Below are 230,686 nucleotides of genomic sequence, written 5' to 3' on the forward strand. Positions count from 1 at the left end.
ACTGGTTGGAGTACAAAAGTGCGCGAGTGGAGGGACTCTATTATGGTGCAACGTTCCAAGCGAATTTAGGACTAACTGACTGGCTCAATACCCAGCCTTTATGCACTCCGCTCGTCTGTTTAGGGGATGGGCATGATGGAGTCTGGAATGTCTTTGAGGCGGTGAAGACACCGTCTGAGCGTTTGGAAATTCTAGATTGGTATCACCTCAAAGAGAATCTCTTCAAAGTCGGTGGTTCTATCAAGCGACTGCATCAAGCGGAGGCTTGGCTCTGGCAAGGCGGTATCGATGAAGCCAAGGCACTCTTCCAAGACTGTAAGCTTGACCAAGCTCGTAAGTTTTGTAATTAGTCGAACCATCATCGTCAACGGATTGTCAACTATGCTTATTTCCAGGCAGAGGGCATCCCAATTGGTTCTGGAGCCGTTGAATCGTCCATTAAGCAGATTGATGCCCGACTAAAACTAACTGGAGCACAGTGGAAAGCAGAAAACGTCCCGAAAGTTTTGTCTGTGCGCTGTGCTTATCTCAATGGTCAACTCGAATTTTGATTGTTTTTACCACTTTGAGATGCTCCCAAATGCGATCGCCTTATCTACAATCCTGCAATCCATAAACTACTGCATCAATTGAGCAGCGATCGCGCGGCTCTAGCAATGAAAAAAATCAGCAAAAACCAGACCGTCAAATTTGTTAGCGATCTCAATCATCACTCCCGGCAGGGTTTTGTCATAACTGCCGATCGCCAACATGTCATCCATTTAGCAGCACTTTGAGCCGTTGCATAAGCGATCGCATCGAAAATTTGTGGCTCGGTGCTTCATGGATAGGGGGTTGCAAGCCAGACTGAATAGGGGGATTGGATAACTCTGGCAGAGGAGGAATCGATTGATCGGCCATGAGCGGAGCAGAGTGCAGCGGTTGCGGTTGCCCTTTGATGGCTAATAGTGTAATGCGATCGCTTGGCTTCCCAACTTCAGATGGATAGTGACATTCATAAATGGAGGTGAACCCTAAGTGCGACAAAATATTGTAGAGCGATGGACGAGTAAACCAGAAACTAGTGACATTATCCAGCGATGCCCATAGATCTTGAGCGCGTTCATCCAGATTTGATTCAGGCGCATGTTCTTGATAGCTTGCCCCCCAATAGGTGTTGCCATTGTGAGTGTGCGATCGCTCTGCCACCACAGATACATGCGTATCAATTACGGCAAACCCCTGACACACCTGGCTGAGATGCTCTAGGAATAGAAAAATATCGGGAACTTCCAGATGATAAAGAATTCCCAGACAAAGCACTACATCAAAGTAGCCGTGCTGTTCAACGTTGAGGTTTCGCACATCATCTTGAATCAACGTTAAATGATCGAGATCTAACACCTTCTTTGTGAATTGCGCTTTTGCTAAATTGGCTTCCCGCCCCTCTATACCAACGACTTCTGCTCCATGTCGTGCTAGCTCCATGCCATACAACCCTTCCAGGCAAGCCAGATCCAATACTCGCAATTCTTGCAGCGGCTTTTTCGCGATATCTACAACGAGTTGGGTAATGCGCCTCAATTTGACTTCATCACCGACAATCTGATTGCCAATGGTGTAAACGCCACTAGCCAAATAAATATTGTGAGCCGTCCATTCGCCAAATCGCTCGACGATCGCTTGTTTCTCATGCTGAATTTGCTCAGGGTTCATCGACTCTCACTCACTGTTTCCAGAACTTCGTCAACTAGCTTATACCTTTCAGGATTGGAACTCATTTTTTCTGGTAGTCTAGCTCCAGAGTGAAGCTATGCTAAAAAACCTGTTCACCCAAGGTTACAAGCTGTGGAATCGGAGCTTGCTGAAAATTGAGTCAGTTAATATAAAGAAAGGAATATCACCCCGTTGCCGAGGTACTGCAATCTCATGCAGTTTGAGGAGCAAGAGACACAAGGGGATCGCTTTATTGCACTGCCCAGTCAATCTGCAAACTGTTGATTACGACATCAGTTGTTCAGCGATCGCATTGGTTTTCTTCACCATTTATCGGTGAGTGAGCAATGACTATCTGAATCTTTGTAAGGTTCGATATAGCTTTTTCAATCAGCTTTGCTGCTTAATCTCCCAAATAAATTCCCAGTCCCCGTGCAGTTTTGGCTAGAGTACCTGTTGGATTGACAGCCGCATATCGGGCGATCGCCTCACTAATGGGCACACTTTTGATCTGACGATTTTGCCAAGTGACAATGTGGTCAAACTTGCCTTCTGCCACTAGATCCACGGCTGCTACACCAAAGGTTGAACCCAGCAGGCGATCGAGGAAAGAAGGGGTGCCGCCTCGCTGAGTATGCCCCAACACCGTAACGCGAGTTTCGGCTCCGCTAGCGTCACAGATCCGTTCTGCCAGATATTGTCCAATTCCCCCCAAACGGCAATGCTCAGAATCATTAGACACGGTGATAGGTTCGCCTGCTTCCGTGCGAACGGCTTCAGCCACAACCACCAGGCAGTAGTTTTTGCCCTGCTCTTGACGACGCTCAATCGTGCGGCAAATGCCGGCAATCGTATAGGGAATTTCTGGAATCAGAATCACATCTGCTCCGCCTGCAATACCCGCACTAATGGCGATATGTCCGGCATCCCGTCCCATCACTTCCAAAATCATCACCCGCGAGTGACTGGCGGCGGTAAAGTGCAGGCGATCGACCGCTTCGGTAGCAATACTAACGGCAGTATCGAAGCCGATCGACATTTCAGTTACACCCACATCGTTATCAATGGTTTTGGGGATGCCCACCAGATTCAAATTGCCTTGCTGAGCGATCCGCTGCAAAATTGCCAGACTGCCATCACCACCGATACCGATCAGTGCATCTAAACCCAACTCGTGATAGCCCGCGATGATTTCCGCAGAGCGATCGCGCAAACTGCCATCGGGCATGGGAAACGCAAACGGATTCCCTTTATTGGTAGTGCCTAAAATAGTGCCCCCCGCCGGCAACAAGGGATCTAGTTTTTCTGGGGTCAGATGGACAGCACGGGGAGGGCGCTCCATCAACCCGTGGGTAGACTGATAAATTCCTAAAACGTCCCAACCGTAGGAGTTGACTGCCCGGTGAACCACGGCTCGAATAGCTGCATTCAAGCCTGCACAGTCCCCACCGCTGGTCAAAATTCCTAGCCGCTTGTGTTCTCCCATAGTTATTTGGGTTGATCTGCTAACTCACAGATTATTAGTTCATCTCTGACTTTATCTGGTTATGCGATCACGAAAACTTAAACAGGTTTAAAGGATTGTAAAGTTGCCACAGCAGCCACCCCCTGTATGAGAAACACAAAACTGGATTACGTCACTGGCTGTAACTGTGTCTCGAAAGGCGATCGCTCAATGTGAAAATAGTCTCCACTGCGGCAAACTCCTTTTACCTTTAATCGTTGCGGCATTGTTTTTGTCTTATCGCTGCCATCCTTCAAGGGTGCAGGTTCATCATTCCATTCAAAAATGGTGAAATCTGCCAACTGACCGGGTTTAAAGCCGCCTAGCTGACTGGATTGGCCGATCGCGGCGGCGGGTTGATGGGTGACTCGTTCCACCACTTCGCTGAGCGATAGCCCTAAATTCACAAATCGAGTCATCACGGCGGCTAAACTGTCGGCGGTTGCCACAGTGGAACGGTTGAGATTCGTGGAAAGAATGTTCGGCAAGATGCCTTGAGCGATCGCGGCTTTTGCCAGTTCACTCGAACAGTCTGCATTGCTGTATCCCACATCCAACAACACACCGCGATCGATGGCATCTTTGGCGGCAGGCAGTAGGTTTTGATTCTGATCAAATAGAGCATGGTTGGGCTGAAAGCAATGGGTCACAATGTCTCCCGCTTTTAGCTGAGGCAATAGCTCGGTAGCTGGCACCACTTCATCTTGGGAAAAATGCCCTAAATGCACTAGCAGCGGCAGTGAAAACAGTTCTGCTAGTTTTTTAGCAGTTTCCAATAGCGGCGAGGTGATTTCTCCAGTCCGCCGAACCGGACGTACATGAAAGCCCACAATCACATCTCGGTGGGCTTCTACGACAGCCGCAGCGCGATCAATATTTTGATTGCGCGGATTGGCAACAATGTCTAGCTGATGGGCAATTAGGTCTGAGGTGGCAATATAAAGCAACGAGGGGTTCATGAAGGAGAACACCCGCGTTTTTGCAGTTGCGATCGCCGTTTGCCGAAATGCATCAAAGGTGAGAATGCTAGAGGTGCCAGCATCGGCGATCGTCGTTACGCCAGAGCGAATGCCTACATCATCGGCAGACAGGCAAAAATCGCCCAGAGTATTACACACATGAGTGTGAATATCCATCCATCCAGGAGACAAAAAGGCTCCTTCTAGATCGATAATTTGGGTATCCCACTGGGGCACCAAGATGGGCACAATTTTGCCGATCGCTGAGTCCTCTTGCAGCACGCCCACAATTTTGCCGTTATCCACCAGCACATCGCCGCGTCCCTCAATACCCTGCATCGGATCAAGCAGGTGAGCATTTCTAAAAATTGTTGCCATACCCAATTTACTGTCCTTAACACGCCTTCCAGAATACCGTTTTTATGCCAACGGATACTAGAGAAGTTGCGCTCTGTGCCCTAGGCTTGCGACAATAGAATTTATGAATTCCGAAAAGACCTCTGAGCCAAAACCATCCCTGCCGATTCCTGCAAGCAAATCTCCCGGTCAGATTTGGTGGGATAACTTTCAAATTCTGTTTATTGCCCTGATTCTGGCGTTGCTGATTCGCGTATTTGTGGCGGAGCCACGCTTTATTCCTTCTGATTCGATGGTGCCAACGCTGGGAGTCGGCGATCGCCTAGTGGTTGAAAAAGTCTCCTATCGGTTCCATCCGCCCAGGTTTGGCGACATTATTGTGTTCGAGCCGCCCCCGCAACTCCAGAACTTAGGGTTTGCCAAAGATCAGGCATTCATCAAGCGGATTATTGCCACATCGGGTCAAACGGTTCACGTCCTCAACGGCAAGGTGTATGTCAACAATCAAGCTTTGGTAGAGCCATATATTGCCGCCCCGCCCAATTATTTATTGGAACCAGTGAAAGTTCCGCCTGGTCAATTTTTCGTCATGGGTGACAACCGCCCCAACAGCAATGATTCTCATGTTTGGGGCTTTTTGCCGAGTCAAAACATCATTGGTCGTGCCATTTTGCGATTTTATCCGTTCGATCGCCTAGGCAAGGTCAATTAGTCAATTCAATGACGGTTATTTCTAGGGCAACCACATCTTAATCCCAGCGAAACCTTGAGCAAGTAGTCCTCACCCCAACCAGCCCTCACCCCAACCAGCCCGTAACAGCCCTGGCAGTTTCGTAGCACCTCACTAAGCCATTTGGATTGAAGCGCATCCTGAGTTATCGCATCCTGAGTTACATCAACAGACCAGTTTGATTTTCTCATTGTGCTTTTGTTTGAATAACATCCCTAAATTAAGCTCAATCAGCCTAGCAATCGGCTTATCCTTCAAAAGATGGCTGATTTTCAGAAAATAGACTCCCTGAAGTTCATATGTAGAAATGTAAAACTATTGATATTTGACTAAGAAATGTTGCAGCCTTTTGATCCCCTTGTTAGGGTATGCAGGCAAGGTCATTCTGGTAAACAGTTGCCTCATATTTGCTCTTGGAGGTGTCGCACCATGCTCGTCTCAACTCAATATTCTTTACCGATTCGTTAAGTCTCAGAACGGCTAAAGAACGTTACGCAAACAGCCATACAAATCCTATGAATGCGCTTTATAGCTTTGATTTGTACTATTTGCTCAACAATATTTTCCTTGTTGTGTCACCTGTTTTAAGCTCACTGTTAGGTTAACTCGCAATCACAGGTTCCCTGAAATCAATCTGTAGAGTTCTCTAAAACTTCATTTCGCAATCATTTACGTTCCTATTTTGTTTTGCTGTGGGTTGATGTTGATGCTTGTTAGCAACGGCTTTAACACAAGCGATCAACCCATTGTGAAACCTCAATTCTGGAGGTTTAATTATGCATTTACAAGGCAAGACGGCTCTGATCACGGGAGCTTCTCGCGGTATTGGACGGGCGATCGCCCTAGAGTTTGCAAAACATGGAATGCAGCGCCTTTTACTCGTGGCACGCGATTATCAACGGTTGGTAGAAGTGGCGGCTGAAGTGGCTATCTATGGTGTGGAAGCGGTGCCGATCGCCGTGGATTTGACAGACCCGATTGATGTCAACATTGCGATCGCTCAAGTCTGGCGCAATTATGGACCCATTGATCTATTGATTAACTGCGCGGGAGTGGCTCACCAAAGCTCTTTCTTGCAGTCTCGCTTATCCGATGTCCAGGAAGAGATATCGACCAATCTAATCGGGCTATATACCATTACTCGATTTGTGGCACGGCGGATGGTGAAGCAACAAACAGGCGCGATCGTCAATGTGTCTAGCTTGATGGGCAAGGTTGCGGCTCCAACGATGGCGACTTATTCTGCTACCAAGTTTGCCATTTTGGGCTTTACTCAAGCCTTGCGAGGGGAACTGGCAGCCCACAATGTTAAAGTCACCGCATTGTTGCCGTCCTTGACTGATACCGATATGGTGCGGGATTTGCAGTGGTTTCGCTGGGTGATTCCCATGACTCCACAACAGGTTGCCAAAGCCTTAGTAGACGGCTTAGCTAGAGATTCTCCAGAGATTTTAGTCGGTTGGCAAAGTCATTTAGCCGTATGGGGAAATCGCCTTGCGCCTTGGCTGCTAGAAAAAGTGCTGCGTGTGGCTGCACCGAAACCCTACTCTGAACTGCGAGAAGCTACAGCTACTTCTCGTTAAACCACGACTATGATATGGCGATCGCAAAACCTGACCGAAGCGCGATCGCCCCTGATTTGAAACCCGTGATCCGATTGGTTTTTCAAAAAAATGTAGCAATACGCGGGGAGTGTGTTACAACGTCTTCGTTGTTATGTGACTGGGATATGTTGATGTGAAGCCACAGTCATCGGCTCGATCGGCTCGTCAACAGGCTGCTCGGATGAAGCCTTTAGCATCGTCTGGTGTTGCTGTGAACCGAAATCGTTCAAAACGTCGGATTGATTTGTCTGGGCGATCGCCGCAGTTAAATCGACCCAGATCGGCGCGCAGAGGGAAGCCAGGGGTTTTCAAGAAAATTGTACGTGGATTGGCGATCGCGTTAGTTCAACTCACTGCTCTGACGGTACGGAGCGCAGTGAGGCTAGGGCGCAGAAAAATTGCCGGTCAACCCGTCTGGCTGATTTCCGCTGCTGCGTTGGGCTTAAGCTTTTTTATTGGCACAGGTTTAGGTATGATTCGGGCTGGACTTGAGCGATCGCCGGATGCGTCGGCTCAATCGGTTGCCTACAGCGAGGGCGGTTTTGCCAGCAACGGCAGACCGCACCTATCCCCCTTGCCCACTGCCAAAGAAGTGTGGACATGTGATGTGGTCGTGATTGGCGGATCACTCGGTGGAGTTGCTGCTGCGTCTCATTCTATGCAGTCTGGCGCTACGACTTGTTTGATTGAGCTAACGCCCTGGTTGGGTGGGCAGATTAGCTCTCAAGGAGTTTCAGCACTGGATGAATCGCAGGCAATGCGAGCGGCTGAAACCCTGTCTGAAAGCTGGATGCACTTTAAGCGCTTGCTGGCGAAGCAGATTGTGCAACTGCCAAGCTGGACGAATTTGGCAGGCGATCGCCGCGTGGATGAAATCAATAGCTGTTGGGTGGGGATCTTGTGCTTTCCGCCCAGAGCCGGAGCTTCTGCCTCAGAGCAGCTTTTGAAAAACGCCGCCACGCGATCGCCCAACAGCCGTTGGAGTGTTGCCACCGCATTTAAAGGGGCAGACTTTGATGCTAGCGGTCGGCTTGTGACTGCCATTCATGCGGTGCGCCGTACTCCCCGCGATCCCAATTACTTACCCAAAGGGCGATTTTCAGCCGAACTATCAAAATGGTATGCCTGGAGTTCTACGGATGAATTTGAAAAAACGCCGATTCGGTTAGAAGCTCCCTCCGGCAAAACAATGATGGTGATTGATGCCACCGACACCACGGAGCTAGTGGGTTGGGCAGGGGTTCCCCATCGCCTCGGCTCCGATTCGATCGCCACCACTGGTGAACGCAACGCCTCCCGCCAAGACAATCAAGACTGCACCCAAGCATTTACCTTTCCGTTTGTGTTGGCAATTCGAGATGATCAAGGGGCTAGCCTGCAAACCTTGATTCAGTTAGAATCCGGCTACTCCAAAGAAGAACATCGTAAAGACTACGATTTGCAAGGGTTCCCAGTTTTTACAGGACGCAGCTTTTTTAACTATCGCCGCATTGTTAGCGTTAATCCCGGTGATCCCTATGCCTCAACCCCTTCACCCGGCGACATGACCCTAGTGAATTGGAATCGCGGCAACGACTGGAAATTTATGGACCCGCCGCTGATTTTGAGCGACACGGACATTGACAAATCAGGGCAGCGGCAAAACTGGCTGGGCGGCTTGTCGATCGCGGCACTGCGACATGGAGAAAATCACGCCCTGCTGTTTGCCCACTGGCTGCTAGAAAACCACGCCAAACAACTCCCCTTAACTTATTTGTCGGGCACGGAGTCCCCTTTGCATACTGAATCCGGTTTGAGTATGGTGCCCTATATCCGCGAAGGGCGGCGGATTGTGGGACGCAAGGCATACAACCAGCGTGAATTTGCCGTGCGTGAGGCAGACTTGCGAATTGATCTGCCGGGATCTCGTGATCTTAGCCCGACCGCGATCGCCAGGGTTCACTACAGTATCGATATTCACGGCTGTCGATATCGCAACTCAGAAGACGATGGTGAAGCAGCCAGTGCCCCGGCTTTAGAGACAAAGGTACGTCCGACTCTGATTCCGATTGAAGGACTGATTCCGCGTGGAGTCGATAATCTGCTGATTGGCGGTAAAGGCATTGCAGTGACGCATATTGCCAATGGCATGACCCGGATACATCAAGGCGAGTGGAGTATTGGCGCATCGGCTGGGGCGATCGCGGGTTGGCTGGCGACCCGTCCCCAACCAGGTTTGTTGCCTCAAGATATTGCCTCGAAAAACCTAATATCTCAAGTGCGCGACCATATGAGCCGCCAAGGTTTGGGCTTGGATTGGCATCAAACCAACAACTTGCACCCCGATTTTAGGAAACCGTCAAACTCTGTGAATGAACCCGAATAGACTATGATGGAGTCTAAAAAAAGTCATCAACAATGTGATTCAGTAAATCATGGGGATCTGAGTTGGTGTTACTAGCAAGTTGTCTCAACTTAGAAATATTATCTGAGGATAAACGGAGTGGAGCAAATTGCTCAGGAAAAGCCCAACTGCATTTCTCACATTCTAGCTGACATCCACGACACGACGTACTTTTGAAGTTATTGCACTCATCACATAGAGGTTGCCAATTGCTTAACTCATTACTTCCGCTCCTAGTACGCGGAATTTTATGGTCTTGCTGAAATCGGACTTCCGGTTCTGATCGGGTACATACTGGGCATCTATGCTGGTACTTTTCAAGAATTTGTCGCCAGTCTGCATCAGAAAGCTTAACTCGTGGAACTCTTTTTTCACTCAAAGACAAACTTACGAGTTGATATGTTTTACCTTCTCGCGCAATCCCAGTAACCCCTTCCTCTCCTTGCAGCTCTCGCAAGCGTCTAAAAACATCTACATAAGATTTGTAGGGCTTACTTCCTGAGTGCTGACTTTTTCTAAAAAGCTCGATCGCTTCTCTTAGTTCATCTTCTCGTACACGGGGACCAGGAATACCATGTTCTAAGGGCCACAGCTTTTCTAAAAGCACTCGGTAATATGATTTATTTGCTTCACTGGGAGCTACAAATCCCTGAAAAACTTCTTTCAACCAATCCTCACGCCTAATATTTCCTATCACCTCTCGTTCATTAATGGCAGCCAAGGGCAGAAACTTTTGCCTTCCCCGACTTTTTCGCTCTTTAGTCATTAGCTATCTCCCCGAAGCAGCCATATCGGGTCGATGTCCAAAACTCTTGAGATTGCATCAAGTTCGTAGTCTTTTACTGATCGTACTTGACGTTCAATCTCTGAAACATCAGATTGTTCAAGCTTGACTCCATAGTCAACATTGAGAGCAGCAGCTAGCTCTACTTGATCTAGACCATGCTGCAATCTAACCTGGCGAATCCTTAATCCACTAATATTCTGCTTTTCGTCCACCACCAACACCTCAAATACTTAACGAGATGTTAGTTAGAACGACAAAGTTCCGTAGACGATTTTCGTCTACACTATTTTAGTGAGTAAATCATTTATGATTAGCCACAACTTAGACTCTATATTTAGTTCATATGCACGTTTCTTCCTTCTTTGCAGGCATTGGCGGTTTTGATCTTGGCTTGGAAAGAGCAGGAATGAACGTTGTATTTCAATGTGAAATAGATCCTTTTTGTCAACAGATTCTTAAGCGCCATTGGCCGCATATACCTTTACATGACGATATTACGACCCTCAACCCAGCAACTATCCCTGCCTCTGAATTATGGTGTGCAGGATGGCCTTGCCAAGACCTTAGTACCGCAAACACAGATAGAAAAGGACTTGCCGGAGACCGAAGTGGGCTATTCTTCACGTTTATGGACTTGGTTAGAAAAGTTCATCCAACGTGGTTGGTCATGGAAAACGTGCCGGGTCTACTCTCCGCAGAAGAAGGAACCGCTCTTGAGACAGTTATCGACACGCTCGAAGAGAATGGGTATTTGGGGGGATGGTTATCGTGTAACGCTTTCCATACGGGCTTACCCCACGACAGAGATAGAGTATTCTTTATCGCAAGTTTTAGATCCGAACGTGCCTATCACTTCTTTGCTGACAGCAGCGAACTGTCTAGGGATACTCCGTCGAGAAAATCGAGCAAAACGAAAGCTAGATCCAGTTTTCGTCAAATCGCTTTCGGAGACAATCCGCTTGTGGTACAACGTCGGGGTGGCTTTGGGTACACCATGGTCAAAAGCATCTGCCCCACGCTACGTGCCCAAACTGGAGGACATCAAGGAGGTCATTCAGACCGACCAATACTGTGTGGCGAGAAACTTGACGTGGACAGAGTGGGAGAGGCTTATGGGGTTTCCTCCCGGATGGACGGTCGTAGAGGGAGACTCCTTGGTAACGCCGTCGTCCCTACAATCAGCGAATGGATTGGAAAGCGAATCTTAGAAATCGAAAAAGTATAGATTTAGACGAGGTTGATTGAATTAGCCATGATCTATGTTCCTGTAATGCACTGTTTATTCAACGAGATCGCTTTACTTTTCTGTAGATACATTGAGATCGCCCGATTCAGGCGCATGGTAGCGTTATCCAATACCTATTTAGGCGCAGTGCCTTTCAGCGATCAGCGGAGATGAATCAGTATTTTGCAACAGTGGCACGCGGATTGGAAGCGATCGCCGCTCAAGAATTAGCGCAGCTAGGGGCTGATTCAGTGCAGCCCGGATTTTGTGGAGTCAGTTTCACGGGCGATCGCGCCTTGCTCTATCGCGTTAATCTATGGGCAAGGTTGCCGTTTCGTATTTTGGTCAAGCTCCATCAGTTTCCCTGTGACGATTCAACCGATCTCTATCGCGGCATTCAGGAGATCGATTGGCTAGAGCATTTAACCCCCGATCGGACGCTGGCGGTGACTGCCACGGGTAAAACGGAGCAGCTTAATCACACACATTTCACCGCGCTGCAAGTCAAGAATGCGATTGTGGATCAGCAACAGAAAACGCTGGGCGATCGCTCGAATGTCGAGTTACAAGAGCCGGATGTGCGGATTAATGTACATCTCGATCGCGAAGGGTGTACGGTTAGCCTCGATAGTTCTGGAAATAGTTTGCATCGTCGAGGTTATCGTCCGGCGATGGGAGCGGCTCCCCTGAAGGAATCTCTGGCGGCGGCATTGATCCAACTTTCCGGTTGGCAGCCAGAGCAGGCATTTTACGATCCACTCTGTGGATCGGGCACCTTGCCACTAGAAGCCAGCTTAAAGGCACTTAACATCGCACCAGGATTATTTCGCGATCGCTTTGGGTTTGAAACCTGGTCTAATTTTGACTCTGCTTTATTGGAGCAACTGATCCAAGAGGCTGAGGATAGCCAGCAAGAGAGTCTTTCTGCGCCGATTTGGGGCAGCGATCGCAACTCAGAGGTAATCGAGCAGGCGATCGCCAATGCCACAAACTGCGGTGTGCTGGATCATGTCTGGTTCTCTCAAAGCGAACTGTCTGATGTGGTTGCCCCGGCAGACAGCGGCGTTTTATTGTGCAATCCACCCTATGGCGAACGGCTGAGCGCCCCTGACTTGGGCGCATTTTACAAACAGTTGGGCGACGTGCTGAAGCAGCGTTTCAAAGGCTGGACGGCGTTTGTGCTGAGCGGTAATAAGGAGCTTGGGCAAGCGATCGGGCTAAAGTCGTCTCAACGAATTTCTGTCTACAATGGTTCACTGCCCTGTCAATTGATGAAATATGAGTTGTACTAGACAGCGAACTAAATTTGGCATTGCTGAATGCAGACATGATTTTTATTGGTAGGGGTAGCGCCTTGTGCCTACCCTTGCTGGGATAAGGGCAACCACAAGGGATTGCCCCTACAAATTTCATATCTAGATTCAGCAACGCCCTAAATTTGCCCTCACCCTAGCCCTTTTGCTAAACCAGTTCTGCAACTAGCCCACGATCGCTTATGTTACGGCTCACTGAAGTAAAACTCCCGCTCGATCATGCTGAAGAGGCGATCGCTGCTGCCATTCTTAAAAAGCTGCAAATTCCCTCAGATGCACTGATTCGCTATGCGATTTTTAAGCGTAGCTTTGATGCGCGTAAAAAAGAAGAGATGACGCTGGTTTACATTCTAGATGTGGAAACAACCCAGGAAAAGCGGTTGCTTCAGCAGTTCAAGAAAGATCCGACTGTCAAGGTTGCGCCCGATATGAGCTATCGCTTTGAGGCAAAAGCGCCGAGTCATTTAGTGACGCGACCGATTGTGATTGGCACGGGTCCTTGCGGCATGTTTGCGGGGTTAATGCTGGCGCAAATGGGGTTTCGTCCGATTCTTTTGGAGCGGGGAAAAGCAGTGCGCGATCGCACGATTGACACATTCAATTTTTGGAAGAAAAAAGACGAGCTCAATCCAGAATCTAATGCCCAGTTTGGCGAGGGCGGAGCGGGCACGTTCTCGGATGGCAAACTCTACAGTCAGGTCAAAGACCCTCAGCACTACGGGCGTAAGGTATTAACAGAACTGGTGAAGGCTGGAGCCTCACCGGAAATTCTCTATATCAACAAGCCCCATATTGGCACCTTTAAATTAGTCGGAATTGTCCAGAATCTCCGTGCCCAAATTGAAGCGCTCGGTGGCGAAATTCGATTTCAAAGTCGAGTTGATGATATTGACATCGAGAACGGACAGGTGCGCGGAGTTATGCTGGCGAGTGGTGAATATCTTCGCAGCGATCATGTGTTGCTTGCCGTGGGTCACAGTGCCCGTGATACGTTTCAAATGCTGTTCGATCGCGGCGTTTATATTGAGGCAAAACCCTTTTCCATTGGCTTTCGAGTCGAGCATCCGCAACCCTTGATTGATCGCGCCCGGTTTGGTAATCATGCGGGTCACAAACTTTTAGGCGCTGCCGATTATAAACTGGTACATCACTGCCAAAATCGGCGATCGGTCTATAGCTTTTGTATGTGTCCGGGGGGGCTAGTAGTCGCGGCAGCGTCGGAACCAGGACGGCTCGTCACCAACGGCATGAGCCAATATTCTCGCAATGAGCGCAACGCCAACAGCGCGATCGTGGTCGGCATTACGCCCGCCGATTATCCCGGTGATGCCCTGGCTGGAATTGCCTTTCAGCGCAGTCTAGAAGAGCAGGCTTTCAAGCTAGGCGGCAGCACCTATGATGCGCCGGGGCAGCTTGTGGGTGATTTTCTCGCCGATCGCCCGTCTCAGTCTCTCGGCACCGTCAAGCCTTCTTATACTCCTGGCGTACAGTTAGGCGATTTGAGCCAGAGCTTGCCTGACTATGCGATCGCCGCCATTCGGGAAGCGCTGCCTGCCTTTGACAAACAGATTCAAGGATTTGCCATGCCTGATGCGGTTTTGACTGGAGTTGAAACCCGCACGTCTTCGCCGATTCGGATTAAGCGTAACGCCGATGGACAAAGTGTGAATACGCTAGGTCTGTATCCAGCCGGGGAAGGAGCGGGATATGCAGGCGGAATCCTTTCAGCGGGGATTGATGGGATCAAGGTAGCAGAAGCGATCGCCCTCAACATGGCAACGGATGAATAGGTTAGAACACGGGCGTTGCTGAATGCAAGTATGATTTCTGATTGTAGGGGTAGGTCTTGTGCCTACCCTGCCGAAGATAGAGGGCAACCACAAGGGATTGCCCCTACAAATTTCATCCCCCAATGAAGATCATTGAAAAATAAGGAATAGTTGTTACATCAAGCTCTAAAGAATTACGCCGTAGGTGATGCCGAGTTGTTTGAGCCACTTACGATAGGCGAGGGAACCGCGATCGCAGGGCACATGAAACTCAGCATGGGGATTCAATGGCAAGCGTTTGGGATTATGCGATTCTAGATTGTCGAGATCTTGGGCAAAGACGGTATCTTGAAAGGCGATCGCGGCGGCTTTTTGGCTGGCATCGATAAAATTTGCACTTGCCCACATCCAGCCAATGCACTCCTCTTCACTCACCGGCGTGACGCAATACAAAATCGTTAAGCATTCGCCCGTGGGGGTATCTTTCCGCAAATAGGCAGTTAAGGGGCGCAGAGCAGAATATTGATAGACCACATAATCGCCATGCCCGATGCCGAGAGGATCAGGTTGCCAAACTTTGATGTTATGAAGATGCACCCCGCGATCGTCGGTTGAAACTTCGTAATCCTCCACAGCAGTCATGGCTGGGTCACCCAAAATGTTGGCATGGATGAAAGGGAAGTGCGCCACATCCAAAAAGTTTTCGATCGCCCGATAGCCGCCCGTTTTGCAAAAATGCGGTCCTGACAAAAAGTTGAGATAGCCGGGAGCTTTCCATTCGGGAAACGGCGGTATTTCGTTGATGGGTTCTCCTAGACAGACAAACACAAGTCCATAGCGCTCTTGAACTTGGAATGCACGAACACAAGCCTGTTTAGGCGGCACATAATCGGGATGGGCAGGCACTTTTACACAGTGTCCCGTTTTGTCATATACCATGCCGTGATAGGGACATACGAGCGTATTGCCGATGACTGAACCGTTGGAGAGTTTGACGCTGCGATGAGGACAGCGATCGCTCCAAGCAAAAATTTGGTGGTCCTGTCCGCGCCACAGCACTAAATCTATGGCTAACAATCGGGCACTACGACAAGTTTCAGGGGCTAACTCGTCTACTTTTGCCACCACATGCCAGTCGTTCCACAAGACCGGATCTACAAGATTTCCAAGGGCGCTTCCTGTAAGAAATCCGTTTTGCGAAATCGCGGCTGTCTCAGAAGATAAGTTTGACTGAACCATTGAGCAATCCTTTCCACAAGCTTTTTGGCGTTTTAAAGATTTTGGGGGAAAAGGATACCACTGTTGTTGGGGCAGGTTTAGCCAAATTTATGACTAATTCTCAATAAATCAACGACAAAACCTGTCTTTATGACATTAGTGCTTTTCGGCTGCGCTCAACTAGATCTATCCTTTTTTGGGTGGTGGAATAGTCACGTCGATCGCAGTGACTTTGGTATCTGCATTTAAGCTTGATAATGGCGGCTGAATTTGGGCAGAACTGCCGACCACTAAAGTCACCAGTTTTTCAGGTTTGAGGTAAGTCTGAGCGACTCGCTGCACGTCTGCAACAGTGGTCGATTCAACCCCTTGACGATATTGAAAAATGAAATCTTTGGGGTAGCCAAAATATTCATAGCGCAGCAGACGAGAGAGGGTTTGTCCTGGATCTTGGAAGTTAAAGATAAATGAGTTGAGGACGGTATCTTTAGCGTAGGCAAGCTCAGTGGTTGTAATCGGTTGGGTGCGAATTTTGTCGATCTCTGCAAGGATGCTCTGGATAAACGACACTGTGGCATCGGAGCGGGTTTGCCCCCCGGCTACAAACGTTCCCGGATAATCGTAGTTGGGTCGCCAAGATGCATAGACGGTGTATGCCAAGCCCTGACGCGATCGCACCTGGTTAAACAAGCGTCCGCCAAAACCATTCAACACGCCATTCATTACCGAAAGCGCTGCATAATCAGGACTGTTTAACTGTCCGCCTAAATGCCCAATTTGCACACTGCTTTGAGTGAGTTGGGGTTGATCCACCAAAAACACGCCGCCCTGATTTGCCTGAGATGCTGAGGGGATAACGGGTTGCTCTACTCCGCTCGATTTCCAGTCGCCAAATTTTGCTTCAATCAGCGATCGCATTTTGGCTGGGTTAAAATCGCCCACAATTCCTAGCATTGTCTTTTTAGGCATGAAATAGTTTTGGTGAAAACGGACTAAATCCTCACGAGCGATACTATCCAACGTGGCGTATTCCACCGTGCGCGCATACGGGCTGGTGCTGCCGTAAATCAGCTTATTAAACTCGCGTCCGGCAATGCTGCCAGGAGTATCGTTCCGCCGAGCGATCGCACCCCGCTGCTGAGTTTTCGCCAGATTCAGCTTGCTTTCAGGAAAAGCCGGATTGCGTACCACTTCCGCAAACAGCCCAAACACCGTCTCTAAATCTTCAGTCAAAGCGCTGAAGCCTGCACTTCCCGACGAATCGCCCATACCCGTCTCTACAGATGCCGCCCGGCGTTCTAAAAATCGGTTGAGGTCATCGCCCGATTGCGTCGCTGTCCCCCCCGTTCGCATCACGGTTGCCATCAAATCTGCTAAACCCACTTGTTCAGCAGGTTCCAAGCGATCGCCTGTGCGAATGATTGCCGTGCCGCCAACCAAAGGCAACTCGTGATCTTCCATCAAGTAGACTACCATTCCGTTCGCAAGTTGAAACCGCTCATAGGGCGGTACTTTTAAAGCTGGCAAAGGCGGAAAGGTTAGCTCAGTGTAGTGTTTTGGCGTGACGGCTTGGGCGGGCAGTATCGTGGTCAACAGCAGTAAAATCAGCGGCACCAAAACCAGCGAAAAACCTACTGTTAAGACCTTTACACGTTTTCGTCGCTGTTGAAGTGGCTGTTCTGGCGATCGCATAATTGATGATTCCTTCGTCTACTTGTTTAGAGCTTAGCGTGACAGCTAGAAAAAAGAGTCTTTTTATCAATCCCGATAATTTTAGTCGGGTATGTTTGACCTGTTTAACTCTGAGTGTTACTATCCAAATCAATTCAGAAATAATTTCTTTAAAAAACCTATTTAAAGACCAGAAATACGCACCCAGCAGGCTTTTCACTTATGACTCAGGCAATCACCCGTCCTATCCCCGTTCCATCCCAATCTGCTGCAACCTTTCGCGCTTTGAAATGTAAGGAATGTGGCGCTGAGTATGAACTGAAGGCAATGCATGTGTGCGAATACTGCTTTGGTCCTTTGGAAGTTGCCTATGATTATGACCAACTTCGCCGCACCGTAACTCGCGAAACGATCGCCGCAGGTCCCAACTCCATCTGGCGCTATCGTCCCTTTTTGCCCGTAGAAACCAACACGCCGATTGATGTCGGCACGGGCATGACTCCTTTAGTGCAGGCAAAACGGCTGGCGCGGCGTTTAGGCTTGAAAAACCTATACATCAAAAATGATGCGGTCAACATGCCCACCTTAAGCTTTAAGGATAGGGTGGTATCCGTGGCGCTGACTCGCGCTCAAGAACTGGGATTCACGACGGTTTCTTGCGCCAGTACTGGCAACTTGGCAAACTCCACTGCCGCGATCGCGGCTCACGCTGGGTTAGATTGCTGTGTGTTCATTCCGGCTGATTTGGAAGCCGCGAAGATTATGGGCACCTTAATCTACAACCCAACCGTGATGGCTGTGAAAGGCAATTATGATCAGGTGAATCGCCTCTGTTCTGAAGTCGCCAACACGCACGGCTGGGGCTTCGTCAACATCAATCTGCGTCCTTACTATTCTGAAGGCTCCAAAACCTTGGGCTATGAAGTGGCAGAACAACTGGGCTGGCAATTGCCCGATCACATCGTCGCGCCGCTGGCATCTGGTTCGCTGTTCACCAAGATTTATAAGGGCTTCCGCGAATTTGTCGAGGTAGGCTTGGTGGACGATAAGCCCGTTCGTTTTAGTGGTGCCCAAGCGGAAGGCTGTTCGCCGATCGCCCAAGCATTCCGGGAAGAGCGCGACTTTATCACCCCGGTGAAGCCCAGCACGATCGCAAAATCTCTAGCGATCGGTAACCCGGCTGATGGCATATATGCGATCGACCTTGCTCGTAAAACCAATGGCAATATCGAATCGGTCACCGATGCTGAAATTATTGATGGTATCAAGCTATTGGCAGAAACCGAAGGGATTTTCACCGAAACCGCAGGCGGCACGACGATCGCCGTTTTGCAAAAGCTAGTCGCAGCAGGTAAAATCAACCCCGACGAAACCACGGTTGTCTATATCACCGGAAACGGACTGAAGACTCAGGAAGCCATTCAGGGGTACATTGGCGAACCGTTAACGATCGAACCCAAGCTTGATAGCTTTGAACGGGCGCTAGAACGTGCCCAAACCCTCGATCGCCTAGAGTGGCAGCAGGTTTCAGTTTAGAAGATTTCTACAAGAAAAGTACCGCTGTCGTTGGGGCAGGTTTAGCCAAAATTGAACGGTCTGACCCGCAAATCAACTAGAAAACCTGCCCTTACAAAAGGTTTGCTTGCTGAAAACCATTTCAGTTCGTCATTTTCCATATCCACTACTTGATTATTGCTATGTCTATCAAAGTTCTAATTCCCACTCCCCTGCAAAAATTGACCCACGACCAGCCCACTGTTGACTGTAGCGGGGCGACCATTGCCGAACTACTGGAATCTTTGGAAACAAACTGTCCTGGAATCAAAGGGCGGATCTGTGACGAGCAAGGTGAACTGCGCCGCTTCGTCAATTTTTATGTGAATAGTGAAGATATCCGCTTTTTGGATGGCATCAACACGGTGCTAAGCGATGGCGATGAAGTCAGCATTATTCCCGCGATCGCGGGTGGTTAACCCCGGCTAGGATTCACAACTCAATCTATGAGCAGCCCGTTACAGTGATTTCTTGTAGCGTGGCTGCTTTTACAATTTTGTGGCAATAATAACGCCACAGCACTCGTGGATTTTGACCAAGATGGTGTTGAGCGATCGCCATTAACGCACCATCATTTCCAACTGAAACAAGGGTAGCGTCTGAATTCATACCGCTTAACAACCAAGCTGTTGAAACTCCAGTACCAGTGCCTAATTCTAGAAAACTCCCAGCAGGTTTACTCGCGGCTAAGGTTTTTAGCAACGAACCAACCAGAGGTTCAGAAACCATCTGAAAATCTATTTCTTTGGTTTTTATCAGAATATTCTGAACTGCTTTTGGAACCTGGATGTTTTGAAGATCTTGCAATTTTTATGACCCTTCAACGACGACTTGATTGATGATTTTAGACAGAGGCGATTTCAGGCTTTTTATCGGCTGTGGCTGCACCCTCTGTTTTCAGTTGAATTAATTCCACCTTGTATCCGTCAGGGTCTTCCACAAATGCAATTACGGTTGAGCCGTGTTTCATCGGTCCAGGTTCGCGGGTGATTTTGCCGCCTTGATTACGAATTTGGTCGCAGGTTGCGTAAATATCATCCACTCCGATCGCAATGTGTCCATAGGCATCGCCCAAGGTATAGTTTTCTGTGCCCCAGTTGTAGGTCAGTTCGAGAACCGTGTGATCTGCTTCATCGCCGTAGCCGACAAACGCTAGGGTAAACTCGCCGCCGGGATAATCCTTTTGGCGCAATAGTTTCATACCCAAAAAGTTGCAATAAAAGTTAAGAGACTGTTCTAAATTGCCAACCCGCAGCATGGTGTGAAGTAGTCGCATGATGATTCCTCAATCGATTTCTTTTATTTTGACAGGTTCTCAGAAAAGCTTTAGGAGCCTGTTCTTAATAATCCTTACAAGGGTCCAATCTCGACGGATTTTACGAGTTTGGCTCCAGGTGGAGGCGTAAATTTAAAGGCAGATGCCGCGATCTCTGGGTTGGCAGTGCGGGTGAGAATGTGTTCGGCGATGTCTATTTTAAAGCCTTCCGACTTTCCACTGAGGCGGATTTGTTTCAGTTCTGCGGTGGTGGGTTCGATGAGAGCGGCGATGGTAAACCCTTCTTTATCTGTGACTTCGTATCCATAGAGCGATCGCCCGTCTAGGGTTTGGCGGCTTCCTTTCAGGGGTAATGTATCGTTAATGCCCAATTCTTTTAGCACTAGCGGATCGGTTAAAGCGCCTTCCGCGATCGGCTTGCGAACGTCGGCTGGCACTGAGAGAAACCAATAGGATGATATGCCAATCCAATAATAGTCGTCCAAGTCATCAAATTTTTCGTAAGGGATGACGGCATATTGCTTCAAATCAGAGCGATACATCCACACTTGCTTGCCATCCGAGATGACCGTGCTTTTCACCTCGGTGCCGGTGTCTGATGGGAAAGTGATTTCAGCGTGAAACTGGTTGGGCGCTTGCACCAGTGTGATCACTTTGGCAGAGCTAGTTACATTGGTGCCGCCGGATGTTGCTTTGACTCGAATTTCTGATTCTGTCCGGTAGCGATCGCTTTGAACAAAGACTGCGCTTGACTTCGCTAATAGCGATAAATCGAGCTTGCTGTTTAGCTGGCTGAATAGGGTGGGCGCTGGGGGAGTTTCTCTAGCGGGCTGAATAAAAGGTCGGCTGCTGACGCTTGTTGCCCCCAAAAAAACAACTCCCATGAAGCCAACACTCATCACAACGGCACTCATGATCTGTTTCATGAAATCATTCATCCAAAATAAGTGGAACGCGATCGCCGACAATCTACGGAACTGTTTGGGCGATCGCATTCTTTCAGATTACCCAGTCTTTTTGCAGAGTCTCACACGTCTAAGCAAATGCCTTAAGCAAAAGCTGACTTGCCTGCAAAACGCGCTGCTTTTCCAAGCTGCCGCTCGATTCGTAGCAGTTGATTAAACTTGGAGACGCGCTCACCGCGACAGCCCGACCCGGTTTTAATTTGTCCCGCTCCCGTGGCAACGGCAATATCCGCGATCGTGGTGTCTTCCGATTCACCCGATCGATGGGAAACCATGTAGCTGTAATTGTTTTTTTGGGCTAGCTCAATGGTGTCCAGCGTTTCGGTTAAGGTGCCAATTTGGTTCACCTTGATCAACACCGAGTTGGCAATTCCCGCCTGAATGCCCTCTGCCAAAATCTTGGCATTGGTGCAAAACAGATCATCGCCCACCAGTTGCACCGTGCCCCCAATCTCTTGAGTCAGCAGGCTCCAGCCATCCCAGTCGTTTTCGCCCATACCGTCTTCCAAGGACACGATCGGGTATTGTTTTGCCCAGGATGCCCACAGCGCCACCATTTCTTCTGAGGTTTTTGCTTCTTGTGTGGATTTGAAAAAGCGATATTTGCCGTCTTTCCACATTTCGCTAGTGGCTGGATCGAGGCAAATCGAAATATCTTCGCCTGGTATATAGCCTGCTTTGGCGATCGCCTCCACAATCACTTCCATTGCCTCTTCATTGGTTTTTAGATCCGGCGCAAACCCGCCTTCATCCCCTACAGCGGTGCTATAACCCTTTGCCTTCAAAATTGCTCTCAGCGCATGGAATGTTTCAATTCCCATCCGAATCGACTCGGCAAAACTCGGCGCATTGTGCGGCGCAATCATAAACTCTTGAAAATCAACGGTATTGTCTGCATGGGCACCGCCGTTAATCACATTCATGCAGGGCACCGGCAGCAACGATGCATTTACTCCACCTAAATAGCGATAGAGCGGCATTCCCATATAGGTTGCCGCCGCCTTTGCCACCGCCATCGAAACCGCCAAAATTGCGTTTGCACCCAGATCCGCTTTGTTGGGGGTGCCGTCAATTTCAATCATCAACATGTCAATCTCGCGTTGAGCAGTGGCTTCCATGCCGACTAATTCTGGCGTAATTTTCTCATTTACATTGTCCACTGCCTGCAATACGCCCTTGCCGCCATAGCGCTGCTGATCGCCATCTCGCAGTTCTACTGCTTCTTTTTCTCCCGTAGACGCACCCGAAGGAACGATCGCCGATCCTTCTGTGCCATCTTCTAATATCACCCGCGCTTCAACCGTAGGATTACCTCGCGAGTCCAAAACTTCACTGGCAATAATGTCCTCAATGTACATAGGAAATCCTCCTTACAATCCGAGTGGTTATGCGATCGCCTGCCTTGAAACGAGGCGCTGACAATAGCGGTTTTAGCTTAGAGAATACTACCCTATAGCGCGATATCTGAAGAGTGCCATAGGCAACACCTCAGAATGGAAGGGGCCTAAAAGATCACAAGGGCGATCACCCTTTTCCCATTAACGCTTCAAAGCATCTTTGCCAAGCTGAATCGTCACATCCGAGTTGAGATCGCCATTGCCATCGACGCGAACTTCGCCGAAACCCAACAGGCGGCGAATAGTTTCAGCACTGGCAACGTCGCCCTGCTGTGCCAAGATGCGCGTCGTATCCAGCGGTTCGCTGTAGGGTTCAGCGATCGCAACATTGCTATAACCCGCTTCTGACAGGGAATTAATCCAGGAGTTGGGCGCGCCTTGATCGGTGGTGTCTTGAATCGCAACCCGAACTTGGCTAGGCGAAATATTCGGCGCTGTTGGGTTGAGACCTAGATTAAAATGCTGAGCCATAATCACTTGAATTTTCGCTAAATCTGGCAGCCAATAACTGGTGCCGTAAGTTTCAATGTCGCCATATTCACCCGGAGTGATCACCATTTCCATCTTGGAGCGATCAACCCGACTAGAATACGCGACCAGTGCAAAGATCTCCTCTACTGTCAAATTGGTGTCGATATAAGCCCGAATCACCGAAATAATTTGGGGCAGCCGAGCCAAAGTCATCGGATTGAGCGCTTGCTCAGATAGGGCGCGAATCACCATTTGTTGACGCTGCACTCGCCCAATATCGCCGTTTTCATCATAGCGAAAACGGAGTAGCTGGAGCGCTTGATTACCGTTCAGGTGCTGCTTCCCCGCTTTTAAGTTGACATAAAAATGTTGGCTGTCGTCGCTATATTTCATGTCTTTTGGCACGTAGACGGTTACGCCGCCTAATGCGTCTACCAATGCTTGAACACCCTGCACATTGATGGTGATATAGCGATCAACCCCCACCCCACCCAATAACTGGCTTACGGTTCGCGCCGCTAATGCGGGTCCACCTACTGAATTTGCTTCATTGATTTTGCTAACGCTATAACCCGGAATCTCAGTGCGGGTATCTCTAGGAATCGACAGCAGCGCGACTTTCTGAGTTTCAGGGTTAAATCGAACCAACATCATCGTATCGGTTAAGCCTTCAAAGGAATTTACCAAGGCTTGATACCCTAGATTTTTTTGCCCCGGTGGTAACTCACCCGATACTTCGCTGGTCAGCACTTTGGCTCCTAAGACCAAAACATTGACTGGACGGGTTAACTCAGGCAATTGCAAGTTGCTAATACTAGAAAGGTCGCCTTTCGCAAAGACTGCCGCATCTTTGGGACTGAGTTTGCGCTGTAAGAGTGGCGCGCTTGCCATGGTCATCGCCAAAATTGCGCCTGCGGTTGCTGACAAAACCGCTACTCCTGACAAACCCGTGACAATCCATAGCCAGCGGTAGCTTTTTTGTTTAGAAACTTTTCTTAAGCTGAGATTGCCTTTCTTAGGCTGACCAGAAAGCGAGTTATTATCTTTCACGGACTTTAAACACGCAGCATCACTGAGCGCGAAAACAACTGTAGCAGCAGAATGTTAACAACAATTTCTCAGAATGGCTGAAAATTGTGAATAATCTTTTGCAGCGTTTGGGAGTTTTGAGTTTTGGGTTTTGGGTTCGTACTCCGCGCTTTTTAAAGAAATCCAGCACATTTTGTCGATTCGGTTCAAAAATGCCGTATCGTAAAGAGTCGGTTTGATGACGATATGCAAGCTTTTCCTTCTACAAACCTGTGCAAGGCGATCGCTGCTGGAACGTTAAAGAAGCCCTGTTGTTTAACCCCATCTGCCTGTTATGCCGAAGGTTCTTGTTTCTGACCCAATTGATCAAGCCGGAATTGATATTTTGTCTCAGGTTGCTCAGGTTGATGTGAAAACTAACCTGTCTCCTCAAGATCTAATCGGCATTATTTCAAATTACGATGCCTTAATGATTCGCTCTGGCACTCGTGTGACCCAAGAGATAATCGAAGCAGCTAGCCAACTTAAAATTATTGGTCGAGCGGGCGTAGGTGTAGATAATGTAGATGTCCCTGCTGCCACTCGTAAGGGGATCGTTGTCGTCAATTCTCCCGAAGGAAATACGATCGCTGCTGCGGAACATACGCTGGCGATGATGCTATCGATGTCGCGCTATATTGCCGAAGCGAACCAATCGTTGAAAAGCGGCAAGTGGGATCGCAAAAGCTACATGGGCGTTGAAGTTTATAAAAAAACGCTGGGTGTTGTTGGACTCGGTAAGATTGGTGCCCATGTTGCCACGGTTGCCCATGCCATGGGGATGAAACTGCTGGCTTATGATCCCTTTGTTTCCCATGAGCGGGCTGAACAACTCGGCTGTCGTTTAGTCGAGCTTGATAACTTATTCCAAGAGGCGGACTACATTACGCTGCATTTGCCCAAAACCCCAGAAACCGCGAATTTGATCAACGCAGCAGCGATCGCCAAAATGAAACCCACTACCCGCATTATTAACTGTGCCCGGGGTGGGATTGTGGATGAGGCAGCGATCGTCCAGGCATTGCAGGAAGGCAAATTGGCAGGAGCCGCTTTGGATGTCTATGTGCAAGAGCCGCTAGAAGAGAACTCGTCTCTGCGCGGAGTGGGCAAAGAGTTGTTGTTGACTCCCCATTTAGGCGCTTCGACCGAAGAAGCTCAAGTGAATGTGGCGATCGATGTCGCCGAGCAAATCCGCGATGTCCTGCTAGGCTTGCCTGCCCGGTCTGCGGTTAATATCCCTGGTTTGCGTCCCGACCTGCTGGAACAACTGCGACCCTACCTGGAATTGGCAGAAACCCTAGGGAACCTAGTGGCTCAATTGGTCGGCGGACGAGTCGAGGCTCTGAATGTTCGTTTGCAAGGAGAACTTGCTACCAACCAAAGCCAGCCTATCGTCGTTGCTGCTTTAAAAGGACTTCTTTCTCATGCCCTGCAAGAGCGGGTTAACTACGTGAACGCCAGCATTGAAGCGAAAGAGCGTGGCATTCGGGTTGTGGAAACTCGCGATGCCTCCATTAAAGACTATACGGGTTCGCTCCATCTGACTGCCAAAGGGTCTTTAGGGGAACATTCTGTGGCAGGAGCGCTACTCGGCGACTCCGAAATTCGGATTACTAGCGTGGATGATTTCCCGGTGAATGTGCCGCCTAATAAGTACATGGTTTTTACCATGCACCGAGATATGCCAGGAATTATTGGCAAAATTGGCTCTTTGCTGGGTAGCTTTAATGTCAATATTGCCAGTATGCAAGTGGGGCGCAAGATTGTTCGAGGCGATGCCGTTATGGTTCTCAGTATTGATGATCCACTTCCCGATGATGTTCTGGCTGAATTTCTCAAAGTTCCTGGTATCCGAGATGCTTACACCGTTACGCTATAGGAGTGCTTGAAACAGCTAAATAACCCTCACCCTAGCCCTCTCCCCCGGGGGAGAGGGAACCGGAAAATTCTGAAAACCCTTCTCCTTGGGGAGTAGACCGCAGGTCGTGCGTTGGCGAAGCCGCTTGCTCAGAGCTAGCAGGGTTGGGATGAGGGGAATTTCCTGATTGAGTTTTTTCCTATCTTCTAGTTCCCTTAAATCATGGCAAATAGCTGGTGGGAAATTCAGATTCTTGCTGATCCATTGCTGGAAGACACGCTCTCTTGGCGATTAGATACGTTTGGCTGTTTGGGATCGTCCAGTCAACTGAAGGGATTATCTTGTCTAATGCGTGCCTATGTTCCTGAAGCACAAGTCCAAATATTGGATTTAGCGGCACTTTCCCTGCTATTTCGGCAAGATGCGCTCTGTCTCGGTTTACCGGCTCCCGTTGCCCAATGGAATTTGATCGAAGAGGAAGATTGGGCAAGTAATTGGAAACAGCATTGGAAACCGCAAAAAGTGGGCGATCGCTTGCTGATTAATCCGGCATGGTTACCCACCCCAGAAATGGACGATCGCGTTTTGCTGAAACTAGAGCCTGGAGTTGCTTTTGGCACGGGTGAACATGCCACCACGCAACTCTGTCTAGAAGCTCTGGAAATGAGACTGGGAGCGCCAGCCCTCGCCAGTGAGCCGTTACCCATCAATTTGGTCATTGCCGATGTTGGCTGTGGCTCTGGGATTTTGTCGGTTGGGGCACTTTTGTTAGGCGCGAAACAACTGTATGCCGTCGATACCGATTCCTTAGCGGTGAAAGCGACCCGTGAAAATGGGGATCTCAATCAAATTGAGCCAGATCGGTTAATCATTGCTCAAGGCAGCGTAGACCAAATGACGAAGATGTTGGATGCGCCAGTGGATGGCATTGTTTGCAACATTTTGGCAGAAGTGATTATTGATTTAATTCCTCAAATGACTGCCATGATTAAACCAACTACTTGGGGAATCCTCAGCGGCATTTTAGTTGAGCAGGCAAAACCTGTGGCAGACACCTTAGAAGCAAACGGGTGGATGGTGACCGCTTTGTGGAAGCGCGGAGACTGGTGCTGTCTCAATATTCGGCGATCGTAAGCGCATTGATTATAAGCGCATTGCCCCCTTACCGTTTCACCACTAAAACCACTCCAGCAATAATCAGTCCTAACCCAAACACTTGATATCGAGAAATCGATTCATTAAAAATGAAGTAGCCCAGCAGTACTGAAAAAATGTAGCTAATGGAAACCGCCGGAGCAGCCACACTCAGCTTGACGCGGGTTAAGACCAGAATAAAAAAGATCGAGCTAAAAGCATACAGTGCTAACCCAGCGATTAACTCCGGTGTTAACGCAATATTCAAAATAAGAGAGATGAAGTTATTGGCGTTTACTTTGCCTAGCTTCCCTGCACCTAATTTGAGCAGAAACTGTCCCCCGGATGCCATCAATATTGCCGACAGAAACAGCACGAATTCTTGGAGGGTCACGGGTATCTTTTTCCACGATGGATTCAGTCTCTTAGTTTACCGTTAAGTCGTGGATAATTTATGGGAAGAACGGGCTAGAATCGACTCGGAACTTAATCGGACTGTAGCAAAACAAAATGGCTGGCACCACTAAGTCTTCTTACACCGACGAGCAAACTGCTGTTTGGATTCGTGGCTTGGTTTCCTTGGCATGGGCAGATGGTCACTTTGATACAAAAGAACAGGCAATGATTTCTGCGTTGCTCCACAAAGATTTTACCGCCTCAGAAAAAGCGATCGCCATGGAGCCGATTTCCGCTGATGAGTTGGCAAAGGTTTTAGGCAGCGATCGCAACTTAGCAGAAAATTTCCTGAGAACTGCCGTCATGGTGGCACTGGCAGATCAAGATTATTCTGCTAGTGAAGACAAAATACTTCACCAGTACTGCCAAGCCTTGGGACTCAAGCTAGATGCACTAGACATCCTCCGAAACACTTTACAAAGTATTGCAGATGCCCAGCCCAGCGATGGCGTAGAGCCAATTGAGGCTTCTAGCTTAACGCCGCCTATTAGCACTGTCGATCAGGTCGATGTGTTGCATCCTGTGCGCGATTGGCTCGATCGTATGGATGTTCAAGATCCAAAAATTGCCCGACTGATGTGCAAAATGATTCCTGCTCAATGCCCCTTCGAGCGCGACATCACCTTATTTGGACGCAAGGTCGTTCACGTTCCGCCTCTCTGTAAGCTCAATCCACTGTATGACCAACTCGTGGGCTTACGATTCCGCGCCCTTTCTTATCTCGCCGATGACTGTAAGGAAGATATTTCAGAGTATGTGTGAGGAAGGTGAGGGGCGAGAGGCGAGGGGTTGCCTCTCACCTCTTGCCTATTCATGGATAAATCAGGATTTTATAAGTGTCAGGGGTGGGGGCGATCGCCCGATCGACAGCCGCAGAGAGATCTTTTAATGAAAAGCGATCGCTAACCAAGGCATCCACATCAATCCACTGGTTGAAGACAATATCTGCTGCCAACTGCTGCACCCGATACGACGAACTATAGCTCCCCATCAGATCAATTTCCCGACGGTAGAGAATATTGGGATTGATCGGAATTTCTAGCTCATCGGGAAACTCGGCAAAGAACAAAATCTTGCCGCCTTTGCGAGTGCAGTCTAGGGCTTGAAAAAAAGCTTTATCACTGGGAACTGCAAGCAGGCTCGTATCAACTCCCATGTCTTGGGTCATTGCCTGAATTTTGGTTGATAACTCTGGATCGCGTGCATCAAAGGCAGCATCCGCACCCACCGCTAGCGCTTTTTCGATGCGGCTCGGTAGCAGATCGGTGGCGATCGCCCGTGCCCCAAAATACTTCACCAACATGATAAACATTAGCCCTATTGGACCCGCGCCAGTCACTAAAACCGTTTGTCCGGGTTGAATCTGAGCTTTTTTAACCGCTTTCAAACAGCAGTTCGTTGGTTCCACAAAGCTAGCTTGCTCAAAGGTGATCTGATCTGGAATGGTCATCAACCCGCCATTTCGCACAATATGCCCCGGCACTTTCACATAGTCTGCAAATCCGCCCCCGCTGGGCGCAAATCCGGCAGTGGTGGTAATGTTTTTGTACACCTCACACATCGAGAAATTGTCATTCATACAATAACCACAGTGCATACAGGGAATGTGGTGTAATACAACGACGCGATCGCCCACTTGCCAACCTTTTACCTCAGCACCCACGGCTGAAATCGTCCCGGCTGTTTCATGCCCAAAAATGCGCGGCGGCTCATACAGCGGATAGCGAATCTTTTTAATATCCGACTGACATAATCCCACTACCTGCACCTGCACCATCACCTCATCTGGCAACAGTTCTGGCATTGGCACCTCTTCGTAACTCAGGTTATTCACCCCACGAAACACCTGCGCTTTCATCCGCTATTCTCCTGAAGACCCTCCGATGTAGACTGTATCATTAGCCGTTAGCATGGGCGTATATTCCAGTTCGCGGAACTGCTCAATATAGCAAAACATTTTGATAGCAAAACATTTTGGCTCCTAGCGGGAGTTTTTGGCAAACAGACGGATTTTATGCTTCAGTGAACCCATTGCCTTTTCAGTATTTGATAAATATTTGCATTAGCTTTATACTGATTTGCAAAATAACGTTAACTTTCCTAAAGCTGTAAAGTCGTAATGCGTTTTCACCCATGACACTGGTTATTTCTGCCGATGATATTCCTAGAATCAGTCCAACGACCTGCGAATTGAAGCTTGATGATCCTAAAAGTGGGAAGATTCATCGACGCGATATCGATCTATGCAATGGACTTAATATCTTATTGGATGACTATCAGCCAAGTGAGGACTTACTAGTAGAATATTCAGCGTGTCATAGCATTGGCGAAGCTACGTTGGAGTTGAGTTTTTGCCTACTTGGGACGAATCATAATGAAGGGGTTCGCTCTGGGCAAAATTTTCTCAGTGCTTCTTGGAATACATGCAAGGGCGGTATATACCTCTGGCAGAGCGGCGATCGCATGCTTAAATTTGACATTCATTTTAGTTTGGCATTCTTTCAACGCCTCGTTGAGGATGATTTTAGATTGCTCCCGATTGACTTAGTTCAAGCCCTTCAGCAATCTGGTCATCCAGAATTTTGGCAGGTTGGAGAGACGACTCCTGTAATGCGATCGACGCTAGGGCAAATCCTGGATTGTCCCTTTCAAGGTGCGACGCGCAGAGTTTATTTGGAAGCTAAAGCGGTTGAATTAATTGCCCTACGGCTGGCAATGCTGGGTGAAGCATTGGAGCCAAAACCAACGCAGCGACTGAAATCAAACGAGATCGATCGCATTCATTGGGCTAGGGACATTCTGATTGAACACTTGAACGATCCCCCTTCTTTGCTAAAGTTAGCCCGTCAAGTCGGTTTGAATGACTACAAATTGAAAGCTGGATTTCGAGAAGTGTTTGGAACAACCGTTTTAGGGTATTTGCAGGTTGAGCGGATGGAGTTGGCGCGATCGCTGTTAGTCGAGTCTGCAATGCGCGTCAAAGATGTGGCGGAAGCAGTGGGATATTGCAAGGCAAGTCAGTTTTCAGAACTGTTCAAACGGCAATTTGGGGTCAATCCCAAAGCTTATCAGCAGCAACATGGAATCATTAGCCTATCGCGCTAATCCGGATTTGGGTGAAAAAATAATCCGGATCGGGGTGATTTAGGCTTTTGGTCAGAACTCACACTCCAGTATTTTATTGAGAGTAATTCCTGCTAAATCGAGCTTGGATGCAGCAGTATTCGGATGGTGTGAGTCATGAAGTTACAGTTATTTGCGATCATGGGGTGGAGTGTTGTTTCAATTTTGGCGACCACTCAGCTTGTTAGTGCAGCAGAAGAGGTTGATCGTAAGCCTGCAAAAAGTGTGACGGAGTGGATCGCTCAAATTGAAGCAGCGATGGTTCAGGTGACTGCGGTGCAGCTAGAACGCAGTGAGAACGAACTGGGTATTGTCCTCGAAACCGCAGATGGAAAGCCGCTACAGGTGGATACCAAGAAGTTTCAGGCAGAGGGGAATCGCCTGACTGCCGATATTCCCAATGCGGTGCTAGCATTACCAGAAGGGCAAGCATTTAATGCTACAAACCCGGTGGCGGATATTGCCAGTGTGCAGGTGGTGCAGCAAACGGCTGGTGGCATTCGGGTGATTGTGACAGGCACCAATGCCCTGCCCAAAACTGAAGTAACTCTGAAAGCGGGAGGACTTGCCTATAGCCTTAACCCGGAGACAGACGAATCGGATGAAGAAATTGTGGTGACGGGAGAGCAGCGAGGATATCGCGTGCCGAATGCCACAACTGGAAGTAGAACCGATACTCCGCTTCGGGATTTGCCTTTTTCGGTTCAAGTTGTTCCTCAAGAATTGCTGAGAGATCGTCAGGTACAAAGCGTCAACGAAGCCCTTCAAACGGTTGCAGGAGTCACACCGGACAATCCATCTTACTCTGCGTTTGAAGGAGTCACGATTCGGGGTTTCACCGGACGGAATATCATTCGGAATGGATTGCGAGATGACACCAACATTACCAACCGCGTTGCAGTTCCCAACATTGAACAAATTGAAGTGCTGAAAGGTCCGGCAGGAGCGCTGTTTAGCCAGGGTGGTCCAGGAGGTACGGTGAACATCGTGACGAAAAAGCCGCTCTCCATTCCTCGCTACACGATCGAGGCGACGATCGGAAACTTTGACACTTACAGCGGAGTGCTAGATTTTACAGGACCGTTGAATGATTCTAAAACTTTGCTCTATCGTTTCATTGCAGGTGCTTCTACGACTGGAACGTTTATTGACTTTTTCGATCGCCGTAATTTTGTGATCGCCCCTAGTCTCACCTGGCAAATTAGCCCAGCAACGAAACTCACCTTTGAGGGCGAATACACGATTTCTGAACAACCGAATGCGCGGGGCTTGCCTGCCAAAGGAACTGTTCTTCCGAATATCAATGGACGACTCCCTCGAAATCGATTTATTGGTGAGCCAGAGGATGAACTCGATCAAAACGATCGCTACGCACTGCGCTTCGGTTACACCCTAGAACATCAATTGAGTTCCGACTGGCAATTACGCAATGCGTTCCGAGCTACATTTCAACAAGCGCCCCAAAATTCATTATTCCCTTCTGCTCTACTCGATGATGAACGCACGCTAGAGCGAGGCTTATTCAGCACAAAAGACCAGTTTCAGAACAACTACATCCTCGACACAAATGTCGTGGGAACCTTCAGAACAGGTAGCGTTGCCCATAAGCTGCTGTTTGGTTTTGATCTGAACCGGGATGTATTTGGAGCAAGTTTGCGACAGTTTGCCTTGGCGCCGATCGATATATTCAACCCAGTCTACAGACAGCCTCGCGGAGAACTACTTGCAGAATTTCCGCGAGACCTTTTTACTACAGACTCCCTTGGCATTTATTTGCAAGATCAGATTAATTTGTTGCCCAATTTGAAATTGTTACTCGGCGGGCGGTTTGATATTGTGAGCCAAAAAATTGAGTTTGCTGATGAGTCTGAGTCCTTTCAGCAAGACGAAGCTTTCAGTCCGCGAGTTGGTTTGGTTTATCAACCAACTGATTCACTCTCGTTATACGCCAGCTATAGCCGCTCTTTTCTACAAAGTATTGGCACAGCACTGGATAATCAACTTTTTCAACCAGAGCGCGGAACTCAATACGAAGTGGGAATCAAAGCGGACTGGCTCGATCGCCGATTGTCTACAACTCTAGCGTTTTACCAAATTACTCGTTCCAATGTCCTGACAACTGACCCCGCCAACCCAAACTTCTCGATTCAAACCGGAGAACAGAGAAGTCGTGGAATTGAACTCGATATCGCAGGTGAAATTCTGCCAGGATGGAAGATTGCGGCTGGATATTCCTACACCGATGCTCGGATTACGGAAGATAATACTTTGGCGATCGGGAATCGCATCAATAACGTTCCAGAACACGCTGTAAGTTTATGGACAACCTACGAAGTTCAAACGGGTTCTCTCAAGGGCTTAGGCTTCGGACTTGGTCTCTTCTATGTGGGTCAGCGCCAAGGCGATTTAGATAATTCTTTTGAAGTTCCTAGCTATACCCGTACTGATGCTTCCTTGTTCTATCGTCGAGATAATTATCGGATTGGATTGAACATCGAGAATTTGTTTGGTGTCAGCTACTTTGAGACAGCAGAAAGCCCATTGCGTGTGTATTATGGTGCGCCTTTTACGGTAAGAGGAACAGTTTCTTGGACGTTTTAAGAGGTCGTTTGAAAACTATAAAGATGTTTTATAAATCCTGGTGGCAACACATTCAACTATTTTTAGTTGGGACTTTGATCGTGGTTTTGATTCAGGGTTGTGATGCGTTGCTGAGCCAACCATTACAGCCTCAAAAGCCAGAAGTGTTATCGAACTGTCGAGTAGTTCAGCATAAAATAGGCAAAAGTTGCATTCCAGTTGATCCACAACGAATCATTGTAATGGATCAAGAAAGTCTAGAGATTTTAGTGGCGTTGGGGATAAAGCCGATCGCCACGACAACAGCAAATCGAGTTGGTGATAAAGCACCTATCTTGAATGGCAAAATCGATACGATTATCGATTTAGGAAAGGAGGGGCAACCGAATCTTGAAAAGATAGTGCAACTAAACCCCGATTTGATCATTGGAATGTTTATAGAACCTGAGAACTATAAATTATTCTCAGGCATTGCACCGACTATTTCAATGGATTTTAGCCACGCTGAATGGAAGAGAATTCTACGGCAATTCGGTGAAATATTGGATAAAAAACAGGCGGTTGAAAAATTATTAGATGATTATCAACAAAAAATAAAAGACCTAAAATTCGTTGTTGAGCAGAAGCTTGGTGATACGAAAGTTTCCATCATGCGGTTTTACACAACTCTTGAATTTACACAGTTTTTGAACCATGTATCCTTCCCTGGAAGCGTCATCGAAGAACTAAAGCTGATCTCGCTTCCTACTGTTCAACGTCAATTAGAAGGGACGGATGAAACCTATGTGAATGTTAGTTTAGAGCGAGTAGACTTGCTTGATGCAGATGCAATTTTTGTCGCACTTGATCCAGGAGCGGAGAAGAACTTTCAACTTTATGCAGGCAGCCCTTTATGGCAAACATTAAAGGCAGTAAAAAATCAGCGGGTCTACATCGTTGATTCAGGCTACTGGGTTTTTGGAAGTATTCTTTCAGCAAACGCAATTCTTGATGATGTGCTGAAGCATTTAGTCCAGAAACAGACCAGTTGATTAAGCCTGCGAGAATGCGATGCGTACTTTTATCATTCTTTGGGTTGGTCAGCTTGTTTCGACGATCGGCACTTATATGACCGGATTTGCCCTCGAACTCTGGACATGGGAATTAACCGGGTCTGCAACCCCTCTCGCTTTGATTGGCTTCTTTTTCCAGGCTCCTCGCATTGCGATCAACTTAGTCTCTGGTCTGCTCGTCGATCGCTTAAGTCGAAAATATCTCATGCTCCTCGGAGATACGATCGCCGCCCTTTCTAGCTTGCTCTTACTGTCTCTATCTCTCACCCACGCGCTACAACTTTGGCATCTGTATCTCATAACTGCGATCGTCAGTATCTTCAGTCAACTCCAAGAACTCTCCTATTCTGCTTCAATCAGCTTACTTATCCCGGAGCAGCAGTATACTCGCGCCAGTAGCATGGGTTCCGCGTTGCATTATGGTTCCTTGATTATTGCACCCGCGATCGCAGCGAGTCTTTATCCCATCATTGGCGTAAATGGCATTTTGAGCCTAGATTGCCTAACGTTTCTCGTTGCGATCGCAACTCTATTACCCCGGAGAATTCCGCAGCCTGACCGTTCCAACTCAGCACCCCGTCTGACGCTCCGACGCAATCTAGTCTATGGCTTTCGCCTTCTATTCACTCATCCTCCCTTGCGGAATTTATTGCTACTCACTCTGCCATTCGGGTTTGTGCATGATTTGGGCGAGGAACTTTACGCCCCAATGGTTTTGGCAAGAACCAATGGAAGCGCCGCAGTTTTGGGACAGATTGGCATCGCCGCAGGCATCGGTGGCGTGACAGGTGCGATCGCGGTCAGCATTTGGGGCGGGTTTAAGCAACCCATCCGTGGGGTATGTGTCAGTATGATTGGAGCCGGATTGAGCAAAATGACTGTTGGACTGGGACGAAGTGCCCAAGTATGGCTCCCGGCTCAGTTTTGTTCGTCTGCCAATTTTCCGTTGATGGATAGCTCTGAAACGACCATCTGGATGACTCATGTTCACTCAGAAGCACAGGGCAGAGTCTTTGCCGCGAATTCATTATTAGGGCAATGTGTGTCTGCGATCGCAGCACTGCTGGCGGGTCCATTAGGCGATCGCATGGCTGAGCCTGCAATGGCTGCATCCACAGGGTTATTTCGCTGGATATTTGGCTCAAATCCGGGAGCAGGCTTTGCGTTGATTTATACACTTTGCGCCTTGAATATGATTGCGATCGGGCTTTACGGCTATTTTTCTAATATTCGTAAACTCTCATTGAGTTGAGAGTATGATTCCACCTGCGAAAGCTATCTGCACAGAAATAGGACGCTCATATTGACAACCCACTTTGATTGCCTGCAAATTTGATTGCCTGCAAAGTTGAGCAGTACGTTCGTCTGGTGATATCGTTCCATAGAAATACTTATGATCGCCCCGCAAAAGCTCAGCACACGGTATATAAAATAGTTTGTGTCAAAGATCAAAATAAGATCTAACGAACTAAGAGAATGTTTGTAAATAACTATACTGAAATCGTTCCGGCTGTTTCATGCCCAAAAATGCGCGGCGGCTCATACAGGCGCTTTCATCCGCTATTCTCCTGAAGACCCTCGATGTAGACTGTATCATTAGCTGCTAGCGCGGGTATACCGCTAGGTCTGTTCAAAAATAGCTAGCAAGGGCAGGAAATGGATAGTTGCTGTCTTGATCTTTCCTCGTAATGCTGTAAAGCCCAGTTATAAGATTTGTATGACTGATTGCATAACCTTCTCTAACCGTTTTGAGATTTAATGAATCGGCAAAGAGTATTGAGTTGAGACGAGCAGGGTGGCTCAGGATACGCTTCAACCCAAAAGACTCAGTGACGCGCTACGAAATTGCCAGGGCATAATTGGTAGGGGATTGTTGGGGTTCCACACGCCACTGCCTTGCTGTTTGGCGATCGCCTCCGCTTGGCGATATTGGGCTGAAGTAGCGGCACAGTTTTGGAAGTATTGCGGATAGATGACTGCCATTCCTTCCTGTACCATTTGCAGGTTGATCGACTGCTCCTTCACATACACTTCTGCCACGGTGCGCCCATAGCGATCGCGATCAACCTTTCGCAGTTGCACGACTTGCCCAATCGGTAAAAGCTGCTTCAATCGCTCGGAGGCAATTGATCCCCACGGAGCTTGGGCACGTTCCGGCGCATCTACACAGGCAAGCCGCACGGTTATTTGGGTTTGCCTGTCTTGTACCTTCAAGGTATCGCCATCACCTACACTCATCACGATAAACTGGCTCTGGCGATTAGAGGGCACAGTTTGGGTATGGGGCGATCGCACTGCGGGAGGTATCGAAGGCTTGGGCTTAGACCCTCGACGAGGTAGTCTTTCGCAAGCAATCCCATCGTTATCGCGATCTAGATAATTGGCTTTCCGCGTCTGCATAAAAGCTTGAGCCTCTTCTTGAAAGGCAAAATCGGCGCATTTTGCCCGCTGTGCTTCTGCATGGGGAGTAACTGCAACGCCAATGGATAGCGTTATCAAAATCGTTGTAACAATGAGTAAATTAGTCCGCATTCTTCACCTGACTCACTAAACAAGTCCATTCTGTTAACCTTCATGCCTAGTTTGACATAGTTATTGATCAATCCTCACTCTCTGCTTGGGGTGGAATTTCTAAGGCGATCGCGCCTAGCTGACCCACTCGAAAATCATTCAGCAACTGCCGTGCGGCTCGTTCCACGTTGTCTTGATAGCGAAATTTTGCCAAGGCGTGCAGATAATCTTCGCCCGTCAAGTCTTCTAGAGACAGGTTATAGCGCGTCTGGAGAGCTATTTCTGCTTGAATAGGTCGGAGTAAGTCGATTAAGATTGCAGCGACCCGCTGATTGTCGTAAGACGCTTCGCCGATATCATCACAAATCGCTAGTTTAATGGCAGCGAGTTGATTGGTGAGTTTAGAAGGCAATACTCCGGGTGCATCCAATAGCTCAATCTGGTCAGAAATGCGAACCCAGCGCAGTTGGCGCGTTACCCCAGCCCGCCGAGAGCTAACCACCACCCGCCGATTGAGCAGCCGATTGATTAAGGCAGACTTACCCACATTGGGGAAGCCCATCACCACGGCTCTCACCGGACGAGGTAACATGCCGCGATCGCGCCGACGCTGGTTCATCTTTTCCCCGGCGGTTTGCGCTGCTCTTGTAATCGCCTCAATCCCCTTCCCATGCTGAGCATCAGTAAATAGCGGTTCCTCTCCTCGTTCCCGAAACCAGCCTGTCCACTGCTGCCGCGCCGTTGATGAAATCATATCCATCCGGTTTAAGACCAAGACCCGCTCTTTTGTGCCAATCCACTGCTTCACTTGCGGATGCTCAGTAGATAGCGGAATTCGAGCATCTCGCACCTCTAGCACCACATCCACCCGCTTAAGCTGCTCTTGCAGGGATTTTTCGGCTTTGGCAATGTGACCGGGATACCATTGAATGGGCGGAGAAGTCATGAGTTATACCGTTTTGAGTTTTGAATTTTGAGTTTTGAATTGTAGAAGCTTTACTCAGTCACGGTCTCATCTTCAGATCTGCCGTAGGCTCCATTTATTAAATTGGTATTAGTTAGCCGAAATTGAGAAAGAACACGATGCTCTATGGTACTACTCTAGCCCCTAAAATCTGGCACCCGAAATCTGGCACCTGAAACCTCAGTCACAAAATGTAGCGTTATTTAGGTAGGAAACCGGGGAAAGTACGCTATATTTTGCCTATCCTAAATAGTCTCGTTTCTATAAAGCTCCATTATTTCCGTTCATGACGCAGGCAAAATTCATGGTTTCACAGGTTGAAACACCGATTCTAGACGCGAGCCGTCATCCTGCCCACTCAATTGAAGGGCTGGTGCAGGTGTTTACTTGCACCCATCGCAGCTTTTTTACAAATGTCATGGCGCAAGCCCTCCGCATTGCTGGACAGGGAACCTCTGTTCTCGTTGTACAGTTTCTTAAAGGGGGTATTGCTCAAGGCTACGAACATCCTGTGCAACTGGGACAAAGCCTCGACTGGATTCGCTGCAACTTATCTCGCTGTATTAATACACCCGTCCTAAATGAGGAAGAGCAAAAATCCCTGGAGGAATTATGGGTTTACACTCAAAACATCGTGTGTCAAGGAAAATATGAACTGGTTGTACTCGATGAACTGAGCCTTGCCATTACCTTTGGGTTAATTTCAGAAACCGACGTGTTAGCCTTCCTCAAAAAACGCCCCCGCAACGTAGATGTTATTCTAACGGGACCCGAAATGCCGCGATCGCTGCTTGATGTCGCCGACCAAATCACCGAACTCCGCCGCAGCCATCAACCTTAAAGAAGTTTTGAGTTCTTAGTTTTGAGTTCTTAGTTAGAAATTCAAAATATTTCCTAGGTCAACGCTACGCGAACAAAATTCAAAACTCAAAATATCTCCTACCCTGCGGGAAGCAAAAGCAACGGAGACGCTGAGTGCAAGGTACACGCTGCGCGAACGCGAACAAAATTCAAAACTTTCTACTTTCTACCTAAGTTCTAAAAACTATGATTCAAAACGACACTTGGATTACCGAAATGGCAGCGAAGGGCATGATCGCCCCCTTTGAGCCTCAGCTTGTGCGCCATTTCAATGATTTGCCCGTGATTTCCTATGGGTTAAGCAGCTATGGCTATGATTTGCGCTTATCGGCGGCAGAATTTCGCATCTTTCGCCATATTCCCGGCAAGGTCGTTGATCCGAAGCATTTTAATCCTGCTAACTTAGAAGCAACCGAGCTACACACGGATGAAAATGGCAGCTTTTTCATCTTGCCTGCCCACTCCTATGGCTTAGGCGTGGCGTTGGAGCGATTGGCAGTGCCGGAGAATGTGACGGTGATTTGTATTGGCAAAAGCACCTATGCGCGAACGGGGCTGATTGCTAATTTGACTCCGGCTGAGGCGGGTTGGCGGGGCTATTTGACTCTAGAGTTTTCTAATTCATCCAGCGCCGACTGCCGGATTTATGCAAACGAAGGAGTGGTGCAGTTGATCTTTCTAGAAGGTGCGCCCTGTGCGGTCAGCTATGAAACTCGCCAAGGGAAGTATCAAGACCAATTGGAGCAAGTGACGCTAGCGCGGGTGTAGTGTAGAGTTCTTAGTTTTGAGTTCTTAGTTTTGAGTTCTAAGTTTTGAGTTCTAAGTTTTGAGTTCAGAATTTCTTCTATTTTCTGCCTCCTGCTCTCTAAGCCCTTATCCCTAATCTTTAATCCGTGTTACCTAATGCCTAGTTTTCCTCGAATTGTTTTACAAAATAGTAAGGCGGATGCGGTGAGGCGGTTTCATCCGTGGATTTTTTCGGGGGCGATTAAGCAAAAAGATCCAGAGTTGCAGGAAGGGGCGATCGCGGAGGTGTTCAGCGCCAGTGGCGATTTTTTGGCGATCGGTCACTATTGTGGCGGCAATATTGCAGTTAGAATTCTGGCGTTTGAGTCTGTTTCCAGCATTGAGAAGCTGTTTTTAGATCGGTTTCACCGTGCCTATGAGGTGCGGCAACAGGTGGGCTTGGCGGAAGGTGAGGCGACCAACTGCTATCGCTTGGTGAATGCGGAGGGCGACGGGTTACCGGGCTTGATTGTGGATTGGTACAACGGCACGGCGGTGATGCAAGCCTATTCCTTGGGCATGTATGAGCAGCGATCGCAGATTGTGGAATGTTTACAGGCAGTCTATGGCGATCGCTTAAAAGCGGTGTATGACAAAAGCGCCGGAGTGTTGCCCAAGGCTCATTCTACTAATCAATATTTGTTTGGCGAAAAATCCGATGGAGTGGTGCAGGAATATGGGCACCGTTTTATCGTGGATTGGGAAGACGGGCAAAAAACGGGTTTCTTTTTGGATCAGCGAGAACATCGACAACTGCTTGCCCACTATGCCAAAGGAAAGCGGGTTTTGAATACCTTTTGCTACTCTGGCGGCTTTTCGGTGTATGCCGTGGATGCAGGTGCAGAAGTGGTGCATTCGGTGGATAGTTCAGCCAAGGCGATCGCCCTCACTGAAGAAAACATGGCGCTCAACAATCCATATCAAGTTGAGAATGAATCGGTGGATGCCGATGTATTTGACTATCTCAAAGGCTGTGATCCCGTTTACGACATCATCATTCTCGATCCGCCTGCTTTTGCCAAAAATCTATCTGCCCGACATCAAGCGGTGATGGCATATAAGCGATTGAACCAAATGGCGTTTGATAAACTGCGACCGGGCGGTATGGTGTTCACCTTTTCCTGCTCTCAAGTCGTGACTCCTGATTTATTTAAAGGGGCAGTGATGGCAGGGGCGATCGAATCTCGAAAAGCCATTCAGGTGCTGCATTCCCTGGCTCAGCCTGCTGATCATCCCATCAGCATTTATCATCCCGAAGGGCTGTATCTCAAAGGCTTGGTGCTAAGCGTAGAGTAATAGATAGGGCAGCGGATGAATAGGTTAGGACACAAAGATCCTTGAGAAATAAGGAATAACGGATGGTTGTTGTCTTGTCCTTTCCTCGTACTGCTAAGTAGTTGTACCCAATTAAATACACTCCCTGTAGTCCTCTTTGCCAAGGGAGATGGCGACAGTCGGAGGTTGTACGGTGTAGTTTTTCCATGTCCAAGTACTTATAGTGTGGCATTGCTGAATGCAAGATGGTTTGCCCATCCTGAAAACAGTCATTAATCAGACCTTACGCGCCAGATGAATAATTGGCGTTGCTGAATGCAAGTATGATTTTTATGTAGGGGTAGGTCTTGTGCCTACCCTGCCGGAGATGTAGGGCAATCCCTTGTGGTTGCCCTACAAATTTCATCCCCAGATTCAGCAATGCCGAATAATTTAATTAATTGTAGGGGAGTAAGTTGGATATCAAGCTTTCACTCTTTCACTACAACCCATTGGGTGATAGGAGCCATGGCTTTCCAGCCTAAGAATTTGCCAATCGGTTCTGCCCTCTGAATGGCAATCCGGCTGAGTTCGCCGCCTAGTTCACGCTGCCACTGAAATAGCAAGTGTTCGCTTTCGACCGTGACTGCATTGGCAACTAGGCGACCTCTTGAACGGAGCGATCGCCAGCAGGTTTCCAATAATTCTGGCGCAGTCAAGCCACCGCCAATAAAAATTGCATCGGGTTCGGGTAAACCTTTAAGAGCAATCGGGGCGGCTCCGGCAATGACAGTGAGAGTGGGAGTCCCTAGGGCGATCGCATTATCAGCAATATATTGTAAGCGCGTGGAATGCTGTTCAATGGCGATCGCTCGACAGCGGTGATCGCTCCGCAGCCACTCAATCGCGATCGAGCCACAGCCTGCGCCCACATCCCAGAGCAATTGTCCGGGGAGGGGAGCAAGGGCGGAGAGGGTGATGGTGCGAACTTCTCGTTTGGTTAATTGTCCGTCGTGTTGATAGGCGGTGTCGGGGAGTCCGGGGGAGAAGTGGGATAAGTTTTGAGTTTTGAGTTTTGAGTTTTGAATGGTGGAAGGAATGCAGGTAATGGCGATCGTGTTGAGGTCGGCGAGGTTGGTGGTAGTCCAAGTGGAGGCGGTGCCGGAGGTGATGCGTTCTTGGGTGCTGCCCATGCGTTCTAGAACGGTGATTTGACTATTGCCAAAGCCTTGTTGGGTCAACAGTTGGGCAACAGTTGCGGGAGTTGATTGGTTTGCGCTTAATATCAACAATCGCGCCTCTGGGTAGAGCAGGGCATTCAACAGAGCGGGATTGCGACCGCAGAGGCTGAGGGTTTCGATCTCGGTGAGCGCCCAACCTAAACGGGCACAGGCAAGGCTGAAGGCTGAAGGAGCGGGGACGATTGTGATTTCGGCGATCGCAATGTGGCGGGTGAGAGTCACGCCAATGCCATAGCACATCGGATCACCACTGGCTAAGACACATACAGCCTGTCCGCGACACTGAATAATTTGATTCACCGAGTCTTCAATTGGGGAAGTCCAGAGAAGGCGTTCTCGTGGATCTTCGGGGGGCAACATGGCAAGATGGCGATCGCCGCCTACCAAAACGGTTGCCTGATCAAGCAGCGATCGCCCTACTAAACTCAACCCGTCCAGTCCATCTTCACCAATGCCAACGATGGATAGCCATTTTTGCCCAAAATCTTTGCTGCTCATGTTTTAAGAAAGATTAGAGAAATAAAGGTATCACATCGTCTATGCTATGCTGCTGTGGCTTGAGGGTGGGAAAATCCGGTGTGATTCCGGTACTGTGCCGCAACTGTAATACGATTTCAGAGGGTGTTCTAAACTTTAAATTGGAAGTTGCTCATTCAATTTCACTTTAAAGTCCAAACTCTCCAATCCGAAATTGCCTGAGTCAGAATGCCATTATCAAGCGTGTCCTCAGCAACACTGGACTGTCGATTCTCTGCGTCGCACAGAGAAGGGAAAAATGGTGAATTGGCTGGCTGAACCTAATATTTGCCCCGGTTTGTTCTACAACACGCCTGCCCAAGATGGCTATCTCGTTCGCATCCGCACCCCTGGCGGCTTGTTGAATCAGAAGCAGGGAATGGCTATCGCGGCACTGATTGAACACTATGGCAGCGCAACAATTCAAGTTACCAATCGAGCCAACCTGCAAATTCGCTCAATTCATCCACCAACTCCAGAAACTTTTCAGACCTTACAAGACTTGGGCTTAGCGGCTCAAGATCCGAGTGTGGATCATCTGCGTAACGTGATGACCAGCCCTACCGCCGGAATTGATCCGCTGGAACTGATTGATATCCGTCCACTGGTGCAGGCATTGGATGCTTACATTCAAAGTCATCCAGAACTGGCTCAATTGCCTGCTAAATTTAGTGTGGGGATTGATGGCGGTGGTTCGGTAGGGATTGGCACCCGTTCGGCAATTCCCTGGGAACACCGCTACAACGAGATCCAGCTATCAGCCGTTTGGGTTGAGCCTTCAATAAACCATTTCGGCGATCGCCCAGCGGGAGTATATTTTCGATTGGCATTGGGATCGGGTAAACAATTGTGTGATACCTCAGTGTTAATTGAGCCGGATGACTGTATACCCGTTGTGGCGGCGATCGCAGCCGTTTATCTAGACTATGTAAATCAGGCCCCTGAGTTCCCAAAAAAGCCCCGGATGAAACATCTATTGCGAGATTGGGGCGTAAAAAAAATTTTGCAGCAGGTAGATCGTCAACTTTCGCACCCTCTCTGGCATGTGCCAAATTGTCCAGTCCTGCTTCCTACTCAGCGATATGGACATTTAGGAATTCACTCTCAGCACCAAACGGGATTATCTTACCTTGGTGTTAGTCTCCAATTAGGGCAACTGACGGTGGCTCAATTATCGGGCTTGGCGCAATTGTCTGAAATAGTAGGGAGCGGGGATCTGCGGTTAACTCCCTGGCAAACGATTCTGCTTCCCGATATTCCCAATGATCGAGTGACTGAAGTTGTGCAAACTCTCTCATCAATGGGATTATCCGCATCACGAGATCGCCCTGATGCTGCGATCTCGGCGTGTGCTGGAAAACCTGGCTGTGCGGCATCAGCAACTCACACTCAGACTCACGCGATCGCTCTAATCAATCATCTAAGTCAGCAGTTAAAATTAGAGTGCCCGGTCAATATTCATCTAACAGGCTGTGAAAAATCCTGCGCTCAACCGAGTCCGGCAGAAATTACGCTTTTGGGTACAACATTTGAGCAAGCGGGATCGATTGTTGAGGGTTATCACGTTTATATCGGTGATGATCAGCAATCATTAAAATATGATCTTGCGGAGGTAACTGTTAGTAATCTGTTGCCCTTTATAGAACAATTATTACATTTATATAAACAGCATCAAAGAACACCTAAAGAATCATTTGGAGAATTTATCAGCCGATATGTAATTTCAAATTCAAACTCACTAATAACTTCCTTGAAACTTAAAAAAACAACTGTTAAAACTGCATGATCGACTATATTCGCAATGGCGATGACATCTACCGAAAATCTTTTGCTATTATTCGTTCAGAAGCCAATTTGGCTAGTCTCTCGGCTGATTTAGCTCATGTGGCAGTGCGACTGATTCATGCCTGTGGTATGACCGATATTGTGCAAGATTTAGCCGCTTCACCGGACGCTGTTAAGTCAGGACGAGAGGCTTTGGAATTGGGCGCACCAATCTTTTGTGACTCGCAAATGGTGGCAAATGGAATTACTCGTAAGCGATTACCTGCGAACAATAAAATTATTTGTACCCTGAATCATCCCAATGTGCCAACGATCGCCCAGCGGATTGACAATACGAGATCGGCGGCAGCACTCGACTTGTGGCAAACCCAGATGGCAGGGGCAGTAGTCGCGATCGGGAATGCCCCCACTGCCTTGTTTCGTCTACTAGAACTGCTGGATCAAGGCGCACCCAAACCTGCCCTAATTCTGGGTTTTCCGGTGGGGTTTGTGGGAGCCGCAGAATCAAAAGCAGAACTGGCTGCTGACTGTCGTGGTGTGCCCTTCATTACCCTGCACGGACGACGGGGTGGCAGTGCGATCGCGGTGGCAGCGGTGAATGCGTTAGCGAAGGAGAATGAACTATGACTGAACTAGGACGACTATACGGCTTGGGAATTGGTCCAGGTGATCCAGAATTGCTGACCTTGAAGGCACACCGGATTTTGACCTCGGTTCCAGTGATTGCCTACCCCACAATGGAAAACGGCAAAGTGCTAGCACGGGCGATCGTGGCGGGGTTCATTCGTCCCGACCAGATTGAACTGCCGATGCCGCTCCCGTTTAGCGTCGAGCGATCGTCACAGCCTTATTACGATAGTGCCGCCGAAAAAATTGCGGCATATTTAACCGCTGGGCGAGATGTGGCGGTGCTGTGTGAAGGTGAGCCGATGCTGTATGGCTCATTTATGTATTTGTTTCAGCGATTAGCGGGGCGGTTTCCGACTGAAGTAGTGCCCGGAATCTCCTCCACAATGGCAAGTGCGGCAATGTTGGGTGCGCCGATCACGTTCCGCAATGATGTATTGAGTATTATGCCTGCTACTTTGGATGCAACGACTTTGCGCGATCGCCTTGAGGTAGTGGATGCGGCAGTGATCATCAAGTTGGGCAGACACTTTGGCAAAGTTCGCACCATTCTCGATGAGTTAGGGCTGTTGGATCGCGCCCTCTACATCGAACGGGCAACCCAACCGACTCAGCGAATTGTGGCGATCTCTGAAGTTGACCCAGCCGAAGTTCCCTATTGGTCGTTGATTCTGATTCCTAGCCAAACTCAACCTCAATAAAAGTGGCAGTGCTGCAAATAGGGATTAGTTGAACCGAACATCAAGCATCTGCTCGACAACTCATTGAACATCAACTTGAACATCAACAACGCCAGAATATCCAGTAATATTAATGCTCAGTAACATCCAACCGCCTGCGATCGTCATTTTAGGAGAAGCCAGCATTTTCATGGCGCGTCAAATTCAGGCTGCAATCCCTGAAGCAGTGATATACGGGTTAGCCAATCGTACCCAGTCTGCAAGCAGCACCTATGACAACTTTGGCGAAACCGTGCGGAAATTATTTCAGACTGGAACACCCATTATCGGAGTGTGTGCGGCAGGAATTCTGATCCGCACGATCGCTCCATTGCTCAGCAATAAATGGCAGGAACCACCTGTGTTGGCGATCTCAGAAGATGGTAGTGCCGTCGTGCCTTTACTGGGTGGGTTGCAGGGTGTAAACGATTTGGCGCGTCAAATTGCGGCAGTGTTGCACGTTTCTCCAGCGATCACGACGACGGGCGATATTCGATTCCGCATACCACTATTATCGCCACCGCCCGGATATCGACTGGTGAATCCCGATGATGCGAAGACATTTATTGCAGATTTGCTAGCAGGAGCAACCGTGAAACTTGTCGGTAAAGCGCCTTGGCTAGAAAATAGCCAGTTGCCGATTATAGAAGCCGGAACACTGACGATTCAGATTGTGCCAAAGAATCAGTTTGAAGCAATATCAACACCGAGTATAAAGTGTTTGGTATATGAAGTTGATATCGATTGGATGAAACCCACTCAGGGAAAACTAGCGATCGTGGGAACAGGTCCCGGATCGGCAATGTGGATGTCTCCAGAGGTGAAAGATATTCTGCAAGTAGCGACGGATTGGGTCGGCTACAGAACCTATCTCGATCTGGCGGAACCTATACGACAAGCCCATACCACTCGCCACGAATCAGATAATCGGGTTGAACTCGATCGCGCTCGTTTCGCCTTGGATTTAGCGGCACAAAACCGAACTGTGGCGATCGTCTCCTCTGGCGATCCGGGGATTTATGCAATGGCAGCCGCCGTATTTGAAGTGCTAGAGCGAGAGGCAAAATCAGAATGGCAAAAAGTTGAGATTCAAGTTTGTCCTGGAATTTCGGCAATGCAAGCCGCCGCTGCCCAAGTGGGCGCACCCTTGGGACATGATTTTTGTGTGATATCCCTCTCTGATATCCTCAAACCCTGGGATGTGATCGCCCAGCGGATCACCGCCGCAGCCCAAGCAGATTTTGCGATCGCCTTCTACAATCCCGTTTCCAAACAGCGCACTTGGCAACTGGAAAAAGCAAAAGAGCTTCTGTTGCAGTGGCGATCGCCCGAAACCCCAATCGTGTTGGCGTGCAACGTCGGTAGACCCGGACAAACCGTGATCGTTAAACCGCTCGATCAATTGGCGATCGAGGATGCCGACATGCGAACCGTAATTTTGATTGGTTCTAGCAAAACTCAGATAGTTCACCAGCACCCAGAAAAGCAATGGGTCTATACTCCTCGAACCTATTAACCAAAGCGCTGAGGATAAGAGCGACAAAAATCCACTAAGTCACTGGCAGTTTCAGCACATTGAGGCTGAAGGTAATGAGAGACAAGAACAGGATAAAGCCGATTGTGTCGAGGGTGGTGGTGACTAAGGGACCGCTGACCAATGCTGGATCGAGTTTAATCCGTTTCATCCCCATCGGTAAAAGGGCACCCAAAGCCACTGCAACCATCGTATTGACTGCCATGACCACTCCCGCAACTACAGAAACCCATCGCTCATGATCGCGGGTCCAAATAAGCGATATCACCATCATCATGATTCCAAGGGAAAGGGCAGTTCCTAACCCTGCTAATAGCTCTTTACGGAGAATTGGCAGCGTATCACTGGGTGTAATTTCACCCACTCCCAGCCCTCGGACGGTCACAGAGAGAGTTTGAAATCCAACATTACCGCTACTGTTTGCCAAAATGGGCATGACGACTGAAAGCACTGGCACTACTGCAATCACTGGTTGAAAGGGCGCGATCGCGCTGGCAGCAATCATATACAAAACAATGTTGATCAGCAGCCAAGGTAAGCGCTTCCGAATCGTGATGTAGGGAGAGGTGAGCGAGGACTCGTCGCCGCCGCCACCCGCCAGTTTTTGAATATCTTCAGTGGCTTCGTCTTCCAACACATCTATCATGTCGTCAATGGTGATAATGCCTACCAAGCGCTCTTCTCGATCCACCACCGGAGCCGCTAATAGGTCATAGCGCTTCATCAGTTGCGCCGCTTCTTCTTGGGGCGTTTCGGTGTGAATCTTAATCACGCGATCGCTAGCAATATCGCCAATGAGCGCATCCGGCAAGGAAAATAACAGTTGTCGCAGCGACACCACCTGCACCAACTTACGGTTGTTGTCCGTGACATAGGCATAGTAAATCGTTTCTTTATCACGATCATTTAACCGAATTTTGCTCAAGGCTTCCGCCACGCTTAACCCTTGCTGTAAGCGCACATACTCAGTTGTCATCAGCCGACCTGTGGTTCCTTCGGCATAGCCCAAAATCGTTGCGGTTGCCTGCCGTTCAGTGGGGCTGAGATTTTGGATTAGCCGCCGGACTACGCCAGCAGGCAATTCATCAAACAATTCGGCGCGATCGTCGGGGCGCATGGCTTCAATAATCTGACAGACTTGCACATCGTGTAGTGCGCCGATCAGTTCTTCGCGGACTTCGGGCGGCAAATATTCAAAAACATCGGTTGCCTGATCTTTTTGGAGCAACCGAAAGGCGATCGCGCGCCGCTCTGGGGATAAATCAACAATAAAATCGCCTACATCAATAGCAGGCAATTGATTTAACTCGAATTTTAGCCGATTCCAATCGGAAGTTTCCGACAGGGAAGCCCGCCCTTCCTGAGTAAGCATAGTGTTCTCCTCAATCTCCCTCGCGCTGGGAGATTAAGCCTCACCAGGCTAAAGGAGGATAGTACTGTGTGGAAATGGACTACTGTCCATGGATTGTTCAGAATTCAACATCAATGTTTATTGCAAACATTGCTAACCTTATGCTACCTCTTAAATCACTAATTTCACCATGTCCAAGGGTGCAGATGCCGCTTGAATCAATCGTGCCTAAACAACAAAGCGCTAGTAATTAGCCGTGAAAAGTTGAACTAGCGATCGCGCTGTTGCAATACTCTGCGGGTGACCAATCGAACCTAGATTTTCTAGCCAAGAAGGGATTGGGCTAATTTGCAAACCAACTTCCTTGATAGGAGAAGAAATATAGACAAGACCCATAGGTTAGCGCGATCGCTGTTCAAAACGATTTACACAGCACGCAAAGCCACAGGAGGGCAGATTTTATGGCAAAAAAACTAACCGTTCGCTATGACAAAATTGGCGACATTCTTTATATCGACACCTGTACCCCTTACACAGAGCAAGACTCCGAAGAGCTTGGCGACGAAATTATTGCTCGATTGAACCCAATCTCCAATACGGTTGAAAATCTAGAAATTCTCTTCTTTTCAAAACGCTGGGACACTTTAAACTTGTTAGAACTTCCTATCAATGCCGTTCTACAACTGGCAAGCTAGGCTTTTGGAAGCAAAGAAACCAAATTTTAACTCATTGGTAAATCTATTGAGCGATCGCGGCAAAGCTTGCAATTTTTAGACAGATTTCAATGGAACAAGACTCATAGATTAGCGCGATAGTTATTCAATAGTTTACTTGTTCTAGATTCGTTTGTAAGATAAACTATCCTAACTTGATATAGAGGAGTTATGCTCGTGTCTAGCTTTACGATTATTTAGATGTTGGCTTTCCCCGTGAATGCGTCAGTCTTAGAGTTAACGATTTGAATCGTAGCCAGTTGTCGGTCCCTTATTATAGGCAGAACGCCCTCCGCAGCGCCTTCCACGAGAATCTAAATCATCTGGATTTACACATTTTCCTGTCTGAGTCCGGAGATTTTGCTCAGGTTGAACTGGAGTTTCTACAGGAAGTGTTGCAGGGGGATTAACGGGTTGCACTTGAGCAGGTTCTTGAGTTACTGCAACTGGAGGGTTTTCAGGAAGAGGGATAGGTTGCACCTGAGTAGGTTCTTGAGTGATCGGAGTTGGACTTGCTGGCTGTATTACTTGAGTCGGGTTTGGACTCGAACGCCCATTCTGACTAATGACATTATTTTTGATGGCTCCCCCAATAGCTACCCCAGTAATAGTACTAATAAGTGTCATAACCACGATTCCACAAAATATGAAGAGTGGCTGAGGTCTAAACTTTTCTGACATATTCTAATTATTTGTGATGACATTTATATCTTCACATCCATCTGTAGAAATCCTGATAACTATCTACATTTAGTAAATTTATTTATATTCGGCTGAGTACAAACGCGCAGGGCTGTTATTAAGTGAAATCAATTATTTTTTGGAGCATTGAATTAACTGATTGCACCAGTTTCAATCAGGAGTTGCCAAACTAGCAGATCGCCCCTACCCAACCACCCTGATTCTTGAAGATCTGCTGACCCGCCAAAATGCGATCGCCAAGCTTGGCATAGAAGAAATTTGGTCTAAGCTCCCGTTAGGATAAGAGAAGTAAACAAATGTAAAGCGGCGCATGGCTAGTAAGCGGGTTGTAGTAATTGGAGCAGGCATTGGTGGGCTGACGGCAGGCGCGTTGCTTGCCCATCGCGGCTACTCTGTGTTGATGGTAGAGCAAGCACAGGTGCCCGGTGGTTGCGCGTCTACCTTTAAGCGCCAAGGGTTTACCTTTGATGTCGGTGCAACTCAGGTCGCAGGGCTAGAACCGGGCGGCATCCATCACCGTATTTTTGCCGAATTAGAGATTGATTTACCCGCCGCGACCCACTGCGATCCCGCCTGTGCAGTTTATTTGCCGGGAGAAATTGAACCCATTCGCGTGTGGCGCGACCCGAAAAAGTGGCAGGCAGAACGATCGCGGCAGTTTCCTGGCAGTGAACCCTTTTGGCAGCTTCTCGCAGATCTGTTTCACTATAGCTGGGCGTTTCAAAGCCGTGATCCAGTATTGCCGCCGCGCAACGCTTGGGATTTGCTGCAATTGGTGAAAGCCGTTCGCCCCGATACGCTGCTGACCTTGCCGCATACTTTTTCTACGGTGGGGGATGCATTGCGAGGCTATGGACTGGAGGGCGATCGCCGTCTCAAAACCTTTCTCGACATGCAGCTTAAACTATATTCTCAAGTTGACACAGACGAAACTGCTTTGCTCTATGCAGCAACCGCATTAGCAGTGTCGCAAGCACCGCACGGACTGTTTCACTTGCAGGGCAGTATGCAGGCATTGAGCGATCGCCTGGTGGAAGCGTTTGAGCGAGATGGCGGCAAGTTACTGTTACGTCATACGGTGAAGCAAATTCACACCCACAAGGGTCAGGTTTCCAGTGTGACGATTTGCAACCAAAAAACGGGCGAAATTTGGATAGAACCTGCGGATCAAGTGGTGGCAAATGTGACCGTACAAAACCTGATGCAGCTACTGGGTGATCAAGCTCCCAAAGGATATCAGCAGCGAGTGGAAAAATTACCGCCTTCATCCGGTGCCTTTGTGATCTATCTCGGTGTAGAACAACGCGCTATTCCTGCCGACTGTCCGCCCCACTTACAATTTTTGTATGACTATGACGGGGCGATCGCGGAAAACAATTCGCTGTTTGTCTCCGTTAGCAAACCAGGAGACGGTCGGGCACCAGACGGCAAAGCCACTATCATCGCTTCGTCATTTACGGACACTCGACCCTGGTGGGACGGTGATTATGATTCCTTGAAACAGCACTACATGGATCAAGCGATCGCCCGTCTGAGCCAATTTTTTACGCTGAATGACCAAACCATTCAAGTGATGGAAGCCGGAACTCCGCGCACCTTTGCCAGATATACTGGACGCGATCGCGGGATTGTGGGCGGTATCGGGCAGCGCATCCCCACTTTTGGACCCTTCGGTTTTGCCAACCGTACCCCAATCCAATCGCTCTGGCTCGTGGGCGACTCCACCCATCCTGGCGAAGGCACTGCTGGAGTTAGCTATTCTGCTTTGACTGTGGTTCGGCAGATTGAAAATGACTTTCGGACGTTTCCGGTTCCCTCTCCCACCGGGAGAGGGCTAGGGTGAGGGCAGTCTTAAGACGACAGATAAGTATAGCGGCTGAGGCTGCGTTCATAGTTTTGCAGCAGCAGTTGAGAATCTTGCAGCGTAATTCGCTTTTCTTGTAAGGCGTGTTCGGTTTGCTGGCGAATGCTTTCAACCATATCCTCTGAATCGTACTGGACATAGCCCAACACTTCTGTCATCGTGTCGCCCTTTACCACATGGTCGATGTGATACCCCTTGTTGGGCGTGAGGGTGATGTGAACGGCATTCGTGTCGCCAAACAGATTATGCAAATTGCCCATAATTTCCTGATAGGCACCGCCCAAAAACATTGCCAAGTAGTAAGGCTGTTCTCCATGGAGCGGGTGCAGTTCTAACACATGTTTGACATCGCGCAGGTCGATGAACTGATCGATTTTGCCGTCACTATCGCAGGTCAGGTCTGCTAGGGTGGCGCGTTTGGTCGGTTCTTCGTCGAGCCGATGGATCGGCATAATCGGAAACAACTGATCGATCGCCCAACTATCCGGCGCAGACTGGAACACCGATAGGTTGATGTAATAGATCGATGCCATGATCTTTTCCAGATCTTCTAGATCATCGGGCACATAGTCTTGCTGGCGGGCAATTTCCAGAATCTTTTGGCAGCACGCCCAAAACAACCGCTCGGCACGGGCACGCTCTGGCAAACTCACATAGCCAAAATTAAACAGGCTAACGGCTTCTTCTTTAAACTGAGCCGCATCGTGATACGCCTCTTGGTAGTTTTCTACGGTGAGGGAGTTGTAGGTTTCCCAGAGATTGCGGATAATCAGGTGTTCTGCTGCGCCCACGGGTTCGGGGGCACCCGTAGGCACATCGCTCGTTCCCAGCACATTAAAGATTAGCACCGACTGGTGAGAGGCGATCGCCCGTCCACTTTCGCTAATCAACGTTGGCATGGCTAAACCCCGTTCAACGCAGGCTTCTTTCACTTCCGCCACAATATCGTTGGCGTAATTCTGCACGTTGTAGTTTTTAGAAGCATAAAAGTTGGTTTTTGAGCCGTCATAATCCACACCCAAACCGCCGCCCACATCCAGGTAGCGCATACCCGCGCCCAATTTTGCCAGTTCCACATAAACCTGACTCGCTTCTCGAATGGCATCTTTAACAACGGAGATTGCCGAAATTTGGGAGCCGATGTGATAGTGCAAAAGCTGGAGCGAATCGAGCAAATCGGCTTCCCGCAGCAATTCTACAGTCTGAAGAATTTCGGGAATCGTCAAGCCAAACTTAGCGCGATCGCCGGCTGAAGTGCCCCACCGTCCAATCCCCTTACTGCTCAGCTTCACTCGCACCCCGACGATGGGAGAAATGCCTAACTTGCGGCTAGCAGCAATCACCATCGGCACTTCTTCCACCTGTTCCAGCACAATAATGGCAATCTTGCCCAACTGCTGCGCCAGAATCGCCATTTCAATATATTCCCGATCTTTATAGCCATTGCAGATCAGCAAAGCTCCCGGCGTGTTCAGGGTTGCTAAGGCGATCATCAGTTCAGGTTTAGAACCTGCTTCCAGCCCAAACTGGTAAGGCTTGCCAAACTTAACTAGCGATTCAACTAAGTGGCGCTGCTGGTTGCACTTCACCGGAAACACGCCGCGATAGGCTCCGTCGTAGTTATACCGAGCGATCGCCTTGGCAAATGCCGCATTCAGCCGCTCAATTCGATCAGACAAAATATCTGAGAAGCGAATCAACAAGGGGAGATTCAAGTTTCGCAACTTGAGTGCATTCACCAGTTCATACAAATCCAGGGAACCGCCGCGATCTCCTTGAGGAGAAACGGTGACATGTCCGGCGGCGTTGATTGAAAAATAGGGTTCACCCCAGCCATTAATCCGATAGAGTTCTTCACTATCTTCAATCGTCCACCCTGGAGAAGTCGGAGTCGCGGCAATTGCTGACTGCTTGCCATTCACCTTTTCGCGATCGCCCTGCCTCGGTGTCATCTCCTGCCCCGCTTCAACCACGCCGGACTGATTTTTTGCCGCCGTTGGCTGATCCAATGACTCTTCAGCATCAGCCTTTATCGCAGTTGAGCGTCTTCCCATGCTTTTTTCCTCAAATTGTTACAGCTTGACAGACTTGATAGTCTAGCGTAACCCTGCAAAAACTGCGCGTTGAGCAGAATACAGTCGAGATTATTGCTTTAACGAATAGACACAAAGCCTGCTTTTTCAAGTAATGTTTGCCCTTGATTAGACAAGACAAAGTTGCTATAGGCTTCTCCTGCCTGCTGCTCTTTTTGATTATTTTGCTTGATCACCACAAATAAATTGCGCGTTAGGGGATATTGTCCGCCTTTGATCGCCGCTGCATTAAGTTGATTGCGCTTAGCAGGACATTGAGCCGGAAGAACCAGAGAGCCTTGGTAAGGAGGCACTAATTCGTTAGAAGCTCGCCCGATCGCGATCGGCTTTACCGTACATTGATCCACGATTTCAGGTGCAGAAGCAAAATATACACCGCCAGGAGTTTGAGCCAGTTTCCGCACTGCTTCGGTTGTCGTAGCCACCGTTTGCACCGTTGCTCCAAAGCCTCGCCCTCTCATAACTTGTTCTACAAACAACTCAATGGTTCCCCCAGCGCTCACTGGGCGGGTGATCGGTTGAATCGGCACATTCGCTCCACCCACCTGATTCCAATTGGTGAGTTTGCCCGTGTAGATATCGCCTAATTGATCCACGGTTAGCCCTGAAATAGTTAAGCTGGGATGGACTGCCACCGCTAAAGCATCGATCGCCACCGGAACTTGTTTCAACTTCACGCCCCGCTGATCGGCTTGCTGGTATTCTTGATCGGTAACAGGGCGAGACGATTGAGCAAAAGCTAATTCATCGCGCATCAGCATCCGAATGCCTGTCGTTGATCCAGGTGCCTTACTCGTTGGACTAACATACCGTAAGCGAAACTCTGGACGAGCCGCTTGAATAGCAGCATCTACATCTCGGCGAATGGGTGCCCAAGAAGTACTGCCGCCATAGGTAAACAATCCGCCAGGCACGTTTTGCACCTGAGAAAAACCTTCAATGCTAGGTGAGTTGGAGTTGTTTGAGGAATTGGTTGATGATGTTGAATTGGAGCCTTGAGAAAAGAGAGTTCCTCCATTCAGTCCAGATTTTTGGGTCAACCACCAAAAACCGCCGCCGACCAGTCCAGCGGTAATCAAAAACGAGAATAGAAGTGCAGGAACATCATTTTTCTGAGTCATATTTTTTAAGTAGCCACAAAAATAAAGGGCATTGCTGAATCTGGGGATGAAACTTGTAGGGGCAATCCCTTGTGGTTGCCCTCTATCTCCGTCAGGGTAGGCACAAGACCTACCCCTACAGTCAAAAATTATCCTTGTATTCAGCAACGCCGAATAAAGAAACTAGCGATGGTCTTATTCCGCTTTTCTATTTTCTCTCTTCCTCCTTCGATTTTTATTTTCTTTTTTCGCTTTAAAAGACCTATTTCAAGCTCGGGTTATTCTAGACGTTGACTGTTCCCTAGAGCATTGTCTAAACCTACATCGGGTCTTTTCATCCTCTTAAAAGTGATCAAAAAGTGTTCAGCCAAGCGATCGCGCTTTCTACGTCTGCAACCTTTTCTCCGGCTGGAACGGGTGGACGCTGCACCATCACCACTGGAATCTGCCGTTCTCGTGCCGCGACAATTTTGGCGTAAGTGGCAGTCCCGCCGCTGTTTTTGCTGACAATCGCCCCAATCTCATACTTCTCTAACAACGATCGCTCATTTTCCAATGAAAAAGGTCCGCGATCGAGCAACACCTTTCCCGCTGGCACAGGTTTATCTGGCAACGGTGGATCAATCATCCGCATCAGAAACCAACCATTTAGGTGAGCAAAAGCATCAAGTTCTTGCCGACCAATCGTCAGGAAAATCCGCTGAGCTAAGCTTGATAATACTTTTGCGGCGGCAGTATTACTGTCTACCTCAATCCAATCATCACCTGCCACAGGTTTCCACGCCGGACGAATCAACATCAAGTGGGGAATATTCATCGCAGCAGCAGCGGCAGCAGCATTCAACGAAATTTGAGCCGCAAACGGATGAGTCGCATCAATCAGCCAATCAATCTGCTGTTCTCGCAAATAATCTACTAATCCTGCAACGCCTCCAAACCCCCCAATTCTCGTATTTTCGGATGACACAATCGGCTGACGAGTTCGCCCTGCTAGAGAAGTAATGACTTCCACTCCCGGTCTTTCAGCGGCTCTCGCAGCCAACTCGATCGCATCGCCCGTTCCCCCCAATATCAACACCCGTTTCCGCTGACTCATTTCCTAGACTTCACCCCCTCTTTCACAGTCCAAAACTCAAAACTCAAAGCTCATCCCTTCACTCCTCCACCAAAATTGCCACCAAAAATTGCCCAGCCGTCACCATTTGCCCTGGCTGACAAAACACTTGGGCAATCGTGCCAGCACTATCCGCAAGCACCGCGATTTCCATTTTCATCGCTTCAAGAATGACTACACGATCGCCCTCAGCGACGCGATCGCCCGGTTGCACCAAGACCTGCCACACATTCGCAGACACATGAGCCGCGATCGCTTCAACATTCTCAGCAATCGTGATTTCAGGAATTTCCGGCTCCTCTAATACTTCTCCGTCTTGATGAGTAAACTCTCCAGCAGTTGTCCAGCGATCTCGTTCAGCCGCAAACGCCGCCCGTTGCTTTACCCTAAAGGCAGCGATATCTGCTGCCTTTACATTCAAAAAATCCTGGTACTGCTTCAGGCTAAAGGTTTCCTCCTCAATCTTAAGCTTCACTTTCCCCTGAATCACTGCTTCCCGATACCGTAACAATTCGCCCGGTGAAACTGGAAAAAACCGAATCTGATCAAAAAAGCGCAACAACCAGGGTTGCTTAAAATCCTCAGTTTGCTTGTAGCGATTCCAGACGGGCACCGTGCGCCCCACAAATTGATAGCCCCCTGGACCTTCCATGCCATAAATGCACAGGTAGGCACCCCCAATCCCCACCGCATTTTCAGGTGTCCAAGTCCGAGCCGGATTGTATTTGGTTGTAACCAGCCGATGACGCGGATCGAGCGGTGTTGCAACCGGTGCGCCGAGGTAAACATCGCCTAGTCCCATCACCAGATAACTAGCACTGAAAACGATTTCTCGCACTTGCTCAATTGTGTTGAGTCCGTTAATCCGACGAATGAACTCGATATTACTTGGACACCAAGGTGCATCCGATCGCACCGACTGCATATACTTTTGAATCGCTAATTGAGTGGATTCATCATCCCAAGACAGCGGTAGATGGACAATTCGCGTGGGCACCTCTAGCGCATCAATCTCTGGAAGTTCTGACTCTGCTGCAATTAAGGCATCAAGCAATGATTGTACGGGCAACACTCGACTATCGTAATGGATTTGTAGCGATCGAATTCCTGGCGTGAGATCAATGATTCCCACTAAGCGATTTTCTTTCAACCACTCCATCAATATATGCACTCGAAAGCGCAAATTGAGATCCAGCACCAGTGAACCATATTCAATCAGCAAGAATTTGTCGCCCGCTTGTCGATAAGTCACTGCAATTTGAGTAGATGATTCGGGGATTTGGTGGAGTATGGGGGAGTGGGGGAGTGGGGAGGAGTAGAGGGGTGGAGGGGCGGGGGGGTGGACGGGTGACAACGTTTCGATTTGATAATCTTGCGCTAACTCAAGTTGGAGAGCTTCCTCAAGGGTGAGGCAATGGAACTGCACTGTATCGCCCGGTTTGAGTTGTCCAATCTTCCAAAGTTCGGCTTGGGCGATCGTGGCAGGACAAACGAATCCGCCCAGACTAGGACCATCGTAAGCCAGGATGATTGGCATATCCCCCGTGAAGTCAATGGTGCCGATCGCGTAGGCATTATCGTGAATATTAGAGGGATGTAACCCGGCTTCACCGCCATCCGATCTCGCCCATTCAGGTTTAGGTCCAATCAGACGAATCCCAGTTCGGGCTGAGTTGTGGTGAATTGTCCAGCGAGTTGAGAAAAACATCTCAATGTCGTTATCTGTAAAAAAATCGGGCGCGCCGTGAGGACCATAGAGAACGCCGATGTCCCATGCGTTGGTGTAGTGGGGAATGAGAGAGGGGGGGAAGAGTGGAGGAGTGAAGGGGTAAAGGAATGAAGGGGTAGAGGAGTAGAGGGGTAGAGGAATTTCTACATCTTCACCTCTTAACCTTTCAACCTCTTCCCCTCCTACCCGCAAAACATCTCCTACCCTAAGTGTGCGTCCTGCATGTCCGCCAAATTTGCCAAGTGTAAATGTAGCCTTACTGCCTAAATATTCAGGAACATCAAATCCATTTTGGATGGCGAGATAGGTGCGATATCCATGTCCTTGAATGGCTTTAAGCTTGAGGGTGCTACCTGCACTAACGGAAATTGATGTCCAATAGGGTACAAGTTGACCGTTGAGTGTGGCTTTCATTGCGGCACCCGTGAGGCAAATGACGGTATCGCAGTTGAAGCGTAGAGTCGGTCCTATAACGGTACATTCCAGTCCTGCTGCCGATTCAGGATTATCCAAGATCCGGTTGGCAAGGCGAAATGCTAGATGATCCATGGGTCCTGATGGCGGCACTCCAATATCCCAATAGCCAATCCGTCCGGGATAATCCTGAATGGTAGTATAGGTGCCAGAGTCGAGAACATCAATTGTGCGGGGTTGATATTCAAAGGTGTTGAGATAGCGAGTATTAATGGTTCCTTGAATAAATGCTGGACTGGCGATAACTTGCTGTAGATACTTTAGATTGGTTTCAATCCCAGCAATTTCTGATTCCTGTAAAGCGGTTTGGAGTTGGGCGATCGCCTGCTCTCTACTCTCTCCATGCACGATCATTTTTGCCAACAGCGGATCATAGAATGGTGTAACCTCGGTTCCCGTTTCAATCCAGCGATCGCAGCGAACATTTTCTGGAAACTGAACAGCACTCAATAAACCAGAACTGGGCTGGAAATTCTTGTTTGCATCTTCAGCATAAATCCGTACTTGAATCGAATGTCCTTGGGGTTGATGTTGATAATCTTTCAGAAATGCAGAATCCCCTGCTGCTAGGCGCACCATCCATTCCACTAAGTCAATCCCGCTGACCATTTCGGTCACTCCATGTTCAACCTGGAGTCGCGTGTTCACCTCCAAAAAGTAGAACTGTTGCGTGGTGACATCCAACACAAATTCAACTGTGCCCGCTGAGCGATAGTTCATTGCCTGCCCCAACCGCACAGCACAGTCATAAAGTTGCTGCCTAACTGCCTTACTGATGCCGGGGGCAGGCGTTTCTTCAATCACTTTTTGATTGCGCCGTTGAGTGGAGCAATCGCGTTCTCCTAGAGCAACGACATTACCCTTACCATCCCCAAAAATTTGAACTTCAATATGTCGGGCTGTTTGAATATATTTTTCTAGAAAAACACCGCTTTGCTTAAAGTTGGTCTGGCTCAAACGTTTCACTTTCTCGAACCCATCCGCCAATTCCGTTTCATTCAAGCAAACCTGCATCCCAATACCGCCGCCACCCGCAGTACTTTTTAGCATCACTGGATAGGCGATCGCGGCTGCTAATTGTTGTGCCTGCTCTAAGTTCTCTAACAGACCTGTTCCGGGCACTAAGGGCACCTGATTGTGTTCTGCCAATTTACGGGCAGTGTGCTTCAAACCAAACTGGCGAATTTGCGGCGGCGTAGGACCAATGAATCCAATTCCTGCGGCTTCACAGGCTTCTGCAAAGTCGATGTTCTCGCTCAAAAAACCATAGCCGGGATGAATTGCCTGCGCTCCAGTTTGCTGTGCCACTTCTAGAATGCGATCGCCCTTGAGATAGCTCTCTGCCACCGGAGCCGCGCCGATACACACCGCCTCTGTTGCCATTGAAACAGGTTGAGTATGGGCATCCGCTTCTGAGTAGACGGCAACACTGGCAATTCCCAGGCGATCGAGCGTCCGAATAATACGGCAGGCAATTTCACCCCGATTGGCAATTAGAACTTTATTGAACATAGGTTCCCTTACACTGCATCCCAAATAATTAATCGAATCGGCGTGGGATTGTAAGCATTACAAGGATTGTTGATTTGCGGACAATTGGAAATAGCCACGATCGCATTCATTTCTGCCTGTAAATCGACAATACTACCAGGAGCAGAAATGCCATCAACAATTTCTAAGGTGCCATCTTGTGAAACAGGAACATTCATAAAAAAGTTGATATTACTAACCATATCCCGTTTGCCCAAGCCATAGGGTGCTAGATCCGTGAGAAAGTTCTCAACACAAGCATGTTGATATTTTTTGTCTAGCCCGAAGCGTACCGAGTTGCTTTCACAACTACAAGCCCCGCCCGATGTATCATGCCGTCCACAGGTATCATTGACGATCTCCATCATCACTCGACCCTCATTCGATATCAACTTGCTACCCGTATTTAAATAGAGATTGCCTTGAGCAACCGTTGTATCCTGGGCGCTGTAGCGCTCGGATGGATCATCGGCATTGTAAACTAGAAAATCGACAGCTTGATTTCCTCCTAAATCTTCAATGCGAAGAATCTGCCCTTTCCGAATCACGCGCGACCACGGATGACGCGCAGGAACCACTTCATCATAAATAGCCGTTTGGGGATCGAGTTGAGTTTGCGCCACAATCATTGGTTTATCCTCTCTTTTTTGTCCAGCAAAATCTGCGAATTGATAAAAGGGTGAAACTCCTTTACTCCTCTACTTTTTAACTAACTTTGAGCAAACAAAGCATCGGTGTTGATAAAGCCACGAATTGCTTCAGGGTTGGCAGTTCGGCAACTATCATCTCCGGCGATCGCCGGAGAGTTCCAAACAGTAAGTTGAACAGGTTTTGGCTCATAGATCTTGCTAGGATGCAGCACATGGGGGCAGTTCGACAAAATCACCAACACGTTCATTTCGGCACGAAGATCGATAAAACTTCCCGGTTGCTCAGTTCCTTCAACGAATATCATTTTGCCGTCTGGAGCGATCGCCACCCGCGTAAACAAATTAAGGTTGGGCATAATATCTTTCTTGCTCAAACCATAGCGCGTCACGGCTCTGCGGAAGTTATCGCGAGAATTCACCCAAAACTCGCCCTCTCCATACTTGGCAGCGTTGCTTGCAGCATGACTACATCCCCCAAATAAATCGTGATAGCCGGAGGTGTCTTCAGTAATCGAGAACAAAATCCGTCCCATATCGGAATAAATCACCATCCCCTTTTTTAGAAAGGCGTTGAACTGAATTTTGGCAGTATCAGCCACGTTCAGCCGTTCGATCGCATTATCTGCGTTGTAGCAAATCAATGAAACACCCTGTGAACCTGCCAGATCAGTGATCCGTAAAGTATTTCCGCGTTTGATCACACCATGCCAGTAGGCGCTCCCTGGCAGTGCCTCATCGAACAAAATCAGGTCTGGAGCGATCGCGGCTGGATTAGATAGCCCAGACTCTGGCGAAACCGATGCTTGCCCCATAAAAATCTCCTGTGATGGTAAACAATCAGTTGAGAAATCTCTAGAAATTCTAAGCGAATCTGCATGATTAACTCAAATATCAAAGCCCAGGAAACTCCAACAGTGACTTAACTCTGTATGGTTCTCCCGGGCTTTTTTCCCGCCGTGTGACCTACTTAATATTCTCAATATCAGAATCTCAAGTGGGCTGCTTCTCTTGGACCAGTCACCTAGCTATAATCAGCTACATCGGAACCCTAGAAGCACATTCCTATAAATTGCTATTCAAATGTCCGTCAGATGCCTATCAGATAAAACTTTGTTGATTATATAATCAAACTCAAAGCTAACGCAATCTTCCCCTAAGCATAGTTCCACGCCGCAGCGAGTCAGTTCTTTCGTGTACAGCCTGCCTTTAACTCCTTTTCCTACTTCTGGCGATCTCGATCCACAGGATCTACCCGATTGGTTGCATTGGCTGGATAGTTGCCCCAGCACAAACACATGGGCAACAACGCACACCGATCGCTTGCTCCATGGAGCCGTAGTTTTTACGCGCCATCAAACCGCTGGACGAGGACAGCATGGGCGTACCTGGCATTCTCCAACGGGAGTGTTAACCGCGAGTTTCATTCTCGATTTTTCCACTGCCCAACTATCTGGCTTAAGTTTGGTGATTGGGTTAGCTGTGATTCACGCTATTGAAGATTTGTTGCCCCACCAACGCGGCAGATTGCGCTTGAAGTGGTCAAACGATGTGTTGATTGCAGGGCGCAAAGTAGCCGGAATTTTGTGTGAAGCTTCTGGACGTTCTGGACACACACGGGTTGTTGTAGGCATTGGCATCAACTGTTGTGTTGACTTTATTCAAGCAGGATTATCTGCTGATCAGATCGGTAACGCGATTAGCCTCCATGAAATCTCTCATGTGGTGCCAGATGCGTTAGCGTTGCTGGAGCGATCGCGCCATTATCTGATGCAAGTACGAGACATTGTGGTGCAGAAATATGATTCACCTAATTTTTCTGGGATTGTGCCTCTATTTCCTGAACTGCATCAACGCGATGGATTGCGCGATCGCCCGATTACCTTAGAACTTAATGGAGAAGCAATTTCAGGGCAAGCAGCGGGGTTTGATGATCAAGGCAGATTGTTAGTGCGATCGTCTGAGGGCATCCTTCACGCCTTCACATCAGGACGAATCATGCAGTATTAAAGTCTCTCGCCCATTCTGGGAGAGGGATTTAGGGTGAGGGTCTCACTGTTTTGTCAGCATACTTTCCAACGCAATCTGTAAATCTTGGGTGAGATCTGCAACGGCTTGCTTTGCATTTTTTCGCCCGCCCCGATAAGAATCCCAGCGATCGGAAACAGAAATGGGGTTTCCAATTTTGAGAAAAGCTTTCTGGTTGCCTAACTTCGGTCGCTCAAACGGGTTTCCACCCTTAATCCGGCAAACCATATCCCAAACCAGCAGCGTAGTTTCGGCAAAACGGTCTACTGTTGGTTTTTCGTTCACATAGTTGCCCGTGACTGCCACAAAACTTTCCACCAACCGCATATGCCAGACGCGCAAATCAGCTTCTTCTGCCACGCGATCGGCTAGCCCTTTCTCAAGCGGGGAAGCCGTTTCAAGCTTGATATCCTCTCGGTAGATGCAATCCCACCCGGCTTGTTCCAACCGACGACAGCGATCGATCAAGCTGCCTCTGGGTTGCAGATTGAAATAATCTTCTGCAACTTCTAGGGCGGCATTTAACAAAGCATTGAGCCGATCCGAAAAAGCTTCGTCAGACGGCAAAGAGGCAGGGTCAGACTTGCCAGCTTTGTGAGACGTTGATAAAGCCTTGTGATAAAAGCGTGTATAGAAGTCTTCCATTACCGATAGAAGGTGTTCGCCTAAGTGATATAGCCGTTTGTACAGCAAAATCTCATCCAATCGTTGGCTCTGGCTCATGTCTGGGCTGTGTATGCCAGTGTCTATCTCCAGTTGCGTAATAATTTTTTCTACGGCTGCCCACGGGGGCGTGACATAGCGATACTCAATCCCAACTGGCAAGATGAACACTTCCTGCGATCGCCCCTGTTTCACCATATCTTCCACGCACCAAAAACCAAGCTGGCTGACTCCCGGTTCCAATGGACTAATAATTTCGTTGTGCCCGTTGGTCGCTCCTTCAGGCGCAGCCGCCAGCGGAAAATCACCGTTGGCAAAAATATCACGGGCAGCTTTCAGCCCCATTAGGTCAATCTTGCCACGACGGATGGGAATACCGCCCAGCCGTGGATACAGCCAGGTGACCCATGCACCCGCCCAAATCGGAATGCCGCGATCGTACATAAAGTGAGAATGTACCGGGTGTTTTAGTGAAACCTGCTGCTGTTTGGCAGCTTGGGGTACCAATCTCCAAACCAACTGCCCGACGCAATAGGGATCGGTGGCACTGGGATGACGAAAAGCCAGTAAAAACCGAATTTTGCCATCCTGAAACTGGCGATATAGATCAACCAGCGTTTCCACATTTTCTGCCTCGATTTGGCGAACCGTAGTTTGGAAGCGAATCACAAATGGAAACGCCCAACTCACCACTCTCCGCACAAGCGAATTAAACGCGGGGGGAAGAAACTCTAAAGGGGGCTGAACGCGGGTGATAGTGTCGGGCAAGGGATGGCTCCAGAAGAAATGGCGAGTGAAGAAGTACGAGTGACGAACGACAAAGAAAAATTACGAGGGACGAAGTGCGAATAACGAAGGATAAGAGAAGTTAAAAGGGACAAAAAGTAAGTGGTCGTCATTAGTTTTGGTTCGCCATTCGCCATTCGCCATTCGTAATTCCCTCATCCGCCGCTTGCTTTTGCTTTATAGCCAAGCTGCTGAAGATGTTGAACAATTTTCTGCTTATGATCCCCTTGAATTTCGAGTTCATTATCTTTGAGGGTACCGCCTGCGCCACACAAATTTTTGAGTTTTTTTAATAGGTCGATAAGGGTTTCTGGGCTGGCTTGAAAACCGCGAATGATAGTCACAGTTTTTCCTTTGCGACCTTTGCTAGAGGTTTCAACCCGTGGGCTTTGTTGATTAGGCGGCAAGTCGGGAACTCCTCGCTGCAATGCCTCTGGATTTTCGGAGGCACCAAATTCGCGATAGATAATGCGTTCGGTAGGATGGGGAGTTTTCTTTTTAACCACAAGACTTCTGACTAGCGGGATGATGGGGTTTCAGGAGACTGAGAATCTGGACTGAGAATCGTAAACTCTAGAGGGTTGTTTTGAGAACTGCCGAATTTGATTTGGCTTCCTGGCATGAGCAGGACTTCTTGCTGATGCACTCGTTGCCAGCCTTTATCATTTAAGGAAACCCAGGTGCCAAAGCGAGAGACATCTCGGAGAAAGTAGGTGGTATCTTCTAGGGTTTCTTTGCTTTCGCGCCGCAGGATCATAGCGTGTTCACGGGAGGCTCCTGCTTCATCTTCTCGCAGGATCAGATCATTGTCTGTGCTTCTGCCAATGGTCATGTAGCCACCCCGAATTTGCCAAACGCGGTTATCTTGCAGCGATCGCAAACAAGCAATGGACGTTGATGCTTCTGCACCAATTTGGGTGTGTCCGGGTGTGATGGCGGAGATCGGGGTCAGCAGTTCTCCATCAAATTCGGGATGCATGTATAGCACGGGCAATGTCCATGCCTGCTGATTAAATTTATAAATAGTTAGCAGATGTTGGCGGGCGATCGCCACTGCCTGATCAATTGGTTTCCGTTCTGCTAAAGCTTTTGCCAATTCTTGAATAAAACTCAGTGCCTCTTGATCCGTAATCGAGTTACGCATTCCCAACACAGCAGGTACGCCATGGTGAATCAACACCTCGGCAAGGCTGCTGCGGGGCATGGGTTGAGATATTTTCCCTCCTGGCACAGTGTCATCGTTGCGATAGTAATGATCGGATTGGGCACCCCAACAAGCGTTGAAGACTGCTAATTTTACCTGGCACCGGGTCAAGACCTGAGCGAGTTCTGTGCCATTCAAGGGCATATCTGGACGGACAAACAGCACACCGCCATCAGGACCCGGCATTCCATGTCCGGCGTAGAACAAAACATTGTAACTGCGGGTTTCAAGGGCTTGAATCAATTCCAGCGGCGTAGGTTGAACCAAAGTGCGGACTTCACAAGGAATCTCCTTAGAACCGCCAATGCCTGAGTTGCCAGAGCTTTTTAGCACTTGTGCTAATATATCTGCTTCTTGCTCTAGTTTCAGCTTGGGTAAAGCATCGTTAGCCAACCCCGTACCACTCACTGAGTCGGAGGCTTGCCCTTGAACTAACAGGATCTTGAGCGCAGTTTCAGGGCGAGAGGGGGGTAAGGCAGAAACATCGCGGGTGGTGCGACTAAATAGAATGTGCTGGCTCAAGGAAATGGCTGGAGTGCCGGGGGCTTCTTGCATAATTTCCCACGGCAGAGAAATTAGTAGGGGATCACGAATTTCGATCTGCAACCGCAGGGGCTGTCCCTGACCGATCGCAATCCCGCGACTTTGATTAATGCTCACCATAATTGAGCCATCAAACACCCATTGCCATAGGCTGATACCTAGAGTTTGCATCAAGCGCGCCGACATCCCGCCCGGTTGATTGGACTCTAAGGGAATATCCGGTAGAGTCGTTGGCTCCAGCGGATAGGGGGGCAAGGGGTGAGTGAAAAACATGTCTTGCCACAGTTGCCACAATTGACTAAGGGAATTAGTCCAAACGCAATTATGTAGGGCAAGTCCACCCGGATAGGGCGCTTTAGTCACATGAATTGCAAAGTGCGCCGCGCCAGAAATCTGTAACGGGGTCACTGCCAAACTCAAATAGGGGCTTTCAGGTAACGGCATTCGTGAGGGATGTAGCCCAATTCAAAATAGAATTTTTTAGGATCTTCTGTAATTAATTTATCGTTCTATCAGTCTAGTCGGTGTTTGGGAAGAAATCGCAGTCTTCAGCTAGTTTTTGGCAGGGGAACTGTTTGGGCGTTTAGCCTTACAGTCACCCAGTTGTGTAGGGGTGAGGCTAATATCAGAGGTAACCAGGGGGGCGATCGCAGCTTCTTGAATCCATCCCGTATCACCCGGTTGCCCAAAGACAGTGGCTCGATCCGGTGCCCTCACTGCCGTAGGCAGGGAACAGACTTTAAACTGAAGCCACCGCTGCTGCGATCGCACTTGTACTGCAATTACCTCTAATACAGTCCCAACCGGAATGGTAAACCGCGATAGAGGTTGATTCAATTCGGGACTAGTGGGTTGAGACTGTAAGATCACTGAAGTCTGCCCTGCACCATTAACCTCAGCCCGATTCACTAATACCCGCGATTGGGTCGTTAAGAATGGGGATGCCGCAATGCTGGGATTTGGAGACGCCAGCCCAGAAACGCTAGGAGCAGGATTTGTAGGACTGGTAGGACTATCAGAAGGAACTGCCGTGTTTTCTATGGTTGGAAATAGGCGACTACCGATGTTAGGAAATAAGCCAAAGAATAGAACTCCAACACCTCCCAATAAAATGAGCAATCCCAACAGCCAGGGAAAAAGATTAGGGCGCGATCGCGCTGACTTATCAAGTTGCGTAGGCTGTTTTTTAAGCTGAGTTTTGAGGGTAGAAGGATTGGCAGCAAGGGACGGTAAATCAAGCGGGGAGGCGAGGAGGGTTGCGGATAGCTGTGCCAGGGATTCGGCTAGCTGAAACTCAGCCGCTTTGGATGGAATCGCCGAATGAACGCGACAGTGAAGTAGCCCAATGGTAACGTTATCATGCCCGTTTTGTTGATTGGCGATCGCCACCCATTGCTGCACCGCCGTCGATAGAGCGATCGTGCCCTCCAACACGGGGACTAACATCGGTTGCCAATATTCCTCGATCAGATCATTATCGCTTAACCCATCAGAACAGAGCAACCACAAACAGTCTTCATCTAAAATAAAGCGCTGTACTGTGGGATGCAGCGTGGAGGCATTCATTCCTAGCGCCTGCACCAAAGAGCCTGAACTAGGCTGCTGTAGTGCATCTCGATAGAGTCCATAGCCCATCCGGACTTCCCGTGAAGCGAGATCATCATCTAAGGTGACCTGATGGCAGCCAGTGCGGGTGATGCGATAAGCGCGGCTGTCTCCCACATGGGCGAGACATAACTCATGGGTTTGCCCCACTGCCATAACCAGCGTTGTGCCCATGCGCTGGCGCTCTTGGCGATGTTCGGTGTCGTTCCGCTGCACAATGATGTCGTTGGCAGAGATCGCCGATCGTTCTAATTCCAACTTCAAAATAGCGGGATTACTCAAGGCGGGCGATCGCAGCGCTGTTTGTAATCGCTGTTGCACCGTGGCGATCGCCAAATTTGAGGCAATATTTCCGCCTTCATGCCCCCCAATTCCATCGCAAACTACTACCAAAGCGGTGGAATTAGTATTATTTGCGGCTGGAGTCAGAGTGACAGATTGCGTTGTGCCACTAGCAGGGTAACAAGCATCCTCATTTCGCTGACGGGTGGGTCCTTGATCCGTTAAAGTGGCAAACTCCACCACACGAGATTGCTCCCGACTGCACACCGCGATCGCCTGATCCAACCAGCCAATTAAGGGTTCGCTACTGCTAATCTGCCCTCGCTGCATCTGTTCACACACCGCATCCAAAAAAGGCGCGATCGCAGAGTGCGCTCCTTGCCGTCTCTGCTGCCAAAAGTTTCCTAGATCGACCCAACTACGGGGCGATTGGTAATCACCTACCAAGCTTAATAAGCGCAGGAACGATCCTTCTACACGCAAATTGTCTGCCAACCATAGGCTAGCTGCTACACCTTCCTGATTCAGCGGCTCCCATAGCTGCGCCATTTGCCAGAGCCAATGAAGCTGTTGCAATGGACTAGCGCTGCTCCAAACGGCTTCTAACCCTGGCATTAAAGTCCCGGGTATCCCCTCCCTAGCCTGAATGTCAGCCGGGTAAATCGGTACGTTTTCTAGTAGCACCATCCAAGCACTAGGCAATTGAGGATTAAACAGCACTGCGTAAACCTGCGGCACATGCAGCCAATGGGTCACTAACCGCTGATAGCACACCACTTCAGGCGGCAAATCTTCTACGGATTCTGGCAATAATCCCGGTTTGGCATCTAAAAAAATCTGACCCTGTTTACAGACATAACGCCCTGCCAGCAGTTCGCCGGGTGCCTGTGGCAGCGATCGCTCTGAGATCGCCCATAAATAATGCTTTGGCAGAAAAGTTCCACAGTGCAAGCAATAGCGATCGCTCTCAGAATTGGGAGCTTGACAAAGAGAGTTTGGACAGTAAATCGTTGCCTCAGGGCTATCCATGAAAATAGAGTGCTATTAAATTTGTAAATAAACTTTAGCTAAAAGCGTAACTTCAATTTTTAGTTTAAAACGCAGCCTATTGTCTATGGTAACTGCACAAACTAGACCCCTAAGAGAATGCCCTGTTTGTATAATGGTCAGCTTTGATGGCTTTTTGGGACAAAAAGAACTTCCTAAAGAGTGATTTTACTTAAATTTAACCTGGTGCTAATCAAAACATAGCGTTAAATCACTTGCTCTTAACCCTAGCAAAGTATTGTAAATCCTGAAGAACTAACTGAACACTTAAATTTCTGGAGTATCAATATGGTGTCTGACAAGGTGAAGCTTGTGTCTAACCGCTTCACGGCGATCGTGAGCGCGGCGGCTGTAACAGCAGCAGTGGTTGGTTTATCTGTAAATGCTGTAAACTCTCAGGGTCCTGTTGTCAAAGTTGATGGCTCTAGCACTGTCTTTCCCGTTACTGAGAAAATTGCAGAATCTTCCAAGAAAGCAGGAGGCGCTAACGTCACAGTGGGTATCTCTGGGACGGGGGGTGGTTTCAAAAAATTCTGTGCCGGGGATACCGATATTGCCAACGCCTCGCGCCCTATTTTGAAGAAGGAAATGGCTGCCTGCGCTGCAAAAGGGATCAAATACGTTGAACTACCAGTCGCTTTTGATGCACTGACTGTTGTGGTCAATCCAGGCAACACTTGGGCAAAGAACTTAACCACGGCTGAACTCAAAAAAATCTGGGCACCAAATAGCACCATTAAGAACTGGAAAGATGTCCGGGCTGGCTTTCCCAATCAACCTTTGAAGTTGTTTGGACCCGGTGCTGATTCCGGCACCTTTGATTACTTTACTGAAGCGATTAATGGTAAGTCTAAGTCAAGCCGTAAGGACTTCACCGCTAGTGAAGATGACAACGTGCTAGTTCAAGGTGTTTCCAAAGATAAGGGCGCACTGGGCTACTTTGGCTATGCTTACTACAAGTCAAATAAGAATCGCCTTAGAGCGGTGAGTGTCAATGGTGTGACACCTTCTGAGCAAACCGTAGAAAACGGTAGATACACGCCTTTGTCTCGTCCACTCTTCATTTATGTCAGCAATAAGTCTATGAAGAAGCCGGAAGTCAAAAAGTTTGTAGAATATTACATCAAGAATGCCGGCAAAACGGCTGATTCTGTGGGTTATGTCGGTTTGCCTGCTAAGGCTTACCCAGTGATTGCGAATCGGTTTAAAGCAGGTAAAACTGGCACTATTTTTGGTGGAGAGGAGGCAGTCGGTCTTAAGGTTGATGAGCTACTCAGCCGCGAATTAAAAGAATAGTTATCGTTTCGCTAAGGGGCGCACATCAATCGGCGTGTGCGCCCTTTTAGTTTGAGTCCCGCGATCGCTCTACTAAAGTCAGCAGCCATAATGCTGACTTTCCACTTTTTTGGCAAATTATCATCATGACCGCTCAGCCCCTAAAATCTTCTGAGAAAGATCTTCAATTTACTCGAAAGAAGAAAGCCCGCGAGTTCAAGGAACGTTTGATTGAATTTGTTTTATTTTTGGCAGCTTTTTCCTGCGTGGCGACGACGATCGCCATCATGTATATTCTCATCAGCGAATCAGTTCTATTCTTTCAAGAGGTTTCGCTAGTCGAGTTTTTAACCAGTAAGGATTGGTCGCCTTTATTCGATCCACCGGGCTACGGAATTTTGCCGCTCGTCTCAGGGACGCTAACCACGACTGCCGTTGCCTTAGCCGTTGCCCTACCGATGGGTTTAATTTCGGCTATCTATTTAAGTGAGTTTGCGGCTCCCAGTGTGCGGGAAGTGGTCAAGCCGATTTTGGAGTTGTTGGCGGGAATTCCAACGGTGGTCTATGGATATTTTGCGTTGCTGACGGTGATTCCGATTTTGCAGTGGCTATACCAACCGATTGGCGCATCTTTATCAACGATTTTTCCGGATGTTTTTCCGGCTGAACTTGCTGGGTTTAATATGCTGGGAGCAGGGCTGGTCATGGGGTTGATGATTACACCGTTGATTAGCTCGATTAGCGAAGATGCGATGCGATCGGTGCCGATAAACCTCAAAGAAGGCTCCTATGCCACTGGTGCAACCCGTCTCCAAACGGCGCTGAAGGTTGTATTGCCAGCCGCAGCTTCTGGGGTGATTGCGGCATTTATCTTGGGGGTTTCTCGTGCGGTGGGTGAAACGATGATTGTGGCTATCGCCGCTGGTTTGCAGCCGATCTTCACGTTCAATCCATTAGAATCGGCAGCCACAATTACAGCGTTCATCGTTCAAGTCAGTTTAGGCGATTTGCCCCATGGCACTTTAGAATATCAAACTATTTTTGCGGCTGGGCTTGTCCTCGTGATTGTCACTTTGATTTTCAACATTATTGGCTATTTTCTGACCAAACGCTTCCGCGAAACCTATTGATATGGCACAGGCTGAATTTTCTCAGAGCAATTACCTACAGCAGATTCGATCCTCAGTGGCTCGTCGTCAACTGATCAGCAAGCTATTTGGAGTGCTGGGATTGTTGGTTATTTCGATCGCCACGCTGATTTTGCTGGCGCTAGTTGCTCAACTCGTTATTCAGGGGCTACCCCGGCTCAACTGGAAATTTTTTACCTCGTTTCCCAGCAGCGATTTTAACGAAGCAGGCATCCTATCCGCCTGGGTTGGCTCACTGCTGGTTATGCTAACCACGATGTTTCTGGCGGTGCCTGTGGGGGTTGCGGCTGGCGTGTATTTAGAAGAATATGCTCCCAAGAACTGGCTAGCAGCCTTGATCGAAATTAACGTCACGAATCTTGCAGGCGTTCCTTCCATCGTCTACGGACTGCTAGCGTTGGGGCTTTTTAGTACGGTACTCAATTTAGGCGAGAGTATTTTGACGGCAGGTTTAACCCTAGCGTTGCTGATCTTGCCGATTGTGATTGTCACAACGCGAGAAGCATTACGGGCGATTCCGGGCAGTTTGCGAGAAGCTGCCTATGCGTTGGGTGCCAGCCGATGGCAGATGATCTGGGATCACATTTTGCCCTATTCTTCAGGCAGTATTCTCACTGGGATCATTATTGGTTTGTCACGGGCGATCGGTGAAACGGCTCCCCTGATTACGATCGGGGCACTGACCTTCATCGCATTCCTCCCTCCCTCGCCGATCAATGCTCAATTCCCATTTATTTCATTGGAATGGCTAAAGGCTCCCTTTACAGTGTTGCCCATTCAAATGTTTAATTGGGTTTCTCGACCAGAGCCAGAGTTTCAAGTGAATGCCGCTGCTGCTGGGGTTGTGCTAATTCTTTTGACTCTATCGCTGAATGCGGTTGCAATTTATTTACGGTATCGTCTTCGGAAGGGAGCCAAATGGTAGAAAATACGCGCGTACTTACTTCATCTGCGATGGAGCGGAAGGCGGAAGTAAAAAATCTCGACTTTTACTACGGGTCATCGAAGGCGCTCAAAAATGTCAGCATGGTTGTCTGGGATCGCAAAGTCACGGCATTGATCGGTCCTTCGGGTTGCGGTAAGACTACGCTTTTGCGGTGCTTCAATCGGATGCACGATTTGTATCCCGGCAATCGCTATGATGGGGAAATTTTGCTGGATGGGGTAAACATTTTAGAGAAGCAGATCGACCCGATCGAAGTACGGATGCGTATTAGCATGGTGTTTCAGCGCCCTAATCCCTTTCCGAAATCGATCTATGAAAATGTTGCCTACGGTTTGCGGGTGCAGGGCATCACTCAAAAAAGCTTGATTGATGAAAAGGTGGAAAAAGCGTTGCAAGGGGCGGCGTTGTGGAATGAGGCAAAGGATCGGTTGAAGGAGCCTGCCTATAATCTGTCGGGTGGTCAACAGCAGCGGTTGTGTATTGCACGGGCGATCGCCACCGAACCCAACATGGTGTTATTCGATGAGCCAACCTCTGCGCTTGACCCGATCGCCACTGCCAGCATTGAAGAACTGATCAACGACCTGAAGCAGCAAGTCACGATTTTGATCGTCACCCACAGTATGCAGCAAGCAGCACGGGTTTCAGACTACACCGCTTTTATGTATCTCGGTGAAATGGTGGAGTTTAATGAAACCAATTTGCTGTTTAACAAACCGGCTGACCAAAAAACTCAAGATTATGTCAGCGGACGCTTTGGTTAATCAAAGCAGGTGAAGGAGTGGAGGAGATATCCCTTTACCCCTTACTATCAATTACCTGATGTGCAACTAATTTGCCCTCATCCCAACCCTTCTCCCCAAGGAGAAGAGCTTTTGGACGTTTCTTGTTCCCTCTCCTACTGGGAGAGGGCTAGGGTGAGGGCAGCCTTTGCGTTGTTTCAGAGAAGTTGCACATCGCGTATCAATTATTGTTCGACATACCCCTAGGCACTGGCAACCTGGACTGAAACCCTCTATCCTCAAAGGTGACTATTGACGCACGAGTAACCAACATGACTTCCCCGCACATTGCCCCTTATGGTTCCTGGAAATCGCCCATCACCTCAGACCTAATTGTGGCAGGAACGATTGGACTGGGTGAAGTTCGTCTCGATCGCGGCGAGGTATATTGGACGGAACAGCGCCCCACGGAAGCCGGACGCAATGTGATCGTGCGACGGACAGCAGCAGGGCAAATCTCGGATATTACGCCAGCGCCTTTCAATGTGCGATCGCGGGTGCATGAATACGGCGGCGGGGCTTTTTTAGTGCATCAAGGCGCAGTTTATTTTTCTAACTTTGCTGACCAGCGCTTGTATCGTAAGCTGCCGGGGGGCGAACCCGTTGCCATTACTCCAGCGCAACCGTGGCGCTATGCCGATGGCGTGATTGATGCCCAGCGCAACCGGATGATTTGTATTCGTGAAGATCATACGGGTGAAGCAAATAGCGACGAAAACGATGCAGGTGAAGCGGTGAATGCGATCGCCAGTTTTCGCTTAGATGGCAAGGGCGATCAGCAGATTCTCGCCTCTGATAAAGATTTTTATGCGTCGCCTTGCCTCAGTCCGGATGGCTCGCAACTGGCATGGATTAGCTGGAATCACCCGAATATGCCCTGGGATGGCACCGAACTTTGGCTAGGAACTCTTGATGCGGATGGCACTATGACCGCTTGCCAAAAAATTGCAGGTGGCTTAACCGAGTCGATTTTTCAGCCCCAATGGTCGCCGGATGGAGTGCTGTATTTTGTCAGCGATCGCACGGGCTGGTGGAACCTCTATCGCTGGCAGGGGGCGATCGAGCCGCTGTGTCCCATGAAAGCTGAATTTGGCTTGCCCCAATGGGTGTTTGGCATGTCTACCTACGGGTTCGAGTCGGCAGATCAACTCATCTGTACCTATACCCAAAACGGCGCATCCTATCTTGCTAGCTTGAACCCGCACACCAAAGCCCTGGAACTGATTGACACGCCCTATTCTGAAATTGGCAGCATTCACGCCGCACCGGGAAAAGTGGTGTTCAAGGCAGGATCAGCGACTCAATCAGGCGAACTGGTGCAGCTAGATTTAGTAACTCGCCAGCTTGAAGTGTTGCAAAAATCGAGCGATTTACAGATTGATCCCGGTTATTTATCAGCGCCCACCGCGATCGCCTTTCCGACTGAGAACGGACTGGAGGCTTACGGCTTTTATTACCCACCCCACAATCAAGACTTTGCCGCGCCTGAAAATGAGCGTCCGCCGCTGCTGGTGAAAAGCCACGGCGGTCCCACGTCTGCCACATCCACCATGCTTAGTCTGCGGATTCAATACTGGACGAGTCGCGGTTTTGCGGTGCTGGATGTAAACTATGGTGGCAGTACGGGCTATGGACGCGCCTATCGAGAGCGACTGAACGGGCAATGGGGCATTGTGGATGTGGATGATTGCGCCAATGGAGCCAAGTATTTAGCAGTACGGGACGAGGTTGATGGCGATCGCCTGGTGATTGATGGCGGCAGCGCAGGCGGCTATACAACTCTCTGCGCTCTCACCTTTCGAGATGTATTCAAAGCGGGTGCCAGTTACTACGGTGTGAGCGACTTGGAAGCGCTGGCAACCGATACCCATAAGTTTGAGTCGCGCTACCTAGATAGCCTGATTGGAGCCTATCCAGAACAGAAAAATCTGTATATTGAGCGATCGCCGATCCACTCGGCTCAGTTGCTCAACTGTCCAGTGATTTTCTTCCAAGGTGATGAGGACAAGATTGTGCCGCCCAACCAAGCAGAAATGATGGTCGAAATTCTGAAAGCGAAAGGGTTACCCGTTGCCTATGTTCTCTACGCAGGAGAGCAGCACGGCTTCCGTAAAGCTGAAAACATCAAACGCACGATGGACGGGGAATTCTATTTTTATGCCAAAGTGTTTGGATTTGAACCTGCGGATAAGATTGCACCCGTGGAGATCGCCAACCTGAATCATTCCTAACCTACATTCGAGATAGGAGCCTTTTTTGGGGGTTCCTAAAATGCTTTATTGTTGATGCAAAATACTTCTTGCCTTCAACGAGCAGATCGCGGCTTGGCAATGCGATCGCTCCTGTATGTCTTCAGTATCGGTGATCGTGGGTTGGAGATGCGATCGCTCCAGATGATTGATGAAGGTGACTTCCTAAAAACTGCCTAAACTAAAGCTGCAAAGTCAGTTCAGAAATACTGTTTCTACTTGCGTTGTGCTAACTTTCTGAGTTTTCAGCCGCGATCGCGTCGTCGATTTCTTCCGTATTTTGAGCATAATAGGTGCGAACTGCTTTTAAGTCATCTCTCGTCAACTGTGGATAGTCGCCGAGCAAATTTGCGTCTGAGCATCCTTGCAGGTGCAACGCAATCAATTGCCATACGGGAATCTGTGTTCGACCCACACAAGCGGCTCCATTGCAGATTCCAGGAGTTTTTCTGATTTTTACTGTAGCCATCGCTCTACTCCACCTCTGCTCCGACTCATCGCGCTTTCAGTCTCTTATCAGTCTTTAGATCTATTTTAGTAATTAATCAAACAACTGTTGAGCGGATTGGGCAGCAATTCTTCTGATAGGATGCGATAGGGTCAAATTTCTGCCTGCCTGTGCCAAAAAAGGATCGGCGATCGTATCCCGAACTTTGACGGTATCGGTTGCCAGCAGCGATAAATCTTGTCCAGCCTGAAGCGTTCCTTGCAAATCCAGGCGATCGCTCACCAAGGTCAAATCTTGTCCAGCCTACAAGTTTCCACGATTGATGATGGTTGCTTGAGATTGAATACCTCCTCGTTGCAAGCCAATGGGAACCGCGATCGTCAGTAACGGTAACACTTGCGGATTAATCGCGCTAAATTCACTTGCTGGGTTATCTGCTTCAGCCAAACTTAGCAGTACAATTTTACGACTGCACCCCAAAAACTAAACCTAGTCATGTCTCTACACCGATGAGTATAGATAAAGTGAAGGATATGAGGCAAATTTGGCAGGTACTTGAAGAAGTTGCCACTGCATTGATATCGGTTCTCTGTATACCTGTTCGCAAATGCCAAGATTGGTAAAAACTGCTCCTCAAAATCTATTTGGCATCGGAGCGCTCTTGGGGATTGCGCTGCCTGTGTCTGTTTACTTGTCTATTGCACTCACCGTCTTAGGATTAGATAAGTTTCATTACGTATTAGCAGGGGGGAAAAGATTTGCCACCTTCCCCAATGCTCCAGCCCATTTAAGCATCAGCCTGAGCTATCTAGTTTTGGTTTTGCTTCACTTAATTTGGCTGCTGGGCGCTCCTTATTCCTATCTTCCCGATCGCTTTAGGAATGTCCTCAAACGGGTCGCAATCTTTCTGCTGTTCGCTTGGATTGCTTATCCTTTGGGCAATGATATTTATCTTTATCTTCACTTTGGGCTGATGAATCTCAGTCATGTCGATCCTTTCACAACCTCCGCAGGTGGGTTTGTTTCTGGACTGACCCCTTTTGTGGATTGGAAGCAAACGTCTACCTATGGACCCATTTCGCAACTGCTGTTTAGTGTGTCTGCTGCCGCGATCGCCCTTCACCCAATCTTGGCGGTTTATATCTTTAAAAGTATCTGCGCGATCGCGCACCTATTTAATGGCTACCTAATTTGGACAATCTTGCCGCCTCTGCAACGAGGAAAAATCACGACAGCTTATCTACTTTGCCCGTTGCTCTTAGTTGAGCAAGTTGGGTCTGCTCATGTGGATGTATTTGTGAATACCTGTGTCTTACTATTGGCGGCTTGTTTGGCAAAAAAACGCTATGCTACGGCATTTTTAGCAATATGGGGCGGCTTTTTAGCAAAAACCATTCCCATTATTTGGATGCCGCTATTAGGGCTATTCTTAATTCGGCAACGACGCTGGAAACAACTGGCGATCGCGCTCCTATTATCCTTGCTAATTGCTGTGGCTCTGTCGCTCACCGTACTGCCCACTATTCAATCTTGGCGCAGCTTGCTTAATCCTGGCGTAGTTGGGCAATATCAGTCATCCCTACCAGCACTCCTCCGGGCAAGTTTTGAAACGCTGCAAATTTTTGTGCCTAATTTTCTGCCGCTGGGTGATCAAAAACAGGTGCTTTTAAGCACCGCACGCTATGGGCTGCTGGTTTTCGCTACATTTTATGCTTGGACAGTGCTGCAAACGTTTCGGAAGCCCACCTACTCAACTTTAGATCTGATGGAAGCGATCGGCTGGGTAACGTTGGTGCTGATGCTCTACAGCACTGCCTGGTTAATGCCTTGGTATGTTTCGGTGCTGTTAGCGATCGCCGCAGTGATTCCCGCTGCCCAAGTTTTCGGTTTAACCACCCTCATGTTTATGGTGTCTAGCAGCGCCATGTATTGGCTGCAAGGAGATGCCGGACTGCGAAGCCTTGCCACCCTAGGCTTACCAACTTTGGCATTGATAGTTGGTTTTAGGATAAAGGCAAAGAGCGACGGGCAAGAAGTGAACAGATAAGTTGCCTGGAACTTCCATTGCACCTTGCCCTGTAGTTTGAGGCGTTGCTGAATTGATCTATGAACGCCTAAATTTGCCCTCACCCTAGCCCTCTCCCAACGGGCGAGGGAATAAGATTTCTAGCTCCCTTCTCCTTGGGGAGAAGGGTTGGGGATGAGGGAAATCATAGCTGCAATCAGCAACGCCTAGTTTGACACCTTTGGCAGTAATTCTGCGGTTGCCCAGGGTTTTGATCAACATCTCTCACTACTCAAATTTGATGCGATCGCCCTGCGGTTATTTCCTGACATGCCCCCGTTTATGGTGAAAAAGGAATCTTAGCATTATCCATTTTTACGGCTAGAATAGCTCAGGCTTGCTGTCTGTACTAAGCTTGTTGCTAAGTAGCTTGGCTACGGGATGAACGTGAAATAATGCTTGAGGGATTGACGGTGGGGAGGAGAAGGCATGGTCGGCAAACAATCCAATCCGTTTGAACTAAACCACCCTGATAGCTCTAGCAACCCAGCAGAGCCAGAGAAAGACCATGCTGAATTAATAGTGCCAATTTTAGAGCCTCATAGAGGTTCTCCGCTCCGCTCTCTGTGGTCTAGGACAAAATCTTGGCGATGGCTATTGGTTAGCGCTGGGATTTTTTGTGTCGTTGGCAGTATTGGTACAGCCGCGCTGTGGTTATTAACAACGCCGCCCCCTTCCGCCGACTGCCAAAAAACTTCATCATTATCCACAGAGATGGAGCAACTCTACTGTGCCCAAGAAGCGGCTCGGTCGGGCGAGTTGCCCAAGGTGCTAGCGGGCATGGATGCTTTAGATCAGTGGACACCCGACCATCCGCTTTACCGAGAAGCCCAGCGGTTGATTGCAGAATGGTCGCAGCCCATTTTGACTGCTGCCCACGATCGCATTACCCAAAGTGACTTAAAAGGAGCCGTGGAACTGGCAAGCCGCATTCCTAAAACGAGTCCACTGTATGCAGAAGCACAGACAGATATCGCGCAGTGGCGGCAATTTTGGCAGAAAGGGGAAGCGATCGCCACGACTGTCCAAGCGGCTCTGAAAGCGCAACAGTGGAACATTGCTGCCGAAAGAATTGGCTTACTGCGAGAGTTTTCGCAAGATTATTGGCGCTATGAGCGAGCAACCGCGCTGACTCAGCAGCTTGAATCTGAACAGCGCAGTCGCCGCTATTTTGCCCAAGCTCAGGACGTTGCAAAGCTCAGCCAGCCGCAGCAGTTGGGAGCCGCGATCGCAGGAGTCAGCCGCATGGATACCAAAACCCATGCTTGGAGCGATGCTCAGAAATTGCTGAGCCAGTGGAGTGAAACTCTGCTTTCGTTGAGCTATCAAAATTGGGTTAAGGGCAATCTGGCTCAGTCAATGGCGCTGGCAAAACTAGTGATTCCAAACCCAAAATTGACTCAAACCGCTCAAGATTTACTGTGGTTGAGTCAGGCGCGCAGCCATTCCCTGGACAGCCGCGCCACGCTGAAGCCAACGGTGCCGCAGCTTTGGAACCTAACCGCCGCGATCGCCACTGCCGACTTACTTCAGCCCGACAGCCGTTACTATCCCCAAGCCCAAGCCAACTTAAAAAGCTGGAAAGCGCAACTTCAAGATCTCACCCTGCTTCAATTAGGTTGGGCTGTGAGCAGTTTGCAACATCCGCAAGCGCTCAAACTTGCCCTCTGGCAGGGGCAACAGATCACCCGCGATCGCCCTCGCCGTGCCCAAGCCCAAACCCTGGTTGCCTATTGGCAGCAAGCATTGCTCAAGTCTGAAGATTTACCCTATCTTGCCTATGCCCGAAAACTGGCAGATAAACGCTCGATTCCATCTCTGCAAGCGGCGATCGCCCAAGCCAATGGTGTGGCAGTCGGTCGTCCTCTCCGTCAAGAAGCTCGAACCCTGATTGCTGCCTGGACGGGAAATCTTCAAACCATTCAAGACCAGCCCATCTTAGACCGAGCTTGGACACTGGCATCCCAAGGGAATTTGAATGGAGCCATCCAAACGGCGGCGGAAATTGCCCCCAATAGATCGCTCTATGGACAAGCTCAAGGGGCGATCGCGACTTGGCAATCCGAAATTAGAGCCGCAGAGATTGCCCGGATTCGAGCGCAAGAAGCAGCCCTCGAACGTTCCCGTCGTTCTTTAAAGGAAACTCCGACTCTCGATGAAAATCCATCCGATGAAGAACGCTCTTCTGAGCTTGAAGAACGCTCACCCAACGATGAAAATGCATCTACCCAGGAGCCTTTACCGCCTGAACCATCAGGCAATGCTGTATCTGAGCCACCCTATACCCAACCCTATACACCGCCGCGTCGCCGTCTGCCTGCCTATCCTGCTCTAGAAAATGCGCCACCGCCGCCCGTGGAACTTGCGCCGCCACCCGTGGAACCTGCGCCGCCAGTTTATGAACCGTATGAACCTGCACCGCCACCCGTTCGGTGGTAGCCGAATCAATCACTCCGGATCAATTACTTGAGAGTGCAGCAGCCGAATCGATATCCTTTGCCATACACGGTGCTAATTAGGGGCGATTCATCATCCAGTTCAATTTTGCGTCGCAGCAGGCGAATTTGGGCAGCTAGGGTATTACTGCTTGGTTTTTCATCTCCCCAAACATGTTGATAGATTTGCTCGTGAGTCAGCAGTTGATTGGGCGATCGCATCAGATAGGCGAGGAGTTGGGCTTCTTTTTCAGAAAGCTCAATTTCTCGATTGCCACGATAGGCGAGTTGATTTTCAGGATCAAGTTCCAGATCGTCTACCTGTAGCCGTCGAGCAGCAGTCTCTAAAACAGCAGTGGGTCGTCTTAGCAACGCTCGTACTCTAGCCAGCAATTCTCGTAGTTCAAAGGGCTTGATCAAGTAATCATCCGCTCCAGCATCCAAACCCTGAACGCGATCATCAAGGGTGTCTTTGGCAGTCAGGAACAATACTGGAGTCATGTTGCCCCGAGATCGCAGCGCTTGACATAGTTCCAGCCCTGTTTTTTTGGGCAGCATCCAATCTAAAATCAGCAGATCGTAGGGGTGATCTTGAGCAAGCTGATTGCCGCGATCGCCTTCATAGGCAACCTCCACTTCATATCCTTCCCGCATCAACAAACGGCTTAAAGGATCTGCCATTTCTACTTCATCGTCAACCAAAAGAATACGCATAAAGAAAAGTCCGGAGTCCGAAGTGCGAGGTACAACGGAGAAAGTCGAGGTAACGCCATCAGTTATATCGTACCGTCGTTTCTCATTCGCCACTTCTCATTCGCCACTTCTCATTCGCCACTCGACATTTGCCACTCGACATTTGCCACTCGATATTCGCCATTCCATATAAGATATATCGTACCGTCGTTTCTCACTCGACATTCGCCACTCGATATTCACCATTCTTTTATGATCACCGTTGCTTTGCCCAAGGGCGCACTTTTAGAAGACAGTATTCGCTTGTTTCAGTCTGTTGGCTTAGACTTCAGCGCTTTTTTAGATAAATCCAATCGTCAACTCCAGATTTCAGACCCCACGGAAACGGCTAAAGCGCTTTTGGTTAGGGCGCAGGACGTGCCTGTGTATGTGGAATATGGTCAGGCGCAGCTAGGCGTAGTGGGTTACGATGTGTTGCGGGAGAAAACGCCGCAAGTAGCGCAGTTAGTCGATTTGGGCTTTGGTGGCTGTCGGATGTCTGTGGCGGTGAAAGAGTCTAGCCCCTACCGTTCTTCTTTAAAGTTGCCGCTGTATGGACGGGTTGCCTCAAAATATGTGCAGTGTGCGCGGGAATATTTTGATGCGCTTGATTTGCCTGTAGAAATTGTGCCGCTGTATGGCTCAGTGGAATTGGGACCCATTACTGGCATGGCAGAAGCGATCGTCGATTTAGTGTCCACCGGGCGCACTCTAAAAGAAAATGGTTTGGTTGAAATTGATGTGCTGTATCACAGTACGGCGCGGTTAATCGCTCATCCTTTGAGCTATCGGCTGAATGCAGATGGAATTCAGAGGATAATCGAGCAGGTGCGATCGCTTGTGTTAGCGAGTGTTTAAGCAAGCGTCAGGTGTCAGATATCAGATATTCAGATATCAGAAAAAATATGACCTGATATTCTGGAACCCGAAACCTGACACCGATTCTTGTCCCCTCACTCTGCCACAATGTAACGAGAGAGAATGCTCATCACTTCACCTGAATTGGCTGTTGGAATAAGCGGACTCCATTCTCTCACTTCGGCAAATCGGAGCCGATGCAGGGTTTGAATGGTGCCTGTTACACCGCGACGAGAACCAATGACCAAAATCTTTAAAGATTCGCGATCGCGCAGGGGCGGTTCAACCGGAGTTTCGATTGCGGCAGCTGTAGACGTTTCACTGGCAAACATCAGAAAATTCTTCGACATAAATCAACACCTTTAGCAAGGCGAAACGAGTGGACAAAAGCGAAATTGCAGAGTTGCCAGCGCTAGCAGATCGTCAATCAGTATAGACAATTTACACGGTAGCGAAATTTATGTCAACACCGAAACTGACTCACGGTTCCAATTCCTCTGGGTTAAGCCTTGTCACTCCTAACGGTGAGTCCAACTTATGATATCGATGCCAGTGATTTGCAATATCAATTCGGCGACATAGCCAAACGCGATCGCGCTGTTGCACATAATCTAAAAATCGCGCTAGAGCAGCGAATCGTCCGGGTCTACCAACGATGCGACAGTGCAGCCCCACACTCATCATTTTGGGCGCAGTTTTGCCTTCCTCATACAGCACATCAAAAGCATCTCGCAGGTAAGTAAAAAATTGATCCCCAGAGTTGAAGCCTTGAGCCGAGGCAAAGCGCATATCGTTGTTATCCAGGGTGTAGGGAATCACTAAATGGGGCTTGCCATAATCAGTCGTCCAGTAGGGCAAATCATCGGCATAGCTGTCAGCATCATATAAAAAGCCGCCCTCTTCTACGACAAGCTTGCGGCTGAAAGAACTGGTGCGTCCGGTGTACCAGCCCAACGGACGATCGCCCGTCACTTCGATATGAATCGCGATCGCCTGCTGGAGATGTTCCCGTTCTGCCGCTTCACCAAAATATTTGTAATCAATCCAGCGATAGCCATGACTAGCAATCTCCCAGTCTGCGTCTTTCATCGCCGCCACCGCCTCTGGATTCCGCGCCAAAGCCATAGCAACACCATAAACCGTCACCGGAATCTGACGCTGCGTAAACAGTCGATGCAACCGCCAAAATCCTGCTCGACTGCCATACTCATAGCACGATTCCATATTCATGTGTCGCAGCCCCATCAAAGGAACCGCCCCCACAATTTCAGACAAAAACGTTTCGGAAGCCTGATCCCCATGCAAAATGCAGGTTTCACCACCCTCCTCATAATTAATCACAAACTGAACCGCAATTCGTGCTTCGTTTGCCCACTGGGGATGAATCGGATTGCCACCGTAACCCACCATATCTCTTGGATAGTCTTTAGACATCACACCCGTCCCCTTTTAATCGCTTGAGTACTGCATAGAAGAATTCAATACTCACGAGTATGCAACGTTCTGAAATACCTGCCAAGGTAGACAAATTAGTTAAACATCGCGTCTATGATTATCTTGGCGACTAACTTGGTAACTAAGTTCTACCATTGATTTATAGAGTCAGCATTTTGGCTAGGCTAAACTCTAAAGTCTGCGGATTATTAAAGCAATTTACCGATTAACTCATGAGCTACTACGTTATTTATGATGGCACCTGTAACCTCTGCGTTAATTTGGTGCAAGTGCTAGAAAACTTAGATCAGGGGCACCTGTTTCAATACATTCCGATGCAGGATGAAGCTTCTCTTAAAACTTTGGGGATTACCTCTCAAGACTGTGAAATGGGGATGATTTTGATTAATTCTGAAAATCCTCAGCAGCGTTGGCAGGGCAGTAATGCGGCTGAAGAAATTGGCTCCTTGTTGCCTGCCGGAAATATCTTTGTTGCAGCTTATCGGGCTTTGCCAGGGCTGAAATGGAGCGGCGATCGCGTTTATGAACAGGTGCGTGATCATCGATATGCGCTTTTTGGCAAACGCGATCGCGTCTATGAATCGCTTTATCCAGCCTGTTCTTCTGAGTCATGCAAGCTTTAACTGGCTTCAAATAGCTTCATCGCTGACTTGCAAACCCCGCTTTTACTGACCTTAGAAAATTTTGTTTGAAACAAATTATCTTTTGGGCATTCTAAAGGCGTTCAAGTCAGGGTGTTTGGCAATGAAATCATGTGTTAAAAAGCACAATAGCCTTCTAAATTATCGAATCAAAAACTCTGAATTGTCTGGATTTACACTGCTCGAAACATTGGTAGTGCTGATCATTATTGGAGTATTAGCTGCGATCGCCAGTCCTAGCTGGTCATCACTCCTGAACAAGCAACGTCTTAATACTGCCAAAAACGAAGCTTTTCAAGCAATTCGCACTGCTCAACATAAAGCCAAACTCAACCACGTTGACTGGCAGGTAAGCTTTCGTGAAGTCAATGGTCTAGTGCAATGGGTCACCCATCCAGCCAGCATTATTCCCAATGACGCTCTCTGGCAGAGTCTCGATTCCAATATCCGCATTAATCCTGAAACAACCCTCTACTTTGATGAAGCCAATAAAACTTATCGTCTGCGGTTTACTCACCTAGGACGGGTTAGCGGTCAACTAGGACGGATCACTTTTTCAGGAAAAACTGATAGCAGAACTAAACGCTGCGTTATTGTATCAACGCTATTGGGAGCCATACGAGAAGGGGAAGAACAGACTAGCGGAAATAACAAGCCTTGCAATTAAAGCTGGAAAGGATTAAGGCTTCAGGAATCTATTGCCAAATTTAGTTTGGAAAAAACAGAAAATTTTAAGTTGAAGTCTGAAAAAATCAGAACACTTCATGAACAGAAGGCTGAAGCTTTTTTGCGATTTGATTTGCGATTTAAATGCATATCAGCATATTAAATCGGCAATCAAAAACCAATATCATTGCTAGATAAAGATATCTTTTGAAGTAACCTATTGAGCAATATCTTTCAATCAATCCAACCCTACTATAGATGCTTATCACCTACTATATCTACACTAAAAAATTAGTTGAAATACTACAGGTAGCGTCGGCAAATATTACTAACTCTTTGAGATTATTTTTCTAGAAAAATTGCAGTAATAACTGTCTTAAAAAACAGACTGAGTAGTAGAATTGTATTAAGAAGGACAACTCTGAAGATTTCATGAGTACTTTTAATAAAGTCACTCATCCATAGGGATCTGTTAACTTGGCAAACCAAGGTAAGTGCAAACCAAGATAAATACATTGCTGCCTTCTTTGCGGAAGTGTCTTGAATTAGTGAGATAAAACCAATTGGTTGCCGAATTACAAATTAAGCCTGACGTTCTCAATCCTCCATTGAAATGGGCTGGAGGAAAACGTTGGCTTGTACCTACTTTACATACGATATGGAGACAATATTCTTACTGTAGATTAGTGGAACCCTTTGTTGGAGGAATGGCAGTTGCACTAGGTTTACGACCTCAAAAGGCGCTGCTCAATGATTTTAATGCTCACTTAATGAACTTCTATTTTTGGCTTCAACAAGGGCTTTATGTAGATGTTCATTTTGAAAATGATTCGAGCTATTACTATTCATGCCGCGATCGCTTTAATCAGCTTATTCTCACTGGAGAGGCAAATAGTAAAGAGGCTGCCAATCTGTTCTATTTCATGAATCGTACAGGCTATAACGGTCTTTGTAGATTTAATAGCAAAAATCAATTCAATGTCCCTTTTGGTCGGTATAAAACTATTAACTATCCTAAGGATTTTTTAGGATACGCTCCTATTTTAAAAAAATGGCATTTTGCCTCAGTCGATTTTGTCGATTTACCTTTGCAACCGACTGATTTTATTTACGCTGATCCTCCTTATGATGTTCAATTCACGAGATACAGTGCTAACGATTTTAAGTGGGAAGATCAAATACGTTTGGCTGAATGGTTAGCCTGTCATGGCGGACCCGTTGTTGCATCTAATCAGGCAACACAGCGCATTATGGATCTTTATCAAAGCCTTGGTTTTTCAATAACTTTTTTGGAAGCACCGAGGCGAATTTCTTGTAATGGCGATCGCCGACCCGCCAAAGAGATTCTTGCCACGAAAGGTATCAACATCAAATAACCATTCAATCACAATGCTAAAATCTTATAGATCACCGAGCAGTAAGATAGCTTTGTCATTTTGAAATAAAACGATTGGTTCTAGTGGAGTTGTTAGGAAAAAAGAAGTATTATCTACTGCAACGGCAACTTGAGGAGTAATTTCTTCTCCACCCACTCCGCCACATAGCGGTTTAATTGTGGAAATATCCATCGTGTCCGAACCATTTGTTTGACAATAAACTGAGTAGTTAGTGACTAAAAAACCTAACGTGGAAGATGCAGAAGTATGGTGAGGAAACTGAGTAAGAAGTTGTGTTTTTGTGGTGTAAGTTTGCGATTGAATAGGTGGTGTGGTTGAAACTTGGCTGCTTGCGATCGCGAATGGAAGCAAGGTAAATATACTGGTTGCAGAAATCGAAAAAATAGTTTTTCTGATTACAGATTGCAGCGTGGTTTCTAAAGATTTTAGGACTGAAGGGCATGAATAGGACTGACTGAACATAAAGACATTCCTTTCCAAACGGAATAGCAATCACTTCAAATCTAGAATACCCATTAAATTTAGTAACTATTACTTTAGATAGAGTTTCTTAATGGTAGAAAAACCAAATCTTTATCACTTACTTGGTCGATCGATACCATTGGGCAAGAGTTGAAGAAGGGATGCCAACGAAGTATCCCAGGATCATCATTTGGTTAACTAAGGTAGTTTTGCAGATGCCGAGTGTTTTCCAGCGACGATCGCAAGTGGAAACTGTTGCTGCAACGATCGCCACTTTTCCGAGTTTATTTAACTGTTGCACCAGCACAAAGTCTTCCATAATAGGCAGATTTGGAAAGCCACCAAGCCTGTGAAATGTCTCAGCTTTCAAAAAAAGTCCTTGGTCGCCGTAGGGCATGTGCAATAAGTGCGATCGCCATTTTACGCCCCACTCCACCAACCGCAAGCCGATCTGTGACCCTGCGATCGCCAAATTGAACGCGCCCGCAACAACTCTAGGTTGCGCTAAAGTCTTGTGGATTAGAGAGTCGTAGCCTAGAGGTAAGCAGGTATCGGCATGGAGAAACAGCAGATTGGGAGCAGTTGCGATCGCGGCTCCTGCATTCATTTGAATCGCGCGCCCTGGTTGGGATTGAATCACCACTGCTCCAAATGCTTGAGCAATTTGAACCGTATCATCCATGCTGCCGCCATCAACCACAATCACTTCAATATCTGTGGCTGAGTATACCCTTATTAAAGTTTGGGCTAAGTAGGTACTCTCATTTAGCACCGGAATCACAATTGAGATTGCCACTAAAAAAGCAACTCTGCTAGGCAAGAGCTACAATTCTCAGGCGATCGCGTTGTATAGATCACGCTTACTTCATCCCTAGAATCGATTTTTGGCAAGGAGGGCGCTCAGATAATCGCTTCACATAATTGACCACAGCAGAATAGGCGCTTAAATCAAGCTGAAACAGCATTTGGCAATAGGCAAGCAAAGACCCGATCGCTACATCTGCCACAGTAAATGATTCACCCAAAATGAACGGCTGACTCTCCAATAAATCATTCAGCATCGTCATATGGCGCGGCAACTCTTTTTCCCGACTTGCATCTGAAGTCATAGCTGGACCAATAGTGGCATTGGCATAGTTAATCCATTGATTCAACAGCGATCGCCGCTCCAAAGAGAGACCCGGCTCGCCATACTTTTCGGCTAAATACAGCAAAATTGCGCCCGATTCCCATAGTTTAAAGTCTCCTTCCACAATGGCAGGCACCTTACCAATCGGATTAATTGCCAAAAAATCCGATTGGCGATGTTCACCCGCTTGCATATCTAGCAAGACAAATTCATAGGGAACTGCCAATTCTTCCAAATACCACTGAACAATTGATGCCCGACTGCGGGCACCCCCGTAAAGTTTTAACATTGGCTTCTCCATTGCAAAAAGTATTGAAAACTTTCAGTCATTCTTAGGTGAATAGCAATGACTGATCTAATTAGGTTTATAGAACTTTGTGAGTATGTTCATGCTGTTTAACATTATCTTCGGTGCTAACAGTGCGCTGCATATTAAGAACCCGTTTACGCTCAACCGAGAAGTTAAAGTCGCTTTTAGCAATGCCCACAGGAATATGCGCTTGGGCAATGGGGCGAGCTTTATAAGTCCGAGTTGCGGCGATTAAACGGGACGCAAAATCATCGCAAAACTGTGCGTCGGCGGGAAACTCAGCCGGAAGATGAACGGTGTTATCTGACAAAACGGCACCAAAGGTCGTTGCGATCGCGGTTGCATAGGAAGTCGCAATTCCTTTAAGAATGGCTTCTAATGCTGCTGAAGGAATGGGTTCAATCACTTGAACTTGATAAATTTCGCCCTCTTCTTTAATAAAACAGGTCGCTAAGCCTAGTACTACATAATCGTCTGCAACAAGACCAGACGTATCTAAATCAGCCATTGCAATGGTCATAAGTTGTTCTCGTTCATCCCTAGGAATGCATGGGCTGGATCAAGTTGTATTTTATCAACATCTATCGTGGCATGGAATAAGTGATCAGTTCGCAAATTTTGCGATCGCATCCGGAGCAAGGATGACCCACTGTGGAGATACAAAAAGTCGTGTGTTTCATCCCTTGCTGAGCTGTATCTTTTGCCTAATGACCTTTCAGAAATTTGATTCGTAGCCTGTGTAGGAACTAACAGAGAGATTTTTATCTAAATGCATCTCTAGGGTGATCTGTTTCAGTAGCTTATTAGTCTAATGATTAGACACATAGGCAAGTGACACAAAACTTCGGCTTTTTCAGGCGATCGCTCCATACAGTTAACCTATATTCACGTGAGAACGGTATGACCTTCCGCATGTATCCAATGCCATCACCCAGTTCTAGACGCTTGCGTCGCGTGACTCTATCTGCGGCAACAGCAGTTGCAAATCGAGAACAGCCAATGCACTTTTCTAAGCAAAATTTTTCTAAGCAAAGCGTCTATCGCCATGCCCTAGAATTTTCTCCAGCATCTTCGCTAAACCGGGAACAGTCACCTATTGGCTTGCCCAACGCTCACCTGAGTCGCACTGAGCAAGAAACCCTACTGCGACAACAAGCACTAAGCGACGCTCAACGCGGACACTATGCGGAAGCGATCGATTTATTTACCTGGTTAATTAACTACAATCCTGAAAATGTGAGCAGTTTCAACAATCGTGGATTGCTGTACTTTCAAACCGGAAACTTTAGTCAGGCATTAAAAGACTATAACCAAGCACTTCATCTCAATCCGCGATTGGCAAAGGTCTATAACAATCGGGCGAATTGTTATGTTGCCATGGGAGATTTAGAAGCCGCGATCGCAGATTATGAAACATCAATCGATCTCGATCCAATTGATATTCGGGTACGTCTAAATTTGGGAATTACGTTTCGAGACTTGGCATACTATGAAGCGGCGATCGAAACCTTTGATTTAGCGCTTCAAATCAGTCAGTTTTTGAACACAACCGATCTGATCGGAGTCTCTACCGCCGTAGAAGGATATTTATATACTGAACGGGGTCGCACCTACCATCTTTGGGGCGACTGGAACTACGCCATTGCAGATTATGACCGTGCCCTATCTCGCTTACCCCTGATAAGCTCTAAAACCGATACATCTTACAAAAAGCGTTTTCAAATTAACAATTGGTTAGATGAGCTTCTAAAACCATTGGGATAACAAAAATCCGTAAAATCTAAAAAATAAAGATGCTCAAATTTTTCTAGAGTTTAAGCATCTTTTCCGATTCACTAATTTTTTGTTTTTTAATGTTCTGCTTGTTTTGCCACAGGAGACGACTTGAAAGCTTTGACAGCATCAGCAGCAGGCGCTTTCCAAACAATTTGCCGCCGCTGTGGATCAATGCGTCCGGTTAACTCCTGCATTGATTCTCTGGCTTGGCTGGGGTCGAAGTAGTAGCTAAACTTAGATTGCACTTGTTGGACTCGGTTACCCGTAGACTTCACTGCCGCTTGAAGCTCTTGCAGTTTGATTTCTTGGGAGGAGCGATAAGGTAATAGCTGAAACAACGCACCAATGGCTGCGATTGAAAGCACTGCATTAACGGTTAGCTTAGCGGCTGCTTCATAGGCGATCGCTCGGTGAGGCTGAGTCCGTTTGCGAGGCTTTGCTTTGATCGTTGCTTGAGCTTTGGGTGCCTGAGCTTGGGGCACAACCCGCAAAGGTCTAGCAGATCGATTTTTGGGGGTTGGGGGTTTCAGTGCGTACATACTCAGAACTCTAACAACTCAAGAGCAAATTAAATTCACTACACTTTACTGCATTGTTCCCAATTGGGGGCAATAATTCAAAATGAATCTTTAAAGGAACTAAGCCTGTTTCGCTTCGCTGCTCTCCATTAACAAGACTGAATCTCCAAAATCTTGGATTTTCCGATCGCGCTAATTGTAGAACCAAATCTGCAAAACAGGCTAAGTATTTATGAACTAATAAGGAAGTTTACTTGTAAAGCTCTGTGGAAAGGCGAAACGCCAAAACTCCGGGAATCAAAGCAACTACGAGTGCAATAAAAACCTGACTATCTGATAAAGACATACTTTCAAGACTCCTAACTGGAATATTTGAAATCTATCGTCCTCTAATGTCGGCTACAATGCGCTCTTTCGGAACTATCTTGTTACAAGTTGCAATATTTGGGGCGGTGAACAGAGATCAGGGATAAGGGGTCAAGAGTCAGAACTAGAGTATTTGCCTCTCGCCTCTTGTCTCCCCTCCCTCGCCATTCGCCATTCGCGAAGCTACACGGCTTGGAGTGTCATAATCGATATCTACGTTGACTTTTTAAGAAATTACGTTGGTTTATCAGTATTGCTACTTTGAGAACACTAAATAATGGATCAATTGCTTAATTTTTCACCAAATTTTGGCACAGATACACTGCTTTTGCTTCCCGTTTTAGTGGCGTTAGAAGCGGTGCTTTCTGCCGATAATGCGATCGCCCTTGCCGCGATCGCCCAAGGTTTACAGGACAGCACCTTACAACGCCGTGCCCTCAACATCGGCTTAGTATTTGCTTATATTTTGCGGATGAGCTTAATTTTGACCGCAACTTGGGTGGCTAATTATTGGCAGTTTGAACTGGCTGGCGCACTCTACTTGCTGTGGTTAGTGTTTCAATATTTCACTTCCGGCTCAGAGGAGGGTGAAGAAAACCCCCATCATGGACCGCGCTTTAATTCTTTGTGGCAAGCGATTCCTGTGATTGCAGTGACCGATCTGGCGTTCTCTTTGGATAGTGTGACGACGGCGATCGCGGTTTCTAAGGAAACTTGGCTGATCTTAGTGGGTGCCACGATTGGAATCGTAGCGCTTCGATTTATGGCAGGGCTTTTTATCCGCTGGCTGGATGAATTTACCCATCTTGAAGATGCGGGTTACATTACCGTCGCGTTTGTTGGCTTACGATTGCTGCTGCGGGTGGTGAACGACAGCCTTGTGCCGCCGGAGTGGTTAATGCTAGCCGCGATCGCGCTCACGTTTCTATGGGGTTTTTCTCAGCGAAAAGAGGCATCTGACGGCGACTCCACGCCAGCAAATTTACTCAATTCAGAAAGCTTACCTGCCATAAAGATAGCTGCCCCAGAGGTATCTGAGGCAGCCGAATCACCGATTGAAACGAAACATAAGGTTTAGCCCCTACTCATAAATCCAGGCGATCGCCGCAGGCTCCCAACTCACCAATTCTTCAGGCTTAAACCAAAGCTTGATTTCCTGCTCTGCTGTTTCTGGGGCATCAGAGCCATGAATAATATTGCGACCTACATCAACCCCAAAATCGCCTCGCAGCGTTCCAGGTTCCGAATTAAGCGGGTTTGTTGCCCCAATAATTTTACGGGCAGAAGCAATCACTCCCTTCCCTTCCCAAACCATTGCTACCACCGGCGCAGACGTGATGAAATTCACTAGACCTGGGAAAAAGGGTCTTTCGCGATGCACTCCATAATGAGTTTCTGCAAGTTCGCGGCTAACGCTCATCAGCTTTAAGCCAACCAGAGTAAAGCCTTTCGCCTCAAAACGACGGATAATTTCACCAATCAGTTTCCGCTGCACTCCATCCGGCTTAATCGCCAAAAATGTCCGTTCCAAGGTTAACTCCTCAAAAATCCATCTATGTTACAGAATCCAGATTAGCTTAAATGAGGCACGAACCTCGAATGCCGAGTGCCGAATGTGGAATGCCCTCTTTTCTTCCTGGCGTTATGATGAGTGGATGAGAGTTAGGATGCCTGTGAACAAAAGTGATTCATTGGATGGGGCGGAGGCTAGGCGATTTCAGCTTTTTTGGTATTTAGTGCCTGTGGTAGGTTTTTTCCCAGCATTGTGGACGCTTTACTACCGTGAGGGTGGCAAGCAGCGTCAGGACTTGAGCCGAACAGTAGTGACGCTAACGATCGCGTGGCTGTTGGGCTACGTTTTGTTGGGCATTGGTGCAGAAACCTCAGACTCACTTTCTTTGCCGATGCTAGTCACCAATAGCTTATTAACATCGGGCTATTTTGTGGCAAACTTATGGCTGATGACGCGGCTGTGGCAACGAAAATCAGTACGGTTGCCCATCATTAGTAAGGTGGGGGATCGCCTACCTTAACCCTTCGTCAATAGATCTGCTTTGAAGATAGAGGATTAACGCGGTGTCTATCCTTGATTTATGGAAAGAGATGACCCCACCAAAAGAAGTAGTTCAGCAAACAAAAAATCAAGACATTCATCTGCCGACGGTGTGGAGCGATAAGCCGTGGTGGTGCCAGCCATGGTCAATTTTACTGAAGGGCAGTAGCCTGATTATCGGTAGTTGGTGGTTCCATCACCTCTGGGTAACGGTAATTGTGGCAATCCCTGTATTGGCATGGATGGGATTTTTTCTCTTGGTCTATCCCCCGTTAATGAAGAGGGAAGAAATGGGGGGAAATGTAGGCATAAGAGATGTTGACGGAACCGATAGTCGGTGAGTCAAACTGGGAACATTAAGCAAACGTTCTGTCCGCCTGTTTGTCACGTTGTTTCAATGGCGCTTTTTTGCCATGCCTATTCAAATTATTTCGCTCGATACTTGTCAAAAAATTCGTCAGCATATTGTCAACGCTTTGAGGGTGCCTAATGCGGAAAATCAGCCGCGATCGCAGACTGAGCTAAATGATGAAGAACCGCCAGAGCCGGATTCTTTGAGTGATCTAGGCAGTTTGTTCGGTTTAGGTGGAATGCCTGAACTGGAAACTTACGCCCCTAACTGTAATGGGCAATGGTTTATTAGCGCTGCCGATCCGGGAGCCGCTTTGATGAAACTGCCAGGGCTGAAGCTAAAACCTACTTTGCGATTGGTGACCTATTTACTTCGAGCAGGAACAGATGGCATGGGAGCAGTTTGGGCAGTGCCAGAAATGCTCAGCACTACGGCTCACCTCCAAAAAGTCCTCGGCGGCTGTGGTACAGGTGTTCTGCGAATTCCTCAGCCAGCGGGTGCGCTAGCCGATGTGATGGACTCGCTGGAGGGCGATCGCTCCCCGCTGTCGTTTTTGATTGCATCTATTTTGCGGCACGAATTAAAGGAAATGGGTGCTTTAGGAAAATCGTGTGATTGGTCCTATCATCGCTTGATCAACGCCTTACCCAGTCAACGAAACTGGCAATGGCGAGTGCCAACTCCACCCAAAGATCTATCGCCCAAGGTCATGATTTATCCAGACAACCGAGCCGCTACAGAGTTTTTTACCTGCCGCATTGCTGCACCTGTGGCAATTTATCAACATGTTGATCAGTATGCAGCCGATCACTATAAAGCAAATAGTATTAGCCGCGCGATCGCCATTCCCAAAAAAGTCTAAAGGAGGACGGAGTATGGCTAGAGTGCGGAGTGTAAAGCAGACTCAAAACTCAAAACTCAAAACTCAAAACTCAAAACTCAAAACTCAAAACTCAAAACTTTTAAAGCGCCCCCCTAATCAACCTGCCACCAACCCAAAGCCGGACCCACAAATCGCACGGTCAGCCACCAAGCAACTAGTAGCACAATTCCACCCCAAGCTCCGCGACTGCTCCATTTTACAAAGTCGCCTGATTGAGCTTTAGTGATCGGTAGCCAGGGAAGAATTCGGGGAGATTGTCCATATTCCTCGCCCAGGCTATCTTTCCGTCGTTTTGCGTCGCCCATAATCTTTTCACTGTTGATTCACTGTACCTATTCAGTTTAAAGCGATTAGTCTCAGACTTTCACTCTAAAACGGAATAGTCTGACCGAGAAAACAAGCTGGCATCAATATAGTTAATCCGCGCCATGGGGGTCATTGCTGCAAGCACATGATGTCCGTAGCTCCGATGAATCACACGACTATCAAGCAAGGCAACGACTCCTTGCCGTTCGCGGACGGGGGCGATCGCCCGTTGCAGTGCACTTAAGGCGGTGGGCAGCAAATATAAACGGAACCAATCTTGACGCAACTTTTTGTAATAGTTAACTCGTCCCGCAACGAGCGGATCTTCGAGGGAAGGAATGGGCAAGGTGGCGATCGCCAACAGATGCGGCGACGGCAACACCTGCTGATGCTGCCGCCAAAAATCCCAACCCGTAACTAACACGCCATTCTCATCTAGGCAGGTTCGTTCCACTTGCACTCTTGAGCCAAATTCTGACGCTAAAAGGGAGCCTACTTGAGCCTTCAGCGGCATATCCCCGACTAGCAGCACCGTCAAACCTGGTGTGCCTGAACTGACCCGGAGCAGCATGTGCATTTCCTGGATCAAGGCGGTCTGAAATTGCGGAGTATTGGGCAGGGGCAGTTTTTCAGGTAAATAAAGCTGAATGAGTTCTTCTTGGCGATCGGGTGAAAACTTAAGACATGTTACATCACCCACGCCCAATCGCTGACGATAAACCGTTGCCTCTGCTTCCAAATCGAGGGCACCTCCTATTAGCACAATCGGCTGTTGCTGCCAAATCGGTTCCATCCGAGCGGCAATGTCTGCCAAGCCACAGTGGAGTGAAAAAGAACCCTGGGGGCGGGCGAGGGTAGCCCAAGTGAGCGCTTCTTGGCGCTGGAGAGCATCCCAAAAGGCTTGCCATGGAGTGGGCAAACAGGCTGGGATGACGGGGGAGTCAGAAGTAGCTGAAGTGGTTGGCAACACTTGAAAAAAGTCTTGGAGCAGCTTTTGTTCGGACGGTTCAATCAGGTAGCAATCGTAAGGATTGGCAGGATGCTGAAAGATCGCTTTGGTCAACTGCACTCGCGTATCTCGGATGACATCGTGCTGTTCGGGGCAGGCAAGCATGAGCGCATCCCAATCGGCAGGCTGGAGGGGGTGGGTCAGTTGCGATCGCGCCCAGCTTTCCAAATCATCAGCACCATCTAGAATCGTGGGAATGCCTTGTGGGAAAAGTCCTTGGGGATTGAGGCGATCGCTCAGCCATGCTTCAGGAGTGGTCAACAGTAAGCCTTGAAAGTCTCCAGCAGGAAAGCGATCGCCCGTTTGAATTGCCTTCGGAAAGCGAATCCACTGGCGTAATTGGGGAATTTCCACCATCAGCAATCGCTGCTGAACGGCTTCCGATGCAACGACGATCACAGGGGCTTGCCACATTAAAACAGGCACCAAATAGCTGAGGCGATAGCGCTCGTGATAGCCAGAAAACGCACTGGTTTGAATCAGCGCACTTCTCCCCAGCCGTAGCGCTCGTGCTACTAACCGTGCCATGGTTAAATGGTGATGCCAATAGGGTTCGCCCTGCTGCCGTAGAAAGGCACGTAACTGCTGATGGACTTCTACCTCAATCACAAGCGATCGCTCTTCTGAAATGAATGAACTTCAATTTTGACATATGCAGTCTTCAATCATTGTGAGATTGGGCAGAACACGCAATGAATAGCCTGATCACCTTTATTAGTCCTCAGTCTATCTTTATTAAAAAACGACAGTGAAGAACTATTCCACCTCTATAGCAAGCTGAGGCGATCGCTCCATATCTTGAAAACTATGAATAAACTCAACTAATAGCCCAATGGTGGGTAAGCCGGGTTGTTTTTCGTCTGGCGCGATCGCGGATAGAGCATTTCCTGCCGCAGGCTTTGCCCATTTGCCAAAATGTGGATTGTTATAAATTGCGAGGGCTTGATTGGTCGAGGTCATTAAAGTCGTCTGAGTTGGTGAAGCAAAGAATTTCACTTTAGTCAGCAGTGTTGCTAACTCAGATGAAAAAGTGACTGGATCAGCAGTGCCTCTAATCGTACTCAACGTGCGATCGACCCACTCTGTCAAAGTAGAGTTTTTGAGCTTACTACCACTATTGGCTGATTGCAGAATATCCAACACTGATAGCAAATTACTCTGCATATGAACGGCATCCTTAAACGGACAAATTGCTAAATAGGCGGTCATAAATAACTGAGTGTCATCTTGCATTTCAAACGTTAGCGTGGTTCGCCGTCGCCCAATTTGAATATTAGGCGGCTCCATGGGCACTTGATAGTGCGTTGCTAGCTGGCGATAGGCGATCGCTAACGCATAATGAGCATCTTGGTCAAACGTAGCATCCACCGTTAGACTAACTGTTGGCGGTGCCTCATGAAAAAAGGCGTTGATGCTAGCGGCATCTAGCTTATAAATTTTGCTTTGATCCCCGTTAGGGCTAAGGTCTACCCATTCACAAATCATGCCTTCCGTTTTAATGCCAAAGCGCAACACCCCATACAATTTAGCGCCGCTGAGAGTCGCGCCACTCAAGTCGGCTCCTGCCCAATCTACATCAATCAGGCTGGCGCGGGTGAGATCAGCATGGACTAAAATAGTTCCCAAAAGATTGGCATTGCTCAGGTTGACTCCCGTTAAATTTGCACCGCTCAGACGCGCCCCACTGAGGTCTGCCCAGCTTAAATCAGCACCGCTCAGATCCGCCCAGCGCAAATTGGCTCCGCTCAAGTTGACACCCTGAAGATTCGCCCGACTTAACGTGGCTTGGCGCAGTTCTGTATGGCTGAGGTCGGCACCGCCTAAATCAGCGCTGCTGAGATCGGCACCGTGCAGATTTGCCATCGCCAGATTAGCACCCGTAAAGGTTGCCCATTTCAGGTCGGCTCGGCTCAAGTTGGCATGGCTAAGATTAACACTTCTCAACTTGGCATCCTTCAAATCTGCCCCAGATAAATTGGCATAGCTCAGGTTTGCTCCAGATAAATCAGCCCGCGCCATTTCGGCACGCACCAAAGACGCTTGACGCATCTCCGCTTTACTCAAATCTGCTAAGGTCAGATTGGCAACGTTAAGGTTAGCTTCATACAGGTTGGCTTTAGTCAAATTTGCACCGCTTAGCTTCGCCACATTCAGCTTGGCTTTGCTGAGATCGACTTCACTCAAATTACTGCCACACAAGTTTGCCACGGTGAGGTTAGCACCACTGAGGTTTGCTTGGCTCAGGTTGACTCCACTTAAGTTCGCTTCAGTCAGGTTTACGGCTGGAAAATTTCGTTCTCCTGTGGCGTACTGTTTTAAGATTTCCTCGGCATTCATCAGGTACTCCTCTGCAATTATCCCTGGCTGTCTTTCATCAGGGTTCCCTAACCCGCTTATTTCACACTCTTAAGCATAGATTTATTCAATGGGGTTCTAAGCGGATTTTAGAGCTAGATGTATTTATTAATAGTGCCTATGGAGAATGGATATGCTGTAATTTTTAGAGAATATTTTCTTTGTGTAATTGCGATCGCACTCTTTTTAGTCGCATAAAAACAAAATGAATCATTGATCCCCTGAGTGGGTAGTACGCTCAAATTAATAGGAGAAAATAAGTGAATATAGTGCAAAATTTGAACTTCCGCCCAGTTCAATGAACTTTCTCTGGAGAATGAGTCAGCCATTTGGAGGTACTTCATTTAATTGATAGAGTAGAGTCACCTCTCTCCTCTAATAAAAGCCCGTATGGAACCCCAGTCTTACCCAGAAGATATTGATTTTGGCAAATACGGGTTGATCTTAAAGCGGCACTGGTTACCTGCTGGAAGTGTTTTTTTACTCGTCTTATTACTAGCCGCGATCGCAACAACGTCGCAAAAATCTGTCTATGAAGCACAGGGTCAGGTTCTTTTTAGGAAGAGAGATACCACTTCTGCGCTGCTCACAGAAGGCGCAGCAAAGGTCGGTGAATTGGAATCGCTTAGCCAACAAAATACTCCAGTAGATACAGAAGCGGAAGTCCTGCGATCGATCCCTTTAGTTCAAAAAACTATTACAACCCTAAACTTAAAAAATAAGGATGGAAACCCACTTGAGCCAGAAAAAGCCCTAAAAGATTTAACGGCAAAGGGAATTAAAGGAACAGACGTTTTACTGGTTTCTTACAAAAGTGCCAATCCGAAAGAGGCAGCAGCCTTCGTGAATCAGCTGATCAAAACATACTTAGATAGCAATGTTCTTGTCAATCGCACTGAAACCACAGCCGCTCGTAAATTCATCACTCAGCAGCTTCCAAAAACTGAAGAGGAATTACAGCAAGCAGAAATTAAGCTGCGTAACTTTAAAGAGAAAAATAGTGTCGTTAGTCTAGCGGTTGAATCAGAATCAATCGTTAGCTCTATCGCAACATTTAATAATCAGATTGCTACCGCTCAAGCCCGATTGGCTAACGTATCTGCTCAGATAACTGCTCTTTACAAACAATTAGGGTTAAGCTCTGAAGATGCGATCGCTTTAAGCTCTCTTCGCCAATCTTCAGGGGTTCAAAAAGCGTTAACTGAACTCCAGCAGATTGAATCACAACTCGCTATTCAGAGATCTCGCTACCAAGATTCCAGCCCCATAGTCATTAATTTGCGAGAAAAACAGGCATTTCTCAAAGCTCTGCTCAAGGAACGAATTGAGCAAGTTATTGGTAGTCAGCAACCCATCCCTTCCGCTAGCTTGCAAAGCGGTGACTCTGCCCAGGCGGCACTGGCTGACAAACTAATTGAGAACTTTGTTAGCAGTGAGGTTGCGCGTTTAGGCTTAGTTAATGAGCTAAATTCGTTATCGAGATCGCAAGGTTTGTATCGACAGCGCGCTAGCACATTGCCCCAATTGGAACAGAAACTACAAGGATTAGAGCGGGAAGTTGGGACTGCAAAATCTAACTATGAGCTTCTAGTGAAAAGATTGCAAGAAGTTCAAATTGCAGAAAATCAAAATTTAGGAAATGCTCGTGTAGTTGCACCAGCAACTGTTCCGAGTCAACCTATTGCTTCAAAAACAAAGCTGATTCTAATTGGTGGTTTTATTGTAGGGGGTCTACTTTACATCGTGACTGCTTTTGTCCTTGAGCTAACAGACTCTTCAATCAAAACAACCAAAGAATTACGCAGTGTGTTTAAGTATCCCTGGATTGGTTTGATTCCTCTAACTCAAAAAAGCTTCAAGAAAGGTTCAGAGTTTCACTTCTCAGCACTTCCTGTTAAAGATGCTCCTCTCAGTTTGGTTAGTGAATCTTACCGGATACTTTACTCTAACTTCAAATTTTTAAAGCCTGACCAAGGTTTGAAGACTATTGTTGTTACTAGCTCAGTTTCCAAAGAGGGCAAGTCTACAGTTTCCGCGAACCTAGCACTGTGTATCTCGCAGTTAGGAAAGAAAGTTTTACTCGTCGATGCAGATTTGCATCATCCAGTTCAGCACCATATCTGGAATTTAACGAATACATCTGGCTTAAGCGATTTAGCCATTAACTCTGTCGCTGCCAAAACAGTCATTAAGCCAGTTCAAGAAAATCTTGATGTGCTGTCTGCTGGAACGATTCCGCCAAACTCTTTAGCGATTATCGACTCTAGCCAGATGGCTACTTTAGTAGAGGAGTTTTCTCAAATTTATGATCTTGTGATCTTTGATACTCCGCCTCTTCTTTTTGTTTCTGATGTTTTAGTCTTAGGAAGAATGGTTGATGGTATTTTGCTAATTGCTCGTCCTGGGGTCATTGATGTTGCCAGTGCTACAGGAGCTAGAGATTTGTTGGCTCAGTCTAATCAAGAAGTTTTGGGTTTAGTGGTGAATGGTGCGATAGAGGGAAATGAACCTATCAGCTATCTCCATCAGGGTAAGGCTTATCACAAGGACAGAGCGACTTTGGGAAATCGACCTAATTTAGCTCATAAAGTGCTTACCTTTTTAGGTATTGGGAAACCTAGATAAAAAATCTATTTAGGTTCTTGTGCTGATTAGATTTTTCACCGGATTCTGCATCAATCGTTAACGCTTGCAAACGACTACTCCATCATCTTCTTCTAGAAAAATCCTATGAGCATTCGCGCAAAAGTAATGGCTGGTGGTTTTTATCTTGCTGTTCGCCAATCGATCGGCATGGTAATCAGCCTTGGTGGGGTGTTGCTTCTTACTCGGTTAATTGGACCTGAGAATTATGGTCTTTATACCGCAACGTTTGGAATTGCCTGGTATTTGCAAATTATTAGCCAACTGGGAATTGAGGTGTATCTAGTTCGACGGGAAGAGCGTGAAGAACATGTCAATGTTTACCATCAAGCATTCACGCTTTTATTAATACTAGGATTTGTTGGCATGGGCGTTGGTATTCTTAGCATACCGCTCCTGCAATCATGGACACGTTTGGAGGGATTTGCTGCTGTTGCCCAGTCTATTTTCCTTACTTTGCCGATTGTCTTGGTTGCTCAAGTTCCTATGGCAAAGATTGAGCGAGATTTGGACTATAAGCGGGTTGCGATCGTTGAACTGGCTAATCAGGTCATTTTCTTTTTAGTTGCAATTCCCCTAGCTTTTCAAGGGTGGGGAGTATGGGCACCAGTTGCGGGGTGGTGGGTACAACAAATTCAATCACTTTTGTTATTGCTTTGGGTGACCCGCTATAGACCTAGATTTTACTGGGATACTAAATTAGTTCGACAAATGCTGGGTTACAGTGTTGGGTATTCAGCGTCATCCTGGATTTGGCAGGCTCGCATTCTTGTAAGTCCAATGATCGTTGGTCGCTATGCGGGCGCTGAGGCTGTTGGCTATATTGCTTTAGCGAGTCGGATGGTTGAAGTCCTTGGCTTTATTAAAAATGTAACTTGGCGGCTTTCAATTGCTGCACTGGCGAAGGTTCAAGATGATAAAGAGCGGTTACGTAAAGCGATCGATGAAGGGATGGGGTTACAAGTTCTCGCTCTGGGACCTCCATTAGTATTTCTAGCATGGGTGCTTCCCCTCATATTACCCATTCTATTTGGTGTTAAGTGGTTGCCTGTGTTGCAGGTGTATCCATTTATTGCTTTAGCATCTCTCACGAATTCGCTATTTAATTTGCACTGCTCGGTTCTGTATGTTTTACAGAAAAATTGGGAGGTGACTATATTTCATTTAGTCAACGTCGTTATTTTTGCAGTTGGTGCTTTAGTGTTAATTCCTCAGCTAGGACTTGTAGGATATGGCTGGGCTGAAATAGCTGCATTTATTAGTTATGGAATCATTCACAGATATGCCACTCGTAATGTTAGTCAATTTAACTATGGGTTGCCAATATTATGGTGGGCTGCTTTTGGAGCGGCATTGTTTGTCTGGCAACTTGGATGGTGGATGATTGGGGGTTTAGTTATTGCTGCAATGGTTCCTGCTACCCATCAAAAAATACAGAGCTATATTGTGAGTTTTAAGGAAAGTAGGCATGAGTGAATCTCCCTTAGTCAGTATTTTGATTAACAACTATAACTATGGGCATTTTTTAGGAGATGCGATCGATAGCGCGCTGAACCAGATTTATCCTCATGTTGAGGTCATCATTGTAGACGATGGATCAATCGATGATTCACGACAGGTCATTGCTCAATATGGCGATCGCATCAAGTCAATTCTTAAAGAGAATGGAGGGCAAGCCTCTGCATTTAATACTGGTTTTTTAGCGAGTCGAGGGCAAGTTATTTGTCTCTTAGACTCTGATGATATGTTTTTGCCGACGAAGATACAAAGAGTTGTAGAAATTTTAGGAAACCAGCAAGAGCTTGGTTGGTGTTTTCATTCTTTAACTGCCGTTAATACTGAAGGATCTGCAATTATTGCTGATGAGGAGTATTTTCCTCAAAAAATTAGGTATATCTCTTCCAAGCAGGATGTTCGATCGCAAATGCTTTGGGGAAAGTTAGGGAGTCCATTCATAATTCCTGCTACTTCTGGTTTATGTTTTACTCGTCTACTTCTGAGTCAAATTCTGCCAATGCCTGAAGAAAAAGAAGTTTCTTTAAGCGATAGCTATATCAAATTTGTGGCATTAGGATTAAGTGCAGGTTTTATATTAAAAGATGAATTAGCATTACAAAGACTGCATGGTAATAATCTTTTTACGGGTCAAAAAGATCATCAGAAAAGTGCAAAGATTCACATTTTGACCGCTTATTGGATGAAGGTAAATTTTCCGCAGTTAAGCAGATTTGCTAACAACATTTTTGCTGCTGGCGTAAAAGAATTTAAAGACCATAAGCGTTCTACCTCTACAGTCGAACCAGACGTTCAAGAGTGTATTCGCAAATATTTTGCGATCGCCAATTTGACAGACAGAATCCAAATTTTGTCCAAGCTTTTCTACTACCGCTTCAAGTCATGAATCCACTACTTAACCTATTTGAAAAAGGGTTCACTGTTTTCGGGCTGATTTTTTTCACAGGCGTACTCTCCTTCGATAGCTTATACATTAGTCCAGATCCTAGAGCAGATGCAGCAGCAGCATACAATCCAATTTATCCTGTGCTATCCATCATTCAACTAGCAGTGTACGGCATTACCACACTGTTACTAATTGCCCGATGGCGCGGTTCAATTCAAACGGCACTTCGTAATAAATTAGTTTGGGGACTTGTTGGTCTAGTTCTTGTTTCGTTCTTCTGGTCTGATTTTCCTGATGTATCTTCTCGAAAAGGGTTTAATGCAGTTCAAACCGCCCTTTTTGGTTTGTATGTGGCATCCCGGTTTAGTTTAAAAGAGCAATTACGTCTATTAGCCTTGTCTCTGGGAATAGTTGCGATTATTTCCTTACTGTTCAGCTTGGCATTTCGGGGAACCGCAATTGAAACTGGCGCAAATGCTGGAGCATGGCGAGGTCCTTTTACTCAAAAGAATCTACTTGCTCGTCTAATGACATTATCAGTTCCTGTTTGCTTACTAGCGGCAATGCAAAAAGATAAACGCCCCTATTTTTTCTGGCTTAGTGGCTTTATTTCATTTATCTTATTATTTCTTTCTGGTTCTAAAACGGCTCTATTAATTTTCATCAGTCTGATGATATTGTTGCCGCTTTACCGAGCTTTGCGCTGGAAAACAACGATTACTATTCCACTTGTAATCACACTGATTATTATTGGAGGTAGTATTGGTGCTGTCATAGTTGGCAACTGGGAAAGCTTACTGCTATCTTTAGGCAGAGATCCTTCACTGAGCGGTCGAACAGTGCTTTGGGAGGTAGCCCTGGAAAAAATAGCTGAACGTCCTTGGATTGGTTATGGTTTTCAGGGTTTTTGGCAACCAGATGGTGAGGCAAATGCTGTATGGAAAGCTGTTCAATATAAGCCACCTCACGCACACAATGGTTATATCAATACAGCGTTGGATTTAGGTTTGATTGGGCTTATCTTTTTCACTATTAGCATTGGCAATGTATATATTCGTGCAATTGGTTGGCTACGAATAGATAAAACAACTGCTGGCTTATTACCTATCATCTATGTCACGTTTTTCTTTATGTATAACCATACCGAAAATACTATTGTTGAACACAACTCAATTTATTGGGTTATGTTCATTGCAATGGCGTTGTCTATAAGACAACTTAGAGTTTCGCACCCTAGCGACGAATATTTGAGAAACAATATTTCCTCTTTGGATGGGCAATTGTGACAGATCTAGCAATATTTCTAATGGACTTAAGGGGAGGCGGTGCTGAACGAGTCATGCTGAACCTGACGAATGGTTTTACTGAAAAAGGCTTAACCGTTGATCTTGTGTTAGTGCAGACTGTTGGTGCTTATTTGTCTCAAGTTCCCCCGAATGTACGAGTTGTAGATTTGAAGGGACAGCGATTATTAACGAGCCTACCGGCACTCGTGAAGTATTTAAGACAGGAGAAGCCCAAAGTTTTAATGTCTGCTTTAGAGGACACGAACATGGTGGCGATTTTGGCAAAACATCTTTCAGGCGTTGCTGTTCAAGTCGTGGTTACAGTCCATAATCATCTTTCTGCCGAGATTCATAATGCAACGCAATTGAAACGTCGCTTTGTACCCCATTTAATTCGGTGGTTTTATCCTGGAGCCGATGCTGTAGTTGGGGTTTCCCATGGAGTGGTTCAAGACCTCCAGCGGTTTGGTTCGCCCTCTGCTAAAACCCATACTATTTATAATCCAATTGTTACTACTGAGTTATTAAAAAAAATTCGAGAACCCTTAAATCATGCATGGTTTAAGCCTGATCAACTACCCGTTATTTTGGCAGTTGGACGACTTGATCGGCAAAAAGATTTTATGACTCTAATCAAGTCTTTTGCTCAAGTGAGACAACAGCAACCATCACGGCTAGTTATTTTGGGAGAAGGCACAGAGCGCTCTAATTTAGAAGCTTTAATTGCTCAACTTGGTTTATTGGATGATGTTAGTTTGCCAGGATTTGTGTCCAACCCCTACACCTACATGGCGCATTCAAGATTGCTAGTTCTTTCATCCGCGTGGGAAGGATTTGGTAATGTTTTAGTTGAAGCAATGGCTGCTGGAACTCCAGTTGTTTCTACTGATTGTGAAAGTGGTCCAAGTGAAATTTTGGGAAATGGACAGTATGGAAAACTTGTAAAAGTAGGAGATGTGGCTGGGATGACTGAGGCAATTATAGACACGCTTCAAGAACAAACTAAAACTCAAGTTTTGCAACAACGGGCTGATGAGTTTTCTTTAGAAGCTGCATTACTAAAATATCAGCAGTTACTAAATATTTAGTTGAAGCGTAATTTTTTATTTATTTGAATGCTTTTATTCACTATAACTCAGTGTTTTAATGGAAAAACAAAGTGGCTTTGCAGAGGCTTTAAAGGCTTGGTCAACTATGGTAGATGAGTTGAAGGCAGATATCGATAGATATGTCCTCTTAAACTCATCTCACTGGTTCGTTGCTGTTTTAGGAACAAAAGGAATTTGGGCGAGTACCCAGTATCGAGTAAGTCGATGGGTTCACTATTATTTTCATTTCCCAGTTATTCGTCTAGTTCTCAAATTATTGTGTTTTGTTTCACAAAAAGTTATGGAGACTATAGCGGGTTCAGAAGTGCCGAACCGAGCAAAAATAGGTAAGGGTATTCTAATGCCCCATACGAATGGAATTGTTATTCATATCGATGCGGAATTAGGCGATTACTGCAATGTAAGTCAGCAGGTAACGATTGGGATTGGTGGAAGGGGAGAAACCCGGGGAACTCCGAAGATTGGCGATCGCGTTTTTATTGGTCCAGGAGCAAAAATATTTGGTGCAATTACAATTGGGAATGACGTAGCAATTGGCGCTAATGCAGTTGTGACAAAAGATTTGCCAGATAATGCAGTTGCGGTGGGTATTCCTGCCAAAGTAATAAGCTATGAAGGCTCTCAAGATTTCGTGATTTATCGTAAAGAACTTGACCAAATTGATCAGTCAGTCTAATGCACTGGTGATAAGCTGTTATGAATTTAAAATTTTTAAGGCGATCCCAGCCAGGAAAGGGGGACAACTTCCTGAATACCCTTGAATGATGAACAGCTTAACCATGCAGCTAAATATTAGTATTGGTGTTCTGGCTTATAACGAATCTCTTTCTATTCGCCAAACCTTAACTTCTCTGGTACAGCAAAGTCTATTGAGTCAAGCGAATTCCGATGTGAGCATTGAGATTATTGTTGTGCCTAATGGTTGTACTGATGACACTGCAACTGTTTCTCGGTCTACGCTTGAAGAATTAGTTACTCCTTCTGTTTATCCTCAAGTTTGTTGGCAAGTTTGCGAGTTAACACAGGCTGGAAAGTCCAACGCATGGAATACTTATGTACACCAACTATCTAAACCAAGTGCAAAGTATTTGTTCTTGATGGATGCTGATATTGAATTTCTTCAGCCTGATACCCTGTCTTCAATGATAGACGTATTAGAAACAATGCCGAATGCGTGGGTTGCAGTAGATAAACCAATTAAGGACATAGCATTAAAACAGAAGAGGAGCTTAATGGAAAAGCTCTCGGTTTTAGCGTCTGGTTTATCAGAGAAAAAAAGTATCGAAGAGAGTTCAGCCTGGATCTGTGGACAACTCTACTGCAGTAGGTCAGAGATATTACATCAAATCTGGCTGCCCACTTGTTTGCCAGGAGAGGATTCTTTCATATACACCATGGTTGTTACTGATGGACTGCAATCATCTGCCGACCCAAATCGAGTCATTCTGGCAAAGTCTGCATCACATACTTTTGAAGCATATACGCAAGTTGATCGCTTATTGCGACATGAAAGGTGGCTTATTATCCTTGATACTGTCAACAAACTAATTTATAAATATCTTGAAGATATGGATGATTCGCAACAGCACGCAGGATCACTAGTTAAAAAACTAAATGAGGAAGATCCCGATTGGCTTGGCAAATGTATTCAGAGAATGACTATCGTGAAAGGATGGTGGCTTATTCCACCCTTTATTCTGACGCGCCGATTCCAGAGTCTCCGATACAAGTCATTTGGGAAAGTAGTTCTTCTATTCCCACTTTCTATCTGTGCCTTTTTGGTTGATTTGATGCTTGCGCTACAAGCCAACTTTGAGTTACATCAAGGGAGTGATTTGGGGTATTGGGGGAAGTAAAAGTAACAGCCTTAACTTGAAATCCTATAAGTTTTTATCAGGAATGATGACATTATGAAACTTTTACTTTTGAAATACGAATGACCGCAATTTGTGTTGGTATATCAAAGAAAAAGGTGATCATATGTCAATCCAACTTCAGCAACACCAGCCCAGCATCCTTGCTGTTGTGATCGTATGCATCACTTTTAGTTTCACAGGCTGCACTAATATCCAGCTTTCATCTGGCTGTTCTTTATCTTCTCTGCCTACAACAACTCAGTTCAATCCTGCTCTTGTTTCCTCGGAAGCTACTTCCCGTGTTCAATCGGGATCTTATACTTGGAACAATGTGGCGATCGCCGGGATGGGGTTCGTTACAGGGTTGGTGATTCATCCTAAAGAACGTGACCTGATTTACACTCGCACGGATGTTGGAGGCGTTTATCGTTGGAACGCAGCAACATCTAGCTGGGTGCAACTGATGGATAAGCAGCGCGATCGCTACAACATTGAGAGCATTGCGCTCGATCCAAGCAATCCAAACGTAATTTATGCCGCAACAGGGGCTTACACCCGTGATGCCAATGGCGACGTGTTGAAGTCGATTAATCGAGGCGCAACTTGGACTTTAACTAACCTACGAACTTCTGCAGGTGCGCGGCTGCGGATGGGAGGGAATGAGGAGTGGCGCTGGGCAGGAGAACGGCTGGCAGTTGATCCCAATAATAGTCAGATTGTATATTTCGGGTCTCGGTTGGATGGGTTGTATCGAAGTGATGATGGAGCAAAATCCTGGCAACCTGTCGAGAGTTTTCCCAGTAAGGGAACGCAGGGAGGAATTGCATTTGTCGTGTTTGATCCTCGCTCTCGTCAAGGCGATCGCTCTTCCAAAACCGGATCTCAAGTCCTTTACGCCGGGGTGATGGGTCAGGGCGTTTATCGCAGTGAGGACGGCGGAAAAACTTGGTCATTGCTAGCCGATGGACCTGACTCCAGCCAAAATCCTCAACAAGCAATGATTGCAGCGGATGGAACGGTGTACATCACCTTTTTTACCACACCATCCAATCCTCAAGGCAGCGTTTGGAAATACCAGGCTGGGATATGGGCACAAATTACTCCTCAAAGTGGAAAGAACTATTCCGCGATCGCGGGTTATGCTCAAGACCCAAAGACTGTCATGGTTGCGACCTATCCGTTCACCCCAGAAGGATTGTATCGGAGTACCGACGGGGGAACTCAGTGGCAATCCATCAAGCCGAATGTGGAAGCGGTGAAATGGTGGCCCAAATGGCACTTGTATACCTTAACGGGGGGGCTAGCCATCAATCCCTATCAACCTAAGCAGGTCTGGCTCACTACAGGCTTTGGGGTCATGCGAACCGATGACATCACAACCTCTGCATCCCAGTGGTGTACCTATATGAACAATTTGGAAGAACTGGTGGTGTTTGTCGTGAAAAGCCCTCCCGTTGCAGGAGAATCGCATCTCTTTAGCGGGGTTGCTGATATGCAGGGATTTAGACATGAATCGCTTTCCTCTATCCCTAGCCAAACCTATGATAATGGGAAATTTAGCGATACTACAGGCATCGATTTCTCTGAAGCTGATCCCAAAATTATCGTGAGGGTTGGTAGTTTTCCAGGCAAAGGCGGACGGGAAGATAGTCAAGGACAGGGGGCTTATTCTAGCAATAATGGGCAAACTTGGGACTCTTTTATCAACTTGCCCGTGGGGGCAGCAAATGGCAAAGTAGCAGTATCGGCAACGCTTCAAGCCAACGGAAAACCGATTATCGTTTGGGCACCTCAAGGCGATGTTTTTCCGCAGCGATCGTTGGATGGCGGTAAAACCTGGCTATCTATGCAAAATGCTCCAAATCAGACCACTGCACAACTGTGGTTTTCCAATCAGCCGATCGCGTCAGACCGAGTAGATGGTGAATTATTTTATCTTTACAAGTACAGCGATCGTCCTAATCAGGGAGCGTTTTACCGAAGTACAAACAGCGGCGCAACCTGGCAAAAAACTGTAACGGGACTACCCAATTTTTATCTGCATTCAGTTAAAGCCGTTCCTGGAATGCGAGGAGAGGTTTGGTTGAGTATTCATAACAACCGCCTGTATCGTTCTAGTGATGCAGGTTTGTCATTCACTAAACTGGCTCAAATTCAACAGGCAAATGAAGTCGCGTTTGGAAAACCAGCCCCCGGACATCAAAACCCGTCTACATTTGTTTATGGAACTATCAATGGTGTTGAAGGGCTGTTCCGCTCCGATGATGCAACGATGCTGCCCGGAGATGCTGCGAAAGCAAAATGGATCAAAATCTCGTCAGACCAACAGAGACTGAGCAACATAAATTTTTTAGAGGGCGATCGCCTGATATTTGGACGAGTTTATCTGGGTACGGGAGGACGTGGCATTTTATATGGGGATCTTGGGAATCTCAACATTCGACATTGAAAAGCAAAGACCCCATATTTTTAACGACCAAACTAAATGTCATCCATAACTAGGTGACATTAAAAACAATCTACTCCTACAAATTCACTCGACGTAATGGCTTCTCGATAAATCTTAGCCAGTTGCAAAGAGTAGTTTTCTATTGCTAGCGGTGCCACACAATCCCTGGCAGCGATTCCCCAAGCTACTCTTTGTTCTTTATTTTCTATGAAGAACTGAATGGCAGCTTTAATTTCCTGTACATTCCCAGGAGGAACTAACAATCCTGTCTTACCTGAAACAATAATTTCTGGTATTCCTCCTACAGGGGTGCTAATGATAGGAAGCCCCCAGCCCATCGCTTCCAGAATAGCCATAGGAAGCCCCTCATTGTAAGAGGGCAAAATAAAAACATCTGCTTGAGCAAGGAGTTCTTTACACTTTTCTTGTGACAACCAACCGCGAATAGAAACATAGGATTGAATTCCTAATGTTTCTACAAGGTCACGCGCTTTTTCAACCTCCCCATCTCCTGCAATGATGAGTGCCGCTTTCTCTTGATCCTCTTTCGGAAGATTAGAAAATGCTTGAAGCAGGTCAAATGATCCTTTACGTTGACCCACGCGCCCCAGAAAAAGAAAAGTTACTTTCTCGGCACTGCTTCTGTCTGGGATAGCCTCTGGAAAATCTACCGGGTTTGTCAAGACAAAAGTTCGCTCTAGTGAAAGCCCACACTGAGAAACATAATAATCTTGCCAACTTTTAGACAATACAAATACACAAACGCACTGTTTAAAAATCCAACTTACACACATCTGAAGAAACAAGGGTAGAGAATCATAAAAACTATGAAATTCACAACCATGAGTGTGAATCATTACTGGTTTTTGAAACAAGCGCGTCACTAGCACAAGGATAGAAATTCTAAGAACACTTCCTTTTTCAGAAACATGTAGATGAACTAAATCACAACTGTTTCTTAATAAACTTAGAAGAAGTTTATTAATCGCATTGCAAAATATTTTAGTTTTGAAAAAAATATTTCCTTCTTCATGGGTAGCGACATGCTCAATTTGAACATCGTTTGTAACCTTTTGAACAATCAGATTCTGGACTGTTGCCATTCCACCTTGCTGACTTAAGCTTGGTCCCATCATCAGAATTTTTAGTTGCTTTCTATGCATTTCTAACTCTGGAGCTAGAAATGCAACTCCAATATCTTCTTTACTAGTCTCTTTGGCTGTTGGAGATGAAGTTTGCTGCATGGTACGTAAAAAGTGAGTGATTCGTTTTTATTGAAGAGATCGATTTCCGTGCCTAACTTATTAGAAAGTTATCTAATTTAAGACTTACGCATTGACAGAAAATCAAAATATGCACCCTCTAAATTGGGTGTCGTAAAACACCTTTACTCGCAGGTTTAGAGGCATTTTTGAACAGAAACTTCAAGTTGAACTTAAGGCTTAGAAACCCTCAAATTCAGCAATTTCGTTGATGCATACTCATCTTAATTTGTACAGTGCGTAACTTCTATAATGATGAAACTTCATCAACTTCTACAGAGTCATGAGTCACAGTCCAAGGATTAGAATATAAACCAACCTTTTGCCTTAAAAGCAGCCAGACAAGGGGAAACATATCAAATACATAGCGTTTCCACAGTCGCTTAGGTTCAATCATCAATCGAAAGAGCCACTCTAAACCTGAGTTGCTTAACCATTTAGGAGCGCGATCGACAATGCCAGCTTCAAAATTGATTGTTGCCCCAATTGCTAAAATAATCTTTACTTTTGGCAACTTATGCTTGAATTTCCAAATCCACTTTTCTTGTTTGGGTGCCCCGACTCCTACTGCCAAAACGCTTGCACCAGATTGAACAATCTTGTCAACAATCAACTGGCATTCTTGCTCATCGTTTTCAAAGCCAAAGGGTGGAGAGTATGTTCCTACAACCATCCTCCGCTCCGACTTTGAATTGATTGCTGCTGCTGCTTTTTCTGGAACGCCTTCCAGTCCTCCAAGCAGAAAAATAGTGACATCTGAATTGTCTTTATGAAATGTGTAGAAGGCAGGAAAAAAGTCTGAGCCTGAAATTCTCTCGCAAATTTGATTGCCTAACAAGCGTGAAGCATACAGAAGAATTTGGCTATCGCATAATCTGTAGTCAGCAGATTTGTAAATCCGCCAAAATTCTAGATCTTGCTGCAGTTTAATCAGATGATTAACATTTGGAGTGAAAACAATTCCTTGTTTAAGGTGAGTAAGTAGATCAATCAGTGAAATATTATCAACTTCAATATTCAACAGTGGAATAGCCGTCCATGGTTTAAGATTTTGACTCATGCAGTTGAAATCCTCCAAGCGTTTGAACTTAATAAATCAATCAATTAACCCAAAGTTAAATCAGGTAATCCCACATTTGTAATCCTCACTCAAAGTCTCTCCTGCACTGGGAGAGACTTTGAATCTTGCTTTCCTATCTTATTTTGGGAGAAGGGGCTGGGGGATGAGGGTCAACTCGCAAAAGCGGGATGCACTCAGTTAAATCGTTGTGATAGCTAAGGATAAAAGCTTTACATCTTAAGAAAAAGACTTATATGATCAGATATTCATATTTTTTACTGATAGCTCTTTTTCTTAGATAGTTAGAAGGCTTTAAATCTATTCGCGCATTCACAAGTTTCTAGGATGAGCATAGATTAATTTAGATTAATACTAAAGATAATAAACTGATTTTAGTTTTCTCACTAAAAAGTTTAGATTTATCTAAAAACATAAAAATAAGGAGATGTTCTTCACCCTATCCTCAAAAAGTTTTGATTTTGGTATTGCTGAATACAAACATGATTTCCACGGGTAGGGGTAGCGCCTTGTGCCTACCCTCTCTGAAATTTGTAGGGGCAATTACAAGGGATTGTCCCTACAAATTTCATATCTCGATTCAGCAACGCCTTGATTTTTACCTCGATATTCAGGTTAAGAGAAGATTTAGGGAATCGCTGGCGATCGCGACCAAGCCATTTTCCTGTGTAGTAATCTACGGTGCATTGATAACTTTTTCCGGGTCTATTCCCTAAGCGAAGCCGATCGCCGGATCAACCCACTGCCTAATACAATGGCAAGCACCAGCAGCAAAAAGGTGACCACGATTAGGGCGGAGGCGTAGCCAAAATCCAGGTAGCGCATGGCATTCGCGTAAATGTATAGCGATACGACCTCCGTAGAGCCGCCGGGACCACCGCCCGTCATCACCTGAACCAGATCAAAAATGCCAAAGGCTTGAGCAAAACGAAACAAGGTGGCAATCACAATTTGAGGCAGCAACAGCGGTAGCGTAATCTGCCAAAAGCTTTGCCAAGAGGAAGCCCCCTCCAGCGAATGCGCTTCATACAAATCCCCTGGAATGGATTGCAACCCTGCCAGTAGCAAAATACTAACGAAGGGGGTCGTTTTCCAGACATCTGCCACAATTAGCGCTAGGGTTGCGGTAAAAGGTTCTCCTAGCCAGTTGATGCCCGACTGCACCAGATTTAGCCGCAGTAAAATATCGTTCGCAATGCCGTACTGATCATTAAAAATCCACGTCCAGCCGAGCGCAATCAGCGCGGTGGGCAATGCCCAAGGAAGCAGCGCGATCGCTCTTACCACACTTCTCCCTCGAAACGCTTGATTTAGCACCAGCGCGATCGCGATTCCTAGGATTACCTCCAGCAACACCGATAGCACCGTAAACCGCACCGTCACTCCAAAGGTTTGCCAAAAGTGTCCATCGCCAAAAATGCGGACATAGTTACTGATGCCGACAAATACAGGCTTTAACTCGGTTCCCAAATTTTGGGCAAAGAACCCCAACCACAGCGATCGCCCAATCGGATAGGCAAACACCAATAGCAAAATCGCCAAAGCAGGCAAGGTTAGGTAAAGCCCGGTGCGTTGTTCTTGCGATCGAATCGTGGATTTGCTGATCATTTGAGTTTTAAGTTTTGAGTTTTAAGTTTTGAGTTTTAAGTTTCACTCCTCTACTTCTTTACCTCTCTACGCCCGCTTCCCTGCTTCCACCAGTCGCCGGGTTTCCTCTGCTGCTCCTTTCATTGCCTGTTCTGAAGATTGCTGATTGGTGAGGGCGGCACTGAGATAGCGCTGAAGAATGTCGGAGGCTTGGGCATATTGGGCGATCGGGGGACGGAGTATGCCATTTTTTACCACTTTTTGCAAATCAGGATAGTGGCTATATTTGGCGGCGATCGCGGCATCGGTAAATAGGGCTTCGCGAGTTGGCACATAGCCCGCATCCAGCACAACTTGTTTTTGGGCAGTTTCACTCATCAAAAAGCGAATTGCCCTAAGCGCCTCCTGGGGATGTTTTGAGGTTTTAGAAATGCCTAAACCCCAACCGCCTAGACACGAACCGCCAGTCTGCCCAGCAGCAGGAATCATCGGCACAATGCCTACTTTGCCTTTTACGGGGGAATTGTCGGCATTGAGTAGCGACCAGGCATAGGGCCAATTTCGCAAAAAGGCAGCTTCCCCATTTTGAAAAATGCGGCGCGTGTCTTCTTCCACGTAGGTTGTTACGCCGGGTGGGGAAATTCCTTGGCTGACGGTGTTCCGCAGAAACTCAACGGCACGAATTGCTTCGGGTTGATCTAGCCCGACTTCGAGCGTGTCGGGATTGACCCAAAACCCACCAAAGCCTTTCAGCACCTCAACAAACATGGCAGCGGCTCCTTCATATTGCTTGCCCTGCCACAGGTAGCCCCAACGAACCGCTTGCTGCTGCTGCAAGGTTTTAGAAATCCGTTCTACGTCTTCAAAGGTTTTGGGCGGTTCGAGGTTTGCCGCTTGCAATAAATCTTTCCGGTAATACAGCATTCCCGCATCGCTGCGAGTCGGTAAACGATAGAGCCGATTTTGATAGCGTCCACCTGCGATCGCAGAGGGCGAAAAAGGGGCTAATTCCTGCTCCGAAAACTCATCTGTCAAATCTTTTAACCAACCTGCCGCCGCAAATTTGGGTGTCCAGACAATATCCATATTGACCAGATCGTAAGGAGAATCGCCCAGCAAAAACGCGGTGGTATAGAGATCCTCCAACAGACTGACATTATTGGGTCCTTCGATCACTTGCAGACGAATCCCTGGATTCTGCGCCTCAAATTCCTTCACCAGATAATTCGTCCAGGGTGGTACATCGGGCGCACTCATCAATAGTTTCAGCGTTACAGGCTGCTGAGACAGCACAGGCACGGCAACCAAAAGCGCAGTCAACAAACAAAGAATGACCCAGCCCAACCGACGAGACACTTTAGCTGAAGGAACGCAGGATTTGAGCAGACGAGCGATCGCAGATAAAAACAACATGAGGAGAAGGAGTTTTGAGTTTTGAGTTTTGAGTTTTGTTCAGTTTTTTGGACTCGATCGCATCTTAACGCTGAACCTTTTCTCTCTGCCACTTCTCAACAAATCACAGCGGTTCACAATTCGCCACTCGCTATTCGTCATTCATCATTCGTCAAGGGCTATGATTGAAAAGAGGTTAAGTTGTGTAAAGAAATTGACTGCCACGATTACTCCCCCAGACAGCGTCTTGTTGCCAACTTGGTATTCCCTAAATCCACTTTGGCAAGCGACTGAGATAGATATTCAGCAAGGCTTGCCTCACGACCAGCTTGCGCCTGCGTGGCAAATATTGATGTTGGGGGATGGCTCTCCGACTCGGCATCTTCAGCTTTTGACGGGCGAACCGACTGAAGTGGATGTGATCGATATGTCGGCGATCGGCATGGAATCGGATGGAGCACCGAAGCAAATTCAGGTGCTTCCTAGTCCACGCTTGCGTCGTCAAGTATGGCTGCGAACGGCTTCGGGTCAGCGTCTCGCCTACGCCACTTCTTGGTGGGAAGCCAGTCATGTAGATGAATATTTGCAAAATCGATCGCTGCCTATTTGGGCAAGCCTCGCCCGATTGCGAACTGAACTCTATCGAGATGTGCAGGGGGTATATTATGGACACTCTGCCGAATTAGAACAGGCGTTTGGACAAACTGGACCTTTCTGGGGGCGGCACTACCTCTTCTGGCATCACGGTCAGCCGCTTACTTTGATTTACGAAGTATTTTCGCCCTATCTAGAAAAATATTTGGGTGCGGCAACCCCACAAACTAGTACCTGATAGCCAAGCAATAGCCATTCTTTGAGTACCTGCGTTATTCTTGGCAATATTGTGAGTATTTAATAATTAGTCTGGAGAAAAGGGTAATGACCATGCGCGGCTCAGTCTCAATTAAGGATCGGATTTTTGCCATTCTTCCTTATGCCTACCCAATGGTGGAAGCTGCTGGTTTAGGTATATTTTTAATAGCTCAATTTCCTAGTATTGCGTTATTGCTATTGCCGCTTGCTCCCTTTGCGTTTGTATATGGATTGTTAGGCATGGTGGCAGGAAGATATGCCAGCATGATAATTTTCTTCGCTCTTTACGTTTTGGTCGTTAGGAACGATAAGATCAACGGCTTTATTCGTTTCAACACAATGCAGGCATTATTAATTGGGATTACTGCTTCACTTGTAGGAATTTTGTTCAGTTTATTGGGGCTTTCTACCGGTGATTTACTAGGTATCAACTCACCATTTACTTTGCTAACTTCAACGATTTTTAGCATGATTTTTATTGGTGTTATGGCTTCTTCAATTTATTCGATTGTTTTTGCAGTTAGAGGACGTTACGGAGAAATTCCAGTCGTTTCGGAAGCAGCCTATAGTCAGGTTCGCTACTAAAGAGTTTCAGTGTCCTTGGCGATCGGAACTTCTCTCGCAATGACGAAATTATCCAAGTGACCGATGCCTTCGATCGCCACCCGTACGCGATCGCCAACTTGCATTGCTCCCACTCCTTCGGGGGTGCCCGTCAGCACTACATCTCCGGGCAGCAGCGTCATCACCTGACTGATGTAAGCCACCAACATATCAGGCGAGAATACCATTTCATCAATTTGGGTAGACTGAACGGGATTGGGGTCGTCGTTCAGAAAGGTTTGCAGACGGGCGCTGGGGTTGAGTTCGCGCACAATCCACGGACCTAATGGACAAAACGTATCAAAGCCTTTAGCGCGAGTCCACTGCCCATCTCTTTTTTGCAAATCTCGTGCAGTTACATCATTGGCAATGGTGTAGCCCCATATTTTGGTATGTGCTTCTTCGGGGGTGCAGTTAAAGCAGCGATCGCCAATAATTAGCGCCAACTCTCCTTCATAATCTACCCGCTCCGTTTGCAAGGGATACTGAATTGCTGCTTCCGACGCGATCACAGAGGTCGGTGGCTTCAGAAACAAGAGTGGCTCTTGCGGGACAGGCGTTCCCATTTCTGCGGCATGGTTTGCATAATTTTTTCCAACGGCGATTATCTTGGATGGATAGCAGGGCGCAAGAGTCTGATAGCTGTCTGGAGCTAGTTCTAAGTCAGTGGGTTGTCCTTCTAACCAAGGGGGCGCATCTAAAGTGCGAACTTGACGATCAACCTTTAGCAGTCCGTAATGAATTTGCCCGTCTTCTATTTGAACGCGGACATAGCGTTGTGCCATAGGTTACCTATATTTTGAATTCTATAAATTTGCATAATAGAGATTATCTATCCAGAGGATTCCTATTTGTTTATGTGAAGAAAAATTGCCAGAAAGTAGGTTGGACTTGCTTAGTAACTTAATGATCGTACAGCCAAGCGGTGAAAGCAATGCCCGTTGGATGATTGCTGTTTTGAAAGAACCCGCTGTTTTGAAAGAACCCTAGTAGTAACAACAGACTTCTGTTATAATTACCTTCCGTGCTTCAATTAGCACAATTGGGCGGTTAGCTCAGTTGGTAGAGCGCCTGCCTTACAAGCAGGATGTCGCGGGTTCGAGTCCCTCACTGCCCATTAGTCTGTTGCCTATTCAATTTATTGAAACAGCCAGTCTTTATTAGTCTCTTAGTCGTTGATGGTTCGTGTGATTATGGCAAAGCGTGTCCAACTGGTTCTCAATAAAGATGTTAGTAAGCTCGGTCGGTCTGGCGACTTAGTAGAAGTTGCTCCTGGCTATGCTCGAAACTATCTGTTGCCTTTAGGTTTGGCAGTTCACACAAGTCCTGGGGTCTTAAAGCAAGTAGAGCGTCGCAAAGAGCATGAACGCTTGCGCCTTGCCGAATTGAAGCAGCAGTCTGAATTGATTAAGAAATCAATTGAGGCAGTACAAACCATTAGCATTGCCAAGCAAGTGGGTGAGAATGATGCAATTTTTGGAACTGTTACCACTCAAGAAGTGGCGGATGCAATTTTAGCGTTGACCAAACAAGAGGTCGATCGCCGCACAATTACGCTGCCTGAGGTGCATCAGCTAGGAGCTTACACCGCCGAAATTAAGCTTCATCCTGAAGTTTCAGCCACAATCGAGATTCAAGTGGTGCCTGCTTAGGCGATCTCACCTTTATTGGAGATTAATCAAAAACAGGGTTGGGCAATAGCTCAGCCCTGTTTTTGATTATTGAGTTCACTGGTAGCGTTTAAGTACTTTTAAAGCGACCCTTTACGCTCACTCTCAAGTCCTATAGAATAGTACATAAGTATTGAAAAAGGAGGTTTATTTAGATCTGTCAGTAGTCTTCGCTAATAGATTCAACTTTCTCCATAGGTAGCGTTTAAGTATTCTAAAGATTGGCTATAAACTCTAAATGTAGTTGGAACTTCTGTAATCCGACGGTATAGTAATGGGGCTGAATCCTGTTAGGGATGCTTGGCTCAGTCAATACGGTGATTATCCTCTTTTAGGCGACTCGTGATGGTTCAGGAATTAAGCTTTCAGACGTTTAACGATCGCATTCCGCCTCAAAATATTGATGCTGAAGAAGCTATTTTGGGGGGAATTTTTCTTGATCCTGAAGCCTTGGGTCGAGTTACTGATTTAATTCGTCCAGAGGCATTTTACCTGACCGCTCATCAAGAAATTTTTCGGGCAACGCTAGCGCTGCAAAGCAAAGGCATGGCAACCGATTTGATGAGTGTTTCGGCATGGTTACGCGATCGCAATCTCCTAGAAAAAGTAGGCGGACAAAATAAGCTAATTCAGTTGATTGATCGAACCGTCAGCGCCGTCAATATTGATCAGTACGCGGCTCTGATAGTAGATAAGTACATGCGGCGTAAGCTGATTCAGATTGGGGGCGAAATCTCCCAGTTGGGCTATGATACTTCTCAAGATTTACCCCAAGTTTTAGACCAATCTGAGCAGAAAGTTTTTAGTATCACTCAAGATCGCCCCCAAGCAGGTTTAACGGCAACCGCAGACATTTTAACTAGCACCTTTACCGACATCGAAAGCCGATCGCTGGGGATGGTGTTACCCGGCTTGTCCTGCGGCTACTATGATCTTGATGCCATGACCCAAGGATTTCAGCGATCTGATTTGATCATCGTGGCAGGCAGACCCTCAATGGGAAAAACCAGCTTCGTAATGAATATTGCCCGGAATATTGCGGCGTTTCATAAGTTGCCTGTCGCAATCTATAGTTTGGAAATGTCGAAAGAACAACTGGTGCAGCGGCTATTGGCAAGCGAAGTGCGGATTGAGAGTGGTCGCCTGCGATCGGGACGGGTCAGCCAACAGGAATGGGAGCCTTTGGGACATGCGATTAGTTCCCTGTCGCAAGTGCCGATTTTTATTGATGACACGCCAAACATTAGCGTTACAGAAATTCGCTCAAAGGCGCGTCGGCTCCAAGCGGAGCAAGGCGGCGCATTAGGGCTGATTGTGCTGGACTATTTGCAGTTGATGGATGGGGGCAGTGACAACCGGGTGCAGGAATTGTCAAAAATCACGCGATCGCTGAAGGCATTGGCGCGAGAATTGAGTGTCCCGGTGATTGCCCTGTCTCAGTTAAGTCGGGGCGTGGAAGCCCGCACGAACAAGCGCCCAATGATGAGTGATTTGAGGGAATCGGGCGCGATCGAACAGGACGCAGACCTAATTATGATGCTCTACCGCGACGAATACTATAATCCAGACACCCCCGATCGCGGCATTGCCGAGGTGATTATCTCCAAACATCGGAATGGTCCAACCGGAACGGTAAAACTACTGTTTGAGTCCCAGTTTACCCAGTTTCGCAACTTGGCGGCTCCCAATCGGATGTAGGGATCAGGAAGCAGGATGCTGGAGTAAGGCATGTAGTCCCCGTTTCAGCCAAGATTCATATCGCAGCACGAGAAACGCAACGACTGGCGCTATAAGGCAAGCCATTAAGAACCATTGGGCGATCGCGGCTAAATCGGTTTGAAAATATTCGGTTGCCAAAATCACAAAATCATTGTCTAGCACCCCGCCGATGCCGCCTTCATAAAAGGCTCGAAAATCTTCGTCGTGGATCAACTTCCAGGAAAATTGCAGGTCATAAAACCAGGTAAAGAAGCCCAGCATTGCGTAGATAGAGCGATCGCCAACCACGCGACAGACATAGCCACTAGCGGAAAAATATAGGCAAAGGGCGATCGCTACCAACTCCATGCCGTGCCCCATAAAGGTTGAGAGCATTGTGTTAGTGGAGGTGCGTAGACAGAAAGTATATAAAATTGTGAGTCCTGCCAATCCACCCAGCAGTTTTGGATAGGCACGGCACCCATAGGCAAGCACCGCGAAGCCAAGATAAACCAGCCCAATCACCACAAGCGACTGCTCAAACACCAGCGTAATACCGCCCCCATAGAGCAAGTTGACGGTGGGTAAGGCGGGACGCCCAAATAGCCAATGGGTAACAGCATGACCCACTTCATGTACCATCACCAAAAAGCCAGCGAATAGCAGTTTCAATGGGTTAATAATCACGAGGAGAATGGCTAAAACTAAACCCGTGCCCAATGCGCCCCAGCCAGCGGAACCAATCTTTTTGGGACTTAAACGGCGCGATCGCTCTGGTAAAGTTGCCACAGGAACACTTGTCTGAGGGGGGATTTCCTCAACCTGAAAGACCTCTTCAGTAGCAAGTCGATCCACTACTGGCAGAGTTAGCGTTTTGCGCCATGCAAGTTGAGTCGCTCCTAAATACCGGGCATAGATTTCTATCTGCGTGATGCCGTTAGGGTAATGGCGTTCCAGCGTTTGGCGAATGGCGGCGATCGCGGTCGCTGGCTCCGGCAAATAGTCTCCCTCCAATAACACTCGCACGCAGGTTTGTCGTTGTTGCACTTTTACCTGAATCTGTGGATCTTGCAATGCTGCCTCTAGCAACGCCGCGATCGCCCTGTCATCCTCTTGATTCGCAAATTCCGCCTCCCGCTGCGTCATTCTTTCTCCCCCCGTGCCGCCTGCGTTATTTCATTCTGGCTGCTTTTTGACCCATTTTTCGGAATAATAGAACGAGCAGCACTGTACTAAGTTTTAGCAATCCTATGGCAACGATTAACGATAATTATTTAAAGCTCAAAGCGGGCTACCTGTTTCCAGAAATTGCGCGACGAGTGAATGCCTTTGTCGAAGCGAATCCAGAAGCGAAGGTGATCCGGTTGGGCATTGGTGATGTCACCGAACCCTTACCGGAAGCCTGCCGCAGTGCCATGATCCAGGCAGTGGAAGAAATGGGCGATCGCGATGGGTTCAAAGGCTACGGTCCCGAACAAGGCTATGGATGGCTACGAGAAAAGATTGCTCAGTTTGACTTTCAAGCGCGGGGCTGCAACATCGATGCCTCAGAAATCTTTATCTCCGATGGCTCTAAGTGCGACTGCGGCAACATTCTCGACATTTTTGGCAGCACCAACACGATCGCCGTCACCGATCCCGTCTACCCGGTTTATGTTGATACCAACGTCATGGCAGGACACACGGGCGATGCCAACGATCGCGGCGAATATGGTGGCTTAGTCTATTTGCCGATTTCGGCTGAGAACGACTTTACCGCCAGCATCCCTACTAAAAAAGTGGATTTAATTTATCTTTGCTTTCCCAACAACCCCACTGGAGCCACTGCCACACGAGAACATTTACAAGCTTGGGTTAGCTACGCTAGATCCCACGGCTCCATTATTTTCTTCGATGCCGCCTACGAAGCGTTTATTACCGATCCAGATCTGCCGCACTCCATTTATGAAATTGAAGGAGCAAGAGAGTGCGCGATCGAATTCCGTTCTTTTTCTAAAAATGCTGGCTTCACGGGCACTCGTTGCGCTTTGACCGTCGTTCCCAAAACTCTGATGGGCAAAGCCGCCGATGGTTCAGATGTATCCCTGTGGCAATTGTGGAACCGCCGCCAATCTACCAAATTTAATGGAGTATCTTACGTTGTACAACGAGGCGCAGAAGCCGTTTATTCGCCCACTGGACAAACTCAAGTTCAAGCACTAGTTCGCTTTTACATGGAGAATGCCCAAATTATTCGCGAACAGTTAACCGCCGCAGGCATTCAAGTCTATGGGGGCATCAATGCACCTTACGTGTGGGTGAAAACGCCCCACGAGATTTCTAGCTGGGATTTCTTTGATAAACTTTTGAATACCGTTAACGTAGTCGGTACACCCGGCTCTGGTTTTGGTGCCGCAGGTGAAGGATATTTTAGAGTGTCTGCATTTAATAGCCGTGAGAATGTCAAAAAGGCAATGCAACGCATTACTGAAAAGTTTAAGGTTTGATTTTCATCTTTAGTAATGGACATTTGGGGCAGGCTATCCTGCCTTGAGCGCTAAAACCCTGACAGCGATGCCCTTAAACTATAAATACTTGTGTCTAGGGGCTGGGCACGAGTGCAATTCGTCCAGCATCCATTTCTGCCATCAGCAATTCAAGTGCTTCAAAATCCGAATCTGAAATATGTCCTAGTCGAGTTAGCTCATAGTTAATTTCATTTTCGATGTTACAAGTTAGCCTTTTGATATGAAGGGCTTCTTCAACCAACTTTCGGATCATGCTGATATGGTTCATGATTATCTACAGAACTCCACGTACCCATTGTCTTCTAACTGCTTAACTGAATGAGTGATTGAAGTCGGAATGCTCAGTGATCTAAATCACTACGGGTAAAGAATACCGCGTTTTTCTTTGAATCCCTGTTTTTTGCAGAGAAAGTAGATGAACTGGGTCTGCGATGGGTGCCCAAGAGAAATAGTTTGATGTTTTGCCCTGATCGCCCTTCGACTTTTATTATGCCTTTTACAACGCCTCAAGAGCGGGTAAATCGAGCAATCGCCGCATTAGTCAGCCGCAAACAGGACTGGGTGCAAACGTCGATCGCAGACCGGATCGTCTACCTGCGTGGCTGTGTGACTGGCGTGATGGCAGTGGCGGAACCTTGGGCGATCGCGGCAAATATCGCTAAGGGCATTGATCCCAATTCATCTTTGGCAGGAGAAGACTGGCTAACTGGACCTGTAGCCACCTTGCTCACCTTGCAAGGGCTAATCAAAACTCTAGAGGCTGGCGGACAACTCAAGCCATCCGCGATCGCCCGTCGTTCTAATGGTCAATGGGTGGCTCAGGTATTTCCCGATAATTTGCTAGATCAATTGCTGTGGCTAGGTTTTCAAGGGGAAGTCTGGATCGAACCGGAGCAGCCTGCTACCCAAGGAAAAATTTATCGGCAAAATCTTCAGCAAGGGAAGGTATCGCTGGTGCTAGGAGCGGGAAATGTTGCGGCGATCGCGGCATTGGATAGTTTATATAAACTATTTGCTGAGAATCAAGTGGTTCTACTGAAGATGAACCCGGTGAATGCTTATGGGGGTGAATTTTTAGAAAAAGCCTTGCAGCCATTGATCCAAGCTGGCTTTTTGGCGATTGTCTATGGCGATGCGGACTTGGGACGCTACTTGTGTCAACATCCGCAGATTGAAACCATCCACATTACCGGATCACACCATACCCACGACGCGATCGTCTGGGGTAGCACATTGGAGGAACAACAGCAGCGCAAAGCGGCTCACAATCCTGTGCTTACTAAACCCATTACCTCCGAGTTGGGCTGCGTCACGCCCATTTTGATTGTGCCGGGAACTTGGTCGGCAGGGGATATTGCCTTCCAAGCCCGCCACGTTGCTAGCATGGTTGCCCATAATGCCAGCTTTAACTGTGTTGCAGCAAAAGTCGTGATCACGTCGAGCGGCTGGCAGCAACGAGACGAGTTTTTACACCAGTTGCATCAGGCACTCGCCACTATTCCACCACGAAAAGCTTACTATCCCGGTGCCCGCGATCGTTATCAAGCATTTTTGGATCACTATCCCCAAGCGATCGCCCTGGGAACTCACACAGACGACAGCATCCCCTGGACAGTAATTCCCAATGTGCCACCAAACCTTAATGAATATGCCTTACAAACCGAAGCTTTTTGCGGCGTATTAGCAGAAGTCACTTTAGAAGCTACGGATGTCAAAGATTTTTTGACAAAAGCCATCCCGTTTGTGAATGAATCAGTTTGGGGCAGTTTATCCTGTGTGGTGTTGATTGATCCAAAAACTCAACGACAATGCAAGCCAGAGCTAGATAAAGCGATCGCCCACTTACAATACGGCGTGATCGGGATCAATGCCTGGACAGGCATGATGTTTATGTTAGCCGGGGCAACGTGGGGCGCATTTCCCGGCAATCCTCTAGAAGACATCCGCTCTGGACGGGGCATAGTGCATAACTCTTACCTATTTGACCATCCCCAAAAAACCGTGCTGCGCGCCCCTTTTTGGATTTTCCCTACGCCCACCTGGTTTGCCGATCACAAAAATCTACGCCAAGTCGCTATGCGCTATGCCAACCTTGTCGCGAATCCTAGGGCAGACAAATTTTTGGGTGTGATCCTAGCAGCCTTAAAAGGATAGGGGAGGAGTTTTGAGTTCGCCACTCGCCATTCTGTCTTTAGTCATAGAGGCGATCGAGTTTCAAAAAGGTTTTCAGTAAAACATTTGCGCCTTGGGTGCATTCTTCAGGAGTGGTGTATTCGTCTTCAGAATGGCTGATCCCGGCGCGACTGGGAACAAAAATCATGCCCATATCGGTAATGCGTCCAATTTCTTGAGCATCGTGTCCGGCGCGGCTGGGTAGATGCGTGTAGCCCAAGTGCATTTCCTGGCAGACTTCTTCAATCACGTCCATGATGTGGGATGCAGCCAGCGTCGGCAAAATGTGCAGGGTTTGACGCATAGTGATTTCCGTGCCGGTTTCAGCCGCGATCGCTCGCATTTGCGCCTCAATCTTTCCCTTCAAAAACTCCAAATTTTGCTGAGACAAATCGCGTAGATCAATCCGAAAATCGACCTTACCCGGAATCGTATTGGTCGCATTGGGATAAACGTTCATAAACCCAACCGTTGCCACCTGATCCCCTGGAGTGTCCACGGCAATTTTGTTGATCGCAACCACCATTTGCGCGGCGGCAAATAGGGCATCTTTCCGCATGTGCATTGGCGTGGTGCCAGCATGATTGGGGCAACCCACCACATCCACAGCAAACCGATACTGCCCGACTACGCCAGTGACTACGCCTAGGGGAACATCTCGATGTTCCAACACGCCGCCCTGTTCGACATGAAGCTCCATAAACGCAGCAATATCAGCGCGATCGCGTTTTGCCTGAGCAATTTGATCCCAGTTTCCGCCTACTTTGTCTAAACAAGGCTGGATCGGAGTGCCATCTAAACGACAGTAGTGTTCTGGTGCTTCCTTAATTTCTCCTGCCATCGTTTTAGAGCCAATCACCGAGCGCTCTTCATCGGTGAACACAATCACTTCAATCGGGTGGTTCAAACGAATTTTATTTTCGTTGAGCGTTCGCACCACTTCCAGTCCGGCGAGTACGCCCAAGCAGCCATCGTATCGCCCCCCTACGGGCACCGTGTCAATGTGAGAACCCGTTGCTAGGGCTGCTGCCCCTGAGCGTGTTCCGGCATAGCAACCTATCATATTGCCAGCCGCATCAATCTGAACGGTCATGCCAGCCTCAATCATCCAGGACTGAATTAATCGACGGGCGAGTAAGTCTTCGGTGGTAAAGGCAATTCGGCAAACGCCACCATTTTCGAGTTTGCCGATAGCGGCTAATTCATCAATACTTTGGTTGAGGCGATCGCCATTCACCACCAGCGGCATCGTTGCAATCATACATATCTCCATTTATACAAAGTGAGTTAATCAAGCAGCCTGTCAAAGAAAAAAGTTGAACGTTCATCCTCTGACGCTTGGGGAGATGGGGGTAAGCAAGATACCGCTGAGGCGAAGGCATCACATCTCTCTAGAATTTGAACTGAGCGCGCAAATTCCCCACAAAAACTGTGGGATTCGCATCAAAGTTATTAGGATTGACGATGGCGTAAAAAGCAGGCACCAACGCTAAGTTATCGGTCAAAGGATAGTAATAAGAGGCTTCAATTTCATACTGAATGCCACCATCCCCAGCCCCAGACAGCAAAAATCGAGTTCCTGCCTTGTAATCTTGTGGCACCACAAACGACAGAATACCCAAGGCTCCTTTTTTCAGCAAATCTGGAAAGCCCAAACCCACCTGGAACGATTGCACTCTCACATCTCCTCCAGACCGATTCAGGTTTCTAGGATTGATGTTGGTAATGCCGTAGGAATAGCGCCCAAACAGCCCAAAATTTCTGGTCACTAGCCAATCAAAGTTTGCCGAAAACGCATTGGCAGTGGAATCCCGCAGTCTTCCGCCAAACCCATCATCTGCCAACCCATAAGGCAAAGGTTCTCCAGCCGCACCCCCAATGAAGCCGTTATAAGGTCTGAGATTAGTCCGGGCATAGATCAACCGTAGCGTAAAGTTACGAGTCGGGGTGAAATCGAGTTGGGTTGAAATCGTGTTGGTTCCTCCAAATAACCCTTCTGCTGGGTTGCTGGATGTGTTGAACGCCACATTTTGGTTGATAGAGGCGTTGAGAAACTCCGTATTTTCTGCCAGATAGGCAGCCGTGAACTTGAACTGAGGATTGAACGTGTAGATGATGACTGCACCGGAACCGCGATCGATCGCGTTGAGCAAAGTGCTGCCGTTGGAGTTGAAGCTAGTTGCCCCAGTGAGGAAAAAGGTAAAGCGAGTGCCATCAAAATACTTGTAGTAATTTAAGCGAGGACCAACGGCAATCCGTAGTTTATCGCCCACGGGGAAGGTGTAGGACAATTCGCGGATAGCCACGCTGCCTGAGCTAGGAACCCCCGTTTGATCGAGGAAGGGGGTGCCCCAAGAGTTGAAATACCCAGCAGAGACATACTGGTTTGCTGGAGAAAAGCCGTTCCCTGAAACCAGTTGGGTGACTAGCTGATCTTTGCCCGTAAACGAGGTGTTTAGGGTCAGAAAGGTGTAGAACCCAAATGTGGTTTGGGGGGCATCTCGCAAACTACGTGAGGGGCGACCGTTGATCCGGGTTGGGGGGGCGTTAACGTTGTTTGGATTTGCCAGCGATCGCTCTGCCAGCACATCTCGTCCCGCCCCTGCCGCCGTTAAGTTAAACCAGACATCGCCGTTAAGACGGGTAGTAGTGGAAAACTGCTGTTTTTCCAGGGTTGCAGTTCGCACTTCCAAGGCTTCTACCCGACCGCGCAAGGCTGCTAGTTCAACCGCAAATTCTTCTTGCAGTTTCTTCACAACCTCTAAGTCTTCTTTTTTGACAAAATCTGATGTGGCAGCGGCGATCAATTCTTGGATTTTATCGAGACAGGCATTTAAACCGGCGGCAAATTCAAACCGAGTCAAAGCACGGTTGCCACGAAAGGTTTTATCGGGATAGCCCACAATGCAACCATAGCGCTCGACCAAGGACTGCAATGCTTGAAATGCCCAATCGGTGGGTCTTACATCCGTCAACTGGGAGACAGATGTTACCTGAAGCATTCCCGTTGCTGGGTTGGCTGAGGCTTCGTCTAGGGGTGCGATCGGTGTCCCAAATCGCACTTGTTCCATGCTATCTGTGGGCGATATCTGCATGGAATCGCTCGGATTGATCGAACTCACGATTTTTGCGTCAGGCTCAACTGCGATCGCCCCGGCACTACTCAATACCATCAGCCAAGTGGCAATTGGAACCGCTGGCAATACCTGCCATTTAACATTTCTTGTCACCATAACTCCTCTCACACCAGACTGTAATTTGCAAAACTGTATTCTGTATACAGCTTTGATTTTTTATCTATTAAAAAGGAGATGAGCAGCAAGTTCTGTATTGCCGCATACTAGGAAACTGCTTAGTGAATTGAATTTAGTGAATCAAAGTATGCAAACGAAAACGAGCGATGTCTAGGATTTCTGATAGCGCTTGCTGACGTTCTGCTTGGGCATCATTTTTTAAACGTTGCTCAAATGCTTGCAGGATACTGGCTTTGGTGTGATTTTTAACCGCAATGATAAACGGAAAGCCAAATTGATCTTTGTAAGCCTGGTTAAGCTGCTGAAACCGATCGTATTCTTGAGCAGTCAAGCAATCAAGTCCAACGACCGCCTGTTCTTCCACTGAAGCCTCTGCCATTTTTGCCTTGCTGCCCAAATTTGGATGCGCTTGAATCAGCAAGAGTTGTTCAGCTTTCCCCAGTTCGTTTACAACCCTAACCATCTTCTGCTGGAGATCGCCTTGATCCGCAAATGGACGATGATCCCAGGTTTTTTGGGCGATTGCGGGAGTCTCTTCAAATACCGCCCCCAGTGCTGCCACAAACTCTGACTGGCTCATTTGGTTTAGATCGGCGATCGAGTAAGGCATAGCATAGAGTAACGAAGGGCGAATAACTCAGGTGGTTTCTAGCACACAAGACACCTGTCAAGGCAGGTTTTGTAGTTGATTGGCTGGCAGAATCGTTAAATCTCGGATAAACCTGCCCCAACAACTTAGAACTCAAAACTCAAAACTTAGAACTCAAAACTCAAAACTTCTACGCCCTTACGGTTTGGGATTGCGCTTTATAGGCAGCCCAGCCGCCGAGGTGAGAAATGTCGATCCAGTTGTGTTGCTCAATGAGTTCTTGGGGATAGAGAAAGGCTGTCAAAACTTCACCGTCTTGTAGCACAACATCGCTAGGATACATGTTAGGTGGTTCGGATGCCGCCAGTTGATTAAACTCGTCCAGCGTTATTTCATACACTTCGCCCGGAATGGAAATGCCACCTGTTGCCACCTCATAAATAGCAGGATGCCAGCCATCACCCGCAGCATGAAGCCGATAGCGTGGCTGAGTTGCTGTTTCTTTAATGAATTGGGCGGATTGCAGATTTTTATGATCGGGCTGTCCGCGTAGGGCAGAGCCACAGATAAAAATACGCTTGGTAATAGCAACGTTGGTTGTCATTGGATTTCCTTAAAAGTAAAAATTTTGAAGCTTTAAAGAGCGGTTCTTACAGCTAGGGGGATGGTTAATGCTTGTCTAGTCGAAACTATTGACTAACTCGAATCCGTTGAACCAAGCGATCGCGGATCTAGGGCTTTGATTTCCTGAATCACTCGTTCCTTGCTCGAAATCAAATGATATTGAATGGCTTGGGTCGCGGCAATGGGATTGCGATCGCGCACTGCTTCATAAATGCGGCGATGTTCGCCCCGAATTTCTAATACTCCCGGATTGTGCTGCATGGTACGCAAGCGCAGCAATGCCATTTTGTCAAACACCTGATCTAGAATTTGCACCAGCCAAGCATTTTCAGAACTTTCTGCTAGCAACCGATGGAATTGGTAATCCATATGTAGCAATTGAAAATTAGTTAATTGGTTTGGCTGTTGTCCGAAAGCTTTTTCTGCCTGGACTATCGCTTGATCGAGTTTTTTAAGCTGTTCACTTGTAACATTGCGACAGGCTTCTGATACAGATAGTTGTTCTAATGCAATCCGGCAGTCATAAAGCTGCATGGCATCCACCACCGAGAGCATGGCAACTCGAACCGCTCCCGTTGCATCCGTGGTAATCAAATTTTCTCGTTGCAATTGCCGAATCGATTCACGAACCGGAGTTCTGCTCACTTCTAACATCTCTGCAAGCTGCGTTTCAACCAGCCGCGACCCTGCTACCAAATCTCCTGATAAAATAGCGTTCCGCAAAGCCTGATAGGTTTGCTCATGTAAGGACTGGTTACGTTGAAGCGGACGCGAGGAAAGAGCCACCGTTGCAAAGTTCCTAATAATCAAAATAGACTGCTTTTCTGTATACAGTATATCTATAAGATGCTCAGTTTAAGATCATCCATTTGGTTGAACCACTTTTCGTGGGTGCAGCATAGCCGTAACTTTAAAAGTAAAAAGTAAAAAAAGTAAAAATTATTCTAAACAAGACTGTGGCAAGGGATTCAAGCCTTTTTTTATTAGCTTTCACGCCAATTGTCCCTCCAACTTAATTACAGTCCCAGCTTTAACCAGAAGCTTGTAGCAGCGCAATTGTGCGTTTCTATCTGCTCTTTGTATCTAACTGTACAGAAGCAATTGAGCGACTAAACTTCAATAAAGCAAATCCCATCTTAAATGTATACAGAATACAAGTTGCCTATAGATTGCTGATAGCGCTGGCAGCATTTTATGGGTTAGGTGTGACTTAGCGATCGCAATTTCCAAGCCACGATTCATTGATAAGAACTATAAATCAAGTCGGAGAAGCACTGTGAAACGAATGAGTTCTAAACATTTTTCTAAATTATTACTAGTGATGGCAGCGATCGCCCTATTTTCAGGCTGCGCTTCTCCATCAGCAACCACCAGCACCAGTGGAACATCTCCCACAGCCAGCCCAGCAGCAAACACCAATGCCAAGAATTTGAAAGAAGTGCGCGTTCAACTTGCCTTTTTAATGCAAAGTATTGACGCTCCTTTAATTGTTGCGATTAACAAAGGCTACTTTGCCGAACAGGGCTTGAATGTCAATTACGAGCGCGGTTTTGGCAACTCAGATACGATCAGTAAACTGGGCACTGGTAAGTTTGATCTCGCTTTTAGCGACATGTATAACGCCCTCGACTTTAATGAAAAAAACCCTGGCGATAAAATCATCGCGGTTGCCATCACGCAAAACGGCGCACCTTTCTCCATTCTTTCGCTTAAAGAGAAAGGCATTACCTCTCCCAAAGATCTGGTGGGTAAAAAGTTAGGTGCCCCGGCGGGTGATGGACCTCGGAAATTATTTCCACTGTTTGCAAAAGAAGTGGGTGTTGATCCCGCTTCGGTGGAATGGACAACCATGGAGCCAAAACTGCGAGAAACCTTCTTGCTACAGGGTCAAGTGGATGCAATTAGCGGATTTTCCACCTCTGCACTACCTGCTTTGCTGAAAGGCGGTAAAAAGATGGAGGACATCAACGTGTTTTATTACAACGAAAATGGGCTTGATTTTTACGGCAATGCCATTTTGGTTAAAGGTGCCTACGCCAAGCAAAATCCTGATGTTGTCAAAGCATTTACAGCCGCTTACATTAAAGGGCTACAAGATGTCTTGAAAGATCCGACAGCAGGATTAGATGCGGTATTGGCAGCAGATCAAAGCAAGCTGATGAACCGTGAGGCTGAGAAAGTTAGGATGCAGATTGCACTGGAGCGGCTGTTTGTTACGCCAGAAGCCGAAAAATTGGGCTTGGGTTCTGTAGATACGAAACGCTTAGAGAAATCTATTGAACAAACTGTGGTGGGGTTCAAGCTGAAAGGCAAACCAACCGCCGCAGATATTTATACTGACGAGTTTTTGCCTGTGAAAGATCAGCGAATGATTCCTACAAAGGGCGATCGCAAACCTTTGACCTAGAACCCTCTCGATACCCGCAAGCTCATTTCCCTATCCCTCGGACTTCTGCCCCATTTACTGCTCACTGTCTTATGACACACCCTATTACTGATCCCGTTTCAACCCGTTCAGCCTTAGCAGACGGCTCTCCCTTACTAGAATTTGACCATGTTGGCTTGGAATATCCCTTTGAAGGCTCCATGCGCCGCATTATTGAAGACGTTCACCTTAATATTCAACCGGGTGAATTTGTCTCATTTGTGGGTCCGAGCGGTTGCGGCAAAACCTCTATTCTTCGGATGGTGTCAGGCTTGAGTCCGGCTCCACTGGGCGCAATTCGCTATCGGGGGCAAAAGATTTCTAAACCATTGACGAATGTAGGCATCGCCTTTCAAAATCCTGTGATGCTGCCTTGGCGGAACACGATTAACAATGTCATGCTGCCGTTGGAAATCGTGCCACCTTATAAGCATGAGTTTGGGCAAAAGAAAGAGCAATTCATTCGGATGGCGCAAGATTTATTGTCAACGGTGCGATTGCAAGACTTTCAAAAGCAATATCCCTGGCAGCTATCGGGCGGAATGCGGCAACGAGCTTCCTTATGTCGATCGCTGATTCACCAACCCGAAATTTTGCTGCTCGATGAACCATTTGGCGCATTGGATGCTTTCACGCGGGAAGAAATGTGGACAATGCTGCAAGCCTTATGGATGCGGGTCAAATGTGTGGCGATCTTAATTACTCACGATCTGAGAGAAGCGGTGTTTTTATCCGATCGCGTATTTGTCATGAGTCCCCGTCCTAGCACCATTATCTACGAAGTGAAAATTGATTTGCCGCGCCCCCGAACTTTAGAACAGGAAGTATCGGAGGAATTTAATCACTATTTCTCCACTATCCGTAGCCACATTCATCACAACTAAGTTAATTCAGCATTGTGGAATGCTGAGCTTAGCCCCATTCATTGACTTAAACCATGGAAAAGTTTTTTAAATCAAAGTCAGCAGGGTTCGTGCTGCCATTCATTGCAACAGTGCTGTTGTTTATTGTCTGGGAGTTAGTGGTTCTGATCTTCAAGATCCCAGCCTTCAACTTGCCTGCTCCCTCAAATATCTTACGGGCAACGATCGAATTTGCTCCCCAGCTTGCCGCAAACTCCTTGCGTACCCTATGGACAACGCTGGCAGGTTTTTTCCTAGCCATTGTCGTCGGCGTTATTTTGGGATTTATGATTGGCTACTCTAGAGTTGCCTATTTAACGCTGTATCCCTTGCTGGTCGCGTTTAATACGATTCCCAAAGCGGCGATCGTACCCTTACTGGCAATTTGGTTTGGCGCGAACGCAATTCCAGCAGTCGTAACAGCCTTTTTGCTAGCATTCTTTCCGATCGCCGTTAATGTTGCCCTTGGCTTAGACACCGTTGAACCAGAAATGAAAGATGTGCTGGCATCCTTAGGGGCATCCAAAGTAGAAACCTTTCAAAAAGTGGGTTGGCCACACACCCTGCCTTACATCTTTGCCTCACTAAAAATCGCCGCTTCTTTTGCCTTCATTGGAGCCGTGATTTCTGAATCTGTTGCTTCCAACGCCGGTTTAGGCTACTTAATTGTTCAAGCGACCTCTGACTTTAATGTGCCGCTGGCGTTCTCTGCCCTTTTAATTCTGGGCGTGTTGGGCGTGGTTCTCTATGGCTTCTTTGTCTATATCGAAAAGAAAGTGATTTACTGGGCAAGATAAACCAAAAGTCAGCGATCGCCGAAACCCAACGATAAATTTGCTATGCCGAGAGGGGTTTACCAACTTGAGTTTGAACGAATTGTGTAGAGAAAGGCAGTCAATGAGAAACACCGACTGCCGTAAGGTCAATAAAACACAAATTCTATTGACCTTATGATTTTCAACCAACTTCAGGACTTTCGCCAAACGTTGTATCACATGGGCTACTCTTATAGCTCTTCTAGTTTTTACTTCAGTGTTAATTTTGGATGGCTTCTTTGCAGGTATTTGAACAGTCGATTCAGGTGAATGCCAGCGCCACGGCAGTAGAGCGGTGTATTACTGACTTGGCACTGATGCGTCGTTGGCTCAACCCGGCTTTGCAGTGTGAACCCGTGGGTGATTGGTCTACGGAAATCGGTAGCCAGAGCCGCTTTGTAGTACAAATTCCTATTCTGCATCCCACCCTTACAAATGTAGTTGTGGAGCGAGAACCGGGCTTAGTCGTTTGGGCGTTTAAAGGCTTTTTTGCAGGACGCGATCGCTGGGAGTGCAATCCTGAGCTAGAAGGCACCCGCTTAGTCAACCGCTTTGAGTTCACGATTCCCAACCCGATTATCCGGTTCGGCTTCGATACCTTCGCCGCCCAGTGGACGCAGCAAGACATGCAAACTCAACTGCAACGCATCAAGCAAGTAGCAGAAGAAGTCTATCTGACAGGGATTAGGGGTGAGGAAGGGGGGTGAGGAGAGTTTTGAGTTTGTTTATATTATTTGCCCCTCGCTCCTCGACTCTTGCCATTCCTCTTATTCAGTCATTTCGTCCAAAATTTCTTGGATGACTTGGGCATCTTCGGCTTGGGGAGAAAGTTGTAGGTAGCGTTCAAAGTCTTGGCGAGCTTCGGCTAGGCGATCGCTGCGGTAATAAAGTACACCGCGATCGCGGTGTTCGAGGGGCGCATCGGGAAACAATAGCAAAATTCGTTCACAGGCTTGGGCAGCTTTAGGGAAATTGCGCTGGTTGACATAGATAACTTTCAGGTTGGTCAGTAAGCGTCCCAAGAGTTGTCGATTGCTGACGGGGGCTAAGTATTCGGGCTGGAGTGCCACGCGACGATCGAACACTTTTACCAATAAATCTTCGCAATCTTGCAAAAATAAAATGTCGCCGCCATGAAACGGATCGACAAAAATCTCCATATCCTCGGCGATCGGGCGAATGATGAAGTGCCCCGGTAGATTGATGCCAACCATGGGAAAGTTGATGCGACGGGCGATCGCAAGATAAACCATGGATAGTGTAATGGGGATACCGGTACGGCGATCGATCACCTCATTCAAAAAGCTGTTGCGCGGATCATAATATTCCGTGCGATTCCCAGAATAGCCCAAGTCTTCATATAAATACTGCTGAATGGTTTTCAATATTTTCAGTGGATACCATTCCGCTGGCATTCGCTCTTTTACCGCTGCTGCCATTTCATCCAACGCATTTATGTAAGCATCTACATCTAAGTCAGGATATTCTTCTAGAGCAATATACAGCGCTGCCCGCTCCAAATTAATCGCCTCATCTGGCTGTCGAATCTCTTGCCCAAACAACCGCCGCCCTACTAGATCCATCACTATCCCGATCCTTCTTAGCCATTAGTCGTTAGCACTCAAAACTCAAAACTCAAAACTCAAAACCTCCTCAACACTTTGTATTTCCGCTCGCCATTCGTCATTCGCCATCCGTCATTCGTCATTCGTCATTCGTCATAATCATTGCCAGAACCATATTTAAATGCATCCAGCCATCGCTGACTATAGTAGCGCGCAGTCGGTGAAAGAGTGGGTAGCCAGGGAGAAATCAGGGGCTGGCTAAGAGGATGGAGGGCGGCGTAGGTTGCTAATGTGACGTAGTGCCGCATCCACGCTGCGAGAGCAGGAATGCCAACTTGGGGAATGACGCTGGCGACGATGTTAGGGCGGTTTAGGGCGGTTTTAGTTAGGATTTGGAAAAGAGAGGGAAACTGCACGACATCTTGCAGAAATGGCTTGAGTACTGGATCGCCGAGGGTTGCCATGCCCTGAAATACGCTGGATAAGGTGTCATTGATCTGATTGGGCGCAATTTTTTGATTCATGCAGACACTCATGGTGCGCTGAAATAGCCAGGTGACGGAGAGATTGGGCTGGTAGGGCTGGAGCAAGGAAAGGGCACGGCGATCGCACACATCTGCCTGCAATGCCTGATCAATGCCATGGGTTAAGCGCTGCAAATGGCGCACCATCGCTCCAAAACCACCAAAGCTGAGCGGCGACTGGCTGCCGCTGCTATCGCCGATTGGCAAAATTCGATCCCAACTGGGTTTCAGGGGGCTGTTGCGATAACACGGAAAAAAGCCAAATAGGGCGCGTTTGGGCTGAATTTGCGACAATTTTACGCTTTGATAGCTAGGCATCAGGCGGAGATACTCTTCAAACAGGGCTTCTAGACTGGGGCGATCGCGGTGGGCATCCATATAGGTAAACAGGTACGTTGTTCTGCCATCTCGCGCCGGAAACGCTTCCCAAAAATACTGACACTGATTTTGAATCGGCGTAAAGGAGACGAGCAAGTCGCCCGTTTCGTTGGCGGGAAAGCCTGTGGCACAACTGCCAACAACTAAACAAACGGCATCCGGAGTTTTGCCCTGTCGTGCCTGCTGCACAATCGGCGAAAAATGCCCCATGGCATCTAGCACAAGCCGCGTTGAAAATTGATGGTTTCCTGCCTGAACGATCGCGCCATTGGGATGCACGATCGCTCCAACAAAGGGCGTTTGCTCAACCAATTTTCCGCCAGCTTGCAGAAATTTTTGCTTCAAAGTTTCGAGCAAGTAAACCGGATCAATGCCAATGTTAAGCACATCCTTGACCCAAACCTCATCCCCGCCAAGAAAGCTGATTCTCGCTGGGTTATAGTCTGTGGCGATCGCCTGCTCCAGTTCAGCAGGGGTCAATAAGCCCAACGATACAAACTCATCCAATTCCCGGCGAGAAATATTCCATTCTTGATCCCGTCCGCACAAATTGCCCCGCTCCAGCACCACCACCCGCCAACCCCGTTGCGCCAAAGCTGCCCCAATCAAAATGCCCAAGGTGCCGCCACAAATGACTATATCCCAATCGATAGTCTCTAATGGTTCTACACTTTCCTGCACGACAGTAGGTATGGGTAAAGTCCCTAAGCGCAGCGATCGCCAGAGCGCATCCGTGCGTCGCAGTGCCACCAAGTCATCTGCTGGTAGCTGGGAAAAAAACTGTTCTGTTAACATCATGATGCTGATCTCGCCACGCGCTATGTCCTTCGCACTCTATATCCTTTGCACTCTATTTGCTAAAGTAGCGCGATCGCAGAGCCAAACAATATTAGTAAAATAATCCGCGATACCGCCGCTTTTTGCGGGAAACGGTTCTTGGATTCAAAGGGTCATTTAGGATAACGGGGGGCACTTCAGGTTCCATGCTGCTGTCATCCGCCTGGTTGCCATTGCGAGATAGATCCGCTGAGCGATCGCTAGACTCCTGATCGCAAGGCTGTAAAGTGTCATTGGGTATCGCTTCAAGCGGGTCATCTAACGAAGAATAAGCAGATTTGTCAGAAACGGGTTTCACAGAAGTTGCCCCGTTTTGCAAACTAGATTTGGCATGGGCACGGGAATCTAGTTCACGCTTCATCGTCAATAAAACAGCAATTAACGCGCCATTATTGAATGGATGATTGTCCAAAATTTCCAGAACCCGCTTGACGGAGGATGCGACTCCGCTGACTAAATTGGCGCGGCGAAACCCAGGCAGCAAATCGGATGCGCCTTGGTTCACTGCCCACTGTCGCTCTGAAAGGGAAATTCCTTCTTGGACATCGTTGGTCAAAACAATTTTCATTCCCGGATATTGTTCGCGACACCAACGGCAAAAGGCATAGGGGTTAAAGTTGGGCGATCGCATATCGATCAGCAACAAATCCGGCAGAATCAAGCCAGCCGCTTTCAGTTGATCTAGATTTTCAGTCAGGTTGGTATCGGGCGACTCCCAAATTACAGAAACCTGCTGCGACTTTAACACCGACTGCCAGATCAACCCTTGCAGCCGGGATGCCTGAACCATCAAAACAAGTTTCTGCGAATCAGCCATTGGATCGACAGCGATACGAGCATCATTTGAAACAAGAGTGAAACCTCTGCAAAAAAATTACTGTAAATGATTAGTTGCACTCTTCACCCAAAGTCTAGGCAGATAGGCGAGGAGTCGTCGGTATCCTATGATGCATCTTCAGCTATCTGTCTAATGAAACTATGAACTACTGAGCGAGTGAGTATCCGCATGTTGAATAGGAGGAGCCAGAGATCGTGAAACAGCCCACCGCAAAACCCAGAATTGTTTTAAGGAGACGCAAATGGGTTTCTCGCCTGAGTTTCCCGCTGGCGATCGCTCTCCTGTTTATCTTGACCACCACAGTCGTTGCAGCACAACCCGGTTCTACTGAGTCGATATTCGATATGAGAGTAGCGATCGATACTCTCTGGGTTGTATTTACAGGCACTCTAGTATTTTTTATGAATGCTGGGTTTTGCATGTTGGAAACGGGCTTTTGCCGCCGCAAAAATGCTGTCAATCTGTTGGCAAAGAATCTGATTGTGTTTGCCCTATCCACAATCGCCTACTGGGCAATGGGGTTTGCCATCATGTTTGGAGATGGCGCGCCCTGGATTGGACTCAACGGCTTCTTTTTAACGGGTGCAGATAATAGTCCGGCAACCGGAGAAGCTTACAGCGGCATCTTTCACTCGCTGAACTGGGCAGGTATTCCATTAGAGGTCAAGTTTTTCTTTCAACTAGTATTTGCCGGAACTGCTGCCACGATTGTCTCTGGCGCGATCGCTGAACGCATCAAATTCCTCACCTTTTTTATTTTCAGCCTGTTTCTCGTCGGTTTTTCCTACCCCATCACCGGACACTGGATCTGGGGCGGCGGCTGGCTACAAAAACTAGGATTTTGGGATTTTGCAGGCTCCACCGTGGTGCATTCCGTTGGTGGTTGGGCGGGATTAATCGGGGCGCTGATGCTGGGTCCCCGATTGGGGCGATATAAAAACGGTATGGGGGTTGCTATGCCAGGGCATAACCTTGCCATTTCAACCCTTGGCTGTTTGGTTCTATGGCTAGGCTGGTTTGGCTTTAATCCTGGTTCCACGCTTACCCTAAATCCGCGTGAAATTGGACACATTTTGCTAACCACCAACTTTTCCGCTGCAATGGGAGGATTGGGTGCCACCATCACCGCATGGCTTTATTTAGGCAAACCCGACCTCTCCATGATCATTAACGGAATTTTGGCAGGTTTAGTCGGGATCACAGCCTCCTGTGCCTTTGTATCTCCGAGCAGTTCGCTATTAATTGGGCTAGTTGCTGGGATTATCGTGGTGTTTGCGGTAACGTTTATCGACAGTTGGCAAATTGATGATCCAGTAGGAGCCATTTCAGTTCATTTAGTGGGTGGCATTTGGGGCACCTTAGCAGTTGGACTATTGAGCGTTGGACCCAATATCTATCCCTGGTATGGCGATGGAACCGGTCCTTTCGCCGGGTTGTTGCTCGGCGGTGGTCTTCAACAGCTAGTGCTTCAACTGATTGGTATCGTGTCGGTAGCGGCATTTACCGTGGCGTTTTGTGTCCTAGTATGGCTGGTGTTGAAAGTGACCATTGGTTTACGAGTCACCCCCACTGCCGAACAAATTGGGCTAGATATTACGGAACATGGCATGGAGGCTTACAGCGGTATTCCTGAAACCGATGATTTTGGTGCTTAATTGCCCAAGTGTCGCCCTACGATTACCAGGTCATTGGTGCCGGATTCAAACTCGGCGATCGCGGGAAGATAGCCCCACTGCTCAAATCCAAACTGTTTGAATAGTTTTAGGCTAGGTTCGTTGTTGGCAAAAATGCAGCCCACCAGATTTTTGATGCCTAAAGCAGGACTACGGGCGATCGCCGTTTGCAGCAAAATTCGTCCAATTCCCTGCCGCCGATAATTTGGAGAAATATAGATACTCAGTTCAGCCGTTTTATCGTAGGCTTTACGCGCCGAGTAAAAAGATTGAAAGCCTAACCATCCCGCAATGTCACAGCGAATACCCTCGGTCAAAAAGTTGCACGCCATTTCTTGTTCAACGCTTGGATCAACGACCCACAGCGGACGATGATTGGGAGTATGACTGTGAAACCAGGATAGGCGACTTTCTACAGAGATATCCTCCATGTCGGCAGTCACTAAGCGGCAGGAAATTGTGGAGTTATAAATTTCAACGATCGCCCGTAAATCTGCCTCTATCGCATCTCGAATGATCATAGTTATGGATTTAGAGATTAATTCTGGATGGAACCGTAGCATAAAGTGAGATCCTCATCCGTATCTCAAAAGCATTTACTTAAACTTCATATCAACTTTAGAGGATAGTTTAGTAAAACTTCATAGATTCTTTAACGCATTACTACTTTACACAAAAGAATAATAAAGCGAACAGAAAGCTATAGCCGATTGCTAATTTATCGGCTAAAAATAATTAAGTGATTTTGGTGTATTAATTCTGTTATTTGCATCACCAAAAAATAGGGTTCATTGTCTAGAAAATAGGATTAATAGTTTAGTTGAAAATCTAAACTACTTTTTCTAAATAGATTTTTCAATTTTTCTAGTCCTATTGTCCCATCTATTTTATAGATTGCTATCTGCTATTTGAAGCAACAAGATTTACTTAGTTTGAATCGCTTGAAACTATCTAATGCAGCTATTTTCAAGTTTCTACATACATCTTTCTAGGCTCGAAGCAACCATTGTAATACGCAAATACATTGTCCAATAAAGATCTGGATGCCTATATCTAGATGCAGCTTTTTGCTGCGTACTTTCTCAAAAATTCCCAGAAAAGGATTCTAACTATGGTTGGCTTGTCATACCGTCAAATAAAAACTGTCTGGGAACGAATTTTTTCAGAGCAATTTTTATCGCAGCTATCAAAGTATTGCCATAGTAGCTATTACTATATTCGGCATAATCCCAAGCTATTTATCATGCGAAAAATTAGCCGGATTGAAATATTACGCGATTTAATGGCTTGGTTCTATCAAATTACTGGAAAATCCTACGAAATTCGACCTGTCGATTGCTCAAATATTCAGCCTATTGATATCGATGCAGTGGTTACAGCCATTCATGAAAATGGCTATTATTCTGGGATTGAGTTGTCTGCGGATCGAGTACAGGAGATTTTAGATTATGCACAGACTGCCCTTGGCTTGGGCGATCGCGAGCCTACTCTACGGTTTTGCCTTGCAGATAAGCCAGCAGTTGAGGCAAAGCTAGGAAAACAGTTTATGGTGTGCAGTTATCCCACCCAAGACTGTGCTGCTGTTAACCAAGTGATCCATGATCCGAAACTGTTAGCGATCGCGGCAAAGTTTTTAGGCGCAAGCCCTATATGCATTGGCAGTGAATTGTTATGGAGTTTTCCAGCCCCATCAACCTTAAAAGAGCAAACCAACCAAGCTCAAGTATTTCACTATGATCTAGATGACTACCGCTCTATTAAGTTCTTCTTCTATATCAATGCGGTTGATGCTTCTGGTGGTCCTCATGTATGCATCGCTGGCACTCACCGATATAAAACCCTACTTCATCAACTTTTAGGACAGCGGTGTGCAGCAATTCCTGATCAACAACTGATTGCTCAGTATGGTAGCGAGAATGTGATCACGTTTTGTGGAGAAGCAGGCTTTGGGTTTGCAGAAGACCCCTGCTGTTTTCATAAAGCCAGTCCCCCAGACGAAAATGTGCGCTTGCTGCTACAAGTGCAGTATGCAATCAACCATTACGGCGATATCCGAGCATTTAATGGATAGAGTGAATACATGAGGGCGAAAACCGCGATCGCCCCCCATTGAGCAAATCTGAAAAAAAATCGTCGAATGTTTGACAAACAGGCTGACAATTGACACAATAAGAAGCGCCCTTAAAAAGGAACTGCGTGGGATCGTAGTTCAATTGGTTAGAGCACCGCCCTGTCACGGCGGAAGTTGCGAGTTCGAGCCTCGTCGATCCCGTTTTATAATCGTCTATCAGTTTTTGATAAGCTTTGGGCTGAGTCAAACCCAAAAATTCGCTGTTTGAAACTTTTATGCTAGCGATTTTATCCTAGCGATCGCCCCTTCAAATAACCCCATGGTTGCCCTTTGTAGTAATCGCGGTCTACTTTAGGGCAGATAATTTAGACGAATTGTGAATTTTTAGGAAAGTTCAGACACATCTCTTCAAAGGCAAAATATTCTGATAGCGATCGCATTTACTGCATGATCGAATCAGCAGGGTTGCAGCAATAGTTTTGAGTTTGTCTAAACTCTCTAACTTTCCCCCTTATGCTTTCACTATTGATTTCTGGATCACTGCTTGTCAGTTCTCCTGCCTCATTAGAAGCAGTGTCGCCATCTTCCACAACATCAGTCGATTCTCAAATTGCTCAGTTAGGTGATCCGTCCCGTCATCCCAAACCTGATCTAGTCACTTTGGAATTGGAGGCAACCGAGAATACCGAGGATGTTGAGCAGTTTACGTCCGTGTCTCAGCTAAATGATGTGCGACCAACGGATTGGGCCTTTCAGGCGTTGCAGTCCTTAGTCGAACGCTATGGTTGCATTGTTGGCTATCCAGATAAAACCTTTCGCGGCAATCGGGCATTGACCCGCTATGAATTTGCCGCTGGGTTGAGTGCTTGCCTGACCAAGGTAGAGGAGTTATTAGCAGCGACAGCATCGCCTGGTCGCGTCACCCAAGCAGACCTAGACACCCTCAAGCGACTGCAAGAGGACTTTGCCGCTGAACTTGCCACCCTCCGAGGACGAGTGGAAACACTAGATGTTCGCACGACTCAGTTAGAGAAACAGCAATTCTCTACCACCGCAGTGCTGCGTGGACAAGCGGTGTTTGGATTGGCAACTGCTACAGGCGGCGATCCACCCGGACAAGGCGAAACCAACACGGTATTCACCAATCTGTTGCAGTTGCAATTAACGTCTTCTTTCACAGGACGCGACCTATTGCGGGTTGGCTTTACGGCTGCAAACTTTGGCAACGAGGGATTTGCAGGGTTTGAATCGCTTAACACTTACATGGCGCTGTTGTCCTATCAGGCAGATTTGAACAGCCGCTTTGAATTAAGTTCCTTAGATTACCGCTTTGCCGTAGGCGATCGCTTAGTGCTAACGGTGCAACCCTTTGGTTTCAGCCTTTACAGCGTTCTCAGCCCCAATAGTTCCTACTTGGATAGCGGTACTGGTGCAGTGTCTCGCTTTGCTTCACTCAACCCGGTCTTCCGAATCGGTAATTTAGATGCAGGCGTTGGGTTTGATTGGTTAATCTCCGATCGCTGGCGGTTGCAGGGTGCCTATGGCGCACGGACTGCCAATCGCCCAGAGCAAGGCGTATTCGGCTCCGGTCATCAAGCGTTTGGCTTACAGTTTCTCCATCGTCCTAACCGCAACGTCACTTTAGGGTTCGCTTATGTCAATTCGTTTTCGGCTGATGGACGACTCGACACCTTCACAGGCAGCGCCAACGCTGATCTTTCCGGTGGCTTCAATGAACCCGCAACGATTCATGCATTGGCTGCTTCCTTACGCTGGCGTTTGTCTCGCAAGTTAACGTTGGGTTTTTGGGGCGGCGCAGTGTTGACGGATGGCACGTTTGGCAAAGTGTTTCAAGCCATTTTCGATCGCAATATCGATATAGACGATTTTGGGGCGGTCACTCTCTCCACGACGTACCTGTTTTCTCTCGGTGTCGATGATCCGTTTGGACGCAAAGGGGATCAACTGGCTATCATGATTGGACAACCTCCCAAATTGCAAGCGGGTGTGCTAGTCGAGCGGGTGGATGAGGGCAATTCCTTTCACTTTGAATCGTTTTATCGATTCCGCCTCACCGATCAAATCTCCGTCAGTCCAGGGTTTTTCTACGTCACCAATCCAGGGCATATCAGCCGCAATAACGATATCTTCATCGGCACGATTCGAGCAACTTTCAACTTTTAACCATTTTCCTGAAGCCGCTATGCTGTCTATTCTAAAATTCTGCATTCCTTTACGCCTGATTGGTCTAAGTTTGATTAGTTTGGCGGCGATCGCAGCTAGTCCCGTTTACGCTCAGCAGATTAAACAGGCAACGCTCGTCGAAATTCTGGATGGCGATCAGGTTTTTATTCAAGACCGCAAAGCTAGTGTTAACCAAGTGGCAAATCTGGGTGAACAGGTGCGAACTCAACAGGCACGGGCAGGACTGCGCTTCAATGTGGGAGCAGGAATTCGGCTGGGGCGCAACTCATCAGTTGTGGTAGGGGGCGGTTGTATCCGGCTCAACCGAGGTCAGGTTTTGGTGGCAGGGTCAACGGCAGGCAATCGGGGCTGTTTGCGCTCGGTGGTGGCGGCAACGCGAGGCACCGTTTACATTATGGAATTGGAAGATAGCGGACAGGGGCGAATCACGGTTTTGGAAGGGGCGATCGAGGTTTCTAATCCTGAACGACCTGACACTCAACGGGTCGTGCTGACAGCCGGACAAGCTGTGGATACCGCGATTAACGGCGATGTTGGCGCTGCTTTTCAAGTCCCTCAAGATCAGTTAAATAAACTGGCTGCACCATTGCTAGAAGGATTTCAACAAACCTTGCCGGATTTACAGAAGATTGCGATCGCCCGACGTGAGCGCGGCTTTACCGATACTTTTTTGCAAGAAGCGATCGGAGGTGGAGATAGTTTCAATCGAGATTTTGAGCCTCAGAAAGGTCGGGAATCTATCGATTTTGCGGGCGATCCAGTATTCGGCACTTTTGTTCGCAATACACTCAATCAAAATACCGGAACCTTTACACCGACCGGAACGACCCTTCAGATTCCTATCTCGGTAAACTTTGGCAATCGAACCCTTGCGATCGGGGAGTTTAGCGGCGTTGTTAGTTCGTTGGGTTTGAGTGGCAACAATGCGACTGGCACTGTCATTTTAAATACTGTTCAAACCTTGACTATTCCTGGTACTTCGGTGAGCCAAACTGGTCAAGCAGTCCGAATTGAGGTGTTTAATGTAGGGTTTGAAGAACCTAAACCGGGTCAGATCTATCCTGGCAGTTTGTCGATTGGGCGGATTCGCGATCGCTAATCACTGCTTGCTAATCAAATAGTGCTGACCTGATCCTGCTGACCCGATATCTACGGGTGTAAATAGTTGCGGATCTCTTCTGCTACCTGCTGGTACAGCATACTGTCATCGCCCTTCAATCCAATGATGCCAAATAACCGTAGGGGTTCATCTCGCCCCCGGAGTTGATGTTCGCCCAAGTCAATGCCATCTACTTTTTCTGCCACCAGTTGATAAATAGATTCAGTCACTAAAATATCGGTTCCCAGTTGTTTGGTCAGTCCTTCTACTCGGCTGGCAACATTCACCGTATCACCAATTACGCCATATTCGCGCCGCTCTAGTGCCCCTAAGTCTCCAGCAATCACGGTGCCATAGCTGATGCCAATACCATTGAAGAAGGGAACGAGTCCCTCTTGATGAAACTGCGATCGCAGATCTGCCAGCGCCCGCCGCATCCCCAACGCCGCCCGAACTGCATTTAAAGCATCTTGGTGTTCTCCTTGGGGCACCGGGAAGCCAAACTCTGCCATGACTGCATCGCCGATAAACTTATCGACGGTGCCGCCTTCCTGCAAAATCACCTCTACCATGACGTTGAAATATCGGTTCAGTTGGGCGATCAACTGCTCTGGCGGCAGTTTGTAGGACAGGCTAGTAAAACCGCGAATGTCGGCAAACAAGACTGCTGCATTCAGAGTTTTTCCAGCCGCCATCGCTTCGGGTCGTCTCAAGATTTCTCGCACAACGGGTGCAGCGATATATCGCTCTAGCGTTCGGCGTAAGCGCAATGTTTCCAGGCGATCGCTGACGAACCCAATCGTGAAGGTCGAAAAAGCACTCAGCACCATCACAGCAAAGGGGACAGCGATTGGCACAATCCAATAGCCATAGGTGAACGCTAGATATGCAAACCCAACCCACGAGATTGCTACTCCACAGCCTACCAATAATTGCCAAACCGGGCGCTGAGTCAGGCGCAGCAGAATCACCCCTAACCCAATCGTCAACCCAGCAACCAGTGCCGCCCCTGCCCAAGGATTGGGAAAAACTTCGGCGATCGCCCGTCCTTCCAGCAAGGTCGCGATCGCGTTGGCATGAAGCTCCACACCGGGCAGGCGATCGTCAAAAGGGGTACGAAACAAATCCTGTTCAGACACATTTCCGGCTGTGCCAATCAACACAATTTTGTTCCGAAACGTTTGATCTTGACGGAACACCTGCTGCCAGTCGGTCGCGAGCAATCGCCAAAATGAGATATGGGGGATGGTATGAGTCTCACCGTAGAAATAGATGCGATCGCCTTTGGGAGCGGGATATGCTGATTTAGCCGCTTGCAGCGTTGCCTCTGCAAAGGAAGGCACACTCTGGAGATTTAACGGACGAATCACCTGCGATTGATAGGCACTGCCTAACCGCCGTACCAATCCATCTGCTTCGGGATTTAAAAAGTTTACCAACCCCAGCTGGACTGAAGGATTAAGGAGCGCTTGGGTCGGCTGAACAAAATCTAAGGCTCCTGGCACGGCATCCGTATAGAAAGCGGCTAACGTGACTTTCCCCGGATATCGCAAGAGCGCTTGACGAAACAGATCGTCATCTACCGCTCCAAATCGACTTTGGGAATCAAATAGTAAATCGATAGACACCGATCGCGCCCCTGCCTGCATCAAATAGTCAATCGCCTTAGCATATGCCTCACGCCGCCACGGAAATCCACCGCTCAACAGGCGCACAAGCTGCTGATTTTTGGCATCATCTCCATAGGTTTCAGCAGCCGATAAAGACGCATCATCGATCGCCACAATCACAATCTGTGGTGGTGGCGATACAGTTCCCCGTAGTTCAAAAAACAGGACTTGAACTTGCTGCTCCCATCGTTGCGATCGGTTCCACTCCAATCCTGTTGCCAAAACGCCCAGCAATCCCAACCCTCCTAACATCATGGCACTGAGGCTAAATTTGCGAAATCGGGCAGTTGACTCAGCAGCGAATTGATTAGAACGGCGAGATTCCTGTAGGGATCGTTTCACAAATCGAAGCATAAACGATACGACACCTATCTCTAAGGAGTGAATATGGAGATGATGAGTAAACAGGTAGCAGTTGTCCTGCTATAACATGCCTGTTCCCAAAGACTGTTCGGACTTCCAGTTTACGATAGGATAGAGAGTGCTTTGAAAGCGATCCCCTAACAGAGTATTGTCATGATTTCAGGATAATTGAAGTTCAAAGTAGCCTAGCCAATTTATGACAGCCAACAGCAATGCTATGATTTCGGAGAAATTCACTTGATTGAAGAGGGCTTAGTATTGTATGGCTCAAGCGTCCGTTTCTCCAGTAGTGCTGGTCATTTTAGATGGCTGGGGATATCGTGAAGATGCGGATGGTAATGCTGTAGCCGCCGCCAAAACTCCCGTGATAGATAGTCTTTGGGCTGCCTATCCGCATACGACCATTCGCACGGCTGGCAAAGATGTGGGCTTGCCCGATGGTCAGATGGGCAACTCAGAAGTGGGGCATTTGAATATTGGTGCGGGTCGCGTGGTGCCTCAAGAACTCGTGCGGATTTCTGATGCCGTGGAAGATGGCACCCTGCTGAGCAATTCGGCGTTGGTCAAGCTTTACCAAGCCGTGAAGCAAAATCAGGGCAAGCTGCACTTAATTGGTCTTTGCTCGGACGGAGGGGTTCATTCTCATCTGTCTCATCTATTCGGGCTGATGGATATGGCAAAGGATCAGAAAGTTTTAGAGGTTTGCATTCATGTCGTTACCGATGGGCGCGATACATTGCCTGATTCTGGCAAAAACTATGTGCAGCAGATTGTGGATTATATTGATGCTGCTGGGGTTGGGCGAATTGTTACCCTCAGCGGTCGATATTATGCCATGGATCGAGATCGCCGCTGGGATCGGGTGGAAAAAGCCTATAAGGTGATGACTCAAGATGGAGAAGGCGATGGGCGATCGGTGCTAGAAGTGATGCAGGCTTCCTATGATGCAGATATTAAAGACGAGTTCATTGTGCCGACTCGGATTGCACCGGGAGCAATTCAGCCGGGAGATGGGGTGGTGTTTTATAACTTCCGACCCGATCGCGCCCGTCAACTCACTCAAGCATTGGTTGATCCTAAATTTCAGGGGTTTGAACGAGAACTGATTCAGCCACTTGCCTTCGCAACTTTTACTCAATATGATTCTCACTTTCCGGTACGGGTTGCCTTTGAGCCACAGAATCTGAATAATATTTTGGGTCAGGTTGTTTCTCAGCACGGGCTGCGGCAGTTTCGTGCGGCTGAAACTGAAAAGTATGCTCATGTGACCTACTTTTTTAATGGCGGGATTGAAGACCCATTTGTTGGAGAAGACCGGGAAATGGTGCCAAGCCCTCAAGTGGCAACTTACGATCGCGCGCCTGCAATGTCTGCGGCAGCGTTAACGGATGTGGCGATCGCGGCAGTGGAAAAGCAGATTTACTCTATGATTGTGCTGAACTACGCCAACCCAGATATGGTGGGGCATACTGGCAAAATGGATGCGACTGTTGATGCGCTAGAAGCCGTGGATCGGTGCCTCGGTCGCTTACTAGAAAGCATCATCCGGGCGGGTGGAACCACCATCATTATTTCTGATCATGGGAATGCCGAGGTCATGTGGGATGAACACGGCAATCCCTGGACTGCCCATACGACCAACCCAGTGCCCTTCATTTTGGTCGAAGGGGAAGGACGCAAGATTCCAGGACACGGCACGGATGTTAGTCTGCGTGAGGATGGTCGTCTCTCAGATATTGCCCCGACCATTCTGGAGATTTTGAAGCTGCCCCAACCTGTCGAAATGACTGGGCGATCGATGTTTTTGCCGCTGGAGTTTGGGCTAACTCCCAGCCGATCGCCCGTCAAGTTAGTGCGCTAATATCAAGGCTGTTGCCTGAGTCAAGCTATGTAAATCAATCGGTGAAGGCAGGTGCAACGTTGGCGATCGCCCTCATCCTGTCACACCACGGCTGATTCAAAGAACCCAACATTTTGTTGTCTTCTACAATTTGGGTTATATCCACTTTCCATGCGTCAAAAATCATGAGCGATCGTTCCTTGTTTTCTCGGTTCAAGCTGCCCTTAACCCGCAGGCAACTCGTTACCGCAACTCTCACATCTGGCTTTGCGCTTGCGGTACAGCCTATTCTTGCAAAAACGATTCAGACCAGTCCTGATGGATTAACCGTTGGATCGGTGCAAATTCCGGTGGCAAGTGGCACGATCCCGGCTTATCGGGCAATGCCTGCAAAAGGTAATTCTTTTCCCATCGTTTTGGTGATTCAGGAAATTTTTGGTGTACACGAGCATATCCAGGATGTTTGTCGCCGTTTTGCCAAACTGGGTTATCTTGCGATCGCGCCTGAACTCTTTGTCCGCCAGGGAGATGTTGCCAAACTCAGCAGTGTCGATCAGATCCGCCCCATCGTTGCCAAAGTTCCAGATACTCAGGTGCTATCTGATCTTGATGCTACCGTGGCATGGGCAAAACAGCGGAGCAAAGGGGATGCTGCTCGTTTGGGCATTACTGGATTTTGCTGGGGCGGACGCATTACCTGGCTCTATGCTGCCCACAATCCGCAGGTGAAGGCAGGCGTTGCTTGGTATGGACGATTGGTCGGCGATCGCACCCCGCTCCAGCCCCAGTACCCGATTGATCTAGTTACGTTGATCAAAACCCCTGTCCTCGGACTTTACGGCGGACAAGATACTGGCATTCCGGTTTCAACGGTAGAGCAAATGCGATCGGCATTGAAAGAGCTTTCGGCACCCTCTCAGATCATCGTTTACCCAGAAGCTCCCCATGCTTTCTTTGCAGACTATCGCCCCAGCTACCGCCAGCAACCCGCAGAAGACGGTTGGAAACGGCTGCAAGCCTGGTTCAAGCAATATGGCGTAGCTTAACCCTTTATCGAGTTGCTTATTCACGATAGACGGCTTCTGGAATCAGAACGCGATCGTCAAGCTGTTGAAGTAGATGAAAATGATGGATGGCAACTAGGCTTGTAATGACTGACGTATCACTGATGAACTCCATTCCACAGCTTGTGCTAATCGGGAATGAGCAACACTATTCATCCTCGTAACGACGCAAATTAGCGACGGCAGATAACCTCGAACTCAACACCATCGCCCTGGAACTACTGCAATTCCTCAACTTGTCTGAGAGCTTCGTCATAAACCTGCTGACTCAAACGAAATTTAGCCGCAGTTCGCAAGGCATCAAACTGTTCTTGCAAGTCAACAACTACTCCTTGCCGTTTCGCCCAAATCAAGAGACCTAACGTACCAAGTATCGGTAAATTCATGCGTCGTGCAATTTGTCGCGCTTTCTTTTCATCCAGCAACAGAGCTTCTGAAGGCTGCTCAAGCAATAATGCGATCGCCTCTGCTTCACCCTGATCCAGATCCTGCCGTAGCACTGATATTAGAGTCTTATTTTCCACTTCTTGAACGGACAGCCAAAGGTTTAAGCCTGCTGCAACTTCTATCGCCCCTACCCGCCCTGCTCCAGTTTCCACAACTTCATACCAGACTGCCTGTGGAATCAGAATTCCGCCTGGAAATCGCTGCATTAGTATAGACAGTTGACTGATACTGCTGAGAGCAATCAAGACAGAAGAGTTGCTGATGGCTCTCAATCTAACTGCTCCAGTGTATTTAAGTCATTTTCCAATTCTTCTAAATCGTAACTCCGCTCAATTGCTTCATCTCCAAGTAGTGAATGAAACTCCCATTTTGTCATTTGTGCTAGCTCACGTGCTTTCCCAAAGGAAAGTAACCCTTTTTGATATAAACGAATTGCCAATTCCCGCTGTACACGTGAGAGGCGTTCTGTAGGCGGAAGCTGAAGAGATTCTGCAACATCGTTTGAAATCTCAAGGACTAGTTTGCTCACTCTCGTCTCCTAATGTGTCAATAATAATTCCTGGCAAATCGCCACAATTTTGCCATGATTGCCTTCCTCTTTGCTGTAGCGAAGTTGCTGAACAGCCATAGGCTTGACCTCGTTTTAACTTTATCCCTTTATTTTAGCTGAGGGAGTCGATCGCCCTCCTCAAAGTGCGTGTTTGGTTACTCCATCTTTTTGCATTATTTTGGTAGTAGATTAAGAGGCGAGGCGAAAAGCCGCACCCCTTAAAAAGAGATTGGCAGACGAGCCATTCCGCTTCTACACTGCGAGCACCAATATCTGACTTTTCCCTTGATGCCGTATGTTCAAGTCCATGTTCCGCAACCGGACAACAGCATAGAGTCTCTCATCCCCAAGCAAGTCGTTGTTCAGAGTATCACCGTTGATATTGTATGTAAGCGTTTGGTTGACAATCGCAGCGCTGGGATTGAATGTGGAGGCAGCCACATGCCCCGTAATCGCGTCATCGGTGCTGTCAAGAAACTCCCCATTATCCTCCTCCCACAACTGAAAGGAATCGCGGAAGTTGTAGTTGCTTGTACTCCACTCCTGTTGACTAAACCTCGCCGTATACTTCACGGTAATGACCCAATTATTTCCAGCACCCGCAGTTTTTGCTGCGGTCAATCTGACATTTCTGACGGTAGCCATTGTTCTTACCTTTTCCCATAGTGGGGGGGGTGGCGATCTACGCACTTTAATTGCGGTGAGCGATCGCTTTGACCAAGTTATGCGATCGCTCTTTCAGGCTACGCTGTTGCTAACCTATGCATGACGGACAGGTCAAGTGATTACGGTGAAGTGAGACGAGATCGCTCGATCACGTTAGCAAATTCTCGCGGGGATTTGCGGTTTCAAGCTGACGCAGCTTTTCATAGAGTTCTCGTTCGGGTTCGCTGATTTCTTTGGGGATGACGATTTGAATTTCGACAATTTGATCGCCGCGTGTGCCGTTGGCTTTGGGATAACCCTTGTTTGCCAAACGCAATCGCTGCCCAGAGCGGACACCGGGCGGAATCGACATTTTAACCAGACCATCTAGGGTTGGCACTTCCACCGGATTTCCCAGCACGGCTTCACTAGGGGTTAAGGGCAGTTCGCAGACAATATCGGAGCCATCTAGCTGAAAGAAGGCGTGAGGCGACACATCAATTTTGAGATAGAGATCGCCGCCGCTGACCCCCTGTCCTTTGAGGCGAACCCGCTGTCCGGTCACCATTCCGGCTGGCATGTTCACTTCCAGCGATCGCCCATCTTCTAGCCGGATGCGCTCTCGACCACCTATATAGGCTTTTTCGAGGGGAACGGTGAGGCGGGCTTCGGCATCGCGTCGGGCAGTGCGAGGAACGGTATAGCTGGTTTTGGAAGTGCCGGGGCGATAGGATTCTCTGGGGGTGCCGGAAGGACTGGGTGCATCGCGGCGATTGAGCAGTTGATCCACAAAGCTATTGAAGTCGCTGAACTCATCAAAGTTCATACCTTCGGGGGCTGCGCGATCGCTCCCACGACCATTCCAACCGCGACTACTGGGCGATCGAGTAGATTCCTGAAAACCGCGTTGCTTCCAATAGCGCCCATATTGGTCATATTTGCTGCGATTGGTGGGGTCGGACAACACCTCGTAAGCTTCGTTGATGTCCTTAAATCGGTCTTCCGCTGTTTTATCGTTGGGGTTCAGATCAGGGTGAAACTGCCGAGCCAGCCGCCGAAAAGCTTTTTTAAGATCTTCAGCGGTCGTTTCTTTCGGAACTCCTAAAATGTCGTAATAGTTGCGGAAGTTTTGCATAGAGAAGCAGGTTATTGGTTCGCTGTTGGCGGTGGTCTAATCGCGAATCGCTGTAGACCGTTAGAGCCAGTCATCGTCGTCATCCCAATTATCTTGATTTAGGTTGGGACGGGGATTGCGAGAATTTGGCTTGTTGCGATCTTTGGGGGGTTCATATTGATCGCGGCTATCTCGACTCGGCGATCGCGGAGGGGCACTGGGGCGATCTCGATCATAAGCGGAACGGTCAGGCGGTTTGCGGGGTTCATACCGATCTTCATTGTCCCAGCTATTGGAACGGTTGCTGTCCCGATTCCGATCGCGGTCATTGATGCGATTAGGCGGATTGCTGTCCCGGCTGATATCGCGGGGAGGAGCAGTATCCCAGCGATCGTTCGTGCGGGGGGCACTATCCCAGCGATCGCTCTCCCGCCGATCTGCCCCACCATATCGCGGAGGTTCGCTGCCGCGAGACAAGCTGCCGTAGCCGTAGTTTGTGCCATAGCTCGTACCATAGCGGTCATTGCCATAGCGATCGTTGCCATAGCCAGCACGGCGATCGTCATAGTCGTAGTAATCATCATCGTCATCGGTGAAGAAGCTTTTAATCGCACCCAATAGGCTATCTTCTTCTTCCTCTTGCTTGTTGCGCGCATAGACTTCGCGGGTCAGGTCATATAAGGCATCTTGCAGATCAGCTTGAAAGCGATCGATACCGCGTTCATCGTTTTGAGCCAGAGCTTCCCGCAATTGACGAGAGGTGGTTTCAATCCGGCTGCGATAGCTGCTCACAAACTGCATCCCAAAATCTAAGGTCGCTTCGCGCAGTTGCCGTTCCGACTTAAAGATCAAGGATTCGGCATCATTGCGTTTTTGGACTTTTTCTTTCTTCATGCGATCGCTGGCAGCCGATTCTTGAGCATCCCGCATCATTCGCTGCACTTCTGCTTCACTCAGCGTCGAAGCGCCCTGAATAGTGATCCCTTGTTCTCGCCCGGTGGTGCGATCCATGGCAGTGACTTGCAAAATGCCATTGGCATCAATATCAAACGACACCTGAATTTGGGGAATGCCTCGCGGCGCGGGTGGAATGCCCGTCAGCTTAAACCGTCCCAACGATTTGTTGCCTGTATTTAACTCGCGCTCCCCTTGCAGGGCATGAATTTCTACCAGGGTTTGATTGTCTTCTCCTGTGGAAAAAATATCAGAACGACGCACTGGAATGGTTGTATTGCGAGGAATTAGCTTTTTCATTAAGCCGCCAATGGTTTCTAACCCAAAAGAAAGCGGGGTCACATCCAGCAGCAAAATATCTTTAACTTCGCCTGCCAAGATACCCGCTTGAATCGCTGCGCCGACTGCTACCACTTCATCGGGATTCACATTTTGGTTGGGCTGTTTGTCAATAAAGCTGCGAACCAATTGCTGCACGATGGGAATCCGGCTAGAACCGCCCACCAAAACCACTTCATCAATTTGAACCGGACTCATGCCTGCATCTTTGAGCGCTTGCCGCACGGGACCGCGAATACGGGTGAGCAAATCTCCACAGAAGCCTTCAAACTCGGCACGGGTGAGGCGGGTTTCGAGATGTTTGGGTCCATCTGCGGTGGCAGTAATAAAAGGGAGGTTGATTTCGGTAATCGTGACACCCGAAAGCTCAATTTTAGCTTTCTCAGCAGCTTCCGTCAGACGTTGCAGAGCTTGGCGATCGCGCCTTAAATCAATCCCTTCTTGTTCAATAAACTTTTCCGCTAGCCAATCCACAATTTTTTTATCAAAATCATTGCCGCCTAGCTGGGTATCACCAGAGGTCGCTTTGACTTCAAATACGCCATCGCCCACATCTAAAATCGAGACATCAAAGGTGCCGCCGCCCAGATCGAAAACCAGGATCGTTTGGCTAATTTGGCGATCGAGTCCATAGGCAAGGGAAGCGGCTGTGGGTTCGTTCAAAATTCGCTTCACTTCTAGACCCGCAATCCGCCCTGCATCACGAGTCGCTTGTCGCTGCGAGTCATTGAAGTAAGCGGGGACAGTAATCACTGCGCCCGTAATTGGCTCTCCCAGATAGCGACTGGCTTCATCGGCTAGCTTTTTTAAGATCATTGATTGCACTTCTTCCGGTGCAAAATCTCGCTCCAATCGAGGGCACTTGATTTTGACATTGCCCAAATCGTCTTTGCGAATGGTGTAAGGAACCCGCTTGGATTCTGGGGTCAGTTCCGCGTACTTGCGCCCGATGTAACGCTTTACGCCAAAAAAAGTATTTTGCGGATCAAGTACTGATTGTCGTCGCGCCATTTGCCCTACAAGGCGTTCGCCATCTTTGCTAAAGCCAACGACAGAAGGGGTGGTTCGCATTCCCTCTGCGCTCGCAATCACTACTGGTTTTCCCCCTTCCATTACCGAAACCACGGAGTTCGTAGTTCCTAAGTCTATGCCGACGACTCTTCCCATGCGTGATTCATCTCCCCTAGGCTGCATGAACAATGCAGATGCTTCAACCCATTGTATCGTGCGAATGAATGGTGCTTTAGCGATCGCAGAAGCCGATCGCCACAATATTTGGTGTCATTGCGCCAGTGTGATCTTGTTAGCCTGCGTTTGCACCAATGCAAACAACTACAAGTCGTCAATAGTGACCAATCCACCCTCTGTAAATTGGATCACAAGCTCATGCCCGTCTAGCAAAGCAGTGCCAACCAGGGGTCGCCGTCCTGTAGCAAAAACACGAACCTCTCGCTCCTCTCCGTTCCAAAGAATAATCGCCTTATGGACTGGCAATATCACTCGGCTGTTATCTGCTAAATTCACACGCATATCATGCTTGAAAGGAAGATTGAGTAACGCAACCGCTTCGGGAGGTAGACAAAGCTCATCTGTAAATCCTGTATCTATCACAAACTCAATTGGGAAGTCAGCGCGATTGGAAATCCGAAATGGAATGGTAAATTATCGCGTGTCCATCATCCACAATCCCCGAAATTACTTAACCACACGCTCCATGACACCGCCACCAAAAGCAGCACCGACGTTGTACCCGATTTTGATTCCAAAGAGTCGGGCATTGGGATGTTTCTCGCTCAGGTAATCAGCAGCGCGTAAGCCATTTTCATCAACTTTATAGTCACCTGTCTCAATATCAATGATGACCATCTTGCCGATGTTTTCTTCGATTTCCACTTCTTGACGGATTCTGCTTTCATACAATTGTTCTGCACGTCGAGCGACTTCTTCCCGACTTAGAAGGATTGCCTGCATACGCTGACTCCTGATACTACGCTACTTCCATAAACTCTTTAAATGATATCTCACAAGCAAATTAAGATGGGAATTGCCCCCATACCTGCTATGTTTGAGCTTGAGAAGTGGGATATCTATCAAGAGCATCTCCCAAGGGCGAATGAAGACTAGAGATCGGGCTTGAGAATAAACCCTTGCCCATTCACCTCGAGATCAAATGTACTACTTTCAGTTATCATCTTTCATCTTGCAGTTATCATCACTTTTGATTGTTTTATCTGACATGATAGTTTTACAAAACTTTATTCCTCGCATACTAGCTTGACTTAGATCAGCGCCGTCTAGATGTGCGCCTTCTAAATTAGCACTGTCTAGATTTGCACCCTTTAAATTAGCACCGTCTAGATGTGCGCCTTCTAAATTAGCACCGTTTAAGTTTGCCCCTTCCAAATTTGCTTTGCCTAAGTTAGCTTTTCTAAGATCGGCTCCCTGTAGTTGAGAATTCATTAATCTTGCATACCAAAAGCTGACCTGTCTCAGATCCATATCTCTCAAATCGGCACTTGCCAAGTTAGCACCACTCATAGAAATAATGCCTATTTGATCGATTAATTTACCATCTTTATCTTTTATTAAGTTCCTTTTATCGTCTGTTTTCAATACAATCAAGTCGGATTCTTTTAGAAAAAGAGTTAGAAGCCCTCTTCTTTGTGTATCTAGTCGTCTTAGTACAGATAAAGTTCTAGCACGAGCAATACTTCTTACCTGGTCTCGTGAGGTGGCAACGTTCAGCTTTTTCTCCAGCATTAATTCACGCATATCTTTGTAATATGACTGAAGTGCTTCTTCTCGATATCGTTCATCTGCAATTCCTTGTTGAAAGTATTGGAAGAAGTATCCTCCAATGGCTAGGAGTAGAGGAAAGAGAAACAATTGTAGAAAATCAAAACCAGTTTTATCTTTGAATCCCCAACTCCACTTGTTACTAAAATTACTCATACGTTTTCATAGCGTTACTCTTAAGTAGCCGAAAACAACATTTGTCCTTGCGCGGGATATTTTAGATAAGCCTAACTACCCAGCGGTCTAACAGTACTTTAAACTGAGTACTTTAAACTGAAATTTTGGGTAAGTGTCCCATTTAAGGATGTTATCCAGAACGTTTCGGGCTAACATCCCTTTCTTGGCAATTACACTGAAATTTTCTGTATATTTTCAGATGGGTATAGCTACAACGATCGCACCTGATCAATTGCCTTTAAGGTGGCTTCGGGTGTGGCGGGAATTGCCAAAGTAACTTGGGTGGGGCGATCGCCCCAATATTATGGGTGGCTTCTACTCCAGTTAGTTGTCCTGATTGCAGCAGTGACCTCGTAGAATACATCTCTTGCTGGCAGTTTCCTGATGATTGAGATCATGGGCTGGCTCAAAACGTAAAATAGAGAGAATAGCGAGGAATTTAGCAATGAGTGTTGTTGTCCCTAACGAAGTTTTAACCGCAACTCGCATGACTGAGGCTGAAATGCGGCAAGAAATTGCTGTCATGCTCTTTCAGCAGGAGAAGCTTACCCTTGCTCAAGCCAGTCGATTTGCTGAAATGCACCGTGTCGCATTTCAGCACCTCCTTGCTAGTCGTCATATCCCAGTGCATTATGGGATAGAAGATTTTGAGCAAGATATTCAAAACTTACGAGAGGTGGGCAGATTGTGATGATTGTCAGTGACACATCACCCATCAACAATCTTGCTGCAATCAATCACCTCTATCTCCTTCATCAACTCTACGGAACAGTTGTTATTCCCGAAGCTGTTTATCGAGAACTAACCGACCCCAATTGTCCTGTTGCAGGTGCGACTGAAGTAAAAACTTTTGATTGGATTCAAACTTGTGCTGTTAAAGATCGTACTCTGATCGAAGCATTGAGCGCTGAACTTGACATTGGAGAAGCTGAAGCGATCGCCCTAGCATTTGAAATTCAAGCCGATCAAGTTTTGATTGATGAACGTCGGGGTCGGCTTGTAGCAAACAGATTGAACCTCCGATACGTAGGCATTTTGGGAATCTTGGTCGAAGCGAAAAGTCAAGGCTTGATCGCTGAGGTAAAGCCTCTATTGGATGCATTGATCCATGAAGCTGGATTTTGGGTTGCAGAACCTTTATACAGCAGCATTCTGGAGCTTGTTAACGAAACTGGCTTACTGGGCTAATAGTCCAGCTTTAAAGGTAAGCAGTACGAGGAAAGGTCAAGACAACAACTGTCCGTTATTCTTAATTCCTCAAGGATCTTTGTGTCCTAACCTATTCATCCGTTGCTATATCCCATAGACAAGCAGAGCCAGTTAATCTCCCAGTTGGGCAGCAACTGTCCACCTTTGCTACAACACCCACCAACTTTTAAGAATCCGATCCAATCGAGTTGTTAGACCCTCGTAAAACTGCTTTACTTTGAACACAGTATTTAGATTTTCTATAGCGATCGCACCTGATCAATTGCCTTCAAGGTGGCTTCAGGAGTGGCGGGAATGGCGAGGCTGACTTGGGTAGGGCGATCGCCAAATGCGGCAACGGCTGCTCGAATCGATTCCCGCACTGAAAACGCCAGCATCAAGGGTGGTTCGCCTACCGCTTTGCTGCCGTAAATGGTGCCGTCTTGGGAGGCTCGTTCCAGCAGATGGACTTTAAAGTGTTCGGGGATTTCGCTGACCGTGGGGATTTTGTAGGTGCTGGGGGCGTAGGTGCGGAGTCGAGCTTGGTCATCCCACACGAGTTCTTCCATCGTGAGCCAGCCCAACCCTTGGACAAAGCCGCCTTCCACCTGTCCTTGATCGACTAAGGGATTCAAAGATTCTCCGACATCATGCACAATATCGACTTGTCGCAGTTTGAAGGTGCCCGTAAAGCCATCCACTTCTACTTCACTGACGGCGGCTCCGTAGGAAAAGTAGTAAAACGGTTTGCCCTGATTGGTTTGATAATCCCAATGGATGTCTGGAGTGCGGTAGTAGCCTGTGACAGAGAGGGAAACGCGATCGCTGTATGCTTCTCTGACCACGGCATTGAACAGAATGGAACTGCTGCGATCGGTGCGGCAATAGATCCAATCGTCCTCGAAGATCAAATCATTGGGTGTATCGAGATTGAGTAGTTTCGCGGCGATCGGTGCCAATCGCGCTTTCAGGGTTTCACAGGCATCTTTGACGGCTTGCCCATTTAAATCCGCCCCACTGGATGCGGCTGTCGCGGAGGTATTGGGCACTTTGTCGGTACTGGTGGGCATGAGGCGGAAGCGATCGCTGTTCACGCCCAGAGTTTTAGCCGCCACTTGCAGCATTTTAGTATGCAACCCTTGACCCATCTCAGTACCGCCATGATTTAGCTGAATGCTGCCATCGGTATAGACCAAGATCAACGCGCCTGCCTGGTTGTATTGCACCTTGTTAAAGGAGATGCCAAATTTGACGGGCGTAATTGCAATGCCACGCTTTTTGTAGGGATTTGCCTGGTTGAATTGCTCAATCGCGATCGCCCGTTCTGCATAGTTCGCATTGTTTTTTGCCTCGTTCCACACTCGCGCAATCCGATTATCTAAAATTTCCTGTCCATAAAAAGTAGTGTTGGTTTCGCCCGTACCGTGATAGAAGTTACGTTCTCGTACAATATCAGGCGGCAGGTTTAGCGATCGCGCGATTCGATCCATAATTTCTTCGATCATCAACATGCCTTGCGGTCCACCAAACCCTCGAAACGCGGTATTAGAAACGCGGTGAGTTTTGGCAATTTGCCCCCGAATTTCCACATGAGGAATGTAGTAGGCATTATCGACATGCAGCATTGCTCTCAGCAGCACCGGCGGCGACAAATCCAGGCTCCAGCCGCCATCGGCATACAGGGCAAGGTCTAAGGCAAGCAGTTTGCCTTCTGCATCAAAGCCGACTTTATATTGCCCTAAGAACCCATGCCGTTTACCTGTCAAGATTATGTCATGGTGTCGCCGTAGCCGCACTCGCACCGGACGACCCGTTTTATAAGCCGCGATCGCGGCGATCGCAGCGGGTGGGTTTGCCTGAGATTCCTTACCGCCAAAACCACCGCCCATTCTTAAACAGGTGACCACCACGCGATTGTTCGCAATGCCCAACACTCGCGCCACAATAATTTGCGTTTCGCTGGGATGTTGGGTCGAGCAATACACCTGGTAATTGCCCTCGCCATCGGGAATTACCCAACTGGTTTGGGTTTCTAGATAAAAATGATCTTGCCCGTTCATTTCCAAGTCACCTTCTAGAACGTGCGCGGCAGTGAGCAGAGCGGGTTCTGGCTCTCCGCGACGGCAGACTTGGGGCTGATTATGGACACTGTTGAGCGCGATCGCCTGCTGAATCGTGGCGATCGGTGCTTGTGGTTCGTACTCTACTACAACTTTTTCCGCACCCTGCCTTGCCGCATCTTCCGTTTCGCCCACAACCCAGACTACGGCTTGCCCCCAATAGCTGACGACCTCGGTGGGCAACAGCGGCTCATCGTGGACAATTGTGCCCGTGTCATTTTCACCCGGAATATCCGCCGCCGTCAGCACCGTGACGACTCCAGGAATGGCATAGGCAGGCTGAGTATCAATCTTGAGAATTTTGGCGCAGGCGTAGGGAGACAGCACCGGATAGAGCGACAGTGTTCCGGCAGGCGATCGCTGATCATCGGTGTAGATCGCCTTGCCGCTAACGTGATGTTCTGCGCTTTCATGGCGGCGGTTGCGACTTGGTTTGCTGGGCATATTCATGACTAAACCTCTACTGCGTCGGTAAGGCTACCCATTTCAACAAAGAATTTTTCAAACAAATTCACGATCAGTCGTTGGCGATAATCCGCACTGCCCCGTAAATCCGTAAGCGGCGTAAATGCTTCGCTCAGTAATGGTTTTGCCTGTTGCACAGTGGCATGATTCCAGGGCTTGCCGATGAGGAATTGTTCCACCGAGATCGCCTGTGCGGGAGTTGCTGCCACACCACCATAGGCAAGCCGCGCCTGAAGAATCTGATGGCGATCGTCCAAGTCGATCGTGAATGCTGCCGCCACAATGCTGATATCATCCGTGCCGCGCTTGCCAATTTTATAGGACTGACTCAAACGGCGCACGGCTCCAGCAGTAAGCGTTTTCGGAATCACAATCGAGACAATCACCTCACCGGGTTGCAAATCGGTTTGGCGATATCCCTTAAAGAAATCTGCTAAGGGCAAAATTCGCGAACCGCTAGCACTGGCAAGCCGCAACTCCGCATTTAAGGACAGCAGCACAGGCGGCAAGTCCCCAATGGGCGACGCAGTAACAATATTGCCGCCCAACGTTGCCCGATTTCGCACCTGTCGCGCTGCAAACCAGTGCAGCATTTCATCCAAACTAGGAAACACGCCGTGCAAGTTGGCTTCAATATGGCTCAACGGCACAGCAGCCCCAATTTCAACCCAGTCTGCTGTTTGCTCCAGCGTTTGGAGTTCTGTCACCGCTTCTAATGAGATCATCACGGAGTAATTTTGCCGATGCCAACTGAGTTCCAGACCTAAATCGGTGGCACCAGCAACGAGAGTCGCATCTGGGTATTGTTGCAGCAAGGTGAACACCTCGGCAAGCTGAACGGGGCGATGAAACTGGCGATCGCCGTTACCATAGTGGACAGGCAATAAATCAACCGCTGCTTGTTCTAGGGCGTGACTAAAGGGATCGCTGATTTCACTCGACTGTGCTGCCACCTGTTGAGCCGCACGACGAATCGGCAGATAGCCCGTGCAGCGACAGAGATTGCCTTCAATCGCCAGGTCATCTAGGGCGCGATCGTAATAAGCAGCAAACAAACTGATGATAAAGCCAGGAGTGCAGTAGCCACATTGGGAACCGCCCAGTTGCACCATGGCAGCTTGCACAGGATGCAATTGTCCGTTTGCCACCCCTTCCACGGTAATCACTTCGCGATCGCCGATCGCGCCCAGGGGAATCAGGCAGCTATTAACAGCTTGATAGTGGGGTTTGCCGTCTGCCCCCTTGCCAATCAACGCCACGGTGCAGGCTCCACAATCGCCATCGCCACAGCCTTCTTTGGTGCCCATGCGATCGCTCTGGCGCAAGTATTCCAGCAGGGTGCGCGTGGGGTCGGCATTTTTGAGGCAAACCAGTTCACCGTTGATAGTGAATGTTAATTGATTACTAATTCCGTGAGTCACTGTGGTTGTCTGCTTTGAAAAGGAAGGGGAAAGTAGAGGTGAAGCGAATCAGAAACAGTGCCAAAAGCATAGCAATCGATACTATCCACTTCATGCACAGGCTTTATGTGGTTTGAACTACATTTTGACCGATCAGGTATTTCAATCCAGATATCGCAGTCATTTGACCTAACTTTATTAACAAAAAGCAATCAAACTATTGATTCACATTTTTTTGATAACCCACCTAAACTTTACGGTTATATCTAGGGTTCTATCAGTTGTATTTGCCGGGTGATCAGCCATAAAGATAGGCGGCTTAACCTTCCCTTTACGCAAGGGTTGTAGTGTGATGGGGTTACAACGTGAGGATGATGAGGTTATGGTTTCCTTGGTGAAGGTAAGTCGCTGGGTTCTCTCTGCGTCTGCGATCGCTCTAGCCGCAGGTCTTGCTTCTTGTGCCCCCAGTGCCCCCCCCAATGCCCCGATTGGCAGCAGCCCTGCAACGGGTGGCGGAACGGGAGGTGGCGGTACGATTTCGATTAGTGGCGCGGGAGCTTCAGCCCCCAACTCGCTTTATCAGCGCTGGTTTTCCGAGTACCGTACCGTCAAGCCAAATGTGCAAGTTAGCTATCAATCCATTGGGAGTGGTGCAGGGGTTAACCAGTTTCTAGCGCAAACCGTGGATTTTGGCGCAACGGATGATCCGATTAAAGGTGCAGATGCCGCCAAGTTTCCTAAAGATCGGGGAACTTTGATCCAAATTCCGACCACGGGTCTTTTTGTTGTATTTGCCTATAATCTTGAGGGCATTAAAGATCTCAAGCTTTCTCGCGCAACTTACTGTGGGATTGCGGATGGTTCGATCAAAACCTGGAATGACCCCAAAATTGCTAAAGACAATGCTGGCGCTCAACTCCCTAGCACTCCGATTACGTTTGTCTTTCGCTCAGATGGCAGTGGGACGACTGCAATCTTCACCAACCACTTGGCTCAAGCTTGCCCTGGCTGGAAACCTGGCGCAGGCAAATCGATTGAGTGGCCCACGGGTCAAGGTGCAAAGGGAAATGAAGGTGTGACGGCTCAGATTAAGCAAGCTCCTGGCGCGATCGGGTATGTCGAGTTTACCTATGCTAGGGAAAATCAGTTGGATATGGCAGCTTTGCAGAACAAAGCAGGCGATTTTGTGACTCCTACGCCAGAAGCAGCCGCTAAAGCTTTAGACGGCGAAAAGCCCAATGAGCAATTTGTGATTTCTGTGCCCGATCCAGCCGGAAAAGGCGCTTATCCAATTGTGAGCTTAACCTATGCGCTTCTGTACGGAAACTATCCTGCGCCCAAAGGGTCAACCCTCAAAGATTTGTTCAAATGGGCATTAAAAGATGGTAAAGCAGCGGCAACCGAGCTAGGTTTTATTCCCTTGCCCGATGCGCTTGTGGCGGATATCAACGCCAAACTTGACACCATTGAGGAGAAATAATTCGCGGCTTCAGCCACTCTTAAGAGATACGCTTGGAGTGGCTGAAGCAACAAAAGAATTGATCACGATCAATTCATATCTGAGTCAGATGATGCTTTATAAATCCAAGTAATTTTCCCAGCGTTGTAGTTTTAAGATTATGGCTCCAGCAGCAGATAACAACCCAGGTATGTCCTACGAGCGCACTCAGCTATCGCGCAAGGTGGACAGTGGCTTTAAATGGCTGACTACAATTTTTGCCGTTGGTATTGGGGTGACCCTATTAGCGATCGCGCTCCAAGTGGGTAGGGATGCGCTCCCGGCAATTCAAAAATTTGGCATCATCGACTTTGTGACAGGCGTTCGCTGGAACCCTGTAGAAGACATCTATGGAGCCTGGACTCAAATCTATGGCACCTTAGTGACTGCCTTTATTGCATTACTAATTGCAGTTCCCGTAGGGGTCGGCGTTGCCATTATCTTAAGTGAAGATTTTCTGCCGCCCAAAATCCAACAGCCGCTCGTGTTTATGGTGGAACTACTGGCAGCCATTCCCAGCGTGATTTATGGATTGTGGGGAATTTTCGTCCTCGCTCCTTTCCTCCAAGCTCCCATGACCTGGATTCACCAAACCTTCGGCTGGATTCCCCTATTCAGTACGCCCCCAACAGGACGAGGCATCTATATTGCATCGATCATTCTGGCGATTATGATTCTACCGATTATTGCCGCCATTTCTAGAGATGCTCTGGTGGGAGTTGCTCCTGAACTTCGTCAAGCGTCCTATGGTCTGGGGGCAACCCGTTGGGAAACGCTCATTCAGGTTATCGTCCCCACTGCCATCTCTGGAATCATTGGGGGCGTGATGCTGGCGTTGGGTCGGGCGATGGGCGAAACGATGGCAGTGACGATGTTGATTGGCAATGCGAACCGACCGTCTCCCTCTCTGTTTGCTCAGGGATCAACGATTTCAGCGCTATTGGCAAACCAGTTTGCTGAAGCCTCTGGTCTACAAGTGGCATCATTGATGTATGCCGCTTTGATCTTGTTTGGGCTAACCCTGGTGGTCAATATTTTTGCTGAGATTTTGGTGAGAAAAGTTGAATTGAAGAAGCTGTAGCAAAATGGGCGATCGCAAGCGACTGATTATCCTTGCATCTCATGCTCCAACGGGACTGAAGTTAAAAATTTGTGAGAAGTTAGTAGTATGACCAGCCCAGAGTTCCCGGCATCCCTAGCCCAAGGCAGAAGCTTAGAGCGTACCGTATCCTCTAAAACGATTTTTTCCAACATCATGACGGGTCTCGTGTTTGCTTGTGCGCTGCTGGCGCTGATCCCATTGATAGCGCTTTTGTACTATGTAATCACCAAAGGCGCAGTTCGATTAGGTCCTCAGTTATTTACTCAGTTGCCGCCGCCGCCTTTCCCCCGTGATTCCCCTCAGTTCTATTCAGGTGGCTTTGGGAATGCAATCTTGGGAACCTTTATGACGGTTGGCATTGCCTCGCTGATTAGCATTCCGTTTGGGATTTTAGCGTCTATCTACCTTTCTGAGTTTGCGCGAGATACCAAACTCGCCAACCTGATCAACTTTATGACCAATGTTTTGAGTGGAGTTCCCTCGATTGTCATGGGAGTTTTTGCCTATGGTTTAATCGTGATCACTACTCGCTCTTACTCAGCCATGGCAGCCGGTTTTGCCTTGGCAATTTTAATGCTGCCGACGATTGTGAGAACTTCCACAGAGGCGTTTGAGTCGGTTCCCAATGATATTCGTCAGGCTTCGGTGGGTTTAGGGGCATCGAGTTACCAAACGGTTTTACGGGTGCTTTTGCCAGCGGCAGTTCCAGCCATTCTCACTGGGATCATTCTTGCAGTGGCTCGTGCGGCTGGAGAAACTGCGCCCGTCATCTTTACCGCTTTGTTTAGCAACTTTTGGAACCTTGATCCTTGGCGACCCACGGCTACGTTGTCCGTGCTGGTTTACAACTTTGCAATTACACCCTTCGCAAACTGGCAAGAGCTTGCCTGGTCTGCTGCCTTAGTTCTAGTAGCGCTGGTGTTGATCGCGAACTTGTTGGCTCGTTGGGTCACTCGCAAACGGTAGCGATCGCTTAAAGGATTTTCCCAAATTAAATTCTTCAATAGCTCAACTTATTCAGTATTCCAACCATTTTTCACTGACTGACTTCACTTACCGACACTGACTTATGACTCCCGATCTTCAGAACAGCGTTCAAACGGATAACGTCTTCCGCACCGAAAACGTCAACATGTATTATGGAGACTTTCTAGCGGTACGAGACATTAATCTTAATGTCCCCAAAAATGCAATTACTGCCTTCATTGGTCCTTCAGGTTGCGGCAAGAGTACGGTACTTCGCTGTTTTAACCGACTGAATGACTTGATTAAGTCATTTCGCATAGATGGCAAGATTTTATATCACGGTCAGGATCTTTATGCCCCAAATATTGATGCGGTTGAAGTGCGGCGGCAGATTGGGATGGTGTTTCAGAAACCTAATCCGTTCCCAAAAACAATCTATGACAATATCGCTTTTGGTCCGCGCCTATTAGGGTACAAGGGTGACATGGATGAATTGGTTGAGCGATCGCTCAAAGGGGCAGCACTTTGGGATGATGTGAAGGACAAACTCAAAGCGATGGGAACTGACATCTCTGGTGGACAGCAACAGCGGCTTTGTATTGCACGGGCGATCGCGGTTCAACCGGAAGTGATTCTGATGGATGAACCTTGCGCGGCTCTCGATCCGATTTCCACCCTAAAAGTTGAAGATCTGATGCAGGAGTTGAAAGAACGGTACACGCTGGTCATCGTCACTCACAATATGCAGCAAGCATCTCGCGCTTCTGATTACACTGCCTTTTTTAACGTCCAAGCAAACGAAAAAGGGCAACGAACTGGATTTATCGAAGAGTACGATCGCACCGAAGCAATCTTCCAGAGTCCTAAGAAAAAAGCGACTCAAGAATACGTCAGTGGTCGTTTTGGTTAAGCAATTCCATTCCAGCCAAATTTCCTAAAAACTCTCTAGAAATTCTGAGCAACTCGCAAATTTGTTCACTTTTCGGTGAGCAATGTAGTCTAAATGGGCTGTCCTGTAGGATTTCAATCACTGTTAGTCATGGATTGCCCATATCAAGTTAGGATAAAGAGAGACTCTGAATCCCCTTGCAAATAGGGAAGAGTTTAGACGTTGTTTTAATATCCACTGGATGTATATGAAGCGCTACTGGTCTCGCCTACTTGCTTTTGTGCTGGTTCTTTGCGTTAGTTTTGGGAGTAGCTCAGCCGCGATCGCTGGCTCTACTCTATCGGGAGATTATCGCCAAGATACCGTATCTTTGGTTAACAGTTTGAGAGAGACGCTTCAACTACCCGCAGATTCTCCAGAAAGAATTGCTTCTCAAACTCAAACAAAGCAGCTAATTAACGACTTTTCCTCACGCTATCGCCGGGATGCGTCATTAGCTAAACTGCCCTCTTTTACCACTATGCGGACTGCCTTAAACTCTCTGGCAGGACACTATAGTTCTTATCCAAATCGCCCTGTACCACAAAAGATGAAAGATCGACTGGAGCAGGAGTTTAAGCAAATTGAAACCGCGCTAGAGAGAGGCTCCTAGATTGCTAATCCTAGATTGCTAATACCATGCGCTTAAAAACAAGGGATACCAACTGTGTCCCTTGTTTTTTGTTTCAAAACTATTTCAAAAAATTGACCAACTGTTGTAATTTGTCCCAAGCGGAGCCGCTTTGTAGAATTGTTTGGGCGCGAATAATGCCCTCAGCGTAAGGGTTGTTTGAGCCAGTAAGGGCTTCTCCGACTTGCAGGGCAAGGGCAGCGTTGAGGGCTACTACATCTTGCTGAGCTTGGGTGCCTTTTCCTTGCAAAACGGCTTTGAGGATATCTGCATTTTGCTGCACGTTGCCTCCTGCGATCGCGCTTAAGGGTGCTTTTTCTAACCCCAGTTCGGCTGGATTGATCACGGCTAAACTCACTTGCCCATCAGCCAGTAGAGCTAGATCGGTGGCATCGCCTAAACCTGCTTCATCTAAGCGCTCCCGTCCATGCAGAACGATCGCCCGTTGGGTGCCCAATTGCAGTAGCGCTTGTGCGATCGTTTCCAGTAGGGCGGGATCAAATACCCCAATGACCTGCCCGGTGGGACGCATGGGATTAACCAACGGTCCCAATAGATTGAATACCGTTCGCACACCGAGCGATCGCCGCAGGGGTGCTACTCCTTTTAATGCGGGATGCCAGCCTGGCGCAAACAAGAAGGTAATTCCCACTTCCTGCACTGCCATCTGAATTTTTTCGGCAGGAGCACCGAGGGGAATGCCCAACGCTTCCAGCACGTCTGCGGAACCGACCTGACTGGATGCGGAGCGATTCCCATGCTTTGCCACGGCAATACCTGCTGCTGCTGCCACAAACGCCACTGCCGTCGAGATGTTGAACGTACCTGCTCCATCTCCACCGGTGCCGCAGGTGTCAATTAGAGGAGTGGGTAGGGAGAAGTTGAGAACAGGCAGCGAGGAAGATTGCTGTTGCAAAACCTGCGCCATGCCTGCGAGTTCTGTTGCTGAAACTCCTTTCATTTGAATGGCTGCTAAAATTGCCCCAGATAGTTCTGGTGGAACTGTTTCAGCGAGCCAGCCTTGCATAAGGTGGGAGGCTTGATCGGGCGAAAGAGATTGGCGATCGAGGAGTTGTTGCAGGAGGCGCGTCCATAAGGCAGGATCGCTTGAGGGTGACATAGCTGTGTCTAAATTTGGGGAATGAGAACTTTGCACTACGGGATCTAGGTAAGTTAAAGCATAAACAGCATGATATCAGACCCTTTCTTCCTTTCCTATCTGCATCTTAATTGTCTTGTCATAGCGCTGTAATTTATGGCACGTTTTGTTGCACTCAACAGACCCTACGCAAGATTGTCTTTTGCTAGGCTTTGCTCGATCCACTGTAGGTAAGGCTGGGAACCTGCAATGATAGGTAAGGCGATGATTTCGGGTACTTCGTAGGAATGAAGTTCGCGAATTTTAGTTTCTAGTTCTATAAATTTGGATAAGTCAGATTTGATGAGAAGCTGCCATTCGTTTTCTTGGTGAAGGGTGCCTTGCCAGGTGTAAATGGATTGAATTGGCAAGATGCTGACGCAGGCAGCCAGCTTTAATTTCACTAATGCTTGAGCGATCGCGATCGCTTCCTCTTGAGCCGCGATCGTCACCAACACTACCCCAAATTGATTGATCGCCCCTGAGTCATTCATAGAACTTCCCAAAACTTCTACACTAAAAACATCATGCTAATTTTTTAGTATCAACTCAATTTTTCTATTGCTCTAAAGATTTCTCTCCTCTCATGAATCAGCCTATTTTTAGAAAAATTGCCCTGGGATTGCTGTGGCTTGGATTTGTGATCTATGCCTTTGGATTTGCTCCACCCGATCAACCCGATACTTTGGATTTAATTAAGCGTCTCTCGACCGCACAAGTCGAGGGGATCAATCCCTTGATTGTGGCGCTGTTTAACATTATGGGTGTGCTGCCTGTAATGTATGCCTGCCTTCTCTATGCCGACGGACGAGGGCAGCGGCTCCCCGCTTGGGCATTTTCAACTGCATCTTTTGCGGTGGGTGCTTTTGCTCTGTTGCCCTATTTGGCGTTGCGTCAGCCTAACCCATCGTTTGAGGGCAAAAAAACCTGGTTGATTAAGCTGCTTGATTCCCGCATTTTGGGAGTAGGAGTGGCGATCGCCGCCATTAGCTTAGTCACCTATGGCATTTCTCAAGGGGACTGGCAGGACTTTGTAGCTCAGTGGCAAACGAGCCGCTTTATCCATGTTATGAGTCTAGATTTTTGTTTGCTGTGTCTGCTGTTTCCCGCCCTGCTAGGCGACGATATGGCACGGCGTGGCTTAACTGATTCCCGTATTTTCTGGGCGATCGCAGTCATTCCATTATTGGGAGCCGTGATTTATTTGGTGCTACGCCCCCAACTAATCGAGGCAGCCACTCCTCAAACAACCGCCGTTTTAACCTGACCCAAAGTCTGTTTTATCTTAAACTTCGCATCTTGCACCTTCTACCTAGTTGATCTCCCATGTGGCAAGCTGTTCGCCGATCGCTGAAAACAATTTTCTATGTCGTGCTGTGGGCGATCGCTAGTGGCATATTCTTCAGTTCTAATGGATTTGCAGCCGCTCTTCCTCAGTTACCTGATCCCTTCCTTGAGCAACCGCCAATCACTCGTCCTAATCTTGATCCTGGCAATATTCCTTCCGAAAAAGTGAACCAATTTGTTCGAGCCTGTCTTCAAGTCGTCAAATTGATAGAGCGCCGTGAAGGAGACTTGCAAAGTATAGAGGACAGCGCAGAATCACACCGTCTAGAGCAGGAGATTGAAGCCGAAGCCTTGGCAATCATTGAAACAGCAGGCTTAACTCGGCAAGAATATTTGCAACTATTAGGATTGGCTAACACTGATCCTGAGTTTGGAGAACGGGTGGCAAATCAACTACAAGAGTTAGCGGGATGAAAGAAATTCTGAGAAGCGATCGCAATTCCGTAACGGTTCTTAATTTAGTCTTGTTTACACATTTGAGATACTCTTTAGCATCAGAGAATCCAAAGTAGCGTTCGAGAATCTAAACCTGTCGTAGGTTTGTTCTGTCGTAAGTTTGTTTATAGATTGGCAAAATTCGGCTATCTTGAGAGGCTAGTTCCTCCAAGTAGCGCTAGGTAATTAAGTTGGATGGCTGGAAATTTTACTTCTCCCTCACAAGTAGATTTGATCCAACGGCGGCAACGGCTACGTCGTCAACGTCGCGTTCGTTTATTTCAGACAACATGGCGCGGATTGACGGTCGCAGCATTGGCAGGGAGCTTAGTTTGGGTAACAACGCTACCGATTTGGTTAATTCGCAAGCCTGAACAAATTAAGGTAGAAGGCAATCGATTGATTCCATCACCTACCCTGCGATCGCTCGTTCCCATTCGCTATCCCCAGTCTATATTGCAGTTGAAACCCGAAGCGATCGCAAAAGAGCTAAAGACAAAAGCCCCGATTGCCGATGTAGTAGTGAATCGACAACTCTTTCCACCCAGCTTGACCCTTCGAGTAGTAGAACGCTATCCTGTTGCGATCGTTCTGACTAGCTCAAGCGATATCCAATTGCTGTCGCAAAATTCCATCAAAAGCAAAGAAACTGCCGCCAAAATTGGATTGTTAGACGAGAATGGAATGCGGCTGCCTCTAGAAAACTATACGTCCATCCAACAGTCCATTAAGCTGCCAAGCCTTAAAGTCATTGGAAACCCAGAGTACTATCGCCGTAACTGGTCTTCGCTCTATCGGGAAATTAGTCGCAGTCCAATTAAAATCACTGAAATTGACTTTCAAAATCCAGCTAATTTAGTTCTAAGAACTGAACTAGGAACGATCCATCTAGGTCCCTATGGAATGCAGTTTCCTGAACAAATTAAAACCCTCGACCGAATGCGTAAACTTTCGAGCCAAGTTAGTCTGAATCAAGTTGCCTATATTGACTTAAGAAACCCAAACTCACCGTTTATTCAAACCTCTGAATCAAAAGGTTCTGTTAAGCCAGATAACCCTTAATTTAAGTCAAGAAAATGATCACAACTAGTTCGCTTAGCGATTTAATGAACTGAAGCAACGTAGACATTTCACGCTATCATAAGCTCCTTAACAAGATTGGTTTTTCAAACAAGTTCCTCTATAGTTGATCAAAGTCATTCAGATCTAAAAGATTTTTTACATGTAATTCACTCAATCTCATCTAAATTTTTTGTTAAATTGCCTCCTATTTCCAATGACACTTAACAACGGCTTAGAAAATGCCCACGGAAACACTACTCCTGAAGGACAGCCCAACTTTTTACGGGCGATCGCTCCTTCAAGCCCATTCACCGACTTCGGTAATCATATGAACCAATCTAATGATGCAAAAGGGTTGTCCAGAGACGATCATAGGAGTAACGACATTGTGCCTGGTAGCGTGGCAAAGATTAAAGTGATTGGAGTCGGCGGCGGCGGCGGCAATGCGGTCAATCGGATGATTGCCAGTGAGGTTGTCGGAGTTGAATTTTGGACGATTAACACGGATTCCCAAGCGCTAGTGCAATCGTCGGCTTCAAAATGTTTGCAGGTCGGGCAAAAACTCACCAGAGGATTGGGCGCAGGCGGAAACCCAGCCATTGGGCAAAAAGCAGCCGAAGAATCGCGAGATGAAATAGCCGCCGCCCTGGAAAATTCTGACTTAGTATTTATTACCGCTGGGATGGGCGGCGGTACTGGAACCGGTGCAGCCCCCGTCGTCGCAGAAATTGCTAAAGAACTAGGAGCCTTAACCGTCGGTGTAGTTACCCGCCCTTTTACCTTTGAAGGTCGCCGTCGCACCAGTCAGGCAGAAGAAGGAATTGCGGCTCTCCAAAGCCGAGTAGATACCTTGATTATCATTCCAAACGATAAACTTTTGACCGTTATTTCTGAGCAAACTCCTGTACAAGAGGCGTTTCGCACTGCGGATGATATTCTGCGACAAGGGGTTCAGGGAATTTCAGACATCATCACTATTCCTGGATTGGTCAACGTTGACTTTGCTGATGTGAGAGCAGTAATGGCAGATGCCGGATCTGCATTAATGGGAATTGGCGTGGGCACTGGTAAATCTAGGGCACGAGAAGCAGCAATGGCTTCGATCTCCTCACCCTTGCTAGAGTCTTCCATTGACGGTGCCCGTGGAGTCGTCTTTAACATCACAGGTGGCACTGATTTGACACTGCACGAAGTTAATGCAGCGGCTGAAATCATTTATGAAGTGGTTGATCCCAATGCCAACATTATTTTTGGCGCTGTGATTGATGAACGACTTCAAGGAGAACTGCGGATTACGGTGATTGCCACTGGGTTCACTGGAGAACCTCCAGTCCGCCAGACCCAGACTGCCAAACCTTCGGCACTGAAACGCCCGATGAGTTCATCTGCGGTTCCACCCGCTGCCGTTCCTGAACCCAAAACAAAACCGCCGATGCCGGGGTTAGATATTCCTGAGTTTCTCCAACGTCGTCGCCCCCCTCGCTAGTGGCTCAAGATCCGAGACAACAAGCATTTCAGGCACTCCAAGCGATCGCCCAGGGTGGTTTTGCTGATAATGTGCTAGCGAAAACCTTGCACCAAGATTTGAGTGACCTGGATAAACGGTTAACTACAGAACTGGTGTATGGAAGCGTTCGGCGGCAGCGAACTTTGGATGCGCTGATTGATCAACTAGGGAAAAAGCCCAGCGATCGCCAGCCGCCTAATTTACGCTTAATTCTTCATTTGGGGCTTTATCAACTTCGCTATCTCACCCAAGTTCCCCCTTCCGCCGCCGTCAACACGACAGTAGACCTAGCAAAAAATAACGGGTTCACTGGACTAGCAGGTGTGGTGAATGGCATACTGCGGCAGTATATTCGGCTATCAACATCTGACCCACTGCAGCTTCCCACTGATCCCATTCAGCACTTAGCCACTCTCCACAGCTACCCCGACTGGATTGTGGAAGTATGGCAATCGCAATTTGGGCTAGAAGATACAGAAAAACTCTGTAACTGGATGAATCTAGCGCCGCGTATTGATTTGCGGGTCAATATTTTAAGAACATCCGTTGAACAGGTAGAAGCAGCAATGCAGGCAGCGGGAGTATGGGTCGAGCGATCGCCCGTTTTGCCGCAAGCACTCCGATTGGTTAATCATGCGGGAGCCATTCGCAACTTGCCCGGTTTTGAGGAAGGCTGGTGGATGGTGCAGGATTGGAGCGCTCAACTCGTGAGTCACTGTGTCAATCCCCAACCGGGCGAGACGGTAATTGATGCCTGTGCTGCTCCTGGTGGAAAGGCAACTCACCTAGCAGAATTAATGGGCGATCGCGGGATTGTTTATGCCTACGACAAAACTCCGTCCCGCTTAAAAAAAGTGCAGCAAAACTGCGATCGCTTAGGACTACGATCGATTCAAATTGCCACCGCCGATAGTCGTACACTGACGCAGACAACTCAAGCCGATCGAGTATTAATTGATGCGCCCTGTTCTGGCTTAGGCACGCTACATCGTCATGCTGATGCTCGCTGGCGGCAATCTCCCACAACCGTCCAAGAGTTAGCCACCTTACAAGCTGAGCTATTGAATCAAGCTGCAACATGGATTAAACCGGACGGCATCTTAGTCTATGCCACCTGCACCTTGCACCCAGCGGAAAATGAACATCAAATTCAACACTTTCTCACCACTCATCCAGATTGGAAAGTGCGATCGATGATTGATCTTCCCGCGTCTAAATTTACGACTTCAGCAGGATGGATAAAAGTTTTGCCCCATCAACACTCCATGGATGGCTTTTTTGTCGCACAACTTGCTCGATAATGTTCTAGTTTTGAACAAAAAATGTGACAAATGGTCTGACATTACGCTTAGATACGTTCCTATTGGCGTATCGTAAACACAGTTCGCAGAGACAAAAAGTATGACTGATAAAAATGTGATAAATTTAGTCAAAATTTTGATTGGGACTGCCTGGATTGATGGACAGATCCAGCCTGAAGAACGAGAATATCTCAGCCGCATTGCCCAAGAAAAAGGAGTGGCTAACGAAGCTGAAATTCAACCTCTACTACACGAATTCACTCCAGTTAAACCCAGCGAATGTTACGAATGGGTTCAGCAATACTTAGGCGATCGCCCTACTTCTGAAGAGTGCCAACAGCTTATTGAAGCCGTTAGTGGTTTGATCTACAGCGATGGCACTGTTGAAATTGAAGAAGCCAAATTGCTCACAGAATTGCAATCGCTTGATCCTAATAGTGACAGCGGAGATCAGTCAAGCAATACTGTAATCACAGCAATTCGCAGCCTATATCAGCGCTGGATCTCCAAACTGGAATGAGTCTGGAAAGAGTACTCCGATCCCCGCCCGTTTGTTTAATGGTTACAAGTTCAACGATTTAAACCCCTGGATTCTCAGTATCTTTTACTTCAGGAACCACGTCGGGACGTGCTTTACTTTCCCAGCCGACGGGTCGTTTTGCGTTATACCAAGCAACTGAACCAATCGTGACAGCCGCTATAAATCCAACAACATAGACTGCCGTAAACGCTGTCGGAAAACGTTCACCAGCACTGGTTGCCACTGCTAATAATAGATTCATTTCATATACTCCGTAAGTCGAATTTGTTCAATGTATTACAGCATATTGAGTTAAATCGATCAATCCATCGGCTGCAAGACTGATTTTGCTCCTGTTCTTTAGATAGATCTAACTAGATTTAGCGATTTTTTTAACACGTCCATTTAGACACGTCCATACTGGGCGATCGCGGCTCCCTCCACCCCTGATTGTTGATATAACCAAGCCCATAGCTGATCCCCAAAGGAAAAGTGCCACCATTCTTTTGGATGGCGCAAAAATCCAGCCGCCTCCATACTTTGACAGAGCAACTGTCGGTGAGCATGATAACGTTGCTCATCTCTTGCAATACTTTTAGCAAAGTAATTTGGATAAGACCGAGGTGACAATTCATCAATGTCAGATCCCATTTCAACCGGAGTGCCTGTTTCATCAACCAGCGTCAGGTCGATCGCGGCTCCCGTGCTGTGGGGTGGCGGAGTCGCGGGATCAACCAGCGGGGGTGCCCAAAATTCATAGACCTGCTCCAAAACTCTCTGGCGCTCAGCCTCCGTCATCGTCGCGGCATCCAATCCGGCTTCTGCCACCACGATTTTGAATGTGTAATCCACCATAAACTGCTGCACACTGAGCGGTCGATAGGCATCAAAAATTTGCAGCCGCCACCCAGATTGTTGTTTTTGTAACGCAGCTTGTGCTTGAAATAACCGCTCTAACACTGTTTGGCGCACAAAAAACGGCGACCTATCTCCATAGGGGGCACCTAACGCCAGATAGGGGTGAGGAGAAACCCAAGCAAATTGCTCTAAAGGAATGGGCACCAACAATTCGCCACAGTCTGTAATGGGAATGGAGTAGTGAGGCTTCATTGCTCATTATCTAGCTGAGTCTGCGGTTTAGAGGCGGCGGCAACGGGTGGAACGGGATCATAGCCACCGGGATGAAACGGATGACAGCGACAGATCCGCCGAGTTGTTAACCAGCCTCCCTTGAGTGCGCCATGGTTGGCGATCGCGGCGATCGCATACTCAGAGCAGGTGGGTTGAAAGCGACAGGTCGCAGGCAGCAACGGCGAAATTCCGATCTGATACCCGCGAATAGCCCTAATTAAAACTTGTTTCATGCCTCTATTCTAAAAGAATCTTCTAATCAATCAAGAAAATTGCTCAAGGGCTTCCATCCTGTTTCTCAATCGCTTATGATAAGAAGTCTTGTCTAGTTTTCGATTTTCAGAGGAAGATACATGTCGCGATATAGAGGTCCGCGCCTCCGAATTGTGCGCCGCCTAGGAGACCTACCTGGTTTAACGCGCAAAGCACCCCGACGGGCATATCCACCTGGTCAACATGGTCAGGCACGCAAAAAGCGTTCTGAATATGCAGTGCGTTTGGAGGAAAAGCAAAAGCTTCGTTTTAACTATGGGTTGAGCGAACGCCAATTGCTTCGTTATGTTCGTAAGGCACGTCGTGCATCCGGTTCCACAGGGGAAGCGCTGCTACAACTGCTAGAAATGCGTTTAGACAACACGGTATTTCGGTTGGGTATGGCTCCCACCATTCCCGCAGCCCGTCAATTAGTCAATCATGGGCATATCACCGTGAATGGGCGTGTGGTAGATATTGCTAGCTATCAGTGCCGTGCAGGTGAAGCGATCGGCGTGAGAGACAATGAACGCTCCCGCAAAATGGTTGAAACGAACTTGCTTTATCCTGGATTGGCAAACTTGCCTAGCCATTTGGAATTCGATAAAGCCAAAATGCAAGGTAAGGTTAACAGTATTATTGAGCGTGAATGGATCGCGTTACAAATTAATGAACTGTTAGTCGTTGAGTATTACTCTCGGCAGGCGTAACCAGTTAGAAGCTGATTACCTCTTCCTACCGCGGCATTTGAATATTTTCATCAGCCTTTTAGCCCCGTCAGCTAAAGGGCTTTTTGCTTGAGCATCTACTTGAAATATTCTTGACCCCCTATTGTCGTTCTCCTAAATCCCTGATTTGTGATCCTGTCTCCTATAATCAGACTTGTTTGCTAATTGCTAAAAGTTAGGTGTAATGGCTTCAATTCGGATTGGAAATGGGTACGACATTCATCGATTAGTGCCCGATCGCGCCCTAATTTTAGGTGGCGTAAAACTAGAACATTCCCTAGGATTACTGGGACATAGCGATGCCGATGTTCTCACCCATGCCATTATGGATGCCATGTTAGGAGCGCTAAGCTTGGGCGATATTGGTCATTACTTTCCGCCCACTGATCCCCAATGGAAAGGAGCAGATAGCTTACAGTTGTTGGAGCAGGTGGATCAACTGATTCACGATCGCGGCTGGCAAATTGGCAACATCGACTCGGTGATCGTGGCAGAGCGCCCCAAACTGAAGCCTCACATTGAAAAAATGCGCGATCGCCTCTCTAGTGTGCTTAAACTCAAACCCGATCAAGTTGGCATTAAAGCGACCACCAATGAAACGCTTGATGCAACTGGGCGAGAGGAAGGCATCGCTGCCTATGCCGTGGTTTTATTGGAAGCCTATAAATGATGAATATCCGCATCCCAAATTTAAATCGATGGGTTTTGATGGCGCTTGGATTGGTCTGTGCGATCGCCCTCAATGCCTGTAGTCAAGCAATCTTTAGAACCGAAGCAGCCCAAGTTTCCCAGTACATCACCAGTACTCTTGGAGATCCAAAAACCTTCAACTTGGCTCTTAGCCAAGAATGGCCTGATATTTCTATCTTTACTGGCGATTTTTTGGTTGATCAAAATGGAGTAACTGGAAAAATTGAGCCAGAATTAGCAGAATCTTGGACGCTTTCTGAAGATAAGAAAACCTATATTTTCACTCTTCGAGAAGGTTTGAAATGGTCGGATGGAAAACCGTTAACTGCTGAAGATGTTGATTTTTCCTATAACGGAGTATTTCTTAACGAAAAAATTCCGACCGATTTTCGAGATGGCTTGCGAATTGGCGAAAAACGTGGATTACCGAAAGTGCGAAAGCTAGACGATCGCCGCATTGAATTTACGCTTCCTGAACCCTTTTCACCATTTCTCAGTTCTCTTGTGGGAACCCCTACATTTCCAGCACATATCTTGAGAGACACTATTACCACCAAAGATTCCAGTGGTAATCCTAAGTTTCTTTCTACTTGGGGCACTGACACCGACCCGACAAAACTTGTGGTTAATGGTCCCTATGTGATTGATAATTATGCCGTTAATCAGCGTATGGTCTTTCGTCGCAACCCTTACTACTGGCGAAAAGATGCTCAGGGCAGCCAACTTCCCTATATCGATCGCATTATTTGGCGGTTCGTAGAAAGCACGGATACCCAACTGTTGCAATTTCGATCAGGCGGATTAGATGCACTCGGTCTAGGTGCTGACAACTTTTCACTCGTCAAGCGGCAACAGGAACGTGGCGACTTCACTATTTATAATGCTGGTCCTGCTTCTGGAACCAACTTTATCTCCTTCAATCTTAACCAGGCAAAAAATAGTCGGGGTGAACCGCTTGTTGATCCGATTAAATCGCGCTGGTTCAATAATCAGTCATTTCGACAAGCTGTTGCCTATGCCATCAACCGCAACCAAATGATTAACAACATTTTTTATGGCATTGGACAACCTCAGAACTCTCCCATTTCGGTACAAAGTCCATTTTATTTAAGTGCTAAAGAGGGACTGAAAACTTACGACTATAATCCTCAGAAAGCCAAAGAGCTATTACAAAATGCTGGTTTTCGATATAAACCTGATGGGCAATTATTGGATGACAAAGGAAATCGGGTTCGGTTCACTTTGATTACCAATGCTGAAAACAAAATTCGGGTCGGTATGGCAGCCCAAATTAAACAAGACCTTACCAAAATTGGTATTCAAGTAGACCTGAATCCTATAAATTTTTCGACCTTGGTTGAGCAAATTTCTACCGCACGGACCTGGGATTGCTATCTACTCGGCTTTACTGGTGGCATAGAACCCAATGATGGCAGTAATGTTTGGGTCAGCACTGGTGGATTACATAGTTTCAATCAAGGACCATTGCCGGGACAACCACCGATTAAAGGCTGGATCGTCTCAGATTGGGAAAAGGACATTGATAAATTATTTATCGCTGGAGCAAGAGAGTTTGATTTGGCAAAACGTAGAGAGATTTATGGTCAATTTCAGCAAATTGTACAAGAACAATTGCCCCAAATCTTTCTAGTGAACACCGTCAGCATGGCAGCGATCCGAAACCATATTCAAGGCATTCAATACACTAGCCTTGACCGTCGAGGTTCTCTTTGGAATATTTATGAGCTAAAGGACACATCAAGGGGAAGTTGATAAGGCGATCGCCCCCTTACAGCCCGTTGCCAATTAGGATAAACGGTGCCCAATAGAGCGGATGCCGATAGCTGCTATTGATCAACTCAATTTGCGCCTGCCGCAGCGCTTCTGCCTTGGAATTGCCCTTTTGCAATGCCGCGTAAAACTCACTCATCAATTCGGATGTGCTGTCATCTCTAACTGCCCAAAGAGACGCGATCGCCGCCCGTGATCCCGTCCGCTGCATCTGATAGCCAAACCCCAAAATCTCTAGTCCATTGCCCAACTTGCCGCCCAGCCCTGTTTCGCAGGCACTCAGCACAAACAGCGACACATTCGGCAGTTTCCAAGCTTCAATTTCTCGTAACGTCACGACATCGCCATCCCCCAACACAATGAACGACTCTTCTGGAGTGCCGCCAAACTTTGCGTGAGTTGCCAAATGCACGATCGCAGCTTGCGGCATTTGTGCCAATAGATTCTTGCGGTTGAACGGTTGGTCAATCAGCGCTTTGGTATTGGGAATCATTTTAGCGATTTGGTTCACTTCCGCTTGCGTGTAACTGAGTGGGCTAAAAGAATAGGTGGCTCCAGCCACAGTAATCGTTCGCTCTTGGGTTAATGCTCCGGTGAGGGCAGTGGGCGATCGCGCATCGGGCGCATCGATCGGAGTCAAAGCCAGTGCCGTCAGGTAGTTGATCTGGTAGCGTTCGGTCAACCACTGGGTGCCATCATGCAGCGCGGCTAAGGGCACATAGCGCATTTGTCCATCGGGCGCATAGACGATCGTTTGCACCTTGGCGGCTTTCAGTTCTGCGTCAATTGGCTGCACGAGCCAGGTATAAAGCTGTTGGGCAGATTGACGAATTTTGGGCAAGGCGCTGATGTCAGGAAGCAATTTCCGAAATTCCCCAATTTCGCGTTCAAACTCTGTGCGTTTGACGTTGACCGTTTTGCGAATGGGTGGGCGATCGGGAATAAACAGCACCAGTTCTAGGCGATCGTCCAGAACCAGCGGATAAAACAGGGCAATATTTTTACCCAGCTTTTGAATCCGGGCTTGCAAATCTTTGTAAGCTGGCAACGTCAGATTTTGCGCCGCCGCCGTTTGTTGCAGTTGCCCTACCAATGCTGTGACTGCTGGATTAGAAATCGTTTTATTGATCGCCGGATTCTGATCGAACGCCTGCACAATCTCCCGTTCCTGCGGCAACAGTGACACCCCTTGCGCCGTTAACTGATTGCCTTTGATGTCCTTCAAATAATCCTGAAGTTCCTGCACCTTCAGCAAATCCAGCACCTGCATCGCTTCCATCACCCGGTTTTGTTGCAGTAACAAATCGGCTAAGCTGCGGTATGAGGATGCCACTGATTCAGTGTAAGACGCTTGCAGATCGGGGGAGAGTTTACGTAGGTCTTTACGAATGGTTTCTCGCACGTTGACCGATTGCTTGTAAAACGCGATCGCCAACTCTGGTTGCTTCTGTTCTTTTAAAAGAACACCCATGTTGTTCAGGAGTTTGCCTTCCCCAGCGCGATCCTTCACGGCTCGAAAAATCGGCAATGCCTGTTGATAGTACTCGATTTCTTTGGTGTGCTGCGATAGGGAACCGTAGGCAATCCCTAGATTCATCAGCGCCAAAGCTTCTCCATTGCGATCCTGCACGGCTCGAAAGATCGGTAACGCTTGTTGATGGTACTCGATCGCTTGGTTGTATTGCGACAAAGAACGATGGGCTTCACCTAGATTCCCCAGCGTCTTAGCTTCCCCATTGAGATCGCCCACTGCCCGAAAAATCGGTAAGGCTTGTTGATAGAACTCAATCGCTTTGTTGGGCTGCGACAAATAACCGTAGGCAAGTCCTAGATTACCCAGCGTCTTAGCTTCCCCATTGCGATCCTGTACGGCTCGAAAAATCGGTAATGCCTGTTGATAGGACTCAATTGCCTGGTTGGGCTGCGACAGAGAATCGTAGGCAAGCCCTAAATTCATCAGTGCCCCAGCTTCCCCGTTGTGGTCTTTAATGGCTTGATAGATTGCTAATGCCTGTTGCCAAGACTGCAATGCTGCTTGATATTGGCTGGTTTCAAGTTGCTGATTGCCTTGTTTCAGCAGCCGATCTGCTTCCTGCAAGGCTTCGCCAACACCCTCTGCTTTTCGGTTTGGAGCGGTTTGGGCAACAGCGGAAAGTAGAAAATCGGGAGCGGGGAGTAGGGGCAATCCAGCGGTCAGCAGGAGCGTCACAGCCGCAAGGCGAAGAGTCTGGGCGGGTTGCATAGGTTTTTTTGCTTGCAGTGAAAGCATTGACTGCAAATCTATCACCCCCTCACCCGCAAATTATGCAGCATTTCACGAAGGTCTCCGACTTCTACGGCGCAGCACAGGCAACTTCAGGCGAGGGCAAGAAGTCGGAGATCTAGATGCGGTTGGGCAGGCTTACAATAGGGTCAATCACAAGCAGAAACTCCATCCATGACCTTACTCGAACAAATTCAACAGCTAGTGGGTCAACTGACTCCATCTGAACAACACTGCTTACTGGAATATTTGGCTCCAAAAGTTGTTCACTCTTCTGAGTCGATTAATCGGTCTATGGATGGAAATGCCTGGGCAGATTTTTTTCAAATTGGAGATGAGATTTCTGCCAGTGACACTCCTGACTCAGTAACACTCACGATCGCTCTATCAGCAATGCGGCGATAGGGGAATGTACACCATTGACGCTAGCGTTTGGGTCAATAGCTTTGATCAACGCGAACCAGGACACAATATAAGCCGTGAATTGCTCACACTGATGGCGACTCAAGCATTGCCAATCGTTTTACCAACATTGGTTTTGGCAGAAGTCGCTGGTGCAATTGGACGGACTCGCGGCAATCCTACTCAAGCCCAGACCTTTGCGATCGCTCTTAGCAACTTACCTACCGTCACTTTAGTGTCCCTCGACCATGCGCTAGCTCAGCAAACACTTAGGCTTGCTGCTGACTATGGATTGCGCGGTGCAGATGCTGTCTACGCGGCTGTCGCGGCTCAAACAAATTGCACACTCATTACATTAGATAACGAGCAACTAACGCGGCTCACCGCTGTTGTGCATACCCAGACTCCTGGCAATGCGTTGATAACGCTTTCACAATCACTTTGATCGACCTGCAATTGCCCCCTGTCCTATCAATTGACTTTTACTGCACAGCACAGAAAACTTTGGGCATTTGCGTTGGCGAAGCCTCTCCATGGGAGAATTGCTTACCGTTTGGGCAACAACGGGGAGTAGAAAATCAGGAGTAGGAAGTAGGGGAACCCCAGCAGTCAGCAGGAGCGTCACAGCCGCGAGGCGGAGGGTCTGGATCGGTTGCATGGGGATGTTTGAAAGCATTGACTGCAAATCTATCATCCTCTCACCCGCAAATTATGCAGCATTTTACAAAGATCTCCGACTTCTATGGCACAGCACAGTCAACTTAGGGCGAGGTCAAGAAGTCGGAGATCTGGCTAGATACTATTGGAGCAATGCTGCTAACGCTCAAACAGGTTCTCAAAAGGTTCCTGATGATTCCAACGGTAAATGCTGAAATCGCGTCGATCAACCGTCAGAATTCTCCCATGACCCAGAGATTCTGCCAGCACGACTAAGGATGCATCCGCCATATCCATTGGCAAATCTGCATAGCGCCTCATCAGTTCGACCATGCGCCGAACCTGCTGAGAGTTCAATTCAAAAACGCCAACCATATTTTCTGCGATCGTCTCCAAAAAGTTACACTGCGCCACAGGGTTCACTCGGTTCAGCAACAAGTAGCAAGCTTCTGTGATAACCGGATAAGTTGTGACCAGTGGTTCGTTTAGTTGATCTAAAAGCTGCAACGCCAGCAGGTGATCCTGATCGGTTCGATTGCCTAAAGCGACAAAAAAGCCTGTATCAGCAATGATCATGCTTTTGTTGAAAAATAGAGTGCAAGATTGCCTTGGAGTTTGCCGCCAGGTTTTCCTCTGCTTCAAAAGAACCGACGAACACACTGTGCTTCAGGCGGGTCAGTGAATCGGAGGTTTGTCCATGAAACTGCTGATAGTACAGGTCGATCGCTCGTTTCACAATCTGATCCGGCGGTTGCTGAGTTTGCCCCTGAATATAAGACAATTGCGCTGCCTCATCCTCTGTTAACTGCACATTCAGTTGCATCTGCTCTCTTCCTTCATCTCGAACTTGCTTCTTCCAGAATACCTTTTGTTGCTGTGGTTGAAAGAGCGATCGCCCTCAGCTTTGCGTTCCTGGTTTTCAAACACCGTTTGGGCAACAGCGGGAAGGAGGAAATCGGGAGGAGGAAGTAGGGGAACCCCAGCAGTCAGCAGGAGCGTAACAGGCGCAAGGCGGAGGGTCTGGATGGGCGGCATGGGGATTTACAGTTCACTCATAAATTATGCAAGTCTTTTCTCAGCCTTTCTAGGTTCTTCTAAACTGGAAAAAGCTACGCATTAATTTGATCAATAGGCGATGTTCATTATGCAGTATCAGGTTTTTCTTCAAAGTCACGCACAGCAACGGTTTGTTGCCTCCGTTGTAGGCATCCCAAATTTATCAGTTGAAGGCACCACTGAAGCAGACGCGATCGCAAAGATCAAAACGGCTCTAGAGTTCCAACTGGCAACGGGTAAGTTTGTAACCATTGAAGTCGATGCGGCAGCAGATTCAACCCATACCGCCTCTCCGATGTCCTGTGCCGGAATTTTTGCTGATGATCCAACCTTTGAGGATTGGATGGAAAAACTGACTGTGATTCGCCAAGAGGCGAACGCCTCAGAAGATGCCGAATGACACCCTATATTTTTGATACCGATCACCTCAGCCTCTATGGACGCAATCACCCAGCAGTTGTGTCCAGAATGGAGGACACCAAAGTGCAACTGATCACAACCGCGATCAATGCTGAAGAACAACTTCGGGGTCGCTTAGCTCAAATTACTGAAGCCGGAAACGACACGAAACGGGGAGTTACCTACCGCTGGCTCACAGAAACGATCGCATTCTTATCAGCGTTTGAAATACTCCAGTATGAGATTCAGGCACAGGAAATCTACCAAAGCTTAAAAGCACAACGAATTCGCATTGGTACACAGGATTTACGGATTGCATCCATCGTCCTATCTCAAAATGGGATTCTTTTGACTCGAAATCTGAAGGACTTTGAGAGAATTCCGGGTCTTTCCATTCAAGATTGGTCAACTTCGAGAGGAACAGTCTGATGCAAATCTCCACAGCATCTCAGTAGAAGCGATCGCCATTACCTAAGCGGCTCAACCAGTATTATAGAGATATACAGAATAAGCAATTTCACGTTCAGCCCATCTAGGTAAACGCCATGTCTGTTGCCACGAAACCCATGACGATAGAGGAATACCTGACCTATGACGACGGCACCGACACCCGTTATGAACTGGTCAATGGGGAATTAATCGTCATGCCGACTGAGAGCGATTTAAACAATCGGATTGCCTCTTTTTTGTTTGCCACCTTTCTGCAAAGCGGGATTTCCTATTACTGCTTGAGAATGGGAGCACAGATTGCAGTCAGTGGGGCACGGGCAACGGCACGGGAACCCGATTTAATGGTGTTGTCAGAAGAAACTGCGGCTGCACTAGAAGGGGCAACTCACTGCCTGATTACTCAGGATATGCCCCCGCCCTTGCTGGTTGTGGAAGTGGTTAGCCCCAAGCAGGAAAACCGCGATTATCGCTATAAACGCACCGAATATGCAGGACGGCAGATTCCAGAGTATTGGATTGTGGATGCGATCGCCCAGAAAGTGACGATTTTGCAATGGGTGGATGGGCTATACGAGGAACAGGTTTATCAGGATGATGCGGTAATCTTGTCGTCGGTATTGGTTAACCTTACACTCACGGCTGCCCAGATTCTAAATGCAGGAATCTAAGAAATGCGGCGATCGCGGGTTTGAATGTTTGCCTGATATAAGTAGTTTTTGGCAGTTTGGAGGCGGCGAAACCTTCAGCCTTTATCTTGAATCAGCTTTTCTACAATCCCCACTAATCGCGTAATATTTTGCTCTTGCCGCTCAGCCGTGAGCCGAATATCGACTAACCCCGTTGTCAGTACCCCAATCTGATGGGTCAAAATTTTTATCTCCTCAGAAATTTCTTTAACGATGACGGATGTTTCTTTAGACACTACTGATATATCCGCCACATTTTGGGCAGTGCGTTCGGAAACTGCCGTTAGTCGCTCTAGTCGGGCATCAATTACTTCAAGTCGTTCACTCATAAGCACCTCATTTGCTTGATTGTACAGTAAGTTTTTGAAGTAAAAACAGGCGAATGCGGGAGTTTTGATGCACGCTGGGCGATCGCCATGGCACAATTTAGATTCCCTATTGCCATTCTCTCCATGACCGCAACTAACCTATCTACTCAATACGATCCCTCCACCACTGAAGCCAAGTGGCAGCGCTATTGGGAAGACAATCAAGTTTTCAAAGCTGATCCTAACCATCCCGGTGAACCCTACTGTGTCGTGATTCCGCCGCCAAACGTCACCGGTAGCTTGCACATGGGTCACGCCTTTGAACACTCCCTAATTGATGTGTTGGTGCGGTATCACCGAATGCTGGGACGCAATACGCTGTGGTTGCCGGGAACTGATCACGCCAGTATTGCCGTTAGTACTATCCTCGATCGCGAACTCAAAGCTCAGGGCAAAACTCGTCAGGATGTGGGACGTGAGGCATATCTAAAACGAGCCTGGGAGTGGAAAGAAGAATCTGGCGGAACGATCGTCGGGCAACTGCGACGCTTAGGCTTGTCGGTAGATTGGTCGCGGGAACGGTTCACGTTGGATGAAGGCTTGTCGGCTGCGGTGCTAGAAGCCTTTAACACCCTGTATGAGCAAGGGCTGATTTATCGAGGGCAGTATTTAGTCAACTGGTGTCCGGCTACTCAGTCGGCGGTGTCTGATGTGGAAGTGGAAAACCAGGAAGTCAACGGGCACCTCTGGCATTTCCGCTATCCGCTGACCGATGGATCTGGGTATGTGGAAGTGGCGACGACTCGACCCGAAACCATGCTGGGCGATACGGCAGTGGCAGTCAATCCCACGGACGATCGCTACCGTTCCATGATTGGCAAAACCTTGATACTGCCGATCATGAATCGCGAAATTCCGATCATTGCTGACGAGTATGTGGATGCAACGTTTGGTACAGGCTGCGTCAAGATCACTCCGGCTCACGACCTTAACGACTTTGAGATGGGTAAACGCCACAACTTGCCGTTCATTAATATCTTGAACAAAGACGGCACCGTAAACGAAAACGGCGGTGAGTTTCAGGGGCAAGATCGGTTTGTCGCCCGAAAAAGAGTGGTTGCCAAGCTGGAAGAATTGGGCGCGCTGGTCAAAATTGAAGACTATAAGCATACCGTTCCTTACAGCGATCGCGGCAAAGTTCCCGTAGAACCGCTGCTCTCAACGCAATGGTTTGTCAAAATCGAGTCGCTTTCTCAACAGGCGTTGGGTTGTTTAGATGAGCAAGACTCGCCCGTGTTTGTGCCCGATCGCTGGACGAAGGTCTATCGCGATTGGCTCGTGAGTTTGCGCGATTGGTGTATTTCGCGGCAGTTGTGGTGGGGGCACCAAATTCCTGCGTGGTATGCCGTGAGCGAGACAGGCGGCGAAATTTTGGACAATACGCCGTTTGTTGTGGCGCGCCATGAAGCCGAAGCGAGGGAAAAAGCGATCGCCCAGTTTGGTGCAGATGTCCAGCTTCAACAAGATCCTGACGTGCTGGATACCTGGTTTTCATCAGGCTTGTGGCCATTTTCCACTTTGGGTTGGTCTGACGAAACGGCAGATTTCGATCGCTACTATCCCACCACCACTCTTGTTACAGGCTTCGACATCATCTTTTTCTGGGTCGCCCGCATGACCATGATGGCGAAGCACTTTACCGGACAAATGCCCTTCAAAACGGTTTACATCCACGGTTTGGTGCGGGATGAAAACAACAAGAAAATGTCCAAATCTGCCAACAATGGCATCGATCCGCTGCTGCTGATCAACAAATATGGCACTGATGCCCTGCGTTATACCTTGATTAAAGAAGTGGCAGGAGCAGGACAAGATATTCGCCTGCTATACAATCGCAAAACTGATGAATCCGAATCGGTGGAAGCTTCCCGCAACTTTACCAATAAGCTGTGGAACGCCTCCCGCTTTGTCATGATCAATTTAGGAGAAAGTTATGAGTTGTCAAGGTTGATGTCTGAGTTAGAAAAAGCAACTCAAAACTCAAAACTTAAAACTCAAAATTCTCTTCCCCTTGCCGATCGCTGGATCTTGTCGCGCTTTCACCAAGTGACTCAACAGACTCGCAGCGCGATCGACAGTTTTGCGTTGGGAGAAGCCGCTAAGGGCTTGTATGAGTTTTTCTGGGGTGACTTTTGCGATCTCTATATTGAACTGGTGAAATCGCGCTTGCTGGGAGAGGATGTTGAGTCTAAACAAACCGCTCAGCAGGTATTGGCGTTTGTATTGGATGGCATTTTGAAGCTGCTGCATCCATTCATGCCCCACATTACCGAAGAACTCTGGCAAACGCTGACGGGCGCAGGAGAAGCCGCATCCAGCCCACTTCATACGCTTGCCCTGCAACCTTATCCAGAAGCCAATCTTAATTTGATTGACCCTGAACTAGAGCAGCAGTTTACGTTGATTACAGACACGATTCGCACCATTCGGAACCTCAGAGCAGAAGCGGATATCAAACCTGGAGTGAAAATCCGGGCGATTTTGCAAAGTGAGAGCGATCGCGAACGGCAAATTCTGACCGCTGGGCAATCCTCAATTCAGGATTTGGCAAAAGTGGAAACACTGACCATTCAGCATCCAACTCAAAGCGATCCCGCTATTGCTACCGAAAAAATGGTTGTTGGAGTTACCGGAACGGTGCAGATCCTTATTCCTCTTTCTGGCGTAGTGGATATGGATGCCTTGCGTGTCAAACTAGTCAGAGACTTAAAAAAAGTTGAAGCTGAAATTCAAGCCCTTTCGAGCCGCCTGAATAACCCTAGCTTTATTCACAAAGCTCCAGCAGATGTGGTTCAAACCGCCCAAGCAACCCTTGCAGAAGCTCAAAAGCAAGCAGAAATTTTGCAAAATCGGCTGCAAGAAATTTAATCTTTAGCCATGCCAACTATTTCAAAAACCAGCTTCAACAAACAAAATTAGGGATAATAATTACATCCCTTAAGGAGAAGGAGTATACTCTCTTCGTGACAAAGCCAGAAATTATTAAGACCACTTGGGTATGCACATGTTTAGACTGTAAAGTTGTCTACTCTCGCTTGTAGCATCAACTCACTAGCTCTATGTTTGTTTTTATACTCCGAAAAGCAGAAAGGCGAAAGCATGTTGTGTCTGGCTCAAGTAGAGACTAAACAATCTGCCGATAGTGCAGAACTGAGAATACTTGCTCGTCAGCGCTCTGGGTATGCTTGGGCGATCGTTAATGAGCAAGACACGGTAGAGTGTGTCGATGCAACTCAGTATGCTCAGGGATCATTGGTTTTACTAACGCTTTCCGATGCCCGTGAAGTGCTAGAAATTAGTGATGTCAGAGATTGGCTGTTGGATATTATTAGCGCTTTGTTAGTCACAGGAGTGACTCCGCAATTTTTGCAGCAAGAGTTTGACCGAGCAGAACAATGGCGGCAAAATCTTACTTTGCAAAGCCAAGATCTGGATCGGCGTGCCTTAGAGCTAGAAGCCCGTCGTGAGCAACTTGAACAGCTTGAAGAAACCTTGAAGCGAGAAAAAAAGCAAATGGAATCTTTGGCAGCCCAATACCGAGAACAAAATCAAGAGCTTGATCGACGATCCTCGGAGCTAGAAGCGCATTGAGACTCACACTATGCTGTCTCAAGTAGATTACCTGCAAGTGGTAGTCATTTAGAACTATCAGTTTGCTGGCAAGCGTTACACAGCCCAAAAAATTCCAACGTGTGGTAATAAATTTTGAATTGATAGGACTGATAAAGCTGGTCTTCCAAATCATGAATTGGGCATTCACTAATCGGAATTGACTTGCCACATTGAAGGCAGGTTAAATGATGGCGATCTTCTTGAACCAAGCTATAAAGCGATTCGCCATTGGGAATTGTTCTAGCTTGTACCAAACCTTCCAGTTTCAAGCTTTCTAGCGATCGATAAACCGTTGCCAGCCCCATTGATAGATCGCGCTTTCGCAGTTCAATATAAAGATCTTGAGCAGAAATTGATCCTTCTAGAATTTTAAGGAGTTCGATAATACGCTCTTGGCTGCGAGTGCGACGGAAGTTCATAAAAGCGGTAGCATCAGAACTGGACTATCGTTTGGAATCGGGTTGTGACCCAAAAATATCAGGCTCAAATCTATGTTACCCTGCGCCCGTCTGTTCTAGATCCTGCGGGAACGGCGGTGCAATCGGGACTAAAACATATGGGATATGACCAAGTGGAACAAGTCAGAATCGGCAAGTATATTGAAGTGATCTTAATGGCTGAGGACAAAACAGCGGCAAGGGAGCAACTCGATCGCATTTGTGATCAGCTACTCGCCAATCCAGTGATTGAAAATTATCGGATTGAGTTAGCAGAAATACTATCACCTCTGAACAGCTATTCATAAGTATAAAAAATCTCATTGCCAATGGGTCATCTTGGCGATTTGCAAAACAATTCCTATGAGAAACGCTAGGATTTGATTAGATTTGATAGCGCCCCAGCACCCTAGCTTAGTCCCATCCATCCAGTAGATTGGTGAGGTCAACCTGAAAGATTTCTCCAAAGGTAGAAACGCGATCGCCTTGGATTAGCTTTCGTCCTCGGCGCGTTTCCACTTTGCCATTCACTTTCACTTCGCCATCTTGAATTAACAGCTTTGCCTGCCCGCCCGTATCAACAATCCCTTTAATCTTGAGAAATTGATCCAGCTTAATACTTTCGCTATCGGTCATTGCTAGCTTGCGTCCGTCTTACATCTACTTCCACCCTACACTTTCATAGCCTAAGTTTGTAAACGTGTGTGGCTGTGATCTATGTCCTGATTATCCGTCCGGCGGTTGTGCCTCATTGGGTCAGTGATACTTCGCTAGGGATTTAGAATTGTAAAGTATCACTGACTCTTATCTATCGATCTGTACAAGCCCAAGTGGTAATCTTGCAGTCGCCCCCTCCACAGGATGAAATCGCTTGAGCTTTTGCTTCTGCTTCATTGGCGCTCCATCCCCAGCCAATCACCTTATCGTTCTCAGCAACCGCACCACAGGCATTTTTAAACCAGACCCGCACAACGCAACCCGTTTCGCCACATTCTTTTAGGGAGCTTGCTTCAGCCTGAGCGCGGGTTGGGTAGTTGTAAGTATATCCCCACTGCCCATCTTCATCCGTTGAGATCGCTCCATACATATCCTCAGCGGAAGCTGCTGTTGCCGACAACATTTGGATGGCTGCGATCGCCACCACAGCTAATCCTGAAGCTTGGGTCAATTTAGAAAAAAACCGCATCATAACCATCCTTGGTAACTCAAGTGAATAGTGGGTTAAACCCTCATCCAATAGTTCCCATATAGATCACGTTTTAATCCATAAGGTTTTAATCCATAAGATTTAGTGCCCTACTCGCGATCTCGGGTTTTCCATTGTGGTGATCGACAATCTTCCCGCGATCGCGCTTATAATTAAAGCCTGTTGCATTGCTAAAACCCGTGACTACCACTCCTTTTCGTCCCAGTTCCCAGCCCACTTCTCAACGTCCTGATGTTCTGGGAAGGTTTGGCAAGTTTGGCGGTAAATACGTGCCTGAAACCCTAATGCCAGCATTGGCTGAGTTAGAAGCTGCCTTTTATCAATACCGGGATGATCCCACTTTTCAAACAGAGCTTCAAGGCTTGCTCAAAGATTATGTGGGTCGTCCAAGTCCGCTCTATTTTGCTGAACGGTTAACCACTCATTACGCTCGACTCGACGGCACAGGCGCACAAATTTATCTCAAGCGAGAAGACCTGAATCATACGGGCGCTCACAAAATTAACAACGCCTTAGCACAGGTCTTACTCGCAAAGCGCATGGGTAAACGGCGCGTGATTGCTGAAACGGGAGCCGGACAGCATGGGGTCGCCACTGCAACTGTTTGCGCTCGTTTTGGGTTGAAATGCGTCATTTATATGGGCGTTCATGATATGGAGCGGCAGGCACTCAATGTCTTTCGGATGAAGCTCATGGGTGCAGAAGTGTCTCCGGTGGAAGCCGGAACTGGCACCCTCAAAGATGCAACCTCGGAAGCAATTCGGGACTGGGTGACCAACGTGGAAACTACGCACTATATCCTCGGCTCGGTGGCGGGTCCTCATCCCTACCCCATGATTGTGCGCGATTTTCATACTGTTATTGGCGAAGAAACTCGCGTTCAAAGCCAGGAAAAATGGCAGGGTTTACCCGATATTTTATTAGCCTGTGTGGGCGGCGGCTCTAATGCTATGGGGCTGTTCCACGAGTTTGTGAATGAGCCATCTGTGCGTCTGATAGGAATTGAGGCGGCGGGTGAAGGGGTGGACACTGGAAAACATGCTGCGACCCTGACCCATGGGCGAGTAGGCGTATTGCATGGTGCCATGAGCTACTTGCTTCAGGATGAGGATGGGCAAGTGGTTGAACCCCACTCCATCAGTGCTGGGTTAGATTATCCAGGAGTTGGACCGGAACATAGTTATCTGAAAGAATTAGGTCGCGCTGAATATTATAGTGTGACGGATCAAGAAGCTTTGAATGCATTTCAACGGTTATCTCAACTGGAAGGAATTATTCCAGCCTTGGAAACTGCCCATGCGATCGCCTATCTAGATATATTGTGTCCTCAACTGCAAGGCTCTCCTAGGATTGTGATTAATTGTTCTGGGCGAGGCGATAAAGATGTCCAAACCGTTGCTAAGCTTTTTGATGCACCTGAAAAAAGCTAATTCTTTTCTAAGATAGTTTTACTAGATCCGTAATCTGCGGATTTTTTGGTTTGCATAAATGAAGATTGCTAATTAGCAGTTTTACGGATGCTACAGTGGATTCACTAGGGCGAAATACTGAAAAGAGCAATAGGCTAACTGTCTGTAAGTAAGTAGTCGCAGTATTTAAGCATTCTATCGACCCACATTTTTCGAGACAGTACTCTCTTACTGGAAATTTACAGATTTTAGATGTATCTACCTAAGTAATTCACTCAACGGACTTTAGTTATTTAGCAGGATATTTTCGATGAAAAGCAACTCATCTTCTATGAATGGGGTTTCGACGATGGCTTTGTTGACCAAACGATTATGCTCAGCGTTTGGGTTTGCGGTGCTTGCGGCGGTTTGGAGTGCGAATGATCCCTATAGTAGCGGTCAAACTGACAGTGAATACCCTATGAAGGAGTGAATTTGTCCCCCAAAGAAGCGATCGCGCTGTTCTCGGATAGCGTTTAATTGCAGATCTATTGCATCAAGCAAGATTGTACTTTTTCTAGTTCAGTCTGTCTGAATTGCCCGTTGTAACAACCGCCCTCGTCCGGCGATCGCATCTTGCCCGACAAACTCATCCAAAGTCCGGGCGCGCAATTGGCTTTATTCCGTTGCTACCAACCAGAAAAAGTGAAAATTGCTAGCTCGTCTATTAATGGATTCTTCACCAGAATGCTTCAACTGCTGCACAGACGAACAGTTATTGTCCTTGCGGTGCTTTTTATAGCGGGAGTTGCAGGTGCTTGGTGGAATATGTCGCAACTTTCAAACAATTGGGTCTACTCACAGGCGTTGCAGAGCGCCAGTCAATACGCTAAAGCAATGCAGGATGCCCGCACGTTCTACAGTTCAGAAGCGGTCGATCGCGCCAAAATGGTTCCGGGCATCACCGTAACCAGCGATTACACGTCAAAAACGGGTGCAATTCCCCTGCCCGTAACCTACCTGATCGAACTGGCTCACTACATCAGCGAAAAGAACTCAGGCATGACAGTTCGGCTTTACAGCGACTATCCGTTTCGCCAACGCCAAGCCGAGGGAGGCACACGGGATGAGTTTGAGCGAACCGCCTTGATGCGCCTACGGGCAAATCCCGAACAGCCCTACGTTCGGATGGAAGAGTTTCAGGGGCAAATGGCATTACGGTATGCCCAAGCTGACATTATGAGACCTAGTTGTGTCGCCTGCCACAACACTCAGCCCGATAGTCCCAAACGGGATTGGCGAGTTGGAGATGTGCGGGGAGTATTGGAAGTCGTTCAACCGCTGGATGCGTTTATGGCTCAAACCAATAGAGGCTTAAACAGCACGTTTGCAATGCTGTTGGGATTGGCTGTGTTGGGGCTGTTGGGAATCGCTGTTGTCATTGGTCGTTTACGCCAAACCTCTAAAGATTTAGAACTCCGAGTGATGGAACGCACTGCCCAACTTCAGCAGATGAACCAGAACCTGACGCAAGAGCAGGAGAAATCAGAACGGTTACTATTGAACATCTTGCCTTCCCCGATCGCCCAACGGCTGAAGGAAGGAGATAACAGCATTGCGGATGGTTTCTCTTCGGTCACGATCTTGTTTGCAGATCTGGTGGAATTTACTCAACTGTCTGAACGCATTTCACCAGCGGAATTGGTTGCCTTATTGAACGAAATCTTTTCAGCCTTCGATCGCCTGACTGAGCAATATGGCTTAGAAAAAATTAAAACAATTGGTGATGCTTACATGGTTGTGGGGGGATTACCCCAACCGCGTCCTGACCATGCCGAAGGGATCGCCGAAATGGCGATCGCCATGAGAGCAGAAATTGCCCGATTTAATTTCCGTCATCAACAAAACTGCAATTTACGCATTGGCATTAATACCGGAGCCGTTGTAGCCGGAGTCATCGGCACCAAAAAATTCATCTACGACCTCTGGGGAGATGCCGTGAATGTTGCCAGTCGTATGGAATCCCATGGGGTTCCCGGTGAAATTCAGGTCGCTGAAACTACCTTTGAGTGCTTAAAGCATCAGTACAACTTTCAGCGCAGAGGGATCATCAAAATAAAAGGCAAAGGACAAATTACAACCTATTTTTTAATAGGACGAAAACTAGAATCTGTCCTCACCCCGTAGTTTCTAAGAATTAACATTTTGGACTGTCATAGCCTTCACGGGCATAACACATCCATTCCAGCATTTCTGAATCGTCTGTAAAGCTAATTAACGCCAGATGTTCGGGATGCTCCAGAAACTCACGAGCAAGCAAGTATCCAGCAATACTCCAGGTTTGAAACTTGCGTGAGGCTTTCCCAACCAAGCGACCATTTCTGCCGTCATAATATTCTGCCCATTCATCTTCGCTGAGGCGGCGTTCGGCAATTTCTAGCGCCCGCCACGCTAACTCAGTTCTGCCTGTTTTTACCGCTGCCGCTGCAAATGACCACAGCAGCACGGGCCAATTACCCCCGTTGTGATAAGACCAAGGCACATTTTTAGGGTCGCAGCCTGTCAAAATTTTCCATTCCAGATCTTCCACGGCAGGGAAGCAGATTTTCATCGGCATATAGCCCACCACATCCTGCCAGCGCTGCTCGATTAAATCCATGATGGACTGAGATTCGCGATCGCTCGATAAGGATGAAATAATTGCCATCAAATTTCCCAGCGTGAAAAATCGAAAATCCATTTGCGCGGGACCTAAATTTCCGGCTAAGTAGCCGCCCGTTTCAGGAATCCATTCGGTTAGCCAGTAGGGAATCGATTCGGGATAAATGTTGAACTTGTTGATGGCAGTCTCGCCAAACTCCTCACCCCGAAAATGATAGATTTCATTCAGCCGCTTTAAATCGATCCAGTAATACTGGCGAATGTGCAAATTCAACACACTCAATCGCTGGTTAACAATTTGCTTATAAAACTCGCCCCGCCGCCCGGTTAATAGTTCTCGTGCAGAACACAGCGCCCCATAAAACAACGCCTGAATTTCAAGCGGATGCCCAAAGACTCCCATGCGGCGATCGATCATAAACGCCCCATCGGGCACCAGCATCGTTGGATACATATCAAAGCGATCGGCAAGACACAGCTTGAGAATCAGCATGATACTTTGTTGAAACTCCGGTTGATGCGCCAGAGCAATATCCCCCGTTGCCTTCACATAAGCCCTCAGCAAAATCAGCCACCACAAGCAAGAGTCTACTGGAGTCACCCGCCCGATCGCATGTTCGCCAAAATCCGCCGTTAGATATTGCTCCTCATCCCACAGTTCCACCTTAAAGCTGGCAGGCATCAATCCCTGACCCGCATTGAAACTATCCATTTGCTTATCGCTACTTTGCAGCGCCAGCGTTTCAATCAAAAAATTGCGGACAATCTCACTTCTGCCCTTCGTCAAAAACAGCAGCGCACAGGGCACAAAATCCCGCATAAAACATTGGTCATAGTTCAGCGCTTCCACATAAGGATCACGAGCCGCCACCGTGCCAACAGGTCGCCCCCGGAAATACACCATTGATTTTTCTAAAAGTTCCCATGCCTCTTTAACGAGAAATGTCGCTTGCATTGCCAACTGACGCTCCTGTGTTCCAACGATGAATACTGAGTGATCCTATTCAAACTGCACAAATTCTTGCGGAGGTTCGCCGATGGGGCAAATCTCCACAAGAAGTCTGGCAAAATCAAATACAGCAAATTCTTTAACCTAGCAAGTCAAGTGGCTAACCATTTAGACCGCTTTACTTACCTTAGATAGGCACCCTGTAAGCAATGACTCAGACGCTTAATCATTTATCTCTAGGCTACTGCGTCTATCCGTGAATCTCAGTAAATTCTTAGTAAGGGAATCGCTTCTGGTACCAGAAAATTATGAAGATTGCAAGATGTATCATACCCCTCAGTCAATTGATAGCGGGTAATTTCCACTTTTTCCTTACAGAAAAGGCATGAACATCGCTCACGCTTTTACCTATGAGCAACTTGATTATCGTCAAGTGGGGCTAAATAGGCACAATTGTGCTGCTGTCTGAATCAGGCGTTTGAAGCGTAGATAGCTATGCAGCGCATACAGATGACCCACCGCAACAGACCCGATCGCGCCGCCCCCTGTCAAAATATTCCGAATGATCGAGCCTGCGATCAGAACTGATTCGATGATGCCTAATTTCTATTAGGCTAGATTTTAACGAACTATTAAGTTATTTGGCTTAACCTATGGATGGGTTTTAGCTAAATTTGTGGATAACTGGAGAGGTGGTTTTTGATGACTTCTGACATTAAGACTGAGCTTATTTCTGAGTCTCTTCCTAAAGTGGCTCTTGCGATTCTGCATCAAGAGGGCAAGTTTTTGATGCAGTTACGGGATGACAACCCGGCTATTTTTTATCCCGGACACTGGGGCTTTTTTGGCGGACATCTAGAGCCGGGGGAGGATTCCGAAACAGGTGTACAGCGCGAGTTAATAGAAGAACTCAGCTATTGTCCGCCGAGACTAACTTTGTTTGATTGTCATCAAGATACCTACGTCACTCGCTATGTCTACCATGCACAACTAGATAAAGCATTGAATGAACTGGTTTTAGGAGAGGGGATGGATTTGGATTGGCTCACGCCGGAAGATATTGAACGGGGCGATCGCTACTCTGCCAAAATCAACCAAGTGCGCCCTTTGGGAAAACCCCATCGAGAGATTTTGCTCAGCTTTATTAAGAGTGCAAAATATCCAAAACTCGAAACCTGAAACCCAAACTCTACGCCAATCTATGTTTTAGCCAGAACGCCAAGAGGGGCATAGTGATACGGTAACCATACTCAGCCCCATAGACTAAGCCTTTTTGTTGGAGGCTAGCGATCGCGCCTTGTAATCCGCCGCCGCGAGATAAATGATGCTTTTGAATATATTCTCGCGAATGGGGGCTATCGGTTGGGTCAAGCGCCAGACTTTCGAGCAGTCGTACTTGGCTAGATGGCAGCAGCATTAATAAAGCCTCAAAGGTTCGTGCCAAGTCTTCCACTAGTGCGAGGGTGCTGGTGTGAACTTGCTCTGGTTGGATCAAATGCGGCAAGGAAGAAGCTGGGAATGAAGCGTGAGAAGAATTGCAGGGAAGAGCGGCTGAAAAGTGATTCACCTCAGCAATTTTTGTAAACGGGTGATTTTGCCAAAGACGGCGCATCAGGGCGATCGCATCGCCAAAATTGCCCTGTACATAGGACAGAAACAACGTCAGCGCTTCAGGTTCAAAGGTGAGTCCTTGAGTTGCCATGGTTTTCTCTAGCCAAGGCTGAAGATCTTCCGATTTCAATGGACCTAATAGCACGACTTGCAATTCGCTCTGGTGCATCCAACTTTCGGGAACAGTGGCAATAAAGGCGTAGCTGACCTGCGGTTGCCGTTGAATTTCTTGACGAAGATAGTTTTCCCACTGCTGCGATCGATCCCAAGATCGAATGTGAGGAAAGTTTTGAAACACAATTACAACGCGGCAGATTAGCCATTCTGCTAAAGTTTGGGGCAATCCTAGCAGGGTTTCCAATAACAACCATTCATCAACTTCTTGCCAAACTAGCTGCGTGCCATAAGCAGTCTGTTCTAAGCGAATCGGTTGCTGGGCACTCCACTGTTGAATCAGCGATCGCTCTGCCACCGACTCAAACGCTTGTAGCAACCCTTCGGCAAACAGATGTAAAAAGCGATCGCTATCGGTGGCTCTTAAACAGTCAATTTCGATAATCCGAGCATCCACCTGCTCAGCGGCATACCGAACTAGGGTACGGCGACCACTTCCAGGCACTCCAGCGATTAATAAGTCGCCATCTGTCGCCAAAACTTGGCTGACCTGATTTAGCTCTGCTTGCCGACCGACTAAGTGTTCAATAGCAAAAAAATGGTCACCCATAAAGTTAATGAAGGGCAAGTCAAATAACGGAATACTGGGCAAACCTTAGCCCTATAGCGGCTTAACTTTTGCAAAGTTCGCACTATATAATAGTGCTGTCAGGTAAAATCCTAACACGCTACTCAACTGCTGATTGCTCTGTAACACCTTGCTCTTACTTTCCTATGACAATCCATCCCTCTTCCAATCCCGCTGTACCTTGGCATTCAGCGAGTGTAGATAAAACTCTAGAGTCTTTTCAAAGCGATCGCCAGGTTGGGTTAACTACCTCCCAAGTTGCACAAAGCCGTGAGCGGTATGGAGTCAATGAGCTTGAAGAAGTTGCTGGACGTAGCCCATGGCAAATTCTGCTAGATCAGTTCACCAACATCATGCTGATCTTGCTGATTGCCGTGGCAGTCGTGTCAGGCGTGTTGGATTTTATGAGTTTGCAAGCTGGCAATCTCAAACCGGACGAAATTCCCTTTAAAGACACGATCGCGATTCTGGCGATTGTAGTCCTGAATGGGATGTTGGGCTATTTCCAAGAGATTAAAGCCGAAAAAGATTTGGCAGCCCTCAAGCGGATGACTTCTTCACGGGTGCGAGTCATTCGCGATGGCAAACCTACAGAGATAGACTCTAAGGACTTGGTGCCAGGAGATCTGATGATGCTGGAAGCCGGGGTGCAAGTGGCTGCTGATGCTCGATTGATTGAGGAAGCCAATCTGCAAGTCCGTGAGGCAGCGCTGACTGGGGAAGCTCTTGCAGTAACCAAAGCGGTAGATGTGGAGCTACCAGAAGATACTTCTTTAGGTGATCGCACCAATTTGATTTTCCAGGGAACCGATGTGGTGCAGGGAAGAGCCAGCGCGATCGTCACCAACACGGGCATGAAAACCGAGCTTGGACGCATCGCCACCCTGCTGCAATCCGTTGAATCAGAACCCACGCCCTTGCAGCAGCGGATGGATCAACTCAGCAAAGTCTTGGTAACAGGGGCATTGGTGTTAGTCGCGATCGTTGTTTTCGGCGGCATCTTGTATCTAGGGTGGGACGCATGGCAAGAGCTATTGGAAGTATCCCTAAGTATGGCAGTGGCGATCGTGCCCGAAGGGTTACCCGCCGTTATCACCGTCACTCTTGCCCTAGGCACCCAACGCATGGTACGGCGCAATGCCCTAATTCGTAAACTACCCGCCGTAGAAACCCTTGGTTCCGTCACCACCATTTGCTCCGACAAAACGGGTACGCTCACCCAAAACAAAATGGTTGTAAAACTCTTGGATACTTGCACAACCTCTCTAAGAGTTAGCGGCGAAGGTTACGATCCCTTGGGCAACTTCTACACAGTCACCGAAAAGCTAGACTCTGCTCTTCCAGTTACCCCAGAAGACGAACCTGAACTGCTTAATTTGCTCACAGCTTGCACAGTTTGTAACGATGCGGTTTTGCAAAAAGAAGCGGGACACTGGGTAATTTTAGGAGATCCTACTGAAGGAGCGTTGCTATCGGTTGCAGGTAAAGCTGGCTTCCAAAAAGATCTACTAATAGATAAACTGCCGCGAAATGCTGAAATTCCTTTTTCATCAGAACGCAAGCGCATGAGCGTGATTGTTGAAGTACTGAACACAGAGCAAGTAGCTACCACCAATTCATCTCACTACATGATGTTCACCAAAGGATCGGCAGAGCTAATCCTAGAACGCTGCACCAAAATTCAGGTAGGAGATGAAGCTCAACCGCTAACGGCTGATCAACGCAGTAGAATCCTAGAGCGCAACAACCAGATGGCACAACGGGGGCTACGTGTTTTGGGGTTCTCGTGCAAACCGTTGACAGCGGTTCCAAACACGCAAAATGAAGATTCTGTAGAACAAGAACTCGTTTGGCTGGGTCTGGTAGGAATGCTAGATGCGCCCCGTCCTGAAGTTCGAGCGGCTGTGGCTCGTTGTCGTTCTGCTGGAATTCGCACCGTGATGATTACAGGTGACCATCAGTTAACGGCAAAAGCGGTAGCAGAAGACTTAGGCATTGTGCAGGTTAATGACCAAGAAACTACTGACCAACCGACGCGGGTTTTAACCGGACGCGATTTGCAAGCCATGTCTGATCCTGAAATTGATCAGATTGTCGAGCAGGTGAGTGTTTATGCGCGAGTTGCACCAGAGCATAAGCTGCGAATTGTGCGATCGTTGCAGCGCAAACACCACATTGTTGCCATGACTGGGGATGGGGTGAATGATGCTCCTGCCTTAAAACAGGCAGATATTGGCATTGCCATGGGCATTACGGGCACCGATGTTAGCAAGGATGCCAGCGATATGGTGTTGCTAGACGATAACTTTGCCACGATTGTGGCGGCAACTGAAGAAGGTCGAGTGGTCTACAACAACATTCGCCGCTTTATTAAATACATTTTGGGGAGCAACATTGGTGAACTCCTGACGATCGCAGCAGCACCGCTGATTGGTCTAGGAGGTGTGCCACTGTCTCCACTCCAAATTTTGTGGATGAACTTAGTCACGGATGGCTTGCCTGCTTTAGCGCTTGCAGTGGAACCGGCTGATCCCAATGTAATGAAACGTCCTCCTTATGATCCGCAGGAGAGCATTTTTGCTCGTGGATTAGGGGCTTATATGCTGCGAATTGGTTTAATTCTTGCCATTTTGTCAATTGTGCTGATGGTAGGTGCTTACAACTATACGCAGGGCACTCCCAACCCCGATCGCTGGAAAACAATGGTGTTCACTACGCTTTGCCTAGCTCAAATGGGTCATGCGATGGCAATTCGTTCTAGCACTCGCTTGACAATTGAAATGAACCCATTCTCCAATCCCTACGTGTTGGCATCGGTGGTGTTAACCAGCATTTTGCAGTTGATGTTGATTTACGTGCCAGCGCTCCGCAGTTTTTTTGGGACCCACTTTCTCAGCCTGAATGAGCTAGGAGTGTGCATTGGATTTAGTTTGTTGATGTTTGTTTGGATTGAAATGGAAAAATTGGTTTACCGCTGGGTTGCACTCCGAAAGAAATAACGGGCAGAATCGACCGATCGCAAGATTGAGGCAAATCCTTAACACGGGGTGATAGGCTTTGACCAGATTCTAGATCGTTGCCGTTACTCTAGGTGTCATGTATCTCCGATCGCTCCATTTACGTCAGTTTCGCAATTATTTAGACCAGCTAGTGGAGTTTTCGGCTCCTAAAACGATTCTGGTAGGCAATAATGCTCAAGGTAAGTCTAATCTGCTTGAAGCAGTGGAGTTATTATCAACTCTGCGATCTCATCGGACTGTTCGCGATCGCGATTTGATTCGAGATGCTGCCGCGATCGGTCAGATTTCTGCTCAATTAGAGCGGGATCTAGGATCGGTTGATCTCGCCATTACCTTTAGACAGGCTAGTCGCCGTACCGTGTCCTTAAATGGTCAATCGCTCCGCCGCCAGTTAGATTTTTTAGGGACGCTAAATATTGTCCAATTTTCTAGCTTAGACCTTGATTTAGTCCGAGGTGGACCCGACCAGCGCCGCAATTGGATAGACTCATTGCTAATTCAGCTAGAGCCAGTTTATGCGTCCATTTTGCAGCAGTACACCCACATTTTGCGACAGCGAAACGCCCTATTACGTCAAGCAACAGGCGTTAGCACTCAGGTAGCCCCACCAGACCATTCGCCGCCTGCTGCCGAACTTGCTCTCTGGGATGCCCAACTCGCCATTGCCGGAACGCGGGTCATTCGGCGACGATCGCGAGTGGTTCAGCGAATTGCACCGTTAGCAACCTATTGGCATCGCGAAATTAGCGGCAGTACTGAGGAATTAATCATTAGCTATGTGCCTAACGTGGAGTTGCAAAGTGATGATCCAACTACTGTACAGCAGGCGTTTTTAGCCAAAATTCAGGAGCGGGCGATCGCCGAACACTATCAACATACAACGTTGGTTGGACCGCATCGAGATGAAGTGAATTTCAGCATTAACCAAGCCTCCGCCCGACAATATGGCTCTCAAGGACAACAGCGCACCTTGGTTTTGGCATTAAAGCTGGCTGAACTCAAGTTGATTGAAGACGTAATCGGCGAGCCGCCCTTATTACTGCTGGATGATGTGTTGGCAGAGCTAGACTTAAACCGCCAAAATCAATTGCTGGATGCGATTCAAGATCGTTTTCAAACGTTAATCACCACCACTCACCTCGGCGCTTTTGATGCTCAATGGCTGAATTCTTCACAAATTTTTACGGTGAAAGCAGGAGAGGTGAAAGGTGAGGGGTAAGAAGCAAGAGGAAAGAGGCAATTAGAAAACGGCTGTAGTATAGAGAGCAACCCGTTAAGCAGTTCTTACTATGGCAAGACGTTACAAACCTCGCGAATTTGCGATCGATGCATTAGTGATGCTGTGTCTCAGCATTTTGATCAAGCTAACGGCTTCAATGTAGCGTTAAGTGGCGTTGCTAAATCTAAATATGAAAATCGTAGGGGCAATCCCTTGTGGTTGCCCTTATTCCAGCAAGGATAGGCACAAGGCGCTACCCCTACAAATGAAAATCATGCTAAGTAGGTAATGCTGCAAAAAAATTGTTTGATAGTCTGATCAGTTTTATCATCTAAACGGTGCCAATCGACCTCGCCTGTTTCATCAAAAAGAGTGGTGTCGATCGCAACGCTTTCTCCAATTGGCTCATCGGCAGCATGAGAGGTGCCATGGAGTGAGTCGTAATTTTGAAAGCAAATTTGATAACACAAATCCCAAAGGTCAACTGTAACTTGCTGATCGCCACGGGAAAGATAAAGCCAATATCCTGGGAACGGTGCCGGAAGCTGAGATAGCTGCTGTTCGATTGCTTCAGTTTGTTCCTCTGTTGCACCTTCTAGCTGACCTTGAAGCTGCATCACCTTTGCCTTCACATCCTCACTAGTGCCCTCTGCCCAAACTGGCACATCTTGATAATCACCTCTCCAACTAGAGCTTTCAAGCTGTTTTTCTAAGTTGGCAATCAACCGAATAAATGCAGGTTGCATCAGCAGTTCTGCCTGCTGCCATATCTGCATTGTTTGAAACTTAGGCATTTTACCTTCTCAAGCGATCGCGCTAATGGGGCAGTGATTCAGAAACTTAGGGTAGCGAAGCAACAGGCATGACTCAAGTTTTTGTAACAAAAGGACAGGGGAAAATTAAAATCGCGATCGCGGCAAAATAGCTTCATAGCCTTATACATATAGCAGTATCAGGAAAGGTCGAGACAACAACCGTCCGTTATTCCTTACTGCTCAAGGATCTTTGTGTCCTAATCTATTCATCCGTTGCCATACCATTCAAAGCCACCTCATTTACCCTACTATTTAGAAACTCCATCACACAACGTTATTTATGCCTGGTTCACCCCTATCTATCTATGCTTTTCCTAGTTTGATTACGAGCTTGGCACTAGTGCTGTATTCAGTTGTCACCTTAAATGTGGGTCGGGCACGAATGAAATATAAAGTCATGCCACCCGCAATCACAGGTGATCCTGGTTTTGAACGGGTGCTGCGGGTACAGCAAAATACTTTGGAACAAATGATTTTGTTTTTGCCTGCTCTATGGCTGTTTTCAATCTATGTCAGTCCCTATTGGGGTGCTGGAGTTGGAGGCGTATGGGTGATTGGTCGCATTTTGTATGCTTGGGGATATTATCAGGAAGCCAAGAAGCGTGGACCTGGATTTGGTATTAGTTTTCTGAGTGTGGTGGTTCTGTTGCTAGGGGCATTAATAGGATCACTATTAGCGTTGATGCAAGGTTAGCGATCGCCCTTTTCCCTACTTTCACTGACCTCAAAACTTAGGATAAATGACATTTACGTACGTACAACTCCGTATAATTAAGGAGTGATTTCCAGTAAAGCCTCACGAGTTTTTTGTATATTCAGATGCCTTCTTAGCAGGATTTTCACTCATTTTTGTTAGTTCAGCCAGTATGCTTGGGAAAGATAAATGCAGTTCACAGTGAACATTTTTTACTAAGCAACTATCTCTCACCTGATTCTTACAAAGCTGGTAAATTCTATGAATACAATGTTGAAAGTGACCGTTGCAACTGTTGTGGGTAGCGTAGCTGCGTTAGGGATGATTGCGACCTCCAGCGATCGCGCCAATGCTCAATCCCTAAACAGCGGTTGGAACTATCAATATGATGCAATCGGGGACGGTTCCGGCGGCAGTCAATATGACATCAAGGGCATGGCAATGAGTGTCCAAGGTGACAAGCTCTTTGTTGCATTGACAGGTGGAACTCCTTTAACGGGTGTTAAACATAACGGTGCATTAGGCGGCACTATTGGCTGGGGTGACCTATTCTTTAATTTTTCTGGCAAGAACTTCAATGATGCATCCGCATCCGGTCAACTGTTTGGCGTTCGCTTTGCAGGCTCCAATGATTCTAAGGTAGGGCTGGGCGTTTATTCTGGAGTAAAAACCACCAGTGTTGCTGTGCAAAATGACGGTTACAAAAATCTAGACCATTACTACACTGCTTCAGGCGGTGCATTCAACAAACAAAATACTCAAGGAACCGCGATCGCAACTCGTGCGGCGGCTAACAGCTACTATGGTGCAACCAGCAGCATTCAAAACGTGATTGATTCTGGCAACAAAGTGGGTGATGTCAATCTGTTGAGCGCTCAAAACCTATCCTCAATGGGGCTAAGCTTTGGCGGCGGGGCTGCCAATGACAACATTTTTGGCTTCAGCTTCGATAGAGGCGCATTGCCCGGTGGGTCTTTTATGGCAAATCTATTCCTCGAATGCGGCAATGATGCCATCGCATTTTCCGGTTCCTCTGAAGCCGCACCAGAGCCAACCACAATGGCAGGAGCAGCCTTGGGGATTGCTGCGATCGGAGGGCTAAAGCGCGCTCGTCGTCGGAAAGCAGCAGTAAGCTAAGTTTCAGAAGCCAAGTATGAATAGATTAGCCAAATCAGGGTGTTAATAACAGCAATTTTTAATCCTATAAAAGCCAGATCTTTTACCAGATCTGGCTCTTTTTTAGAAAGTTGCGGGGAGCGATCGCTAAAAGCGCTGGATAATCGCCTCAGCAAACTCAGAACACTTCAAGGGCGGTTCCACTGGCGGTTCCATCAATCGGGCTAAATCGTAAGTTACCTCACGGTTAGAGATTGCTTCGCCCAAACCTTTTTTGATCAGGTCTGCGGCTTCTTGCCAGCCCATATATTCCAGCATCATTACGCCCGACAGGATTAAAGAACCTGGATTGACTCGATCTAACCCAGCGTGTTTCGGTGCGGTGCCGTGAGTGGCTTCAAAAATAGCGCAGGAATCGCCAATATTAGCTCCCGGTCCCATACCTAGACCCCCAACGATCGCCGCTGCAGCATCCGAGAGATAATCGCCGTTTAGGTTCATGGTTGCCAAAATGGAGTATTCATCCGGACGGGTTTGAATTTGCTGAAAGATACTATCGGCAATGCGATCGTTCACCATTACTTTTTCTTTCCACTGACCTTGACCGTGGCTTTCCCCAATGTCATCCAGCACTTGCTTCACTTCCTGGCAAACAACCTCTCGTTTTTCCACAGTCAACCCATCAAAGCCAGGGTCAATCATCCGAGCATTTTCTTCAAGAGAAAGCTCTGGATTTTTTCCCTGATTGCCTAAAATCCAAGACTCACGCTCCGTAACGCACTCTGCCCGAAACTCACTGATTGCTAGCTCATACCCCCAGTCGCGAAATGCCCCTTCGGTGTATTTCATGATGTTTCCCTTATGCACCAGGGTCACCATTTGCTTATTTTTGGGCAATCTCAACGCATGTTGCATGGCGCGGCGCACCAATCGCTGAGATCCCATTTTGCTAATGGGTTTGATGCCAATACCGGCATCGAGAGGGATTCGTTTTTTACCATGTTCGGGAGTGCCAGGAATCAGATCCTCGTTGAGAATTTTGATCAGGCGATCGCACATTTCTGTTCCCTGCTTCCACTCAATTCCTAGATAAATATCCTCAGTATTCTCCCGATAGATAATCACGTCTAGCTTTTCAGGCGTTTTGTGAGGCGAAGGAGTGCCTTCATAATAACGACAGGGGCGAATGCAAGTATACAAATCAAAAATTTGGCGAAGTGCGACATTGAGCGATCGAATTCCTCCACCAATCGGGGTAGTCAATGGACCTTTAATTGCCACACCGTAAGTTTTAATCGCGGTCAGCGTATCTTCAGGCAAATATTGATAGGTTCCATAGACTTCGCAGGCTTCATCCCCGGTATAAACCTTGAACCAGGAAATTTTACGCTTTCCTCCGTAAGCAGTTGCCACAGCCGCATCAAAAACTCTCTGAGAAGCGGGCCATAAGTCAATTCCCGTTCCATCTCCCCGAATAAACGGAATGATCGGGTCATCTGGAACTACAGGCTCTCCATTTTTGAATGTAATTGTAGAACCCGTAGTTGGAGGGCTAATCTTTTCGTAAGTCATTGCTGTCGCTCCAGTATAACGGCGGGCAATCATCGGGTCAGTAAGTCACAATCTAGTGACCTGCTTCATGCCGCTCGGTTAGGTTATCTCAAGTTGGGAACTGTGAACTGTCTTTTTTGAGCAGATTATAAAATTTTCTACTAAGAATTATTCTTTGGGGCAAAGTAGATAGGAATACTCAAATTGGTTAGTTAGTTTTACTTTTTGCTGATAAATGGTTTTCCTAAAGAAAAAGTAGCAACCCGCTATTAAAGAGCTATACAGTTTGCGTTTCTTTGGGAATGCTAGATACAGCAACGGGTGAATAGGTTAGGACACAAAGATCCTTGGGAAATAAGGGATAACGGATGGTTGTTGTCTTGACCTTCTCTCGTACTGCTGTAAATCAAGCAAAACAATTGCTTCAATGTTGTTAGTACAGGCTCAAAAATTGCCAGTGAATATGATTTTCGGATGATGTCATACAGGAAATTCAGATGAAACGAGTACTCGTGGTTGATGATGACACGACTTTGCGAATGGCGCTAACGCGCTATCTAGAAAAGCGGAGTTACCTGGTGCAAAGTGTAGGGTCAGCAACAGAGGCATTGAGTGCAGTTGAAGCAGATCCGCCTGATCTGATCGTGTCGGATGTGATGATGCCTGAGATGGATGGGTTTGAGTTTTGCCGTCGATTACGGGCAACCCGTGCTGGGCAATTAGTGCCATTTATATTTCTCTCTAGCAAGGGAGAAGTAGAAGCCCGTATCCAAGGGCATTCCATGGGAGCCGATGACTATTTGATGAAGCCTTTTGAACCCCTTGAACTGCTGGCAAAAATTGAGGCGCAGTTGGAGCGATCGCGTCGGGTTCATTCTGAAATTGTGCGACTGATGCAAAAGTCAGAGTTAGAACCCTCAACAAGTTTAGTGCCGCCAGCTTTGCCGCTCACTCCAGCGGAGGAAAAAGTGTTTTGGGAAGTGGTGCAGGGCTTAACCAATAAGCAAATTGGCGATCGCCTGTTTGTTAGTCCCCGCACCGTACAAACTCATTTGAGCAATATTTTGAACAAACTTGATTTAGAAAACCGTTCTCAACTGGTTCGGTTTGCGTTTGAGCGCGGCTATAAACCCAATAGTACAGAACAAGCGTAGAACTCTAGTCGCTTCTCAAAGCGGAGATCGGATCAAGCTGAGCCGCATTGCGAGCGGGAATGACTCCGGCGATTAACCCAACGGTCGTAGAGAGAGCCAGCCCAGCGGCGATCGCCCAGAGAGAGAGGACAAAGGGAAACCGAAAAAGTTGAGCGGCAGCAAAGGCTAATCCAATCCCTAAAGCGATTCCGATCGCGCCGCCAATGATTGATACGACAATTGCTTCGGTCAAAAACTGGCTAAGTACCGCACTATTGGTTGCTCCGACCGCTTTCCGGATGCCAATTTCACGGGTGCGCTCCACCACCGATACCAGCATGATGTTGGCAATCCCAATCCCGCCGACAATCAGAGAAATCCCTGCGATCGCTCCCACCATAACCGTAAACAATCCAACAATGTTGCCAAAGGCATTGATGATATCAATTTGATTACTTAGCCGAAAGTCATCGGGTTGAGGCGGGTAGATGTTATGCCGAATCCGTAGCAGATTGGTCACCTGAAATTGAGCCGCTTCTAGTTGAGCATCATCTTCAGCCTGAAGCCAAAACCCACTAATGGCAATGCCATTAATCGCGTTGTTCCCCACAATACGAGACGACATGTTGGTCAAGGGGATATACACGCGATCGTCCTGATCCTGTCCACCCACTGACCCTTTCGGCTCCATCACTCCAATTACGGTATAGCTACCGCCTTGAATGCGAATACTGGATCCTAAAGCACTGCGGCTCGATCCAAATAGGTCATCTCGGACTTTGCTACCCAAAACCGTCACGGGTTTAGCAGCATCTAAATCATCCTGGCTAAAAAACTGTCCCGTTTGAGGATGAATGTTCTTGACCTCTGGATAATTCAAATCGACTCCCAAAAGGCTGGTTGACGTGTTTTCCCCCGAATAAACCACTTGAGTAGGGCGCTGAAGATACGCAGTCACAGCTTTAGCAGCAGGAGCTTGGCTAGCCACTGCTTGGGCATCTTCCCACGTTAAGGTTGATGCCGAACCGCTTCCTTGACTAATGCCCCCCGATCGCGCGACTCCTGACAAGACCAGCATCACGTTCGACCCCAAGGCTTGAATTTGCTGCTCGGTTGCTTTTTGAACCCCTTGCCCGACTGACGTGACGGTAATTACGGAGGCGATGCCAATTACGACTCCCAACATAGTTAATGCGGTACGCAAACGGTTACTCCAGAGGGCGTTGAGCGCCATGGTCAACACTTCAAACGCAGGAACGGTCGTCGGGCGAATTCGAGCAGGCTGTACCATGTAATCCTTTTAACGTTGTCGTGAACCGCCGCCCATTCCTGGAAGCACCGAGGGTGTTCTTGATTGAGGACGCTCTCCTGAAGGAAAACTGAGCATGACGCGATCGCCCACTTGCAATCCAGACAGCACCACTGTTTTATCGGCGACACTAACTCCAGTTGTAATGGGGCGAAACTCCGAGCGGCGATTCGTGGAACGTTCGCGACGCGTCTCCGAAGGAGAATCCCCCTGGGAATCGCCTTTATCGCCCTTCTCTCCAGCCATTACCAACACTCCACTGACTCCTTCTTGCCGCACGATCGCCACGGTTGGGATCACCAATACATTATTCAACGTGCCAACTTTGAATTCTACATCCACACTCATTCCGGCTCGAAGCAACTTGGCAGGATCGGCAATAGAAGATTTCACTTCAAAACTGGTGACATTTTGCACAGTGGTAGATTGGGTCGCCAGTTGAATCACCCGTCCAGTGAAAGTTTTGCCAGGAAAGGCATCTACTTTAATCTCAACGGGCTGTCCTAATTTGATCTGGGCAATATTAGACTCTGCCACGTTTGCCATAATTTGATTGTTAGAAGCCAGAGACAAAATTGAAGAGGATGTGGCAGAAGAGACGGCACTTCCAGAAGTCGTTGGGGTGACAAAGGCTCCGGGATCAGCGAACTTTTTGGTGACAACGCCACTAAATGGCGCACGAATCACGGTGTCCTCAATCTGAGTTTGCACTGTTTGCAGGGAACCCTCAGCGGTGGTCACTTGGGCACGAGCTTGAGCAATCTCTTCAGGGCGAAACCCTGCCTGCTGGAGGGAAAGCGCTTGTTTATTCTGGGCAAGTTGGGAGATCGCGCTATCCCGATCCGCCGAGGAATTGTTTAGCTCTCGTTGCGAAATTGCTCCGGTATTAAATAATTGCTGATTCTGTTGAAAAGTCTGCTCTGTTCGCCGCAACAGGGTTTCACTATCTCGAACGCGAGCTTGAGCTTGGGCAATGTCTTGGGCGCGATTCCCGGCTAGCAGACGTTGGAGATTGGCTTGGGCTGATTCAACTTGCCCTCTCGCCTGGGTGAGTTGCCCTTGAAAATTAGAATCATCCATGTAGGCAAGAATTTGATCCTGCTCAACGCGATCGCCTTCTTTCACCAACAGTTCTTTCAGCTTTCCTGCCGTTTTGGGACTCACGTTCACCGAGCGTTCCGGCTGCACTGTCCCATTTGCTGCGATCGTCACGGGCAAAGTGACTTGTTCAACCGTCGAAGTTTTGCCGCGCCGTCTCCCTTCTCTCGGATTGGCAACAGTGACCTGGTTATAAAGTGCATAACTGCCGCTAGCGAATAGACCCAATATCAACAGAGTAATCAGCCACTTGGGTACTCTCAGTTTTTTTAGGTCTTTCATCAGTCTGATCCTTAAATGAGGTCAACAGCATTTTGACCGTGATTCTCCCTCTATCCGATAAGAAAAATACCTATGGCAGTACCAGGAAAAATCAAGACAACAACCATCCGTTATTTCTTATTTCTCAATGATCTTTGTGTCCCAACCGATTCATCCGTTGCTATATCTTCTAGAAAGAGAGGACAGAGTGCCACATAACGCATCTTTCCATTAGACTTTAGCGTCTAAGGAACGGTTCAGGTTCTAGGAATTCATTCGTAATTCTAAACAAAGCGGGTTAGCTGGACGCGGTAGCGATCTTTTTTAGTAATCATAACTTCGCCCACTTCAACTCGTCCCTTACCGCTCACTGCAATTAAGTCGCCTGATTTAATCCCATGACTGGCACTTGAGATGTCTTTCCAGTTAACCCGCACATCGCCCGCAGCGATCAGATCAGTCATTTTACTGCGAGACATGCCAAACCCTGCGGAAGCGATCGCATCTAATCGCATGGAGGCTTCCACGGTCACAAGTTCTTTCTTTTTGGGTTCCCGGATTTTGAGTTCGGTTAAATCTATCTGTCTAGTTTTCACCGGAACAGACCGTACCTGAGTCAAGCTTGCTGTGAGAAAATCGACCAGTTCTGGAACCGCGATCGCTTGTCCGCCTCTTTCTCCCAAAACAATGATATCGCCCACCTTATCTCGAACAATCCCTGTTCCCAATAAGGCACCTAAAAAATCTCGGTGAGTGGCGGGATCAAACAAAAAATTTCCAGCAATTTCTAGTGCTGCAAGTTCAACCTGAGTCGGATCGAGCGAAATGTCTGAGCGGGCAATCGCTAAACGCTGACGTTCTGCTTGAGGATATCCTCCCCAAGCAACAATATGAACTTCTGTTAGTTGGCTAAAAACCTTTTGAACCTCCGCTAATTCAGGAGGCGAGAGAAAATCAGTAGTAACCACTTCCCATGTTTTGATTGCCTGATCGGCTCGATCAATCACTCGCGCGATCGTTTCGCGGTTTTCAACATGCTTGAGCAGATCTTCCCGTGGCAACATGGTCATACAGCTATACAGCCGAAGCCTGACCGTTACTCTCAGCGGCAAGCAATTCTAAGCGCTCTTGCTGATCCTGAGAAATGCAGGTTTGGATCACTGTATCCACATCCCCTTCCAAAATTGGGGGAAGCGAAAAATTTTGATTTAATCGGTGATCCGTGACGCGACTGTCTTTATAGTTATAAGTGCGGATTTTTTCAGAACGTGAACCGGTGCCGACTTGCATTTTCCGAGCAGAACTCACTGCATCTTGCTGTTCTTGCAGTTTTAGTTCATACAGCTTTGCCCGCAAAATTTGCATAGCACGCTCCCGGTTTTGCAGTTGCGATCGCTCTTCCGTACATTTGATCCGAATGCCAGTTGGCTTATGCATTAAGTCAACAGCGGTTTCCACCTTGTTCACATTTTGTCCACCTGCACCACCCGATCTCATAGTGGACATTTCAATGTCTTTTGGATCGATGTGAACTTCTACATCATCTACTTCTGGCATTACTGCCACTGTTGCAGTTGAGGTGTGGACGCGACCTTGCGCCTCGGTGACCGGAACCCGCTGCACCCGATGAACTCCTGCCTCAAATTTAAGCTTGCTATAAACGCGATCGCCCTGAATCTCAAGAATGATTTCCTTAAAGCCTCCCATATCCGCAAGAGACTCACTCACTAGCTTGACCCGCCACCCTTGACCCTCGGCGTATTTCGAGTACATCCGTAACAAATCACCCGCCCAGATACTCGCTTCGTCTCCGCCCGTACCCGCCCGGATTTCCAACATGATGTTCTTATCATCATTGGGGTCAGTGGGTAACAGCAGCACCTTAAGACGACTTTCTAGCGAATTTAGCTTTTCCTCTAATTCTGCTGCTTCTAAAGATGCCATTTCCTGTAGCTCCAAATCGCCGCCCGACTCCTTTAAGATCTGTCGTGCTTCAGCGATCGCGGCTTGCGTATCTTTCCAAATTCCGTAGGTCGTAACAACTTCTTCTAACGAAGCACGAGTTTTTGCGACCTTCTGAAATTCAGTTGGATCTTTAGCAACGTCAGGATCTGCCAGTCGTCGAGTCAACTCGTTAAAAGTTTGTTCGACTGATTGCAGCTTATCAAGCAAGTAGGCTTCAGCCATAAACAGAGTTGCTCATCAAGGTGAGTAGATGTATGAACATTTGCTAAGCAGCCACGCAGTAAAAACTAGTAGACTGCTGTACTACCTAGACTAAGCTTTTTTATCGCTTTCAGCAGGGGTTTGTTCTGTATTGTCCACCATGCCATATTTACGCAAGAATCGCTCAACTCTCCCCTCGGTATCAATCAGTTTTTGAGTCCCTGTAAAGAAAGGATGATTGCCCGACCAAACATCTACGTTGAGTTCAGGCTTTGTAGACCCTACGGTCATAATGACTTCACCATTGCAATAGACTTTAGCTTCCGGATACCAAGTGGGATGAATATCTGATTTGGGCATAACTCGCTCGCTTTATAATCCTAACTACATCAATTCTAACGATTTAGTTTGACAACCAAATAACGTCATACACAAGATCTCGCATCCAAAACCCTAACGTTTTGAGAATTGAGGTGCCTTCCGAGCTTTCCGCAAACCATACTTCTTCCGTTCTTTCGCACGCGGATCGCGGGTTAGATATCCCTCAGTTTTCAAGGGTTTACGATTGTCTGGATCAAGCTGGCATAAGGCACGAGCCACACCTAAACGCACCGCATCTGCTTGTCCAGTCAAACCTCCACCATGAGCATTTACCAAAATGTCATACTCCCCTTCTAGTCCAAGGGTTTCTAAAGGAGCTTTGGTCGCTGACAGATATTCCGGATTGAACTGGAGATAAAGGTCACCAGGCTTCCCGTTAATCGTAAGTTGCCCATTTCCAGGAACTAGGCGCACTCGTGCAACTGCCGATTTGCGACGACCTGTTCCCATATATACAACCCGCCCTTCTGTAGCTTGCATTATGACTCTTCTCCTGGAATGGTATTAATTTCAAGAATTTCAGGTTTTTGAGCCTGATGGGGATGATCCGATCCCGCGTAGACATTGAGTTTGGTGAAAAGCTGCCGTCCTAAAGTATTTTTGGGCAACATTCCTTTGATGGCTTGCTCAATAATCCGTTCTGGAACACGAGCTTGCAATTTAGCAAATGTTTCCGTTTTCATGCCGCCTGGGCGACCGGAATGACGACGATAGAGCTTCTGAGTTCGCTTTTTACCCGTCACGCCAATCTTTTCAGCGTTGATAATGATGACAAAATCGCCAGTATCCATAAAGGGAGTGTAAGTTGGCTTATTTTTGCCGCGCAGTACTCTTGCAACTTCACTGGCAAGGCGACCTAGCCGCTGATCGGTTGCATCGATAACATACCATTTGCGTTCAAGAGTATCGACAGGAGGGAGATAGGTTTTGTTCATGGGGGTCACCTGTAAAAGAGGTAATAAAGAAGACTGCTTGTTAAGTGGCTAATCGCTAAGTGGCTATATTAGAAATTTCGGAGAGCGACGAAAATCCAAAAGATGGCTGGGCATCGAACCAGATTTCAGGAGGAAACGGAAACTCAGTATACCCTACTCGTAAAAGACATAAGCCTTGGGCAGGTGCTGAATATTTCACTTCTTCTCGCCGTTCCGCAGTCCATAAGGTTGTAAAACTACTAGGCGATCGCATTCCCTGACCAACCTGAACCAATAATCCGACTAATAACCGCATCATCCCGTACAAAAAACCACTTGCCTGCACCTCAATTGAAATAAAAGCACCTTGGCGATCGCATTTAGCGGCTTGAACATCGACCCAAGAGTGAGGACGTTTAGATCCGGCTCGATGAAATGCAGCTAAATGATGATGACCAATCAAAGGATCTAGAGCTTCTTGAATCCAAGTTTCATTGAGCGGCTCATGGTAATAATGCCAACAGAAAGGACGAACAAATAAATTTGGATGAGCATCGGTATAGAGCAAATAGCGATACCGCCGCCAAAGCGCTGAGAATCGAGCATGCCAATCATCAGACACTGCTGCCGAAGCTCGAATCAAAATATCTTTTGGCAATCGAGCATTTAAAATATTGGTCCACCGATGAGCTGGAATTGTGACGGGTGCATTAAAATGGGCAACTTGCGCGGCTGCATGTACCCCAGCATCCGTTCGCCCTGCACCGTGAATACGAACTGGGCAATTTAGGACGCTTTGCAACGCCAACTCAATTTCTTCCTGTATTGTGCGATGATTTGGCTGCCACTGCCACCCATGAAAATGCGTGCCCAAGTATTGAATAACTAGGGCAATGCGTTGAGTTGGCTGTAAATCAACAGAAATCATATTGCACACTTACAACAATCAGATCAACTCAATAAATGCCATTTCAGCATTGTCACCCCGGCGATGAACCGTTCGGATGATGCGGGTATATCCACCTTGGCGATCGCCATAGCGATCAGTAGCTTGCTCAAATAAAGCATGAACTAGCTGCTTGTCATAGATATAGCCAAGGGCTTGCCGTCTAGCAGTTAAGGAGCCATCTTTTGCCAACGTAATCATCCGTTCGGCTTCAGATCGAACCGCTTGGGCGCGAACTTTAGTTGTTTTAATTCGACCATTCCGAATGAGTTCAGTCGTTAGCGCTCTTAAAAGAGCCTTACGCTGATCAGCAGGTTTCCCCAGCAAAGGGACATTACAACGATGACGCATAGGACTATGAATGAATAACGATTACTACTCAGCTTGGATATTAATAAAAGATTCTTTGGAAAACTTCTATTAATGATTGTTTTTAGACGATTTTTCTTGAGGTAGGGTAATTCCTAAACGCTGTTGCAAGGCTTCAACGACCTCTTCGGCAGATTTTTGTCCAAAATTCTTAATCTCTAACAAATCTTCCTGAGTGTAATCAAGCAGATCTGCAACAGAATTAATTTGAGCGCGTTTTAAGCAGTTGTACGCACGCACCGAAAGCTGCAATTCCTCAATCGGAATCTGATTCGTTGGATCATTGTCTTCAGCATCATCCTTTTCGGTCGGCTCAAACGTGATCTCCTTTAATGGATTAAATAAGTCCACTAAAATGTTTGCCGCTTGACTTAGCGCTTCTTGGGGAGTCAGGCTACCGTTAGTCCAAACCTCCATGACCAGACGATCCTTTTCAACCGCTTCACCAATTCGTGCATCTTCGACTGAATAATTCACCTTGCGAACAGGCATGAATATCGAGTCGATTTGAAGAAAGTCTAGTGCAGCGGTTTCGTCCCGACTTTTATCAACACCTCGGTAGCCCTTCCCTTTCTCGACTCGGAATTCCATTTCTAGAACAGACCCCGGTGAAAGAGTTGCAATGTACTGGTCTGGATCGACTAGTTCTACATCAGAAGGAAGCTCAAACTGTTCGGCTGTAACAGTTGCGGGACCTTGAATAAACAGCCGCCCAATTTGAGGTTGAGAAGAATAAGTCTTGAGTACAACCTTCTTCATGTTTAGAAGGATATCAAGCACATCTTCTCGCACACCAGGAACGGTTGCAAACTCATGACTAACCCCTGCAATCCGCACAGCCGTGATTGCTGCTCCTTCAAGATTGGATAGCAACACACGCCGCAAAGCATTACCAAGAGTTGTGCCTTGTCCTCGCTCCAGCGGTTCAATTACAAATCGGCTAATCTGGCTATAATCCTTTTCAATCTTTGATTCAATGCATTCAACTTGAAAGTGTGCCACTGAGCGTCCTCTCCTTCTAAACTATGAAGGTTAATTCCTTTGTAAATCTTGGTTCACTGAAACCCGGCGTAATAACCAACCTCGTGAATAAACTTAAGCTAGTCTCATAAAACCTAACTGTTGAAAACAGCACGGCTAAACTCGACGGCGCTTGGGAGGACGGCAACCATTGTGAGGAATAGGCGTGACATCACGAATCAAAGTAATTTCTAACCCTGCCCCCTGAAGCGCTCTGATGGCAGTTTCACGCCCTGCACCAGGACCACTAACCATCACTTCAAGTTGGCGCATTCCTTGATCAGCCGCACGTCGGGCAGCATTTTCTGCTGCTGTCTGAGCCGCAAACGGAGTCCCTTTCTTAGCGCCTTTAAATCCACTAGAGCCTGCTGATGCCCAAGAGACTACCTCACCGTTAGGATCAGCGATCGTGACAATAGTGTTATTAAAAGTAGATTGAATGTAGGCAACACCGCTTGGAATGTTTTTCTTCTGTTTACGCGAACCAGTGCGTTTTTGTTGTCTTGGTGGCATTTCCTAATTCCTATGTCAACCTAACTAGTGAATACTTGTCATGCTGTTAGGGCAGTAACGATTTACATTCTGCCCAGAGTTGGCATTGTGAAGCTGTTTTTTGCAGGTGAGTTGATCGCACGAGCAGTAAAAAACCTTGAAAATTATTTCTTACTAGGTGCTTTTTTCTTACCGGCCACAGTACGACGACCACCTCGACGAGTTCGCGCATTGGTACGGGTTCTTTGTCCTCGGACTGGCAATCCTAAGCGATGACGGCGACCTCTGTAGGAACCAATGTCCATAAGACGCTTAATATTCATCGCCTCTAATCGGCGCAAGTCCCCTTCTATTTGATAGCTACCCTCAACCTCGGCTCTTAAAGCAGCAACTTCTGCATCACTCAAATCTTTAACGCGAGTGTCAGGGTTTACTCCAGTTACCTTTAAGACTGATTGAGAACGAGTAAGTCCAATCCCATAAATATAGGTAAGACCAATCTCTATTCGCTTGTCTCGAGGTAGGTCTACTCCGGCAATCCGTGCCACGCTATTCTCCCCTACTGATTAAACTAACCTTACTGAACTTAAACTCTCAACCTCATAGAGGCGAGATAAAACTATCAGCCTCTAACCTTGACGTTGCTTATGCTTCGGGTTAGGACAGATAACCATGACTCGCCCTTTACGACGAATGACACGACACTTCTCACAAATCTTACGAACTGATGCTCGAACTTTCATCTCTCTTAGCAGCGCTACAAACTCAATATATTAGCAAAATACTAGTGCAATTGTCAATTGATTTGCGTTTTATGTGCCGATTGTGCAACATGACGTTATTTTTTATTACGCAAACGGTAAGTGATTCGCCCCTTGGTTAGGTCGTAGGGAGTTAACTCTACTTTTACGCGATCGCCCGGTAGAATCTTGATGTAATTTCGCCGAATTTTTCCTGAAATATGGGCTAATACATTAAACCCATTGTCCAAATCAACACGAAACATCGCATTGGGAAGGGATTCGGTGACCGTGCCTTCCATTTCGATTAAATCTTGCTTCGACAATTGAACTCTCCTGCTTTAGTTAAGATAATGACTAATTAACATCTAAAAATTAGTCATTCCATCTTGAGTCTAGACTATCTAACAAAAACTCTCTTCAAAAGACAAGTGAAACGCCTAGTGGAGTTATTCCTGGCGAAATGCTTAAAAGGCTTTTCCAAGCATTATTCACCTTCACTTTTGATGAGATTCTTTAATTCTGCTGTAACGCCATCCATAAGTTGATTACCGTTCACAACAGCAAGTTTCTTACGGTTTAAATAAAAATCAATTAAAGGAGAAGTTTGCTCTCGATAGACCTTTAATCGATTAAGAATCACTTCCTCTGTATCATCCGTCCTTCCCCTCTCCAGCATCCGATGAGCTAGAACATTATCAGGAACCTCCAAGTTCACAACATAATCGCAGACTTGATCGATCTCATCCAGGAGGGAGTCTAAAAATTCTGCTTGAGCCACATTACGTGGAAACCCATCTAAGATCCAACCCGCTTGAGCATCAGAATTACTTAATCGCTCTTGAATCAGTGCAACTACCAGTTGATCAGGCACCAAATCACCATTAGCCATATATGACTTTGCTTGGAGACCTAAAGAAGTCTGATTGGCAACAGCGGCTCGGAGAATATCTCCTGTAGATATATGAGGGATTTTATAAAGATCCGCTATCAAATTTGCCTGAGTTCCTTTGCCTGCTCCAGGAGCACCTAGAAAGATTAATCGAGGCACTATTGGTTCACCATTCCTTCATAACGCTGGGAGATTACGTAAGTTTGAATTTGCTTTGCAGTATCAATTGCTACACCAACTACAATCAAAAGGGACGTTGCTCCAAAACCCTGAAACGTCGTCACGCGAGTTGCACTTTCAACTGCTGTTGGAACGATCGCAACTAAACCTAAAAAGATTGCACCTAGAAAGGTCAACCGATTTAACACACGCTCAATGTAATCACTAGTTGCTTTTCCTGGACGAATACCCGGAATGCTGGCTCCCATCTTTTTCAAATTCTGAGATAAATCGACAGGATTAATCGTCAATGATGTCCAGAAGTAACTAAAGAAAACGATGAGCAGAAGATAAAAAATCACATAGACCCAGGGAGCTTGCCCATTGGGACTTAAGTAGTTCGCAACCTGACCTAAAAAAGGGTTTTTAGTAAATTCAGCTAGGTAAATTGGTAAGAAAAGAATGGCAGAAGCAAAGATGATAGGCATTACACCGCTAGAGTTTAATCGAAGCGGTAAGTAGCTACTGCGCTCAAGATAGGTTTTGCGCCCCACTTGGCGGCGAGCCGAAATGATAGGAATGCGTCGGGTTCCTTCTTGAACAAAGACAATCCCTACGATCATGACTAGAAAAACAATAAGGAGCATAATTACGCCCCCCACTAAGCCGCGATCGCCGGTCTGTGCCAATTCCAAAGTTTGACCCAACGAACGGGGTAATCCAGAAACAATGCTAATAACAATTAATAAAGAAGCTCCATTACCAATGCCACGCTCAGTAATTAGCTCACCAATCCACATCACCAGCATAGAACCAGCCGTTAAAGCCAGCGCAGTAGACGCAATGAATGGAATTAATGCTGTAGGACTGATAGACACACCCGCTTGCGTTGCAAACGAAAACCCATTAGAAGTCCGCTGAGCAAGAATTAATTCTCCACCTACTCTTGCTGCACCGCTATTAATCACCCACCAAGCGAGTCCTATACTCTGGATAATTGCCCAACCCAGCGCTACATAGCGAGTAATTTGAGAAATCTTGCGCCGTCCAGCTTCTCCCTCATTCTTCTGAAGATTTTCTAAGGAAGGAAGCGCAGTCGTTAAAAGCTGCAAAATAATGGACGCATTAATATAAGGTAAAATGCCGAGCGCGAAAATACCAAGCGCAGATAACCCGCCCCCTGAAAAAATATCCAAGAAACTGACTACAGGGTTATTCTGAACGCTCTGTGCAAATGCAGCTCGGTCAATATCAGGAATGGGTAGAAAAATACCCAAGCGCACTAGGATCAACATCCCGATGGTCAGCAAGACACGCCCCCGCAATCCAGCCGCTTGCGCCATCTGAGAAAACGTTTCCTGTGCACTGGGTGCTTTGTCTCGGTTAACAACCATGGGAAAACTCTCCTAACACATACTTTCCGTAGCAGGTATGCCACTGCAATTCCAAAAGGAAATTACTAAGAAGCACATCAAAAATTTTTAAGATGAACTATTCATCACCTAGAATTTTGCAGGTTCCCTTTGCCGTCTCAATTTTAGCGCGAGCGGACTTTGTAAAGGCAGCAGCTTTCACCGTCAAAGCAACCGTTAGCTCTCCATCGCCCAATATTTTTAGCGGTCCATCATCAGTGGTTAGAATTCCAGATTCGAGCAAAGACTCCAAAGTCACTTCAGTATTTGCTGCAAGCACTGATAATGCACCCACGTTAATAATAGTAAAGTTTTTAGGATTTACTAGTGTAAAGTGCTTCAGCTTTGGTAGACGACGGTACAGAGGAGTTTGTCCACCTTCAAAACCAGGACGAGTTGGACGACCCGACCGAGACTTTTGACCCCGCATACCAAAGCCACAACTTGCACCTTGCCCAGCCGCAATTCCCCGACCAACACGACGGCGGCGGCGTTTGGAACCTGGCTGGGGCGCTATATCGTAAAGTCTCATGGTTAATACTCTCATTCAAGATCAAGTCATTAGAAATTTACTATTACTACTAAATCAGATGAAAGCTAATGTAACTAACTCTGATTAGGCGTATAAGTTCTCAATGGAAATACCTCTTTCCTCAGCAACTTCAGCAAATGTTCTCAAAGTGCCAAGCGCATCCACGGCTGCTCTTGCATTATTAAGAGGATTATCAGAACCAAGCTGCTTAGCCAAAATATTCTTAACGCCTGCTAGCTCAAGCACAGTTCTAACTGCGCCTCCGGCAATTACTCCGGTACCAGGAGCCGCAGGACGCATCATTACTTTTGCTCCTCCCCCCTGACCTGTGGTGGGATGAGGAATAGAATTATTTTTGGTTAAAGGAACTTCAACAAGATGCTTTTTACCATCTGCTACTCCTTTCTTAACGGCTCCAATTACATCCGCTGCTTTGCCAACTCCAACTCCAACTTGTCCACGTTCATTGCCAACAACAACGATCGCCCGAAAGCTGAGTTTTTTGCCACCTTTGACAACCTTCGTGACACGACGAATTTGGACAACTCGTTCTTGCCAATCGGTTTCCTTTTCGCGGCTTTTCGTATTCTTACGACCCTTCGCCATAATGATTATTCCTTAAAATTCCAGTCCGGCTTCACGGGCAGCCTCAGCCAAAGCTTTGACACGACCGTGATAAAGATTACCACCTCGATCAAATACTACTTGTTTGATTCCTTTTTCAAGGGAACGCTCAGCAATTAGTTTTCCAACCTGAGCCGAAGCACTACAGTTTGATCCTGTCTCTAGATCTTCCTTCAGATTTGAGTCTATTGTGGAAGCAGATGCTAGCGTATGATGCTGGGTATCATCAATTAGCTGAGCATAAATATGCTGGTTAGAGCGAAAAACAGCTAGCCGAGGACGCTCTGATGTTCCAAGTACTTTACGACGCACACGCGAATGGCGACGACGAGTTGACTCTCTGCGACTTGTTTTCATAATTACTTCTTACCTGCCTTACCCGCTTTACGCTTAACAACTTCTCCCGCATAGCGAATCCCCTTGCCTTTATAAGGTTCAGGAGGACGAACGGCGCGAATCCGCGCTGCTGTGTTGCCCACAATTTCTTTATCAATACCGCTAACTAGCACATTTGTAGTGCCTTCTACAGCAAATTGAATGCCGCTTGGGGGTTCTATTTGAACTGGATGACTGTATCCCATGTTAAGGGTCAAATTTTGACCTTGCACTTGTGCCCTGTATCCCACACCAATAATCTCTAGTCTGCGTTGAAAGCCTTGGGAGACACCTTCAACCATATTAGAAATTAGGGTTCGGCTAAGACCATGGCGCTGGCGTGCTGTGCGTGAATCATCACGCTGTTTAACGAGAACGGTCTCTCCTTCCTGCAAGATCTCAACCTCGGCGGGCAAGGTGCGAGATAATTCGCCTTTGGGACCCTTAACCGTGACAGACTGACCGTCGATCGCGACCGTCACTTTGCCGGGAATATTGATTGGACGCTTACCTATACGTGACATAACTGCCTACTCCTACTACTGCGATCGCTGAAACGATCTGATGATTTTATCCTCAAGGAAACTACCAAACGTAGCAGAGGACTTCACCACCTAAGCCCTGCCGACGGGCTTCACGGTCGGTCATAATACCGCTTGAAGTTGAAATGATGGCAATACCGATGCCACCTAAAACGCGAGGTAAATCATTTCGGTTTGAGTAAACTCGAAAACCTGGCTTACTGATTCGCTTTAAGGAATTGATGATGGGTCGTCTACTTTTGCCCTTGTACTTTAAGGAAAGAACTAAGTTCTTCTTAATCCCTTCGCCAGTTTCTTCATATTCAGTGATGAAACCTTCATCCTTGAGGACTTTGGCAATGTTGCGAGTCATCTTTGTGGATGGGACTTCGGTGGTTTGGTGACGTGCAAGATTCGCATTACGAATCCGCGTCAACATATCTGAAATCGTGTCGTTTACCGCCATAGTATTCCTTTGATAAACCTGCCTTAGTTGTCCCGGAAGGGCATACCAAACTCTTTTAACAAGGCTCGACCCTCCTCATCGGTGTTTGCTGTTGTGATGATGGAAATATCCATCCCACGAATTTGATCAATGCTGTCATACTCGATTTCTGGAAAGATAAGCTGCTCGCGAATTCCCAAAGTATAGTTCCCGCGCCCATCAAAACTTTTTGGGCTAATTCCTCTAAAATCTCGGATTCGAGGTAGAGCAAGATTAATAAACCGATCTAAAAATGCATACATCCGATCCGATCGGAGAGTAACCATAATACCGACTGGCATCCCCTGACGCAGTTTAAAACCGGCGATCGCTTTCTTAGCGCGAGTAACAACAGGCTTTTGCCCAGTAATGATCCCAATCTCAACCAATGATGCTTCCAAAGCTTTAGCATTTTGAGCCGCTTCGCCTAACCCACGGTTCAAGGTAACCTTGACCAATTTGGGAACCTGGTGAAGGTTTGTGTAACCAAACTGTTCGGTTAGCTTCGGAACAATTTCTTGCTGATAGCGAACTTTAATTTTCTGTGGCATATGAGTCAGTGTCCTTAAAATTCCTGGGCTTTGTCAGGAAGATAAATAAAGTTAATCAATGATTTCTCCAGTTTTTTTCAGCATTCGCACTTTGCGACCATCGGCATCAAAGCTATAGCAAATGCGACTAGCAACTTTTTGCTTTTCAGAGTAGATCATGACATTGGAACTGTGGATGGGTGCTTCACTGGTAACTATTTGCCCAGATTCGCCTTCTTGTTGAGGTTTCACATGCTTCGTCCGAAAGTTCACCCCTTTAACCAGAACTTTGCTTTCCTTTTGTAAGGTTTGCAAAATTTCTCCAATCTTTCCTTTATCCTTTCCAGAGATAACTTGAACCGTATCTCCTTTCTTAACATGCATTTTGTAGCGAACAACTGCTTTAGTCTTTGCCATTACAGCACCTCCGGAGCCAAAGAAACGATTTTAGTAAACTCCTTATCGCGCAGTTCACGCGCAACAGGACCAAAAACACGTGTTCCACGAGGGTTCTTATCTTTGTTGATTAGTACAGCAGCATTATCATCAAACCGAATACTCATACCATTATTACGACGTAAGGTATGACGGGTTCGAACAATTACTGCGGTTACCACATCGGATTTTTTGACCGCCATGTTAGGAATCGCGTCTTTGACCACCGCAACAACGATGTCACCAATACCTGCATACCGACGGCGACCCCCTAAAACGCGGATGCACATTAACTTACGGGCACCACTATTGTCTGCGACGTTGAGATAGGTTTGCGGCTGAATCATGAGTCACCTTCCTTTAAGCTTGAACGGATGTCGTTAAAACATCGATCACTTGCCACCGTTTGGTGCGGCTCAAGGGACGAGTTTCTTGAATACGGACGCGATCGCCAGTTTTACATTGGTTGCCTTCATCATGGGCTTTGTAGCGCTTAGTCCGAGCAACAATTTTTCCATATTTTGAGTGAGCAGAACGACTTTCAACTGCCACCACTACTGTTTTATCCATTTTGTCACTAACGACTAAACCAACTCTCTCTTTTACTGCCATCTCATCTACTCCGTCGAGGCTATAAAACTATTTGTAAATCGAACTCTGTCTATCACGAACTGCCTATTACTTAGGAAGATGCCTTTTGTAATTGACGTTGTCGTTCAACAGTCATCAATTGAGCCAGTCGGTGACGGGTATGTTTGAACTGATGAGATTTTTCGAGTCTACGAGTGCCTTTTTGAAAACGCAAGTCAAATAACAGCCTTTTTGTGGCTACGATCTGCTCATCCAGTTCCTCTGCACTTAAATCTTGAATTTCGCTGATTTTAGGTAATGACATCGTTATGACTCCTCCGCTTCACGAGTAATAAACTTTGTCTTAATGGGCAGCTTGTACTGAGCTAGTCGCATCGCTTCACGGGCTGTAGCTTCTGGAACTCCGGCAATTTCAAATAAAATCCGTCCAGGCTTGACAACCGCGACCCAATATTCCGGTGCCCCTTTACCAGAACCCATGCGAGTTTCTGCGGGACGCATGGTAATAGGTTTATCGGGAAAAATACGAATCCAGATTTTGCCGCCCCGACGGATATAGCGGGTCATGGCACGACGACTTGCCTCAATTTGACGGGAAGTAATCCAGGTCGGTTCTAGGGCTTGCAAACCAAACTCGCCAAAGTTTAGGTTGCTCCCACGAGTTGCCAGACCTTTCATGCGTCCGCGCTGCTGTTTACGAAATTTTGTTCTTCTTGGGCTTAACATGGCTCACTACCTTAGAGAGTCAAAAGTTGGAGGTTAAATGACAGAAAAATAAATTATCTTTCTTTCTTTAAACTTCATCCTTCATTCGATCGATCTTCAAATTGCTGACGACGACGTTGTTGACGACGCTTGGGCTGATTGTTAGCAGGTACAGCTTTCTCTTCTTGTCCAGGTATAATTTCACCCTTAAAGACCCATACCTTGATCCCAAGTGTGCCGTAAATGGTGCTAGCAGTGCAGTAGGCGTAATCGATATCTGCACGGAGCGTATGCAGAGGAACCCGCCCTTCCCGTGTCCATTCAGGGCGAGCAATTTCAGCCCCGTTCAGACGACCACTGACTTGAATCTTAATGCCTTCAACCCCAGCTTTTTGAGCGCGTTGAATAGTTTGACGGACAACACGGCGGAAAGAGACACGACGCTCCAATTGTTGAGCAATGTACTCACCAATCAGTGCAGCCTCTGCGTCAACTCGCGTGACTTCGACTACGTTAATGCGGATTTGGCGATCGCCACCGCCCAATACCTTTTGCAGTCCGCCTCGCAGTTCCTCGATTCCCTGTCCCCCACGACCGACGACCACACCAGGACGAGCCGTATGAACTTCTAAATCGATTTGATCTGCTTTTCTTTCAATCCGAATTTGGGAAATTCCAGGACTTTCCAATCCCTTCAGTTTCAAAGGATTTTTTTGAAAGAAATGTCTGATTGTATAATCTTCCTGAAGTAGCTCAGGATATCGGCTAGTATCAGCAAACCAACGAGAACGATGTTCTTGGGTAATACCTAAACGTAAGCCGGTTGGATGAATTTTTTGTCCCACAAAATGCTTCCTTATACAAATTCAACAATATCGATTGAAATACAAATTATTCGTCTCCAGCGCCCGGAGCAACGGAAATTGTGATGTGGCAAGTCGGCTTGCGGATTTGATAAGCCCGACCTTGAGCGCGAGGTCTAAACCGTTTTAATGTTGGACCTTGATCTGCATAAGCAGTACTCACAACTAAATCTGCCCGGTCGTATCCTTGATTATGCTCAGCGTTTGCCGCGGCAGAGCGTAGCAACTTCAACACAGGTTCACAAGCACGATAGGGCATGAACTCTAAAATAATTAATGCTTCTCGATAGGACAGACCCCGAATTTGATCAAGGACACGACGAACCTTGCGAGGGGACATCCGAATGTAGCGAGCGATCGCCTTTACTTCAGTTGTAGTCTCAACAGCCATACTCATTACTCCTTAACTGACGACCACCAGCCTTAAGCCAGTAGTAAACTCCCTCTCTTATCGACGTGCCTTTTTATCAGTACCAGCGTGTCCTTTGAAGGTGCGCGTGGGTGAAAACTCTCCTAACTTATGTCCGACCATCTGTTCATTGACATAAACTGGCACATGTTGCTTCCCATTATGAACCGCAATGGTATGTCCAATCATTTGAGGCAAAATTGTAGAAGAGCGAGACCAAGTTTTGATCACTTGCTTTTCACCCTTTGCATTTAACGCTTCAATTTTGCTCAGCAAATGATCCGCAACAAATGGACCTTTCTTTAACGAACGAGACATACTTTTAATCCCTTATCACCTATGAATCCCGACCGCCACGACCGCGCTTAGAAGACTTACGACGACGGCGAATAATCAGAGCGCTGCTCAACTTGCGCTTGTTCCGAGTTTTATAGCCCAAAGTTGGTTTACCCCAAGGAGTAACGGGTCCAGAGCGACCAATCGGCGCACGCCCTTCACCTCCACCATGAGGATGATCCACTGGGTTCATAACGCTACCGCGAACTTGAGGACGACGACCTAAGTGGCGTTTCCGACCTGCTTTTCCTAAACTGGTGTTGCGGACATCGGCATTCCCAACCTGACCAATCGTGGCATAGCACTCACGACGAATCATGCGAACCTCGCCAGATGGCAACTTCAAAGTGACAAAGTTTCCATCTTTTGCGGCAACTTGAGCGCTGGCTCCAGCCGCCCGAACAAACTGTCCACCGCGCCCAGGGGTAAGCTCTACATTGTGAACGGTTGTACCTAAAGGAATATTGCTGAGCGGTAAAGCATTACCAATTTCAATGGGTGAATCGGCACCTGCAATGACTGTTGTGCCTACTGCAAGACCTGCGGGATGCAAAACATATCGCTTCTCACCGTCTCTGTAATGCAACAATGCAATTCGAGCATTCCGATTGGGGTCATACTCGATCGCTGCAACCTTAGCGGGAATGTCACGCTTGTCGCGCCGAAAATCAATTTGTCGATAAAGACGTTTGTGACCACCACCGCGATGGCGACAAGTAATCACACCGCGATTGTTGCGACCTTTATGCCGATGGCTCGACTTGGTCAACGACTTTTCGGGTTCACTCCGAGTAATCTCAGCAAAATCTGAAATGCTGCGTTCACGAGTACCGGGGGTATAGGGTCGATAAATACGAATGCCCATAACTTAATCTCTTAAATGCCTTACCAAATAGAAAAATTAAACTTCCGGGAACAGAGCGATCGAATCGCCATCTGCCAGCGTCACAATCGCTCGTTTGTAGATTGGACGAAAGCCGATAAACTTACCAACCCGTCGCTGTTTGCGAGGAGGATTAATGGTACTGATCCCAACCACTTTGACTTCAAACAATGACTCAATAGCAGCTTTAATTTGGGGCTTAGTCGCTTTAGGAGACACTTCAAATGTGTATTGATTGTTCTCCAAAAGCAATGTTGCTTTCTCAGTAATAATTGGACGACGAACCAGATCCATCAAATTACGAGGATTAAATTCAGTCACCGTACACCTCCTGGATTTTTGCGATGGCAGACTGCGTAATCACAATGCGATCGGCAGATAAAAGATCAAAAACGTTCAAGTTAGACGCAGAAATCAAACGGAGTTTAGCAACGTTGCGGGCAGACAAATAGACTGTTTCCTGACGCTCTGCCAAAATCAACAAAACTTTTGATTCAGGTTGAATTCCCCAGTTTTGCAATGCTCCAACTAACTCTTTTGTTTTAGGGCGAGGGAGCTTATCAGCAAAATCTTGCACAACGATTACATCTTCAATACGGCTTTGAATCGCCGTTCTCAAAGCCAGTCGTCGTTCTTTGCGATTCATCTTGAGAGAGTAATCTCTGGGTTTCGGTCCAAAAATTACCCCACCGCCCCGCCACAGGGGAGAACGGTTAGAACCAGCACGGGCGCGCCCTGTACCTTTTTGCCGCCAAGGTTTTCTGCCACCCCCTCTCACTTCTGCACGAGTTTTGGTGGATACTGTCCCTTGACGAGCATTTGCCATCTGGCGCACTAATGCTCTATGGACAATATGAGCCGCGCTTTTTTCACTTGCTACTTGCAAGTCTAAAGAAGCACTACCAACCTCTTTCCCACTCCAGTCTTTAACTGCACAATCCGCCATAATCATCAACCTTATTCAACTTTCGCAGGCTTTAAAGGCTAGAAATCAAGAAAATCTCAATTTTTTGCGACTTAATTTTCTATTTAGCTCCAACAATGGTTGCAGGAACTACATTGACCAGCGCGCCCGGCTTACCAGGAATAGCACCTTTGACCAAAATCAAATTTCGTTCAGGATCAATCCGAATGACTGTCAATTTGCGAATAGTGACCTGACTGCCACCTAAACGACCCGCCATTCGCTTGCCTGGATAAACCCGCCCTGGGGTTGTCCCTGCGCCTGTGGAGCCAGGGGCACGATGGTTTTTGGAGCCGTGGGACATTGGACCGCGTTTGAAGTTATGACGCTTTTGATAGCCTGCGAATCCACGACCAATACTGGTGCCAATGACATCAATAGTTTGACCCACCGAAAATGTATCTACTTTGATTTCCTGACCCAGTTCAAACGAACTAGGACTTGCCAAGCGATACTCATGCAGATGACGCATGGGAGCGCAGTTGGACTTTGCTAGATGACCCAACTCAGGCTTACTAAGTGCCTTCTGCTTGACCTCGCCATAAGCAACTTGAATAGCTGAGTAGCCATCTGTTTGAGTTGTTTTGACTTGAGTGACAATACAAGGTCCTGCCTGGATGACAGTGACTGGAATTGCTTTACCTGTTTCGTCAAAGACTTGAGTCATGCCAAGCTTTGTGCCGAGAATACCCACAGACACGATGAATGGTCTCCCTTTCGTACACACTTTAGAAAAACAGACAACCTTCGATTGCCTGCTTAACTGATTAATAGGTTGTGCTTCAAGATTTCGGTTGACTTTAAAGCAAGGACGCGATCGCGCAAGACTAAAAATCTAACTATTCTTGTAAACAAGCTCTAAACCCTGCCAAGTTCAAAAGAAACGTGCAAAATCAGTTTTGTTGAGTGCCAGCTAAGGACTTGAATGGCAAGCCGTTCAGTATCCGCTTCAGAGATTCAAGAGGTAATTTTACAGCTTTCAACAAGCTTCATTACTCAAGAACCATCTGCAATGAGCATTTAGGCAACAGCTATCAAATATAAACCAATCTACTTGGTTCTGTCTAGTGCTAAGACAAAGTTTTTTGGGTGGGCTGCCAAAATGCTTTTTAGGCGGGATAGATTCGCAGCCGTCGGTTAGGTTCTTCGCCAAAACTGCGAGATTTGAGATGATAATGCTCAACTAGTTCATGCTGCATTTTACGCACGATCGCAGAGCGGGGCAGCAATTCTACTGGTTGCCCTTTAGGAATCACCAGTTGTTCAACTGCAAGTCTAGCTTCCTCTAAAGCCTCCATCTCATCATCGTTATCAACTCTTAGTAAGTCAAAATCAGTAGCATCAGGGATTCCAGGGTCATCCATATCCAGCATTCGGCGCAAGCCACGAGCAATTTGAGGAATGCTGCTTGCTTTAATAGTGTGGATGGGAACTTGACGAGATTTTGCAAATTGGCGCAATTTTGAATGATTTTTGACATGCGATCGCAACGCCAAAACCGCATCTGCACTATCAATATCTTTCGTTAAGATGACTGGCAATTTTAAGGTGCGAACCACTTGATCAAGCTGATGACGACTGACTCCATAGGGATAAATGTATAAAATATCTTCCCCATTTGGACCTAAGCGACGCTCTTGTTTGGCAGTTTCCTCAAAGTCATAGCCATTTCTTTCTAAAGAGTTCTGCAAAAAAGGTTCTACGGTTTCATCAGAAAACAATGAGGATTGTAAAGACTCATTCAATAAACGCTCAAATTGCTGCTCATCAGGAAGTTTGCTCAGTGCCGTATCGGTTGACAACGGGCGCATTTGCCCCGACGATCGCCAACCCTTTCCGGGAAGTTCTGAGCGACTCGCAAAAGGGCGAACAATCAGTGAATTGTCTCGCTGCCCAAAATCAATGGAGGGCGATCGCGGTCTGCCTGTTCTAGAAGCCGCAAACTCATCACTCGATAACTCATGGGTCACAATGACGTTGCCAGTTTCACTCACTGCTCTTACTTGCGGATTGGGTTGACGACCGCGCAATAGGCTATCAACGGTTTCTGCCACCTGTTCATGCACGACCCAACGCTGCCGTTCCATCATTTCCACCGCAATATCGAAAGTGGGAGGCGCTTTTCGCTCCAAAACACTTTTCTGGCTTCCTCGGCGACGTGCTTCCTCATCTCCCAACGTAACCGATTGAATGCCACCGACTAAATCTGACAGAGTTGGATTTTTGATCAGATTCTCTAAACGATTGCCATGGGCAGTTCCCACAAGCTGTACTCCTCGCTCCGCGATCGTCCGAGCCGCCAAAGCCTCAAGCTCCGTCCCGATTTCGTCAATCACAATCACTTCCGGCATATGGTTTTCCACTGCCTCAATCATGACCTGGTGTTGCAGTTCGGGGCGGGCAACTTGCATTCTACGAGCACGACCGATCGCCGGATGCGGCACATCTCCATCCCCCGCAATTTCATTAGACGTGTCAATGATGACAACTCGTTTTTCCAATTCATCCGCCAAAACACGAGCAATCTCTCGAAGCGCAGTCGTTTTGCCGACTCCAGGACGACCCAACATTAAGATAGATCTACCGCTTTCTACCAGATCACGAATCATGCTAATCGTGCCAAAAATAGCACGACCCACCCGACAGGTTAGCCCAATCACCTCGCCCCGCCGATTCCGAATAGCGCTAATGCGATGAAGAGTTTGCTCGATGCCAGCGCGATTATCGCCGCCAAAATCACCGACGCTTTTAATACATTCGTTCAGATCATCTTGGGTGATCGGAGTTTCAGAAAGATACTCTGCTTGACCCGGAAAACGAGCCTCTGGACGACGACCTAGATCCAACACTACTTCAATCAGCATATCGCGTTGAGGGTGCTGCTGTAGTTGAAACTGAATCGAGGCTGGAAGAATATCAAGCAGTTTGTTTAAGTCGTCTGTAATGAGCAAGTCAGCCGATACGGTGTTATCCATCTTGGATGTAGTTTCTGAAGAGCGCTTAAGGACAATTTGAGATGAAGCCGAAAACTGATGCTGGAAACCTATGAAGCATTTTAATTGCTGCTCCTGAGGGTGCCAATCAAAAAACTTGCAGGTGTTGGGAATTACCAAGTCGAGTGGCATCATTCACGCGAATTCGTAAAAGCAGTGATAAAAACGTTGAAACCTTAAGATAATTCATGATCAAATTGTGGTGTTGCGCGAAACGGTTTGAGTTGAGACACAAGGGAATGGGCAAGCGTTACGGCTTGTTGTAGAGATTTAGGAGCCTGTTCTAAAAGAATCGGCTGAGGCGATCGCAGAGCTTGCGATCGCCCAACTGATGGCTGATCTCCTTGATGAGCCAAACCAGGTAAACAGGTTTCCAATCTTTCCGGAGCTTCCAACTGTTCCAAAAGGGGAGACAACAGCCTTCGAGCGTAGCTTCCATAGGCAACTCCTGAAACGTATGAAGGTGAAAACGGTTGCATCGTTTGCGCCATTGAGCGATCTCTAGAAGGATGAGGTGCTAGCAGATTTAGCGATCGCAGTTTGGGTACAGTGTAATCGTTTGTGCCGCCTGCTAACTGAATATGTCCTGGCAAGCCTGCCGCTATCACTTTTTGTCCTAACCGAATAGCCGCTCTAGTCGCACCATTACCAATATCTCCACTCATCGGACGACCATCAGTTTGCCAAATTAAAGGGCAGGGCAACGGCGAAATAATATCGTACAGTGCCCACAGATAGTCGATTAGATTCTCACCATCAGGACAACTAATTGCAATGAGTTGAAGTTGGGGCAGCCATGGTTTAATCGCTGACCAGAGGCGTTGAAAATCTGCAAGCCGTCCAACTTGGGTATGAATCTCAATCGCATCAATTCCCATTTCTAGCACTAAGGGCGCGATCGCCTGAGCCGTTGAAACATAAGAGTGGGCTGAAATATGTTGAATGGGGCAAATCGGCAAGCAGCGCCCACAGCCATAGCAGCGATCTTCAACCACCCCATAACTTTTGATTGCCCCTGCCGGACAAACCTGTTCACAAGGACGAGGGCAATCTGGGGGGCAATTAAGCGGTAAAAATGTTGCCTTACGAAAATGTGGATCTTCACCATCATTGAGGCTGACCATGAGCAATGGTTTTTGAATCATCGAAGAATTCTGTTGGCGATTCGTGAAACGTTCGTGAAGCTTTCCGCAGGACTCCCTCTGGAAATCGCAGCGGCTCATGTCCATCGCTACTTGAATTGCCTCTTTTGCTGCAAGCACCACGGCGGGATCAGCCGCAATGT

226 protein-coding genes, 2 tRNA genes, 2 pseudogenes and 1 riboswitch (1 of these 231 cut by a window edge) are annotated in these 230,686 nt (G+C 47.5%); of the genes and pseudogenes, 104 read left to right on the plus strand and 126 right to left on the minus strand.

Translation table 11 applies throughout. From position 1 onward, the window contains the following. Positions 1-551: pseudogene (locus AB3R30_RS00005) on the plus strand (ISKra4 family transposase); the annotation flags it as partial. A gap of 202 nt (positions 552-753) precedes the next feature. Here AB3R30_RS00005 and AB3R30_RS00010 read toward each other — a convergent pair. From AB3R30_RS00010 to AB3R30_RS00020, 3 genes are all read right to left on the minus strand, one after another. After that, positions 754-1,695, minus strand: a complete 942-nt coding sequence (locus AB3R30_RS00010) for a class I SAM-dependent methyltransferase (protein WP_458647078.1) — start codon at positions 1,693-1,695, stop codon at positions 754-756. A 403-nt stretch (positions 1,696-2,098) separates the two neighbouring features. After that, positions 2,099-3,181, minus strand: a complete 1,083-nt coding sequence (locus AB3R30_RS00015) for an ATP-dependent 6-phosphofructokinase (protein ID WP_458647079.1) — start codon at positions 3,179-3,181, stop codon at positions 2,099-2,101. 146 nt (positions 3,182-3,327) lie between these two features. Then, positions 3,328-4,536 (minus strand): amidohydrolase family protein, encoded by a 1,209-nt coding sequence (locus AB3R30_RS00020; RefSeq protein ID WP_458647080.1) that lies wholly within the window; start codon positions 4,534-4,536, stop codon positions 3,328-3,330. A gap of 103 nt (positions 4,537-4,639) precedes the next feature. On the opposite strand from AB3R30_RS00020, the gene lepB reads away from it, so the two are divergent. The 3 genes from lepB (at position 4,640) to AB3R30_RS00035 (ending at position 9,214) form a co-directional block, all read left to right on the plus strand. Next, positions 4,640-5,227: a signal peptidase I gene (lepB, locus tag AB3R30_RS00025; RefSeq protein ID WP_458647081.1), complete on the plus strand. Its 588-nt coding sequence runs from the start codon at positions 4,640-4,642 to the stop codon at positions 5,225-5,227. 794 nt (positions 5,228-6,021) lie between these two features. Further along, positions 6,022-6,828, plus strand: a complete 807-nt coding sequence (locus AB3R30_RS00030; protein ID WP_458647082.1) for an SDR family NAD(P)-dependent oxidoreductase — start codon at positions 6,022-6,024, stop codon at positions 6,826-6,828. Between the two features lie 154 nt (positions 6,829-6,982). Beyond that, positions 6,983-9,214, plus strand: a complete 2,232-nt coding sequence (locus AB3R30_RS00035) for an FAD-dependent oxidoreductase (protein WP_458647083.1) — start codon at positions 6,983-6,985, stop codon at positions 9,212-9,214. 13 nt (positions 9,215-9,227) lie between these two features. Here AB3R30_RS00035 and AB3R30_RS00040 read toward each other — a convergent pair whose 3' ends face one another. Both AB3R30_RS00040 and AB3R30_RS00045 read right to left on the minus strand, forming a co-directional pair. Then, positions 9,228-9,998 (minus strand): HNH endonuclease, encoded by a 771-nt coding sequence (locus tag AB3R30_RS00040; RefSeq protein ID WP_458647084.1) that lies wholly within the window; start codon positions 9,996-9,998, stop codon positions 9,228-9,230. Further along, positions 9,998-10,234 (minus strand): helix-turn-helix domain-containing protein, encoded by a 237-nt coding sequence (locus AB3R30_RS00045; protein ID WP_458647085.1) that lies wholly within the window; start codon positions 10,232-10,234, stop codon positions 9,998-10,000. The genes AB3R30_RS00040 and AB3R30_RS00045 overlap by 1 nt, the downstream gene beginning before the upstream one ends. A 128-nt stretch (positions 10,235-10,362) precedes the next feature. Between AB3R30_RS00045 and AB3R30_RS00050 the strand changes: the two are divergent. The 4 genes and pseudogenes from AB3R30_RS00050 to AB3R30_RS00065 all read left to right on the plus strand — a co-directional run. After that, positions 10,363-10,884 (plus strand): annotated as a pseudogene (locus tag AB3R30_RS00050) (DNA cytosine methyltransferase); the annotation flags it as partial. A gap of 96 nt (positions 10,885-10,980) precedes the next feature. Further along, positions 10,981-11,244: a hypothetical protein gene (locus AB3R30_RS00055; RefSeq protein WP_458647374.1), complete on the plus strand. Its 264-nt coding sequence runs from the start codon at positions 10,981-10,983 to the stop codon at positions 11,242-11,244. A gap of 170 nt (positions 11,245-11,414) precedes the next feature. Further along, on the plus strand, positions 11,415-12,536 hold the full coding sequence (locus tag AB3R30_RS00060; RefSeq protein WP_458647086.1) for a THUMP domain-containing class I SAM-dependent RNA methyltransferase: 1,122 nt from the start codon (positions 11,415-11,417) through the stop codon (positions 12,534-12,536). 203 nt (positions 12,537-12,739) lie between these two features. Beyond that, positions 12,740-14,347: an NAD(P)/FAD-dependent oxidoreductase gene (locus tag AB3R30_RS00065; protein ID WP_458647087.1), complete on the plus strand. Its 1,608-nt coding sequence runs from the start codon at positions 12,740-12,742 to the stop codon at positions 14,345-14,347. Positions 14,348-14,512: 165 nt separating this feature from the next. On the opposite strand, the gene AB3R30_RS00070 is transcribed toward AB3R30_RS00065, so the two are convergent. Together AB3R30_RS00070 and AB3R30_RS00075 are read right to left on the minus strand one after the other, a co-directional pair. Continuing rightward, entirely contained in the window at positions 14,513-15,565 is a 1,053-nt protein-coding gene (locus AB3R30_RS00070; protein ID WP_458647088.1) for an aromatic ring-hydroxylating dioxygenase subunit alpha, read from the minus strand. Positions 15,566-15,730: 165 nt separating this feature from the next. Next, the gene (locus tag AB3R30_RS00075; RefSeq protein ID WP_458647089.1) at positions 15,731-17,236 is read right to left on the minus strand and encodes a M16 family metallopeptidase; all 1,506 of its coding nucleotides are present in this window, start codon (positions 17,234-17,236) and stop codon (positions 15,731-15,733) included. Positions 17,237-17,437: 201 nt separating this feature from the next. Here AB3R30_RS00075 and thrC point away from each other — a divergent pair, with 201 nt between their 5' ends. Both thrC and AB3R30_RS00085 read left to right on the plus strand, forming a co-directional pair. Beyond that, the gene (gene thrC, locus AB3R30_RS00080) at positions 17,438-18,751 is read left to right on the plus strand and encodes a threonine synthase (RefSeq protein ID WP_458647090.1); all 1,314 of its coding nucleotides are present in this window, start codon (positions 17,438-17,440) and stop codon (positions 18,749-18,751) included. Between the two features lie 161 nt (positions 18,752-18,912). Continuing rightward, positions 18,913-19,188 carry a MoaD/ThiS family protein gene (locus tag AB3R30_RS00085; RefSeq protein WP_458647091.1) on the plus strand — a complete coding sequence of 92 codons (276 nt, stop codon included), beginning with the start codon at positions 18,913-18,915 and terminating at the stop codon, positions 19,186-19,188. Between the two features lie 25 nt (positions 19,189-19,213). On the opposite strand, the gene AB3R30_RS00090 is transcribed toward AB3R30_RS00085, so the two are convergent. From AB3R30_RS00090 to AB3R30_RS00110, 5 genes are all read right to left on the minus strand, one after another. Then, positions 19,214-19,576 carry an O-methyltransferase gene (locus AB3R30_RS00090; RefSeq protein WP_458647092.1) on the minus strand — a complete coding sequence of 121 codons (363 nt, stop codon included), beginning with the start codon at positions 19,574-19,576 and terminating at the stop codon, positions 19,214-19,216. A 37-nt stretch (positions 19,577-19,613) separates the two neighbouring features. Beyond that, positions 19,614-20,045, minus strand: a complete 432-nt coding sequence (gene gloA, locus AB3R30_RS00095) for a lactoylglutathione lyase (RefSeq protein ID WP_458647093.1) — start codon at positions 20,043-20,045, stop codon at positions 19,614-19,616. 74 nt (positions 20,046-20,119) lie between these two features. After that, positions 20,120-21,040 carry a LolA family protein gene (locus AB3R30_RS00100; protein WP_458647094.1) on the minus strand — a complete coding sequence of 307 codons (921 nt, stop codon included), beginning with the start codon at positions 21,038-21,040 and terminating at the stop codon, positions 20,120-20,122. 53 nt (positions 21,041-21,093) lie between these two features. Then, on the minus strand, positions 21,094-22,368 hold the full coding sequence (gene eno, locus AB3R30_RS00105; protein WP_458647095.1) for a phosphopyruvate hydratase: 1,275 nt from the start codon (positions 22,366-22,368) through the stop codon (positions 21,094-21,096). 180 nt (positions 22,369-22,548) lie between these two features. Beyond that, entirely contained in the window at positions 22,549-23,928 is a 1,380-nt protein-coding gene (locus AB3R30_RS00110; protein ID WP_458647096.1) for an LCP family protein, read from the minus strand. A gap of 313 nt (positions 23,929-24,241) precedes the next feature. Between AB3R30_RS00110 and serA the strand changes: the two genes are divergently transcribed. Together serA and prmA are read left to right on the plus strand one after the other, a co-directional pair. Further along, positions 24,242-25,825: a phosphoglycerate dehydrogenase gene (gene serA / locus AB3R30_RS00115; protein WP_458647097.1), complete on the plus strand. Its 1,584-nt coding sequence runs from the start codon at positions 24,242-24,244 to the stop codon at positions 25,823-25,825. Positions 25,826-26,026: 201 nt separating this feature from the next. Next, positions 26,027-26,938 (plus strand): 50S ribosomal protein L11 methyltransferase, encoded by a 912-nt coding sequence (gene prmA / locus AB3R30_RS00120; protein ID WP_458647098.1) that lies wholly within the window; start codon positions 26,027-26,029, stop codon positions 26,936-26,938. Between the two features lie 28 nt (positions 26,939-26,966). Here the strand turns inward: prmA and AB3R30_RS00125 are convergent, their stop codons facing one another. Further along, positions 26,967-27,332, minus strand: coding sequence for an EamA family transporter (locus AB3R30_RS00125; protein WP_458647099.1), 366 nt, complete (start codon positions 27,330-27,332; stop codon positions 26,967-26,969). A 116-nt stretch (positions 27,333-27,448) separates the two neighbouring features. Between AB3R30_RS00125 and AB3R30_RS00130 the strand changes: the two genes are divergently transcribed. Beyond that, complete coding sequence (locus AB3R30_RS00130; RefSeq protein WP_458647100.1) at positions 27,449-28,156, plus strand: Mo-dependent nitrogenase C-terminal domain-containing protein; 708 nt, start codon at positions 27,449-27,451, stop codon at positions 28,154-28,156. Positions 28,157-28,205: 49 nt separating this feature from the next. Here AB3R30_RS00130 and AB3R30_RS00135 read toward each other — a convergent pair whose 3' ends face one another. After that, on the minus strand, positions 28,206-29,252 hold the full coding sequence (locus tag AB3R30_RS00135) for a zinc-dependent dehydrogenase (protein ID WP_458647101.1): 1,047 nt from the start codon (positions 29,250-29,252) through the stop codon (positions 28,206-28,208). 275 nt (positions 29,253-29,527) lie between these two features. Here AB3R30_RS00135 and AB3R30_RS00140 point away from each other — a divergent pair, with 275 nt between their 5' ends. From AB3R30_RS00140 to AB3R30_RS00155, 4 genes are all read left to right on the plus strand, one after another. Then, positions 29,528-30,499 carry a helix-turn-helix transcriptional regulator gene (locus AB3R30_RS00140; RefSeq protein ID WP_458647102.1) on the plus strand — a complete coding sequence of 324 codons (972 nt, stop codon included), beginning with the start codon at positions 29,528-29,530 and terminating at the stop codon, positions 30,497-30,499. Positions 30,500-30,634: 135 nt separating this feature from the next. Beyond that, the gene (locus AB3R30_RS00145) at positions 30,635-33,118 is read left to right on the plus strand and encodes a TonB-dependent siderophore receptor (RefSeq protein ID WP_458647103.1); all 2,484 of its coding nucleotides are present in this window, start codon (positions 30,635-30,637) and stop codon (positions 33,116-33,118) included. Next, positions 33,106-34,128 carry an iron-siderophore ABC transporter substrate-binding protein gene (locus AB3R30_RS00150; RefSeq protein WP_458647104.1) on the plus strand — a complete coding sequence of 341 codons (1,023 nt, stop codon included), beginning with the start codon at positions 33,106-33,108 and terminating at the stop codon, positions 34,126-34,128. Before AB3R30_RS00145 ends, AB3R30_RS00150 begins: the two co-directional genes overlap by 13 nt. A 19-nt stretch (positions 34,129-34,147) precedes the next feature. Beyond that, entirely contained in the window at positions 34,148-35,401 is a 1,254-nt protein-coding gene (locus AB3R30_RS00155) for an MFS transporter (protein WP_458647105.1), read from the plus strand. Positions 35,402-35,961: 560 nt separating this feature from the next. Here AB3R30_RS00155 and AB3R30_RS00160 read toward each other — a convergent pair. Together AB3R30_RS00160 and ylqF are read right to left on the minus strand one after the other, a co-directional pair. After that, positions 35,962-36,681: a thermonuclease family protein gene (locus tag AB3R30_RS00160; RefSeq protein ID WP_458647106.1), complete on the minus strand. Its 720-nt coding sequence runs from the start codon at positions 36,679-36,681 to the stop codon at positions 35,962-35,964. Between the two features lie 67 nt (positions 36,682-36,748). Then, positions 36,749-37,606, minus strand: a complete 858-nt coding sequence (ylqF, locus tag AB3R30_RS00165) for a ribosome biogenesis GTPase YlqF (RefSeq protein ID WP_458647107.1) — start codon at positions 37,604-37,606, stop codon at positions 36,749-36,751. 322 nt (positions 37,607-37,928) lie between these two features. Here ylqF and AB3R30_RS00170 point away from each other — a divergent pair, with 322 nt between their 5' ends. From AB3R30_RS00170 to AB3R30_RS00180, 3 genes are all read left to right on the plus strand, one after another. Beyond that, complete coding sequence (locus tag AB3R30_RS00170) at positions 37,929-38,465, plus strand: P-loop NTPase family protein (RefSeq protein WP_458647108.1); 537 nt, start codon at positions 37,929-37,931, stop codon at positions 38,463-38,465. Between the two features lie 206 nt (positions 38,466-38,671). Then, on the plus strand, positions 38,672-39,253 hold the full coding sequence (gene dcd, locus AB3R30_RS00175) for a dCTP deaminase (RefSeq protein ID WP_458647109.1): 582 nt from the start codon (positions 38,672-38,674) through the stop codon (positions 39,251-39,253). Between the two features lie 135 nt (positions 39,254-39,388). Continuing rightward, positions 39,389-40,567 carry a class I SAM-dependent rRNA methyltransferase gene (locus AB3R30_RS00180; RefSeq protein ID WP_458647110.1) on the plus strand — a complete coding sequence of 393 codons (1,179 nt, stop codon included), beginning with the start codon at positions 39,389-39,391 and terminating at the stop codon, positions 40,565-40,567. A 449-nt stretch (positions 40,568-41,016) separates the two neighbouring features. Here AB3R30_RS00180 and cbiE read toward each other — a convergent pair whose 3' ends face one another. Beyond that, positions 41,017-42,264: a precorrin-6y C5,15-methyltransferase (decarboxylating) subunit CbiE gene (cbiE, locus tag AB3R30_RS00185; protein WP_458647111.1), complete on the minus strand. Its 1,248-nt coding sequence runs from the start codon at positions 42,262-42,264 to the stop codon at positions 41,017-41,019. A 193-nt stretch (positions 42,265-42,457) separates the two neighbouring features. Here cbiE and cobG point away from each other — a divergent pair, with 193 nt between their 5' ends. The 4 genes from cobG to cobJ all read left to right on the plus strand — a co-directional run bounded on the left by cobG (position 42,458) and on the right by cobJ (position 46,929). Further along, positions 42,458-44,068 carry a precorrin-3B synthase gene (gene cobG, locus AB3R30_RS00190; RefSeq protein WP_458647112.1) on the plus strand — a complete coding sequence of 537 codons (1,611 nt, stop codon included), beginning with the start codon at positions 42,458-42,460 and terminating at the stop codon, positions 44,066-44,068. After that, positions 44,065-44,694, plus strand: coding sequence for a precorrin-8X methylmutase (locus tag AB3R30_RS00195; RefSeq protein ID WP_458647113.1), 630 nt, complete (start codon positions 44,065-44,067; stop codon positions 44,692-44,694). The genes cobG and AB3R30_RS00195 overlap by 4 nt, the downstream gene beginning before the upstream one ends. Further along, positions 44,691-45,395 (plus strand): precorrin-2 C(20)-methyltransferase, encoded by a 705-nt coding sequence (locus AB3R30_RS00200; protein ID WP_458647114.1) that lies wholly within the window; start codon positions 44,691-44,693, stop codon positions 45,393-45,395. The genes AB3R30_RS00195 and AB3R30_RS00200 overlap by 4 nt, the downstream gene beginning before the upstream one ends. A gap of 112 nt (positions 45,396-45,507) precedes the next feature. Then, entirely contained in the window at positions 45,508-46,929 is a 1,422-nt protein-coding gene (gene cobJ, locus AB3R30_RS00205; protein WP_458647115.1) for a precorrin-3B C(17)-methyltransferase, read from the plus strand. A 34-nt stretch (positions 46,930-46,963) separates the two neighbouring features. Here the strand turns inward: cobJ and mgtE are convergent, their stop codons facing one another. Continuing rightward, positions 46,964-48,319, minus strand: coding sequence for a magnesium transporter (mgtE, locus tag AB3R30_RS00210; RefSeq protein WP_458647116.1), 1,356 nt, complete (start codon positions 48,317-48,319; stop codon positions 46,964-46,966). Between the two features lie 440 nt (positions 48,320-48,759). Between mgtE and AB3R30_RS00215 the strand changes: the two genes are divergently transcribed. Beyond that, the gene (locus tag AB3R30_RS00215) at positions 48,760-48,993 is read left to right on the plus strand and encodes a DUF2283 domain-containing protein (RefSeq protein WP_458647117.1); all 234 of its coding nucleotides are present in this window, start codon (positions 48,760-48,762) and stop codon (positions 48,991-48,993) included. A gap of 255 nt (positions 48,994-49,248) precedes the next feature. On the opposite strand, the gene AB3R30_RS00220 is transcribed toward AB3R30_RS00215, so the two are convergent. Continuing rightward, complete coding sequence (locus AB3R30_RS00220; RefSeq protein ID WP_458647118.1) at positions 49,249-49,638, minus strand: hypothetical protein; 390 nt, start codon at positions 49,636-49,638, stop codon at positions 49,249-49,251. Between the two features lie 214 nt (positions 49,639-49,852). Between AB3R30_RS00220 and AB3R30_RS00225 the strand changes: the two genes are divergently transcribed. Both AB3R30_RS00225 and crtD read left to right on the plus strand, forming a co-directional pair. Continuing rightward, on the plus strand, positions 49,853-49,996 hold the full coding sequence (locus AB3R30_RS00225) for a hypothetical protein (protein ID WP_458647119.1): 144 nt from the start codon (positions 49,853-49,855) through the stop codon (positions 49,994-49,996). A gap of 27 nt (positions 49,997-50,023) precedes the next feature. After that, complete coding sequence (gene crtD / locus AB3R30_RS00230; RefSeq protein ID WP_458647120.1) at positions 50,024-51,556, plus strand: C-3',4' desaturase CrtD; 1,533 nt, start codon at positions 50,024-50,026, stop codon at positions 51,554-51,556. Between the two features lie 8 nt (positions 51,557-51,564). Here the strand turns inward: crtD and speA are convergent, their stop codons facing one another. The 6 genes from speA to AB3R30_RS00260 all read right to left on the minus strand — a co-directional run bounded on the left by speA (position 51,565) and on the right by AB3R30_RS00260 (position 61,079). After that, positions 51,565-53,631 (minus strand): biosynthetic arginine decarboxylase, encoded by a 2,067-nt coding sequence (gene speA, locus AB3R30_RS00235; protein WP_458647121.1) that lies wholly within the window; start codon positions 53,629-53,631, stop codon positions 51,565-51,567. A 98-nt stretch (positions 53,632-53,729) separates the two neighbouring features. Then, positions 53,730-54,791: a PstS family phosphate ABC transporter substrate-binding protein gene (locus AB3R30_RS00240; RefSeq protein ID WP_458647122.1), complete on the minus strand. Its 1,062-nt coding sequence runs from the start codon at positions 54,789-54,791 to the stop codon at positions 53,730-53,732. A 331-nt stretch (positions 54,792-55,122) separates the two neighbouring features. Further along, positions 55,123-55,866: a cobalt-precorrin-6A reductase gene (locus tag AB3R30_RS00245; RefSeq protein ID WP_458647123.1), complete on the minus strand. Its 744-nt coding sequence runs from the start codon at positions 55,864-55,866 to the stop codon at positions 55,123-55,125. A 58-nt stretch (positions 55,867-55,924) separates the two neighbouring features. Then, a complete protein-coding gene (gene uca / locus AB3R30_RS00250; RefSeq protein WP_458647124.1) occupies positions 55,925-59,599 on the minus strand; it encodes an urea carboxylase in 3,675 nt (1,224 codons plus the stop codon). 8 nt (positions 59,600-59,607) lie between these two features. Further along, a complete protein-coding gene (locus tag AB3R30_RS00255; RefSeq protein ID WP_458647125.1) occupies positions 59,608-60,246 on the minus strand; it encodes an urea amidolyase associated protein UAAP2 in 639 nt (212 codons plus the stop codon). Positions 60,247-60,326: 80 nt separating this feature from the next. Then, a complete protein-coding gene (locus AB3R30_RS00260) occupies positions 60,327-61,079 on the minus strand; it encodes an urea amidolyase associated protein UAAP1 (protein ID WP_458647126.1) in 753 nt (250 codons plus the stop codon). Between the two features lie 121 nt (positions 61,080-61,200). Then, positions 61,201-61,330, minus strand: a riboswitch (guanidine-I (ykkC/yxkD leader). A 128-nt stretch (positions 61,331-61,458) separates the two neighbouring features. Here AB3R30_RS00260 and AB3R30_RS00265 point away from each other — a divergent pair. Then, positions 61,459-62,274: a biotin--[acetyl-CoA-carboxylase] ligase gene (locus AB3R30_RS00265; protein ID WP_458647127.1), complete on the plus strand. Its 816-nt coding sequence runs from the start codon at positions 61,459-61,461 to the stop codon at positions 62,272-62,274. A gap of 42 nt (positions 62,275-62,316) precedes the next feature. Here the strand turns inward: AB3R30_RS00265 and AB3R30_RS00270 are convergent, their stop codons facing one another. The 4 genes from AB3R30_RS00270 to AB3R30_RS00285 all read right to left on the minus strand — a co-directional run bounded on the left by AB3R30_RS00270 (position 62,317) and on the right by AB3R30_RS00285 (position 68,404). Continuing rightward, a complete protein-coding gene (locus AB3R30_RS00270; RefSeq protein ID WP_458647128.1) occupies positions 62,317-63,723 on the minus strand; it encodes a 1-acyl-sn-glycerol-3-phosphate acyltransferase in 1,407 nt (468 codons plus the stop codon). A 173-nt stretch (positions 63,724-63,896) separates the two neighbouring features. Then, a complete protein-coding gene (locus AB3R30_RS00275; RefSeq protein ID WP_458647129.1) occupies positions 63,897-64,247 on the minus strand; it encodes a translation initiation factor in 351 nt (116 codons plus the stop codon). Between the two features lie 11 nt (positions 64,248-64,258). After that, positions 64,259-65,932: a CHAT domain-containing protein gene (locus AB3R30_RS00280; RefSeq protein ID WP_458647130.1), complete on the minus strand. Its 1,674-nt coding sequence runs from the start codon at positions 65,930-65,932 to the stop codon at positions 64,259-64,261. Between the two features lie 108 nt (positions 65,933-66,040). After that, positions 66,041-68,404: a protein phosphatase 2C domain-containing protein gene (locus tag AB3R30_RS00285; protein WP_458647131.1), complete on the minus strand. Its 2,364-nt coding sequence runs from the start codon at positions 68,402-68,404 to the stop codon at positions 66,041-66,043. A 306-nt stretch (positions 68,405-68,710) separates the two neighbouring features. Between AB3R30_RS00285 and AB3R30_RS00290 the strand changes: the two genes are divergently transcribed. The 6 genes from AB3R30_RS00290 (at position 68,711) to AB3R30_RS00315 (ending at position 75,002) form a co-directional block, all read left to right on the plus strand. Next, positions 68,711-69,718 carry a PstS family phosphate ABC transporter substrate-binding protein gene (locus AB3R30_RS00290; RefSeq protein ID WP_458647132.1) on the plus strand — a complete coding sequence of 336 codons (1,008 nt, stop codon included), beginning with the start codon at positions 68,711-68,713 and terminating at the stop codon, positions 69,716-69,718. A gap of 125 nt (positions 69,719-69,843) precedes the next feature. After that, positions 69,844-70,827 carry a phosphate ABC transporter permease subunit PstC gene (pstC, locus tag AB3R30_RS00295; RefSeq protein ID WP_458647133.1) on the plus strand — a complete coding sequence of 328 codons (984 nt, stop codon included), beginning with the start codon at positions 69,844-69,846 and terminating at the stop codon, positions 70,825-70,827. Position 70,828: 1 nt separating this feature from the next. After that, on the plus strand, positions 70,829-71,770 hold the full coding sequence (pstA, locus tag AB3R30_RS00300) for a phosphate ABC transporter permease PstA (protein WP_458647134.1): 942 nt from the start codon (positions 70,829-70,831) through the stop codon (positions 71,768-71,770). Next, positions 71,764-72,555: a phosphate ABC transporter ATP-binding protein PstB gene (pstB, locus tag AB3R30_RS00305; protein ID WP_458647135.1), complete on the plus strand. Its 792-nt coding sequence runs from the start codon at positions 71,764-71,766 to the stop codon at positions 72,553-72,555. The genes pstA (AB3R30_RS00300) and pstB (AB3R30_RS00305) overlap by 7 nt, the downstream gene beginning before the upstream one ends. 290 nt (positions 72,556-72,845) lie before the next feature. Beyond that, positions 72,846-74,804, plus strand: coding sequence for a S9 family peptidase (locus AB3R30_RS00310; protein ID WP_458647136.1), 1,959 nt, complete (start codon positions 72,846-72,848; stop codon positions 74,802-74,804). A gap of 54 nt (positions 74,805-74,858) precedes the next feature. Then, positions 74,859-75,002: a hypothetical protein gene (locus AB3R30_RS00315; RefSeq protein WP_458647137.1), complete on the plus strand. Its 144-nt coding sequence runs from the start codon at positions 74,859-74,861 to the stop codon at positions 75,000-75,002. Between the two features lie 49 nt (positions 75,003-75,051). Here AB3R30_RS00315 and AB3R30_RS00320 read toward each other — a convergent pair whose 3' ends face one another. The 3 genes from AB3R30_RS00320 to AB3R30_RS00330 form a co-directional block, all read right to left on the minus strand. After that, complete coding sequence (locus AB3R30_RS00320) at positions 75,052-75,291, minus strand: DUF433 domain-containing protein (RefSeq protein ID WP_458647138.1); 240 nt, start codon at positions 75,289-75,291, stop codon at positions 75,052-75,054. A 72-nt stretch (positions 75,292-75,363) separates the two neighbouring features. After that, positions 75,364-75,561 (minus strand): hypothetical protein, encoded by a 198-nt coding sequence (locus tag AB3R30_RS00325; RefSeq protein WP_458647139.1) that lies wholly within the window; start codon positions 75,559-75,561, stop codon positions 75,364-75,366. Positions 75,562-75,573: 12 nt separating this feature from the next. Further along, positions 75,574-75,717 carry a hypothetical protein gene (locus tag AB3R30_RS00330; RefSeq protein ID WP_458647140.1) on the minus strand — a complete coding sequence of 48 codons (144 nt, stop codon included), beginning with the start codon at positions 75,715-75,717 and terminating at the stop codon, positions 75,574-75,576. A 160-nt stretch (positions 75,718-75,877) separates the two neighbouring features. On the opposite strand from AB3R30_RS00330, the gene AB3R30_RS00335 reads away from it, so the two are divergent. Continuing rightward, positions 75,878-77,317: a hypothetical protein gene (locus AB3R30_RS00335; RefSeq protein WP_458647141.1), complete on the plus strand. Its 1,440-nt coding sequence runs from the start codon at positions 75,878-75,880 to the stop codon at positions 77,315-77,317. Positions 77,318-77,764: 447 nt separating this feature from the next. Next, on the plus strand, positions 77,765-79,774 hold the full coding sequence (locus tag AB3R30_RS00340) for a hypothetical protein (protein WP_458647142.1): 2,010 nt from the start codon (positions 77,765-77,767) through the stop codon (positions 79,772-79,774). 23 nt (positions 79,775-79,797) lie between these two features. On the opposite strand, the gene rppA is transcribed toward AB3R30_RS00340, so the two are convergent. Next, positions 79,798-80,484 carry a two-component system response regulator RppA gene (gene rppA / locus AB3R30_RS00345; protein ID WP_458647143.1) on the minus strand — a complete coding sequence of 229 codons (687 nt, stop codon included), beginning with the start codon at positions 80,482-80,484 and terminating at the stop codon, positions 79,798-79,800. Positions 80,485-80,715: 231 nt separating this feature from the next. On the opposite strand from rppA, the gene hisG reads away from it, so the two are divergent. Continuing rightward, positions 80,716-81,360, plus strand: coding sequence for an ATP phosphoribosyltransferase (gene hisG, locus AB3R30_RS00350; RefSeq protein ID WP_458647144.1), 645 nt, complete (start codon positions 80,716-80,718; stop codon positions 81,358-81,360). Positions 81,361-81,455: 95 nt separating this feature from the next. On the opposite strand, the gene AB3R30_RS00355 is transcribed toward hisG, so the two are convergent. Beyond that, the gene (locus AB3R30_RS00355) at positions 81,456-81,710 is read right to left on the minus strand and encodes a hypothetical protein (protein WP_458647145.1); all 255 of its coding nucleotides are present in this window, start codon (positions 81,708-81,710) and stop codon (positions 81,456-81,458) included. 130 nt (positions 81,711-81,840) lie between these two features. Beyond that, the gene (puuE, locus tag AB3R30_RS00360; protein WP_458647146.1) at positions 81,841-82,794 is read right to left on the minus strand and encodes an allantoinase PuuE; all 954 of its coding nucleotides are present in this window, start codon (positions 82,792-82,794) and stop codon (positions 81,841-81,843) included. A 233-nt stretch (positions 82,795-83,027) separates the two neighbouring features. On the opposite strand from puuE, the gene AB3R30_RS00365 reads away from it, so the two are divergent. The 3 genes from AB3R30_RS00365 (at position 83,028) to AB3R30_RS00375 (ending at position 85,498) form a co-directional block, all read left to right on the plus strand. Beyond that, entirely contained in the window at positions 83,028-83,438 is a 411-nt protein-coding gene (locus tag AB3R30_RS00365; protein ID WP_458647147.1) for a thiol-disulfide oxidoreductase DCC family protein, read from the plus strand. Positions 83,439-83,559: 121 nt separating this feature from the next. Next, the gene (locus tag AB3R30_RS00370) at positions 83,560-84,123 is read left to right on the plus strand and encodes a prepilin-type N-terminal cleavage/methylation domain-containing protein (RefSeq protein ID WP_458647148.1); all 564 of its coding nucleotides are present in this window, start codon (positions 83,560-83,562) and stop codon (positions 84,121-84,123) included. Between the two features lie 562 nt (positions 84,124-84,685). Then, on the plus strand, positions 84,686-85,498 hold the full coding sequence (locus AB3R30_RS00375) for a DNA adenine methylase (protein ID WP_458647149.1): 813 nt from the start codon (positions 84,686-84,688) through the stop codon (positions 85,496-85,498). 24 nt (positions 85,499-85,522) lie between these two features. On the opposite strand, the gene AB3R30_RS00380 is transcribed toward AB3R30_RS00375, so the two are convergent. The 4 genes from AB3R30_RS00380 to AB3R30_RS00395 all read right to left on the minus strand — a co-directional run bounded on the left by AB3R30_RS00380 (position 85,523) and on the right by AB3R30_RS00395 (position 87,940). Next, positions 85,523-85,981 (minus strand): hypothetical protein, encoded by a 459-nt coding sequence (locus AB3R30_RS00380; protein ID WP_458647150.1) that lies wholly within the window; start codon positions 85,979-85,981, stop codon positions 85,523-85,525. A gap of 118 nt (positions 85,982-86,099) precedes the next feature. Then, a complete protein-coding gene (locus AB3R30_RS00385; RefSeq protein WP_458647151.1) occupies positions 86,100-86,801 on the minus strand; it encodes a TIGR04283 family arsenosugar biosynthesis glycosyltransferase in 702 nt (233 codons plus the stop codon). Between the two features lie 40 nt (positions 86,802-86,841). After that, positions 86,842-87,399 carry a glutathione S-transferase family protein gene (locus tag AB3R30_RS00390; RefSeq protein ID WP_458647152.1) on the minus strand — a complete coding sequence of 186 codons (558 nt, stop codon included), beginning with the start codon at positions 87,397-87,399 and terminating at the stop codon, positions 86,842-86,844. Between the two features lie 76 nt (positions 87,400-87,475). Then, positions 87,476-87,940 carry a hypothetical protein gene (locus AB3R30_RS00395; RefSeq protein WP_458647153.1) on the minus strand — a complete coding sequence of 155 codons (465 nt, stop codon included), beginning with the start codon at positions 87,938-87,940 and terminating at the stop codon, positions 87,476-87,478. 311 nt (positions 87,941-88,251) lie between these two features. Between AB3R30_RS00395 and AB3R30_RS00400 the strand changes: the two genes are divergently transcribed. Then, positions 88,252-89,184, plus strand: a complete 933-nt coding sequence (locus tag AB3R30_RS00400) for a tetratricopeptide repeat protein (RefSeq protein ID WP_458647154.1) — start codon at positions 88,252-88,254, stop codon at positions 89,182-89,184. A gap of 86 nt (positions 89,185-89,270) precedes the next feature. On the opposite strand, the gene AB3R30_RS00405 is transcribed toward AB3R30_RS00400, so the two are convergent. Both AB3R30_RS00405 and psaM read right to left on the minus strand, forming a co-directional pair. Next, positions 89,271-89,735, minus strand: coding sequence for a slr1601 family putative cell division protein (locus AB3R30_RS00405; RefSeq protein ID WP_458647155.1), 465 nt, complete (start codon positions 89,733-89,735; stop codon positions 89,271-89,273). A gap of 229 nt (positions 89,736-89,964) precedes the next feature. Continuing rightward, complete coding sequence (gene psaM, locus AB3R30_RS00410; protein WP_458647156.1) at positions 89,965-90,060, minus strand: photosystem I reaction center subunit XII; 96 nt, start codon at positions 90,058-90,060, stop codon at positions 89,965-89,967. A gap of 297 nt (positions 90,061-90,357) precedes the next feature. Between psaM and AB3R30_RS00415 the strand changes: the two genes are divergently transcribed. Next, complete coding sequence (locus AB3R30_RS00415; protein ID WP_458647157.1) at positions 90,358-91,158, plus strand: TerC family protein; 801 nt, start codon at positions 90,358-90,360, stop codon at positions 91,156-91,158. Positions 91,159-91,161: 3 nt separating this feature from the next. Here the strand turns inward: AB3R30_RS00415 and ndk are convergent, their stop codons facing one another. After that, a complete protein-coding gene (gene ndk / locus AB3R30_RS00420) occupies positions 91,162-91,611 on the minus strand; it encodes a nucleoside-diphosphate kinase (RefSeq protein WP_458647158.1) in 450 nt (149 codons plus the stop codon). Positions 91,612-91,747: 136 nt separating this feature from the next. Between ndk and AB3R30_RS00425 the strand changes: the two genes are divergently transcribed. The 3 genes from AB3R30_RS00425 (at position 91,748) to AB3R30_RS00435 (ending at position 93,347) form a co-directional block, all read left to right on the plus strand. Then, positions 91,748-92,113 (plus strand): hypothetical protein, encoded by a 366-nt coding sequence (locus AB3R30_RS00425; protein WP_458647159.1) that lies wholly within the window; start codon positions 91,748-91,750, stop codon positions 92,111-92,113. 43 nt (positions 92,114-92,156) lie between these two features. Further along, positions 92,157-92,474, plus strand: coding sequence for a DUF6737 family protein (locus AB3R30_RS00430; protein WP_458647160.1), 318 nt, complete (start codon positions 92,157-92,159; stop codon positions 92,472-92,474). A gap of 72 nt (positions 92,475-92,546) precedes the next feature. After that, entirely contained in the window at positions 92,547-93,347 is an 801-nt protein-coding gene (locus AB3R30_RS00435; protein WP_458647161.1) for a hypothetical protein, read from the plus strand. A gap of 113 nt (positions 93,348-93,460) precedes the next feature. On the opposite strand, the gene AB3R30_RS00440 is transcribed toward AB3R30_RS00435, so the two are convergent. The 3 genes from AB3R30_RS00440 to AB3R30_RS00450 form a co-directional block, all read right to left on the minus strand. After that, complete coding sequence (locus AB3R30_RS00440; RefSeq protein ID WP_458647162.1) at positions 93,461-93,673, minus strand: DUF2839 domain-containing protein; 213 nt, start codon at positions 93,671-93,673, stop codon at positions 93,461-93,463. Positions 93,674-93,732: 59 nt separating this feature from the next. Next, positions 93,733-95,292, minus strand: coding sequence for an ATP-dependent DNA helicase (locus AB3R30_RS00445; RefSeq protein ID WP_458647163.1), 1,560 nt, complete (start codon positions 95,290-95,292; stop codon positions 93,733-93,735). A 147-nt stretch (positions 95,293-95,439) separates the two neighbouring features. After that, positions 95,440-97,020, minus strand: coding sequence for a pentapeptide repeat-containing protein (locus AB3R30_RS00450; protein ID WP_458647164.1), 1,581 nt, complete (start codon positions 97,018-97,020; stop codon positions 95,440-95,442). A 408-nt stretch (positions 97,021-97,428) separates the two neighbouring features. Between AB3R30_RS00450 and AB3R30_RS00455 the strand changes: the two genes are divergently transcribed. The 8 genes from AB3R30_RS00455 to AB3R30_RS00490 all read left to right on the plus strand — a co-directional run bounded on the left by AB3R30_RS00455 (position 97,429) and on the right by AB3R30_RS00490 (position 108,782). Then, positions 97,429-99,663 (plus strand): GumC family protein, encoded by a 2,235-nt coding sequence (locus AB3R30_RS00455; RefSeq protein ID WP_458647165.1) that lies wholly within the window; start codon positions 97,429-97,431, stop codon positions 99,661-99,663. 105 nt (positions 99,664-99,768) lie between these two features. Next, the gene (locus AB3R30_RS00460; protein ID WP_458647166.1) at positions 99,769-101,157 is read left to right on the plus strand and encodes an oligosaccharide flippase family protein; all 1,389 of its coding nucleotides are present in this window, start codon (positions 99,769-99,771) and stop codon (positions 101,155-101,157) included. Beyond that, complete coding sequence (locus AB3R30_RS00465; RefSeq protein WP_458647167.1) at positions 101,150-102,082, plus strand: glycosyltransferase family 2 protein; 933 nt, start codon at positions 101,150-101,152, stop codon at positions 102,080-102,082. The genes AB3R30_RS00460 and AB3R30_RS00465 overlap by 8 nt, the downstream gene beginning before the upstream one ends. Further along, positions 102,079-103,368 carry an O-antigen ligase family protein gene (locus AB3R30_RS00470; protein ID WP_458647168.1) on the plus strand — a complete coding sequence of 430 codons (1,290 nt, stop codon included), beginning with the start codon at positions 102,079-102,081 and terminating at the stop codon, positions 103,366-103,368. Before AB3R30_RS00465 ends, AB3R30_RS00470 begins: the two co-directional genes overlap by 4 nt. Continuing rightward, positions 103,365-104,456, plus strand: coding sequence for a glycosyltransferase (locus tag AB3R30_RS00475; RefSeq protein ID WP_458647169.1), 1,092 nt, complete (start codon positions 103,365-103,367; stop codon positions 104,454-104,456). The genes AB3R30_RS00470 and AB3R30_RS00475 overlap by 4 nt, the downstream gene beginning before the upstream one ends. Positions 104,457-104,514: 58 nt before the next feature. Continuing rightward, entirely contained in the window at positions 104,515-105,153 is a 639-nt protein-coding gene (locus tag AB3R30_RS00480) for a serine O-acetyltransferase (protein WP_458647170.1), read from the plus strand. Positions 105,154-105,238: 85 nt separating this feature from the next. Then, entirely contained in the window at positions 105,239-106,333 is a 1,095-nt protein-coding gene (locus AB3R30_RS00485) for a glycosyltransferase family 2 protein (RefSeq protein ID WP_458647171.1), read from the plus strand. Positions 106,334-106,457: 124 nt separating this feature from the next. Continuing rightward, positions 106,458-108,782 (plus strand): WD40/YVTN/BNR-like repeat-containing protein, encoded by a 2,325-nt coding sequence (locus tag AB3R30_RS00490; RefSeq protein WP_458647172.1) that lies wholly within the window; start codon positions 106,458-106,460, stop codon positions 108,780-108,782. Positions 108,783-108,841: 59 nt separating this feature from the next. Here AB3R30_RS00490 and AB3R30_RS00495 read toward each other — a convergent pair whose 3' ends face one another. The 4 genes from AB3R30_RS00495 to AB3R30_RS00510 all read right to left on the minus strand — a co-directional run bounded on the left by AB3R30_RS00495 (position 108,842) and on the right by AB3R30_RS00510 (position 114,122). Further along, positions 108,842-110,026 (minus strand): glycosyltransferase family 4 protein, encoded by a 1,185-nt coding sequence (locus AB3R30_RS00495; RefSeq protein ID WP_458647173.1) that lies wholly within the window; start codon positions 110,024-110,026, stop codon positions 108,842-108,844. A 265-nt stretch (positions 110,027-110,291) separates the two neighbouring features. Next, a complete protein-coding gene (locus tag AB3R30_RS00500) occupies positions 110,292-111,104 on the minus strand; it encodes a WecB/TagA/CpsF family glycosyltransferase (RefSeq protein WP_458647174.1) in 813 nt (270 codons plus the stop codon). 723 nt (positions 111,105-111,827) lie between these two features. Further along, a complete protein-coding gene (locus AB3R30_RS00505; RefSeq protein ID WP_458647175.1) occupies positions 111,828-112,730 on the minus strand; it encodes a carbohydrate ABC transporter permease in 903 nt (300 codons plus the stop codon). A gap of 66 nt (positions 112,731-112,796) precedes the next feature. Next, complete coding sequence (locus AB3R30_RS00510; protein ID WP_458647176.1) at positions 112,797-114,122, minus strand: ABC transporter substrate-binding protein; 1,326 nt, start codon at positions 114,120-114,122, stop codon at positions 112,797-112,799. 193 nt (positions 114,123-114,315) lie between these two features. Between AB3R30_RS00510 and AB3R30_RS00515 the strand changes: the two genes are divergently transcribed. Both AB3R30_RS00515 and AB3R30_RS00520 read left to right on the plus strand, forming a co-directional pair. Next, the gene (locus AB3R30_RS00515) at positions 114,316-114,933 is read left to right on the plus strand and encodes a chorismate lyase (RefSeq protein ID WP_458647177.1); all 618 of its coding nucleotides are present in this window, start codon (positions 114,316-114,318) and stop codon (positions 114,931-114,933) included. 86 nt (positions 114,934-115,019) lie between these two features. Continuing rightward, on the plus strand, positions 115,020-115,538 hold the full coding sequence (locus AB3R30_RS00520; protein WP_458647178.1) for a Tic20 family protein: 519 nt from the start codon (positions 115,020-115,022) through the stop codon (positions 115,536-115,538). Here the strand turns inward: AB3R30_RS00520 and AB3R30_RS00525 are convergent. After that, a complete protein-coding gene (locus AB3R30_RS00525) occupies positions 115,535-116,341 on the minus strand; it encodes a fumarylacetoacetate hydrolase family protein (protein ID WP_458647179.1) in 807 nt (268 codons plus the stop codon). The two genes, AB3R30_RS00520 and AB3R30_RS00525, sit on opposite strands and share 4 nt — an antisense overlap. Before the next feature lie 259 nt (positions 116,342-116,600). Here AB3R30_RS00525 and AB3R30_RS00530 point away from each other — a divergent pair. From AB3R30_RS00530 to dnaB, 3 genes are all read left to right on the plus strand, one after another. Continuing rightward, positions 116,601-116,673, plus strand: a tRNA-Val gene (locus AB3R30_RS00530). Positions 116,674-116,734: 61 nt separating this feature from the next. Then, positions 116,735-117,208, plus strand: a complete 474-nt coding sequence (rplI, locus tag AB3R30_RS00535) for a 50S ribosomal protein L9 (protein WP_458647180.1) — start codon at positions 116,735-116,737, stop codon at positions 117,206-117,208. A gap of 363 nt (positions 117,209-117,571) precedes the next feature. Further along, the gene (dnaB, locus tag AB3R30_RS00540) at positions 117,572-118,924 is read left to right on the plus strand and encodes a replicative DNA helicase (RefSeq protein WP_458647181.1); all 1,353 of its coding nucleotides are present in this window, start codon (positions 117,572-117,574) and stop codon (positions 118,922-118,924) included. A 3-nt stretch (positions 118,925-118,927) separates the two neighbouring features. Here dnaB and AB3R30_RS00545 read toward each other — a convergent pair whose 3' ends face one another. Continuing rightward, positions 118,928-120,070: a hypothetical protein gene (locus AB3R30_RS00545; RefSeq protein ID WP_458647182.1), complete on the minus strand. Its 1,143-nt coding sequence runs from the start codon at positions 120,068-120,070 to the stop codon at positions 118,928-118,930. 104 nt (positions 120,071-120,174) lie between these two features. Here AB3R30_RS00545 and AB3R30_RS00550 point away from each other — a divergent pair, with 104 nt between their 5' ends. Continuing rightward, positions 120,175-121,410 carry an LL-diaminopimelate aminotransferase gene (locus tag AB3R30_RS00550; RefSeq protein ID WP_458647183.1) on the plus strand — a complete coding sequence of 412 codons (1,236 nt, stop codon included), beginning with the start codon at positions 120,175-120,177 and terminating at the stop codon, positions 121,408-121,410. A gap of 94 nt (positions 121,411-121,504) precedes the next feature. Here the strand turns inward: AB3R30_RS00550 and AB3R30_RS00555 are convergent, their stop codons facing one another. After that, the gene (locus tag AB3R30_RS00555; protein ID WP_458647184.1) at positions 121,505-121,699 is read right to left on the minus strand and encodes a hypothetical protein; all 195 of its coding nucleotides are present in this window, start codon (positions 121,697-121,699) and stop codon (positions 121,505-121,507) included. 221 nt (positions 121,700-121,920) lie between these two features. Between AB3R30_RS00555 and AB3R30_RS00560 the strand changes: the two genes are divergently transcribed. Continuing rightward, positions 121,921-123,585, plus strand: coding sequence for an aldehyde dehydrogenase family protein (locus AB3R30_RS00560; protein ID WP_458647185.1), 1,665 nt, complete (start codon positions 121,921-121,923; stop codon positions 123,583-123,585). A gap of 37 nt (positions 123,586-123,622) precedes the next feature. On the opposite strand, the gene AB3R30_RS00565 is transcribed toward AB3R30_RS00560, so the two are convergent. From AB3R30_RS00565 to AB3R30_RS00585, 5 genes are all read right to left on the minus strand, one after another. Then, positions 123,623-124,864, minus strand: a complete 1,242-nt coding sequence (locus AB3R30_RS00565; RefSeq protein WP_458647186.1) for an allantoate amidohydrolase — start codon at positions 124,862-124,864, stop codon at positions 123,623-123,625. A gap of 130 nt (positions 124,865-124,994) precedes the next feature. Then, positions 124,995-126,836: an iron uptake porin gene (locus AB3R30_RS00570; protein WP_458647187.1), complete on the minus strand. Its 1,842-nt coding sequence runs from the start codon at positions 126,834-126,836 to the stop codon at positions 124,995-124,997. Positions 126,837-126,969: 133 nt separating this feature from the next. Then, positions 126,970-127,467 (minus strand): 2-oxo-4-hydroxy-4-carboxy-5-ureidoimidazoline decarboxylase, encoded by a 498-nt coding sequence (gene uraD, locus AB3R30_RS00575; protein WP_458647188.1) that lies wholly within the window; start codon positions 127,465-127,467, stop codon positions 126,970-126,972. 169 nt (positions 127,468-127,636) lie between these two features. Continuing rightward, positions 127,637-128,050, minus strand: coding sequence for an allophanate hydrolase-related protein (locus AB3R30_RS00580; RefSeq protein ID WP_458647189.1), 414 nt, complete (start codon positions 128,048-128,050; stop codon positions 127,637-127,639). Positions 128,051-128,142: 92 nt separating this feature from the next. Further along, positions 128,143-128,856, minus strand: a complete 714-nt coding sequence (locus AB3R30_RS00585) for a GntR family transcriptional regulator (protein ID WP_458647190.1) — start codon at positions 128,854-128,856, stop codon at positions 128,143-128,145. Between the two features lie 499 nt (positions 128,857-129,355). On the opposite strand from AB3R30_RS00585, the gene AB3R30_RS00590 reads away from it, so the two are divergent. The 4 genes from AB3R30_RS00590 to AB3R30_RS00605 all read left to right on the plus strand — a co-directional run bounded on the left by AB3R30_RS00590 (position 129,356) and on the right by AB3R30_RS00605 (position 132,919). Continuing rightward, positions 129,356-130,477 carry an ABC transporter substrate-binding protein gene (locus AB3R30_RS00590; protein ID WP_458647191.1) on the plus strand — a complete coding sequence of 374 codons (1,122 nt, stop codon included), beginning with the start codon at positions 129,356-129,358 and terminating at the stop codon, positions 130,475-130,477. A gap of 71 nt (positions 130,478-130,548) precedes the next feature. Beyond that, positions 130,549-131,379 carry an ABC transporter ATP-binding protein gene (locus tag AB3R30_RS00595; RefSeq protein WP_458647192.1) on the plus strand — a complete coding sequence of 277 codons (831 nt, stop codon included), beginning with the start codon at positions 130,549-130,551 and terminating at the stop codon, positions 131,377-131,379. A gap of 89 nt (positions 131,380-131,468) precedes the next feature. Further along, complete coding sequence (locus tag AB3R30_RS00600) at positions 131,469-132,194, plus strand: ABC transporter permease (RefSeq protein WP_458647193.1); 726 nt, start codon at positions 131,469-131,471, stop codon at positions 132,192-132,194. Positions 132,195-132,442: 248 nt separating this feature from the next. Then, complete coding sequence (locus tag AB3R30_RS00605) at positions 132,443-132,919, plus strand: SRPBCC family protein (RefSeq protein WP_458647194.1); 477 nt, start codon at positions 132,443-132,445, stop codon at positions 132,917-132,919. A 60-nt stretch (positions 132,920-132,979) separates the two neighbouring features. Here the strand turns inward: AB3R30_RS00605 and AB3R30_RS00610 are convergent, their stop codons facing one another. From AB3R30_RS00610 to AB3R30_RS00620, 3 genes are all read right to left on the minus strand, one after another. Further along, entirely contained in the window at positions 132,980-133,795 is an 816-nt protein-coding gene (locus tag AB3R30_RS00610; protein ID WP_458647370.1) for a SirB1 family protein, read from the minus strand. A gap of 128 nt (positions 133,796-133,923) precedes the next feature. After that, on the minus strand, positions 133,924-135,477 hold the full coding sequence (locus tag AB3R30_RS00615) for an NAD(P)/FAD-dependent oxidoreductase (protein ID WP_458647195.1): 1,554 nt from the start codon (positions 135,475-135,477) through the stop codon (positions 133,924-133,926). 91 nt (positions 135,478-135,568) lie between these two features. After that, a complete protein-coding gene (locus AB3R30_RS00620; RefSeq protein WP_458647196.1) occupies positions 135,569-136,333 on the minus strand; it encodes a hypothetical protein in 765 nt (254 codons plus the stop codon). Positions 136,334-136,548: 215 nt separating this feature from the next. On the opposite strand from AB3R30_RS00620, the gene AB3R30_RS00625 reads away from it, so the two are divergent. Continuing rightward, positions 136,549-138,009 carry an ammonium transporter gene (locus AB3R30_RS00625; RefSeq protein ID WP_458647197.1) on the plus strand — a complete coding sequence of 487 codons (1,461 nt, stop codon included), beginning with the start codon at positions 136,549-136,551 and terminating at the stop codon, positions 138,007-138,009. Here the strand turns inward: AB3R30_RS00625 and AB3R30_RS00630 are convergent. Further along, a complete protein-coding gene (locus AB3R30_RS00630; protein WP_458647198.1) occupies positions 138,006-138,548 on the minus strand; it encodes an N-acetyltransferase family protein in 543 nt (180 codons plus the stop codon). The genes AB3R30_RS00625 and AB3R30_RS00630 overlap by 4 nt on opposite strands. 590 nt (positions 138,549-139,138) lie before the next feature. Here AB3R30_RS00630 and AB3R30_RS00635 point away from each other — a divergent pair. From AB3R30_RS00635 to AB3R30_RS00650, 4 genes are all read left to right on the plus strand, one after another. Continuing rightward, positions 139,139-140,098 carry a hypothetical protein gene (locus AB3R30_RS00635; RefSeq protein ID WP_458647199.1) on the plus strand — a complete coding sequence of 320 codons (960 nt, stop codon included), beginning with the start codon at positions 139,139-139,141 and terminating at the stop codon, positions 140,096-140,098. A gap of 127 nt (positions 140,099-140,225) precedes the next feature. Further along, positions 140,226-140,299 (plus strand) — tRNA-Asp (locus AB3R30_RS00640). Positions 140,300-140,611: 312 nt separating this feature from the next. Continuing rightward, entirely contained in the window at positions 140,612-142,282 is a 1,671-nt protein-coding gene (locus AB3R30_RS00645; RefSeq protein WP_458647200.1) for an iron uptake porin, read from the plus strand. Between the two features lie 19 nt (positions 142,283-142,301). Continuing rightward, positions 142,302-143,402, plus strand: a complete 1,101-nt coding sequence (locus AB3R30_RS00650; protein WP_458647201.1) for a FecR family protein — start codon at positions 142,302-142,304, stop codon at positions 143,400-143,402. A 50-nt stretch (positions 143,403-143,452) separates the two neighbouring features. Here the strand turns inward: AB3R30_RS00650 and AB3R30_RS00655 are convergent, their stop codons facing one another. After that, positions 143,453-145,414 carry a CHASE2 domain-containing protein gene (locus AB3R30_RS00655; RefSeq protein WP_458647202.1) on the minus strand — a complete coding sequence of 654 codons (1,962 nt, stop codon included), beginning with the start codon at positions 145,412-145,414 and terminating at the stop codon, positions 143,453-143,455. Positions 145,415-145,697: 283 nt separating this feature from the next. On the opposite strand from AB3R30_RS00655, the gene gpmI reads away from it, so the two are divergent. Next, on the plus strand, positions 145,698-147,296 hold the full coding sequence (gene gpmI, locus AB3R30_RS00660) for a 2,3-bisphosphoglycerate-independent phosphoglycerate mutase (RefSeq protein WP_458647203.1): 1,599 nt from the start codon (positions 145,698-145,700) through the stop codon (positions 147,294-147,296). A 34-nt stretch (positions 147,297-147,330) separates the two neighbouring features. On the opposite strand, the gene AB3R30_RS00665 is transcribed toward gpmI, so the two are convergent. Next, entirely contained in the window at positions 147,331-147,462 is a 132-nt protein-coding gene (locus AB3R30_RS00665; RefSeq protein ID WP_458647204.1) for a hypothetical protein, read from the minus strand. Between AB3R30_RS00665 and AB3R30_RS00670 the strand changes: the two genes are divergently transcribed. Beyond that, positions 147,461-148,321 (plus strand): dienelactone hydrolase family protein, encoded by an 861-nt coding sequence (locus AB3R30_RS00670; RefSeq protein ID WP_458647205.1) that lies wholly within the window; start codon positions 147,461-147,463, stop codon positions 148,319-148,321. The genes AB3R30_RS00665 and AB3R30_RS00670 overlap by 2 nt on opposite strands. 236 nt (positions 148,322-148,557) lie before the next feature. Here the strand turns inward: AB3R30_RS00670 and AB3R30_RS00675 are convergent, their stop codons facing one another. The 3 genes from AB3R30_RS00675 to AB3R30_RS00685 all read right to left on the minus strand — a co-directional run bounded on the left by AB3R30_RS00675 (position 148,558) and on the right by AB3R30_RS00685 (position 149,909). Beyond that, a complete protein-coding gene (locus tag AB3R30_RS00675) occupies positions 148,558-148,992 on the minus strand; it encodes a DUF3368 domain-containing protein (protein ID WP_458647206.1) in 435 nt (144 codons plus the stop codon). A gap of 62 nt (positions 148,993-149,054) precedes the next feature. Continuing rightward, positions 149,055-149,315, minus strand: a complete 261-nt coding sequence (locus AB3R30_RS00680) for a UPF0175 family protein (protein ID WP_458647207.1) — start codon at positions 149,313-149,315, stop codon at positions 149,055-149,057. Positions 149,316-149,588: 273 nt separating this feature from the next. Beyond that, positions 149,589-149,909: a hypothetical protein gene (locus AB3R30_RS00685; protein WP_458647208.1), complete on the minus strand. Its 321-nt coding sequence runs from the start codon at positions 149,907-149,909 to the stop codon at positions 149,589-149,591. 4 nt (positions 149,910-149,913) lie between these two features. On the opposite strand from AB3R30_RS00685, the gene AB3R30_RS00690 reads away from it, so the two are divergent. Further along, complete coding sequence (locus AB3R30_RS00690) at positions 149,914-150,105, plus strand: hypothetical protein (protein WP_458647209.1); 192 nt, start codon at positions 149,914-149,916, stop codon at positions 150,103-150,105. A 45-nt stretch (positions 150,106-150,150) separates the two neighbouring features. Here AB3R30_RS00690 and AB3R30_RS00695 read toward each other — a convergent pair whose 3' ends face one another. The 5 genes from AB3R30_RS00695 to AB3R30_RS00715 form a co-directional block, all read right to left on the minus strand. Then, on the minus strand, positions 150,151-151,116 hold the full coding sequence (locus AB3R30_RS00695; protein WP_458647210.1) for a DnaJ C-terminal domain-containing protein: 966 nt from the start codon (positions 151,114-151,116) through the stop codon (positions 150,151-150,153). Positions 151,117-151,176: 60 nt separating this feature from the next. Further along, a complete protein-coding gene (dnaK, locus tag AB3R30_RS00700; RefSeq protein ID WP_458647371.1) occupies positions 151,177-153,555 on the minus strand; it encodes a molecular chaperone DnaK in 2,379 nt (792 codons plus the stop codon). Positions 153,556-153,720: 165 nt separating this feature from the next. Continuing rightward, a complete protein-coding gene (locus tag AB3R30_RS00705; RefSeq protein WP_458647372.1) occupies positions 153,721-154,044 on the minus strand; it encodes a clan AA aspartic protease in 324 nt (107 codons plus the stop codon). A 39-nt stretch (positions 154,045-154,083) separates the two neighbouring features. Then, entirely contained in the window at positions 154,084-154,359 is a 276-nt protein-coding gene (locus AB3R30_RS00710; protein ID WP_458647211.1) for a hypothetical protein, read from the minus strand. Positions 154,360-154,569: 210 nt separating this feature from the next. Beyond that, complete coding sequence (locus AB3R30_RS00715) at positions 154,570-155,340, minus strand: pentapeptide repeat-containing protein (RefSeq protein ID WP_458647212.1); 771 nt, start codon at positions 155,338-155,340, stop codon at positions 154,570-154,572. A gap of 466 nt (positions 155,341-155,806) precedes the next feature. Here AB3R30_RS00715 and AB3R30_RS00720 point away from each other — a divergent pair, with 466 nt between their 5' ends. Beyond that, the gene (locus tag AB3R30_RS00720) at positions 155,807-156,052 is read left to right on the plus strand and encodes a UPF0175 family protein (protein ID WP_458647213.1); all 246 of its coding nucleotides are present in this window, start codon (positions 155,807-155,809) and stop codon (positions 156,050-156,052) included. Further along, a complete protein-coding gene (locus AB3R30_RS00725) occupies positions 156,052-156,549 on the plus strand; it encodes a DUF3368 domain-containing protein (RefSeq protein WP_458647214.1) in 498 nt (165 codons plus the stop codon). The genes AB3R30_RS00720 and AB3R30_RS00725 overlap by 1 nt, the downstream gene beginning before the upstream one ends. Before the next feature lie 260 nt (positions 156,550-156,809). Here the strand turns inward: AB3R30_RS00725 and xdhB are convergent, their stop codons facing one another. Next, complete coding sequence (gene xdhB, locus AB3R30_RS00730) at positions 156,810-159,119, minus strand: xanthine dehydrogenase molybdopterin binding subunit (protein ID WP_458647215.1); 2,310 nt, start codon at positions 159,117-159,119, stop codon at positions 156,810-156,812. Positions 159,120-159,121: 2 nt separating this feature from the next. Then, positions 159,122-160,555, minus strand: coding sequence for a xanthine dehydrogenase small subunit (gene xdhA, locus AB3R30_RS00735; protein ID WP_458647216.1), 1,434 nt, complete (start codon positions 160,553-160,555; stop codon positions 159,122-159,124). Between the two features lie 361 nt (positions 160,556-160,916). Here xdhA and pstS point away from each other — a divergent pair, with 361 nt between their 5' ends. From pstS to psb27, 5 genes are all read left to right on the plus strand, one after another. Continuing rightward, on the plus strand, positions 160,917-162,014 hold the full coding sequence (gene pstS / locus AB3R30_RS00740) for a phosphate ABC transporter substrate-binding protein PstS (RefSeq protein ID WP_458647217.1): 1,098 nt from the start codon (positions 160,917-160,919) through the stop codon (positions 162,012-162,014). Between the two features lie 139 nt (positions 162,015-162,153). Continuing rightward, positions 162,154-163,113, plus strand: a complete 960-nt coding sequence (gene pstC, locus AB3R30_RS00745) for a phosphate ABC transporter permease subunit PstC (protein WP_458647218.1) — start codon at positions 162,154-162,156, stop codon at positions 163,111-163,113. An 87-nt stretch (positions 163,114-163,200) separates the two neighbouring features. Further along, complete coding sequence (pstA, locus tag AB3R30_RS00750; protein WP_458647219.1) at positions 163,201-164,100, plus strand: phosphate ABC transporter permease PstA; 900 nt, start codon at positions 163,201-163,203, stop codon at positions 164,098-164,100. A 103-nt stretch (positions 164,101-164,203) separates the two neighbouring features. After that, on the plus strand, positions 164,204-165,010 hold the full coding sequence (gene pstB, locus AB3R30_RS00755) for a phosphate ABC transporter ATP-binding protein PstB (protein WP_458647220.1): 807 nt from the start codon (positions 164,204-164,206) through the stop codon (positions 165,008-165,010). 226 nt (positions 165,011-165,236) lie between these two features. Continuing rightward, positions 165,237-165,641: a photosystem II protein Psb27 gene (gene psb27 / locus AB3R30_RS00760; protein ID WP_458647221.1), complete on the plus strand. Its 405-nt coding sequence runs from the start codon at positions 165,237-165,239 to the stop codon at positions 165,639-165,641. Positions 165,642-165,720: 79 nt separating this feature from the next. On the opposite strand, the gene trpD is transcribed toward psb27, so the two are convergent. Together trpD and cutA are read right to left on the minus strand one after the other, a co-directional pair. After that, entirely contained in the window at positions 165,721-166,779 is a 1,059-nt protein-coding gene (gene trpD, locus AB3R30_RS00765) for an anthranilate phosphoribosyltransferase (RefSeq protein WP_458647222.1), read from the minus strand. A gap of 164 nt (positions 166,780-166,943) precedes the next feature. Continuing rightward, positions 166,944-167,291, minus strand: a complete 348-nt coding sequence (cutA, locus tag AB3R30_RS00770) for a divalent-cation tolerance protein CutA (RefSeq protein WP_458647223.1) — start codon at positions 167,289-167,291, stop codon at positions 166,944-166,946. A gap of 92 nt (positions 167,292-167,383) precedes the next feature. Between cutA and AB3R30_RS00775 the strand changes: the two genes are divergently transcribed. The 6 genes from AB3R30_RS00775 (at position 167,384) to AB3R30_RS00800 (ending at position 172,969) form a co-directional block, all read left to right on the plus strand. Continuing rightward, complete coding sequence (locus AB3R30_RS00775) at positions 167,384-168,064, plus strand: DUF2834 domain-containing protein (RefSeq protein WP_458647224.1); 681 nt, start codon at positions 167,384-167,386, stop codon at positions 168,062-168,064. Positions 168,065-168,123: 59 nt separating this feature from the next. Beyond that, the gene (locus AB3R30_RS00780) at positions 168,124-168,558 is read left to right on the plus strand and encodes a DUF4168 domain-containing protein (protein ID WP_458647225.1); all 435 of its coding nucleotides are present in this window, start codon (positions 168,124-168,126) and stop codon (positions 168,556-168,558) included. Between the two features lie 216 nt (positions 168,559-168,774). After that, complete coding sequence (locus AB3R30_RS00785; RefSeq protein ID WP_458647226.1) at positions 168,775-169,641, plus strand: cell division protein FtsQ/DivIB; 867 nt, start codon at positions 168,775-168,777, stop codon at positions 169,639-169,641. Between the two features lie 214 nt (positions 169,642-169,855). Next, the gene (gene ftsZ / locus AB3R30_RS00790; RefSeq protein ID WP_458647227.1) at positions 169,856-171,127 is read left to right on the plus strand and encodes a cell division protein FtsZ; all 1,272 of its coding nucleotides are present in this window, start codon (positions 169,856-169,858) and stop codon (positions 171,125-171,127) included. Then, positions 171,127-172,449 (plus strand): 16S rRNA (cytosine(967)-C(5))-methyltransferase, encoded by a 1,323-nt coding sequence (locus AB3R30_RS00795; RefSeq protein ID WP_458647228.1) that lies wholly within the window; start codon positions 171,127-171,129, stop codon positions 172,447-172,449. The genes ftsZ and AB3R30_RS00795 overlap by 1 nt, the downstream gene beginning before the upstream one ends. A gap of 100 nt (positions 172,450-172,549) precedes the next feature. Beyond that, positions 172,550-172,969 (plus strand): tellurite resistance TerB family protein, encoded by a 420-nt coding sequence (locus tag AB3R30_RS00800; RefSeq protein WP_458647229.1) that lies wholly within the window; start codon positions 172,550-172,552, stop codon positions 172,967-172,969. A gap of 58 nt (positions 172,970-173,027) precedes the next feature. On the opposite strand, the gene psb35 is transcribed toward AB3R30_RS00800, so the two are convergent. The 3 genes from psb35 to yidD form a co-directional block, all read right to left on the minus strand. Next, positions 173,028-173,231, minus strand: a complete 204-nt coding sequence (gene psb35, locus AB3R30_RS00805) for a photosystem II assembly protein Psb35 (protein ID WP_458647230.1) — start codon at positions 173,229-173,231, stop codon at positions 173,028-173,030. A 143-nt stretch (positions 173,232-173,374) separates the two neighbouring features. Further along, complete coding sequence (locus tag AB3R30_RS00810; protein WP_458647231.1) at positions 173,375-174,079, minus strand: M15 family metallopeptidase; 705 nt, start codon at positions 174,077-174,079, stop codon at positions 173,375-173,377. Further along, positions 174,076-174,333 (minus strand): membrane protein insertion efficiency factor YidD, encoded by a 258-nt coding sequence (yidD, locus tag AB3R30_RS00815; protein ID WP_458647232.1) that lies wholly within the window; start codon positions 174,331-174,333, stop codon positions 174,076-174,078. The genes AB3R30_RS00810 and yidD overlap by 4 nt, the downstream gene beginning before the upstream one ends. A gap of 120 nt (positions 174,334-174,453) precedes the next feature. Here yidD and rpsD point away from each other — a divergent pair, with 120 nt between their 5' ends. From rpsD to AB3R30_RS00830, 3 genes are all read left to right on the plus strand, one after another. Further along, a complete protein-coding gene (gene rpsD, locus AB3R30_RS00820) occupies positions 174,454-175,062 on the plus strand; it encodes a 30S ribosomal protein S4 (RefSeq protein ID WP_458647233.1) in 609 nt (202 codons plus the stop codon). A gap of 202 nt (positions 175,063-175,264) precedes the next feature. Beyond that, the gene (gene ispF, locus AB3R30_RS00825) at positions 175,265-175,750 is read left to right on the plus strand and encodes a 2-C-methyl-D-erythritol 2,4-cyclodiphosphate synthase (RefSeq protein ID WP_458647234.1); all 486 of its coding nucleotides are present in this window, start codon (positions 175,265-175,267) and stop codon (positions 175,748-175,750) included. Next, a complete protein-coding gene (locus AB3R30_RS00830; protein ID WP_458647235.1) occupies positions 175,747-177,543 on the plus strand; it encodes an ABC transporter substrate-binding protein in 1,797 nt (598 codons plus the stop codon). The genes ispF and AB3R30_RS00830 overlap by 4 nt, the downstream gene beginning before the upstream one ends. Positions 177,544-177,559: 16 nt before the next feature. Here AB3R30_RS00830 and AB3R30_RS00835 read toward each other — a convergent pair whose 3' ends face one another. Next, positions 177,560-179,803, minus strand: a complete 2,244-nt coding sequence (locus tag AB3R30_RS00835; RefSeq protein ID WP_458647236.1) for a CHAT domain-containing protein — start codon at positions 179,801-179,803, stop codon at positions 177,560-177,562. Positions 179,804-179,998: 195 nt separating this feature from the next. Between AB3R30_RS00835 and AB3R30_RS00840 the strand changes: the two genes are divergently transcribed. Then, positions 179,999-180,229: a hypothetical protein gene (locus AB3R30_RS00840; RefSeq protein ID WP_458647237.1), complete on the plus strand. Its 231-nt coding sequence runs from the start codon at positions 179,999-180,001 to the stop codon at positions 180,227-180,229. A 4-nt stretch (positions 180,230-180,233) separates the two neighbouring features. Continuing rightward, complete coding sequence (locus AB3R30_RS00845; RefSeq protein WP_458647238.1) at positions 180,234-180,671, plus strand: type II toxin-antitoxin system VapC family toxin; 438 nt, start codon at positions 180,234-180,236, stop codon at positions 180,669-180,671. 371 nt (positions 180,672-181,042) lie between these two features. On the opposite strand, the gene AB3R30_RS00850 is transcribed toward AB3R30_RS00845, so the two are convergent. The 3 genes from AB3R30_RS00850 to AB3R30_RS00860 are packed head-to-tail and all read right to left on the minus strand — an operon-like array spanning position 181,043 to position 181,918. After that, positions 181,043-181,459, minus strand: coding sequence for a type II toxin-antitoxin system VapC family toxin (locus tag AB3R30_RS00850; protein ID WP_458647239.1), 417 nt, complete (start codon positions 181,457-181,459; stop codon positions 181,043-181,045). Continuing rightward, positions 181,446-181,706 (minus strand): hypothetical protein, encoded by a 261-nt coding sequence (locus AB3R30_RS00855; protein ID WP_458647240.1) that lies wholly within the window; start codon positions 181,704-181,706, stop codon positions 181,446-181,448. The genes AB3R30_RS00850 and AB3R30_RS00855 overlap by 14 nt, the downstream gene beginning before the upstream one ends. Next, the gene (locus tag AB3R30_RS00860; RefSeq protein ID WP_458647241.1) at positions 181,697-181,918 is read right to left on the minus strand and encodes a hypothetical protein; all 222 of its coding nucleotides are present in this window, start codon (positions 181,916-181,918) and stop codon (positions 181,697-181,699) included. The genes AB3R30_RS00855 and AB3R30_RS00860 overlap by 10 nt, the downstream gene beginning before the upstream one ends. A gap of 109 nt (positions 181,919-182,027) precedes the next feature. Here AB3R30_RS00860 and AB3R30_RS00865 point away from each other — a divergent pair, with 109 nt between their 5' ends. From AB3R30_RS00865 to AB3R30_RS00875, 3 genes are all read left to right on the plus strand, one after another. Continuing rightward, complete coding sequence (locus AB3R30_RS00865; RefSeq protein ID WP_458647242.1) at positions 182,028-182,339, plus strand: type II toxin-antitoxin system HicB family antitoxin; 312 nt, start codon at positions 182,028-182,030, stop codon at positions 182,337-182,339. Then, positions 182,336-182,767, plus strand: coding sequence for a type II toxin-antitoxin system VapC family toxin (locus AB3R30_RS00870; RefSeq protein ID WP_458647243.1), 432 nt, complete (start codon positions 182,336-182,338; stop codon positions 182,765-182,767). Before AB3R30_RS00865 ends, AB3R30_RS00870 begins: the two co-directional genes overlap by 4 nt. Before the next feature lie 116 nt (positions 182,768-182,883). Beyond that, a complete protein-coding gene (locus AB3R30_RS00875; RefSeq protein WP_458647244.1) occupies positions 182,884-183,456 on the plus strand; it encodes a Uma2 family endonuclease in 573 nt (190 codons plus the stop codon). Positions 183,457-183,530: 74 nt separating this feature from the next. On the opposite strand, the gene AB3R30_RS00880 is transcribed toward AB3R30_RS00875, so the two are convergent. Then, positions 183,531-183,803 carry a hypothetical protein gene (locus tag AB3R30_RS00880; protein ID WP_458647245.1) on the minus strand — a complete coding sequence of 91 codons (273 nt, stop codon included), beginning with the start codon at positions 183,801-183,803 and terminating at the stop codon, positions 183,531-183,533. Between the two features lie 87 nt (positions 183,804-183,890). Between AB3R30_RS00880 and AB3R30_RS00885 the strand changes: the two genes are divergently transcribed. Beyond that, a complete protein-coding gene (locus AB3R30_RS00885; protein WP_458647246.1) occupies positions 183,891-186,710 on the plus strand; it encodes a valine--tRNA ligase in 2,820 nt (939 codons plus the stop codon). 231 nt (positions 186,711-186,941) lie between these two features. Further along, entirely contained in the window at positions 186,942-187,433 is a 492-nt protein-coding gene (locus AB3R30_RS00890) for a hypothetical protein (RefSeq protein WP_458647247.1), read from the plus strand. A gap of 44 nt (positions 187,434-187,477) precedes the next feature. On the opposite strand, the gene AB3R30_RS00895 is transcribed toward AB3R30_RS00890, so the two are convergent. Then, complete coding sequence (locus AB3R30_RS00895; RefSeq protein ID WP_458647248.1) at positions 187,478-187,873, minus strand: Fur family transcriptional regulator; 396 nt, start codon at positions 187,871-187,873, stop codon at positions 187,478-187,480. 44 nt (positions 187,874-187,917) lie between these two features. Here AB3R30_RS00895 and purS point away from each other — a divergent pair, with 44 nt between their 5' ends. Further along, positions 187,918-188,199 (plus strand): phosphoribosylformylglycinamidine synthase subunit PurS, encoded by a 282-nt coding sequence (gene purS / locus AB3R30_RS00900; RefSeq protein ID WP_458647249.1) that lies wholly within the window; start codon positions 187,918-187,920, stop codon positions 188,197-188,199. 106 nt (positions 188,200-188,305) lie between these two features. Here purS and AB3R30_RS00905 read toward each other — a convergent pair whose 3' ends face one another. Together AB3R30_RS00905 and AB3R30_RS00910 are read right to left on the minus strand one after the other, a co-directional pair. Continuing rightward, the gene (locus AB3R30_RS00905; protein ID WP_458647250.1) at positions 188,306-188,527 is read right to left on the minus strand and encodes an RNA-binding S4 domain-containing protein; all 222 of its coding nucleotides are present in this window, start codon (positions 188,525-188,527) and stop codon (positions 188,306-188,308) included. Between the two features lie 172 nt (positions 188,528-188,699). Then, a complete protein-coding gene (locus tag AB3R30_RS00910; protein ID WP_458647251.1) occupies positions 188,700-189,080 on the minus strand; it encodes a DUF4189 domain-containing protein in 381 nt (126 codons plus the stop codon). A gap of 197 nt (positions 189,081-189,277) precedes the next feature. Between AB3R30_RS00910 and trpB the strand changes: the two genes are divergently transcribed. Together trpB and AB3R30_RS00920 are read left to right on the plus strand one after the other, a co-directional pair. Beyond that, entirely contained in the window at positions 189,278-190,528 is a 1,251-nt protein-coding gene (trpB, locus tag AB3R30_RS00915) for a tryptophan synthase subunit beta (protein ID WP_458647252.1), read from the plus strand. A 786-nt stretch (positions 190,529-191,314) separates the two neighbouring features. Beyond that, complete coding sequence (locus AB3R30_RS00920; protein ID WP_458647253.1) at positions 191,315-192,673, plus strand: adenylate/guanylate cyclase domain-containing protein; 1,359 nt, start codon at positions 191,315-191,317, stop codon at positions 192,671-192,673. Positions 192,674-192,683: 10 nt separating this feature from the next. Here AB3R30_RS00920 and AB3R30_RS00925 read toward each other — a convergent pair whose 3' ends face one another. Next, positions 192,684-194,102 carry a glycoside hydrolase 100 family protein gene (locus AB3R30_RS00925; RefSeq protein WP_458647254.1) on the minus strand — a complete coding sequence of 473 codons (1,419 nt, stop codon included), beginning with the start codon at positions 194,100-194,102 and terminating at the stop codon, positions 192,684-192,686. 696 nt (positions 194,103-194,798) lie between these two features. Here AB3R30_RS00925 and AB3R30_RS00930 point away from each other — a divergent pair. After that, the gene (locus tag AB3R30_RS00930) at positions 194,799-195,275 is read left to right on the plus strand and encodes an NUDIX hydrolase (RefSeq protein WP_458647255.1); all 477 of its coding nucleotides are present in this window, start codon (positions 194,799-194,801) and stop codon (positions 195,273-195,275) included. A gap of 10 nt (positions 195,276-195,285) precedes the next feature. Here the strand turns inward: AB3R30_RS00930 and AB3R30_RS00935 are convergent, their stop codons facing one another. Further along, entirely contained in the window at positions 195,286-196,431 is a 1,146-nt protein-coding gene (locus AB3R30_RS00935) for an ATP-binding protein (RefSeq protein ID WP_458647256.1), read from the minus strand. A 164-nt stretch (positions 196,432-196,595) separates the two neighbouring features. On the opposite strand from AB3R30_RS00935, the gene AB3R30_RS00940 reads away from it, so the two are divergent. Together AB3R30_RS00940 and recF are read left to right on the plus strand one after the other, a co-directional pair. Beyond that, positions 196,596-199,448 (plus strand): cation-translocating P-type ATPase, encoded by a 2,853-nt coding sequence (locus AB3R30_RS00940; protein ID WP_458647257.1) that lies wholly within the window; start codon positions 196,596-196,598, stop codon positions 199,446-199,448. Between the two features lie 97 nt (positions 199,449-199,545). Next, the gene (gene recF / locus AB3R30_RS00945) at positions 199,546-200,688 is read left to right on the plus strand and encodes a DNA replication/repair protein RecF (RefSeq protein ID WP_458647258.1); all 1,143 of its coding nucleotides are present in this window, start codon (positions 199,546-199,548) and stop codon (positions 200,686-200,688) included. A gap of 272 nt (positions 200,689-200,960) precedes the next feature. On the opposite strand, the gene AB3R30_RS00950 is transcribed toward recF, so the two are convergent. Then, the gene (locus AB3R30_RS00950; RefSeq protein ID WP_458647259.1) at positions 200,961-201,482 is read right to left on the minus strand and encodes a hypothetical protein; all 522 of its coding nucleotides are present in this window, start codon (positions 201,480-201,482) and stop codon (positions 200,961-200,963) included. A 301-nt stretch (positions 201,483-201,783) separates the two neighbouring features. Between AB3R30_RS00950 and AB3R30_RS00955 the strand changes: the two genes are divergently transcribed. Both AB3R30_RS00955 and AB3R30_RS00960 read left to right on the plus strand, forming a co-directional pair. Next, positions 201,784-202,197: an MAPEG family protein gene (locus AB3R30_RS00955; protein WP_458647260.1), complete on the plus strand. Its 414-nt coding sequence runs from the start codon at positions 201,784-201,786 to the stop codon at positions 202,195-202,197. 261 nt (positions 202,198-202,458) lie between these two features. After that, a complete protein-coding gene (locus AB3R30_RS00960; protein WP_458647261.1) occupies positions 202,459-203,334 on the plus strand; it encodes an XDD3 family exosortase-dependent surface protein in 876 nt (291 codons plus the stop codon). 126 nt (positions 203,335-203,460) lie between these two features. On the opposite strand, the gene AB3R30_RS00965 is transcribed toward AB3R30_RS00960, so the two are convergent. Continuing rightward, complete coding sequence (locus tag AB3R30_RS00965) at positions 203,461-204,885, minus strand: NADP-dependent isocitrate dehydrogenase (protein ID WP_458647262.1); 1,425 nt, start codon at positions 204,883-204,885, stop codon at positions 203,461-203,463. A 476-nt stretch (positions 204,886-205,361) separates the two neighbouring features. On the opposite strand from AB3R30_RS00965, the gene AB3R30_RS00970 reads away from it, so the two are divergent. Continuing rightward, the gene (locus tag AB3R30_RS00970) at positions 205,362-206,018 is read left to right on the plus strand and encodes a response regulator transcription factor (protein ID WP_458647263.1); all 657 of its coding nucleotides are present in this window, start codon (positions 205,362-205,364) and stop codon (positions 206,016-206,018) included. Positions 206,019-206,022: 4 nt separating this feature from the next. Here AB3R30_RS00970 and AB3R30_RS00975 read toward each other — a convergent pair whose 3' ends face one another. The 36 genes from AB3R30_RS00975 to ldpA form a co-directional block, all read right to left on the minus strand. Then, positions 206,023-207,288 carry an ABC transporter permease gene (locus AB3R30_RS00975; protein WP_458647264.1) on the minus strand — a complete coding sequence of 422 codons (1,266 nt, stop codon included), beginning with the start codon at positions 207,286-207,288 and terminating at the stop codon, positions 206,023-206,025. 9 nt (positions 207,289-207,297) lie between these two features. Continuing rightward, positions 207,298-208,686, minus strand: a complete 1,389-nt coding sequence (locus AB3R30_RS00980) for an HlyD family secretion protein (RefSeq protein ID WP_458647265.1) — start codon at positions 208,684-208,686, stop codon at positions 207,298-207,300. Positions 208,687-208,949: 263 nt separating this feature from the next. Beyond that, positions 208,950-209,735, minus strand: coding sequence for a photosystem II S4 domain protein (locus AB3R30_RS00985; protein ID WP_458647266.1), 786 nt, complete (start codon positions 209,733-209,735; stop codon positions 208,950-208,952). Between the two features lie 4 nt (positions 209,736-209,739). Then, positions 209,740-210,852, minus strand: coding sequence for a peptide chain release factor 1 (gene prfA / locus AB3R30_RS00990; RefSeq protein ID WP_458647267.1), 1,113 nt, complete (start codon positions 210,850-210,852; stop codon positions 209,740-209,742). Between the two features lie 90 nt (positions 210,853-210,942). Continuing rightward, positions 210,943-211,191 (minus strand): 50S ribosomal protein L31, encoded by a 249-nt coding sequence (rpmE, locus tag AB3R30_RS00995; protein WP_458647268.1) that lies wholly within the window; start codon positions 211,189-211,191, stop codon positions 210,943-210,945. A 93-nt stretch (positions 211,192-211,284) separates the two neighbouring features. Further along, entirely contained in the window at positions 211,285-211,692 is a 408-nt protein-coding gene (gene rpsI, locus AB3R30_RS01000) for a 30S ribosomal protein S9 (protein ID WP_171573245.1), read from the minus strand. After that, positions 211,692-212,147 (minus strand): 50S ribosomal protein L13, encoded by a 456-nt coding sequence (gene rplM / locus AB3R30_RS01005; protein ID WP_458647269.1) that lies wholly within the window; start codon positions 212,145-212,147, stop codon positions 211,692-211,694. The genes rpsI and rplM overlap by 1 nt, the downstream gene beginning before the upstream one ends. Positions 212,148-212,202: 55 nt before the next feature. Beyond that, positions 212,203-213,054, minus strand: coding sequence for a tRNA pseudouridine(38-40) synthase TruA (truA, locus tag AB3R30_RS01010; protein ID WP_458647270.1), 852 nt, complete (start codon positions 213,052-213,054; stop codon positions 212,203-212,205). Positions 213,055-213,072: 18 nt separating this feature from the next. Next, on the minus strand, positions 213,073-213,423 hold the full coding sequence (gene rplQ, locus AB3R30_RS01015) for a 50S ribosomal protein L17 (RefSeq protein ID WP_458647271.1): 351 nt from the start codon (positions 213,421-213,423) through the stop codon (positions 213,073-213,075). A 69-nt stretch (positions 213,424-213,492) separates the two neighbouring features. Next, on the minus strand, positions 213,493-214,443 hold the full coding sequence (locus AB3R30_RS01020; RefSeq protein WP_458647272.1) for a DNA-directed RNA polymerase subunit alpha: 951 nt from the start codon (positions 214,441-214,443) through the stop codon (positions 213,493-213,495). A gap of 135 nt (positions 214,444-214,578) precedes the next feature. Then, on the minus strand, positions 214,579-214,974 hold the full coding sequence (gene rpsK / locus AB3R30_RS01025; RefSeq protein WP_458647273.1) for a 30S ribosomal protein S11: 396 nt from the start codon (positions 214,972-214,974) through the stop codon (positions 214,579-214,581). A 143-nt stretch (positions 214,975-215,117) separates the two neighbouring features. Beyond that, a complete protein-coding gene (rpsM, locus tag AB3R30_RS01030) occupies positions 215,118-215,501 on the minus strand; it encodes a 30S ribosomal protein S13 (protein WP_458647274.1) in 384 nt (127 codons plus the stop codon). Positions 215,502-215,582: 81 nt separating this feature from the next. Beyond that, the gene (gene rpmJ, locus AB3R30_RS01035; protein ID WP_171573238.1) at positions 215,583-215,696 is read right to left on the minus strand and encodes a 50S ribosomal protein L36; all 114 of its coding nucleotides are present in this window, start codon (positions 215,694-215,696) and stop codon (positions 215,583-215,585) included. Between the two features lie 95 nt (positions 215,697-215,791). Further along, the gene (gene infA, locus AB3R30_RS01040) at positions 215,792-216,019 is read right to left on the minus strand and encodes a translation initiation factor IF-1 (RefSeq protein WP_009767978.1); all 228 of its coding nucleotides are present in this window, start codon (positions 216,017-216,019) and stop codon (positions 215,792-215,794) included. A 161-nt stretch (positions 216,020-216,180) separates the two neighbouring features. Continuing rightward, positions 216,181-216,744: an adenylate kinase gene (locus AB3R30_RS01045; RefSeq protein ID WP_458647275.1), complete on the minus strand. Its 564-nt coding sequence runs from the start codon at positions 216,742-216,744 to the stop codon at positions 216,181-216,183. Beyond that, a complete protein-coding gene (gene secY, locus AB3R30_RS01050; RefSeq protein ID WP_458647276.1) occupies positions 216,744-218,138 on the minus strand; it encodes a preprotein translocase subunit SecY in 1,395 nt (464 codons plus the stop codon). Before secY ends, AB3R30_RS01045 begins: the two co-directional genes overlap by 1 nt. Before the next feature lie 97 nt (positions 218,139-218,235). Further along, on the minus strand, positions 218,236-218,688 hold the full coding sequence (rplO, locus tag AB3R30_RS01055; RefSeq protein ID WP_458647277.1) for a 50S ribosomal protein L15: 453 nt from the start codon (positions 218,686-218,688) through the stop codon (positions 218,236-218,238). Between the two features lie 84 nt (positions 218,689-218,772). Then, positions 218,773-219,294, minus strand: a complete 522-nt coding sequence (rpsE, locus tag AB3R30_RS01060) for a 30S ribosomal protein S5 (RefSeq protein ID WP_171573234.1) — start codon at positions 219,292-219,294, stop codon at positions 218,773-218,775. Between the two features lie 12 nt (positions 219,295-219,306). After that, positions 219,307-219,669 (minus strand): 50S ribosomal protein L18, encoded by a 363-nt coding sequence (gene rplR / locus AB3R30_RS01065; RefSeq protein WP_458647278.1) that lies wholly within the window; start codon positions 219,667-219,669, stop codon positions 219,307-219,309. Positions 219,670-219,671: 2 nt separating this feature from the next. After that, the gene (gene rplF / locus AB3R30_RS01070) at positions 219,672-220,211 is read right to left on the minus strand and encodes a 50S ribosomal protein L6 (protein ID WP_458647279.1); all 540 of its coding nucleotides are present in this window, start codon (positions 220,209-220,211) and stop codon (positions 219,672-219,674) included. Positions 220,212-220,272: 61 nt separating this feature from the next. Next, positions 220,273-220,674 carry a 30S ribosomal protein S8 gene (gene rpsH, locus AB3R30_RS01075; protein ID WP_458647280.1) on the minus strand — a complete coding sequence of 134 codons (402 nt, stop codon included), beginning with the start codon at positions 220,672-220,674 and terminating at the stop codon, positions 220,273-220,275. Between the two features lie 23 nt (positions 220,675-220,697). Further along, positions 220,698-221,243, minus strand: coding sequence for a 50S ribosomal protein L5 (rplE, locus tag AB3R30_RS01080; protein ID WP_458647281.1), 546 nt, complete (start codon positions 221,241-221,243; stop codon positions 220,698-220,700). A 51-nt stretch (positions 221,244-221,294) separates the two neighbouring features. Then, positions 221,295-221,639, minus strand: coding sequence for a 50S ribosomal protein L24 (gene rplX, locus AB3R30_RS01085; protein ID WP_458647282.1), 345 nt, complete (start codon positions 221,637-221,639; stop codon positions 221,295-221,297). Then, positions 221,639-222,004, minus strand: coding sequence for a 50S ribosomal protein L14 (rplN, locus tag AB3R30_RS01090; RefSeq protein WP_458647283.1), 366 nt, complete (start codon positions 222,002-222,004; stop codon positions 221,639-221,641). Before rplN ends, rplX begins: the two co-directional genes overlap by 1 nt. 13 nt (positions 222,005-222,017) lie before the next feature. After that, on the minus strand, positions 222,018-222,269 hold the full coding sequence (gene rpsQ, locus AB3R30_RS01095; protein ID WP_458647284.1) for a 30S ribosomal protein S17: 252 nt from the start codon (positions 222,267-222,269) through the stop codon (positions 222,018-222,020). Between the two features lie 70 nt (positions 222,270-222,339). After that, positions 222,340-222,552: a 50S ribosomal protein L29 gene (gene rpmC, locus AB3R30_RS01100; RefSeq protein ID WP_458647285.1), complete on the minus strand. Its 213-nt coding sequence runs from the start codon at positions 222,550-222,552 to the stop codon at positions 222,340-222,342. A gap of 2 nt (positions 222,553-222,554) precedes the next feature. Then, positions 222,555-222,974 carry a 50S ribosomal protein L16 gene (gene rplP, locus AB3R30_RS01105; RefSeq protein WP_458647286.1) on the minus strand — a complete coding sequence of 140 codons (420 nt, stop codon included), beginning with the start codon at positions 222,972-222,974 and terminating at the stop codon, positions 222,555-222,557. 74 nt (positions 222,975-223,048) lie between these two features. Next, positions 223,049-223,798, minus strand: a complete 750-nt coding sequence (gene rpsC / locus AB3R30_RS01110) for a 30S ribosomal protein S3 (RefSeq protein WP_458647287.1) — start codon at positions 223,796-223,798, stop codon at positions 223,049-223,051. 46 nt (positions 223,799-223,844) lie between these two features. Continuing rightward, the gene (gene rplV, locus AB3R30_RS01115; protein WP_458647288.1) at positions 223,845-224,207 is read right to left on the minus strand and encodes a 50S ribosomal protein L22; all 363 of its coding nucleotides are present in this window, start codon (positions 224,205-224,207) and stop codon (positions 223,845-223,847) included. Positions 224,208-224,264: 57 nt separating this feature from the next. Next, positions 224,265-224,543 carry a 30S ribosomal protein S19 gene (rpsS, locus tag AB3R30_RS01120; protein WP_458647289.1) on the minus strand — a complete coding sequence of 93 codons (279 nt, stop codon included), beginning with the start codon at positions 224,541-224,543 and terminating at the stop codon, positions 224,265-224,267. A gap of 19 nt (positions 224,544-224,562) precedes the next feature. Further along, on the minus strand, positions 224,563-225,426 hold the full coding sequence (gene rplB / locus AB3R30_RS01125; protein ID WP_458647290.1) for a 50S ribosomal protein L2: 864 nt from the start codon (positions 225,424-225,426) through the stop codon (positions 224,563-224,565). Between the two features lie 36 nt (positions 225,427-225,462). Continuing rightward, on the minus strand, positions 225,463-225,765 hold the full coding sequence (locus tag AB3R30_RS01130) for a 50S ribosomal protein L23 (RefSeq protein WP_458647291.1): 303 nt from the start codon (positions 225,763-225,765) through the stop codon (positions 225,463-225,465). Further along, the gene (gene rplD, locus AB3R30_RS01135; RefSeq protein ID WP_458647292.1) at positions 225,758-226,390 is read right to left on the minus strand and encodes a 50S ribosomal protein L4; all 633 of its coding nucleotides are present in this window, start codon (positions 226,388-226,390) and stop codon (positions 225,758-225,760) included. The genes AB3R30_RS01130 and rplD overlap by 8 nt, the downstream gene beginning before the upstream one ends. 79 nt (positions 226,391-226,469) lie before the next feature. After that, complete coding sequence (rplC, locus tag AB3R30_RS01140; RefSeq protein WP_458647293.1) at positions 226,470-227,108, minus strand: 50S ribosomal protein L3; 639 nt, start codon at positions 227,106-227,108, stop codon at positions 226,470-226,472. Between the two features lie 409 nt (positions 227,109-227,517). Continuing rightward, positions 227,518-229,383, minus strand: a complete 1,866-nt coding sequence (locus tag AB3R30_RS01145; protein WP_458647294.1) for a R3H domain-containing nucleic acid-binding protein — start codon at positions 229,381-229,383, stop codon at positions 227,518-227,520. A gap of 194 nt (positions 229,384-229,577) precedes the next feature. Then, positions 229,578-230,686: the 3' portion of a circadian clock protein LdpA gene (gene ldpA, locus AB3R30_RS01150; RefSeq protein ID WP_458647295.1), read on the minus strand. The gene runs 139 nt beyond the window's last position; 1,109 of the gene's 1,248 nt are visible here — the last part of the coding sequence; the start codon falls outside the window, past its right edge; its stop codon occupies positions 229,578-229,580.

This window comes from Sivoneniella epilithica UHCC 1019, assembly GCF_040830845.1.
GTDB lineage: Bacteria > Cyanobacteriota > Cyanobacteriia > Leptolyngbyales > Leptolyngbyaceae > ULC077BIN1.

Excerpts from the sequence above, each read along its gene's own strand:
- trpD (WP_458647222.1), bottom strand. The coding sequence starts at position 166,779 with ATGTCACCCTCAAGCGATCCTGCCTTATGGACGCGCCTCCTGCAACAA.
- AB3R30_RS00085 (WP_458647091.1), top strand. The coding sequence starts at position 18,913 with ATGTCTATCAAAGTTCTAATTCCCACTCCCCTGCAAAAATTGACCCAC.
- AB3R30_RS00650 (WP_458647201.1), top strand. The coding sequence starts at position 142,302 with ATGCTGTCTATTCTAAAATTCTGCATTCCTTTACGCCTGATTGGTCTA.
- dcd (WP_458647109.1), top strand. The coding sequence starts at position 38,672 with ATGATTCAAAACGACACTTGGATTACCGAAATGGCAGCGAAGGGCATG.
- AB3R30_RS00800 (WP_458647229.1), top strand. The coding sequence starts at position 172,550 with ATGACTGATAAAAATGTGATAAATTTAGTCAAAATTTTGATTGGGACT.
- AB3R30_RS00870 (WP_458647243.1), top strand. The coding sequence starts at position 182,336 with ATGACACCCTATATTTTTGATACCGATCACCTCAGCCTCTATGGACGC.
- AB3R30_RS00100 (WP_458647094.1), bottom strand. The coding sequence starts at position 21,040 with ATGCGATCGCCCAAACAGTTCCGTAGATTGTCGGCGATCGCGTTCCAC.
- rplF (WP_458647279.1), bottom strand. The coding sequence starts at position 220,211 with ATGTCACGTATAGGTAAGCGTCCAATCAATATTCCCGGCAAAGTGACG.
- rpmC (WP_458647285.1), bottom strand. The coding sequence starts at position 222,552 with ATGTCATTACCTAAAATCAGCGAAATTCAAGATTTAAGTGCAGAGGAA.
- yidD (WP_458647232.1), bottom strand. The coding sequence starts at position 174,333 with ATGAAACAAGTTTTAATTAGGGCTATTCGCGGGTATCAGATCGGAATT.
- uca (WP_458647124.1), bottom strand. The coding sequence starts at position 59,599 with ATGTTCAATAAAGTTCTAATTGCCAATCGGGGTGAAATTGCCTGCCGT.
- AB3R30_RS00470 (WP_458647168.1), top strand. The coding sequence starts at position 102,079 with ATGAATCCACTACTTAACCTATTTGAAAAAGGGTTCACTGTTTTCGGG.
- AB3R30_RS00480 (WP_458647170.1), top strand. The coding sequence starts at position 104,515 with ATGGAAAAACAAAGTGGCTTTGCAGAGGCTTTAAAGGCTTGGTCAACT.
- rplP (WP_458647286.1), bottom strand. The coding sequence starts at position 222,974 with ATGTTAAGCCCAAGAAGAACAAAATTTCGTAAACAGCAGCGCGGACGC.
- AB3R30_RS00465 (WP_458647167.1), top strand. The coding sequence starts at position 101,150 with ATGAGTGAATCTCCCTTAGTCAGTATTTTGATTAACAACTATAACTAT.
- prfA (WP_458647267.1), bottom strand. The coding sequence starts at position 210,852 with ATGGCTGAAGCCTACTTGCTTGATAAGCTGCAATCAGTCGAACAAACT.
- AB3R30_RS00635 (WP_458647199.1), top strand. The coding sequence starts at position 139,139 with ATGGTTGGCTTGTCATACCGTCAAATAAAAACTGTCTGGGAACGAATT.
- AB3R30_RS00545 (WP_458647182.1), bottom strand. The coding sequence starts at position 120,070 with ATGACGCAGCGGGAGGCGGAATTTGCGAATCAAGAGGATGACAGGGCG.
- AB3R30_RS00810 (WP_458647231.1), bottom strand. The coding sequence starts at position 174,079 with ATGAAGCCTCACTACTCCATTCCCATTACAGACTGTGGCGAATTGTTG.
- AB3R30_RS00930 (WP_458647255.1), top strand. The coding sequence starts at position 194,799 with ATGACTTCTGACATTAAGACTGAGCTTATTTCTGAGTCTCTTCCTAAA.
- AB3R30_RS00835 (WP_458647236.1), bottom strand. The coding sequence starts at position 179,803 with ATGCAACCCGCCCAGACTCTTCGCCTTGCGGCTGTGACGCTCCTGCTG.
- AB3R30_RS00280 (WP_458647130.1), bottom strand. The coding sequence starts at position 65,932 with ATGCCGTTACCTGAAAGCCCCTATTTGAGTTTGGCAGTGACCCCGTTA.
- AB3R30_RS00830 (WP_458647235.1), top strand. The coding sequence starts at position 175,747 with ATGATGAATATCCGCATCCCAAATTTAAATCGATGGGTTTTGATGGCG.
- AB3R30_RS00550 (WP_458647183.1), top strand. The coding sequence starts at position 120,175 with ATGGCAACGATTAACGATAATTATTTAAAGCTCAAAGCGGGCTACCTG.
- AB3R30_RS00620 (WP_458647196.1), bottom strand. The coding sequence starts at position 136,333 with ATGGCTGATTCGCAGAAACTTGTTTTGATGGTTCAGGCATCCCGGCTG.
- rplD (WP_458647292.1), bottom strand. The coding sequence starts at position 226,390 with ATGGCGGATTGTGCAGTTAAAGACTGGAGTGGGAAAGAGGTTGGTAGT.
- ylqF (WP_458647107.1), bottom strand. The coding sequence starts at position 37,606 with ATGACTTCTCCGCCCATTCAATGGTATCCCGGTCACATTGCCAAAGCC.
- AB3R30_RS00240 (WP_458647122.1), bottom strand. The coding sequence starts at position 54,791 with ATGACTCAGAAAAATGATGTTCCTGCACTTCTATTCTCGTTTTTGATT.
- AB3R30_RS00865 (WP_458647242.1), top strand. The coding sequence starts at position 182,028 with ATGCAGTATCAGGTTTTTCTTCAAAGTCACGCACAGCAACGGTTTGTT.
- recF (WP_458647258.1), top strand. The coding sequence starts at position 199,546 with ATGTATCTCCGATCGCTCCATTTACGTCAGTTTCGCAATTATTTAGAC.
- AB3R30_RS00645 (WP_458647200.1), top strand. The coding sequence starts at position 140,612 with ATGCTTTCACTATTGATTTCTGGATCACTGCTTGTCAGTTCTCCTGCC.
- AB3R30_RS00370 (WP_458647148.1), top strand. The coding sequence starts at position 83,560 with ATGAAATCATGTGTTAAAAAGCACAATAGCCTTCTAAATTATCGAATC.
- cutA (WP_458647223.1), bottom strand. The coding sequence starts at position 167,291 with ATGAATGACTCAGGGGCGATCAATCAATTTGGGGTAGTGTTGGTGACG.
- AB3R30_RS00030 (WP_458647082.1), top strand. The coding sequence starts at position 6,022 with ATGCATTTACAAGGCAAGACGGCTCTGATCACGGGAGCTTCTCGCGGT.
- AB3R30_RS00895 (WP_458647248.1), bottom strand. The coding sequence starts at position 187,873 with ATGAACTTCCGTCGCACTCGCAGCCAAGAGCGTATTATCGAACTCCTT.
- psb35 (WP_458647230.1), bottom strand. The coding sequence starts at position 173,231 with ATGAATCTATTATTAGCAGTGGCAACCAGTGCTGGTGAACGTTTTCCG.
- AB3R30_RS00455 (WP_458647165.1), top strand. The coding sequence starts at position 97,429 with ATGGAACCCCAGTCTTACCCAGAAGATATTGATTTTGGCAAATACGGG.
- pstB (WP_458647135.1), top strand. The coding sequence starts at position 71,764 with ATGGTAGAAAATACGCGCGTACTTACTTCATCTGCGATGGAGCGGAAG.
- AB3R30_RS00775 (WP_458647224.1), top strand. The coding sequence starts at position 167,384 with ATGAATCAGCCTATTTTTAGAAAAATTGCCCTGGGATTGCTGTGGCTT.
- AB3R30_RS01145 (WP_458647294.1), bottom strand. The coding sequence starts at position 229,383 with ATGGATAACACCGTATCGGCTGACTTGCTCATTACAGACGACTTAAAC.
- AB3R30_RS00015 (WP_458647079.1), bottom strand. The coding sequence starts at position 3,181 with ATGGGAGAACACAAGCGGCTAGGAATTTTGACCAGCGGTGGGGACTGT.
- AB3R30_RS00245 (WP_458647123.1), bottom strand. The coding sequence starts at position 55,866 with ATGAGTCAGCGGAAACGGGTGTTGATATTGGGGGGAACGGGCGATGCG.
- AB3R30_RS00785 (WP_458647226.1), top strand. The coding sequence starts at position 168,775 with ATGGCTGGAAATTTTACTTCTCCCTCACAAGTAGATTTGATCCAACGG.
- AB3R30_RS00450 (WP_458647164.1), bottom strand. The coding sequence starts at position 97,020 with ATGAATGCCGAGGAAATCTTAAAACAGTACGCCACAGGAGAACGAAAT.
- AB3R30_RS00180 (WP_458647110.1), top strand. The coding sequence starts at position 39,389 with ATGCCTAGTTTTCCTCGAATTGTTTTACAAAATAGTAAGGCGGATGCG.
- AB3R30_RS00975 (WP_458647264.1), bottom strand. The coding sequence starts at position 207,288 with ATGGTACAGCCTGCTCGAATTCGCCCGACGACCGTTCCTGCGTTTGAA.
- AB3R30_RS00510 (WP_458647176.1), bottom strand. The coding sequence starts at position 114,122 with ATGTTGTTTTTATCTGCGATCGCTCGTCTGCTCAAATCCTGCGTTCCT.
- hisG (WP_458647144.1), top strand. The coding sequence starts at position 80,716 with ATGATCACCGTTGCTTTGCCCAAGGGCGCACTTTTAGAAGACAGTATT.
- AB3R30_RS00850 (WP_458647239.1), bottom strand. The coding sequence starts at position 181,459 with ATGATCATTGCTGATACAGGCTTTTTTGTCGCTTTAGGCAATCGAACC.
- rpsE (WP_171573234.1), bottom strand. The coding sequence starts at position 219,294 with ATGGCGAAGGGTCGTAAGAATACGAAAAGCCGCGAAAAGGAAACCGAT.
- AB3R30_RS00040 (WP_458647084.1), bottom strand. The coding sequence starts at position 9,998 with ATGACTAAAGAGCGAAAAAGTCGGGGAAGGCAAAAGTTTCTGCCCTTG.
- AB3R30_RS00220 (WP_458647118.1), bottom strand. The coding sequence starts at position 49,638 with ATGACACTTATTAGTACTATTACTGGGGTAGCTATTGGGGGAGCCATC.
- AB3R30_RS00525 (WP_458647179.1), bottom strand. The coding sequence starts at position 116,341 with ATGGCACAACGCTATGTCCGCGTTCAAATAGAAGACGGGCAAATTCAT.
- AB3R30_RS00505 (WP_458647175.1), bottom strand. The coding sequence starts at position 112,730 with ATGATCAGCAAATCCACGATTCGATCGCAAGAACAACGCACCGGGCTT.
- AB3R30_RS00560 (WP_458647185.1), top strand. The coding sequence starts at position 121,921 with ATGCCTTTTACAACGCCTCAAGAGCGGGTAAATCGAGCAATCGCCGCA.
- AB3R30_RS00440 (WP_458647162.1), bottom strand. The coding sequence starts at position 93,673 with ATGGGCGACGCAAAACGACGGAAAGATAGCCTGGGCGAGGAATATGGA.
- AB3R30_RS00950 (WP_458647259.1), bottom strand. The coding sequence starts at position 201,482 with ATGCCTAAGTTTCAAACAATGCAGATATGGCAGCAGGCAGAACTGCTG.
- AB3R30_RS00425 (WP_458647159.1), top strand. The coding sequence starts at position 91,748 with ATGCCTGTGAACAAAAGTGATTCATTGGATGGGGCGGAGGCTAGGCGA.
- AB3R30_RS00665 (WP_458647204.1), bottom strand. The coding sequence starts at position 147,462 with ATGATTTTTGACGCATGGAAAGTGGATATAACCCAAATTGTAGAAGAC.
- mgtE (WP_458647116.1), bottom strand. The coding sequence starts at position 48,319 with ATGCTTACTCAGGAAGGGCGGGCTTCCCTGTCGGAAACTTCCGATTGG.
- AB3R30_RS00460 (WP_458647166.1), top strand. The coding sequence starts at position 99,769 with ATGAGCATTCGCGCAAAAGTAATGGCTGGTGGTTTTTATCTTGCTGTT.
- AB3R30_RS00590 (WP_458647191.1), top strand. The coding sequence starts at position 129,356 with ATGAGTTCTAAACATTTTTCTAAATTATTACTAGTGATGGCAGCGATC.
- AB3R30_RS00890 (WP_458647247.1), top strand. The coding sequence starts at position 186,942 with ATGTTGTGTCTGGCTCAAGTAGAGACTAAACAATCTGCCGATAGTGCA.
- rplV (WP_458647288.1), bottom strand. The coding sequence starts at position 224,207 with ATGGCTGTTGAGACTACAACTGAAGTAAAGGCGATCGCTCGCTACATT.
- AB3R30_RS00920 (WP_458647253.1), top strand. The coding sequence starts at position 191,315 with ATGTCGCAACTTTCAAACAATTGGGTCTACTCACAGGCGTTGCAGAGC.
- pstA (WP_458647134.1), top strand. The coding sequence starts at position 70,829 with ATGGCACAGGCTGAATTTTCTCAGAGCAATTACCTACAGCAGATTCGA.
- pstA (WP_458647219.1), top strand. The coding sequence starts at position 163,201 with ATGACCAGCCCAGAGTTCCCGGCATCCCTAGCCCAAGGCAGAAGCTTA.
- rplX (WP_458647282.1), bottom strand. The coding sequence starts at position 221,639 with ATGGCAAAGACTAAAGCAGTTGTTCGCTACAAAATGCATGTTAAGAAA.
- AB3R30_RS00885 (WP_458647246.1), top strand. The coding sequence starts at position 183,891 with ATGGCACAATTTAGATTCCCTATTGCCATTCTCTCCATGACCGCAACT.
- serA (WP_458647097.1), top strand. The coding sequence starts at position 24,242 with ATGCCGAAGGTTCTTGTTTCTGACCCAATTGATCAAGCCGGAATTGAT.
- AB3R30_RS00780 (WP_458647225.1), top strand. The coding sequence starts at position 168,124 with ATGTGGCAAGCTGTTCGCCGATCGCTGAAAACAATTTTCTATGTCGTG.
- AB3R30_RS00070 (WP_458647088.1), bottom strand. The coding sequence starts at position 15,565 with ATGGTTCAGTCAAACTTATCTTCTGAGACAGCCGCGATTTCGCAAAAC.
- AB3R30_RS00170 (WP_458647108.1), top strand. The coding sequence starts at position 37,929 with ATGGTTTCACAGGTTGAAACACCGATTCTAGACGCGAGCCGTCATCCT.
- rplE (WP_458647281.1), bottom strand. The coding sequence starts at position 221,243 with ATGCCACAGAAAATTAAAGTTCGCTATCAGCAAGAAATTGTTCCGAAG.
- prmA (WP_458647098.1), top strand. The coding sequence starts at position 26,027 with ATGGCAAATAGCTGGTGGGAAATTCAGATTCTTGCTGATCCATTGCTG.
- AB3R30_RS00985 (WP_458647266.1), bottom strand. The coding sequence starts at position 209,735 with ATGACCATGTTGCCACGGGAAGATCTGCTCAAGCATGTTGAAAACCGC.
- AB3R30_RS00195 (WP_458647113.1), top strand. The coding sequence starts at position 44,065 with ATGATCGACTATATTCGCAATGGCGATGACATCTACCGAAAATCTTTT.
- AB3R30_RS00315 (WP_458647137.1), top strand. The coding sequence starts at position 74,859 with ATGCAAAATACTTCTTGCCTTCAACGAGCAGATCGCGGCTTGGCAATG.
- rplR (WP_458647278.1), bottom strand. The coding sequence starts at position 219,669 with ATGAAAACAAGTCGCAGAGAGTCAACTCGTCGTCGCCATTCGCGTGTG.
- AB3R30_RS00395 (WP_458647153.1), bottom strand. The coding sequence starts at position 87,940 with ATGACCATTGCAATGGCTGATTTAGATACGTCTGGTCTTGTTGCAGAC.
- psaM (WP_458647156.1), bottom strand. The coding sequence starts at position 90,060 with ATGTCTTTATCAGATAGTCAGGTTTTTATTGCACTCGTAGTTGCTTTG.
- AB3R30_RS00200 (WP_458647114.1), top strand. The coding sequence starts at position 44,691 with ATGACTGAACTAGGACGACTATACGGCTTGGGAATTGGTCCAGGTGAT.
- speA (WP_458647121.1), bottom strand. The coding sequence starts at position 53,631 with ATGGGAAGACGCTCAACTGCGATAAAGGCTGATGCTGAAGAGTCATTG.
- AB3R30_RS00595 (WP_458647192.1), top strand. The coding sequence starts at position 130,549 with ATGACACACCCTATTACTGATCCCGTTTCAACCCGTTCAGCCTTAGCA.
- AB3R30_RS00965 (WP_458647262.1), bottom strand. The coding sequence starts at position 204,885 with ATGACTTACGAAAAGATTAGCCCTCCAACTACGGGTTCTACAATTACA.
- thrC (WP_458647090.1), top strand. The coding sequence starts at position 17,438 with ATGACTCAGGCAATCACCCGTCCTATCCCCGTTCCATCCCAATCTGCT.
- AB3R30_RS00500 (WP_458647174.1), bottom strand. The coding sequence starts at position 111,104 with ATGAGTCAAAATCTTAAACCATGGACGGCTATTCCACTGTTGAATATT.
- AB3R30_RS00380 (WP_458647150.1), bottom strand. The coding sequence starts at position 85,981 with ATGTTCAGTCAGTCCTATTCATGCCCTTCAGTCCTAAAATCTTTAGAA.
- pstB (WP_458647220.1), top strand. The coding sequence starts at position 164,204 with ATGACTCCCGATCTTCAGAACAGCGTTCAAACGGATAACGTCTTCCGC.
- pstC (WP_458647133.1), top strand. The coding sequence starts at position 69,844 with ATGACCGCTCAGCCCCTAAAATCTTCTGAGAAAGATCTTCAATTTACT.
- AB3R30_RS00335 (WP_458647141.1), top strand. The coding sequence starts at position 75,878 with ATGCCAAGATTGGTAAAAACTGCTCCTCAAAATCTATTTGGCATCGGA.
- AB3R30_RS00435 (WP_458647161.1), top strand. The coding sequence starts at position 92,547 with ATGCCTATTCAAATTATTTCGCTCGATACTTGTCAAAAAATTCGTCAG.
- AB3R30_RS00690 (WP_458647209.1), top strand. The coding sequence starts at position 149,914 with ATGACCCAATTATTTCCAGCACCCGCAGTTTTTGCTGCGGTCAATCTG.
- AB3R30_RS00630 (WP_458647198.1), bottom strand. The coding sequence starts at position 138,548 with ATGATCATTCGAGATGCGATAGAGGCAGATTTACGGGCGATCGTTGAA.
- AB3R30_RS00010 (WP_458647078.1), bottom strand. The coding sequence starts at position 1,695 with ATGAACCCTGAGCAAATTCAGCATGAGAAACAAGCGATCGTCGAGCGA.
- AB3R30_RS00610 (WP_458647370.1), bottom strand. The coding sequence starts at position 133,795 with ATGGATCTAGTAGGGCGGCGGTTGTTTGGGCAAGAGATTCGACAGCCA.
- AB3R30_RS00520 (WP_458647178.1), top strand. The coding sequence starts at position 115,020 with ATGACCATGCGCGGCTCAGTCTCAATTAAGGATCGGATTTTTGCCATT.
- AB3R30_RS00065 (WP_458647087.1), top strand. The coding sequence starts at position 12,740 with ATGTTACGGCTCACTGAAGTAAAACTCCCGCTCGATCATGCTGAAGAG.
- AB3R30_RS00485 (WP_458647171.1), top strand. The coding sequence starts at position 105,239 with ATGATGAACAGCTTAACCATGCAGCTAAATATTAGTATTGGTGTTCTG.
- AB3R30_RS00905 (WP_458647250.1), bottom strand. The coding sequence starts at position 188,527 with ATGACCGATAGCGAAAGTATTAAGCTGGATCAATTTCTCAAGATTAAA.
- AB3R30_RS00980 (WP_458647265.1), bottom strand. The coding sequence starts at position 208,686 with ATGAAAGACCTAAAAAAACTGAGAGTACCCAAGTGGCTGATTACTCTG.
- AB3R30_RS00675 (WP_458647206.1), bottom strand. The coding sequence starts at position 148,992 with ATGCAGCGATTTCCAGGCGGAATTCTGATTCCACAGGCAGTCTGGTAT.
- AB3R30_RS00130 (WP_458647100.1), top strand. The coding sequence starts at position 27,449 with ATGGCTGGCACCACTAAGTCTTCTTACACCGACGAGCAAACTGCTGTT.
- AB3R30_RS00695 (WP_458647210.1), bottom strand. The coding sequence starts at position 151,116 with ATGCAAAACTTCCGCAACTATTACGACATTTTAGGAGTTCCGAAAGAA.
- AB3R30_RS00910 (WP_458647251.1), bottom strand. The coding sequence starts at position 189,080 with ATGATGCGGTTTTTTTCTAAATTGACCCAAGCTTCAGGATTAGCTGTG.
- crtD (WP_458647120.1), top strand. The coding sequence starts at position 50,024 with ATGGCTAGTAAGCGGGTTGTAGTAATTGGAGCAGGCATTGGTGGGCTG.
- AB3R30_RS00970 (WP_458647263.1), top strand. The coding sequence starts at position 205,362 with ATGAAACGAGTACTCGTGGTTGATGATGACACGACTTTGCGAATGGCG.
- AB3R30_RS00960 (WP_458647261.1), top strand. The coding sequence starts at position 202,459 with ATGAATACAATGTTGAAAGTGACCGTTGCAACTGTTGTGGGTAGCGTA.
- AB3R30_RS00320 (WP_458647138.1), bottom strand. The coding sequence starts at position 75,291 with ATGGCTACAGTAAAAATCAGAAAAACTCCTGGAATCTGCAATGGAGCC.
- AB3R30_RS00570 (WP_458647187.1), bottom strand. The coding sequence starts at position 126,836 with ATGGTGACAAGAAATGTTAAATGGCAGGTATTGCCAGCGGTTCCAATT.
- dnaB (WP_458647181.1), top strand. The coding sequence starts at position 117,572 with ATGGTTCAGGAATTAAGCTTTCAGACGTTTAACGATCGCATTCCGCCT.
- rplO (WP_458647277.1), bottom strand. The coding sequence starts at position 218,688 with ATGAGACTTTACGATATAGCGCCCCAGCCAGGTTCCAAACGCCGCCGC.
- rpmJ (WP_171573238.1), bottom strand. The coding sequence starts at position 215,696 with ATGAAAGTTCGAGCATCAGTTCGTAAGATTTGTGAGAAGTGTCGTGTC.
- AB3R30_RS00155 (WP_458647105.1), top strand. The coding sequence starts at position 34,148 with ATGCGTACTTTTATCATTCTTTGGGTTGGTCAGCTTGTTTCGACGATC.
- AB3R30_RS00365 (WP_458647147.1), top strand. The coding sequence starts at position 83,028 with ATGAGCTACTACGTTATTTATGATGGCACCTGTAACCTCTGCGTTAAT.
- AB3R30_RS00495 (WP_458647173.1), bottom strand. The coding sequence starts at position 110,026 with ATGCAGCAAACTTCATCTCCAACAGCCAAAGAGACTAGTAAAGAAGAT.
- AB3R30_RS00710 (WP_458647211.1), bottom strand. The coding sequence starts at position 154,359 with ATGCAGGCAATCCTTCTAAGTCGGGAAGAAGTCGCTCGACGTGCAGAA.
- AB3R30_RS00255 (WP_458647125.1), bottom strand. The coding sequence starts at position 60,246 with ATGATTGTGGCGCAAACTCAACTCGATCCCCAAACGGCTATTTATGAT.
- AB3R30_RS00075 (WP_458647089.1), bottom strand. The coding sequence starts at position 17,236 with ATGCGATCGCCAGAACAGCCACTTCAACAGCGACGAAAACGTGTAAAG.
- AB3R30_RS00860 (WP_458647241.1), bottom strand. The coding sequence starts at position 181,918 with ATGCCGCCCATCCAGACCCTCCGCCTTGCGCCTGTTACGCTCCTGCTG.
- dnaK (WP_458647371.1), bottom strand. The coding sequence starts at position 153,555 with ATGGGAAGAGTCGTCGGCATAGACTTAGGAACTACGAACTCCGTGGTT.
- rplN (WP_458647283.1), bottom strand. The coding sequence starts at position 222,004 with ATGATTCAGCCGCAAACCTATCTCAACGTCGCAGACAATAGTGGTGCC.
- AB3R30_RS00415 (WP_458647157.1), top strand. The coding sequence starts at position 90,358 with ATGGATCAATTGCTTAATTTTTCACCAAATTTTGGCACAGATACACTG.
- AB3R30_RS00340 (WP_458647142.1), top strand. The coding sequence starts at position 77,765 with ATGGTCGGCAAACAATCCAATCCGTTTGAACTAAACCACCCTGATAGC.
- uraD (WP_458647188.1), bottom strand. The coding sequence starts at position 127,467 with ATGCCTTACTCGATCGCCGATCTAAACCAAATGAGCCAGTCAGAGTTT.
- cbiE (WP_458647111.1), bottom strand. The coding sequence starts at position 42,264 with ATGAGCAGCAAAGATTTTGGGCAAAAATGGCTATCCATCGTTGGCATT.
- AB3R30_RS00925 (WP_458647254.1), bottom strand. The coding sequence starts at position 194,102 with ATGCAAGCGACATTTCTCGTTAAAGAGGCATGGGAACTTTTAGAAAAA.
- gpmI (WP_458647203.1), top strand. The coding sequence starts at position 145,698 with ATGGCTCAAGCGTCCGTTTCTCCAGTAGTGCTGGTCATTTTAGATGGC.
- AB3R30_RS00135 (WP_458647101.1), bottom strand. The coding sequence starts at position 29,252 with ATGAAAGCGCAGGTGTTTCGTGGGGTGAATAACCTGAGTTACGAAGAG.
- rplQ (WP_458647271.1), bottom strand. The coding sequence starts at position 213,423 with ATGCGTCATCGTTGTAATGTCCCTTTGCTGGGGAAACCTGCTGATCAG.
- cobJ (WP_458647115.1), top strand. The coding sequence starts at position 45,508 with ATGCTCAGTAACATCCAACCGCCTGCGATCGTCATTTTAGGAGAAGCC.
- secY (WP_458647276.1), bottom strand. The coding sequence starts at position 218,138 with ATGGTTGTTAACCGAGACAAAGCACCCAGTGCACAGGAAACGTTTTCT.
- AB3R30_RS00880 (WP_458647245.1), bottom strand. The coding sequence starts at position 183,803 with ATGAGTGAACGACTTGAAGTAATTGATGCCCGACTAGAGCGACTAACG.
- ispF (WP_458647234.1), top strand. The coding sequence starts at position 175,265 with ATGGCTTCAATTCGGATTGGAAATGGGTACGACATTCATCGATTAGTG.
- AB3R30_RS00145 (WP_458647103.1), top strand. The coding sequence starts at position 30,635 with ATGAAGTTACAGTTATTTGCGATCATGGGGTGGAGTGTTGTTTCAATT.
- AB3R30_RS00290 (WP_458647132.1), top strand. The coding sequence starts at position 68,711 with ATGGTGTCTGACAAGGTGAAGCTTGTGTCTAACCGCTTCACGGCGATC.
- AB3R30_RS00310 (WP_458647136.1), top strand. The coding sequence starts at position 72,846 with ATGACTTCCCCGCACATTGCCCCTTATGGTTCCTGGAAATCGCCCATC.
- AB3R30_RS00840 (WP_458647237.1), top strand. The coding sequence starts at position 179,999 with ATGACCTTACTCGAACAAATTCAACAGCTAGTGGGTCAACTGACTCCA.
- rplI (WP_458647180.1), top strand. The coding sequence starts at position 116,735 with ATGGTTCGTGTGATTATGGCAAAGCGTGTCCAACTGGTTCTCAATAAA.
- AB3R30_RS00060 (WP_458647086.1), top strand. The coding sequence starts at position 11,415 with ATGAATCAGTATTTTGCAACAGTGGCACGCGGATTGGAAGCGATCGCC.
- AB3R30_RS00935 (WP_458647256.1), bottom strand. The coding sequence starts at position 196,431 with ATGGGTGACCATTTTTTTGCTATTGAACACTTAGTCGGTCGGCAAGCA.
- eno (WP_458647095.1), bottom strand. The coding sequence starts at position 22,368 with ATGTACATTGAGGACATTATTGCCAGTGAAGTTTTGGACTCGCGAGGT.
- AB3R30_RS00160 (WP_458647106.1), bottom strand. The coding sequence starts at position 36,681 with ATGCGGACTAATTTACTCATTGTTACAACGATTTTGATAACGCTATCC.
- AB3R30_RS00670 (WP_458647205.1), top strand. The coding sequence starts at position 147,461 with ATGAGCGATCGTTCCTTGTTTTCTCGGTTCAAGCTGCCCTTAACCCGC.
- rpsH (WP_458647280.1), bottom strand. The coding sequence starts at position 220,674 with ATGGCGGTAAACGACACGATTTCAGATATGTTGACGCGGATTCGTAAT.
- ftsZ (WP_458647227.1), top strand. The coding sequence starts at position 169,856 with ATGACACTTAACAACGGCTTAGAAAATGCCCACGGAAACACTACTCCT.
- AB3R30_RS00725 (WP_458647214.1), top strand. The coding sequence starts at position 156,052 with ATGATTGTCAGTGACACATCACCCATCAACAATCTTGCTGCAATCAAT.
- AB3R30_RS00565 (WP_458647186.1), bottom strand. The coding sequence starts at position 124,864 with ATGATTGCAACGATGCCGCTGGTGGTGAATGGCGATCGCCTCAACCAA.
- AB3R30_RS00285 (WP_458647131.1), bottom strand. The coding sequence starts at position 68,404 with ATGGATAGCCCTGAGGCAACGATTTACTGTCCAAACTCTCTTTGTCAA.
- rpsD (WP_458647233.1), top strand. The coding sequence starts at position 174,454 with ATGTCGCGATATAGAGGTCCGCGCCTCCGAATTGTGCGCCGCCTAGGA.
- AB3R30_RS00490 (WP_458647172.1), top strand. The coding sequence starts at position 106,458 with ATGTCAATCCAACTTCAGCAACACCAGCCCAGCATCCTTGCTGTTGTG.
- rpsQ (WP_458647284.1), bottom strand. The coding sequence starts at position 222,269 with ATGGCAGTAAAAGAGAGAGTTGGTTTAGTCGTTAGTGACAAAATGGAT.
- puuE (WP_458647146.1), bottom strand. The coding sequence starts at position 82,794 with ATGTCTAAAGACTATCCAAGAGATATGGTGGGTTACGGTGGCAATCCG.
- AB3R30_RS00580 (WP_458647189.1), bottom strand. The coding sequence starts at position 128,050 with ATGACAACCAACGTTGCTATTACCAAGCGTATTTTTATCTGTGGCTCT.
- AB3R30_RS00140 (WP_458647102.1), top strand. The coding sequence starts at position 29,528 with ATGACACTGGTTATTTCTGCCGATGATATTCCTAGAATCAGTCCAACG.
- AB3R30_RS00875 (WP_458647244.1), top strand. The coding sequence starts at position 182,884 with ATGTCTGTTGCCACGAAACCCATGACGATAGAGGAATACCTGACCTAT.
- AB3R30_RS00615 (WP_458647195.1), bottom strand. The coding sequence starts at position 135,477 with ATGATGTTAACAGAACAGTTTTTTTCCCAGCTACCAGCAGATGACTTG.
- AB3R30_RS00720 (WP_458647213.1), top strand. The coding sequence starts at position 155,807 with ATGAGTGTTGTTGTCCCTAACGAAGTTTTAACCGCAACTCGCATGACT.
- rppA (WP_458647143.1), bottom strand. The coding sequence starts at position 80,484 with ATGCGTATTCTTTTGGTTGACGATGAAGTAGAAATGGCAGATCCTTTA.
- rpsS (WP_458647289.1), bottom strand. The coding sequence starts at position 224,543 with ATGTCTCGTTCGTTAAAGAAAGGTCCATTTGTTGCGGATCATTTGCTG.
- AB3R30_RS00845 (WP_458647238.1), top strand. The coding sequence starts at position 180,234 with ATGTACACCATTGACGCTAGCGTTTGGGTCAATAGCTTTGATCAACGC.
- AB3R30_RS00955 (WP_458647260.1), top strand. The coding sequence starts at position 201,784 with ATGCCTGGTTCACCCCTATCTATCTATGCTTTTCCTAGTTTGATTACG.
- rplB (WP_458647290.1), bottom strand. The coding sequence starts at position 225,426 with ATGGGCATTCGTATTTATCGACCCTATACCCCCGGTACTCGTGAACGC.
- AB3R30_RS00355 (WP_458647145.1), bottom strand. The coding sequence starts at position 81,710 with ATGTCGAAGAATTTTCTGATGTTTGCCAGTGAAACGTCTACAGCTGCC.
- xdhB (WP_458647215.1), bottom strand. The coding sequence starts at position 159,119 with ATGAATATGCCCAGCAAACCAAGTCGCAACCGCCGCCATGAAAGCGCA.
- AB3R30_RS00855 (WP_458647240.1), bottom strand. The coding sequence starts at position 181,706 with ATGCAACTGAATGTGCAGTTAACAGAGGATGAGGCAGCGCAATTGTCT.
- rplM (WP_458647269.1), bottom strand. The coding sequence starts at position 212,147 with ATGAACAAAACCTATCTCCCTCCTGTCGATACTCTTGAACGCAAATGG.
- lepB (WP_458647081.1), top strand. The coding sequence starts at position 4,640 with ATGAATTCCGAAAAGACCTCTGAGCCAAAACCATCCCTGCCGATTCCT.
- AB3R30_RS00605 (WP_458647194.1), top strand. The coding sequence starts at position 132,443 with ATGGCTTCTTTGCAGGTATTTGAACAGTCGATTCAGGTGAATGCCAGC.
- gloA (WP_458647093.1), bottom strand. The coding sequence starts at position 20,045 with ATGCGACTACTTCACACCATGCTGCGGGTTGGCAATTTAGAACAGTCT.
- rpsK (WP_458647273.1), bottom strand. The coding sequence starts at position 214,974 with ATGCCACCAAGACAACAAAAACGCACTGGTTCGCGTAAACAGAAGAAA.
- AB3R30_RS00020 (WP_458647080.1), bottom strand. The coding sequence starts at position 4,536 with ATGGCAACAATTTTTAGAAATGCTCACCTGCTTGATCCGATGCAGGGT.
- AB3R30_RS00715 (WP_458647212.1), bottom strand. The coding sequence starts at position 155,340 with ATGAGTAATTTTAGTAACAAGTGGAGTTGGGGATTCAAAGATAAAACT.
- rpsI (WP_171573245.1), bottom strand. The coding sequence starts at position 211,692 with ATGCAAGCTACAGAAGGGCGGGTTGTATATATGGGAACAGGTCGTCGC.
- AB3R30_RS00555 (WP_458647184.1), bottom strand. The coding sequence starts at position 121,699 with ATGAACCATATCAGCATGATCCGAAAGTTGGTTGAAGAAGCCCTTCAT.
- truA (WP_458647270.1), bottom strand. The coding sequence starts at position 213,054 with ATGATTTCTGTTGATTTACAGCCAACTCAACGCATTGCCCTAGTTATT.
- pstC (WP_458647218.1), top strand. The coding sequence starts at position 162,154 with ATGGCTCCAGCAGCAGATAACAACCCAGGTATGTCCTACGAGCGCACT.
- AB3R30_RS00940 (WP_458647257.1), top strand. The coding sequence starts at position 196,596 with ATGACAATCCATCCCTCTTCCAATCCCGCTGTACCTTGGCATTCAGCG.
- AB3R30_RS00215 (WP_458647117.1), top strand. The coding sequence starts at position 48,760 with ATGGCAAAAAAACTAACCGTTCGCTATGACAAAATTGGCGACATTCTT.
- pstS (WP_458647217.1), top strand. The coding sequence starts at position 160,917 with ATGGTTTCCTTGGTGAAGGTAAGTCGCTGGGTTCTCTCTGCGTCTGCG.
- AB3R30_RS00260 (WP_458647126.1), bottom strand. The coding sequence starts at position 61,079 with ATGGGGCAAGCATCGGTTTCGCCAGAGTCTGGGCTATCTAATCCAGCC.
- psb27 (WP_458647221.1), top strand. The coding sequence starts at position 165,237 with ATGAAGCGCTACTGGTCTCGCCTACTTGCTTTTGTGCTGGTTCTTTGC.
- rpmE (WP_458647268.1), bottom strand. The coding sequence starts at position 211,191 with ATGCCCAAATCAGATATTCATCCCACTTGGTATCCGGAAGCTAAAGTC.
- AB3R30_RS00390 (WP_458647152.1), bottom strand. The coding sequence starts at position 87,399 with ATGTTAAAACTTTACGGGGGTGCCCGCAGTCGGGCATCAATTGTTCAG.
- AB3R30_RS00405 (WP_458647155.1), bottom strand. The coding sequence starts at position 89,735 with ATGTACGCACTGAAACCCCCAACCCCCAAAAATCGATCTGCTAGACCT.